Annotated in this window: 219 protein-coding genes and 3 tRNA genes (2 of these 222 cut by a window edge); 126 read left to right on the forward strand and 96 right to left on the reverse strand. The window is 34.6% G+C overall.

Going from position 1 to position 230686, the window contains the following annotated elements:
- The 3 genes from K7G76_RS02900 to K7G76_RS02910 all read right to left on the reverse strand — a co-directional run.
- Window positions 1-748 carry the 5' portion of a hypothetical protein gene (locus tag K7G76_RS02900; RefSeq protein WP_223032703.1) on the reverse strand. Its footprint begins 128 nt before the window's first position, so 748 of the gene's 876 nt are visible here — the first part of the coding sequence; the start codon lies at window positions 746-748; its stop codon lies off the left edge, out of view.
- Window positions 749-810: 62 nt separating this feature from the next.
- Window positions 811-1938 carry a glycosyltransferase gene (locus K7G76_RS02905; protein WP_255572906.1) on the reverse strand — a complete coding sequence of 376 codons (1128 nt, stop codon included), beginning with the start codon at window positions 1936-1938 and terminating at the stop codon, window positions 811-813.
- Window positions 1935-2900 (reverse strand): lysylphosphatidylglycerol synthase domain-containing protein, encoded by a 966-nt coding sequence (locus K7G76_RS02910; RefSeq protein WP_223032704.1) that lies wholly within the window; start codon window positions 2898-2900, stop codon window positions 1935-1937. Before K7G76_RS02910 ends, K7G76_RS02905 begins: the two co-directional genes overlap by 4 nt.
- A gap of 50 nt (window positions 2901-2950) precedes the next feature.
- Here K7G76_RS02910 and K7G76_RS02915 point away from each other — a divergent pair, with 50 nt between their 5' ends.
- The 6 genes from K7G76_RS02915 (at window position 2951) to K7G76_RS02940 (ending at window position 7479) form a co-directional block, all read left to right on the forward strand.
- Window positions 2951-3586, forward strand: a complete 636-nt coding sequence (locus tag K7G76_RS02915; protein WP_223032705.1) for a cell envelope biogenesis protein OmpA — start codon at window positions 2951-2953, stop codon at window positions 3584-3586.
- Window positions 3586-4140 carry a crossover junction endodeoxyribonuclease RuvC gene (ruvC, locus tag K7G76_RS02920; RefSeq protein WP_223032706.1) on the forward strand — a complete coding sequence of 185 codons (555 nt, stop codon included), beginning with the start codon at window positions 3586-3588 and terminating at the stop codon, window positions 4138-4140. The genes K7G76_RS02915 and ruvC overlap by 1 nt, the downstream gene beginning before the upstream one ends.
- Window positions 4141-4597: 457 nt before the next feature.
- Complete coding sequence (gene hemW / locus K7G76_RS02925) at window positions 4598-5758, forward strand: radical SAM family heme chaperone HemW (protein WP_223032707.1); 1161 nt, start codon at window positions 4598-4600, stop codon at window positions 5756-5758.
- Window positions 5758-6507, forward strand: a complete 750-nt coding sequence (locus K7G76_RS02930; RefSeq protein WP_223032708.1) for a cyclase family protein — start codon at window positions 5758-5760, stop codon at window positions 6505-6507. Before hemW ends, K7G76_RS02930 begins: the two co-directional genes overlap by 1 nt.
- Entirely contained in the window at window positions 6507-6869 is a 363-nt protein-coding gene (locus tag K7G76_RS02935; protein WP_223032709.1) for an MmcQ/YjbR family DNA-binding protein, read from the forward strand. The genes K7G76_RS02930 and K7G76_RS02935 overlap by 1 nt, the downstream gene beginning before the upstream one ends.
- A 31-nt stretch (window positions 6870-6900) precedes the next feature.
- Complete coding sequence (locus tag K7G76_RS02940) at window positions 6901-7479, forward strand: PhnA domain-containing protein (RefSeq protein WP_223032710.1); 579 nt, start codon at window positions 6901-6903, stop codon at window positions 7477-7479.
- Between the two features lie 4 nt (window positions 7480-7483).
- Here K7G76_RS02940 and K7G76_RS02945 read toward each other — a convergent pair whose 3' ends face one another.
- Together K7G76_RS02945 and K7G76_RS02950 are read right to left on the reverse strand one after the other, a co-directional pair.
- Window positions 7484-7633, reverse strand: coding sequence for a hypothetical protein (locus K7G76_RS02945; protein ID WP_223032711.1), 150 nt, complete (start codon window positions 7631-7633; stop codon window positions 7484-7486).
- Window positions 7633-8475: an AraC family transcriptional regulator gene (locus K7G76_RS02950; RefSeq protein WP_223032712.1), complete on the reverse strand. Its 843-nt coding sequence runs from the start codon at window positions 8473-8475 to the stop codon at window positions 7633-7635. The genes K7G76_RS02945 and K7G76_RS02950 overlap by 1 nt, the downstream gene beginning before the upstream one ends.
- Window positions 8476-8606: 131 nt before the next feature.
- Between K7G76_RS02950 and K7G76_RS02955 the strand changes: the two genes are divergently transcribed.
- From K7G76_RS02955 to K7G76_RS02980, 6 genes are all read left to right on the forward strand, one after another.
- The gene (locus K7G76_RS02955; protein WP_223032713.1) at window positions 8607-9521 is read left to right on the forward strand and encodes a dihydrodipicolinate synthase family protein; all 915 of its coding nucleotides are present in this window, start codon (window positions 8607-8609) and stop codon (window positions 9519-9521) included.
- The gene (locus K7G76_RS02960) at window positions 9521-9787 is read left to right on the forward strand and encodes a DUF1272 domain-containing protein (protein ID WP_223032714.1); all 267 of its coding nucleotides are present in this window, start codon (window positions 9521-9523) and stop codon (window positions 9785-9787) included. The genes K7G76_RS02955 and K7G76_RS02960 overlap by 1 nt, the downstream gene beginning before the upstream one ends.
- The gene (locus K7G76_RS02965; protein WP_223032715.1) at window positions 9784-11367 is read left to right on the forward strand and encodes an aldehyde dehydrogenase (NADP(+)); all 1584 of its coding nucleotides are present in this window, start codon (window positions 9784-9786) and stop codon (window positions 11365-11367) included. Before K7G76_RS02960 ends, K7G76_RS02965 begins: the two co-directional genes overlap by 4 nt.
- Window positions 11368-11370: 3 nt before the next feature.
- The gene (locus K7G76_RS02970) at window positions 11371-12381 is read left to right on the forward strand and encodes a 4-hydroxyproline epimerase (RefSeq protein ID WP_223032716.1); all 1011 of its coding nucleotides are present in this window, start codon (window positions 11371-11373) and stop codon (window positions 12379-12381) included.
- 1 nt (window position 12382) lies between these two features.
- The gene (locus tag K7G76_RS02975; RefSeq protein WP_223032717.1) at window positions 12383-13630 is read left to right on the forward strand and encodes an NAD(P)/FAD-dependent oxidoreductase; all 1248 of its coding nucleotides are present in this window, start codon (window positions 12383-12385) and stop codon (window positions 13628-13630) included.
- 175 nt (window positions 13631-13805) lie between these two features.
- Window positions 13806-14084, forward strand: coding sequence for a hypothetical protein (locus tag K7G76_RS02980; protein WP_223032718.1), 279 nt, complete (start codon window positions 13806-13808; stop codon window positions 14082-14084).
- 1 nt (window position 14085) lies between these two features.
- On the opposite strand, the gene K7G76_RS02985 is transcribed toward K7G76_RS02980, so the two are convergent.
- The 6 genes from K7G76_RS02985 to K7G76_RS03010 form a co-directional block, all read right to left on the reverse strand.
- Window positions 14086-14508 carry a YybH family protein gene (locus tag K7G76_RS02985; RefSeq protein ID WP_223032719.1) on the reverse strand — a complete coding sequence of 141 codons (423 nt, stop codon included), beginning with the start codon at window positions 14506-14508 and terminating at the stop codon, window positions 14086-14088.
- Between the two features lie 44 nt (window positions 14509-14552).
- Complete coding sequence (locus tag K7G76_RS02990; protein WP_223032720.1) at window positions 14553-15653, reverse strand: DUF4407 domain-containing protein; 1101 nt, start codon at window positions 15651-15653, stop codon at window positions 14553-14555.
- Between the two features lie 132 nt (window positions 15654-15785).
- A complete protein-coding gene (locus tag K7G76_RS02995; protein ID WP_223032721.1) occupies window positions 15786-18467 on the reverse strand; it encodes a M56 family metallopeptidase in 2682 nt (893 codons plus the stop codon).
- A 2-nt stretch (window positions 18468-18469) separates the two neighbouring features.
- Window positions 18470-18835, reverse strand: a complete 366-nt coding sequence (locus K7G76_RS03000; protein ID WP_223032722.1) for a BlaI/MecI/CopY family transcriptional regulator — start codon at window positions 18833-18835, stop codon at window positions 18470-18472.
- Between the two features lie 74 nt (window positions 18836-18909).
- On the reverse strand, window positions 18910-20160 hold the full coding sequence (locus K7G76_RS03005) for a DoxX family protein (RefSeq protein ID WP_223032723.1): 1251 nt from the start codon (window positions 20158-20160) through the stop codon (window positions 18910-18912).
- 47 nt (window positions 20161-20207) lie between these two features.
- The gene (locus tag K7G76_RS03010; protein ID WP_223032724.1) at window positions 20208-21596 is read right to left on the reverse strand and encodes a dipeptidase; all 1389 of its coding nucleotides are present in this window, start codon (window positions 21594-21596) and stop codon (window positions 20208-20210) included.
- Between the two features lie 104 nt (window positions 21597-21700).
- Between K7G76_RS03010 and K7G76_RS03015 the strand changes: the two genes are divergently transcribed.
- Window positions 21701-21782, forward strand: a tRNA-Leu gene (locus K7G76_RS03015).
- Between the two features lie 38 nt (window positions 21783-21820).
- On the opposite strand, the gene K7G76_RS03020 is transcribed toward K7G76_RS03015, so the two are convergent.
- The 6 genes from K7G76_RS03020 to K7G76_RS03045 form a co-directional block, all read right to left on the reverse strand.
- Window positions 21821-23446, reverse strand: coding sequence for a Kelch repeat-containing protein (locus K7G76_RS03020; protein WP_456237533.1), 1626 nt, complete (start codon window positions 23444-23446; stop codon window positions 21821-21823).
- Between the two features lie 167 nt (window positions 23447-23613).
- On the reverse strand, window positions 23614-26484 hold the full coding sequence (locus tag K7G76_RS03025) for an alpha-amylase family glycosyl hydrolase (RefSeq protein WP_223032726.1): 2871 nt from the start codon (window positions 26482-26484) through the stop codon (window positions 23614-23616).
- Window positions 26485-26540: 56 nt separating this feature from the next.
- A complete protein-coding gene (locus tag K7G76_RS03030; RefSeq protein WP_223032727.1) occupies window positions 26541-28373 on the reverse strand; it encodes a SusE domain-containing protein in 1833 nt (610 codons plus the stop codon).
- A 6-nt stretch (window positions 28374-28379) separates the two neighbouring features.
- A complete protein-coding gene (locus tag K7G76_RS03035) occupies window positions 28380-29447 on the reverse strand; it encodes a SusE domain-containing protein (RefSeq protein WP_223032728.1) in 1068 nt (355 codons plus the stop codon).
- Between the two features lie 18 nt (window positions 29448-29465).
- A complete protein-coding gene (locus tag K7G76_RS03040) occupies window positions 29466-31007 on the reverse strand; it encodes a RagB/SusD family nutrient uptake outer membrane protein (protein ID WP_223032729.1) in 1542 nt (513 codons plus the stop codon).
- Between the two features lie 10 nt (window positions 31008-31017).
- Window positions 31018-34122, reverse strand: coding sequence for a SusC/RagA family TonB-linked outer membrane protein (locus K7G76_RS03045; RefSeq protein WP_223032730.1), 3105 nt, complete (start codon window positions 34120-34122; stop codon window positions 31018-31020).
- 232 nt (window positions 34123-34354) lie between these two features.
- On the opposite strand from K7G76_RS03045, the gene K7G76_RS03050 reads away from it, so the two are divergent.
- The 8 genes from K7G76_RS03050 to K7G76_RS03085 all read left to right on the forward strand — a co-directional run bounded on the left by K7G76_RS03050 (window position 34355) and on the right by K7G76_RS03085 (window position 49396).
- Window positions 34355-35395 carry a LacI family DNA-binding transcriptional regulator gene (locus K7G76_RS03050; protein WP_223032731.1) on the forward strand — a complete coding sequence of 347 codons (1041 nt, stop codon included), beginning with the start codon at window positions 34355-34357 and terminating at the stop codon, window positions 35393-35395.
- Between the two features lie 131 nt (window positions 35396-35526).
- Complete coding sequence (locus tag K7G76_RS03055) at window positions 35527-36900, forward strand: MFS transporter (RefSeq protein ID WP_223032732.1); 1374 nt, start codon at window positions 35527-35529, stop codon at window positions 36898-36900.
- Window positions 36901-36903: 3 nt separating this feature from the next.
- Complete coding sequence (pgmB, locus tag K7G76_RS03060; RefSeq protein ID WP_223032733.1) at window positions 36904-37560, forward strand: beta-phosphoglucomutase; 657 nt, start codon at window positions 36904-36906, stop codon at window positions 37558-37560.
- Window positions 37561-37612: 52 nt separating this feature from the next.
- Window positions 37613-39919, forward strand: coding sequence for a glycoside hydrolase family 65 protein (locus tag K7G76_RS03065; RefSeq protein WP_223032734.1), 2307 nt, complete (start codon window positions 37613-37615; stop codon window positions 39917-39919).
- 3 nt (window positions 39920-39922) lie between these two features.
- Window positions 39923-41866: a glycoside hydrolase family 13 protein gene (locus K7G76_RS03070; protein ID WP_223032735.1), complete on the forward strand. Its 1944-nt coding sequence runs from the start codon at window positions 39923-39925 to the stop codon at window positions 41864-41866.
- 85 nt (window positions 41867-41951) lie between these two features.
- Entirely contained in the window at window positions 41952-45440 is a 3489-nt protein-coding gene (locus tag K7G76_RS03075; RefSeq protein ID WP_369412172.1) for a TIM-barrel domain-containing protein, read from the forward strand.
- Window positions 45441-45442: 2 nt separating this feature from the next.
- Window positions 45443-46879: an alpha-amylase family glycosyl hydrolase gene (locus K7G76_RS03080; protein WP_223032736.1), complete on the forward strand. Its 1437-nt coding sequence runs from the start codon at window positions 45443-45445 to the stop codon at window positions 46877-46879.
- A gap of 141 nt (window positions 46880-47020) precedes the next feature.
- Entirely contained in the window at window positions 47021-49396 is a 2376-nt protein-coding gene (locus K7G76_RS03085) for a GAF domain-containing protein (protein WP_223032737.1), read from the forward strand.
- On the opposite strand, the gene K7G76_RS03090 is transcribed toward K7G76_RS03085, so the two are convergent.
- Complete coding sequence (locus tag K7G76_RS03090; protein ID WP_223032738.1) at window positions 49393-50586, reverse strand: Pycsar system effector family protein; 1194 nt, start codon at window positions 50584-50586, stop codon at window positions 49393-49395. The two genes, K7G76_RS03085 and K7G76_RS03090, sit on opposite strands and share 4 nt — an antisense overlap.
- 103 nt (window positions 50587-50689) lie before the next feature.
- The gene (locus K7G76_RS03095; RefSeq protein WP_223032739.1) at window positions 50690-53944 is read right to left on the reverse strand and encodes a T9SS type B sorting domain-containing protein; all 3255 of its coding nucleotides are present in this window, start codon (window positions 53942-53944) and stop codon (window positions 50690-50692) included.
- Window positions 53945-54116: 172 nt separating this feature from the next.
- Here K7G76_RS03095 and msrB point away from each other — a divergent pair, with 172 nt between their 5' ends.
- From msrB to K7G76_RS03125, 6 genes are read left to right on the forward strand one after another with little or no spacing between them, the layout of a single operon-like run.
- Entirely contained in the window at window positions 54117-54578 is a 462-nt protein-coding gene (gene msrB, locus K7G76_RS03100; RefSeq protein ID WP_223032740.1) for a peptide-methionine (R)-S-oxide reductase MsrB, read from the forward strand.
- Complete coding sequence (gene msrA / locus K7G76_RS03105) at window positions 54568-55110, forward strand: peptide-methionine (S)-S-oxide reductase MsrA (RefSeq protein WP_223032741.1); 543 nt, start codon at window positions 54568-54570, stop codon at window positions 55108-55110. The genes msrB and msrA (K7G76_RS03105) overlap by 11 nt, the downstream gene beginning before the upstream one ends.
- Complete coding sequence (locus K7G76_RS03110; RefSeq protein WP_255572907.1) at window positions 55107-55355, forward strand: glutaredoxin family protein; 249 nt, start codon at window positions 55107-55109, stop codon at window positions 55353-55355. The genes msrA (K7G76_RS03105) and K7G76_RS03110 overlap by 4 nt, the downstream gene beginning before the upstream one ends.
- Complete coding sequence (locus K7G76_RS03115; RefSeq protein ID WP_223032742.1) at window positions 55345-56910, forward strand: protein adenylyltransferase SelO; 1566 nt, start codon at window positions 55345-55347, stop codon at window positions 56908-56910. The genes K7G76_RS03110 and K7G76_RS03115 overlap by 11 nt, the downstream gene beginning before the upstream one ends.
- 42 nt (window positions 56911-56952) lie before the next feature.
- Window positions 56953-60648: a metallophosphoesterase gene (locus tag K7G76_RS03120; protein ID WP_223032743.1), complete on the forward strand. Its 3696-nt coding sequence runs from the start codon at window positions 56953-56955 to the stop codon at window positions 60646-60648.
- A gap of 6 nt (window positions 60649-60654) precedes the next feature.
- The gene (locus tag K7G76_RS03125) at window positions 60655-61521 is read left to right on the forward strand and encodes an acyl-CoA thioesterase (protein WP_223032744.1); all 867 of its coding nucleotides are present in this window, start codon (window positions 60655-60657) and stop codon (window positions 61519-61521) included.
- Between the two features lie 2 nt (window positions 61522-61523).
- Here the strand turns inward: K7G76_RS03125 and K7G76_RS03130 are convergent, their stop codons facing one another.
- Entirely contained in the window at window positions 61524-62351 is an 828-nt protein-coding gene (locus K7G76_RS03130) for an SdiA-regulated domain-containing protein (RefSeq protein WP_223032745.1), read from the reverse strand.
- A gap of 41 nt (window positions 62352-62392) precedes the next feature.
- Here K7G76_RS03130 and K7G76_RS03135 point away from each other — a divergent pair, with 41 nt between their 5' ends.
- The 7 genes from K7G76_RS03135 (at window position 62393) to K7G76_RS03165 (ending at window position 68775) form a co-directional block, all read left to right on the forward strand.
- A complete protein-coding gene (locus K7G76_RS03135; RefSeq protein WP_255572908.1) occupies window positions 62393-63082 on the forward strand; it encodes a glycerophosphodiester phosphodiesterase in 690 nt (229 codons plus the stop codon).
- Complete coding sequence (locus K7G76_RS03140) at window positions 63079-64293, forward strand: BaiN/RdsA family NAD(P)/FAD-dependent oxidoreductase (RefSeq protein ID WP_223032746.1); 1215 nt, start codon at window positions 63079-63081, stop codon at window positions 64291-64293. The genes K7G76_RS03135 and K7G76_RS03140 overlap by 4 nt, the downstream gene beginning before the upstream one ends.
- Entirely contained in the window at window positions 64290-64823 is a 534-nt protein-coding gene (locus tag K7G76_RS03145; RefSeq protein ID WP_223032747.1) for a DUF1697 domain-containing protein, read from the forward strand. The genes K7G76_RS03140 and K7G76_RS03145 overlap by 4 nt, the downstream gene beginning before the upstream one ends.
- Before the next feature lie 7 nt (window positions 64824-64830).
- Window positions 64831-65934, forward strand: a complete 1104-nt coding sequence (gene mvaD, locus K7G76_RS03150; RefSeq protein ID WP_223032748.1) for a diphosphomevalonate decarboxylase — start codon at window positions 64831-64833, stop codon at window positions 65932-65934.
- A gap of 34 nt (window positions 65935-65968) precedes the next feature.
- The gene (locus tag K7G76_RS03155) at window positions 65969-66898 is read left to right on the forward strand and encodes a mevalonate kinase family protein (protein ID WP_223032749.1); all 930 of its coding nucleotides are present in this window, start codon (window positions 65969-65971) and stop codon (window positions 66896-66898) included.
- Window positions 66899-66908: 10 nt separating this feature from the next.
- The gene (locus K7G76_RS03160; RefSeq protein ID WP_223032750.1) at window positions 66909-67823 is read left to right on the forward strand and encodes a geranylgeranylglycerol-phosphate geranylgeranyltransferase; all 915 of its coding nucleotides are present in this window, start codon (window positions 66909-66911) and stop codon (window positions 67821-67823) included.
- A 76-nt stretch (window positions 67824-67899) separates the two neighbouring features.
- On the forward strand, window positions 67900-68775 hold the full coding sequence (locus K7G76_RS03165) for a pseudouridine synthase (RefSeq protein WP_223032751.1): 876 nt from the start codon (window positions 67900-67902) through the stop codon (window positions 68773-68775).
- Window positions 68776-68779: 4 nt separating this feature from the next.
- Here K7G76_RS03165 and K7G76_RS03170 read toward each other — a convergent pair whose 3' ends face one another.
- From K7G76_RS03170 to K7G76_RS03180, 3 genes are read right to left on the reverse strand one after another with little or no spacing between them, the layout of a single operon-like run.
- Entirely contained in the window at window positions 68780-69148 is a 369-nt protein-coding gene (locus tag K7G76_RS03170) for a hypothetical protein (RefSeq protein WP_223032752.1), read from the reverse strand.
- Window positions 69149-69153: 5 nt separating this feature from the next.
- Window positions 69154-70167, reverse strand: a complete 1014-nt coding sequence (locus K7G76_RS03175; protein ID WP_255572909.1) for a transglutaminase domain-containing protein — start codon at window positions 70165-70167, stop codon at window positions 69154-69156.
- Between the two features lie 22 nt (window positions 70168-70189).
- A complete protein-coding gene (locus K7G76_RS03180) occupies window positions 70190-70687 on the reverse strand; it encodes a carboxypeptidase-like regulatory domain-containing protein (RefSeq protein ID WP_223032753.1) in 498 nt (165 codons plus the stop codon).
- Window positions 70688-71172: 485 nt separating this feature from the next.
- Between K7G76_RS03180 and K7G76_RS03185 the strand changes: the two genes are divergently transcribed.
- The 7 genes from K7G76_RS03185 to K7G76_RS03215 are packed head-to-tail and all read left to right on the forward strand — an operon-like array spanning window position 71173 to window position 76250.
- Window positions 71173-72570: an arginine decarboxylase gene (locus tag K7G76_RS03185; protein ID WP_223032754.1), complete on the forward strand. Its 1398-nt coding sequence runs from the start codon at window positions 71173-71175 to the stop codon at window positions 72568-72570.
- A complete protein-coding gene (speB, locus tag K7G76_RS03190; RefSeq protein ID WP_223032755.1) occupies window positions 72563-73498 on the forward strand; it encodes an agmatinase in 936 nt (311 codons plus the stop codon). Before K7G76_RS03185 ends, speB begins: the two co-directional genes overlap by 8 nt.
- Window positions 73488-74462 (forward strand): deoxyhypusine synthase family protein, encoded by a 975-nt coding sequence (locus K7G76_RS03195; RefSeq protein WP_223032756.1) that lies wholly within the window; start codon window positions 73488-73490, stop codon window positions 74460-74462. The genes speB and K7G76_RS03195 overlap by 11 nt, the downstream gene beginning before the upstream one ends.
- Window positions 74463-74464: 2 nt before the next feature.
- A complete protein-coding gene (locus K7G76_RS03200) occupies window positions 74465-74797 on the forward strand; it encodes a hypothetical protein (protein WP_223032757.1) in 333 nt (110 codons plus the stop codon).
- Window positions 74798-74809: 12 nt separating this feature from the next.
- On the forward strand, window positions 74810-75040 hold the full coding sequence (locus K7G76_RS03205) for a hypothetical protein (protein WP_223032758.1): 231 nt from the start codon (window positions 74810-74812) through the stop codon (window positions 75038-75040).
- An 11-nt stretch (window positions 75041-75051) separates the two neighbouring features.
- On the forward strand, window positions 75052-75465 hold the full coding sequence (locus K7G76_RS03210) for a VOC family protein (RefSeq protein WP_223032759.1): 414 nt from the start codon (window positions 75052-75054) through the stop codon (window positions 75463-75465).
- A gap of 5 nt (window positions 75466-75470) precedes the next feature.
- Window positions 75471-76250, forward strand: a complete 780-nt coding sequence (locus K7G76_RS03215) for an RMD1 family protein (protein WP_223032760.1) — start codon at window positions 75471-75473, stop codon at window positions 76248-76250.
- Window positions 76251-76334: 84 nt separating this feature from the next.
- On the opposite strand, the gene K7G76_RS03220 is transcribed toward K7G76_RS03215, so the two are convergent.
- Together K7G76_RS03220 and K7G76_RS03225 are read right to left on the reverse strand one after the other, a co-directional pair.
- Entirely contained in the window at window positions 76335-77159 is an 825-nt protein-coding gene (locus tag K7G76_RS03220; RefSeq protein WP_223032761.1) for an alpha/beta hydrolase, read from the reverse strand.
- On the reverse strand, window positions 77149-78582 hold the full coding sequence (locus K7G76_RS03225) for a mannosyltransferase (RefSeq protein ID WP_223032762.1): 1434 nt from the start codon (window positions 78580-78582) through the stop codon (window positions 77149-77151). Before K7G76_RS03225 ends, K7G76_RS03220 begins: the two co-directional genes overlap by 11 nt.
- A gap of 94 nt (window positions 78583-78676) precedes the next feature.
- On the opposite strand from K7G76_RS03225, the gene K7G76_RS03230 reads away from it, so the two are divergent.
- Entirely contained in the window at window positions 78677-79045 is a 369-nt protein-coding gene (locus tag K7G76_RS03230; RefSeq protein WP_223032763.1) for a YrdB family protein, read from the forward strand.
- Between the two features lie 78 nt (window positions 79046-79123).
- Window positions 79124-80023, forward strand: coding sequence for a KPN_02809 family neutral zinc metallopeptidase (ypfJ, locus tag K7G76_RS03235; protein ID WP_223032764.1), 900 nt, complete (start codon window positions 79124-79126; stop codon window positions 80021-80023).
- On the opposite strand, the gene K7G76_RS03240 is transcribed toward ypfJ, so the two are convergent.
- Window positions 80004-80333 (reverse strand): hypothetical protein, encoded by a 330-nt coding sequence (locus tag K7G76_RS03240; RefSeq protein ID WP_223032765.1) that lies wholly within the window; start codon window positions 80331-80333, stop codon window positions 80004-80006. The two genes, ypfJ and K7G76_RS03240, sit on opposite strands and share 20 nt — an antisense overlap.
- Window positions 80334-80605: 272 nt before the next feature.
- On the opposite strand from K7G76_RS03240, the gene K7G76_RS03245 reads away from it, so the two are divergent.
- The 5 genes from K7G76_RS03245 (at window position 80606) to K7G76_RS03265 (ending at window position 84682) form a co-directional block, all read left to right on the forward strand.
- Window positions 80606-81277, forward strand: coding sequence for a hypothetical protein (locus K7G76_RS03245; protein ID WP_223032766.1), 672 nt, complete (start codon window positions 80606-80608; stop codon window positions 81275-81277).
- Window positions 81278-81489: 212 nt separating this feature from the next.
- Window positions 81490-82500: a TlpA family protein disulfide reductase gene (locus K7G76_RS03250; RefSeq protein ID WP_223032767.1), complete on the forward strand. Its 1011-nt coding sequence runs from the start codon at window positions 81490-81492 to the stop codon at window positions 82498-82500.
- 223 nt (window positions 82501-82723) lie between these two features.
- Window positions 82724-83113: a biotin/lipoyl-containing protein gene (locus K7G76_RS03255; protein ID WP_223032768.1), complete on the forward strand. Its 390-nt coding sequence runs from the start codon at window positions 82724-82726 to the stop codon at window positions 83111-83113.
- A gap of 238 nt (window positions 83114-83351) precedes the next feature.
- Window positions 83352-83990 carry a hypothetical protein gene (locus tag K7G76_RS03260; RefSeq protein ID WP_223032769.1) on the forward strand — a complete coding sequence of 213 codons (639 nt, stop codon included), beginning with the start codon at window positions 83352-83354 and terminating at the stop codon, window positions 83988-83990.
- 173 nt (window positions 83991-84163) lie between these two features.
- Entirely contained in the window at window positions 84164-84682 is a 519-nt protein-coding gene (locus K7G76_RS03265) for a RidA family protein (protein WP_223032770.1), read from the forward strand.
- A 61-nt stretch (window positions 84683-84743) separates the two neighbouring features.
- Here the strand turns inward: K7G76_RS03265 and K7G76_RS03270 are convergent, their stop codons facing one another.
- From K7G76_RS03270 to K7G76_RS03285, 4 genes are all read right to left on the reverse strand, one after another.
- Window positions 84744-86228: a cellulose synthase family protein gene (locus tag K7G76_RS03270; protein ID WP_223032771.1), complete on the reverse strand. Its 1485-nt coding sequence runs from the start codon at window positions 86226-86228 to the stop codon at window positions 84744-84746.
- Window positions 86225-86917, reverse strand: a complete 693-nt coding sequence (locus tag K7G76_RS03275; RefSeq protein WP_223032772.1) for a glycosyltransferase family 2 protein — start codon at window positions 86915-86917, stop codon at window positions 86225-86227. Before K7G76_RS03275 ends, K7G76_RS03270 begins: the two co-directional genes overlap by 4 nt.
- A gap of 88 nt (window positions 86918-87005) precedes the next feature.
- Window positions 87006-88598 (reverse strand): 4Fe-4S binding protein, encoded by a 1593-nt coding sequence (locus K7G76_RS03280; protein ID WP_223032773.1) that lies wholly within the window; start codon window positions 88596-88598, stop codon window positions 87006-87008.
- Window positions 88595-89905 (reverse strand): NAD(P)/FAD-dependent oxidoreductase, encoded by a 1311-nt coding sequence (locus K7G76_RS03285; RefSeq protein WP_223032774.1) that lies wholly within the window; start codon window positions 89903-89905, stop codon window positions 88595-88597. The genes K7G76_RS03280 and K7G76_RS03285 overlap by 4 nt, the downstream gene beginning before the upstream one ends.
- Before the next feature lie 96 nt (window positions 89906-90001).
- Between K7G76_RS03285 and K7G76_RS03290 the strand changes: the two genes are divergently transcribed.
- Window positions 90002-91012 (forward strand): glycoside hydrolase family 113, encoded by a 1011-nt coding sequence (locus K7G76_RS03290; protein WP_223032775.1) that lies wholly within the window; start codon window positions 90002-90004, stop codon window positions 91010-91012.
- Here the strand turns inward: K7G76_RS03290 and K7G76_RS03295 are convergent.
- From K7G76_RS03295 to K7G76_RS03335, 9 genes are all read right to left on the reverse strand, one after another.
- Window positions 91009-92535 (reverse strand): carboxypeptidase-like regulatory domain-containing protein, encoded by a 1527-nt coding sequence (locus tag K7G76_RS03295; protein ID WP_223032776.1) that lies wholly within the window; start codon window positions 92533-92535, stop codon window positions 91009-91011. The genes K7G76_RS03290 and K7G76_RS03295 overlap by 4 nt on opposite strands.
- Before the next feature lie 114 nt (window positions 92536-92649).
- Entirely contained in the window at window positions 92650-93405 is a 756-nt protein-coding gene (locus K7G76_RS03300) for a TIGR04283 family arsenosugar biosynthesis glycosyltransferase (RefSeq protein ID WP_223032777.1), read from the reverse strand.
- Complete coding sequence (locus tag K7G76_RS03305; RefSeq protein WP_223032778.1) at window positions 93398-94177, reverse strand: DUF547 domain-containing protein; 780 nt, start codon at window positions 94175-94177, stop codon at window positions 93398-93400. The genes K7G76_RS03300 and K7G76_RS03305 overlap by 8 nt, the downstream gene beginning before the upstream one ends.
- A gap of 35 nt (window positions 94178-94212) precedes the next feature.
- Window positions 94213-95184 (reverse strand): arsenosugar biosynthesis arsenite methyltransferase ArsM, encoded by a 972-nt coding sequence (arsM, locus tag K7G76_RS03310; protein WP_223032779.1) that lies wholly within the window; start codon window positions 95182-95184, stop codon window positions 94213-94215.
- Window positions 95185-95188: 4 nt separating this feature from the next.
- Entirely contained in the window at window positions 95189-96001 is an 813-nt protein-coding gene (locus K7G76_RS03315) for a purine-nucleoside phosphorylase (RefSeq protein WP_223032780.1), read from the reverse strand.
- Window positions 95982-96596 carry a TIGR04282 family arsenosugar biosynthesis glycosyltransferase gene (locus tag K7G76_RS03320; RefSeq protein ID WP_223032781.1) on the reverse strand — a complete coding sequence of 205 codons (615 nt, stop codon included), beginning with the start codon at window positions 96594-96596 and terminating at the stop codon, window positions 95982-95984. Before K7G76_RS03320 ends, K7G76_RS03315 begins: the two co-directional genes overlap by 20 nt.
- Window positions 96589-97050, reverse strand: coding sequence for a rhodanese-like domain-containing protein (locus K7G76_RS03325; RefSeq protein WP_255572910.1), 462 nt, complete (start codon window positions 97048-97050; stop codon window positions 96589-96591). Before K7G76_RS03325 ends, K7G76_RS03320 begins: the two co-directional genes overlap by 8 nt.
- 35 nt (window positions 97051-97085) lie before the next feature.
- Window positions 97086-98138, reverse strand: coding sequence for an arsenosugar biosynthesis radical SAM (seleno)protein ArsS (arsS, locus tag K7G76_RS03330; RefSeq protein ID WP_223032783.1), 1053 nt, complete (start codon window positions 98136-98138; stop codon window positions 97086-97088).
- Window positions 98139-98474 carry an arsenosugar biosynthesis-associated peroxidase-like protein gene (locus K7G76_RS03335; RefSeq protein WP_223032784.1) on the reverse strand — a complete coding sequence of 112 codons (336 nt, stop codon included), beginning with the start codon at window positions 98472-98474 and terminating at the stop codon, window positions 98139-98141.
- Window positions 98475-98618: 144 nt separating this feature from the next.
- Here K7G76_RS03335 and K7G76_RS03340 point away from each other — a divergent pair, with 144 nt between their 5' ends.
- The 11 genes from K7G76_RS03340 (at window position 98619) to K7G76_RS03390 (ending at window position 106853) form a co-directional block, all read left to right on the forward strand.
- Window positions 98619-99875: a cation:proton antiporter gene (locus tag K7G76_RS03340; RefSeq protein ID WP_223032785.1), complete on the forward strand. Its 1257-nt coding sequence runs from the start codon at window positions 98619-98621 to the stop codon at window positions 99873-99875.
- Window positions 99872-100498, forward strand: a complete 627-nt coding sequence (locus K7G76_RS03345) for a Crp/Fnr family transcriptional regulator (protein ID WP_223032786.1) — start codon at window positions 99872-99874, stop codon at window positions 100496-100498. The genes K7G76_RS03340 and K7G76_RS03345 overlap by 4 nt, the downstream gene beginning before the upstream one ends.
- 80 nt (window positions 100499-100578) lie before the next feature.
- Window positions 100579-101382 carry a sulfite exporter TauE/SafE family protein gene (locus K7G76_RS03350; protein WP_223032787.1) on the forward strand — a complete coding sequence of 268 codons (804 nt, stop codon included), beginning with the start codon at window positions 100579-100581 and terminating at the stop codon, window positions 101380-101382.
- 67 nt (window positions 101383-101449) lie between these two features.
- Window positions 101450-102862, forward strand: coding sequence for an MBL fold metallo-hydrolase (locus K7G76_RS03355; protein WP_223032788.1), 1413 nt, complete (start codon window positions 101450-101452; stop codon window positions 102860-102862).
- A gap of 114 nt (window positions 102863-102976) precedes the next feature.
- Window positions 102977-103255 (forward strand): heavy-metal-associated domain-containing protein, encoded by a 279-nt coding sequence (locus K7G76_RS03360; RefSeq protein WP_223032789.1) that lies wholly within the window; start codon window positions 102977-102979, stop codon window positions 103253-103255.
- The gene (locus K7G76_RS03365) at window positions 103245-104246 is read left to right on the forward strand and encodes a Tll0287-like domain-containing protein (protein WP_223032790.1); all 1002 of its coding nucleotides are present in this window, start codon (window positions 103245-103247) and stop codon (window positions 104244-104246) included. Before K7G76_RS03360 ends, K7G76_RS03365 begins: the two co-directional genes overlap by 11 nt.
- A complete protein-coding gene (trxA, locus tag K7G76_RS03370) occupies window positions 104243-104539 on the forward strand; it encodes a thioredoxin (protein ID WP_223032791.1) in 297 nt (98 codons plus the stop codon). Before K7G76_RS03365 ends, trxA begins: the two co-directional genes overlap by 4 nt.
- The gene (locus tag K7G76_RS03375; protein ID WP_255572911.1) at window positions 104532-105125 is read left to right on the forward strand and encodes a TPMT family class I SAM-dependent methyltransferase; all 594 of its coding nucleotides are present in this window, start codon (window positions 104532-104534) and stop codon (window positions 105123-105125) included. Before trxA ends, K7G76_RS03375 begins: the two co-directional genes overlap by 8 nt.
- Before the next feature lie 99 nt (window positions 105126-105224).
- Entirely contained in the window at window positions 105225-105782 is a 558-nt protein-coding gene (locus K7G76_RS03380) for a YeeE/YedE family protein (protein WP_223032792.1), read from the forward strand.
- A 3-nt stretch (window positions 105783-105785) separates the two neighbouring features.
- Entirely contained in the window at window positions 105786-106199 is a 414-nt protein-coding gene (locus K7G76_RS03385; RefSeq protein ID WP_223032793.1) for a YeeE/YedE family protein, read from the forward strand.
- 54 nt (window positions 106200-106253) lie between these two features.
- Entirely contained in the window at window positions 106254-106853 is a 600-nt protein-coding gene (locus K7G76_RS03390; RefSeq protein ID WP_223032794.1) for a peroxiredoxin-like family protein, read from the forward strand.
- An 8-nt stretch (window positions 106854-106861) separates the two neighbouring features.
- Here K7G76_RS03390 and K7G76_RS03395 read toward each other — a convergent pair whose 3' ends face one another.
- Genes K7G76_RS03395 through K7G76_RS03405 form a run of 3 tightly spaced genes read right to left on the reverse strand, consistent with a single transcriptional unit; the run spans window position 106862 to window position 110838 of the window.
- Complete coding sequence (locus tag K7G76_RS03395) at window positions 106862-109369, reverse strand: carboxypeptidase-like regulatory domain-containing protein (protein WP_223032795.1); 2508 nt, start codon at window positions 109367-109369, stop codon at window positions 106862-106864.
- The gene (locus K7G76_RS03400) at window positions 109353-110264 is read right to left on the reverse strand and encodes a FecR family protein (protein WP_223032796.1); all 912 of its coding nucleotides are present in this window, start codon (window positions 110262-110264) and stop codon (window positions 109353-109355) included. Before K7G76_RS03400 ends, K7G76_RS03395 begins: the two co-directional genes overlap by 17 nt.
- 49 nt (window positions 110265-110313) lie before the next feature.
- On the reverse strand, window positions 110314-110838 hold the full coding sequence (locus K7G76_RS03405; protein ID WP_223032797.1) for an RNA polymerase sigma factor: 525 nt from the start codon (window positions 110836-110838) through the stop codon (window positions 110314-110316).
- A 147-nt stretch (window positions 110839-110985) separates the two neighbouring features.
- On the opposite strand from K7G76_RS03405, the gene K7G76_RS03410 reads away from it, so the two are divergent.
- The 7 genes from K7G76_RS03410 to K7G76_RS03440 all read left to right on the forward strand — a co-directional run bounded on the left by K7G76_RS03410 (window position 110986) and on the right by K7G76_RS03440 (window position 115499).
- The gene (locus K7G76_RS03410) at window positions 110986-112056 is read left to right on the forward strand and encodes a hypothetical protein (protein WP_223032798.1); all 1071 of its coding nucleotides are present in this window, start codon (window positions 110986-110988) and stop codon (window positions 112054-112056) included.
- Between the two features lie 28 nt (window positions 112057-112084).
- A complete protein-coding gene (locus tag K7G76_RS03415; protein WP_255572912.1) occupies window positions 112085-112570 on the forward strand; it encodes a hypothetical protein in 486 nt (161 codons plus the stop codon).
- A 111-nt stretch (window positions 112571-112681) separates the two neighbouring features.
- Window positions 112682-113062, forward strand: a complete 381-nt coding sequence (locus tag K7G76_RS03420; protein WP_223032799.1) for an OB-fold putative lipoprotein — start codon at window positions 112682-112684, stop codon at window positions 113060-113062.
- 15 nt (window positions 113063-113077) lie between these two features.
- A complete protein-coding gene (locus tag K7G76_RS03425) occupies window positions 113078-113671 on the forward strand; it encodes a T9SS type A sorting domain-containing protein (protein WP_223032800.1) in 594 nt (197 codons plus the stop codon).
- Between the two features lie 34 nt (window positions 113672-113705).
- On the forward strand, window positions 113706-114554 hold the full coding sequence (locus tag K7G76_RS03430; RefSeq protein ID WP_223032801.1) for a DUF5777 family beta-barrel protein: 849 nt from the start codon (window positions 113706-113708) through the stop codon (window positions 114552-114554).
- A gap of 8 nt (window positions 114555-114562) precedes the next feature.
- Window positions 114563-114928, forward strand: coding sequence for a hypothetical protein (locus K7G76_RS03435; protein WP_223032802.1), 366 nt, complete (start codon window positions 114563-114565; stop codon window positions 114926-114928).
- A 19-nt stretch (window positions 114929-114947) separates the two neighbouring features.
- Window positions 114948-115499, forward strand: coding sequence for a YceI family protein (locus K7G76_RS03440; protein ID WP_223032803.1), 552 nt, complete (start codon window positions 114948-114950; stop codon window positions 115497-115499).
- 76 nt (window positions 115500-115575) lie between these two features.
- Here the strand turns inward: K7G76_RS03440 and K7G76_RS03445 are convergent.
- Window positions 115576-115651: transfer RNA gene (locus K7G76_RS03445), tRNA-Phe, on the reverse strand.
- A 101-nt stretch (window positions 115652-115752) separates the two neighbouring features.
- Here K7G76_RS03445 and K7G76_RS03450 point away from each other — a divergent pair.
- The 6 genes from K7G76_RS03450 (at window position 115753) to K7G76_RS03475 (ending at window position 123523) form a co-directional block, all read left to right on the forward strand.
- Complete coding sequence (locus K7G76_RS03450) at window positions 115753-116484, forward strand: type III pantothenate kinase (protein WP_223032804.1); 732 nt, start codon at window positions 115753-115755, stop codon at window positions 116482-116484.
- The gene (locus tag K7G76_RS03455) at window positions 116481-117794 is read left to right on the forward strand and encodes a hypothetical protein (protein ID WP_223032805.1); all 1314 of its coding nucleotides are present in this window, start codon (window positions 116481-116483) and stop codon (window positions 117792-117794) included. Before K7G76_RS03450 ends, K7G76_RS03455 begins: the two co-directional genes overlap by 4 nt.
- Window positions 117795-117814: 20 nt before the next feature.
- Complete coding sequence (locus K7G76_RS03460; protein WP_223032806.1) at window positions 117815-119197, forward strand: tetratricopeptide repeat protein; 1383 nt, start codon at window positions 117815-117817, stop codon at window positions 119195-119197.
- A gap of 26 nt (window positions 119198-119223) precedes the next feature.
- Entirely contained in the window at window positions 119224-119751 is a 528-nt protein-coding gene (gene lptC / locus K7G76_RS03465) for an LPS export ABC transporter periplasmic protein LptC (RefSeq protein ID WP_255572913.1), read from the forward strand.
- Window positions 119752-120010: 259 nt separating this feature from the next.
- The gene (locus K7G76_RS03470; protein WP_223032808.1) at window positions 120011-121300 is read left to right on the forward strand and encodes a hemolysin family protein; all 1290 of its coding nucleotides are present in this window, start codon (window positions 120011-120013) and stop codon (window positions 121298-121300) included.
- Window positions 121301-121399: 99 nt separating this feature from the next.
- Window positions 121400-123523: a peptidylprolyl isomerase gene (locus K7G76_RS03475; protein WP_223032809.1), complete on the forward strand. Its 2124-nt coding sequence runs from the start codon at window positions 121400-121402 to the stop codon at window positions 123521-123523.
- Window positions 123524-123573: 50 nt separating this feature from the next.
- Here the strand turns inward: K7G76_RS03475 and K7G76_RS03480 are convergent, their stop codons facing one another.
- Both K7G76_RS03480 and K7G76_RS03485 read right to left on the reverse strand, forming a co-directional pair.
- A complete protein-coding gene (locus K7G76_RS03480) occupies window positions 123574-124482 on the reverse strand; it encodes a GYDIA family GHMP kinase (protein WP_223032810.1) in 909 nt (302 codons plus the stop codon).
- Window positions 124475-125794, reverse strand: coding sequence for a hydroxymethylglutaryl-CoA reductase, degradative (locus K7G76_RS03485; RefSeq protein WP_223032811.1), 1320 nt, complete (start codon window positions 125792-125794; stop codon window positions 124475-124477). The genes K7G76_RS03480 and K7G76_RS03485 overlap by 8 nt, the downstream gene beginning before the upstream one ends.
- A 138-nt stretch (window positions 125795-125932) precedes the next feature.
- Between K7G76_RS03485 and K7G76_RS03490 the strand changes: the two genes are divergently transcribed.
- The 4 genes from K7G76_RS03490 to K7G76_RS03505 all read left to right on the forward strand — a co-directional run bounded on the left by K7G76_RS03490 (window position 125933) and on the right by K7G76_RS03505 (window position 132131).
- Window positions 125933-128164 (forward strand): S9 family peptidase, encoded by a 2232-nt coding sequence (locus K7G76_RS03490; RefSeq protein ID WP_223032812.1) that lies wholly within the window; start codon window positions 125933-125935, stop codon window positions 128162-128164.
- A gap of 18 nt (window positions 128165-128182) precedes the next feature.
- Complete coding sequence (locus tag K7G76_RS03495) at window positions 128183-129685, forward strand: peptide MFS transporter (protein WP_223032813.1); 1503 nt, start codon at window positions 128183-128185, stop codon at window positions 129683-129685.
- Window positions 129686-129724: 39 nt separating this feature from the next.
- The gene (locus K7G76_RS03500) at window positions 129725-131467 is read left to right on the forward strand and encodes a peptide MFS transporter (protein ID WP_223032814.1); all 1743 of its coding nucleotides are present in this window, start codon (window positions 129725-129727) and stop codon (window positions 131465-131467) included.
- Window positions 131468-131585: 118 nt separating this feature from the next.
- Entirely contained in the window at window positions 131586-132131 is a 546-nt protein-coding gene (locus tag K7G76_RS03505; protein WP_223032815.1) for a thioredoxin family protein, read from the forward strand.
- A gap of 8 nt (window positions 132132-132139) precedes the next feature.
- Here K7G76_RS03505 and K7G76_RS03510 read toward each other — a convergent pair whose 3' ends face one another.
- Entirely contained in the window at window positions 132140-134179 is a 2040-nt protein-coding gene (locus tag K7G76_RS03510) for a ComEC/Rec2 family competence protein (protein ID WP_223032816.1), read from the reverse strand.
- A gap of 21 nt (window positions 134180-134200) precedes the next feature.
- Window positions 134201-134725, reverse strand: a complete 525-nt coding sequence (locus K7G76_RS03515; RefSeq protein ID WP_223032817.1) for a C40 family peptidase — start codon at window positions 134723-134725, stop codon at window positions 134201-134203.
- Window positions 134726-134835: 110 nt separating this feature from the next.
- Here K7G76_RS03515 and K7G76_RS03520 point away from each other — a divergent pair, with 110 nt between their 5' ends.
- Window positions 134836-136008 carry a DNA cytosine methyltransferase gene (locus K7G76_RS03520; protein WP_223032818.1) on the forward strand — a complete coding sequence of 391 codons (1173 nt, stop codon included), beginning with the start codon at window positions 134836-134838 and terminating at the stop codon, window positions 136006-136008.
- Here the strand turns inward: K7G76_RS03520 and lpxB are convergent.
- Genes lpxB through surE form a run of 3 tightly spaced genes read right to left on the reverse strand, consistent with a single transcriptional unit; the run spans window position 135998 to window position 138188 of the window.
- Window positions 135998-137110 carry a lipid-A-disaccharide synthase gene (gene lpxB, locus K7G76_RS03525; RefSeq protein ID WP_223032819.1) on the reverse strand — a complete coding sequence of 371 codons (1113 nt, stop codon included), beginning with the start codon at window positions 137108-137110 and terminating at the stop codon, window positions 135998-136000. The genes K7G76_RS03520 and lpxB overlap by 11 nt on opposite strands.
- 3 nt (window positions 137111-137113) lie before the next feature.
- Entirely contained in the window at window positions 137114-137395 is a 282-nt protein-coding gene (locus K7G76_RS03530) for a hypothetical protein (RefSeq protein WP_223032820.1), read from the reverse strand.
- A gap of 7 nt (window positions 137396-137402) precedes the next feature.
- Window positions 137403-138188, reverse strand: coding sequence for a 5'/3'-nucleotidase SurE (gene surE / locus K7G76_RS03535; protein ID WP_223032821.1), 786 nt, complete (start codon window positions 138186-138188; stop codon window positions 137403-137405).
- A 153-nt stretch (window positions 138189-138341) separates the two neighbouring features.
- Here surE and K7G76_RS03540 point away from each other — a divergent pair, with 153 nt between their 5' ends.
- Together K7G76_RS03540 and K7G76_RS03545 are read left to right on the forward strand one after the other, a co-directional pair.
- Complete coding sequence (locus K7G76_RS03540) at window positions 138342-140507, forward strand: carboxy terminal-processing peptidase (protein WP_223032822.1); 2166 nt, start codon at window positions 138342-138344, stop codon at window positions 140505-140507.
- 6 nt (window positions 140508-140513) lie between these two features.
- Window positions 140514-141599, forward strand: a complete 1086-nt coding sequence (locus K7G76_RS03545) for an ABC transporter permease (protein ID WP_223032823.1) — start codon at window positions 140514-140516, stop codon at window positions 141597-141599.
- Between the two features lie 3 nt (window positions 141600-141602).
- Here K7G76_RS03545 and K7G76_RS03550 read toward each other — a convergent pair whose 3' ends face one another.
- From K7G76_RS03550 to K7G76_RS03560, 3 genes are read right to left on the reverse strand one after another with little or no spacing between them, the layout of a single operon-like run.
- On the reverse strand, window positions 141603-142280 hold the full coding sequence (locus K7G76_RS03550; protein ID WP_223032824.1) for a hypothetical protein: 678 nt from the start codon (window positions 142278-142280) through the stop codon (window positions 141603-141605).
- On the reverse strand, window positions 142277-142879 hold the full coding sequence (yihA, locus tag K7G76_RS03555) for a ribosome biogenesis GTP-binding protein YihA/YsxC (RefSeq protein ID WP_223032825.1): 603 nt from the start codon (window positions 142877-142879) through the stop codon (window positions 142277-142279). Before yihA ends, K7G76_RS03550 begins: the two co-directional genes overlap by 4 nt.
- Before the next feature lie 13 nt (window positions 142880-142892).
- Entirely contained in the window at window positions 142893-143657 is a 765-nt protein-coding gene (locus K7G76_RS03560; RefSeq protein WP_223032826.1) for an alpha/beta fold hydrolase, read from the reverse strand.
- 295 nt (window positions 143658-143952) lie between these two features.
- On the opposite strand from K7G76_RS03560, the gene mraZ reads away from it, so the two are divergent.
- The 17 genes from mraZ (at window position 143953) to K7G76_RS03645 (ending at window position 161614) form a co-directional block, all read left to right on the forward strand.
- Entirely contained in the window at window positions 143953-144423 is a 471-nt protein-coding gene (gene mraZ, locus K7G76_RS03565) for a division/cell wall cluster transcriptional repressor MraZ (RefSeq protein ID WP_223032827.1), read from the forward strand.
- Window positions 144410-145306 (forward strand): 16S rRNA (cytosine(1402)-N(4))-methyltransferase RsmH, encoded by an 897-nt coding sequence (gene rsmH, locus K7G76_RS03570; RefSeq protein WP_223032828.1) that lies wholly within the window; start codon window positions 144410-144412, stop codon window positions 145304-145306. Before mraZ ends, rsmH begins: the two co-directional genes overlap by 14 nt.
- Window positions 145307-145624 carry an FtsL-like putative cell division protein gene (locus tag K7G76_RS03575; protein ID WP_223032829.1) on the forward strand — a complete coding sequence of 106 codons (318 nt, stop codon included), beginning with the start codon at window positions 145307-145309 and terminating at the stop codon, window positions 145622-145624.
- Window positions 145625-145684: 60 nt separating this feature from the next.
- The gene (locus K7G76_RS03580) at window positions 145685-147637 is read left to right on the forward strand and encodes a penicillin-binding protein (protein WP_223033594.1); all 1953 of its coding nucleotides are present in this window, start codon (window positions 145685-145687) and stop codon (window positions 147635-147637) included.
- The gene (locus K7G76_RS03585) at window positions 147634-149097 is read left to right on the forward strand and encodes a UDP-N-acetylmuramoyl-L-alanyl-D-glutamate--2,6-diaminopimelate ligase (RefSeq protein WP_223032830.1); all 1464 of its coding nucleotides are present in this window, start codon (window positions 147634-147636) and stop codon (window positions 149095-149097) included. The genes K7G76_RS03580 and K7G76_RS03585 overlap by 4 nt, the downstream gene beginning before the upstream one ends.
- Before the next feature lies 1 nt (window position 149098).
- Window positions 149099-150340, forward strand: coding sequence for a phospho-N-acetylmuramoyl-pentapeptide-transferase (gene mraY, locus K7G76_RS03590; protein ID WP_223032831.1), 1242 nt, complete (start codon window positions 149099-149101; stop codon window positions 150338-150340).
- Between the two features lies 1 nt (window position 150341).
- A complete protein-coding gene (murD, locus tag K7G76_RS03595) occupies window positions 150342-151673 on the forward strand; it encodes a UDP-N-acetylmuramoyl-L-alanine--D-glutamate ligase (protein ID WP_223032832.1) in 1332 nt (443 codons plus the stop codon).
- A 13-nt stretch (window positions 151674-151686) separates the two neighbouring features.
- Window positions 151687-152880: an FtsW/RodA/SpoVE family cell cycle protein gene (locus K7G76_RS03600; protein WP_223033595.1), complete on the forward strand. Its 1194-nt coding sequence runs from the start codon at window positions 151687-151689 to the stop codon at window positions 152878-152880.
- On the forward strand, window positions 152880-153977 hold the full coding sequence (gene murG, locus K7G76_RS03605) for an undecaprenyldiphospho-muramoylpentapeptide beta-N-acetylglucosaminyltransferase (RefSeq protein ID WP_223032833.1): 1098 nt from the start codon (window positions 152880-152882) through the stop codon (window positions 153975-153977). The genes K7G76_RS03600 and murG overlap by 1 nt, the downstream gene beginning before the upstream one ends.
- A gap of 1 nt (window position 153978) precedes the next feature.
- Window positions 153979-155331 carry a UDP-N-acetylmuramate--L-alanine ligase gene (gene murC, locus K7G76_RS03610; protein WP_223032834.1) on the forward strand — a complete coding sequence of 451 codons (1353 nt, stop codon included), beginning with the start codon at window positions 153979-153981 and terminating at the stop codon, window positions 155329-155331.
- Window positions 155332-155347: 16 nt separating this feature from the next.
- The gene (locus tag K7G76_RS03615; RefSeq protein WP_369412174.1) at window positions 155348-156040 is read left to right on the forward strand and encodes a cell division protein FtsQ/DivIB; all 693 of its coding nucleotides are present in this window, start codon (window positions 155348-155350) and stop codon (window positions 156038-156040) included.
- 3 nt (window positions 156041-156043) lie between these two features.
- Window positions 156044-157363: a cell division protein FtsA gene (ftsA, locus tag K7G76_RS03620; protein ID WP_223032836.1), complete on the forward strand. Its 1320-nt coding sequence runs from the start codon at window positions 156044-156046 to the stop codon at window positions 157361-157363.
- A 33-nt stretch (window positions 157364-157396) separates the two neighbouring features.
- On the forward strand, window positions 157397-159355 hold the full coding sequence (gene ftsZ, locus K7G76_RS03625) for a cell division protein FtsZ (protein WP_223032837.1): 1959 nt from the start codon (window positions 157397-157399) through the stop codon (window positions 159353-159355).
- A 155-nt stretch (window positions 159356-159510) separates the two neighbouring features.
- Complete coding sequence (locus K7G76_RS03630; RefSeq protein WP_223032838.1) at window positions 159511-159963, forward strand: GatB/YqeY domain-containing protein; 453 nt, start codon at window positions 159511-159513, stop codon at window positions 159961-159963.
- A 13-nt stretch (window positions 159964-159976) separates the two neighbouring features.
- Window positions 159977-160050 (forward strand) — tRNA-Arg (locus K7G76_RS03635).
- A gap of 225 nt (window positions 160051-160275) precedes the next feature.
- Complete coding sequence (locus K7G76_RS03640; RefSeq protein ID WP_223032839.1) at window positions 160276-161118, forward strand: zinc-dependent peptidase; 843 nt, start codon at window positions 160276-160278, stop codon at window positions 161116-161118.
- Window positions 161119-161194: 76 nt separating this feature from the next.
- A complete protein-coding gene (locus tag K7G76_RS03645) occupies window positions 161195-161614 on the forward strand; it encodes a CBS domain-containing protein (RefSeq protein WP_223032840.1) in 420 nt (139 codons plus the stop codon).
- A 42-nt stretch (window positions 161615-161656) separates the two neighbouring features.
- Here K7G76_RS03645 and rpe read toward each other — a convergent pair whose 3' ends face one another.
- Both rpe and K7G76_RS03655 read right to left on the reverse strand, forming a co-directional pair.
- On the reverse strand, window positions 161657-162319 hold the full coding sequence (rpe, locus tag K7G76_RS03650; protein ID WP_223032841.1) for a ribulose-phosphate 3-epimerase: 663 nt from the start codon (window positions 162317-162319) through the stop codon (window positions 161657-161659).
- 142 nt (window positions 162320-162461) lie between these two features.
- Complete coding sequence (locus tag K7G76_RS03655) at window positions 162462-163325, reverse strand: sigma-70 family RNA polymerase sigma factor (protein WP_007648330.1); 864 nt, start codon at window positions 163323-163325, stop codon at window positions 162462-162464.
- Between the two features lie 183 nt (window positions 163326-163508).
- Here K7G76_RS03655 and K7G76_RS03660 point away from each other — a divergent pair, with 183 nt between their 5' ends.
- On the forward strand, window positions 163509-163904 hold the full coding sequence (locus tag K7G76_RS03660; RefSeq protein WP_223032842.1) for a hypothetical protein: 396 nt from the start codon (window positions 163509-163511) through the stop codon (window positions 163902-163904).
- Window positions 163905-163969: 65 nt separating this feature from the next.
- On the opposite strand, the gene K7G76_RS03665 is transcribed toward K7G76_RS03660, so the two are convergent.
- Window positions 163970-166213, reverse strand: coding sequence for a polyribonucleotide nucleotidyltransferase (locus K7G76_RS03665; protein WP_223032843.1), 2244 nt, complete (start codon window positions 166211-166213; stop codon window positions 163970-163972).
- A 273-nt stretch (window positions 166214-166486) separates the two neighbouring features.
- Window positions 166487-166756 (reverse strand): 30S ribosomal protein S15, encoded by a 270-nt coding sequence (rpsO, locus tag K7G76_RS03670; RefSeq protein WP_223032844.1) that lies wholly within the window; start codon window positions 166754-166756, stop codon window positions 166487-166489.
- Between the two features lie 183 nt (window positions 166757-166939).
- On the opposite strand from rpsO, the gene K7G76_RS03675 reads away from it, so the two are divergent.
- Entirely contained in the window at window positions 166940-167782 is an 843-nt protein-coding gene (locus K7G76_RS03675; protein WP_223032845.1) for a hypothetical protein, read from the forward strand.
- A 53-nt stretch (window positions 167783-167835) separates the two neighbouring features.
- Here the strand turns inward: K7G76_RS03675 and accD are convergent, their stop codons facing one another.
- From accD to tamL, 3 genes are read right to left on the reverse strand one after another with little or no spacing between them, the layout of a single operon-like run.
- Complete coding sequence (gene accD, locus K7G76_RS03680) at window positions 167836-168693, reverse strand: acetyl-CoA carboxylase, carboxyltransferase subunit beta (protein WP_223032846.1); 858 nt, start codon at window positions 168691-168693, stop codon at window positions 167836-167838.
- A 35-nt stretch (window positions 168694-168728) separates the two neighbouring features.
- A complete protein-coding gene (gene fbaA / locus K7G76_RS03685; protein ID WP_223032847.1) occupies window positions 168729-169796 on the reverse strand; it encodes a class II fructose-bisphosphate aldolase in 1068 nt (355 codons plus the stop codon).
- 46 nt (window positions 169797-169842) lie between these two features.
- A complete protein-coding gene (gene tamL / locus K7G76_RS03690; protein ID WP_223032848.1) occupies window positions 169843-172368 on the reverse strand; it encodes a translocation and assembly module lipoprotein TamL in 2526 nt (841 codons plus the stop codon).
- 188 nt (window positions 172369-172556) lie between these two features.
- Here tamL and K7G76_RS03695 point away from each other — a divergent pair, with 188 nt between their 5' ends.
- Entirely contained in the window at window positions 172557-173288 is a 732-nt protein-coding gene (locus tag K7G76_RS03695; RefSeq protein WP_223032849.1) for a TrmH family RNA methyltransferase, read from the forward strand.
- Here K7G76_RS03695 and porT read toward each other — a convergent pair.
- Together porT and ubiE are read right to left on the reverse strand one after the other, a co-directional pair.
- On the reverse strand, window positions 173275-173988 hold the full coding sequence (gene porT, locus K7G76_RS03700; protein ID WP_223032850.1) for a type IX secretion/gliding motility protein PorT/SprT: 714 nt from the start codon (window positions 173986-173988) through the stop codon (window positions 173275-173277). The two genes, K7G76_RS03695 and porT, sit on opposite strands and share 14 nt — an antisense overlap.
- A gap of 4 nt (window positions 173989-173992) precedes the next feature.
- On the reverse strand, window positions 173993-174718 hold the full coding sequence (ubiE, locus tag K7G76_RS03705; protein WP_255572915.1) for a bifunctional demethylmenaquinone methyltransferase/2-methoxy-6-polyprenyl-1,4-benzoquinol methylase UbiE: 726 nt from the start codon (window positions 174716-174718) through the stop codon (window positions 173993-173995).
- Between the two features lie 136 nt (window positions 174719-174854).
- On the opposite strand from ubiE, the gene trkA reads away from it, so the two are divergent.
- The 4 genes from trkA (at window position 174855) to K7G76_RS03725 (ending at window position 178522) form a co-directional block, all read left to right on the forward strand.
- Window positions 174855-176204 carry a Trk system potassium transporter TrkA gene (gene trkA / locus K7G76_RS03710; protein WP_223032852.1) on the forward strand — a complete coding sequence of 450 codons (1350 nt, stop codon included), beginning with the start codon at window positions 174855-174857 and terminating at the stop codon, window positions 176202-176204.
- Window position 176205: 1 nt separating this feature from the next.
- Window positions 176206-177699, forward strand: coding sequence for a TrkH family potassium uptake protein (locus K7G76_RS03715; protein ID WP_223032853.1), 1494 nt, complete (start codon window positions 176206-176208; stop codon window positions 177697-177699).
- A gap of 88 nt (window positions 177700-177787) precedes the next feature.
- Window positions 177788-178042, forward strand: coding sequence for a hypothetical protein (locus K7G76_RS03720; protein ID WP_223032854.1), 255 nt, complete (start codon window positions 177788-177790; stop codon window positions 178040-178042).
- A 216-nt stretch (window positions 178043-178258) separates the two neighbouring features.
- Window positions 178259-178522 (forward strand): hypothetical protein, encoded by a 264-nt coding sequence (locus K7G76_RS03725; protein ID WP_223032855.1) that lies wholly within the window; start codon window positions 178259-178261, stop codon window positions 178520-178522.
- 41 nt (window positions 178523-178563) lie between these two features.
- On the opposite strand, the gene K7G76_RS03730 is transcribed toward K7G76_RS03725, so the two are convergent.
- Both K7G76_RS03730 and K7G76_RS03735 read right to left on the reverse strand, forming a co-directional pair.
- Complete coding sequence (locus tag K7G76_RS03730) at window positions 178564-179751, reverse strand: pyridoxal phosphate-dependent aminotransferase (protein WP_223032856.1); 1188 nt, start codon at window positions 179749-179751, stop codon at window positions 178564-178566.
- Between the two features lie 31 nt (window positions 179752-179782).
- Window positions 179783-180877 carry a fatty acid desaturase family protein gene (locus K7G76_RS03735; RefSeq protein ID WP_223032857.1) on the reverse strand — a complete coding sequence of 365 codons (1095 nt, stop codon included), beginning with the start codon at window positions 180875-180877 and terminating at the stop codon, window positions 179783-179785.
- 143 nt (window positions 180878-181020) lie between these two features.
- On the opposite strand from K7G76_RS03735, the gene rsmG reads away from it, so the two are divergent.
- The gene (rsmG, locus tag K7G76_RS03740) at window positions 181021-181650 is read left to right on the forward strand and encodes a 16S rRNA (guanine(527)-N(7))-methyltransferase RsmG (protein WP_223032858.1); all 630 of its coding nucleotides are present in this window, start codon (window positions 181021-181023) and stop codon (window positions 181648-181650) included.
- Window positions 181651-181653: 3 nt separating this feature from the next.
- On the opposite strand, the gene K7G76_RS03745 is transcribed toward rsmG, so the two are convergent.
- Complete coding sequence (locus tag K7G76_RS03745) at window positions 181654-183327, reverse strand: esterase/lipase family protein (RefSeq protein ID WP_223032859.1); 1674 nt, start codon at window positions 183325-183327, stop codon at window positions 181654-181656.
- Between the two features lie 101 nt (window positions 183328-183428).
- Entirely contained in the window at window positions 183429-185054 is a 1626-nt protein-coding gene (gene pruA / locus K7G76_RS03750) for an L-glutamate gamma-semialdehyde dehydrogenase (protein WP_223032860.1), read from the reverse strand.
- A gap of 149 nt (window positions 185055-185203) precedes the next feature.
- Here pruA and K7G76_RS03755 point away from each other — a divergent pair, with 149 nt between their 5' ends.
- Window positions 185204-185923: an NRDE family protein gene (locus K7G76_RS03755; RefSeq protein ID WP_223032861.1), complete on the forward strand. Its 720-nt coding sequence runs from the start codon at window positions 185204-185206 to the stop codon at window positions 185921-185923.
- Window positions 185923-186924, forward strand: coding sequence for a DUF6695 family protein (locus tag K7G76_RS03760; protein ID WP_223032862.1), 1002 nt, complete (start codon window positions 185923-185925; stop codon window positions 186922-186924). Before K7G76_RS03755 ends, K7G76_RS03760 begins: the two co-directional genes overlap by 1 nt.
- On the opposite strand, the gene apaG is transcribed toward K7G76_RS03760, so the two are convergent.
- Entirely contained in the window at window positions 186916-187302 is a 387-nt protein-coding gene (apaG, locus tag K7G76_RS03765; protein WP_223032863.1) for a Co2+/Mg2+ efflux protein ApaG, read from the reverse strand. The two genes, K7G76_RS03760 and apaG, sit on opposite strands and share 9 nt — an antisense overlap.
- Window positions 187303-187402: 100 nt before the next feature.
- On the reverse strand, window positions 187403-188671 hold the full coding sequence (locus K7G76_RS03770; protein ID WP_456237530.1) for a type IX secretion system plug protein: 1269 nt from the start codon (window positions 188669-188671) through the stop codon (window positions 187403-187405).
- 187 nt (window positions 188672-188858) lie between these two features.
- On the opposite strand from K7G76_RS03770, the gene K7G76_RS03775 reads away from it, so the two are divergent.
- From K7G76_RS03775 to nqrF, 6 genes are read left to right on the forward strand one after another with little or no spacing between them, the layout of a single operon-like run.
- On the forward strand, window positions 188859-190214 hold the full coding sequence (locus K7G76_RS03775) for a Na(+)-translocating NADH-quinone reductase subunit A (protein WP_223032865.1): 1356 nt from the start codon (window positions 188859-188861) through the stop codon (window positions 190212-190214).
- Between the two features lie 9 nt (window positions 190215-190223).
- Window positions 190224-191423 (forward strand): NADH:ubiquinone reductase (Na(+)-transporting) subunit B, encoded by a 1200-nt coding sequence (locus K7G76_RS03780; protein WP_223032866.1) that lies wholly within the window; start codon window positions 190224-190226, stop codon window positions 191421-191423.
- Between the two features lie 2 nt (window positions 191424-191425).
- The gene (locus K7G76_RS03785; protein WP_223032867.1) at window positions 191426-192178 is read left to right on the forward strand and encodes a Na(+)-translocating NADH-quinone reductase subunit C; all 753 of its coding nucleotides are present in this window, start codon (window positions 191426-191428) and stop codon (window positions 192176-192178) included.
- Window positions 192179-192181: 3 nt separating this feature from the next.
- Complete coding sequence (locus tag K7G76_RS03790; RefSeq protein WP_223032868.1) at window positions 192182-192829, forward strand: NADH:ubiquinone reductase (Na(+)-transporting) subunit D; 648 nt, start codon at window positions 192182-192184, stop codon at window positions 192827-192829.
- A gap of 42 nt (window positions 192830-192871) precedes the next feature.
- Complete coding sequence (gene nqrE / locus K7G76_RS03795) at window positions 192872-193585, forward strand: NADH:ubiquinone reductase (Na(+)-transporting) subunit E (protein WP_223032869.1); 714 nt, start codon at window positions 192872-192874, stop codon at window positions 193583-193585.
- Between the two features lies 1 nt (window position 193586).
- Window positions 193587-194894, forward strand: a complete 1308-nt coding sequence (gene nqrF / locus K7G76_RS03800; protein WP_223032870.1) for an NADH:ubiquinone reductase (Na(+)-transporting) subunit F — start codon at window positions 193587-193589, stop codon at window positions 194892-194894.
- Window positions 194895-194956: 62 nt separating this feature from the next.
- On the opposite strand, the gene K7G76_RS03805 is transcribed toward nqrF, so the two are convergent.
- The 6 genes from K7G76_RS03805 to K7G76_RS03830 form a co-directional block, all read right to left on the reverse strand.
- On the reverse strand, window positions 194957-195406 hold the full coding sequence (locus tag K7G76_RS03805; protein WP_223032871.1) for a Na(+)-translocating NADH-quinone reductase subunit F: 450 nt from the start codon (window positions 195404-195406) through the stop codon (window positions 194957-194959).
- Window positions 195407-195456: 50 nt separating this feature from the next.
- On the reverse strand, window positions 195457-195651 hold the full coding sequence (locus K7G76_RS03810) for a hypothetical protein (protein ID WP_223032872.1): 195 nt from the start codon (window positions 195649-195651) through the stop codon (window positions 195457-195459).
- Window positions 195652-195669: 18 nt separating this feature from the next.
- The gene (locus K7G76_RS03815; protein ID WP_223032873.1) at window positions 195670-196380 is read right to left on the reverse strand and encodes a DUF6090 family protein; all 711 of its coding nucleotides are present in this window, start codon (window positions 196378-196380) and stop codon (window positions 195670-195672) included.
- A 43-nt stretch (window positions 196381-196423) separates the two neighbouring features.
- A complete protein-coding gene (locus K7G76_RS03820) occupies window positions 196424-197152 on the reverse strand; it encodes a DUF6090 family protein (RefSeq protein WP_223032874.1) in 729 nt (242 codons plus the stop codon).
- 2 nt (window positions 197153-197154) lie between these two features.
- Window positions 197155-197856: a DUF6090 family protein gene (locus K7G76_RS03825; RefSeq protein WP_223032875.1), complete on the reverse strand. Its 702-nt coding sequence runs from the start codon at window positions 197854-197856 to the stop codon at window positions 197155-197157.
- A gap of 75 nt (window positions 197857-197931) precedes the next feature.
- Entirely contained in the window at window positions 197932-198675 is a 744-nt protein-coding gene (locus K7G76_RS03830; RefSeq protein WP_223032876.1) for a DUF6090 family protein, read from the reverse strand.
- 112 nt (window positions 198676-198787) lie between these two features.
- Here K7G76_RS03830 and K7G76_RS03835 point away from each other — a divergent pair, with 112 nt between their 5' ends.
- Together K7G76_RS03835 and K7G76_RS03840 are read left to right on the forward strand one after the other, a co-directional pair.
- The gene (locus K7G76_RS03835) at window positions 198788-199165 is read left to right on the forward strand and encodes a Na(+)-translocating NADH-quinone reductase subunit F (protein ID WP_223032877.1); all 378 of its coding nucleotides are present in this window, start codon (window positions 198788-198790) and stop codon (window positions 199163-199165) included.
- Window positions 199166-200149, forward strand: coding sequence for an FAD:protein FMN transferase (locus K7G76_RS03840; RefSeq protein ID WP_223032878.1), 984 nt, complete (start codon window positions 199166-199168; stop codon window positions 200147-200149).
- Here K7G76_RS03840 and K7G76_RS03845 read toward each other — a convergent pair whose 3' ends face one another.
- Together K7G76_RS03845 and map are read right to left on the reverse strand one after the other, a co-directional pair.
- Window positions 200150-200914, reverse strand: a complete 765-nt coding sequence (locus K7G76_RS03845; protein WP_223032879.1) for a class I SAM-dependent methyltransferase — start codon at window positions 200912-200914, stop codon at window positions 200150-200152.
- A 6-nt stretch (window positions 200915-200920) separates the two neighbouring features.
- Window positions 200921-201739, reverse strand: a complete 819-nt coding sequence (gene map / locus K7G76_RS03850; RefSeq protein WP_223032880.1) for a type I methionyl aminopeptidase — start codon at window positions 201737-201739, stop codon at window positions 200921-200923.
- A 120-nt stretch (window positions 201740-201859) separates the two neighbouring features.
- Between map and K7G76_RS03855 the strand changes: the two genes are divergently transcribed.
- Complete coding sequence (locus tag K7G76_RS03855; protein WP_223032881.1) at window positions 201860-203131, forward strand: acetyl-CoA hydrolase/transferase family protein; 1272 nt, start codon at window positions 201860-201862, stop codon at window positions 203129-203131.
- On the opposite strand, the gene K7G76_RS03860 is transcribed toward K7G76_RS03855, so the two are convergent.
- Window positions 203117-203545 (reverse strand): BT0820 family HAD-type phosphatase, encoded by a 429-nt coding sequence (locus K7G76_RS03860; protein WP_223032882.1) that lies wholly within the window; start codon window positions 203543-203545, stop codon window positions 203117-203119. The two genes, K7G76_RS03855 and K7G76_RS03860, sit on opposite strands and share 15 nt — an antisense overlap.
- A 29-nt stretch (window positions 203546-203574) precedes the next feature.
- Window positions 203575-205092 (reverse strand): 2,3-bisphosphoglycerate-independent phosphoglycerate mutase, encoded by a 1518-nt coding sequence (gene gpmI / locus K7G76_RS03865; RefSeq protein ID WP_223032883.1) that lies wholly within the window; start codon window positions 205090-205092, stop codon window positions 203575-203577.
- A 261-nt stretch (window positions 205093-205353) separates the two neighbouring features.
- Here gpmI and K7G76_RS03870 point away from each other — a divergent pair, with 261 nt between their 5' ends.
- Complete coding sequence (locus K7G76_RS03870) at window positions 205354-205743, forward strand: ankyrin repeat domain-containing protein (RefSeq protein WP_223032884.1); 390 nt, start codon at window positions 205354-205356, stop codon at window positions 205741-205743.
- Window positions 205744-205827: 84 nt separating this feature from the next.
- Here K7G76_RS03870 and K7G76_RS15370 read toward each other — a convergent pair whose 3' ends face one another.
- Both K7G76_RS15370 and pepE read right to left on the reverse strand, forming a co-directional pair.
- A complete protein-coding gene (locus K7G76_RS15370) occupies window positions 205828-206766 on the reverse strand; it encodes a GNAT family N-acetyltransferase (RefSeq protein WP_255572917.1) in 939 nt (312 codons plus the stop codon).
- Between the two features lie 5 nt (window positions 206767-206771).
- On the reverse strand, window positions 206772-207479 hold the full coding sequence (gene pepE / locus K7G76_RS03885; RefSeq protein WP_223032885.1) for a dipeptidase PepE: 708 nt from the start codon (window positions 207477-207479) through the stop codon (window positions 206772-206774).
- Between the two features lie 112 nt (window positions 207480-207591).
- Between pepE and K7G76_RS03890 the strand changes: the two genes are divergently transcribed.
- The 6 genes from K7G76_RS03890 to K7G76_RS03915 all read left to right on the forward strand — a co-directional run bounded on the left by K7G76_RS03890 (window position 207592) and on the right by K7G76_RS03915 (window position 213225).
- On the forward strand, window positions 207592-208368 hold the full coding sequence (locus K7G76_RS03890; protein ID WP_223032886.1) for a carboxypeptidase-like regulatory domain-containing protein: 777 nt from the start codon (window positions 207592-207594) through the stop codon (window positions 208366-208368).
- Window positions 208355-209116, forward strand: coding sequence for a carboxypeptidase-like regulatory domain-containing protein (locus K7G76_RS03895; RefSeq protein ID WP_223032887.1), 762 nt, complete (start codon window positions 208355-208357; stop codon window positions 209114-209116). The genes K7G76_RS03890 and K7G76_RS03895 overlap by 14 nt, the downstream gene beginning before the upstream one ends.
- Window positions 209113-209928 (forward strand): peptidase associated/transthyretin-like domain-containing protein, encoded by an 816-nt coding sequence (locus K7G76_RS03900; RefSeq protein WP_255572918.1) that lies wholly within the window; start codon window positions 209113-209115, stop codon window positions 209926-209928. Before K7G76_RS03895 ends, K7G76_RS03900 begins: the two co-directional genes overlap by 4 nt.
- A gap of 53 nt (window positions 209929-209981) precedes the next feature.
- The gene (locus K7G76_RS03905) at window positions 209982-210482 is read left to right on the forward strand and encodes a DUF6702 family protein (protein ID WP_223032888.1); all 501 of its coding nucleotides are present in this window, start codon (window positions 209982-209984) and stop codon (window positions 210480-210482) included.
- 66 nt (window positions 210483-210548) lie between these two features.
- Window positions 210549-212855, forward strand: a complete 2307-nt coding sequence (locus tag K7G76_RS03910; protein WP_223032889.1) for a M1 family metallopeptidase — start codon at window positions 210549-210551, stop codon at window positions 212853-212855.
- A gap of 97 nt (window positions 212856-212952) precedes the next feature.
- Window positions 212953-213225 carry a Sec-independent protein translocase subunit TatA/TatB gene (locus tag K7G76_RS03915; protein ID WP_223032890.1) on the forward strand — a complete coding sequence of 91 codons (273 nt, stop codon included), beginning with the start codon at window positions 212953-212955 and terminating at the stop codon, window positions 213223-213225.
- 4 nt (window positions 213226-213229) lie between these two features.
- On the opposite strand, the gene K7G76_RS03920 is transcribed toward K7G76_RS03915, so the two are convergent.
- The 11 genes from K7G76_RS03920 to kynU all read right to left on the reverse strand — a co-directional run bounded on the left by K7G76_RS03920 (window position 213230) and on the right by kynU (window position 222946).
- Entirely contained in the window at window positions 213230-213889 is a 660-nt protein-coding gene (locus tag K7G76_RS03920; protein WP_223032891.1) for a hypothetical protein, read from the reverse strand.
- A 22-nt stretch (window positions 213890-213911) separates the two neighbouring features.
- Window positions 213912-214556: an O-methyltransferase gene (locus K7G76_RS03925; RefSeq protein WP_223032892.1), complete on the reverse strand. Its 645-nt coding sequence runs from the start codon at window positions 214554-214556 to the stop codon at window positions 213912-213914.
- The gene (locus tag K7G76_RS03930; protein ID WP_223032893.1) at window positions 214556-215641 is read right to left on the reverse strand and encodes an amidohydrolase family protein; all 1086 of its coding nucleotides are present in this window, start codon (window positions 215639-215641) and stop codon (window positions 214556-214558) included. Before K7G76_RS03930 ends, K7G76_RS03925 begins: the two co-directional genes overlap by 1 nt.
- A gap of 76 nt (window positions 215642-215717) precedes the next feature.
- Window positions 215718-216254, reverse strand: coding sequence for a 3-hydroxyanthranilate 3,4-dioxygenase (locus tag K7G76_RS03935; RefSeq protein WP_223032894.1), 537 nt, complete (start codon window positions 216252-216254; stop codon window positions 215718-215720).
- 48 nt (window positions 216255-216302) lie between these two features.
- Entirely contained in the window at window positions 216303-216752 is a 450-nt protein-coding gene (locus tag K7G76_RS03940; RefSeq protein WP_223032895.1) for a hypothetical protein, read from the reverse strand.
- Between the two features lie 6 nt (window positions 216753-216758).
- Window positions 216759-217541 (reverse strand): SDR family oxidoreductase, encoded by a 783-nt coding sequence (locus K7G76_RS03945; protein ID WP_223033598.1) that lies wholly within the window; start codon window positions 217539-217541, stop codon window positions 216759-216761.
- 86 nt (window positions 217542-217627) lie between these two features.
- Window positions 217628-219067 carry an aldehyde dehydrogenase gene (locus K7G76_RS03950; protein WP_223032896.1) on the reverse strand — a complete coding sequence of 480 codons (1440 nt, stop codon included), beginning with the start codon at window positions 219065-219067 and terminating at the stop codon, window positions 217628-217630.
- A 4-nt stretch (window positions 219068-219071) separates the two neighbouring features.
- On the reverse strand, window positions 219072-219785 hold the full coding sequence (locus K7G76_RS03955; protein WP_223032897.1) for a DUF6090 family protein: 714 nt from the start codon (window positions 219783-219785) through the stop codon (window positions 219072-219074).
- A gap of 39 nt (window positions 219786-219824) precedes the next feature.
- A complete protein-coding gene (locus K7G76_RS03960) occupies window positions 219825-220232 on the reverse strand; it encodes a RidA family protein (protein ID WP_223032898.1) in 408 nt (135 codons plus the stop codon).
- Window positions 220233-220284: 52 nt separating this feature from the next.
- Window positions 220285-221682, reverse strand: a complete 1398-nt coding sequence (locus K7G76_RS03965; RefSeq protein ID WP_223032899.1) for an FAD-dependent oxidoreductase — start codon at window positions 221680-221682, stop codon at window positions 220285-220287.
- Window positions 221675-222946: a kynureninase gene (kynU, locus tag K7G76_RS03970; RefSeq protein ID WP_223032900.1), complete on the reverse strand. Its 1272-nt coding sequence runs from the start codon at window positions 222944-222946 to the stop codon at window positions 221675-221677. The genes K7G76_RS03965 and kynU overlap by 8 nt, the downstream gene beginning before the upstream one ends.
- A gap of 112 nt (window positions 222947-223058) precedes the next feature.
- Between kynU and K7G76_RS03975 the strand changes: the two genes are divergently transcribed.
- The gene (locus K7G76_RS03975) at window positions 223059-223478 is read left to right on the forward strand and encodes a (4Fe-4S)-binding protein (RefSeq protein WP_223032901.1); all 420 of its coding nucleotides are present in this window, start codon (window positions 223059-223061) and stop codon (window positions 223476-223478) included.
- Window positions 223479-223587: 109 nt separating this feature from the next.
- On the opposite strand, the gene K7G76_RS03980 is transcribed toward K7G76_RS03975, so the two are convergent.
- Complete coding sequence (locus K7G76_RS03980; RefSeq protein WP_223032902.1) at window positions 223588-224256, reverse strand: hypothetical protein; 669 nt, start codon at window positions 224254-224256, stop codon at window positions 223588-223590.
- Between the two features lie 57 nt (window positions 224257-224313).
- On the opposite strand from K7G76_RS03980, the gene K7G76_RS03985 reads away from it, so the two are divergent.
- Window positions 224314-225114 carry a class I SAM-dependent methyltransferase gene (locus K7G76_RS03985; RefSeq protein ID WP_223032903.1) on the forward strand — a complete coding sequence of 267 codons (801 nt, stop codon included), beginning with the start codon at window positions 224314-224316 and terminating at the stop codon, window positions 225112-225114.
- Window positions 225115-225857: 743 nt separating this feature from the next.
- On the opposite strand, the gene msrA (K7G76_RS03990) is transcribed toward K7G76_RS03985, so the two are convergent.
- From msrA (K7G76_RS03990) to K7G76_RS04000, 3 genes are all read right to left on the reverse strand, one after another.
- A complete protein-coding gene (gene msrA / locus K7G76_RS03990) occupies window positions 225858-226517 on the reverse strand; it encodes a peptide-methionine (S)-S-oxide reductase MsrA (protein WP_223032904.1) in 660 nt (219 codons plus the stop codon).
- Window positions 226518-226642: 125 nt separating this feature from the next.
- Window positions 226643-227422: a zinc ribbon domain-containing protein gene (locus K7G76_RS03995; RefSeq protein WP_223032905.1), complete on the reverse strand. Its 780-nt coding sequence runs from the start codon at window positions 227420-227422 to the stop codon at window positions 226643-226645.
- 3 nt (window positions 227423-227425) lie between these two features.
- A complete protein-coding gene (locus tag K7G76_RS04000; protein ID WP_223032906.1) occupies window positions 227426-228520 on the reverse strand; it encodes a Nif3-like dinuclear metal center hexameric protein in 1095 nt (364 codons plus the stop codon).
- Window positions 228521-228651: 131 nt separating this feature from the next.
- Between K7G76_RS04000 and lpxK the strand changes: the two genes are divergently transcribed.
- Window positions 228652-229656, forward strand: a complete 1005-nt coding sequence (gene lpxK / locus K7G76_RS04005) for a tetraacyldisaccharide 4'-kinase (RefSeq protein WP_223032907.1) — start codon at window positions 228652-228654, stop codon at window positions 229654-229656.
- Here the strand turns inward: lpxK and K7G76_RS04010 are convergent.
- Window positions 229653-230686, reverse strand: the 3' portion of a protein-coding gene (locus K7G76_RS04010) for a tetratricopeptide repeat-containing hybrid sensor histidine kinase/response regulator (RefSeq protein WP_255572919.1). Its footprint extends 1144 nt past the window's final position; the window shows 1034 of its 2178 coding nt (coding positions 1145-2178); the start codon falls outside the window, past its right edge; it ends in the stop codon at window positions 229653-229655. The genes lpxK and K7G76_RS04010 overlap by 4 nt on opposite strands.

Genomic DNA, 230686 nt, shown 5'->3' on the forward strand with positions numbered 1-230686 from the left:
CTACCCCTAGAATAAATGGTACTTGCAAGGCAGAAGAGTTTTCTGAATAGCTTCCTAAACTTGGATCATCAAAAGCATATTCAGCATGTATAAAATCAAATGTTGCAATTTTTAAATTACCATAAAAATTAAATGTAGCTTGATTGACAAATCGAAAACGGTATCCTATTGATAATTGGGTTGAAGAATATTTGAATTCGTCACTTTGTAAGCTGTGTCTGGCTTGAAAGAATAAAGCATGTCTTTGTAATTTGGTTTTTGAAAATACTTCAAAGTCGGCTCCAAAAAATGGAGCAGTTTTATTATCTGGATTGTCAACCAAAGGTTGATTGGTAATACCGCCAAAAACACCTAATCGTGATTGTAGTTTTGAACGAGATTCATAATCATAATTCAAATCGGTTGTTGAATTGTATTTATTTATAAACTCCTTTAAACTATATAAAGTTAAATTTACTTTATCTGTTGTCAGGCCGTATTCAGACGTTAAGTGGAATAACACTGCTTTGTATTCTTCTTGATATTTACGTGTATCAGGATTTTTAGTATTTACTAACTCTTGTATAGATCCATCTTTTGTACGCACAAAATACCGGTATTGAGAATTATCTATGGTCCAAAGTAAATCAAGATTACCTTCAACTTCAGTTTTCAATTCTAAAGTTTCATCGCCAATGGTGTAGGTTTGCTGCGCTTGAGCAGAAAGGGAAAAAGTAATAAAAGTTATTAGAAGGAGAAACTTTCTCATATTACAATATTTTGGTTACTTGTAAAGCTAAAAAAAAATAGCGAATTCTATTGCTCTTATGGTTATTTCTTAAACTGCCGGTTTTTCCATTCATATCCTTTAAACGAGGATAAAATGGCAACGTAGCATATAAAAAATGGATGGCATATACTGCTCCAAAAATAACTTCTAATAACAGTTTCCTGATTTAAAAACCGAATGGTTTTAAACAGTAGAATAAAGTCTATGCTCAATTTTATAACCCAAATATACAAGCATGTGTTCCAAGAAATAATATTCCCAAAAGCTAATCCAATGATTGTAATCACTAACATATTCATCGTTAAAACTATCAATCCAGTAAGTTTGGCAAATCTACTGGAGTAAGCACTGGATTTTGAAGCCCATCTAATACGTTGTTTGGTCAAGGCGTTTAATGACTGTAAAGGTTTTGTTAGTACTAGAGCTTTGTTGCTTTTAAGAAACCCAACGTATTCAGGGTTTGCTTTTCTGGCCTTTTGCAATAAAAACACATCGTCACCGCTTGCAATATGTGAGTTTCCATCAAATCCGTTTAATTCATGAAATAAATCTACTTTATAAGCTAAATTTGCTCCATTGGACATAAAAGGTTTTTTTAACCCAAAACTACCTATGGTTGTTCCCATTAAGCTTATAAAATCTAGGGTTTGAAATTGACTTAAAAGATTATTTTCTACTTTGTAACCAACTGGGCCAGCAATAAGTTTGTGTGTATTTTGTCGAATATAAACATCAAAAAAGTCTAACCAATACTTTGGGGCCACACAGTCGGCATCAGTAGTTATAACCCAATCTGTATTTACCAATTTAAGGGCTGTTTGTATGCCATCTTTTTTAGGTGATTTAGAAAGAATTTCTCTGTTGATAATCTGAAAATTAAAGTCTATTTTATTTATTTGATTATTAATAATGTCCACAGAACTGTCTTCAGAGTCGTCATTAACAAAAATAACCTCAAAATGAGTGCGAGAATAATTTAAGTTCTTTAGTGATTGGATTAATTCAGGTAGATTGTCAGCTTCATTTCTAAAAACTATTATTATGGTGAATTTTATTTGCGATGGTGAATCTAAAATGATAAAATCAGGAACTTTGTCAAACCCATAAATGTAGCTTCCAATAAGAAGGACATATATCGTAATTATTATAAAAATAATTGTTGTAATCATTTGGTTTCAGGAAGTTTAAATTTAATAACAAATCCTGACCCAATAATACTGGGTAAAACAAAATTCAAAAGCCACATTATCGTAACAATACTTAATGTTGTGAGTTCGTTAACGCCAACAATATCAAATAAGTAAACGGCTACACTGCCTTTTATAATAACATCAAAAATAAAAATGGAAGGAATAACAGAAGCTAATAGGTACATGCTTGTAATAACCACCATAGCATTAAAATAAGACACATCAACCCCAAAAACATGAAGTAACCAATAGAACTGAAATGAAAATGCCAGATAGCGAATAAGTGCCAACAAAAGGCCTTTAAAATAAATTTGTGTTGGTAATATTTTTATAAATTCTAATACCTTTTTCAATGAAAATCCACGGACTTTAATGACATTTTGTTTTGTACTTAAATAGCCGAAGAAAATAAACAATAGAATAATGCCTGAAAAGCGAGCGACTTTTAGGTAGTTGATGTCAAGGTCGTATTTCTTAATAAAAAAGATTAATCCTATAAGTCCCAAAGTAACAGTTATAGTCATCTGAAACACATTTCCCAACAGGTTTAAAAAGGCTATTTTTTTTCTAAACTTACTTTGAAAGTACATGATTTTGGCACCATATTCACCAACACGATTTGGTGTAAACAACGAAGCGGTTAAAGATCCTAAACTCTGTTCTAACGATTGAGTAAAACTGATCTTTTTGATGTGAGAGGCCAAAACTTGCCATTTCAAAATTTCAAAAAACCAATTAAAAATGCTTAAAAAAACTAAAAAACTGACGGTTTTAAGTGAAAAACGACGATTTTCTTTTAAATAATCAACAAAATTTAAAAAGCTTAGGCTTTCATTGGACGATAGTTTGTGGTAAATAAAATAAAAAGCGCCAACAACAATACTTATTTTGATAAGTACTAGATAGAATTGTTTAGTTTTGTAAGGAATGGCTCCAAACATGTAATTGAGTCGTAGATTTTAATTTGTACAAAATAAAACAATAAAGTCACATGAAGACAGCTTTTGTAAATTATAGATTTTATAGTCTACTGTTTATTTTACTTTTCTCTACCGCTACTATGTTTGGCCAAAGTGAAGCTAGTAAATGGAAAGCTCAAATTGCTTTTGGTGTTAATATGCCAAATGCTTCAGGGTTTGTTTCTGGTTTTGAAGGGAATTCAGTTAACTTTCCAACAATTAATTTAGGCGCTCAACGTATGTTTAAACCACAATACGGGGTAAAATTAGATTTTGGTTATAATCGAATAGAGAATGCATCCAGTTCACCTTATTTCAAGATTAATTACACTAGAATTAATGCTCAGTTTGTCTACGATGCAACATCGGTTTTTACGTTTTTGCCAGAAAATATTGGAATTGTTGGTCATGCAGGACCCGGAATGACATTTGTAAAGCCATTGACATACCAAGACAACAAGCTTTCATACTTAAATGTCATGGCAGGAATTGAGTTTCATTATACCGTTTCAAGAACGTTTTCGGTGTATTTGGATACCTCATATATTTATGGCATAAGTGGAGATTTTGATTCGATTTCTGATGGATATGGATCATTTAACGGAAACTTATTTACAGCTACTATAGGTTTGTCGGTATCCTTGAGTGGCTGCTATTATTGCGATTAATGAGTAAAGAAAAAATTATTTTAGGAATTGATCCTGGTACAACAATCATGGGTTTCGGACTCATTAAAGTTGTTGGCAAAACCATGTCCTTTATGCAACTTAATGAGTTAGACCTAAAAAAGTATGATGATCATTATTTAAAACTCAAACTTATTTTTGAACGCACCATTGAACTTATTGAAACCCATCACCCAGACGAGATTGCTATTGAAGCACCTTTTTTTGGGAAAAATGTACAAAGTATGCTCAAGTTAGGTCGTGCGCAGGGTGTGGCTATGGCTGCAGGTTTGTCTCGTGAAGTACCTATTACGGAATACTCACCTAAAAAAATTAAAATGGCTATTACTGGAAATGGAAATGCCAGTAAGGAGCAAGTGGCTAAAATGCTACAAAGTTTGTTGCAATTAAAAGAGTTGCCAAAAAACTTGGATGCCACCGATGGTCTGGCTGCTGCAGTGTGTCATTTCTACAACCAAGGTCGTGTGACTGTTGGTAAAAGTTATTCAGGTTGGGCTAGTTTTGTTAAGCAGAATGAAGATCGGGTTAAAAAGTAATTATATATCATTCCTGCGTGTCACATTGAGCTTGTCGAAATGAAGGTAGGAATCTGTTTTTTCTCATGTTAAATAGAATTTTTTTAATAATAACGATTATAGCCTCTTTAGGAGTTGGATATTTAATCAAACTTAATTTTGATAAGTATAGAATTCTTAATGATGAAAATTTTGTTGAGGTAATTATTATTGATGTTCCAGTCTCTTGCAATACGAGCAATAAATCATTACATGCATACTTTAGATTTTATCATAATAATAAAATGTACTCCAAGAGGTTAAAAGATAAGTATTGTAATACTCTCAATCCTGGTGATAAAATTTTTCTTGCGACTAATTCAGAACAAGATATTTTTCTGTATAAAGATGAAAACGTAGATAAAAATTTAGTTTCATTGATTCTTCTGTTCTTGTTTCTGATTTTTTGTTCATTTAAATTCTACAAAAAATTTTAATCATGCTTGGTATCTATATTCACATTCCCTTTTGTAAGCAAGCTTGTCATTACTGCGATTTTCATTTTTCAACGTCTTTAAAAAAGAAAGTTGACATGGTTTCAGCTTTGCAAAATGAATTGTTTTTAAGAAAAGAAGAATTACAAAACCAAGTTGTAGAAACCATTTATTTTGGTGGCGGCACACCCAGTTTGTTGACTAATGAAGAGTTACAACAAATTATTAATTCGGTCTACAATAATTACCAGGTCGTTGAAAACCCTGAAATAACTTTAGAGGCAAATCCTGATGATTTAATTCAAAGTGACTTGTCACCTCGAGCGGAGTCGAGAGGTCTTTTTGAAAGCTATAAAGAGATAGGTATAAACCGCTTTAGCATAGGTATACAATCGTTTTTTGAACAGGATTTAAAATTGATGAATCGCGCTCATAATGTACAAGAAGCAAAAGAATGTTTGTCTATGGCTACAAGTCATTTTGATAATATTTCAATAGACTTAATTTACGGTATTCCGAATGCCAGTAATCAACAATGGCTTGAAAATATAGAAATGGCATTGTCTTATGGTGTTCCGCATATCTCGTGCTATGCGTTAACCGTTGAACCTAAAACCACTTTAGAAAGTTTTATTAAAAAAGGAATTGTTGAGGATGTGGATGATGAAATGGCTCAAGAACAATTTCAGTTGTTGGTTGGAAAGTTAGAGTCCGAAGGATTTGTTCATTATGAACTCTCAAACTTTGGTAAACCTAATTATTTTAGCAAAAACAATACAGCCTATTGGCAAGGTAAACACTATTTGGGTATTGGCCCATCGGCACATTCATTCAATGGACAACAACGTGGTTGGAATGTTAGAAACAACGCCAAGTATATTAAAGCTTTGCAAAAGAATCAACTTCCTATTGAGTGGGAAAATTTAACAACAACCGATTGTTATAACGAATATATTATGACCGGTTTACGAACTATTTGGGGCGTGTCATTAACAAAAGTTGAAGCAGAATTTGGAATTTCATATAAAAAGTATTTATTAAAACAAGCCGAACGTTATATTGACCAACAATTGTTGTATCTTAATGATGATACACTTTTAGTTACAGCAAATGGCAAATTTTTAACTGACGGAATTGCGTCTGACCTATTTAAACTTAATTTATAATGATAGCAACCATTGAAACCAATTCAAGAAAATATAAAATAGACTTATCTAAACCATTGGATATTTCTATCCCACTTAAAGCATCAAAATCCAATGTAAATGCCTGGTATATTGACGAACCTAAAATAGAACCGGTTCAAGATGGCGATTGGATTGCTAGTGTAGAAAAAGGGGCGAGTGTAAATTTTAATAATATTCAGTTTAACCCGCATGCACATGGAACCCATACAGAATGTGTTGGGCATATAACCGAAACGGTATATTCGGTAAATAAAAACCTTAAGCAGTTTTTCTTTTTAGCCGAATTGGTAACTGTAGCCCCAGAATTGATTAATGATGATTTTGTAATCTCAAAAAAACAGTTGCAATTCGCTTTTGGCAATAAAAAACGAGATGCTATTATAATTAGAACTATACCCAATACCAAAGAGAAAAAATCGAAACAATACTCTAATACGAATTGGGTCTATTTTAAAGAGGAAGCTATTCAGTTTTTGGTAAAAATGGGCATCAAGCATTTGCTGGTTGATTTGCCAAGCGTGGATAAGGAAAAGGATGATGGAGAGCTAAAAGGCCATAAGGCATTTTGGAATTACAATGGAAATTTAAGAAAGGATTGTACCATTACAGAGTTTATTTATGTTTCAAACAAGATTGAAGATGGAACTTATTTTTTAAACTTACAAATAGCGCCTTTTGAAAATGATGCAACACCAAGCAAACCCATTCTGTATAAAATTGAGGACTAATGAATATTGAACAATTACGCAACTACTGCCTCTCCAAACAACAAGTAACTGAGCATTTCCCTTTTGATGATAACGTATTAGTGTTTAAAGTTGCTGGAAAGATGTTTCTTCTTACTGGTTTGGATACATGGGAAAAAGGTGAGCCAGCTGTTAATTTGAAGTGCGATCCAGAATATGCTTTGGAACTACGAGAGCAATATGAAAGTGTTGAACCAGGGTATCACATGAGTAAAAAGCATTGGAACACTGTTAGACTTTTTAAAGGTGATTTAGGGATATCTTTTGTCAAGCAAATGATTGATGATTCGTATGATTTGATAGTAAAATCTTTGCCAAAAAAAGTGCGTGATACCTTTCAGTAAAATAGTATTTTTGTAAAAATAAATTGAAACTATGAGCGTCTTACAAATGCTTCAAGATAGAAGCAATAACACCTGCGAACTCTGTACTTCAACGCATGATTTATATCAATATACCATTCCGCCATCGTTAAATGAGAATGTTGCCAATGATGTTTTAGTATGCAAAACATGTCTAGATCAAATAAATGGAGATACCGAAATGGATCCTAACCATTGGCGCTGTTTAAATGATAGTATGTGGACTGAACATGTGGCAGTACAGATTATGGCTTGGCGCATGTTGCAACGACTTCGTAATGAAGGTTGGCCTAAGGATTTGTTGGATATGATGTATTTAGATGATGAAGCTTTGGCTTTGGCTCGTGCAACAGGAGAAGATAAAGACGAATCTGAAAAAATTATTCATAGAGATATCAATGGCGTTATACTGGAGAATGGTGATTCGGTTGTTTTGGTTAAAGACTTAAAAGTAAAAGGTTCCAGTATGGTTGCCAAACAGGGAACAGCTGTTAGAAACATCCGCTTGGACCATGAAAATGCTGAATATATTGAAGGTAAGGTTGATGGGCAGCAAATTGTAATCATCACCAAATACGTAAAAAAGACTTAATAAATTATTCTTTGTCTTCGTCGTTCTTCTTCCTTAAAAACGAAAAGCCAAACGGAATCATGAATAGCAGAAATAAAAACTTACCTGTTATCAAACCATATATTGTGATGATTGCAGCTAGTATCATTAAAGTATATTGTGTTTTAGCTGACATTAGTTTTGAAGTTTTTTAATTTGTGAGGGATTCATTCTTTTAATGGATTTAAATTGGCGGTTAAAATTAGATATATTGTTAAAACCCGATAGTTCGGCAATTTCTGCAATGGACAAATCACTGCTGGTTTGTAGTAGTTTAGTAGCGTGTTCAATTCTAATATCGTTTAAAAATTGAATGTAGGTTTTGTTGGTTCGTTTTTTAAAATACTTACAAAAGGCATTTTTGGTCATATTTGCCACTTCAGAAATCGTGTTTAAATCAATAATGTTTTTATAATTTTTTAAGGTGTATTCAATAACATTCCGCATGCGTTCACCTTCGTTATCTGTATAGGCTCTGTTATATACAAATGAAGATAAACTAGAATAGGAACAACTTGAAGCTAATTTTAAAATTTCCATTAAGCCCATAAACTGTTTCAACTTTGATGCTTGCTCTATACTTAAAAATATATCCCGAATTGATTTTTGTTTGCTTGTTACCTTGAAGCCATGTTTGCAACGCTTAAAAAAAGGTTTTAACTCAAGCATTTCAGGTAATTGAAAAAATGATGGTCCAAAGGAATCTTTGGTAAAAAAAAGAGACAACATATATGACTCTTTTCCGGTATAATCGCTTTTGAAAACATGAGGTAAATTACCATCAATAACCAAAATGTCACCACTTTTATAATGGTTGATGGTATCACCAATAACTAAAGAGCCTTCGCCAGAAACAATATAACTAATTTGAATCTCTTCATGTTGGTGTAACTTATCATAAAAGGCCATTTCCCGATCTACTTGAAAAACAAAAGCTTCGTTTTGCGGCTTTGGTATTTTAAATGGTAGAACTTTCATAGTGATAAAATACTATTCAATAAATACTATTTAAGTAAATATATGGATAATTTAGTATCTAAATAGGATAAATGCCTATTAATATTAATAGAGACTGTGAAGTAATTTTACAGATACAAAATAAATAGATTATGAGTATTCAATGGAAGGGCGTTATGCCTGCTGTAACAACTAAATTTACTGAAAATGACGCGTTGGATTTTGAGATGTTTTCGGTTAATATAAAAGCGCAACTTAACGCAGGCGTTCACGGTATCGTTTTAGGCGGAACGCTTGGCGAAGCCAGTACCTTATTGAATGAAGAAAAACGTGAACTAACCAAATTTACAGTAGATTTTGTAAAAGATAGTGTTCCCGTTTTAATCAACATAGCCGAGCAATCCACAAAAGCAGCCATTAATGCAGCCCAAAAAGCAGAAGAGGATGGAGCTAAAGGCCTGATGATGCTACCGCCAATGCGTTATAAATCTGGGGATAGGGAAACGGTTGAATATTTTAAAACAGTTGCCAATAGTACGTCGCTACCTATTATGGTTTACAATAATCCTGTTGATTATAAAGTAGAAGTGACATTAGACATGTTTGATGAACTACTTAAATGCAACAACATAGAAGCTGTCAAAGAATCCACGCGAGATATTTCAAATGTTACGAGAATAAAAAACAGATTTGGCGACCGACTAAAAATCATGACAGGTGTTGATACATTGGGTCTTGAAAGCTTGTTAATGGGAGCAGATGGTTGGATTGCTGGATTAGTTTGTGCATTCCCTGAAGAAACAGTTGCTATTTATGAACTTCAAAAAGCTGGAAGAATTCAAGAAGCTTTAGAAATTTACCGTTGGTTTTTACCATTGTTAGAGTTAGATATTAACCCTAAATTAGTGCAGAATATTAAACTGGCCGAAGTGGCTACAGGTATTGGTACTGAAATTGTTAGAGCGCCTAGGCTAATTCTCGAAGGGGAAGAACGAAAACATGTATTAGCTGTTATAGCTAAAGGTTTGAGGACTAGGCCCACTTTACCCAATTATAAAAATTTATAATGTTAGATATTAGACCTACTTGTGAAAATTGTAATAAAGATTTAGCATTTGATTCTGAAGAGGCTATGATTTGTACATTTGAATGTACGTTTTGTAGGGATTGTGTTGAGAATGTACTACACAAAATTTGCCCAAATTGTGGTGGTGGTTTTGAAAAACGGCCAATTCGACCACAATATCTATTAAAAAAATATCCAGTGTCTAAAAAGGTTATTTATATGCCTGTTGATTTAGAACAACACCTTGAAAAAATAAAGAAAAGATGATTACAGGAAAAAACTATATAGGAAATAATTTGTCATCCAGAGGAAATAAAACTTACAAAACATTCAACCCACTATTAAATATTGAAAATGAGCATATTTATACTGAAGCAACATCAGAGGAAATAAATAATGCGGTTGATTTAGCAATCGAAGCGTTTAAAACTTATAGAACATATTCTGGAAAACAAAAAGCAGTGTTTTTAAATACCATAGCAGATGAAATTTTAGACCTTGATGATGAGTTGATAAAAACCTATTGTTCCGAAACGGGATTACCTGAAGGCAGAGCAAAAGGCGAACGTGGAAGGACGATTGGACAACTGCGAAGCTTTGCCGAATTAGTTGCTGAAGGCTCTTGGGTTGAAGCCTCTATTGATACTGCCATTCCAGATAGAGAGCCAGCACCAAAACCTAATTTGAGAAAAATGTCCATTCCTTTAGGGCCAGTAGTAGTTTTTGGAGCCAGTAATTTTCCGTTGGCTTATTCAACAGCAGGTGGTGATACTGCTGCAGCATTAACGGCTGGTTGTCCCGTGATTGTAAAATCACATCCCATGCATGCCGGGACAGGTGAGCTAGTAGCTTCAGCTATTGTAAAAGCAGCTCAAAAAACAGGAATGCCCAAAGGCATATTTTCAAACTTAAACAGTAGCGGTATTGAAGTTGGAGAACAATTGGTTAAACATCATGGAGTTAAGGCGGTTGGGTTTACAGGTAGTATAAGAGGAGGAAGAGCATTATATGATTTGGCAGCACAACGTGATGAACCTATTCCTGTTTTTGCCGAAATGGGAAGTATTAATCCAGTTGTTATGTTGCCTGAAGCTTTACAAAATAGAAACGAAAGTTTGGCAAAAACTTATGCGAGTTCCATTACGTTGGGAACAGGTCAGTTTTGTACGAATCCAGGATTAATTTTAGGTATTAAAGGTGAGGAGTTATCTGCTTTTATTCAAAATTTATCTAATGAAATTGTGAAAATTGAACCGTCTTGTATGTTGCATCCCAACATTATTGATGCCTATGAGAATAACAAACAAAAAGCCATTACACAGCAAAATATATCAGTAGTTGCTGATTATGATTCTGATGTAAAAACAAATTACGCAAGACAAACTGTTACGACAGTTAAAGGGGAGATATTTTTAAATAACCCAACACTTCATCAAGAGGTTTTTGGACCTTATTCTATAGTTGTGCAATGTGAAGATGCGAATCAATTGGAGCAAATTATCACGAAATTGGAAGGACAGTTAACAGGAACTTTAATCGCTGAAAATGAAGAGGCTTTAAAGTATTCCAAAATTGTTTCGGCATTACAGAATCGTGTTGGACGTTTAATCTATAATGGTGTACCAACGGGTGTTGAGGTTTGTCCGTCCATGACTCATGGTGGGCCATATCCAGCATCAACCGATAGTCGGTTTACGGCAGTTGGCATACATTCTATAAAACGTTGGGTCAGACCATTTAGCTTTCAAGATTGGCCAAACGCGTTATTGCCAGAAGAACTAAAGAATGAGAATCCTTTAGGAATTATAAGGTTGGTGAACGGTAAACAAACTTCCGAAAAAATATAATATATGCCAAAATCAACTTTTGTTTGTATTGATGCGCATACTTGTGGAAATCCAGTACGAGTAATCAAAGAAGGTATTCCCGAACTTATTGGAAATAATATGAGTGAAAAGCGCCAACACTTCCTTAAAGAATTCGATTGGATAAGAAAAGGCTTGATGTTTGAACCTCGCGGACATGATATGATGAGTGGTAGTATGCTGTTTCCACCACATAATCCTGAAAACGATTTTGCGATATTGTTTGTTGAAACATCCGGTTGTTTGCCCATGTGTGGTCATGGAACTATTGGAACGATTACAGTTGCTATTGAAGAAGGATTGGTGAAACCTAAAACACCCGGAAAAATTAAAATGGAAGCACCTGCTGGTTTGGTAGAAATTGAATACCAAGAAACTAATGGCAAGGTTGATTGGGTAAAACTGACCAATGTAAAAAGTTATTTAGCCGCCGAAAACCTAACTGTTGATTGCCCAGAATTGGGTGAACTTACTTTTGATGTGGCTTATGGTGGTAATTTTTATGCTATTGTAGATCCGCAAAAAAACTTTTCTGGGATTCAAGATTTTACAGCTTCAAAAATCATACAATATTCTCAAATTTTAAGAGAGCGAATCAATAAAAAATACCCAAACCAGTTTGTACATCCTGAAGACGAAAACATACGAGATGTGTCTCATATGCTTTGGACAGGAACGCCTTTGAATTCAGATTCATCAGGAAGGAATGCTGTTTTTTATGGCGATAAAGCTATAGATAGAAGTCCTTGTGGTACTGGTACGTCAGCACGAATGGCGCAGTTGTATGCCAAGGGGAAATTGAAAATTGGGGAAGATTTCATTCATGAGAGTTTTATTGGGAGCAAGTTCATTGGTAGAGTGGAAGTAGAAACTCAAATTGATGGAAAAAAAGCCATCATTCCGAGTATAAAAGGTTGGGCAAAGGTTTTTGGGCATAATACGATAACCATAGATACTGAAGATGATCCTTATGCGTTAGGATTTCAAGTTATTTAATATGGGAAAAGAAGTCATTGTTATAGGAGGAGGCGTTATAGGATTATGTTCTGCATATTATCTAAAAAAAGAAGGGCATCATGTTACACTAATCGATCAATCCAATATGGATTCCGGAGCCTCCTATGTTAATGCTGGATATTTGTCACCAAGCCATTTCATTCCATTATCAGCTCCAGGCGTTATGAAAAAAGGACTGAAATGGATGTTCAATCCTTCAAGTCCACTTTATATAAAGCCTAGATTAGATAAAGACTTTTTACAATGGGTTATGGCATTCAACAGGTCATGTAACCCTAATCATGTGAAAAAAGCCATTCCCGCAATAAAAGGATTGACCTTATTATCGCAAGAACTTTATGACGATATAAAACAAGAGAATCATTTCAATTTTCATTTAGAAAAAAAAGGTTTGCTCATGCTATGCCAAACCCAAAAGATGCTCGAAGAAGAAGTGAAAACTGCTGAACTAGCCAAATTAGAAGGCCTGGATGCACAAGAGATTAGTTTATCTGAATTAAAAACTCTGGAACCTCAAGCAAAAATAAATGTCTTGGGAGCAACCTATTATAAATGTGACTCGCATTCCACGCCTCATGAGTTTATGGATGAAATGAAGTCTTGGTTGCTAAATAATGGTGTAACCATTTTACAAAATGAAAAGGTTCAGGATTTAGAAGTTGATAATGGCCAGATTGTATCTGTAATAACCAATAAACAAAAATTAAAAGCAGATGAATTTGTTTTAGCCGCTGGGTCATGGAGTACTATCTTGAGCAAGAAATTGGGTTTAAAACTGTTATTGCAAGCCGGAAAAGGTTACCGTATTAATACATTTAACAAAACCAATATTACGCTTCCAGCCATATTAGCCGAAGCAAAAGTAGCTGTGACACCTATGAATGGTTTTACGCGTTTTGCAGGAACTATGGAAATTGCGGGAATTAATAATAACATCAATCCAGTTAGAGTTGAAGCTATTGTAAAAGCCGTTACCAATTTTTATCCAGACATTCATGTTTCTGAAGAAGAAAAAAAAGAAGCTTCTTCTGGATTGCGCCCAGTTACACCAGATGGATTGCCTTACATTGGCAAGTCAAAAAAATGCAAAAACTTGACGATAGCTGCAGGTCACGCCATGATGGGCTGGAGCATGGCTACTGGAACTGGAAAATTGGTTTCAGAAATTATTTCAGATAAAAAACCATCATTACAATTATCTTCATTTTCACCAGACAGAAGTATTTAAGATTGAGTTTTAGGGCATTGGTTGCTAATTAAGGTTTTATAATATTGACTTTAATCTAATACTTTGGTTATATGTCGATTACAATTCTATTTAATATATATGTGTGTTATATTTATACCATTCCCTCACTGATTATTAGCCCATTTTTATTGAATAATATTTTAACCATGTGTTTATGAGTTTAAAAATCACACACTACAACAATTTTTTTAACATTAAGGGGAATCTTAACAAATCATCTATTGATTTATTTCAAAGAGAATTTGAACATGTTTTCGAACGCTTACAGTCCATAACAATTAGTTTAGAGGATTTAGAAGGTATTGATAAATATGGTGTTATGGCGTTGGCTAAATTACATAATGAGTCAGTAACAAAGCATAAACAATTATCCATTATTGGTTTTGGTTGTAAGGATTTGTACGATCATTTTAAAACGAATGACGCTGCCTAAATTAGGTTGACATATCGGCTATAATCTTCCATTTGCCATGTATCTTTTTGAAGATGATGATGAACTCCCCTTGGGCATCACCTATAGTTCGCTTTAGGTGATATTCTCCCATTATATAGTATGAACCATCTTCTATAGGTGATATGGAATTAAGCTTGAAAGTTAATTGTCCAGTTTGCTCCTTTGAGGTATAGTTTTTCTTGTAGTTGTCCAAAGTCTGTTGCCAGCCTTTGGTTATATAACCACGACTGTAAAATTGTAAGGAGTCGGATTTCCAATAGCCTTCCATAAAACCTTCAATGTCATAATTGTTCCAAGTATCTTGCTGATCTTGCATCACTTTTCTAATGGCTATTTCATCAGCAGATTGTGAAAAGACAAAAGTTGAAAAACATAATGATAAAATGACGTAAAGGGATTTCATAGGAAAACGAGTTGAATTGTTCCCCTAAAAATACTAACTAATTATTAAAGAGCATTCTTTTGATGTTTAAAAAAAGCATCGGCTTGCAATTGCATAAGTTCTCTGGCTTTTTTACGTTTGTAGGCATATAGCTCATCTTCTTCTGCAATATCATTATAGATTTTGTTATTGATAGCCATGTCCGTTTTAAGCAAGACATCTCGCTCATTAACCTTTTGCTCAACCCAAGTTTTTACAGCTGTTTCGGCATCTTCCAATTTGTAATCGTATTCACCTTTTGGAGATAACAATTTGGCGAAAATAGGAGACGTTTCAATTGCTAGAAATAATAGAAAAATAAAAAATGATGGCAGCCATGGCAGTTTTCCAAGGGCATTTACACGAGCCATTAAACCGTCAAAACCATCAATAATAGGTTGTGTATTGGAAACTTGAGAATTATAATCCGTTTTTAACTGGGCGATTTGTGATTCTGCTTCCTGGATTTTGGATTTATTCTCTTCTTTAAGCTGGTTGAGTTCAGCTAAAGCTGCATCATGCTTTTCACGTTTCTCTTTATAAACAGGTCCTTTTCCTAAAAGCTTTGTTCCGGCAGTACCTTCGGCTTCAGAAATGTAAGTGTCATAAAGGGCATTGACTTCTGCTTCTTTGGTGTCAATTTGTTGTTGTAAGGATTGAATGTCATTTTCTAAAGCAGCTACTCCAGGATCGAATTGTTTTGCCAATTCGGTTTTGTTATCCAATGTCATTTGGTTTTTTTCGGTAAGCAACACCTGATTTATTTCCTTCTCAAAAATCTTGAGTTCCAAAGGTTTTGAAATAACCACGGCAATAATAATGGCTAAAATAATTCGAGGCGAAGCCTGAATTAGCTCATCAAGGACATTATTTCGTTTTTTGATAGTTGAAACAATAAACCGATCGAGATTAAAAATGAGCAAGCCCCAAACAAATCCAAAAAAGATGGCTGCTAATAAATTATCGAAAACGGTGTAAAGTGCATAACTGGCAGCTATAAAAGCCATAACTGCTGTAAAGAAAACGGTTGCGCCAATGCCTGCATATTTGTTTTGTTCACCAATGGAACAGTTGTCCAGAATATCGGTGTCAGAACCTGAACAAATGATAAAAAATTGTTTTAACATGATTGATGATGTTTTTAACCCTGAATTTTACTAAAGCACAGGTTGATTGACTATTAGAACGTAAAAAGTGGTGAAATGTTACAAAAAAGCCTCGATATTTCGAGGCTTTAACATTTTAATGTGTTTGATAAATTATTTGTTCTTTATTTTAATCGGCTCTTTTGATAAATAGACTTTTGGACTCTTTGAGTCAGAATTTTTGGTTGAAATGTTCATGCTTTTATTAGTTTTCATAATGGCAATAGCTTTGTCCGAACTTATTTGTTTACCTTCATAATAGAAAGTAGCATCTTTTTTTGCCATATCAACAACATGATCAAGGGGCGATTTTGGTGGAGCCGGTGGGACTTCAACTATTTCAGGGGTTTCGGGTGCAGGTGGCAAAGGGTCTCGTTCACTTACCTTTCCATTTTCTACTTTATATTTTTTATAATATTCTTCACTTATTTTTTGATATTTTTCTTTTTGTTCTTTTGTAGCATTTGCTGGAACAGGAGGAGGCGGTGGTGCTGGAACTTCTATTATTTCGACATTTTCTGGAACGGTAGGAGGTTCCGGAGGCTCAATTTTGCTGACATCTACTTTATTGCCATATTTATCCCAATACGTAGTTTCACCATTCTTAATTTCATAGAAATAAGTTTCACCTTTATAGGTGGTTTTGCCCGTTTGATCTTCAGGTATTCCAACACTTGTCACTACTTCTCCTGATTTTGTTATCCGGGTTTTTACACTTTCAGGATGTGTCTTTGCATATTCTTGAACAAATTTTTTGTCTCTCTTTCCCGGCTTGGCATTAGAGTTTTCTAGAGCAGGCGGTGGAGGAGGTGATGGCTCTCGCTCACTTACCTTTCCATTTTCCACTTTATATTTTTTGTAGTATTCTTCACGCCATTTTTTATACTCTTTTTTTTGTTCTGGGGTAGCGTCAGCGGGCACTGGAGGCGGAGGAGGAGGTGGTAGTTCAGATTTATCAATCAGCTTAATAATAACAGGTGACCTGACTGGATTAGTTGGTGTTTTTATTAGGGTTGTTGCTGTTTTTAAATGAAATAACTGAATATAATCACCGTTCTTTGAATTGTTTAAGTAAGAAATGGCTTTGCTGTTTAATTTGTTGCCAGTTACATTAACAGTTGGTTTTCCAACAAATTTGATTTTAAAGGAAGCTATGGGCTCTTTAGTATTGGTTTCAATGGTTAAGTTTTCTAAATCTTCTTTGGTAAGACTCATCTCGCAACCATCACAAACTCGACCATAAATTTTTGGAAGCGGGTTGGTTTGATTATCTGTGTTTGCTTCTTTGTAGTCTATAGATTTAATAGAATAGGTGTTATTCTCATTTTTAACTAATTCAGTTTTATTTGGATCTCGAAGTATTCCATCAGATAATGTTGCGTTTCCTAAATTGTTCTTAATTTCTGCGAATATTTTTTGGAGTAGCTCGTAATCTATATCTTTTCCTTTAGAGTTAATATTTAAATCAGATTTCTGTCCTCCCGTTATTTTATTAAAATCATCTTTTAAATTTTCTAGAGAGGTTTGTTTGCCATTAAGGATTAGTTTTAAAGGTTCTTCGGTAATTTCCAAAGTAGGATTTTTTCTTTGTTGTTCATTATTTTTTACAATAGCAAAAGGTGTATTGCCTTTTTCACGAATGATCTCCTGATTATAAGTCACAATTCGATGAAAGCCATATTTGATGAAGGTGTTATAAATAAACCAAACGTCTTCATCTGAAACGGGTTTTCCATTATTGACGTGGACATTAATTATTTGATTGCGTACTTCTGGAGTAACATCTTGATGCAGCTGGTTTATAACGGATACAAAAGTTGCTTTAGTAGCATTCATATCATCTATTCTGTAAGTTCCGTCATCCAATACTTCAATATCTATACTTCTTGCTGTATGACTTATTTCTGAAGAATTTGAAGCCATGGTCTTTTCAACAATTTTATTGGAACTAAAACTATAAACTAGAATGGCTAATAAAGGTAGCAGTACTAAACTCCTAACCCAAATAATGTGTTTTGATGTGTGTGTTTTCATAACTGTAAATCGTTTTTTGATGGATGAATAATTTATGGCATTTGCCAATTGAGGTTCTTGGGCATTTGATGAGAATGCCAATAAGGTGTTTTGATAATTTTTAAGTTCAAAACCATGGTTTATAACGGCTTGGTCAGCTAAAAATTCATGATTAAGCTTGATGTCTTTTTTGATGAAATAGAGTAGCGGATTAAACCAAAAAATAATTTGTAAAACTTCAATAAACAAAATATCTAAAGCATGCTTTTCTCTAGCGTGGGTTTCTTCGTGTAGTAATACTTCTTGGGGAATTTCGTGAGACTCGTATTTGGTTTTATTAAAGAAAATATAGTTTAGAAACGTATGCGGATGTACCAAATCATGTAACAATACATGTATAAATGATTGGGTTTTGAATTTTGGATTTTGTTTAATGCGCTTAACGATTCTGCTTAAGTTCATGCTGAAGCGAATTGCGAAAATCAAAACGCCAATACCGTAAATGCTCCACAAAATAGTTGGCCAATAGTTGACAGGTTCTTCAAATAGTTGTTCAGGAACATAAGGAGGCGTTGCCAAATCAGAATAATCTGTTGGAATTTCAACGGGAGCTATTTCAACGTAAGTTGTAAATGTTATTAGTGGAATAATGGCTGCCAATAGCAGTGTTCCTAATAGATAAAACCGTTTGAACCTATGGAAGCTTTCCTTTTCCAAAAATAGCTTGTAGAACAGCATAAAAATAGCTAAGCAAGCACTAAATTTTAAAATATAAACTATCATGGCTATCTGTTTTTGATTTCGTTATCAATCAATTTTTTTAACTCTTCCAGTTCGGCTTTAGATAAATTGGTTTCTTTGGTAAAAAATGATGCAAATTGCGATGCGCTGTCATTGAAAAAGTCTTTGATGAGTCCGTTTACATGTTTTGAGAAATAGGTTTTCTTTTTAACCAACGGATAGTATTCCCTAGATTTTCCAAAAGTTTTATAGGCTACAAAGCCTTTATCTGCCATACGTTTTAAAAGCGTAGCAACCGTTGTAGGAGCTGGTTTGGGTTCGGGATAGGCATCCAATAAATCTTTCATGAAAGCTTTTTCCAGTTTCCACAAATGGTTCATTAACTCTTCTTCTGATTTTGATAACTGCATTTCTCTACAAGTTTAGAATATGTTCTACAAACATAGAATAAAAAATTGTATTCTACAAATGTAGAGTTAAAAAATTACCTATTGAAGGGTCTTTCGTTTATCCAATTGAAGCCACGACTGTTTAACATAAACTTTTCGTGATCTACTTTATTGAGGATGATGTGTAGTGAGTCATTGTCAATAACGCCTTCAAGTTCCAAGAAGTATTTATTTGGGTTTTTATAATTGAAATTATTGTTTAAAGTGTCAGAATCTCTTTTAAAGATACTTGCTTTTTGTTTTGTGGAGTCTATTATGAAATTATAAGCTCTAATATCATCAGTCATCGTTTTAACTGTGGCTCTATCCTTATAGTCAATGATTAGGTAGCGCCATCTATCATAATCAGTTACTAAAGGCGGTAAGGTATCCTTGTTTTTTATGAAATAGGCTGCTTCCCAAATACCATATAAATAAGGTTTTTCTCTTTTATCTCCCCATTTTTTTGAGTTGGATAAGCCTCTGGGTAAGATCATAACCAATACCAAAATCAATAGCACTATTTTCATCCAAAAGGTTATTTTGTTGTATAGTGGTTCTTTGTTAGGCCTAAAATATTGGCTTGATTCTGTTGGTTTGTTAAATAAAAACACATTGCAGAAGCGTTTACTGTCTGTACTAAAAATGAACAATGCCATGAGTACCAAGTGAACTGAAAATAACTTCACAGGAATATCATACATAAAGTTCATGGCTGCTACGTGTGTCATAACGCCTACCACCATTAAAGCACCCAATGTTTGCGTACGTTTGGATATTAGTAATAAGCCCGCTATAACTTCTAGAGTACCAGTAAAAATATTAAATCCGTTTGAGTATCCCATATAGGTCCAAGCCAATCCCATTGGTGAGAATTCTCCCAAGGGTTGTAACATTCTGCTTAAAGATGGATAGGGGAATTGGGATTTGAAAACCTTAACAAAGCCATAAACCAACATAAAATAAATGAGATAAAGGCGTAATAAAACTAAAAACCAATATAGTAGTGCATTGTAGGATGGTCGTTTTCTATCTACTATACTCCATATTGTTGTTGTTAAAACAGATAGTAAGAAGCCAGAAAATAATTTAACATATGAAAACGTATGGTCACCACTACCATAACCACTAATGTCATAATCGTAGTTAATTCCTAAAATAGTACTGCCAATCCACTTTAAGGAAGTTTGAAAAAGCCCGCCACTAAAAGTGAATAGGATGTATAAAACGAAATAGCTGAAAATAAATCGAAAGAAAATTTTAGAGAGAGTACTCCAATTTTCTCGATGCTCACGAGATAAAATCATATTTCAAATGCGTTAGTCAGTCATATGAATAACGCATTCAATAATCTTTAATTGCTTAATTCGGTAAAATATTTGTAGAACAATGGAATGGTTTCAATGCCTTTAAAATAATTCCAAACACCATAGTGTTCGTTTGGCGAATGAATGGCATCACTATCCAAACCAAATCCCATTAAAATAGTTTTGCTTTTTAATTCCTGTTCAAAAAGCGCCACAATAGGAATACTACCACCACTACGTTGTGGAATAGGTTTTTTTCCAAACGATTCTTCATAGGCTTTGCTTGCTGCTTGATAACCAATACTGTCAATTGGTGTTACATAGCCTTGTCCGCCATGATGAGGTTTTACTTTAACTTTTACACCTTCAGGAGCAATGCTTTCAAAATGGGTTTTGAAGAGTTCAGTGATTTCCTCCCAATCTTGATGTGGTACCAAACGCATAGAAATTTTAGCACAGGCTTTACTGGCAATAACCGTTTTGGCACCTTCGCCAATATAGCCTCCCCAAATACCATTAACATCTAAAGTTGGGCGAATAGAGTTACGTTCGTTGGTTGTATAGCCTTTTTCACCATATACAGCATCAATATCAAGAGCTTTTTGATAGTCTTCCAAAGAAAATGGTGCCTTGGCCATTTCGGCACGTTCTTCTGTTGATAGCTCTTCTACTTTGTCATAAAACCCTGGAATAGTAATGTGGTTGTTTTCATCGTGAAGCGAGGCAACCATTTTGGTCAAAATATTTATAGGATTGGCAACGGCACCTCCATATAAGCCAGAATGCAAATCACGATTAGGTCCTGTCACTTCAACTTCTACATAGCTTAAACCACGTAAACCGGTTGTTATACTTGGCACATCTTTAGCAATCATACCTGTATCGGAAATTAAAATGACATCATTCTTTAATTTTTCATGATTGTTTTTTACAAAAGTTGATAGATTGACACTACCAACTTCTTCTTCGCCTTCAATCATAAACTTCACGTTGCAAGGTAGCTGATTGGTTGAGGTCATAAATTCTAATGCCTTAACATGCATATACATTTGACCTTTGTCATCACAAGCGCCACGAGCAAAAATAGCACCTTCAGGGTGTAATTCTGTTTTTTTAATTACAGGCTCATAAGGAGGCGAATCCCAAAGTTCGATTGGGTCTGCGGGTTGCACATCGTAGTGCCCGTAAACCAATACGGTTGGAAGTTTCTCATCTATTATTTTCTCACCATAAACAATGGGGTAACCATCGGTTTCGCAAATTTCTACTGTATCACAGCCAGCTTTTTCAAGACTTTCTTTAACGGCATCGGCAGTTTTAAGAACATCTTGCTTAAAAGCTGAATCGGCACTAACAGAAGGAATTTTGAGTAGTTCTATAAGTTCGTTTAAAAAGCGGTCTTTGTTAGCAGAAACATAGTCTTTTATATTATTCATGGTATTTTTTTTCAATTTTTTCAAAAGTACAAAACAGTAAGAACTTTTTCCTACTAGATACATTTGAATATTCAAACTATTGTTTATATTTGCAGTCCTTAATTGCGGGCGTGGTGGAATTGGTAGACACGCTAGACTTAGGATCTAGTGCCGCGAGGTGTGAGAGTTCGAGTCTCTCCGCCCGCACAATTAAAAAGGAAAAGCTTCTTGGAAACAAGAAGCTTTTATTTTTTTATAAGTTTAGAATTATAAGTTCTATTATTTAAATCTTTTGCAACTATTATATATAAATTCGGGTTTAATTCTGAAATATCAAATGAAGTATCTGAATTAAAATCACCTTGAAATTGTTTCAGTAATTTCCCATTTAGGTTATAAATTTCAAGTGATGAAATGGCTCTGTTTATATTAAATGCATTTTTTGTTGGAGATGGATAAAGAATTAAATGACTGTGTGATAATTCATTATTCTGTATAGAAAGGGTGCCGTCTAATTCGCCATCAAGAATTATACTCAGCGAGGATGTGTTATTATAAGTTACCGTAACAGTTCCATTGCTTTCCTCATTTGTAGTATTGTTTAGTAATACGGAAATAGTTAAATCACTATTGGCACCAAGAAATCGATTTTCGTAAGATTCTGCTAAAGAAAAATTTGCTCCAGTAATCTCTACATTGTCAATATACGTACCTGTCGTACCTGATGCGTTTGATAAAATAATATCTAAAGTTACAGATCCGTCATTTTCTTCGTAGGTAAAGGATTTAGTGGTTTCATCTGGTTGAAAAACACTCGCTATATTAGGCAACCCGATTGGATTGTCTGTGCCATAGAATTCCATGTTTTTCATAGCTGAACCACCTCCATAACCAGCAGTAATATGAATACCATCACCAGTTGCAATAGCTTGAAAACCATGTCGACTGTAATTTATACTTGCTTTATTGGACCAGATTTCTGTTGTTGGGTCAAAAGCTTGTACCAAATCTCTTGGAGCATTCGTATTTGTTGGACTTCCAAAAGTAGATTCGCCTGCAATAGTAAATATCTCTCCATTAAATACAACAACGGCTAATCCTGAACGCGGATGAGGGAGGTTTTTATTGCTATCTAATGTGGACCAGGATGCTGTACTAAAGTCATAAATATCAATTTCGGGCACTTGTGGTTCGAATAATCCTCCAGGGCCACCGGTAAGTCTGCCACCAATTGCGTATAATTTGTTGTTGACCACCACAGCTTGAAAGTGGTCTCGAGGCCTTGGTGCATCAGTTAGTATTGACCAAATTCCGGTTTGAGGGTCAAACTCATCAAAATAGGAAACATATCCACCATCATGCCCCATAGTATTGCCTCCAACTAAATAAAATTTATTATTATACAATGTTAAACCTGATGAACCCCGTTTTCTCGAACTTGGGATTTCCATACCTTGAATCCATTGATCTAGAGCAGGATTATACATGTAAACATGGTCTACATTCTCTTCTGGGGAAGGCGAATTTGTTTTAAAAGCACCAATAACCCATATCAATCCCTCGTATTCTACAGCTTGAAAATGGTTTAAATCTACTGGAGCCAGAGCACCTGTAGTCCAAGAGTCAGCAGAATAATCATAAATATTTACTACACGAGGAGATTCGCGACCACCAAATAAAACAAACTTGTCGCCTACTTGTGCAAAACCACATTCATGACGTGCTATATAAGATTCGTTTTCATTTTTGTCTGTCCATGTTTGAGCATGACATACATTAATAAATAATATATAAATGAATGCTATTAATATATAATATGTATGTAAGAAGTTTTTAATGCCTAGCTTTTTAGTTTGTACTTTACAAGGTATTAATTTTTGAGTTAGAAGGTATTTTTGAAAGCAGTTATTTCGTTAAAACTATATTTTTTATCGATTTCCTTTTAGGCAGTTTGTTTTTAGAAGCATAAAAAAAAGGTCAACCCTTTTGGGTTGAACCTTTTTTCTACTGAAAAATTGCTATTAATCAATACATAGACTCAGATTTTCACAAGTTTAGTGGTTAAATGTCCTCCTGAGTTATTTCTAGCTTTAATAATATAGATCCCACTATTTAGTGATTCAATATTAAAATCCTTGTTCTTTGAATAATCACCGGTGTATTGTTTTACAAGTTTTCCGGTAATATTATAAATCTGTAAATTGGAAATACTTTGGTTTATACGAAACGACTTATTTGTTGGGTTTGGATAAATTTTCAATCCTTCATTGACAATAAAATCAACATTGCTTAAAGTACTTGCATTTCCAAAAATCTTGAAGCCTCCAGCAGGAATGCTAATTGTAGCAGCGGTATTAGTTACATTAATTACTGAACCACCAGTTTCATCCATTAAATCATACCAATCTCCTGTATATGGAAAATTTGGAACTATATTTTGTGTAACCACGTCAAAATTAGCCAATATAACCACATTTTTTAATCCTGTACTAGGAAGCGCATCATCCCAAATGTAAATTCTTGGAGTTAAGCTTCCAGAATCAATAGAATAATCGCCTTCAAAAACAGCTTCATTAATTTTTAGTTCATTTAATCTAGCCCAGTCACTATAAATTTGACCCCTTGAAGAATCGTCTTGCCAATTGTTTATCCATTGCGGTTGTGGTTTGGTATCTAATTTACAATCACCATCTGTTCCACCTGGCTCATTTACAGAGCCATCACTACAGGTAAATATTGAATTTTCCATACCTAGTTCTCCAAAATGCCAAATCATTTTAGGTCCAGGAACTGTTAGTGTTACTGCTCCTAATGCTGACATTCTTTCTAAAGCGGTGTTCAGTTCTGTTACATCGTAACCGCCAGAACTGTTTCCGTATTGAAGATTTTTGTACATCAAGCGTTCTTCATCATGACTTTCTGCATAGCCAACTAATCTGGGAGCTGTAAATCCTCTTGAGTCATACCCCATTCTATTAATGTTGGAATTGGAGGCATAACCCATTGTTAATTGGTTGTATTCAGAAGTCATAATGCCCCACATCATAATACCTTTACCTTCGTCAATTCTGTAGTTGGCCCATTGTTGCTCTTCATTGTCTTGACCTAAATGTTCGAAAATAACATAATGGTCAGGGTCTAAACTCCAAGAAAAATCTGCATATTGCTTTAAAATATCTACGCGGTCTTGCTGATAAGAGTTTGTGCAACCTTCGTCGTTTCCAGAACAATTTTGAGTAAAGCCTTTTGTTAAATCCCAACGGAAACCATCTATTTTATAGTCTTCAATCCAATGCTGAATAACACGTTCAACATAATTTTGGGTATATGTTGATTGATGATTAAAATCAGACCCAACATTATAACTATGTCTAGCTACTTGATTGAAGTATGGGTTCTCACTGCTGGGGTCTCCCCAACCATCAGCATCTGGGTCATCCATCCACATACGAACCATTGGATTTCTACCAAAGGCATGATTTAAAGCTACATCAAGAATAACTGCAATGCCATTTTGGTGACATGTATCAATAAATTCTTTAAGCTTGTTTTCGGTACCATAAAACTTATCTAAAGCCATGTGAAAAGAGGTGTTGTATCCCCAGCTTTCATTACCTTCAAATTCCATGATAGGCATTAACTCAATAGCATTGATATTTAAGTTTTTAAAATAATCTATTTTGTCAATTAAATCTTGATAGTTTCTATCACTATCAAAATCCCTGATTAATACTTCATATATAACTAGATCCTCCTTTTTAGGTTTATTGAAGTTGGTTACTTGCCAATCATAATCTGTCTGACCGGTTTGAAGAACCGTAACTTCACGTTCTTGACCAGCTGGATACGTTGGTAGATTAGGATAGGTTGAATCGGGAATCCAAGGGTCATCATATGGTGATAATACTAACGTTGAATAGGGGTCTGCCGTTTTAACCTCATTAGGTGAATTAGTAACAGGGTCTGCATCATAAATCCAATATTGATACGTATAAATTTCTCCAGGGTTTAAACCTGTAATTTCTAGCCAAAATTTGGAGCCTGTTGTATTTTTCTTCATTAAATATGAAGCATATGGATTCCAATTGTTGAAACTACCAGAAACATAAACGAAATCTTTATTTGGAGCATCAATCACCAAAGTTGCTTTTGTTGGATCCGATTCATTATAGTTAATTCCATCAACAAGATTTGCTGGCAATTCTTGAGTAATTAGGTTGGCAATTACAATTTCAAAACTGGCTTCACCTGAATCTGAAAATCCAAAAGGAGTCCCAACTACCCTTACAGTACCTGATTCGGTAACATTGTTTAGAGTTGTTCCAAAAGTTGGAAACCCTTGCCCGGTAGCTACCGATACGTCATTTAAAAATACTTCGTAATTTCCAGCTTCTAGATTGCCACCCGATCTCATAAAGGCACTAATTGACACACTGCCACCAGACTCTATAACTATGGTGTTAGAGGTAGGTGTATTAAAAAACACATTAACTCTTCCTACAAAATAGGTTTCGTCTTGAGACTGTAGTTCACCATTATCAGTTTTAACCAACATGCCTATTTCGGTTATTCCAGTATCATTGTAGAATGTGGTAGGTGTTAGTGTATAAGTATAGGTTCCATCACCGTTATTCGTCAGCATTTGAAATTCATTGGAATCAGACCATTCGCCATTCGTTGGAGAATCACTTTCTACACCATTTGAATCTTTATACCAAGCCCAAAGATAGAGGTCAACTCCATTTGTGCTTCCCCAGACACTTGCATCTAAACCAGATACGGTTATAGTTATTTGTTCATCTTCATCAAAAGCACTTGGGTCAATAGAAAAAATCACATCGTCTTGATCCGCTTGAGAAAAAAGCATCAAGGATGAAAAAAAGAATAAGAATAGTAATTTATGTTGCATAGCAATTTATTAAAAAAATGGGCTATGATAAATTTTCATAGCCCATGTAAACTTTGTTATTGAATGGATATAGTTTTACTAACTGTATCTAAAGTTAACGTATATGTACCTGGAGTACCTGTAAACTCAAAATTACTGTCACCATCATTTGCGTTTATAAGGTTACTGTCGATGGTATAGCCTTCACTTTCATAGTAAGGATAATTAAAACTTGTTGGCCCCCAATCTTGTTGAGCAAAAAATCTAAAGGCTCCGTTGGAAAGATTAACTTGAGTTGTATAAATTCCAGCACCAGTACAAGGAAGCTCTACAGGAGAGTCCCAACTCCAACCTGCATCTGTTATCCCAGCTCCAACTAACCAGAGTTGATCATACTCGCAAGCAGTTTGTGGTGGACCTAAAGTTATGGTTAGATTTATAGTGTCTACTGTTAAGAAGTACTCACCAGTAGTACCAATGAAAGCAAAGTTACTATCACCATCCATAGCGTTAGTAAAGTTAGCGTCTATGGTATATCCGTTATCGGCATAAAAAGGATAATTAAAACTTGTTGGACCCCAATCTTGTTGGGCAAAGAATCTAAAATTGTTATCAGCTCCACCGTTATTTTGAAGGTTTACGTTTCCAGAATAGACTCCATTTCCTGTGCAAGGTAGTTGAACTGGTGTGTCCCAACCCCAACCTGCATCAGGTATACCAGCACCTACTAACCAAAGTTGGTCGTACTCGCAATTAGGGCCTACAATTGGCGGGCCTAAAGTAATAGTTTTGTTCTCCATGTCAATTTCAAGGAAATATTGTCCTGTTGTTCCTACAAAAGCAAAATTACTATCGCCATCATTCGCATTAACTAAATTTTCATCAATGGCAAAACCTCTAGATTCATACCATGGGTAATTAAAGCTAGTTGGCCCCCAATCCATTTGTGCAAAAAATCTAAAATTGTTATCTGCACCACCATTATTTTGTAAATTAACATTACCTGAATACACAGATCCTTGAAGTAAAAGCTCCACTGGAGAATCCCAACCCCAACCAGCGTCAGGTAATCCTGCTCCAACACCATATATCACTGGTAAAAGCGCAGTTTCATATGGTGTAACAGTTATAGTAATAAAATCTGATATGCGTTCTAAATCACCACTAGCTGTTTCAATAACTGAACGAACTCTCACATCCAAGGAGCCTGCAGCATCTACAGCAAGACCAAGATTCAATGCAGCATCATTTAGTTCGCCATGAGTGGTGTCATCCATTCTTTCAGAAGACGTTCCAATATTTTCGACCACAGCGAAATCAGTCCCAGCCACAGCTACTTCTAAATTATAATTTATGATTACGGGTGTATTATCAGAAAAATCAGGATCATCCCATGTAACGGTTAATGCTGTTTCATCTTCAGTGATATCAGATAAAACAACATCAAATGTGCTATCTGGACTTGTAATAACAGGATTTGATTGTGGGTATGAACTAATTACCAAAGAAATTACATCGGTATATTGATTGTCTGAACCTACCCTAAAGTACAAAGTTGACTCTTCAAAAGCTGGAATGTTATAATCCAATAATAAGGTGTTTAAACTTTCAACCGACAAGGAAAAAGTATTAGTTGAAGAAGAACCAATTGTAATAGATTCTGTAAACTCTTCTGTTGTAGACATGTCTACAGTATAGCTACTCGAATTAGTGACATTATCTTCCCAAACCATCGTAAGTGCAATATTTTGTTCGTTCTCGCTATCAAGAATTAAAGAAGCGCCACTACTTGGTGATACAATTGTAAAAGTATCTTCTGGTTCAACAAAACCAAAATCATTTTCGTCATTACAATTAACAGCTACAAAAAGTAGTGTTATTAGTGAGAGTATTTTTAATATTTTTTTCATTTTAAATTAGTTTAAAATCAGAGAGTATGTGTATTCTCTTGGATTAGATAAGTCTAATACAATTGTGTAATTACCAGATTCAGGAACACCAATGTTATCGCCACTATATTCCATAGTACCATCGGCATCTGTATCACCTAAATTAATAGTCCAATCATCGTTAACTCTAAATTTCAATCCGTTGTCTGGAGCCTGTTGGGCTACTAAATCTAGAGTGACTCTTAACGTTTTAGTGTCAGGGTCATAAACCATATCAGTGTCACTATCCCATCCGGTTGGTGTTGCGTTTCCTATAACACCCCAGCTATGTGCCTCGGCAGAATAGGTTAGTTCCTCTGTATTAGCTTTTACAAAATAATAATTAGAAACAGCCGTACAGTTAACTTCATCTTCTTCTACTAAAACGCCACTAAAACTGCCGTCATCTCCCCAATCTGTACTACCCCATTCAAACATACCTGATTGATTGGGTGCTAAAAACTTATAATCACCATCTAACCAAACATAGCCTTCGTAATCTGTTTCACCAAAAGCAGATGATGCTAATAATGGTGCTGTAGGAGGATCCCAACCTTGATGATTTCCGGGAACAGCAATTTTGGGCAGGTCTGTAGTGAAAGGTGTTACTAATATCGTAACCGTTTCAGAATATTGAGGTAATTGACTTGGATCTCCAACAGATGACATAATTCTTATATCTACACTGCTTTCTGTAAATGGGATTAGGCCAAGAGAACCTAATGTTGAATTAAAATCTGCGATTGACATTGTAAAATATGTGTCACTGATAGTTGCTAGAGTAACGGCATCACTAAAATTTGTGCCACTAGTAGCCATTTCAATAGTATAGTTAATACCAGTTGGTGTTCCATAGTCAGAATGGTCCCAGCTGATGGTTATGGCAATATTGGTTTGTTCCTCTAAAGGATTTAAAACAAATGTTTGCCCATTATTTGGTGTGTTTATTACACTTCCTCCTTGGGTTGTTAACGTTAACTTTTCATCATCATCTGAACATGAACATAGAACTATAGCTATTACAAAGAGGTATGTTAATTTATGTATATATTTCATTGTCTTCATTTTTAAAAATTAGTACCCTATATTTTGCTCAAGATTAGGATTAGCACTTAATGCCTGTTCTGGAATAGGAAAAACATTATAATGTGCAGGAATTGAAGCTCCATTCAGTACATTGCCTTTCCATGGCCATAAGTAGCTACTGCCAGTAAACATTCCAAAACGGATTAAATCCGTTCTTCTGTGCCCTTCAAGATTTAATTCACGAGCTCTTTCGTCAATAATAAAATCTAGAGTCAGTTCGCTCATAGTGATTGTTGCTGCCGATGATCGTTCTCTTACATCATTAACTAAATTAAGAGCTCTAGACATGTCTCCGCCGGCAGCACCTCGAAGCGCACATTCAGCATACATTAAATAAACATCAGCCAATCTGTACAAAGGAAAATCTGTACTTGAAAAAGCTGTTGTTGTGTTTGAACTGCTATTGTAATCTGTGTTTCTAAATTTAATAGAAGGATATCCATCGGTCCATTCTTTATAATCGGTCATAACATAATTATGACCTGATGTCCAAAACAGAGCAGCACGAGCATCGGTTGAGGTACCTAAATCTCCAAATAGACCATACCACGCTTCTGTAGCACGATGGCCTTGCCATCCTTCAGCAGCACCATAATCTGAAAGTGTCATGGTGTCTGAACTTAAACTACCATTTACAATATAAGTAGTATTCCCAAAACTCTGACTGTTAACAGCATCAGCTATTAACGGAAAGATTATTTCAGGGGAAATATCGTTGTCAGCTGAAAAATTCTCTAAAAAGTTATCGGCTAATTGATAACCCCCTTCATCTAACACGATACTAATAAAGGATAGAGCTTCACTATATCTGTTTTCACCAATATAAACTTCCGCATTCATATATAATTTAGCCAATAACATAGCTGCAACATACTTATTGGCACGCCCATAGCCATTGTTTGGAGACATGTTAGGTTGAATTTCTAATAATTCTGATTCAACAAAATCAAAAAGGTCTCTTCTTGATGCTTCAGGAAGCGGTTCGGTTTGATTAAGGTTATCTTCAGTCACTAATACACCTTTTCCAAAAACATCAATTAAATAAAAATAGGCTAGTGAGCGTAAAAAACGTGCTTCAGATAATGCCTCGCCGGCATCTGGAATATCACTAGAAGTGTTTAGTATGCTTATTAGATTATTACATTGTGGAATGGTATAATAGGCTCTATTGTATAAATATCTAAAAAACTTATTGTTAGCATCCCAATTAGAAGCTGTTGTTAATTGATCTAGACCATCATCACCCCATCTGTTTTTCATACCGTCTGCAGTAAAATCCTGAAGGTTTATAATACCCCTTAAAAAAGGAGATTCTCCTGGATCATCACTAATGTCAGAACTTCCCGGTCCATTAGGCCCTGAAAGTGCAAAAGAAGCATATAGCCTAGACACAATACCTTCAATGGCATTAGGGTCTTCTGCTAATATTTCTTCAAGGGATAACTCAACTTTAGGTTCGGTATCTAAATCAGCAGTACACGACATAAGAGTCAGCACTAAAATTCCTGTTATAAATATTATTTTTCTCATAGTTTATTTTTTAAAAATCAAAATTAACACCCAGTGTAAACGTCGTTGGTCTTGGATAGAAATCACGATCAATACCACCAAAGTTTTGTGGGTCCATTCCAGAGTAATCTGTAATTACAAAAGGATTGGATACGGCTCCATACATTCTTACATTTCCATTTTTAATCATGTTATCAAAGGTGTAACCCAAAACAATATTATTACATCTTAAGAATGTAGCATCCTCTAAAAAGTAATCAGAAAATTGAATGTTTCCGTTAACATTTTCAAATGCTGGATCAGCGGCACCGTTATAAAAATTAAGTGCATTGGTAATACTATTGTTATTGGCAGGTACAACGGCTTCGGTAAAACCATAATTCATTTTGTTAAAGTTATATATGTTACCACCTATTTGACCAATGAATCCTGAAGAGAAATCCCATTTTTTGTAAGTGAAGTTCAGTCCAAAACCGTAAGTCCAATTTGGCGCAATTTGAACATGATACCTATCATTATTGTTGATTACATTATCTCCATTGAGATCTGCAAAAGCTCCAGGAATTACATTGCCATTACTATCATAAACCTGCTTAAAGACATATGCACTTTGGGCTTGTTGCCCAACAACATCATTTAATAAGAAAGTACCTGTACCTCTTAAGCTTCCATTTCTGTTTATATCTGCTTGGCCACCAATGTCAGTAATTTCATTATAAACATAGCCTACATTACCATATAAATTTACTGATAAATCATCAGTTTCAACAGGATTTATATTTAAATTTAATTCAAATCCTTTACCTTCTATTTCTCCAATATTTTCAATGAATGTATCTGAAAATCCTTGACCAGGCGGAACATTTACACGAGCTAGTAAATCTTTAGTTTCTTTTTTGTATAAATCAAAAGAACCAGAAACAAAATTATGGTTAAAGAAACTAAAATCAATACCTAAATTGTAGGTAGTGGTTTTTTCCCACGTTAAATCTGGGTTGTAAGGAAGTGCTGAATATAATCCTGCACCAGGTAAGTACTGGCTATTGTTTCCACCAGCAGTAAATAAAGGTGTAGTAGGATAATAGCCTACAATTTGAGAGATGTCATTCTGACCCGTTTTACCCCAGCCAACTCTAACTTTTAAATCATTTATGAAATTCACATTTTGCATAAATTCTTCACTAGTCACTTTCCAGGCAACCGCTGCTGCAGGGAAAAAGCCCCAAGCATTTGGATCCCAAACGTCGTCCGCAACAAATAGAGAAGAGGCATCTGCTCTTAAAGAAAAGGTGAAAAGATATTTATCTAAAAGATCAACATTTGCTCTCCCGAAAAACGATTGCAAGTTTAATACATTGTAATATCTGTTGTTCGGGTTACTTTCGTTAAGTGTTTCGAATCGTATACCTGTGTCGTTGTCATAATCGTAAAGGTCTTTATTCCCATCATTTTTAAAATTCTGATAAGAATAGCCTACCTGTACATCAAACTTGCTTACAAATTTATCGTCATAAGACTTTGCGTACTGCAAGAAAGCATCCATAGTTGTATTCGTAATATGCTGATGCTCTTGATAGTGAATACCTGGGTTAAATACAAAATTAGTGTTGATATCAGAATTTGCACTGTCAAATCTATAGGTTGCTGCCGCATTATCATAGTAACGTTCTTTGATGGTTGATTTTGAAGCATCTAAACCTAAATTAACAACTGCTCGCAACCCAGGAAGGAAGTCAAAAGAATAATCCAATTCTAGGTTACCAAGAAAACGTGTAGTACGTTCTGGTCGTTCACGTTGTTCTAACAATGCCAATGGGTTCCATTGCCCATCAAGTATTAAACGATTTCCATCAACATTTGTATTAAAATAATAACCGCCAAAGCGATTGTCAGGCGCATTATTATAAACGGGTTTTGTAGGGTCAAATGTCAAAGACCCACCTAAAGCACCTCCTGCGTCTACTGAATTTTTATCAGCATAAGTAGCTTTTGCATTTAATGTTACTTTTAAATCGTCATCCAAAAATTTTGGAGATAAATTAATAGCAGCAGTCACACGCTCATAATCATCGGTTTTAACAATACCTTCAGCATTAGTATATCCAATTGAACCTCTAAAAGGTAATTTTCCAAATAGGTTTGCTCTAGCGTTAAAATTAGTATTAGAAGTAAAAGCAGTTCTTAAAACATTGTCTCTCCAATCGGTATCATAAATAGCTCGTGGACCATTTGGTGTATCGATTATTTGAGATATAGGCTCATTAGTTTGTACTGAACCAACAGGAACCCCTAATTTATCTATTAAATCTGGATGATATTCTTGGATAAACCTAACATAAGTATCGCTATCCATCATGTCCAGTCCTTCGCCAGCTCCATTAACCGAAATGTCTGTTGAGAAATTAAATTGAGGTTCACCAGAAGTACCTTTTTTGGTGGTAATTATTATCACACCATTGGAAGCTCGAGAACCATAAATTGCCGTAGCTGAAGCGTCTTTTAAAATAGAAAAGCTCTCGACATCATTAGGATTTACTAGAGATAAAGGGTTGCTAACACCAGCTGGATTAATATTTGATAATGGCACACCATCAATTACAATTAAAGGGTCGTTATTCCCACTTAAGGAAGATCCACCTCTAATTCTAATATTAGGGGCAGAGTCTGGTTGTCCACCAGCATTAGTAATTCTAACACCAGCAACCTTACCATTGATTAATTGGTCAGTAGATACAATATTTCCTTTGTTAAAATCATCATCGGTAACTAAGGAGACAGAACCTGTAGCATCTTCTTTTTTTACAGTACCGTAACCAATAACGACAACCTCATCCAATTGGGCGGCGTCTTCATCAAGTGATACATTTAAGTTGGTCTCTCCATTATAAGTTATTTCTTTAGTAACATATCCTATATAGGAGAATACTAATATATCTCCATTGCTTGCTTCAATTTGATAATTACCATCAAAATCTGTAGCTGTACCTGTAGTTGTGCCTTTAATTAAAACATTTACTCCAGGAAGTGGCAAGGAAGAAGATTGTTCAGTTACTGTTCCTGATACTGTATTTTGCCCAAACATAAATGTTGGTAAAATTAGTAGCATAAACAATACGCTATTAAAAGTTGTTTTCATAAAATACTTTTGAATTAGTCTTTAAATTTATTGGTCATATTTCCACTTCTCGATGTTAAATCTATGTAAAATTTAGGTAAACAAAGGCTTTGAAATTGCCGTATTCGCAACGAAAACGTTTTCGTGTTAACAACTTTTTAACGATTTTGTGTTTTTAGTAAGAAAAACCTTGAAATATGAATTTTTTTGGCAATATATACTACCTTTATACAAAAGATCTTTTTAATAAAAAATGAAGCGTAAAGTTACTTTAAAGCAAATTTCTAAGGAGTTGGATGTTTCCATTTCTACCGTATCTAAAGCCTTAAGAAATAGCAAAGAAATTAGTGAAGACACAAGAGAAAAAGTTCAGGCCTTTGCCAAATTATATAATTACAGGCCAAATAATATTGCCTTAAGCCTAAAGAACAGAAAAACCAAAACCATTGGCATTATTATTCCTGAAATTGTACATCATTTTTTCTCAAAAGTAATTAGAGGTATCGAACTGGTTGCCAATAAGCACGGTTATAATGTTATAGTTGGATTGTCTAACGAATCTTTTGATAAGGAGGTTATTAATATGGAAATGCTTGCTAATGGTAGCATAGATGGATTTATTTTATCAATTTCTAAAGAAACACTCTTGCAACAGGATTACCATCATTTTAATGAGACCATAAGCCAGGGGATGCCAATTGTTATGTTTGATCGTGTTATTAATGATATAAAATGTGACAAAGTTATTGTTGATGATGTTCAAGGATCAAAAAAAGCTGTAAACAAACTTGTCGAAAATGGCTGTAAAAAAATAGCCATAATAACTACAAAGGACTACGTGAGTGTAGGTAAATTGAGAACTCAAGGATATTTAGAGGCTTTAGATGAAAATAAAATACACCCAGAAGCTGATTTGATTTTAAAAGTAGATGATAAACTTGTTTCTGAAGATTACCTTGATGTCTTAGAGCGTGAAATTGAACACCTCTTTAAAAGTAATAAAAAATTAGACGGTGTTTTTGCAGTAAATGAATTGTATGCCATTACCGCAATGAAGGTGGCTAGAAAGTTTGGCAAGCATATACCTAACGATATCCAAGTTATTGGTTTTACGGATGGGGTGTTGTCTAAACATGCAACGCCCAGCCTTACTACTGTGAGCCAACATGGTCAAAAAATAGGTGAAAAAGCAGCAGAATTGTTAATCCATAAGCTTGAACATGAAGATGAAGAAGAGCAATTTCAAACTGTTGTTATTGAAACCGAATTAGTTGAGCGTGAATCAACAAAATAAAAATTAACACAGCAAATTTTAAAAACTTTTATATATTTACACCCGAATCAAAACTTATATTTTCACTTCTCACCTTAAGTTTTGATAAGTAAAATAGCTTGTCAAAATAGTATTAACTTAACTATACTATTATGAAAAAGCGCACCCTTGGTTTTTGGGAAATTTGGAACATGAGTTTCGGTTTTCTTGGAATTCAATTTGGTTTTGCCTTGCAAGGAGGCTTTATGTCTCGAATTTTTCAAACTCTTGGAGCAGAAAAAGATGCCATTCCCCTTTTGTGGATTGCTGCACCGCTAACAGGTTTGCTTGTTCAGCCTATTATTGGCTATTTAAGCGATAGAACTTGGCACCATAGATTAGGTCGTCGCAGGCCTTATTTTTTAATTGGAGCCATATTAAGTTCGTTGGCTCTATTTTTCGTACCGCATTCTCCCGCATTATGGATGGCGGCAGGATTTTTATGGATTCTGGATGCTTCTATTAATGTTTCTATGGAACCTTTTAGGGCTTTGGTTGCAGACAAGTTACCGCAGTCTCAAAGATCTTATGGATTCGTGGTTCAGACTTTGATTATTGGAATTGGAACTTGGGTTGCCAGTAATTTACCGTGGATGGTTTCGCAGTTGGGTGTCAGTAATTCAGCAGAATCAGGTGTTGTTCCCATGTCTGTAAAAGTAGCTTTCGCCATTGGTGGATTTGTGTTTTTGGCTAGTATTCTTTACACCATCTTTACAACTTCTGAATATCCACCAGAAGATATGGAAGAATTTGAACGCGAAAAAGCAAAGAAAAATCAATTTATTCCAGATATACTCAACAACATAGGCAGTATGCCTTTAACCATGAAAAAACTAGGAGTTATTCAATTTTTTTCCTGGTTTGCTTTTTTTACCATGTGGAGTTTAGCCAATCCGGCTTTAACCGAGCATGTTTTTAAAACACCAGCTCCTATCGAATCTGCTTACGATATGTCTTTGCCAGACCAACTGGAAGCATTTAATGTAGCTAATACAGCTTTTCAAGAATCTTCTAATGCTGTAGGTTCTGCAATGGGTGTATACGGCTTGTCTTCTATGGCTTTTGCATTACTACTAACTTTTTATACATCCAAAAGGCGAATCAATAGAAAACTGGTTCACATGTTTTCGTTAATGTTGGGAGGTCTTGGGTTTTTATTGATGAATTATACCTCTCCAGAAAATTTAAAGTACTGTTTTGTACTCATTGGTTTTGCATGGGGAAGTATTCTATCTATGCCTTATGCCATGCTTTCTAGTTCTGTAGATCCCAAGAAAATGGGTGTTATTATGGGAATTTTCAACATGTTTATTGTAATTCCTCAAATTATAGCTGCTCTTGGTGGAATTAACTACGTGTCAGGATTGCTAGGAGATGAAGCTATTAATGCCATGACTGTTGCTGGAATTAGTTTGATGATTGCAGGTCTTTGCAATCTTTTAATTACGAATAAAAATGCCATAACCTATCAAGCAGAAGAACTATAAATAATGAATAAAAAAGGATTCATATTCGATTTAGATGGTGTTATTGTTGATACGGCAAAGTATCACTATTTAGCATGGCGAAAACTTGCTGAAAGTATAGGTGTGAGTTTTACTGAAAAAGAAAACGAGCAACTAAAAGGGGTTAGCCGAATTAAATCATTGGAAAAAATATTAGAATGGGGTAATAAAACCATTTCTGAAGATGACTTCATGAAATTAATGGCCATTAAAAATGATGATTATTTGACTTACATCAATAAAATGGATGAAGAAGAAATACTTATAGATGTTAATAGGGTTCTGGAATATTTGATTCAAAATAAACAGGGAATTGCATTGGGTTCAGCTAGTAAAAATGCTAGAACCATATTGAAAAAAGTAAACTTGATATCAGATTTTAATGCCATTGTGGATGGTAATGACGTTGAAAAAGGAAAACCAAATCCTGAAGTGTTTCTAAAGGCAGCTAAAGCTTTAGAAATAGAGCCACAACATTGTATTGTTTTTGAAGATTCCGTTGCAGGAGTTCAAGCGGCCAATGCGGCTAATATGGTAAGTATTGGAATAGGTGAACAAGAGATTCTTCATGAAGCAGATTATGTCTTTAAGAATTTCACAGAAATGGAAAACAGTTTCCTTAATGAATTAATAAAGAAGTAAAATATTAGAGGTTTTAGATTATAAAATCAAAAACCTCTCATAAAAATATAGAATGAATTTAGATTATATAAAACCAGACGAGTGGTCAATAATAGAAGAAGGCTTCAATCCTGAACATGTTAAAGCTTCCGAAAGTATTTTTAGCATTGGTAACGGAGCCATGGGGCAACGTGCTAATTTTGAAGAGCATTATTCTGGAGCTACATTTCAAGGTAGTTATATTGCAGGTGTTTATTATCCTGATAAAACCCGAGTAGGTTGGTGGAAAAATGGATACCCAGAGTACTTTGCAAAAGTTTTGAATGCACCAAGTTGGATTGGCATAAACGTTATTATTAATGGAGAAAAACTTGATTTATTTACTTGTAAAAAAGTTAAGGATTTTAGACGGGAGTTAAATATGAAAGAAGGCTGGCTTTCAAGAAGTTTTACTACTACTTTAAAAAATGATGTCCAAATCAAAGTTGAAGCCAAACGCTTTTTGAGTTTGGATTTAGACGAATTGGGTGCTATCAACTATCAAATTACACCGTTAAATAGTGACGCAGTTGTAACTTTTCAACCTTTTATAGATGCCGATATTCATAACGAAGACACCAATTGGGAGGACAAGTTTTGGGATACAATTAAAGTAAGTCACCAAAATCATCAAGCCTTTATCAATGCTAAAACCATGAAAACGCACTTTTATACCTGTACGTTTATGGAATCTCAATTGTTTATTGATGGCAAGTCTGTTTTAATTGAGCCTATCATAACAGCCGATGCCAATTCTGCTTCGTTTAGTTATGAATATAAAGTAAAAAAAGGGGAAACTTATACCATAAATAAATATGGAGGTTACACGGTTGATAGAAATCATGACAAAAATGAGCTCATTTCTGTGGCAAAAACAGTTTTAAACAAAGCTACAAAAATAGGTTTTGAAACCTTGTTGGAAAATCAAAAAACGGCCTGGGAAAACATTTGGAACTTGGCAGATATTAACATTAGTGGTGATGTTAAAGCACAACAAGGCATTCGTTTTAATATCTTTCAGCTAAATCAAACCTATTTAGGTAAGGACTCAAGGTTAAATATTGGTCCAAAGGGATTTACTGGCGAAAAATACGGAGGAAGCACCTATTGGGATACCGAGGCTTATTGTATTCCATTCTATATGGCAACCAAAGATCAAAAAGTGGCAAGAAGTCTTTTGGAATACCGCTATAATCATTTAGAAAAAGCCATTGAAAATGCCCAGAAGTTAGGCTTTAAAAACGGCGCAGCACTTTACCCTATGGTGACTATGAATGGTGAGGAAAGCCATAACGAATGGGAAATAACCTTTGAGGAAATCCATAGAAATGGTGCCATAGCATTTGCCATTTACAACTACCATCGCTTTACGGGAGACTATTCCTATATTCCTGAAAAAGGCTTGGAAGTGTTAATAGGAATAGCTAGATTTTGGCACCAAAGAGCAAGTTTTTCAAAAGCAAAAAATCAGTATGTTATTTTAGGAGTAACGGGTCCTAATGAATATGAAAACAATGTCAATAACAATTGGTACACCAATTACATAGCTAAATGGTGTATTGATTATGCTATTGAATCCATCAATACTGTCAAAGCAAATCATAATTCAGACTTTACAAGAATTTTAAATAAAGTTAAACTATCTGAAGCAGAAATTTCCGAATGGAAACAAGTAGCGGATAATATGCATTTTCCTTATTCAGAAGAATATGGTGTTTATTTACAGCAAGATGGCTTTTTGGATAAGGAATTGAATACCGTTAAGGATTTGGATAAATCCCAAAGACCTATCAATCAAAAATGGTCTTGGGACAGGATATTACGTTCACCATATATTAAACAAGCCGATGTTCTGCAAGGTTTTTACTTCTTTGAAGACCATTTTACCAATGAAGAACTGGAAAAGCATTTTGATTTTTATGAACCGTTTACAGTTCATGAAAGTTCGTTATCGCCTTGCGTACATAGTATTCAAGCGGCTAAATTAGACCGTATGGATCAGGCTTACACATTTTATTTGCGTACTTCAAGATTAGATTTAGACGATTATAATCACGAAGTTGAAGAAGGACTACATATAACTTCTATGGCTGGAACTTGGATGAGTATAGTTGAAGGGTTTGGAGGTATGCGTGTAAAGAACAATACCTTGTCTTTTGATCCTAAAATTCCAAAACAGTGGGATGCCTATTCCTTTAAAATAAACTTTAGAAATCAAATAGTAAAAGTGAATGTGTGTCAAAATGAAACCCATTTTGAAATTGACGGAAGCACAGATTTGAAAATTCTAGTGAATAACAATCCAATAACTATAACACCAAATAATTCTGTAACTATATAAGTTATGAAAGTTGTAAAAGCCATATTTATTCTTTTGCTCTCCATTAGTTTTTTTACTTGTAAGCAAGAAAAACAAGAGACTTTTCAGCAGGAAGAAAACGTAGCTGTTTCAAATGAATCATTAAATCGTGTTGAGCCACCAAACTGGTGGGTTGGTATGAAGGATAAGTCATTGCAATTGTTGGTTCATCATGATAATATAGGTAATACTTCGCCGGAGATTTCCTATCAAGGAGTTACAATAGATAAAGTACATAAAGCGAAAAGTCCAAACTATTTATTTATTGACTTAATAGTTTCAGAAACTGCAAAGCCTGGTAAGTTTGACATTGTTTTTAAGTCAGAAAATGATGAAGAGCAAAGACATACTTACGAATTGAAAAGCAGAGGTAAGAAGCCTGAAGACTTTGTTGGTTTTAATAGTTCAGACGCTATTTACCTCATTACACCAGACCGTTTTGCTAATGCAAATCCAGAAAATGATTCATTTGAAAATCTGATGGAAAAAGAAATAGATAGAACTAACGACTATGCAAGACATGGTGGCGATATTGAAGGGGTAACGAATCACCTGAATTATATTTCAGATTTGGGATTCACAGCTATTTGGCCTTGCCCATTATTGACAAACGATATGCCTCGATGGTCGTATCATGGTTATGCTATGACCGATTTTTACGAAATTGATCCACGCTTTGGAACGCTCGAAGAATATTTAGAATTATCAGAAAAAGCTAAAGAAAAAGGGATAAAACTCATTATGGATCAAGTAGCCAATCATTGCGGATTGGAACATTGGTGGATGAAAGATTTACCATTTGATGATTGGGTTAATAACCAAAAAAACTATGAGGAAAATATTGATAACTGGAATTGGGAAACTAACATAGGTTCTAATCACAGACGTACTACCAACCAAGACATCTATGCTTCAGAAGCAGATAGAAAAGGAAACAACGAAGGCTGGTTTGTTGCTGAAATGCCAGACTTAAATCAGCGCAATCCGTTTATGGCAAAATACATTATTCAAAACAGCATTTGGTGGATAGAAACTGCAAATTTAGGAAGCATAAGGCAAGATACATATCCTTACCAAGACAAAGGTTTTATGAGTGATTGGGCTGGAGCCATTATGAACGAATACCCTAATTTTTCAATAGTTGGTGAGGAATGGAGTTACAATCCGTTACTTATTGGCTATTGGCAAGAAGGCGCAAACAATAGAGATGGTTATGATTCCAATTTGAAATCTTCAATGGATTTTGCCATGCAGAAAAACATTGTTGACGCCTTAAACGAAAACGAATCGTGGGATAAAGGATTGATAAAAATTTATGATGGTTTAGCTAACGACTTTCATTATGCCTCACCAAAAGATATCATGTTGTTTCCAGACAACCATGATATGAGCCGAATCTTCACCCAATTAAATGGAGATATACCAAATACCAAAATGGCTTTAGCCACAGTATTGACCTTACCACGTACTCCACAAATTTATTACGGAACGGAAATTCTCATGAACGATTTTGAAAAACCAGGTGATCACGGATTAATCCGAACTGATTTTCCAGGTGGCTGGCAAGGTGATACAATCAATGCATTTACAGGAGATGGTTTAACAGATGAGCAAAAAGATATGCAGTCTTTTTTAGGTACAGTACTTAATTATAGAAAAAATAGTAAAGCCATACATGAAGGAAAAACTGTTCACTTTGCGCCATTTTTGGGAACGTATTTTTTATTTAGGATAATTGAAGGAGAAACCGTTGTTCTAATTTTAAATAAAAATGAAGAACCTATAACAATAGACCTAAAGCGTTATGCTGAAATTGGTCTTGATGGGAAAGAGTTAAAGAATGTTATAACAGGCAAAAAATTCCTTTGGGAAGATGCTATCGCTTTTAACAAAAAAGGAGTAACGCTATTGACTACTAAAACAAAATAACTGTCATTCCTAGCGAAGTCGAGGAATCTCTTAACAAGAATGAGATTGCTTCATCGCTTTGCTCTTCGCAATGAAAAAAAATAATATGAAAAAACCCTTATATATACTATTTTTATTCCTGTTTCAATCTGCGTTTGCACAAGTCACTTTTATTATAGAAGAGTTGCCGGAAATTCATGATGCCGAAAAAGGGATTTATATTTCAGGAAACTTTGAAGGTTGGTCAGGTGGAAATGAAAGCTATAAACTTCAGGAAAAGGATGGCGTATACACTATTACATTGCCAAAATCAGAAAATTTAATTTTATTCAAATTTACTCAAGGTACGTGGGATTCAGTAGAGTCTGATACTAAGGGTACAAGTGTGGAAAACCGCACCCACAATTTTGAAGTTCCTAATGATACTGTAAAAATTAAAATAGCAGGCTGGACTAACAATTTTAAAACTGAAGACCCTTCAACAGCAGCAAAAAATGTAACCGTTTTATCTGAAGATTTCGAGATGCCACAACTAAACAGAACACGTCGTGTTTGGGTGTATTTACCGCCAGATTATCACTCATCAAAGGAATCTTATCCTGTGGTGTATATGCACGATGGTGAAAATTTGTTTGATAAAAAAACTTCGTCTTTTTCAAACGAATGGGAAGTTGATGAAATACTAAACAAACTTTTCAAAGAGAAACAGTTAAAGTTAATTGTAGTTGGTATTGACAATGGTGGCGACAAACGTCTGGACGAATACTCGCCTTGGGTTCATACTAAATATGGTGGTGGCGAAGGTGATGCCTATTTAGATTTTTTGGTGAACACCTTAAAACCTTACATAGATAGCAATTACAATACCCTAAAAGATAAAGAAAATACAGCTATTGTAGGAAGTTCTATGGGTGGTTTGATTTCGCATTATGCTGGCTTAAAATATCCTAATGTTTTTGGAAAAATAGGTGTGTATTCGCCTGCATTTTGGTTTGCGCCACAAGTCAATACTTTTTCAAAAGAAAAGGCAAATCTTCAAGACACCAAAATGTATTTTTTAGCAGGCGGTAAAGAAGGTGAAAATGTGCGTTTTGATGAAATAAGCCAGACAGTAAAAGATATGAACCAAATGGTTTCCATTTTAACCGAAAATGGTTTTCCATCAGAAAATATAAAATCTAAAGTTGTTCCAGATGGGAAGCATAACGAAACCTTATGGCGTGAAAATTTTGGAGAAACCATTTCGTGGCTATTTTCCGAAAAACTTAAAGAAAGAGAGTTTTTAAGTTTGAGTCAAACAGACTATGGATTAAATATTGATGTAAGTGATGGACAATACATAATTAAATATTATACACAAGATATTATTGAAACCACATTTCTGCCAAAAGGAGAAGTTTTTAATGAAAACTCACATGCTATTGTTTTAAAACCAAAAAAAGTTGAATTAATTCCAATCATAGAGAAAGGTAAAGCAACTTTTTTTTCTGAAGGAATTGAGGTTGTGGTTCAAGAAAAACCGTTCAATATTTCCTATTGGTATAAAGGTGAAAAACTAACCGAAGAAAAAAATGGCTACTACAAAACTGATGATTTTGAAAACCTTGATTTCGAACTAACTAACGACGAAGTACTTTATGGTGGCGGAGCCAGAGCCTTGGGAATGAATAGACGCGGACACAGACTACAACTATACAATAAGGCGCATTATGGTTACGAAACCGAAAGTGAATTGATGAATTATACCATGCCTATTGTAATATCATCAAACCAATACATGTTACATTTTGACAATGCACCTATTGGTTATTTGGATTTAGACAGTAGAAGTGATAATACCTTAACTTATGAAACCATTTCTGGTAGGAAAACGTATCAAGTAGTTGCTGGAGATTCGTGGTTGGATTTAATAGATAACTACACCAATTTAACAGGAAAACAACCGTTACCACCACGTTGGGCTTTTGGAAATTTTTCAAGTCGCTTTGGCTATCATTCACAACAAGAAGTAGAAGAAACCATTGCCAAATTTAAAGACGAAGAAATTCCTGTAGATGCTGTAATTATAGACATCTATTGGTTCGGAAAAGATATCCAAGGACACATGGGGAATTTGGAATTTTATAGAGATTCGTTTCCAAATCCCAAACAAATGATTAAAAATTTGGAAGATAAAGGTGTGAAAACCGTTTTGGTTACCGAACCTTTTGTGTTAACCACATCGATGCGCTGGGATGATGCCGTAGCGAAAAATGTTTTAGCAAAAGATTCTATCGGTAATCCTGCTCGATATGATTTTTATTTTGGTAATACAGGCTTAATTGATGTGTATAAACCAGAAGGAAAAGAGTGGTTTTGGAACATTTATAAAGAACTTGCAGAAATGGGTGTGAAAGGCATTTGGGGAGATTTAGGCGAACCCGAAGTACATCCAACTTGGGTACAACATGCAACAGGAACTGCTGATGAGGTTCATAATACGTATGGTCATGATTGGGCTAAATTAGTTTATGAAGGCTATAAAAATGAATTCCCTGACCAAAGGCCATTTATTTTGATGCGTTCAGGTTCATCAGGTTCACAGCGTTTTGGGCTTATTCCTTGGTCTGGTGATGTCAATAGAACTTGGGGCGGTTTACAAAGTCAAACAGAAATTGCCATGCAAATGGCTATGCAAGGCCTTGCTTATATGCATTCTGATTTAGGCGGATTTGCAGGTGCTAATTTAGATGATGAACTCTACACACGTTGGTTACAGTATGGCGTTTTTCAGCCAATATACAGACCTCATGCTCAAGAAGAAGTACCAAGTGAGCCTGTTTTTAGAGAAGAAAAGACTAAAAAATTAGCTAAACAAGCCATAGAATTACGATATAAATTATTGCCGTACAATTATACCTTGGCTTTTGAAAACAATCAAAAAGGAACACCGTTTATGCGACCATTGTTTTTTGAAGAACCAGAAAATAAAAATCAGTTAGTTAGTGCTAAAGCCTATTTATGGGGAAATGATTTTTTAGTGTCGCCAATTGTAAATCCTGATGTTACAGAACAAGAAGTCTATTTCCCAAAAGGTAATGTCTGGTTCGATTTCTATACTGATGAAAAAGTTGAAGGTGGACAAACTAAAACTGTTGCTACTACTATTTCTTCAATTCCAACTTTTGTAAGAGCAGGTGCTTTTATACCAATGGCAAATCTGGTTCAAACAACGGACGATTATAACCTAAATACTTTCGAATTACATTACTACCATGATGTATCAGTAACAGAGAGTGCGCGAGAAGTTTATAATGATGATGGCTTAACAAGAAACGCTTATGAAAAAGGCATGTATGAATTATTGGAATTTGAAGCTGAAATAGATAAAAACAGTTTAGAAATTGAGTTGGAAGCCGAAACAGGAACTAATTATTCAACGAATACAAAAGAGATTAATCTTATTGTTCGCAATATAGAACGTGAGCCTAAAAGCATAAAAATAAATGGCAAAAAAAGCCAATACAATTATAGTATAAATACTAAACAAGTAACTATTCCAGTGAGTTGGAATACAGCAAAAGAGACAGAAATAAAAATTAATTTTAAAAACTAACTATGAAAAAAACAGCAATTCTTTTAATAGCCATATTAAGTTTGGTTTCATGCAAAAAAGAAAAAGAAACATCAATAGTTGAAGAAACCACAACTGAAGAAGTAGCACAAATCCAGCCTATAAATGATGATGTTTTGGAAACAGCGGTTATTTACGAAGCCAATATTCGTCAGTATTCAGAAGAAGGTACTTTTGATGCTTTCACTAAAGATATTCCGCAGTTAAAGGAATTAGGAGTGAAAGTTATCTGGCTTATGCCAATTAACCCGATTTCACATACCAAAAGAAAAGCAACTGGAGGTGATTTTGCCGACTTAATTGAAGATGAAGCAGAACGTGCTAAAATGTTAGGGAGCTATTACGCGGTGTCAGATTATACAAAAGTTAATCCTGAATTTGGAGATATCAATGATTTTAGAGAGTTAGTTAAAACCGCCCACGATAATGGCATTTATGTGATTTTAGATTGGGTGCCTAATCACACAGGCTGGGATCATGTTTGGATAAAGGATCATCCAGAGTACTATGTAAAAAATGATAAAGGTGAAATTACAGATCCGTTAAATCCAGATGGTACTTCAAAAGGTTGGGGCGATGTTGCTCAATTGGATTATACCAATATGGATATGCAAAATGAAATGATAGAAGACATGCTATATTGGGTAAAAGAAGAAAAAGTTGATGGTTTTAGATGTGATCATATCGAGCCAACTCCTGTAGATTTCTGGAAAAGAGCTATAACCAAATTGCGTACAGAAAGAGCAATGTTTATGCTTGGTGAGAATGACGACCCAAAATTTATGAAAGGTTCAGATTTATTTGAAATGGAGTATGGTTGGAAATTTCACCACCTCATGAAAGATATTACAAAAGGGCATAAGCCAGTTGAAGAATTTTATAAGTTGATGGATTACATTGCGACTGCTTATGAAAGTGATGATATCATTATGAATTTTGTAACCAACCACGATGAAAACTCATGGAATGGAATAGTTGCCGATCGTTATGGTGATGCTTCTGAATCTGTTTTAGCTTTGAGTTATGCTATTCCAGGCATGCCGCTTATTTATTCAGGGCAAGAGTATGATTTAAGTCACCAATTAAAGTTCTTTGAAAAAGATTCCATTCCAAAAACAAAAGGTAAAGTGTGGCCAGTTTTGGAGAAATTAGGTGAACTTAAAAATTCTAACCCTGCATTACATGGCGGTAAAAATGCCGCTGATTATGAAAGAATTAATTCTGGTAATGAAAATATTTTAGCCTTTAAAAGAAGTAAAGAAGGTAAAGAAGTTATTTATGTTGGAAATTTTTCAAACGAGAAACAAGAAATCAATTTATCCCAAGAAGGAATCTATACTGACTATATGAATAATTCTCAAGTCGATGGGAATTCAGTAATGGAATTAGGGCCTTGGGCTTATAAGTTATTGGTAAAATAATGTTTTTAGAAATCGAGTAGCAACCACCCAAAAGCCTTAACAATTTTGTTAAGGCTTTTTATATGTAAGGCCATGTTAGAAATACCATATAATTCCGACAAACTTAATTATTTGTAAATTTGTACCGATAATTGTAATCTTATGAGTGATATCAATACTAATATTGAAGCCCCATTTAAATTTCTTATCAGCTTTGATAAGTATTTAAAGCAGTATGAAGATCTTGCTAAAAGTGAGAATAGCATATATGCTTCTCAAGCCAAGCGTGTTTTAAGTTTGGTTGAAGAAAATCCAATTCTTCGCGATGGGTTTTTAGATATCTCTCTTCTTAAAAAATACGAATCTGAAATAGAAGTTATACTAAAAGATGCTTTCAGTCCAATACTTACTCTTAATGAGATTAAAACGGCGTCTATCCCGTTTCATGATGTAGTATTTAATTCATCTGATCGGTTTAAAAAAATTATAGAAACAGCTGGTAAAGGTTTTGACTTGAAAATGAAAAATATGCCTGAAAACGATATGTATATTTTTGCATGTACGGCTATTTTGAATTTTAGTTATGGTTATACATTAAATTTTAAACGCCCTCTTTATTATGAAATACCTGATAGTAATGGTGTATTGAGGTATTATAAAATTTTATATAATGCAGATTTTATTGATATAATAAGAGATAAAAACGCACCTGTTATTACAGAAAGTGACTATTATGAACTGCTTGATAATTTTGAAAACATCGATCTGTGGAAAGAAAAGTTTCCACCAGGCAGCTATACTTTCAAAGGCTTTGTGATTTCTAATATTTTTGATGTTACTGATGATCAGTCTATTTCAAACATTAAGTCAACATTAATAGGTCAAGATAAGCGTAGCGACGAAAATTTCATGATTGATTTTCACGAGATTTTTAGGTCGTTGTTGGGTCTTAAAGATCTCAAGGTAGGATTCTCGGTTTACAATGCTCGAGAAGATGTGTTTGAACGGGTTTATGGTTCTGGTATGACTAGCTATCTTTTGAATAAAAAGGAAAGTGAATCCTGTAAAAGCGCATTATGCAGATTGTCTTATAGCAAGCTTTTAAAAGAAAAACAATTTTTGTCAATATCTGATGTTGAAAAATTTAATGAAAGAACCAAAGGGGAGGCGCCACAAATAAAATCACTTCACGACCAAAATATAAAGAGTGCCATTTTTGCACCAATAGCAAATGAAGATGGGTTAATGGGAATTTTAGAGCTCGTTTCTCATAAACCAAAAGTTTTAAATAGTATTATAGCCAACAAGCTAGTAGATGTTATGCCTTATATTGTTGCGGCCGTTGAGCGTTCCAAAGATGAAGAAGCTAATTTAATTAAGGCCATTATTCAAAAAGAGTGTACCTCAATTCATGATAGTGTGCTTTGGCGGTTTGAAGAAGAAGCCAAGCGATTTATTAAAAATGAGTTGAGCGGCGAAAAGGCCGTATTTAAAAAAATTAGTTTTCATAACGTCTACCCATTATACGGACAAATAGATATTCAAGGTTCTTCTGATGCTAGAAATGAAGCGACTAAATTAGATTTATTGGAACAACTAAAATTGGCTAGAGTGGTTTTGGAAAAAGCCAAAGCATTAGAGCAGTTGCCTATATATGATCAGTTTATTTACCAGATAGATGAGTATTCATTAAAACTAGAAGAAAATTTTCAAGTTGATAGTGAACAGATAATACAAAATTTCTTTAATCAGGATATTAACCCACTATTGGACCATTTAAAAGAGCAGGAAACCGTTCAATTAGCTATAAGCAATTACTATTTGCATATCGACCGAACCATGAATGAAGTCTATGAACACCGTAAAGATTTTGATAATACTATAACAAGTATTAACGAAAAAATGGCTGCATTATTAGATAATAAGCAAACAGATGCGCAATTGATGTATCCACACTTTTTTGAGCGTTATAAAACAGATGGTGTAGAGCACAATATGTACATTGGGCAATCCATTACTAAAGAAGATACGTTTAATGAAATTTATCTTTATAATTTAAGATTATGGCAGCTTCAAGCTATGTGCGAAATGGAGAATGATTATTATCAAATGCGACATAACTTGCCGGTTTCGTTGGATGTTGCTTCTATGATTTTGGTGTTTAACAGGCCAATGTCCATTAGTTTTAGAATGGATGAAAAACAATTTGATGTAGATGGAACTTATAATGCGCGCTACGAAATAGTAAAAAAACGTGTTGATAAAGCCTTTATTAAAGGGACAAAAGAACGTGTTACCCAAAAAGGTAAAATCACAATTGTGTATTCACATAAGCAAGATGAAATAGAATATTTACGTTACATCAAGTTTTTACAATCTAAACAAATGCTCGATACAGATATTGAAATAGTTGAGCTTCAAGACCTTCAAGCAGTTACTGGTCTTAAAGCAATTCGTGTAAGTATTTTGTATTCAAAAGGACAAACAGATAAAAGCTATTATACCTATGATGACCTAATGGAGGCTATTAAAGCCTAAATACCTGAAAAGAAAAATGCAATACCAAAGGCAATTACCGATATTATTATACCAATCATAAATACTGTATAAGTTAATCTTAATATGCGGTACTTTCTGTCCAGTACTTTGCCAAGAAAATATAAGTCTTTAGTTAGCGAACTATAAACATAATTTTTATCCTTAAGCAATTCATCAATTGCCCACTCAAATTCTTCGAGTTTCATTTTATGAAAATTACCGAAAAAAGTAAGATTTACACGTTGTTGTTCAACATCTTCTTTTGTAAACTCACCTCGTGTTACATTTGGTCGAGTTGCAACAATTGATAAGACCATAGCAATTACACTAAAAACCAAAAATATTATAGTAGGTACAATAAGATAGGCATTTGATGGATTATCTAGTTTGGAAATTAAGTTTGATAATACCAGTGAAATAATAATAGCATTAACAGATAATAAAATATTGGCTTTTGTATCTGCAATATCACTGAGTTTTATGTGGTTTCTTAAGGCTACACGATAAAAGGTTTGTATACCACGATCTGGGTTTTCACTTCGGTATTGAGCTTTATATTTAGCCTTTAATTTTTCAATATTAATTTTCTTTTTGTTCTTTTTTCTTCTTTTAATGAGTTTGGCCAAATTTTCAGCTTTAACGGGCTCCCAGTTTTTAAGGGCATAATCTGTGTAAAACTTATGTTTTTTAGATAACACTTCAATGTTTTCTTTTAACCAAGCATTTGGCGAGTAAACTTTAATATCATGTAATTCAAGTTCTTTTCTTAAAAACTCACTAGCTTCATCAAAATAGTCTTTGCCAAAATGAGAAGAATCAGCATCACGAATTATTTTGCTAAAAGTGTTTTTAGGTTCTTCATCAAATTTTGTTGCCATTATACAATCTGAAACTTGTGAAATAACATTGTCTGGCACACCTTCTTTTTGTAGAAATTCTGTGGCAATTTTCACGCTTTCTTCTTCATGATTAATATGGCCCTTTGTATACCCGGTGTCATGTAGTAAAGCAGCTAAACGTAACACTTTAATTTCAGTGTCATTTAAATTAGAATGTTCTATAAGCTCGTTCAGGCTTTTTAAAACACGTTTAGTGTGTGTTAAATTATGATAGAGAAATGTTGGGGCTAATTGGTTTTTAAATAAATCAAAAACAAATGCTTCTGTTTTCTCTATTATGTTATCCGTCATAAGATGCTTTTTTAAAGTTCCAAATTACAAAATATTAGGAATTAGATTGAAATAATTTCCACTTTCGAATATGTCGAATAAAGAAATAAACCTTTCAAGATTATTAGCGTTTTAATGTAAAATGACCTTTGTATATTATACCATTGGCTCTTGTAACTGTAAACCAATAGTCATTTGTGGGCATAGGAAACCCATTGAGTGTTCCATCCCATCCATAATCATTATAATCTAAATTTGTGATAAATTTTCCGTATCTGTCAAAAATGTTTATTAGAATACAAGGTTCAAAATCAGAATACTGAATACGCCAAACATCATTGTCGCCATCATTGTTTGGAGTAAAAAATTTAGGGTAGTTTAAGATGAAAACTGTTTCGGAAATAATCCCGCAACCATTTAAATCCATTACATAAACGGTGTATTCACCAGGTTCTAAATTGAAAAAGGCATTGCTGTCTTGATAGTTTATACCGTCTATAGAATATACGTAATCACCAATACCACTTGCTGAAACTGTAATGCTGTTATCATTATAGGTCCAATCTTCTATTTCAATATTATTTATTGTGGCAACATCTGAAGAAATTACTGTAAATGTTTGTATTGAAGAACAGGTTAAGTTATCATATTCATTGCTAACTGTTACTGAGTAAGTGCCTGGTTGATTAACAACAATTGAAGAAGTTGTCTCGGCAGTAGACCATTCATATTGTGTATAACCAGGGTCAGCAGAAAGTACAAGAGTGTCATTTTTACATATAAATACGGTCTCGTCATCAGATAGTTCAGGAGATGTGCCTATGAATATTTGAAACGAAGTTGAGCCAAAACATACATTCAAGCTATTATGGACTACTCTAGCATAAATAGTTTGTGGATTTGAAACATTTGTGTAAGGTTCAGGTAATGGATTGTCTCCGGTATTAGCATCCTGCGGACTTATATGGTAAGTAATAGTATAGTCATTTGGATCTTGGTTCCCTAAAATTTGACTGTTTTGATTGGTAAGGTTAAAAGCATCTGTTTCTATACCATCATCTCGGCAAGATAGCATGCTGTCGGGTGTGTTTACACGAACCAAAGGAAGTAAATTTTCTAAATTAACAGTTGCTGTTTCTATACTACCACAAGAATCCTCTACACGAATCTCATAGGTTCCAAAAGGCAATCCAGTAAAAACATTGTTGCTGCCGTTATCTAAAAAGAAGGGAGAGGTAATACTAAAATTATAAGGCTCTACTCCAATTACATCTAAAATAATATCAGAAGGGCCGGTTCCGCCATCACAATTTAAATTATAAATTCCTGAAATGACAAGTTGAGATGTAACTTCAAAAGGCGCCATAATATCTAAACAGTATTCTGTGGTATTGCTATTATATGCTAAAAAGACTTTTATGACACGAAACTCTCCTGTTTCAAAAATATTGAACAAGGTTTCCATGTTTTGCATTTCTATAGAATTACTGCTATTTGGGGTTTCACCTTCTGTATAGAGCGAACCTGTAAATGGATGTCCCCAAGAATTAGAACTAGGGTAAAATTTTTGAAACCAATAAGTAATTGCTGTTACAGAATCGTCAGAATCATCAATTGTCAAATCAAAGGAGCCGCAATTACGGTTTATACTATAGGCGAAAGGTGTAGGGTTATAGTCAAAAATGTCCACATTAACCGTATAGTTAAAGCCACACTCGTCAGTCAGGTTTATAGTATAATTTCCAATAGGCAAATAATTCTGAAAATAGAATCCTTGGTTTCTAATATTTTCGCTTACATCATCTGGTAGGCTGTTTTCGTATTCTCCAGGAGCAGATGTAATGACTACTGAAGTAATATCGCCATTGTCACTATCTATTCGTAATGAACCTGTTTCGGTTAAACAATTTTCGGTAGTAAAAATTCGTAGGTCTTTAAATACAAATTCAGGCACGTTAAAATCAATAGTGTACTCATCACCGCAATCATCAATTAAAAATATAGTGTATGCTCCTACTGGTAAGTCTGTAAGATTTAGAAAGCTATTAGTTACAAAATTGGTGACCTCGTCTGGTAAGCTATTAGGATAGTTGCTAGGAGCTATCGTTATTTCGGCATATTCAATAATTCTATCAGGAATGGTAATATTTGCATATCCAAAGTTAGATTCGCAACCATTGTTACCAGCATCAACAACAGGTTCAATATCAGGATCTGTTATTTCTAATGAAGCTTCGCTGGTTCTGCCACATGAGTCGGTAACGCTAACTGTATAATTTCCAGTAGGAACCTCTGTTGTAGGTAAGCCAAAATTAATAGGAGAACTAGAATAAGGACCTGGATAATCACTATTAAAATCAGAAGGATTAAAGTCTGCTGGCGATTCTGTAAAATTTAAGGTAAAGGGTGGATTAAACCTACGAACATTAACCGAAAAAACTTGGCCACAATTTGCGGGTGTTGCTACAATTTCAACAAAAGGATTGGGGTCTATGGTGTTGCTTGTTTCAAATGTGTTGTCACAAGCGTCAGTGACTGAAATAGAAATATCAAAAATATCATTACCGAATAAAGGAATGTTTTGAGTAATATCAAACCCTTCAGGCGATTCGCTTGGTACGTTTACAATTATAGTCTGCGCAGGGCCACCGTTAGGAGGTGTTATGGTATAGGTAATAACTAAAGGGTATGATAGAGGAGCTCCAGATGGAGAGCCAATAAAATTGGTTATTGTAATAGTGTCGCAAGAGTCAAGTATGTCTGGGGTTTGAGTAGGAAACACCTGAATGTCATTAGCAGATAAAAACATGGTGTATGATTTTGAAACAGCATTGCCACATTCATCAAAAACGCGAATTATATATGTGCCTTGGGGCACATTGTTAAATTCATTCGATTCTTGGGGAGGTACTGTTACTGGTCCGGAAATAATTTCATACGATACTGCATTGCCTTCTATTATATTAACTATTATTGTAGAGGTTAAATCGCAATTAGCAACACTTTCATGTGATATGTCAAAATCTAATTCAGTAGTTAAATCTTCAATGGTTATATCTACAAACTCTGAATTCTCCTCACCATTTAAAATTTGAATGGCGACTACACGATAATCACCAGACAATAAGTTTATAAATGAATTTGCAGTGGTTTCAGAAATTGGGTTGTCTAAATCTGGGAGTAAAAATAGCTGATAAAGTATTGTGGCACCAGGCTCAGTATTTGATACAGACATGTTTAAAGCACCATTACCAATACAGGTTTCAGGGGTTGCGGTTACTTCTAAATTAAAATCAGAAAGTTGAGCATAACCAAACGTTGTGTTCAAAATCAACACGAAAATCCAAAACCAATGTAGTTTGATCTTGTTGTTCCTCATAGCAATTATCTGACTATTAATTCATTCAGCTTATCTCAAAGATACAATATAATTGTAATTTACAGATTTGCTTGTGGAATTCATAAAAGAAGTAAGGTTTTTACTCATATTCCGACATAATTAGTCATGAATAAATAGTATTTTAATTGAATTAAAAAGAAAGGAAAATTTTATGTTAACATGGAAAGATGTTATCAGTTTCACCGTTAATGGAAGCCCCATTCCAGACAAGCGTGTTGAGAAATCAGAAGATGAATGGAGAGATTTACTAACTCCGGAACAATTTAGAATTACAAGACAAAAAGGTACGGAACCACCAAATAGTGGCGCACTCTGTAGTATTTATGATGAAGGCAAATACAATTGTGTTTGTTGTGACACACCTTTGTTTGATTCAACCATTAAATTTAGTTCAGGAACAGGTTGGCCAAGCTTTACACAACCTATTGATAAAAATGCGATCAAATATGAAAAGGATTCATCTTTTGGGATGGTTCGTGTTGAGGTTATGTGCAATACTTGTGATGCCCATTTAGGTCATGTATTTCCTGATGGTCCCGAGCCAAGTGGATTACGTTATTGCATTAATTCTGAATCTATGATTTTAAACAAGGAGGTAACCAATGGCAACTAAAAATTTGCAACAGGCTACTTTGGGAGGTGGCTGTTTTTGGTGTACTGAAGCCGTTTTTCAAGAGGTTAATGGTGTTGAAAACATTATTTCAGGATATTCAGGAGGCAATGTTCCAGGGTATCCAACCTATCGTGAAATTTGTTCAGGATTGACAGGTCATGCCGAAGTGATACAAATTACGTTTGATGCCAATATTATTTCTTTTGAAGATATTCTCGTGATTTTCATGACAACCCATGATCCAACCACGCTTAATCGTCAAGGTGCAGACAGAGGTACGCAATATCGTTCAGTAATTTTTTATCATGATGAAGCGCAGAAGGTAATTGCAGAGAAAGTAGTAAAGCAAGTGCAGGCTTATTACGAAAGCCCAATTGTAACTCAAATGGCACCTTTGGATGTTTTTTATGAAGCTGAAAAGGAACACCAAGATTATTACAGAAATAATCAAGAGCAGGGCTATTGCAATTTTGTTATTACGCCAAAATTGGCTAAACTTCGAAAGCTTCATGCCGATAAATTAAAATTATGACAATAAAATTATATGGCTCTAAACAGTGCCATAAATCAGACTATTATAAAACATTTTTAGAAACACGTAATTTGGATTACGTGTTTCTTGATGTTATAGAGAATGCGGTTTATGCTGAAGAATTGTGTAACTTGTATAAAAATCGAAAACTCAATTTTCCAACTTTGTTATTGGGCGAAAAGAAACTGCGCAATCCTAAAGACAATGAACTTGATAAATGGATAAACAAACTAAATGACGCTTAAATTAAAAAATACTTTTACAGACGAATTACCAGCCGATAAAAATTTAGAAAATTCAAGACGACAGGTTTTTAATGCTTGCTATTCTTATGTTGGACCTCAAAAAACGTCAAACCCTGAATTGATTCATGTCTCATCAGATTTGACAAATACACTAGGTTTAGATGAAGGCTACACGAAGTCAAAAGCGTTTTTAAATGTATTTTCAGGCAATATGGTTGTTGAAGGCACAACACCTTATGCTATGTGTTATGGAGGACATCAATTTGGACATTGGGCAGGGCAACTTGGAGATGGTCGCGCGATTAATCTAGGCGAAATTGAAAGCAATAATACCTCTTGGGTTTTACAATTAAAAGGCGCAGGAGAAACACCTTACTCACGTTCTGCGGATGGCCTTGCCGTTTTACGGTCGTCCATTCGTGAATACTTGTGTAGCGAGGCTATGTACCATTTGGGCGTCCCAACAACTCGAGCGTTATCCTTGGCATTGACAGGTGACCAAGTATTGCGTGATGTAATGTACGATGGGAATGCAGCTTATGAAAAAGGTGCTATTGTTTGTCGAGTGGCACCATCGTTTTTAAGATTTGGTAATTATGAGATTTTCACTGCAAGACAAGATGTGGAAACGTTAAAAGCTTTACTTAATTTTACCATAAAACACCATTTCCCACATTTAGGACAGCCTTCAAAAGAAACTTATATCAGCTTTTTCAATGAGGTCATGCAACTTACGTTATCTATGATAATTCACTGGCAGCGTGTTGGCTTTGTACACGGAGTTATGAATACAGATAATATGTCTATTTTAGGATTGACAATAGATTACGGTCCTTATGGTTGGTTGGAAGGGTTCGATTACGGATGGACACCCAATACAACAGACAGGCAACATAAACGCTATCGTTACGGAAACCAGCCTAATATAGGACTTTGGAATTTATATCAATTGGCGAATGCCTTATATCCTCTAATAGAAGAAACTGAACCTTTAGAAAGTATTTTGAATGCTTACAAAACGGATTTTGAGATAAAGTCTTTAGACATGATGCGATCAAAACTAGGTTTGGAGCTACAACTTAAAAGTGATGAAAAATTAATTGAGGATTTAGAGGATGCCTTGCAACTTTCAGAGACTGATATGACTATATTTTTTAGAAATCTTGCCAATTTTAGAAAAGAAGAAGATACTGATAACAGTTTAAAAGCCATTGAGGAAGCCTTCTATAAACCTAATGAAATATCAGATGTAGTTAGACAAACTTGGACTAATTGGATGAAATCCTATAAAATTAGGCTTCAAAAAGAGAATAGATCAGATGACGATAGGAAGAAGCAAATGAATACTGTAAATCCAAAGTATGTGCTTCGAAATTATATGGCACAATTGGCTATTGATGACGCTAATAAAGGCGATTATCATTTAATTGATGAGCTCTATCAACTACTTAAAAAACCTTATGATGAACAACCTCAAAACGAAAAATGGTTTGCAAAGCGTCCGGAATGGGCAAGACATAAAGTAGGATGTTCAATGTTATCTTGTAGTTCATAAAAGTATTCAAAAACATTACCTTTGATTTATTAATAAATATAGATGATAAAGCAAAAATCGAGATCATTTTTTAAAAAAGCGTATAGTCTGCTATTATTTGTATGGGTTTTGTCGTGCGCGACATTTAAGCCACAATATGCTGACGAAAACAAAAAGGTCTCTAGTGTTGATAATTTAAATCCTATTGAACATCAATTTTATCTTATAGGTGATGCGGGCTATTCCCCGCTTAACGATCAAGCTTTAGCATTAAAACATTTAGAAGAAGTACTCAAAACGGCATCAAGTAATAGTACTACTATATTTTTGGGTGACAATATCTACCAAAAAGGGCTCCCTAAAAAGGGACATAAAAACCGTGTTCAAGCTGAACACAATATAAATGCACAATTACAAACGGTTGAGAATTATAAAGGGAGTACCATTTTCATTCCAGGCAATCATGATTGGTATTCAAATGGACTGAAAGGATTAGAGAGGCAGGAGGATTATATTGATGATGCTTTAGGGAAAAATACCTTTTTACCTGAACACGGCTGTCCTATCGAGCATAAAACTATTTCAGATAATATCGAGCTAATAATAGTAGATTCTAAATGGTATTTAACCAATTGGGATAATCACCCAACAATGAATGATGAATGTCAGATTAAAACTCGAGAAGCTTTTTTTGATGAATTTGAAAGCAGAATAAAAAAAGCACGTGGAAAAACAACTATAGTAGCTATACACCATCCCATGTTTAGTAATGGGCCACATGGAGGGAAATATTCTTTTAAGGAGCATATGAAGCCTATTCCAGTTTTGGGAACCCTTAAAAACGTACTTCGAAAAACAACAGGTGTAAGTCCGGAAGATTTTCAAAATGAAAGATATAACGAATTTAGAAAACGTATTATAACTTTAGCTCAATATAATGATCGTGTTATTTTTACTTCTGGTCATGAGCATAGCTTGCAATATTTGGAAACAGATAATTTGGTTCAAATTATTAGTGGTTCAGGGTCAAAAAAATCAGCAACAAATAATGGTGGTGGAGGTTTGTTTTCATTTGGCGAATATGGTTTTGCTAGATTGGACATTTACAAAGATGGATCGTCGTCAGTTACTTTTTTCGATTCAAAAAATAAAGAGATAGTTTTCAATACACAGGTATTTAAGGCGTTGAATAATCAACAAATAGAAACCTATAATATTCCTGAATCTCCAATTGTAGAAAAATCTATTTATTCAAAAGAGGAAACAGATAAGTCGGGGTTTTATAAATGGCTTTGGGGTAGTAGGTATAGAGCTGATTATAGTCAAAACATAAAAGTTCAAGTTGTTAATTTAGATACCTTAATGGGAGGTTTAATACCGGTAAGAAAAGGTGGGGGCCAACAATCTAACTCTTTACGATTGGCTAACAAGCAAGGGCAGGAATTTGTTATGCGCGGTTTACGAAAGGATGCATTAAAATATATACAAGCTGCAGCATTCAAAGATCAGTACATTGAAGGCCAATTCAGTGATACCTATACTCAGAATTTAATACTTGATGTGTTTAGCGGTGCCCACCCTTATGCGCCTTTTGTTGTTGGTTATTTATCTGATGCCTTAAATATTTATCATACAAACCCTAAACTGTATTTTGTTCCAAAACAAAAAGCATTAGAGCCTTACAATGATGATTTTGGAGACGAATTGTACATGATTGAGGAACATGCAGGAGATAATCATGGAGACAAAGCTAGTTTTGGTTATTCAAACGAATTAATCAGTACCAAAGATATGCTTGAAGAGGTAAGGTCTGATGAAGATATTGACGTAGATGAAGAACTATATATTAGAGCCAGATTATTCGATATGGTAATTGGTGATTGGGATAGGCATGAAGACCAATGGCGTTGGGCAGAGTTTAAAGTCGATGGAAAAACAATTTACAAACCCTTTCCACGTGATCGCGATCAGGCTTTTTCAATTATGTCTGATGGGTTGCTGCTAGGATTAGCTGTAAAATTAGTTCCTGCATCAAAACCGTTAAAATCTTATGATTACGGTATTAGTAATGTCAAGGCTTTTAATTTCACGCCTTATCCTTTGGACATGGCTCTTATTAATGATGCCGATAAAAAAGTATGGAACACACAAATTGAATATATTAAATCTCATCTCACAGATGAAGTCATAGAGTCGGCTTTCTATCAAATGCCACAAGAGGTTAATCAAGAGTCTATTGAATTAATCAAGAAGAAGCTAATTCACAGAAGAAATAATCTGGAAGAATTTGCAGACGAATATTTTGATGTGATAAATAAGTTTGCCGTGGTAAAAGGAACGGATAAAGACGATTGGTTTGATATTATTAGAAAACCTAATGGAGAAACAGAGGTTGTCGGATATAGAATTAAGGACGATAAAAAAGCCGATATTTTCCACAGAAGAACCTATAATAAAAAACATACCAAAGAAATTTGGATTTATGCTTTAGATGATGATGACGTGTTTTATGTCTCAGGTGAGGGAAATAGTGTCATTAATGTTCGGTTAATTGGTGGTCAAAACAATGATGTTTATGATATTCATAATGGTAAGAAAATCCATGTATACGATTTTAAGTCCAAACCAAATACAATAAAAACAAACAAGGGGAATTTAAAATTGATAGACGATTACGAAACCAATGTGTATAATTATTTAAAACTTAAAAACAATACCAATCAAATATTGCCAATAATAGGGTTTAATCCAGATGACGGTCTAAAATTGGGGATTCTTGACACGTATACTGCCTATGGTTTTGAGCGTAACCCGTTCTCGTCTCAACATACCTTTTCAGGAGCTTATTACTTTGCAACTAGTGGTTATGACCTAAAATATAATGGTGAGTTTGCAAATGTTATAGGACGTTTTAATTTAGGTCTTGAAGCTGTTTTTACGAGCCCAAACTATACCATTAATTTCTTTGGATATGGTAATGAAACTGAAAACCCAAACACTAACGGTCAGGATTTAAGTTTAGATTATAATCGCGTAAAATTACGTACCATTAAGTTTGCACCTTCATTAATTAAAAAAGGTGAATTAGGAAGTGAAGCCAAATTAGAATTAAGTTATCAATCCATTGAGGTTGAAGAAACTCAAGGACGATTTATAAATGATTTTTACGATTCGAATGAGATAGAAAACACCAATAACTTCTTTGGAGTAGAATTGAGCTATTATTTTAGGAATGCCGATAATTTGGCCTATCCATCTTTGGGCTTTACGGCTGATTTTAAACTGGGCTATCTTAACAATATCGATAAAAATGCTAATATGGGATATTTTATTCCAAGCATTGGTGTTGACTATAAGCTTGATGCCCAAGGGAAACTTGTGCTGGCTTCAAAAGTAAAAGGGCATATTACTTATGGCAATTCGTATGAGTTTTATCAGGCTGCTTCAATTGGAGCAAGCGATGGTTTAAGGGGTTATCGCAATCAACGCTTTACAGGGAAACATGCCTATTATCAGTTAACAGATTTGCGATATATCTTTAGTAAGTTAAAAACAGGACTATTACCTGTTAATTTAGGAGTTTATGGTGGTTTTGATTATGGTCGGGTTTGGCTGTCCAATGACACTTCAAACGTTTGGCATAACTCGTATGGTGGAGGTGTTTTTGTTGTGGCGGCAGAACTATTTACAATTAACACTTCGTTATTTAATGGCAATGATGGCATGCGATTTGCTCTTGCTTTAGGATTAAACTTTTAAGAAAAAATGAATTCAGTAGACGATTTATTAAACATACTTCAGTTAGATAGAATAAGCGACAATCAATTTAATGGGATAAGTAAAACTGTTGGGAGTCCCACCGTCTTCGGAGGTCAGGTTTTAGCTCAAGCCTTAAATGCAGCATATAGATCTATCACAAATAACCGTGTGTTGCACTCTATGCATGCTTATTTTTTAGAAGCGGGAGATTTAAAATTATCCATACAATATCAAGTTGATACTATGCGAGATGGAGGCAGTTTTTCGGTGCGTCGTGTTACTGCAAGCCAGAATAACAAAGTTATTTTCATTTTGTCAGCATCGTTTCATAAAATTGAAAAAGGGTACGAGCATCAAATAAAAATGAAACCAGACATTAAAAAGCCTGAAGAGTTATTGAGTTGGGACGACATGCTTGATACTTATGGAGAGTTCTTACCCAAAAAAACAAAAACATTTTTAGAAATACCAAGACCTGTTGAGTTTAAGCCAACACATATCAATAATCCGCTTGAGAAAAAGGATTTGCCACCTGTTTCGGATGTTTGGTTTAAGTTAAAAGGAGATGTGGATCAATTGAATTTGGCAACTTGCCAACAAATATTGACTTATATATCCGATTATAATATTTTGTCAGTAGCTCTTCAGCCACATGCCAGTAAGGCGCATTGGGGGAATACACAAACGGCTAGTTTAGATCATTCCATGTGGTATTACAGAGATTTTGATTTTTCAGATTGGCTGTTATTTTCTTTAGAATCTCCTAACTCTTCAAATGCAAGAGGTTTTGCAAAGGGCAATATTTTTACAAGGGATGGCAAGCTGGTGGCTTCTGTAGCTCAAGAAGGCTTAATGCGACCAATTAATAAGTAAGTTTATTGCAATGTGAATTCATATAAGTTGCCGCCTTCATTTTTTTTGAACTCATCGGTAATATAAAGTGTATTTGAGTTTTTTATGCAAACACCTTCTTTCTGCGAATCATGATTAAACGTATGGGATTTAATAGTGCCTTTAAAAATAGCATCCCAATTAAAGTTTGAAACTTCCCAAACTTTATCATGGTTTAATAAATATAGATGTAATCCATTTGAGCTGATTACTGCAGATGTTATACGATTGTTTTTGCCCTCTAAATTGAATTCTTCTAAAATTTCAGCGATGTGTTTACCTGGTTTGTTGGGTACTTTAAGCGTGATAAATTTTTTGGTCTCTTTACTAAAAATATAGAAAAACCCATTGTGTAGCACAAACGCTTCAAAGTCTTTTGGCTTTTGCTTTTTAGGTAATTCAAATGAAATAACTTCAGCAGTTACCTTTGTCGTTTCAGAAGAAGGGTTTATTTTATATATTTCAAACTGTTTGCGTTTTTCATCGTTGTTGCCAAAATCACCGATGTATAAATTATTTTCGTTATCAATTGTTAAGTCTTCCCAATCCTCATTTTTCGCATTGGTAATTGTAATGTCCCTAATAATTTTCCCATCAGTATTTAAACCGTAAACATGATTGTTGTTTCCAGCATCTTGAATCACCCATAGTACATCAGAATTTGGAAATTTCTCTACAGCACTAATTTCTGGTAAGCTGGTTGGTAAATCGGCTAGGACTTTGAGCTTTCCACTATCGCAGGAAAGGGTTAAAAATACAATGAGGAGGATGCTGGCTTTGAGATTTAAATTCAACTCTGTTATTTTTAGCATAAATTTACAAACTATTAAACACTCTTAATAATTTGGGTCTGTTGAATTCAAAAATTTTAAAAATAGGTCATCGCGGAGCAATGGGTCATCTAGCTGAAAATACCATAGCATCTATAAAAAAAGCTTTGGGGTTTGGTGTCGATGGTATTGAAATAGATGTACATCTTTGTAAGTCTGGTGAATTGGTTGTTTTTCACGATTTTACTTTAGATAGAATGACCAATGGTTCAGGCGAAGTTGGTAAACACACGTTATCTGAATTAAAAAAATTTAAGGTTAATAACGATTCTGAAATACCTACTTTAGAAGAAGTTTTAGATGAGATTGACAAAAAATGTTTTATAAATATTGAATTAAAAGGAAAACATACAGCCAAAAAAACGGTTGAAATTATTCAACATTACATTTCTGAAAAAGGTTGGGATTATGATGACTTTTTGGTGTCAAGTTTTCAGCATCATGAATTGGAAACGGTTTATAATCAAAACAAAAGTATTCAACTCGCTGTATTGACGAAGGCCAATGTTATGGAGGCCATTGAACTTGCTAAAACCATTAATGCCAAAACTATTCATCCCAATGTGGCACTAGTAACTCGTGATAATATTGCTATGGCTCAAGAAAATGGGTATAGGGTAAATGTTTGGACAGTTAATGATTTGGAAACCATTGCACGAATGAAAGCCTATGAAGTTAATGGTATTATAAGCGATTTTCCTGATAGATTATGAAGTATTCAGATATAATTATAATTGGAGGAGGTGCTGCAGGTTTTTTTGCAGCTATCAACATAGCTGAACGGAATCCAAACTTAAAAGTTACTATTTTAGAAAAAGCAAAAGAAGGCCTTCAAAAAGTTAAAATATCTGGTGGTGGTCGTTGTAATGTAACCCATGCCGAGTTTATTCCACAGGAATTGGTATTGAATTATCCAAGAGGAGAAAAAGAACTTTTAGGTCCGTTTCATCAGTTTATGACTGGAGATACCATTGAATGGTTTGAAAAACGAGGTGTCGAACTCAAAATTGAAGATGATGGGCGCATGTTTCCTATTACCGATAGTTCTAAAACTATTATCGATTGTTTTATAAATGAAGCTAGAAAGCATCATGTTGAGGTTTATTACAGTCAAAATGTGTCCAAAATAATTCCAACAGACTATTTAGGTTTTGAATTGGAGACAAAGGGTGAAAACTTTTCTTGTAAAAAACTCTTAATAGCAACAGGTAGTAGCATTAAGTTCTGGAAGTTATTAGAAAATTTGGGGCACACGATTTGTAAGCCTGTCCCATCACTTTTTACGTTTGATATTAAAGATAATCGTATAAAAGATATTCCAGGTGTGGTTGCTCAACAGGTTAGTGTAAAAGTTCTTGGAACAAGCTTGTACAGCGAAGGCCCTTTGCTTATAACACATGTTGGCATGAGTGCGCCTGCAATACTGAAACTATCGGCTTTTGGCGCTATTGAGTTGGCAAAACGTAATTATCAATTTGATATTGAAGTTAATTTTATTAGTCTCACATTTAAAAAGTGTTTAGATGATTTAAAGGTTTATAAGCATGATTATGCGAAAAAACAGGTTTTAAAGTCTACGCAGTTTGATTTGCCCAAGCGTTTATGGCAGCAATTGGTACTAGCTTCAAATATTAATCAAAATGAGCGTTGGGCAGATTTAAATAAACACCAATTGGAGGCATTGGCAAATCAACTCACCCAGGCTATTTTTCACGTTACAGGTAAGAGTACATTTAAAGATGAGTTTGTAACTGCTGGAGGTGTGGATTTAAAGGACATAAATTTTAAGACTTTTGAAAGTAAACTGTTCCCCAATTTGTATTTTGCCGGAGAAGTATTAAATATTGATGCGGTAACAGGCGGATTCAATTTTCAAAATGCTTGGACAGGAGCTTTTATAGCTGCAAAATCTATTTCATCATGAAAACATACGTCGTTTTATTGAAAGGCATCAATGTGGGCGGTCACAAAAAAGTGCCTATGGCAGAATTGAAAGCTCTGCTTGATAAAGAAGGTTTTAAACATGTGCAAACCTATATTCAAAGTGGCAATGTGATTTTGCAGACTTCAGAAAGCAATAAGTTGAACCTTGAAGAGCACATATCAGAAGTCATACAGGCTAATTTTGGTTTTGAAGTGCTAGTTTTAGCAAAAACCAGAATCGAATTGCAGCGTATTTTTGACAACTCACCCTTTCCTGAAGAAAAAAAGGTAGCCAGCTATTTCATGATGTTGCATGATGAGCCATCTACTGAAGCAATTCTTGAAGCCTCACAAAAAGTGTATCAAGGTGAAGAATATCACATTATTAATGATTGTATTTATTATTTTCACGAGAAAGGATTGGGTAAAGCAAAATTCAATGTGAATTTTTTTGAACGTAAATTTCAAACATTCGCAACGGCTAGAAACTACAACACAATGCTAAAGTTGTTATCTTTGTCCGAAGATTAAATGAACCATGACCGAACACGATTTTATTCCGAAACCGTACACGATTCCAAATCAATCAGGAAAAGTTGCATGGGAATCTCCAAGTAATATAGCTTTGGTGAAATATTGGGGGAAAAAGAAAAATCAGATTCCAGAGAATCCATCTATCAGTTTTACACTCAATAGTTGTAAAACCATTACAACTGTCACTTTTACTCCAAAAGAGGACACCACTGATTTTTCTTTTGAAGTGTATTTGGATGGCTTAAGAAAAGATGATTTCAAACCTAAAATCCAGACATTCTTTGAGCGTATTGAGTCGTATTTACCTTTTTTAAGGTTATTTCATTTCAAAATAGAAACTCAAAACACCTTTCCACATAGCTCTGGGATAGCCTCTTCAGCTTCGGGAATGAGTGCTTTGGCCTTGTGTTTAATGAGTATTGAAAAAAAAATGACAAATTCCGATGTCATTCCGAGCGCAGTCGAGGAATCTTATTTCAACAAAAAAGCATCATATTTAGCTCGTTTGGGTTCGGGTTCGGCATGTAGAAGTATTGAAGGCGATGTAATTGTTTGGGGAAAAACCAAAAGTATTGTTGGTAGTACTGATTTATATGGTGTGAAATACCCTTATGAAGTTCATGATAATTATAAACAGTACCAGGACACGATTTTGTTGGTTGATAAAGGAGAGAAACAAGTAAGCAGTACCGTTGGTCATAATCTCATGCACAATCATCCTTTTGCTCAAAACCGATTTAATCAGGCGCATGATAATATGCTTAAAATGAAATCAATTTTGGCATCGGGAGATTTAAATGCCTTTATTGCACTTATTGAAAGTGAAGCATTAACACTTCATGCCATGATGATGACCAGTATGCCTTATTTTATTTTAATGAAGCCCAATACCTTGGAGATTATCAATAAAATATGGGCATTCAGAAAAAAATCAGGATTACATATAGGCTTTACTTTGGATGCAGGCGCCAATGTACATGTGCTGTACCCCAAACAAGAGTCAAAAAACATATTGGAATTTATTCAGAACGAGTTAGTTGCATATTGTAAAAATGGAGAATATATTTGCGACGAAATTGGTTTTGGTGCAAACCAATTAGATTTTTAATGCGTATATTTGTTAAAGGATATTGCTCTAAATTATGAAGGGACCACTTTTTTATTCTAAAATTCTGCTTTTTGGTGAATATGGTATCATCAAGGATTCTAAAGGATTATCTATTCCTTATAACTTTTACAATGGTGCTTTAAAGGGTTCTGAAACAGATACTGAAATCACCAAAAAATCCAATAGTAACTTAAAACGCTTTGCTGATTATCTAGAAACATTAGATTCAGAATTAGTAACATTTGATATTGAATCCATGCGAAAGGATTTGGAAGAAGGTATGTATTTTGATTCGTCGATACCGCAAGGCTATGGTGTAGGAAGTAGTGGTGCTTTGGTTGCGGCTATTTATGATAAATATGCTTTTAATAAAATAACGGTTTTAGAAAATCTGACTAGAGAAAAACTATTAAAGCTTAAAAGTGTTTTTTCAGAAATGGAATCGTTTTTCCATGGTAAATCTTCAGGTTTAGACCCTTTAAACAGTTATTTGAGTATTCCAATCCTAATCAATTCCAAAGATAATATTGAAGCTACTGGAATTCCATCTCAAAAAACCGAAGGCAAAGGTGCTGTGTTTTTATTAGATAGTGGTATAGTAGGAGAAACAGCTCCAATGGTACGTATTTTCATGGAAAACATGAAGCAGGAAGGTTTTCGCAATATGCTAAAAGATCAATTTATTAAACATACTGATGCCTGTGTGGATGATTTTCTTAAAGGTGATGTTAAATCGCTGTTTAGAAATACCAAGCAACTATCAAAAGTGGTTTTAAGCCATTTTAAACCTATGATTCCGCAACAGTTTCATGATCTATGGAAAAAGGGAATTGAAACCAATGATTATTACTTAAAACTTTGCGGATCTGGCGGAGGAGGTTATATTCTTGGCTTTACCGAGGATATTGCAAGAGCGAAAGAAGCACTTAAAAATCATAAATTAGAAGTGGTTTATAACTTCTAAAGTTTCCAACATGTTATCTCGTAAGCAAAAGCACATTTTACTAAAGTTTTTTAGTATGTTTTCTGTTGTGCGCGGTTATAATATACTTGTCATAATTATAGCACAATACCTGGCTGCTATTTTTATTTTGGCACATAACAAACCCTTACGTTCCGTATTGTTTGATGTGAATTTGTTTATGCTGGTTTTAGCGTCTTCGGCAACTATTGCAGCAGGATATATCATTAATAATTTTTACGATTCTGAAAAAGATTTGATAAACCGTCCACAAAAATCGATGTTGGATAGATTGGTCAGTCAAAATACCAAACTGTCATTTTATTTTGTACTGAATTTTATAGCTGTAGTTTTGGCTAGTTATGTGTCTTTTAGGGCTGTTATTTTCTTTTCGGTTTACATTTTTGCTATTTGGTTCTATTCCCATAAACTGAAAAAGATGCCTTTTGTTGGCAATCTAACTTCGGCTGTTTTAACTATTACACCATTTTTTATCATTTTTATTTATTACAAGAATTTTGAACCTGTAATTTTTGTGCATGCCCTATTTTTGTTTTTAATCATTTCTATGCGTGAATTAACAAAGGACTTGGAGAATATTACTGGTGATTTGGCACAAAATTATCATACCATTCCCATAGTTTATGGCGAAAAGGTTTCTAAAACCATGTTGGCTGTTTTAGGCGCTTTAACTTTAATCCCTGCATTTTTGCTCATCTATAAATTTCAAGTAGGTAGAATGTCGTATTTCTTTTATGCCAGTATTATTTTGTTGGTGGTTTTTCAGTTCTTATTATGGAAATCTACTACCAAAACCCATTATTTGGCACTTCACAATATTTTGAAGTTTATTATTATTGCCGGTGTTGCTAGTATTCCACTTATTGATGTGTCGGTAATCTTGAATAAAATTCCAATAATTAGTTAAGCAACTAATTATCATATATCTTTGCACCAGAATTTGAGTATTAATTAAAAGATTTCCGTTTTCACGGGAAATAACTATGAGCAGAAAGCAAGGAACAGGCGGAAAGAAAAGACCTTCAGGAAGAGGGCAAAGACATAACCAAGGTGTGAGGTCGGGTAGAGATGGAGGCAATCCGAGTGGAAAAAGCCTAGCTCGTGGTAATGCACCTATGAAAAAGAAAAGTGCATCTCAAAAAACTCAAGATTCCGATACTGTTAGATTAAACAAATATATAGCCAATTCTGGTATTTGTTCACGTCGTGAAGCCGATGAGCATATTGCTATTGGTTTGGTAACGGTTAATGGTAATGTGGTAACCGAAATGGGTTATAAGGTCAAGTTGGATGACGATGTGCGTTACGATGGTAGACGTATTAGCCCAGAAAAGAAAGCCTATGTGTTATTGAACAAACCTAAAGGCTTTGCAACCACAACCAGTGAAGGTAAAGGCAGGACCGTTATGGATTTAGTGGCTAACGCTACCAATGCTAGGATAAAACCCATAGGACGTTTAGGTAGAAATTCTACAGGTTTAATATTGTTTACTAACGACGATGCAGTTGCAAAGAAGTTTACCAATTCTAAAAATGGTGTGCCGCGCTTGTTTCAAGTAGAATTAGATAAAAACTTGAAATTTGAAGACCTTAAAAGTATACAGGACGGCTTTAAAATTGATGGCAAATTGGTGTCTGTAGAAGAGATAAGCTACATTGATGGCCAAAGTAAAAACCATATAGGTTTAAAAATTAAAAATACAGGTAATACCATTATCCGGACTATTTTTGAGCACTTTAATTACGATATTATTAAAATAGACTGTGTAGCCATTGCCCATTTAACCAAAAAGGATATTCCACGCGGCCATTGGAAACATCTTACCGAGCAGGAAGTGAATACTTTGAAGATGTTGTAATTAGTTATATACCGAACTTACCTTTTTTAGAGTTGGATACGGTATTATCTATATATTCGTATCGATAAATATCATCACTCAAGTAAGCATACCAATTCCAAAATTTTATAGGATTTCGTTTAAAAGTTCGAAACAATTGCAAATCCTTGTATTCAGGATGTTGATCTTTAAAGTGAGCGAAATTTCTTTTCATCATTTCAATGTCTCGACCTTTTGAAGGCATTGTTGTAAATTCAAATTCAGTGCTTTCAGTTTGGTAGTGATTGGTCTTGAACAATCCATCTGTAAATAAGTTGATATATCCAGAAAATAAATTACTCAAAAGCAATACAGCTAGAATTATGATTGATATTTTTACGTGTTTATTTTTCATAAATATCAACCCTTTACCTCAAACGTATAGGTAGAAATTAAATCGTCACCAATAAGTACATGTACATCATAAAGACCCGTGGTTGTGAATTCGTGTTCCAAAACCAGAGCGGTGTTGGTTAGTGTTGTGGAGTTGGGTCTAATGGTTTTATTATTGCGCCCATTATTAATAACAAGTTTAACGGTTTCACAGTTAATGGCGTTTAAAAGTTCGTATTCAAAAGTTACAGTTTCATGCTTTTTAACCGTATTGTTTAAAAATTGTGGTGCGTTGTGCCGTTTTAAATTGGTGTAGGCTTTTCCATAAATTACAGGCGCGTTTAAAAAATCTGCAAATGTAGGTGGGTTTTCATCTAGAAGCAGCCATTTGGCATCTGCTGGAAAATGATTTACAGCAAATAGTTTGGGTTCGGCCAAAAAGTAGCCATCGTTATACTGAAAGGAAAACCTAAACGTTTCGGCATTTTGTTTACCACTGGCCCAAGTTGGGTCGCATAAATACCACTTATTATTTAATTTTACGGCATTCCAGGAATGATTAGGTGCATTTAACTGGTCAATATCTGTTGTACTGGTTCTACCATAGCCATGAACCAACTCACATTCTAAATTAGCCCAATGGGCTAAAGTTTTCACCAAATAGGCATAACCTGTACAGATTGTTTTATGGTCTTCAACCAATGTTTTAAAAACCGTTTTCTTAAAATCGGTTTGCCAAAGGTTAAACTCCAGGCTATCATTTTGAAAGCGTTTGTTTTTACGCTCATATTTTAAATAGAGGCTAAAATCGTTTTCAATATTGGTGCAGACCCACATATAAATAGCTCTAAATTTTTCAACATCTGTTTTTAAGTTGCTTGTAAGCTTTTTGCTCAACAGCGGTAAGTTGGTTAATTCAGCCTCTTTGTAAGCCATTGCCAAGCTATCGGCTTTTTTGAAATCAATATCCTTGAAATCGGAAATTTGAGCGTAAGATTGGCTTACAAATAAGAGGATGAATACAAGTTTTATTCTGTTCATAAAACAAGGCTATTAAATATGTTTATTCTGTACGTTTAGATTTATATGGCGTGTCTACTTCCAATGCACCTCGTATAGCAATAGAGTCTATTACCAAAACAACATCAAGCTGTGTGGTATTATTAGTTATTGTGATTTCTTGAGTTTCATAGCCTAAATAGGTAAAAACCAATACATCGTTGGGCTGTAATGCCTTTGGAAATGTAAACTGGCCCTTGCTATCAGTTGAGGTTCCAACTTCTGCACCTTTTTGAATGATATTGACACCCAATAAAGGCCCTTCGTTATCGGTTACTGTTCCACTAATGGAAAGTCCTTGATTGACCTTAACCTGGGCTAGTGTAGAATGGGAAGCCAAAACGGTTATTAAAAGTAGAACGGCAAACCCAAAAGATTTTTTTATGCGTTTTGGCTCAAGGTCAAAAGGCCAATGGTAATTAGTTTTTGGTGTGTTCTTGCGCTTTGTGTCAAGCTTGTTTTTACTTGAGGGTTTCTGTGGTAATGTTACTTGCTTTTTCATGATTATAAGATTTTTATCAAATCTACTTTCTTTATAGAATAGAAAATAACGTGTTTGAGTAATCCATTGTTTTTTATTAGTGAATGTACCATTTTGGTTAGTCAGACAAGTAATAAAGCTATTAAAATTAGTTTAGAAATCATTGAAAATCAAGGATTAAATATTTTTTTAAAAAAATCATCAAAAAGTTTGGTGTGTCAAAAAATAAATTACATTTGCAACGTAATTAGCTGAACAAATTGAAACCTGTTTTTATGTTCGGGCTTTTGAAAATTAGGAAGTCATATTCAAAAGCAGCTTATCGTTTAAGTAACCGAATTTTAGAGCTAACTTCCGCTTTCTACATCGTAATGAGCCAACATTTGTATGGCTTTATCCCTACGACACATCCTCAAATTCAAGTTTGATTATTTTTTGATATTTAATGATATCTTAATGCTGAACTATTATTTCAGTTATACTTTTAAATTTCAAACAAACAATTAATGAATACAAAATATATAGACTTGGTAAATCAAACATTTGATTTTCCACAAGATGAATTTAAACTTGAAAATAAAACATTGGAATTCCATGACATTAACCTAATGCAATTGGTTGAACAGTATGGGGCTCCTTTAAAGTTTACTTATCTGCCGCAGATTTCAAACAACATCAACCGTGCAAAAACATGGTTTGGTAATGCCATTAAAAAACATAAATACAAGGGAAAATATAACTATTGCTATTGTACCAAGAGTTCACATTTTAAACATGTTTTGGACGAGGCTTTAAAAAACGATATTCATATTGAAACCTCGTCGGCTTTTGATATTGATATTGTTGAAAGCCTAAAGGCTGAAGGCAAGATTACCGATAAAACCTATGTAATTAGTAATGGTTTTAAGCGTTCGCAATACGTTACCAATATTGCTCGACTTATTAATAATGGTCATAAAAATGCCATTCCTATTATCGATAATTACGAGGAAATCGATTTGCTTTCAGAAGAGATTAATGGCAAATTCAATGTTGGTATTCGCATAGCATCAGAAGAAGAGCCTAAATTTGAATTCTACACGTCGCGTTTGGGTATAGGCTACAAAAACATTGTACCTTTTTATAAAAACCAAATTCAGAACAATAAAAAAGTTGAGCTTAAAATGTTGCACTTTTTTATTAATACAGGAATTCGCGATAACGCTTATTACTGGAACGAGCTGTCAAAATGTTTAAAGGTTTACACCAGCTTGAAAAAGATTTGTCCAACCTTGGATAGTTTGAATATTGGTGGTGGTTTTCCTATAAAAAACTCTTTAGCTTTCGAGTTTGATTATGAGTATATGGTTGATGAGATTATCAATCAAATTCAACTGGTGTGTGAAGAAGAAGAGGTAGATGTGCCTAATATCTTTACCGAGTTTGGAAGTTTTACCGTTGGAGAAAGTGGTGGAGCCATTTATGAGGTATTATACCAAAAACAACAAAACGACCGTGAAAAATGGAATATGATCAACTCGTCTTTTATTACCACATTGCCTGACACTTGGGCCATAAATAAGCGTTTTATTATGTTGCCCATAAACCGTTGGCATGATAGTTACGAGCGCGTTCTTTTAGGAGGTTTAACTTGTGATAGTGATGATTATTACAATAGTGAACAACACATGAATGCTATTTATTTACCAAAATACAACAAGGAAAAACCATTATATATTGGCTTCTTCAATACAGGGGCTTATCAGGAAACTATTGGTGGATTTGGAGGCTTGCAACACTGCTTAATTCCGTCGCCAAAGCATATATTAATTAACAAGGATGATGCTGGAAACATCACCACAAAACTATTTAGTGAACAACAAAAAAGTGAAGACTTACTTAAAATTTTAGGTTACCATGAGTAAAACGTATGCAGGAATATCTGAAGAATATTCCAAGTTAGACAATTCGAAAATTGTACTAATTCCAGTGCCTTATGATGGCACAAGCACTTGGCAAAAAGGAGCAGATAAAGGTCCTGATGCCTTTTTAAATGCTTCTGAAAACATGGAGCTTTATGATATTGAAACTCAAACTGAAGTTTATAAACAAGGCGTTTATTTAGCGAGTCCAGTAACTGAAAATACTTCACCAGAACACATGGTAGAAGCTGTTCATGAAACCACAAAAAAGTACATTAAGCGCAATAAGTTTGTAACAGCGTTTGGTGGAGAACATTCTATTTCTATTGGAACCATTCGCGCTTTTAATGAGTGCTATGATAATTTAACCGTGTTGCAATTGGATGCTCATGCCGATTTGCGCAAAACATATCAAGGAAGTACATGTAATCATGCTTGCGCTTTGTATGAGGCTAGCCAGACAGCCAATTTAATTCAAGTTGGCATTCGAAGTATGGATATTGCAGAAACTACGGTAATGGATGAAGATAAAACCTTTTTTGCCCACGATATGGCTGTTGATGATACCTGGATGGATTCTGCCATCGATTTAATGACAGATAATGTATTCATAACCATTGATCTGGATGCTTTTGATCCTTCAATTTTGCCGAGCACAGGAACACCGGAGCCAGGTGGTTTGTTGTGGTATGAAACCTTAGAGTTTTTAAAGCAGGTTTTTGAGGAGAAGAATGTTGTAGGTTTTGATATTGTTGAATTATGCCCTAATCCAAAGGAGAAATCTTCAGACTTTTTAGCAGCCAAATTGTATTACAAAATGCTGTCGTACAAGTTTATGCATGATGAAGCCGAAGATGACTTTGACAATAATTTTAACGAAACGAAAATAGGTATTAATAAATTTTCTAAATTTAGTGACGATGACAACTAAAGGACACATATCCCAATTTATTGAAAAGTATTATTTACACTTTAATGCTGCGGCGTTAGTTGATGCGGCAAAAGGATATGAAGCGCAATTAAGCTCTGGCGCCAAAATGTTAGTGTCTTTGGCGGGCGCTATGAGTACGGCCGAATTGGGTAAGATTTTTGCCGAAATGATACGTCAGGATAAAGTGCATATTGTATCTTGTACTGGCGCCAATTTAGAAGAAGATATCATGAATTTGGTGGCCCACTCCCATTACAAACGTGTACCTAATTATCGCGATTTAACACCACAGGAAGAATGGGATTTGTTGGAAAAAGGCTTAAACCGCGTAACCGATACTTGCATTCCAGAAGAAGAAGCTTTTAGAAGAATTCAAGAGCATATCGTGAAAATTTGGAAAGAAGCCGAAGCCAATGGCGAACGCTATTTGCCACATGAATATATGTACAAACTTTTATTGTCAGGAGTATTGGAAGAATACTATGAAATTGATTTGAAAGACTCTTGGATGTATGCAGCAGCCGAAAAGAATTTGCCAATAGTTTGCCCAGGATGGGAAGACAGCACCATGGGCAATATTTTTGCAAGCTATGTGCTTAAAGGTGAATTGCAAGCCAGTACCATGAAATCGGGTATTGAGTATATGACCTTTTTAGCCGATTGGTATACCGATAATTCTGAAAACGGTATTGGGTTCTTCCAAATAGGAGGTGGTATTGCTGGCGATTTCCCAATTTGTGTGGTGCCTATGTTGTATCAAGATATGGAACGTACCGATACGCCTTTCTGGAGTTATTTCTGCCAAATTAGCGATTCAACGACCAGTTATGGTTCGTATTCAGGAGCTGTGCCCAATGAAAAAATAACATGGGGAAAATTAGATATTGACACACCAAAATTTATAATAGAAAGTGATGCGACTATTGTAGCGCCTCTTATATTTGCTTATTTATTAGACCTATAATTATGAACAAAAAAGACAATCTAAAACGTGTAATTGTTGATTTTAAAAAGTTAACACCAGACATTTTGGCCTTATTGGTAGAAAAATATCCCGATGGCTATGATGACGATAATGTTATTAGTTTTAGAAACGCAAAAAACGAAATTGTAGATGCTGTTGAAGTAACTACAAGTGATACCAAATATTTGGTAAAAGTAAGCACCAAGTTGGCTACTACCATGGAAAACTACGATGAGGATGATTATGAAGATTATGAAGGTAATGATCCAGATGCTGTTCAAGATCCAGATCTAGAAGTCGAGGATGAGGATGTTTCTGAAGATGACGATGATTAATTTATCCTAAACATGAGAACAGCTGTTTTTAAGTCTTACAAGAACGGTTATTTTACGTTCTGGTTTGAAAATGGAGAAGAATTGGTTTTTGAGGAAGTGCACCCACGTGTTCTAAAACAATTCGACCTAAAGCATGATAAAAGTTTAATTGACCAAGAATTTAAAGTGTCTTTTGTGGAACTTTATGAAGATGATGATGACGATCTGGTTATTTATAGAATTGAAAGTTTAAAACCTATCTAAATCTGTTTATTATGGATACATCTTTTCACATGTCTTTACCCTGTTTAAGTATTAAGGACACAAAAAACTTTTATGTTAACAGTATTGGCGCCACCTTGGGCAGACATACTCAAAACTGGATTGATGTTAACCTTTTTGGTCATCAAATAACGTTTATTAAAGCCGGGAAATTCAACTTTAATAATCCTAACTATGTTTTTGAAGGACGTATATTGCCGTCGTTCCATTTTGGTCTAATTGTAGATAGTATTTCATGGAAGGATATCTACAATACATTTAAGGATGCTGATTTGGAATTGGTGACTAAAACAACCTTTTTAGACGGTAAATTAGGTCAGCATACGTCTTTCTTTATAAAAGATCCCAACGATTATATGTTGGAGTTTAAATGCTTTAAAAAACCAAACGAAATATTCAAATCATAAACACAATGTATAATGTCGTTGCTTACCAAGTAGCAGACACTATCAACATCAGGCAAATTAGAGAGCAGTTGCATTGGCAATTGTTGTTTCAGGATAGTGATGAACTCTATTTTAAAAAGTCTGATGATCAATATCTTTATGTATTCCATTATGGTATGGTGAGCTTTTTTAACTTGTCGCCAGATGAAATTGAAGCGGTTTTAAAAGATATACAACCATTTTGTAAAAATTACATTTCAGAAAAAAACGCTGAAGACATTCAGGTTGAAATTGTTTCAAATATTATGACCGTTACCTTTGAAAAGGTGATACTGCCCGAAGTCAATTCAGAAATGATTCGATTGGTCATGCTCAATGCTTCACAATCTGTTGCCTTAAATAGGTATTCTGAAGTCACAGAAGATTTGTTAATAGAAACCAATGAACATACTCTATTTTTAGAGCAAAAGGGGAAGTTGGATATTTCAGGAAATAAGCTAAAGCGCTTTATAGGGAAGATTCTAAACATAAAAAACAAGATTTCTGAAAACCTGTATATTTTTGATTCCCCAGATATTACTTGGGAAGATGAACAGCTTAATAAACTGAATGCCGATTTAAAACAGACCTTTGATTTAAAAGATCGCTATCATTTAATTCACGATAGAATTGATATTATTAAAGAGAATTTAGAGCTTTTTAAAGATATTATGGACCACAAGGAGAGTAGTAAGTTGGAATGGATAATCATAATCTTAATTCTAGTAGAGGTTGTCGACTTGTTTATTGCTAAATTGTTTTTTTAATTCAATTCCAACGGTGTACATTTCGAGAGCATTTCGACAGGCTCAATGTGACACCTCAATGTTCACATAAAGGCATGACAACAACTACAGAATTTTCTTTAGTTCGTCGTAGTATTGTTTGGTTATGTGCAAGCCATTATGTCCGCCATCTGTAATAGGGTGCAGACTTATACTGTCTGATTTAATAGCTTGCAATTTTTTGGCATTGGTTTCTGGGTGAATTAAAAAATCGCGGGTGCCATAGTAAACATGTATGGGGCAGGATACATCTTGTATAAATTGATAGGTTGGAATATCGTACTTCAGTAAATATTGTGGAATAGGAGGAGCAATTTCATCGGCGATCAAGGTTTTCCAGGAATAATACGGTGCATTTAAAATGAGCATTTTTGGCTTGTTTTTTGAAGCCACATAAGTTGCCAAGCCCGACCCTAACGAATACCCCAAGACAATAATGTTTTCTTCGTTATAACGTTGCTTAATAAATTGATACACTTTATTAGAGTCGCTTAAAAGCTGTTCGCTGTTGCAATATTCACCGTCGCTTTTACCATAATTTCTATAGTCAAAAAACAGAATGTCATAGCCGTTATCCAAATACAGTGGTGCGCGTTTTCCCCACTCATGTATGGCTCCGGCATTACCATGGTAATAGACAATGATACCCTTTCTGGCTTGTTGCGTTTTAAAAAGTAAGGCGTTTAATTTAATATCTTCAGTAACGGGAATATCGAGTTCTTCAAAACGTTCTGTAAACTTAAAAACGTAATCTTTTTCTAAATGTTTCGGGTTGAAAAAAAAGCGCTCCTGTTTAAAGTAAACAAATACTAGCGACAACAGATACAACAGTATCAACGTAAAAACTACGCGTAGTAATCGTCTAAAAAGTTTTGGGAAATTAATTTTCAATTGCTTTTGTTTTTTTCAGGTCGAACAAAAATACAGCAATTACTACCACATATTCAAATGTAATAACCCACAGATTTTCAGTGTTATTGGTATTGGTGTAGGCTAGGTAGCTAAAAATAACCATGAAACTCCAAACTAAAGGGAACTTGTAATTTGTGAAAATGGAGAGAAATACTAGCGTAGCCAAATACCATGGATGTACGGTTGTGGACAAAAATAAGTACAGGGTTAAAGCTAGAAGCATACTTGCAATAAGGTGTTGCAACCTATGGTTTTTTTTAAAAAAGGCTATAGCTATTACGCCGCAAAATACTGTAAAAGCCATCAGTTTTCCAATACTGGCTATTTGATTGTAACCTGAAATGCTGTAGCCTATTTCACGAAACAAATAATAAAAACTGGCATTAAACTCAAAGTTTTGAAACCATAGGCCTACAGTTTTTGTGTAGTTGGTAACAAATTGATGGCTGTAGAATGGTAGGAAAGATAGGATCGTTAATAGGAGTACAATTGAATAAAAACCAATTAGTTTTGTTAGTCCTTTTGTAATTAGAGATTGCTTCGCTTCGCTCGCAATGACGGACATATTGTTTTGAGATTTCTCGACTTCGCTCGAAATGACAGGCTCTGGTTTAGAGGTGAACCATTTGAAGAACAACGGTAGGAAGATTAAAGGAATTAGTTTTACTGAAACCGAACAGGCGAATAATACTGCAGCCCATTGCCACTTGTTGTTATAAAGCAAATACAGACTCCAGACCAAAAAGAAAATCATCACACCTTCAAAATGTAGATTTCCCGTAAGCTCAATAATTATAAACGGATTTAGAATGTACCAAAAGATGTGATGTACAGGTAGATTCAGTTTTTTTAATAACTTTTTGCCAAAGTACAGTGTGCCCAAATCAGCTGCAATGATAAGCAAGCGCATGACGATTACAGACCCTAAAATACTCTTCCCAGCAAACCACCCAGCCAATACAAAACATAATTGGTTAATTGGCGGATAATTCGTGAAATGCCCAGCACTTAAACTACCCATACCATCATACAATTCTTGGGCCTGAAAAATGGGCAGTATGTTATTTAACACAAAAGATTCAGGGGTGTACACATACGGATTATAGCCTTCTAAAATCATTCGGCCATCCCAAATAAAGCGGTAAAAGTCCTGCGATAGGTTGGGAATGGCTAAAATAAACACCGCCCGAAACAGAAAAGCCAAGTCAGTTAACAACTTGATGTCATGCTTTAAAAACTGAACCAGTTTATAAAACAGGACAAATAATCCCACATAAAGCGTTACAAGTTTTATATAGTCGGTACGTATTACATCGTAAGCAAATACTATATAAAATAGCAAGCTTGTAAGGGCGAATAGAAACGGAATTCTATGGCGAATAAAGACTGCGCTTTTTAGCATGGTTAAATATACCTAATTCCGTTTTTTAATGGAACAAAAAGGGTACGAGAACTTTTAATTGTTATTTTAGTGAACACAAGAAAAATGATATGACATGGGCTCACATCCTATTAATCTTATTTTACGGTTTTTATTAGAAATTGTTGCCATTCTTGCTACGGGTATTTGGTTTTGGAGGCTAAATGACGATTGGCTTGGTTATCTTTTGGCGTTTGGTGTTCCCATTTTAGTTATGGTGGTTTGGGGTGTTTTTGCAGTGTCAAACGATCCTAGTAGATCGGGTAAAGCCCCTGTGCCCACTAATGGTGTAGTGCGGTTACTTATGGAATTGAGTGTTTTTGGCTTTGCCGTATGGGCACTTTATGATATGGCGTGGTACAATACCGCTTTAGTTTTTGGTGCTGTAACCTTATTCCATTACGTTATATCGTATGACCGTGTAACATGGCTTTTGAAGGCGTAATTATTTATTCAGAAGGCTTTATAAGTTTTGAAATTATGAGTACATTGAAACATCAATAAATCTAACAATCAATTCATTATGAAATGGAAAGGTAAGCGCAAAAGTTCTAATGTTGAAGACCGTCGTGGACAACGCAGTTCAGGTTCGGGAGTCGGTGGTTTTAATCCCATGATTTTAGGGCCTTTAATTCGGTTGTTGTTCTCAAAAACGGGCTTAATAATTGTTGGTATATTTTTAGTAATATCATTATTAACGGGAAATAACCCCTTGCATATCATCAGCCAGTTTTTCTCTGGCGGATCACAGCAAACCGAAACCGTATCGCCTTATCAAGGTACAGCCAAGGAAAATGAATTGGCCGCGTTTAGCGCTACCATTTTGGCTAACACCGAAGATGTATGGAATCAGTTGTTGGATAATTATCGCGAACCCACATTGGTACTGTTTACCAATTCGGTATCGTCAGCCTGTGGGCATGCCTCTAGTGCAACGGGTCCGTTTTATTGCCCTGGCGATGAAAAACTGTATATTGATTTAGGCTTTTTTGATGATATGGAACGGAAATTAAACGCGCCTGGCGATTTTGCCCAAGCCTATGTTATTGCGCATGAAGTGGGCCACCACATTCAAAAGATTATGGGTATAACCGATAAAATGCAGCAGTTGCGCGGGCAGTTAAGTAAAACCGAATTTAATAAGTATTCGGTGCGTTTGGAATTACAAGCTGATTTTCTGGCCGGTGTTTGGGCGCACCATTCACAGCGTATGTCTCAAATGATGGAAACTGGTGATTTGGCCGAGGCTATGAACGCTGCTAATGCCATAGGTGACGACCGCCTACAAAAAAATGCTTCTGGGCGTGTGGTTCCCGATTCGTTTACACATGGCACTTCCGAACAGCGTATGCGCTGGTTTAGAAAAGGTTTTGAAACCGGCGATTTGTCCCAAGGCGATACCTTTAGTGCCAACCCCTTGTAGTGTTCTTATAATTTGGGCTTATTGGTTTTAAACTGCCCCGAAGCAGACCTGAAGTATCCCTGAAGAACCCCTTAAGGAAACACGGGTGAACCTGCTTTAGGCTACACCTAACAGATAATACGTTTGTACGGCTTATGTACGGGACATCTACGGGACCAGGAGGTGCTTCGACAGGTTCAGCATGACAAAGGGTAGTTATTGCTCTAACATTTTGAACAGCTAAAAGCAGGTTGTGCCTAAACGGTTTGCTGTTGTTTGTGCCATTTTTACCATTTTTTGCTGTTTTGGTTTGTATGCCTTTTGCATACACTAGCCATACTTAAGCCATACTTAAGCCATAGGGAAGCCATAGGATATCTATAGAGAAGACCTGTCCTAAAATTACAATGAACATAATTTTTTGTATGAAAAAAATTACGTACCAGTACGTATAGGGAGACTGGTTAAAAATAGTTAGATTTGGGTGGTTATATAACCGTAATGGTAATGTTATGCATCTCTATGGGTGCAAAAGCATACCTCATGGAGTATATATAATGGATATAACATTCCTGTCGTGTTATACATACGTTAGCATACATTATGAAAAAAATCCCGTTTATATTAATATTTATCTGTGCTTTTGCAAATGGACAGAGTATTAAAGAACTTTATACTGGACGGTTTGAAAACGATTGGAAAGTATACGAGGACGAAAATTATGTGAAAAAATATATTGACACAACAATTGTATACAAACTTGAAAGTGGAAGAAGTCCTGAACAGGAATTGCTCTTCCAAGCAAAAGAGAATCTGAATAAGAGAGCGGAAAGAATATCTAAAATTTTAAATAGTTTAAAGATTAATATTGCCGAATTAGACTCTTTGAGCTTCATCGAACAGCGCTCAAGGAATATAAATTTTGAGGGAAATTATGTAAATAAAGGAGCAGTTTTTGCAAAAGACAGTATTTATGGATTTACATATGATTACAGTAAAGAGAATTTTAAAATAGAAAGTTATGGTTATTTTCAAAATTCCGAAAATGAAACTATTAACCAAGCAAAACAAATAATCGGAAACTTAATAATATCTGCCAAAACGAACTATTTGGACACCATTGCTAAAGTGGAAAAGGAAATGTTTGCTGGACCTTTAAAAGAACTAAACCCAGAAACTGAATTTGAAATTCTGATTTATAATAAAAAAAGAGAAAATGAATTGAGGCGAATTTATTTACACGAAACATTCGTAAGAATAATGAACCAAAAATAACGTATGCTAACAATATATAACTACATGTGCTTCGCCAGTCGCTGCGCTAGTGTCGGCAGATTCGACTACCCTTCGACAAGCTCAGGGCAGGCTCAAGCGGATCCACTCGGAATTACTAAAGTCTGTGTTTTATCAGAAAATAATCGCTAATTTAATCCGTAACTGACGGTTATACTAACCATTAGGCAACACTAAATCCAAAACCAATAGACATGAAAATTACTTTAAACCTAATCTTTTTCTTTTTAATTCAATTCTCATTTAGTCAAGATGATAAGTTGGATTTGTTTATCGATATTGATTCAGACGAAAAAATTGAATCTATTTACTTTAGTAATTTCAGAGGTAATTTAGAGTATGATTTCAGTGAAAAAACCCATCTGGATTTTAAAAATGAATTGACAGAGGAATACTTTTTTAAGGTTAAGACACCCGACAGTTTATATGAAAAACGAATATGGCTTGACCAAGGGACCTTTGATATTAAAATAACTTTAGAGTCAAAATCCCTGAATATAAATGTAGTAGGATCTGAAATTTTTGATAAAATTGCTGAATACTATAATGGGTTTGAAAGACTTAACGCAACAAATGCAACTGACGAAGAAATAAGTAAGTTTTTATTTGAACAACTTAACGAAAACATTGATAATCCTTTCTCATATATAATTGGATTAAATATTATGTTTAAAAATCAGAGCAATCAAGAAGTGCTTGCTCAACTGATGAGTATATTAAATTCTCAACCAGAAAGCTTGAAAAATCATTACACTTCAGGGTTGCTAATTGAAACGTTGAAATCAAAACTGAATAGTGGTAACATCAAACTATCTGATTTTACATTTTTAGACCATAACAATAAAGAACAAAAAATATCTATTGAGGAAAATGAATATGTCTTGCTTGACTTTTGGCATACAGCCTGCCCACCATGCATAAAAGACCATCTAGAAATGAAAACATTAACAGAAAGCTTTAAACAGAGTAGAGTTAAAGTTGTCAGTTTATCGAGCGACCAAGGAAATAGAATAGAAACTTGGAAAGAATATCTGGACGCAAATAATCTTCCCTGGACGAATTATATTGAAAAAGAGATAAACGGACTAACAGATAATTTAGCGATTAGGATTTTTCCGACTTATATATTGCTCGATAAAGCTAATAAGATTGTTACCTATACAAATTCTTTGTCTGACATAAAAAGTAAACTCGAAATTAAATAACTCTGCTTAATAATGTATAGCTGTATTTGCTTCGCCAGTCGCTGCGCTCGTGTCGGCGGATTCGACTACCCTTCGATAAGCTCAGGGCAGGCTCAAGCGGATCCACTCGGAATTGGCTACGCCGAATCTTCGATTTGCTAACACCAGTTCTTAACCAAAATCCATTAACTTTAACCCGTAACTGACGGTTACACCAACCGTTGTAGCTAATTTAACCTTACAAATGATAAAATCTATAATCCGAAAACTATTTCTTTCCGACAAAAAACGGAATGAGATTATAAATGATTTAAAAAGCAATCCGAATTTCAGGACTAAAGAAGAGATTGAGAAAAATGTAACTGTCCCAATTGAATCAGATTTTAAATTGGAAAAGGGAAAAGTCGAATCCATCTTTTCGCCTGAACTAGGAAATCAAAAAGGACTGGTTTTGACAAAGTGGTATGTTAAGCCAGGAGATATTGTTAAAATTGGAGACATCATTTGTGAGATAGAAAACGAAAATATTACGATGGAATTTGAAACTTTTTACAGTGGAAAAATAGTATCAACTTGTAGACTGAATCAACAGTTAGCAAAAGGAATAGAAATTTTTAAAATTGAGGGGATTTAAAAAACTAGCTACAACAATGTGTATAAAACATAGCTATTATTGGCTTTCCGAGAGGTTTTTGTATATTTAAAAAGTACGCCAAATTTTTAATTTGGTTATATTTATAAAAGAAAATTAAACATAAAAATTAAAAATTCGGCTCGTGCTAAATCCGAAAAGTTAGCGTTTATTTTTAAGCTACGTTTTATACACAAGACCGTTGTACGTAATTTGAACAAATCTAAATCTGAAATAAAAAATGTATATCAAAAACCGACAATCTGAACTTTTTAAAGAATATAAAATTGAATCTTATTTGAGCAAAATAAGAGAGTCCATTTTAAAAAAAATTGAGAAATACAACGACATTTACATCTTAAACGCTGACATAAATAAAGAAACAGATAAAATATTATATAAATTCGATTTAGTAACATTAAAAGTTCCAACTTTGAATAAAGAAACTATTTCATCTTCAATAACTAATCATAAAATCAGTGGTCATCGATTTCCTAAAAACATAAAAGTTGACCCAAATGAAGAGTACGAAATTGAACAAGTTAATCACCTAGTTAGCTTCGTTGGAAACGAAGAATTGTTTAACTATTCTCCAAATTCAATTAATCCAAAAACAGTAAAAGCTTGTCTTCATAGTGATACACTTGAATTAACATTGAGCAACTGGAATAAAATTAGAGGAAATCAGGAAACGATTGAAAAATTAAAAAAAGAGTTTTCGGACGATTTAGATATTATAGAAACTAATTTGTCTGCTCTGAAAAAAGATGTGAACTTATTTAAAAATGATATAAAAGCTGAAATAAATAAGTTCTTTACACAAAAGAAAAATCTGATTATAAAAGAGAATAAAACTCTTGAGAAATTAAAAACGTTATAAAAGAATACATTCAACAACGGCTATAGTTCGTTGCCAGTTTTATTTGCTAAATTAGTGACCAAACCTACGAAAAACCAAATACAAACCGTTTTGTGTCATGCTGAAAAACGAAACGGATGATAAAAACGGGAAAGCCGAAAACCGACCAATGTAGGCACTAAACCATCAGAATTATGAAAAAAACAACCAAACGACTGACTTTTATCGCAACACTTTGTGTATTGATTTTTGGATTACAAAATTGTGAACAAAAACAAAAAGAAGAAACGAAAGAAGTTGAAAAAGAAGTGATTGTTGAACCCGAAAAACCTGAATATTTTCAGTTAAGGCCAGAAGTGGAAAAGGCTTATGGATATTCCCACGCTGTGAAAATTGGGAATAGCATTAAAATTTCTGGTGCAGTAAGTATGGATGACCAAGGTAATCCGACTGCTGTTGGTGATTTAGAACAACAGATTAAAAACTGTTATGCTGATTTAGAAAAAATATTAAAACACTTTGGTTGCACATTTGACGATGTTATAAAAGAAGACATTTTCACAACTGATATGGCCCAAATGCTGGAAAAATCAGCATATCGTGCTGAAATTTATAAAAATGGTTTTCCAACTGGCACTTGGCTTGAAGTTAAGGGGTTAGCACTTCCTGAATTTATGGTTGAAATCGAAATGGAAGTACATAAGTCTGAATAAAAGTACGAACGCACAACAACGTGTATAGCTAATTACTAGTAGGAACTTATTTATAAAACCGTTAAGCTCGAGTAAACACCGACTTAACAAACACATACCCAAAACCTAAAAACAGCATCAGGTGAAAGGGGAAGAGCCCAAAATCGCCATTACCCACTACAAAAGCCGAGTACATACCAAAGGCAAAATAACCCATAAGCAAGCCTTCTAAAACGACTTGGAAGGATAGGGTGCGTTTTAGGTATTTGTTGTCTTTCCAAGAATCGGTTATGGTATTGATATTAAATTTAGGGGTGCGTATAAAGTCGCTGCGTTTCCCCAAATGGCCTTCAATTACGGCAATGGAGTTGTGTAATGAAAAGCCCATAGCTATGGAGAAGAAGGTAAAAAACATAACCAGGTACTGCACAAAATCTTTAACTTTTGAACCGTACATACGTTTGTACATCACCCAATAACAGATAAAGAAAATTACCGTGCTTACCACAAAAAAGCTCATCACATAAAAATACAGTTTTAGCTGCTGGTTTTGATGTTTTATATACAACATAGGGATACTTAACACAGCCACAATTAAAATGTTTAAGAACATGGTGCTGTTCAATAAATGCAATAGGCCGTGAAGTTTTGTTTTTAAGGAGATATGCTTGTTGTTTACAATACGTAGCATCATTTTCTGAAAATTTTCGGCCCCACCTTTATTCCATCTAAATTGTTGCGAACGGGCAGCACTAATAACTACAGGTAGTTCGGCAGGAGTTTCAACATGCTCTAAATATTTAAATTTCCAACGGTTGAGTTGGGCTCTGTAGCTTAGGTCCAGATCTTCGGTTAAGGTATCGCCTTCCCAATTGCCAGCATCTAGAATGCAGGTTTTTCGCCAGACTCCTGCGGTGCCATTAAAGTTTATAAAATGGCCTTTGCTGTTACGACCTGTTTGTTCTAAGGTAAAATGAGCATCTAGCGCGAATGCCTGAATTTTGGTTAATATGGAGTAGTTACGATTAAGATGACCCCAACGGGTTTGTACCACACCGATGTTTTTATCCTTAAAAAACGGAATGGTTTGTTTTAACCAACAGCTTTTCGGCATAAAATCGGCATCAAAAACCGCTATAAATTCGCCTTTGGCTGTTTTTAAACCCGACCGTAATGCGCCAGCCTTAAACCCTTTTCGGTTTGTACGGTGAATATGTTTAATATCTAAACCGTTTTGTTGCAGCTCTTTTACCTTTAATGCGGTTTTATGTAGGGACTCGTCAGTCGAATCGTCTAAAACCTGAATTTCCAATTTGTTGTTAGGATAATCGATTTTTGAAATATTATCCAATAACCTATCCATGACGTACAACTCGTTATAAACCGGTAACTGTATGGTGACATAAGGAATTTCATCAGGGTTTGAAAAATCGAATTGTGGTTCTGGATTCTTATGTTTTGATGCTGATAGGTAATTCAGCATTAGGTTTAATTGCGCTAAAGCATATACAAATATGAGCAACAAAGCTACCGTATAAACAATGATGATGGCGGTTTCTAAAATCATTTTTTAAATCCGTATTTAAAAATCCAACCCAATATTTTAATCCCTGCCATAACAGCCCCTTTAAGTGTTCCGGAAACTTTTGAAACCCCAATACGGTTTCTATACTTTACTGGAACTTCCAAGTAGGTCATGTTTTGCTTTAATACTTTTAATTGCATTTCTACTGTCCAACCGTAGGTTTTGTCTTCCATGTTTAAGGCTAACAATTTTTGGTATTTAATAGCACGAAATGGCCCTAAATCTGTAAACGTTGAACCAAACAGGTATGTCATTAGTTTGGTTGCCAACCCATTTCCAAAAATTTGCGGCCCTGTCATGGAACCCTTTTCTCGTAGTCGTTTTACCCGAGCACCAATTACAAAATCGACCTTGTTTTCTGTTATGGGCTGAACGATTTTAGTCATTTCTTCAGGGTAATCGCTATAATCGCCATCTAAAAATACTACGATATCTGGTGTTATGGCTTGTTCAGCCAAGTAAGCCATACCTTTTAAGCAGGCATAACCATAGCCTTTTTGGTTTTCGGTTAGCACCGTTGCGCCTGCTAGTTTGGCATTTTTTTCGGTATCATCACTGGAGTTATTGCTCACCACAATAATTTCATCCACGAATTTAGGGATGTCGTGTATAACATGTGCAATGGAATCTGCTTCGTTAAACGCGGGAATGATAACTTTTATAATGGGCATTGCAGATTATTTAGTGCGTGGCAAAAGTACAAATGTTTTAGGGTTTTTAGGTGCTTTGACAAGTTCAGCATGACAAAGGGCTATTGATTTATTTCTGATTTACCAAATCCATTAAATCCACATCATTACCGAGTAGAATCTCGTTAGGGTTTATACGGCCCTTTATACTATTGTTTTCCAGTTTTAGAACACCCCTTGGGCATACCGCCGAACAAATGCCACAACCCACGCAACTGGAGCGCACAATGTTTTCGCCTTTTTGGGCATAGGCTCTTACATCAATTCCCATCTCGCAGTAGGTAGAGCAGTTGCCACAGGAAATACATTGTCCGCCATTTGTTGTAATTCTGAACCTTGAAAATAGACGTTGTTGAAACCCTAAAATGGCGGCCATGGGGCAACCAAATCGACACCAGACCCGACTGCCAAAAATAGGGTAAAAGCCCGTGCCAATTACACCGGAAAATATGGCACCAATAAGAAACCCATACGTGCTGCGCAAGGTTTCGGCTTCAAACAAAAACAGATTGGAGCCTGAAAAATAGTGCATGCCTATAAGTGCTGTAATAATCACGACATAACCTATAGCACCATAGCGCGCATCCTTACCCAATTCGTGACGTTTAAAAACCATGGTTAGAATAAAAATGAGGGATAAAAACCCAGTTACCATTATTAAAAACGTGCCTTTTGTCAGCCAATATGTACTTGTGTCATCGCCTAAATATGAGTGGATAACAGCTGTAGTCATAAGCACTACAAAAACCAGTACACTGTGAATTACCCAACGTTCAATTTTCCAAGCCATTTGACGCTTATCGCTTAAATGCCTAAAGGGATCGCCTGCGGTTTCGGCCAATCCGCCGCAACCACATACCCATGAGCAATACCAACGTTTTCCATATTTATAGGTTAGAATAGGTGTGATTACAAAAATGGAAACCACACCAAATATTAATAAAGCCAGGCCAATATCGCCTGCACTAATAAATGAATCGACACGATATTGTTCAAAATTATAATAGTTTAAAGGCCAGATGTTTTTTAAATCGTAATAAGGCAGACTAAAACTATCAGAATTTAGCCGTGCCATAAATTCAGGAATTAAAAAGGCGAAAGCCAGTTGGAAAAACATGACGGAGTAGGTGCGCAACCTCTCGTAACGGTTATGGCGGTATTTGAGCAGAAACTTATAACCAAATGCTAAAATAGCTATGGTGTAAAGCGTGCCATATACAAACCATTGACTTGCAGGATTACCATTTAATAACTGGCTTAAAGGATCGAAGAAAGCCACCAAACCAGAATTGGCTTTGCCTTTACCTCCTAGACCCAAAAAATGTGGATAAAAATACAACACAATATAAAACAGCGTTAACACCAAACCTGTAAGCCAACCGTAAAACCCTTTTGATGAAATGGACTTAAACCATACGCCATTATTTTTAATACCAGCGGGTTTGGATAAATACCTATCGGCAGCAAAGCCACAAATACTTACGACTATTAATGTTAAGGACGCAGTAAGTGTTAATGCCGAAAACGACTCGAAATTAAACAGGCTTAATACCAAAACAAATAGGCCAATTATACCAGTAGCTATAAGTGCTTTCTGCCTTGTTGAATTTTTATAGGCATCGGGTTTGGCAATGGACATGCTGTAATTTAGTTTGTTGCTCATGACTCGATAGTTTGAAAAGTGTTTTGATATGCCTTTTGTATGTCGCTTTCATAATGTGTGTAAAATTCAGGATCAAAGTTGGCTTGTTTTAAATGTTGAACAACATAATCTGTTGTTCGTTTTTCGGTTAACCATTTGTCACAAATGTCATGGCGCAGGCGTACTCCAAAGGTGTTTATGCCTAAAAATATTTGGGTGTCTTTATGGTAGGCTATAGTAATACATTTATTATCGTCTTTATGAATCCAATGAAAATGTTGCTCATAATCGGGTTTGCCTTTTTTGCCATGAACCCAGCCATAGGTTTGGTACTCAATATCAAAAAACTTGGCGGAATTAAACCAATGACCTGGTTTATATGGAATGCGATTACCACAAATGGTTTGGGCAATGGTTTCGCCCATCATCCTACCCGTGTACCAAACCGCTTCAATGGTTTTTCTGTTTCCAATGGGATCGCGTTGTTCCGCACAATCCCCAATAGCGTAAACATCAGTCATGTTGGTTTCTAAATACCGATTGACCAAAACCCCTTTGTTGATTTGAATTCCAGAATTTTTAAGAAAGGAAATATTGGGTGTTACACCAGCAGTCAAACCCACAAAATCACATGGGATTTCTTCGTTGGTTTCTTTAATTACTATGGCTTTTACTTTACCCTTGTCATCCGAAAGGATTTCCTTTAAGCTACTGGATAATCTTAAATCTATGCCATTTCGTTGAATTTCACGATTAATCATTGCTGATTCGCCTTTGGGCAGAACACCATTCCAAAAACTGCTTTCGCGGACTAAAAACGTTACTGGAATGTCTCGCGAATGAAGCATTTCAGCCAGTTCAACACCAATTAACCCACCACCAACAATTACCGCTCGCTTACAGGTTTTGTTGTCAGGTGCATAAACTTCTAAATTTTCTAAATCCTGTTTACTATACAAGCCCTGAACACCGTTTAAATCTTGTCCTGGCCATCCAAATTTGTTGGGTTTACTACCTGTTGCAATTATTAATTTATCATAAGTGATTGTGTCGCCATCAGAAAAGTGGAGGGTTTTGGACGAGGTGTTAATTTGGTTGACAAAGCCTTTTTTTAAATTGATTCGGTTCTTTTTCCAAAACCAATCTTCATAAGGTTTGGTATTTTCAAACGACATGTGTCCCATGTAAATATACATAAGTGCTGTTCTTGAGAAGAAAAAATCAGATTCTGCTGAAACCAGTGTTATTTTTTTATCGGATAGTTTTCTAATATGTCGAGCGGCTGTAACACCAGAAATTCCATTACCAATAATAACGACATGTTCCATATAATTGCTTTGTTGGTTTGCTTTAGGTCGAAGGAAATGTTAAAACCTTATTCCTTAAACTTGAGTTTGTTTAAATTTAGGGATAAATTAACATTTATGCGCTTTCTTTTTGGTCTTGTTCTTTTTTTTGTAATTGTTGGGTGTTCAATGCGCCCAGCAGATAGCCCAAAGATTAATGGTGTTAGTTTTGTGGCTTCGGGCGTCCCTATTGATTCTTCGCATACCAACCCTATGGTACGTATACATGCGAACTATGCCGCCATAATGCCTTTTGGGTTTATTCAGGATTTGGAGCATCCAGAAATTTTTTTTAATTCAGAACGGCAATGGTTTGGAGAGACGCTAGCAGGAGCAAAGCAGTACATTGAGTCCATACGGGAACATGATATTAAAATAATGCTGAAACCACAGTTGTGGGTTTGGCATGGTGCTTACACAGGTTTTATTGAAATGCAAAATGAAACCGATTGGAAAACTTTAGAAGATACGTATTCAAAATACATTTTGGAATATGCCCATTTGGCTCAAGAATTACATGTTGAAATATTTTGTATCGGTACAGAGCTTGATTTTTTTATTAAGAACAGACCCGATTTTTGGTTTGATTTAATAAAAAAAGTTAGAACGACTTATAATGGGAAACTCACCTATGCCGCTAATTGGGATGAGTTTAAACGGACACCGTTTTGGCGTGAATTGGACTTTATAGGTATTGATGCTTATTTTCCCATTAGTGATAATCGAACGCCATCTGTTGAAGATTGCATTAGAGGCTGGGATGCGCATAAGCCCATTATTAAAAAGTACGCCGATTCGATAAATAAGCCTGTTGTGTTTACCGAATATGGCTATAGAAGTGTAGATTATTCAGCAAAAGAACCGTGGAAAAGTGACCGAAATATGACACAGGTTAATTTGGAGGCTCAAAAACATGCCACACAAGCCTTGTATGATGTGTTTTGGCATGAGCCTTGGTTTTCAGGTGGTTTTGTTTGGAAATGGTTTCATAGCCACGACACAGTTGGTGGTAATGAAAACAGCCAATATACACCACAAAATAAACCTGTGGAGTCCGTTATAAAATCACACTACAAGCTACACCGTTAGTCCTCGGCATCAATAATTTTAAAATCCTTTATGGCCTGATTGGGTTCAATAATATTATAGCCTTTCCAAAACTCGGGATCGTATTTTGGGAGATAGGTTGGCGTAACATTAGGTGTCTCTGTAAAACTATTGTACTCGTTTTCAGAGATTGGATTAGACTCAAAAACTATGAGTTCTTTTTTTGTGGTATTATTGATTATAAAATGAATGTTTGTTGCTATTTCATTTTGTTTTCTACGGCCTTTAACGTGTTTGTTCTTTTCAATAATTTTTAAGGGCCTGTCAATACCAAAGCGTTCACCAAATTCACTATCGGCATATTTAAGGGTGTATTTATCTTTATCGTTTTTAATATAGATAATGGTGCCTTTTTTAAGATATTCCCTGTATGATACGCCCAGTAGATTAAACTTTCTTAAAGGTTTTACATTTTCATAATCAACACGAACTATGGCAAAGTCGTCCGTGTTTACGTAGAGTGTTCCTTTATAGTCTTCTTTGCGTTTTGGCTTGAATGTAATGGTGTAAACAAACTCGTCATTCAAATAAGCAAAGTCTAAAAGCGTAAATTCATAGCGATTGGATTTTTCAATAAAGTTTAAATCGGTGTCTTCTTTAAGAAAGGTGTTGTTTTCAAAGCCGTGAATGTTTCTTTTTCTATATTTTAAAAAGTTTTCCTTGCGTTTTTTTTCGCGTTCCTTTTTTTCTTCAATAAACTCGGCGGTTTCTTTTTCCACTTGTTTTTCATCAAAAAAGGATGAGTCTATTTCTTCTTTGGTGCCAAACCAACCCGATTTAATTTTAAAGTAGGAGTCTCGCTTAACATGTTTTTTAATCATGTCGTTAAATCGTTTCTCGTAATTTTCGAAAGTAATTTCATTCTTTTTGTCGTATAAATGTGAGGCTTTAAAAATCTCCATTTTTTGTGGTGACGAAGCCTCTATTTTGCCATACAGTTCTCCTAATATCTCGGTGTGGTCGTCCGTGTTTTTCGGAATGGATTGCATGACGCTGTCTATAAACGGTTGGTTAAATTCTGGGATAGTAGTCTTTTTAACCTTAACATCGCCTTTTATAAGATTGGTATAAAAGGATTCTCGGTAAAACAGCTTTCTTTTATGATAGTCTAAATCATAATTGTCTGCTAAATTGGCTTTAATTTTTTCCAGAATTTCTTTAATGGTATAGTTCTTATTTGTAATTAAAACTTCACTTAAATCTATAGCTTTGGTTCGTAGCACAATTAGGCTATCTGTGAAATTTTCAATAGCGATACGTTTTTTTTCGTAACCGAGACAACTGATAAAAAGGGAATCTTTTGCCGTGATTTTTTTATCAATAGTGATGTTGAATTCTCCTAAATCATTGCTGATAACTCCGGTGTTGTCGTCTATAGCAATTGTAGCAAATGGAATTGGCGTTCTAGCTGTAGAATCAATGATTTTAGCCGAAATTGACCGTTGCGAAAACAACGATGTAGAAACAATACATAGGAAAGAAAAAATTACTTTGGTTAGCTTCATGTTAATTGGTTTTGGCTCGAAAATATTCTTTTTCAATTGATTGATGGTTAAATTTAGCTATTTATTAAGTGAGATTTATCTTATTTTTAACAGACGAATAAGGAACAGGTTTTGTTACAATGCAATGTGCTTTTTGTAGTAACCATAAAGTTCATCTGCTGAAGCACCAAACCATTTTTTAACATAGATAGTCCAAAAGTGATATTGTAGTTTCCAGATACCATGCGTTTGGTAGAGTCTGGCAGAGGTTTTGATTTTTTTGTTGATTACCTTGAACTGTTTTCTGGTGTATAACGCATTTATAAGCATGTTATCCTCGTAGATGGTATAATTCTCGTCATAACCACCAATATCATTAAATAGTTTTTTGGTAATAAACTGACTTTGGTCACCACCTCTGCAAGCACGCCATGAAAATTGGGTGAGCCAACTGGCTAGTTGTAGCCACCAATGCTTACTGTCGAATTGCAAGCGAAAACAACCCGCTGGATTGCCATTTTCTATTTCATTTATGATATGAGCGTCAAAGTTCTTTGGTGGAAATGAATCGGCATGAAGAAAATAGAGTATGTTGCCTGTGGCATATTTGGCGCCTAAGTTCATTTGTTTGGCTCTGCCTTTTTTGGAGTGATGTAGTTTGATATCGATTTTAGGCTCATCTTCTTGACACACTTTTTCACAATATTCAAAATCACTTGAAGTGACGAACAATTTTATTTTTTCAAGGGTTTCATCGGTACTGCCACCATCAACAATTATGATTTCGGCTATGTTTTTTGGTGTTGCGTTTTCAAAGAGATGGTTTAATAATGACTTGATGTTTTCAGCTTCATTTAGAACGGGTATGATTATGGATAACTGATTAGTCATTTAAATCCCAATTGTAGTCCCTATATTTGATTTTAGCGTCCTCAGAGATGTTTACTTCTGCATACTGATTTAGAAAGTCAATCAGACTACCATTTTGTTTGAAATCTTTTGCGAACCATTTGAATATTTTGGAAAGTTCTAAATCGTTATTGGTGATTTTATTCTTTGCCTTGTCATTTAAGAAGTCTTTTGTGGCATCGGTGAGTTGTTGCTCTAGTTTATCTGCAATATAGGCTTCGTTAGACAGTTTGGGGCATGATTGAGACGCACAAACAATAGCAAAGTGAATTCTAGGTTCATCCATTTTACGCAAGATATCATGTTCAATTTGGTTTAAGGATAATTGCTCGCCATTGAAGGTGTAAAATTTTTGATTCCACGGGTCTTTAATGTCCTTGATGCTTTTTACTGGGTAATTTCGAATGATTAAATCTACGGTTAAAGCATTGTAAGCATTTATCCAATAGGCTAATTTATCATTTTTGGAAAGAGCTTTAAACTCATCTTTTGATGATAGTAATGTTAATACATTAATATAATTTAATATTGCTTCACGATCATTTTTAAATGACGAATAGTTTACTTTACCATCATGCGATACATGTTCTTGTAATAACTCATCCCATAAATTATGCAATGAGTCAATGGTAAAAAAACGACTTGAAAGTTTTTGATGGGATGTTTTATTGGCAGGTGTATCTTGAGCAAAGGTATTGGTCAGAATACCTGAAATTATGACCCCAATATAAAGTGTTAAAACAATTTTTTTCATACCGTTTAGAGTTCAATAACTATTCCAACCTCTAATTAGCAACAGCCACCACCATCATAATGGAAGGTAGATTCGCTAATAAATATATCATCCCTATTTAAAGATGCTAAAGCATTGGCTGTTTTATCACATATGGCCAAAGGTTGATTTTTCAATAAAACATGTCCAGCCTTATCGTCAAAATAATCATCATCACCGAAATAAATAGCCGCTTTTCCAGTAAATATACAAGGCCCATCGGCTGGTATTGGGTCTTTTATTGCAGCAACTTCAATGGATTCAATGTAAATCAACTCATCTGTTGGATAATGCTTTGGATCCAAAATTCTATAAGGTTTTCTAGCACGAATTTCAATGGTTCCAAAACCAGCATCAGTCAGCATTTTAACATACTCTACTATAGGTAAACTTCCACTTAAACACAAAGCGCGCAGCCGTTCATCATTTCTTAGGGTATCGTTCATGGGTTGTTCACATGTAGGATCACTCATGACCAAGCGCCCATGTGGTTTTAAAACACGGTACATTTCTGAAATGGCCTTTTTAAGATCATCCGTTTTAAAAATATTAAACAAGCAGTTTTGTGCTGCTACATCAATACTGTTATCTTCTACAGGAAGATTTAAGGCATTTCCTTTTTTTAAATTCACAAACTCGCTTTTAAACCAAGGATTCATGGCTTCAGCTTCTTTAAAATTATTGTGCGAGGCTTCTAGCATTTCATCCACCATATCAATACCAACCACACCATGTTTTTTACGATTGAAATAGGCAAACTGTAATAATTCCATACCACCTCCAACGCCAACATAAAGCATTTTAGGGCTGTTGGTTAAATCGCGAGCATGTACCGTACTGCCGCAGCCGTAGTTCATTTCCTGCATGATTTTTGGAATTTTCAACCCTGGTAGTTCCCAAATGGGATTAGTTGTACAGCATAAACCGACATCTGGAGTTAGTGCTGCTTCTTTATAAACATCAAGGGTGGTGTCAAGGTAGTTGCTCATGTATTTAAAGTGATTTAATTAGTTCTTTGAAAAGCGTTATCATTTGTGGTTCTGCTTGGCCTGCCATTTCAATAATTTCAGATATATCAACAGGTTTTAGATTATCTGGGTCGCACTCATCGGTTAAAACTGACACGGCTGCTGCCTTTAATTTTAAATGGTTGGCAACAATAATCTCTGGAACCGTGCTCATGCCAACAGCATCGGCACCCATGGTTTTGAGCATCCTATATTCCGCTCGTGTTTCCAATTGCGGACCAACCACACTGGCATAAACCCCTTTATGTAGGGTAATGCCTTGCGCTTTGGCAATGGCTTCAAAATTAGCATTAATTTCGGCATCATAGGGTTCACTCATATCCGTGAAACGTTCACCAAGAAATTCAACCCCTTTAAATGCCAATGGCGAACTGCCTTGAAGGTTAATATGGTCGTCAATCAACATGAGTTCTCCCTTTTTAAAGTTCAAATTGATCGCTCCAGAGGCGTTGGAAACCAATAAAGTTTTTATACCTAATTTTTCCATTATGCGTACTGGGAAGGTCACATCTTGCAGAGAGTAGCCTTCGTAAACATGAAAACGGCCTTGCATAATTACTGCCTTTTTGCCTTCAATTACCCCATAAATTAATTTGCCTTTATGGAACTCGACCGTAGCTGTTGGGAAATTTGGAATATGGTTATAGCTAACTTCGGACAGAATCTCTACTTCATCCAATAGTTTTCCCAAACCCGTTCCGAGAATGATACCAATTTCTGGGCTTTCAAATCCTTTATTTTGTAAATATTCTGTTGTTTCAGTTATGAATTTTATCATGTAAATACGTGTTATAAATTGATGAGGTCTTTAAATCCTCAAAGGTATCAATATCGTTTAATGTTTGTAATAAACCAATTGAAATAGCAGAGGAATTTAATTCTTCAATGGTTTTGTTAAGTAGGTTGGAATCACTCCAAGGTTTGTTGTCAAAAATAGTATGATTTAGGTTTTTTATGCCAACCAAATAGTAACCACCATCTTCAGCTGGTCCAAAAACTGTGTCGTGAGTTTTCAATGATTCAAAGGCTTGATTTATGATAACTTCTGAAATGTCAGGTAAGTCAGAACCTATAAGTACAATGTTTTTATAGCCTTTTTCAAAACCATCTTTAAAAGCGTTTTTCATGCGTTCGCCCAAATCATTTCCTTTCTGAACCGTTTTATAAGTATTTGGCCATTTTGTAACGATTACAGCATCAGAAAAATAGATGTGCGTATCAACTAAAAGATTTTGTGTAGCTTTTTCGGTTTTTTTAACCAGCAGTTTATATACTTCAAAGGCTTCTTGGTCACCAATGGTTTTTGCCAATCGTGTTTTTACTTTACCTAATTTTATGTTTTTCACAAAAACGATGACTAGATTGTCACTCATAAACACATTCGCCTTTAGTTAACCATTTGCTCCATTCTTTTGAAAAGCCATGAATTTTATTAGTTTTTCCTTGCTTGTTATAAATAGGGAAGTTACTGTTTTTCCATTCAAAAATACCACCATACAGATTATAAACGTTGGTGTAACCTAACTTTTGTAATTGTTCTGCAATGTCTTCAGAACGAATTCCCAAGGAGCAATACACTACAATTTGTTCGTTTTTATTTGGAATTAAATTTTCAACATTTTCAATACTAAACGTATTGTAACCTACATGAATAGCATCTTTTATATAGCTAACATCATACTCTTTTTGCTCTCTGGCATCTAGAATTACAGCTTTTGTTTTGGGCATGGCCAATTCCTGAACTGACATGTAGGGAACCGAACGGGTATTGTGCTTTTTCAGCAAATCGGATAATGATTCCTGCGCATGGCTTACGCTGGGAATCATGACTAAGAATAATATATATTTTAATAATTTGTACATTATGTAACACTTCCTTGGCAACTACTTCCTGCACCAGCAGTACATCCGTAGCAGTGTTGAGAAATAACAATTGAGCGACTCTCAATTGTTTCAGAATTATATTCCGAAATGTGCTTGACTTTACTATTTATAGGTAAGTTTAGCATTTGGTTAAAATCACAATCATATAAATAGCCATCCCAACTCACTGAAAGGGTATTGGTACACATCACGTTTTTTACAGCATTGGGATTATAAGCTTCAACTAAAGCATACATGTAGTCTTCGTAATTTTCTGAAGCAATTAAATAATCCAAAAATCGGCTTATGGGCAGGTTAGTTATAGCTAATAAATTATGAAATTGTATTTCAAAATCATCCCATAATGCTTTTTTAAAGTCTTTTTCCAAAGCCGTTTGATTGCCAGGTAAAAAAGCTCCAGAGGGATTGTAAACTAAATCTAAACGTAATTCACTATCAGGCATACCGTAACCAACAGCATTTAAATCTTTAAGCGCTTGAATGGATTTGTCAAAAACACCGTCGCCACGTTGTTTGTCAGTTTTCCCTTTTGTCCAGTGTGGCATGGAACTCACCACATGAATATTATGCTTTTTAAAAAACTCGGGTAAATCATGGTATTTTTTATTAGCTCGAATAATGGTAAGATTGGAACGCACTATAAAATCTTGAATGCCTGCTTTGGAAGCTTCTTCAACAAACCATCGAAAATTAGGGTTCATTTCAGGGGCACCTCCAGTTAAGTCGAGTGTATGGGCATTGGTGTTTTTTATAACCTCTAAACATTGTAGCATGGTCTCTTTGGTCATAATTTCCTTACGGTCAGGACCTGCATCAACGTGGCAATGCGCACAAACTTGATTGCACATGTACCCCACATTTATTTGTAAGATTTCAAGTTTTTTTGCTCGTAAGGGAAATTGATTACTTTCAGCAATTTTATCTTTAAATTTTGGCAAATCACCATTTTGAAAGATGCCGTTTGATAAGATTTCTAACTGACGTTTACTTTGGGCTAATTCACTATGTCTTTTATGGAGCGATTTCAGCATTTATAAATCCAATTTATTGACTTTATTCATCATTTGCACGCCATGAACCAATGACGCACCACCTCTAATCGCACTAGCCACATGTAAGGCCTCCATCATTTCTTCTTTGGTGATACCACGTTGCAACCCGTCACCTGTGTAAGCATCAATGCAATATGGGCATTGTATGGTGTGAGCAACAGCTAAAGCAATTAATGATTTTTCGCGTTCGGTAAGATGTCCTTCTTTAAATACTGAATTGTAGTATTCAAAAAATTTTGAGCCGAGTTCTTCATTCCAATCTGATATTTTTCCGAACTTTCTTAAATCCGCTGGATCGTAATAGGTTTTTTGCATAATTGACGTTTATTCACTTTTGAAAAAATGAAATATACAGCTTTAAGTCGAAGTTGTATACTAAAGATTACATAAAATTCCGCAGATTTTCAGTTTAATTAACATGTGAAAAATGGTATATTGCATAGCTAATAAACGGACTTCATGGATTACTTTCACATTATTACAATACTCGTTGTTTTATCAGCACTTTTTGGTTACGTAAATGTACGATTCCTAAAGCTTCCCAATACCATTGGTTTAATGTTGATAACCATTGTTTTTACTATGGTAGTATTCGCATTAAGTTATTACGATACAACTTTGCTCGAGGCCGAAAAATATATAATCACCCAAATTGATTTCAAGGAAGTATTACTGGATATTATGTTAAGTTTTATGCTTTTTGCAGGCGCCTTGCATACCAATTTTGAGCAATTACGTGTACAAAGATGGCCCGTATTAGTATTTGCAACATTGGGTGTTTTAGTGTCGACCTTTCTTGTAGGTTATGGTATGTATTTTATACTACCAATATTGGGGTTAGACGTTGAACTTATTTATTGCTTGCTTTTTGGCGCGCTCATCTCACCTACCGATCCAATTGCTGTCTTGGGAATCCTAAAAAATGTAGGAGCTCCAAAACAATTGGAGGCAAAAATTGTTGGCGAATCACTATTTAATGATGGCGTAGGCGTTGTGGTGTTCTTAACCATTTTTAAAATTGCTCAAATAGGAAATGGAGAAATAGAAGTGTCTGAAATTTTTGAATTATTTGCGGTTGAAGTCATAGGAGGTATCTCACTAGGCTTGGTCATTGGGTGGATTACTTACAGATTAATGAAATCTATTGACGATTATGATATTGAAGTCATCATAACACTAGCGGCTGTTATGGGTGGTACTGTTATTGCGCAAACTTATCATTTATCGGCACCATTGGCTATGGTTACAGCTGGGCTTTTAATTGGTAATGATACGGTAAGAAGTAGTGCTATGTCGCACATTACCGAGAGTTATGTTGACAAATTTTGGGAGTTAATAGATATTTTATTGAACACTATTTTATTTGTGTTAATAGGTATGGAAATTCTAGTTTTAACTTTTGAAACCAATTATATATCTGCAGGTTTGATAGCTATTCCTTTGGTGTTGATTTGCCGTTATTTGTCATTGTTGTTTCCTGTGCGCTTTTTTGAAAAGCGTTTAAATTTTGCCCCTAAAACTAATTTAATGATGACTTGGGGCGGATTACGAGGTGGTATTTCAATTGCTTTAGCTTTAGGATTGACAATAGATATGCAACGGGATTTGTTTTTGGTAATTACCTATTTTATAGTCGTATTCTCCATATTGGTCCAAGGTTTAACATTAGGAAAATTAGTAAAACGATATTCATTAACAGAACATAAACAAATATGATTCAAGAACTCACTCAAAATTATTCGCATCTTTTTGAAAAAGAACTTTTAAATGAGATTAATCAGGTAGGTACTTTTAAAGAAATATCAGAAGGCTACAGGATGATAGAGATTGGTCAGTACGTTAGATCTATGCCTTTACTAATATCAGGAGCTATAAAAGTTTTGCGCGAAGATAGTGATGGTGATGAATTGTTGCTGTACTTTCTTGAAAAGGGCGAAACTTGCGCCATGACTTTAACCTGTTGTTTAGGACAAACAAAAAGTGAAATACGGGCTATTGCTGAAACAGATGCTAAACTCATCATGATTCCTATTGAAAAAATGGAAGAATGGTCAGCTAAATACAAGAGTTGGCGCAATTTTGTGTTTGAGAGTTATCATAACAGGCTTAATGAACTTTTGGAAACTATTGACAGTATAGCCTTTCTTAAAATGGATGAGCGTTTATTGAAGTATCTTAATGAAAAAGTACGTATTTCAAATGACAACATCATAAACAGCACACATCAGGAAATAGCTTATGAATTGCATACTTCACGCGTGGTTATTTCCAGATTACTTAAAAAGTTAGAGAACTTGGGGAAAGTAGAATTACATAGAAATCATATTGTTCTTAAGTAAGGCTAGTGCTTGTAACAGTTGTTACTTAAGGTCAAATCGGCATTTAGTACCTTTGCTGACATGTTTCAAAAAAATAGTTGATGGAAATACTGGAAATATTAGGTTACATAAGTGCACTGATTATTGGTGTTTCTCTCGGATTAATAGGTGGCGGCGGATCTATATTGGCTGTTCCTGTTTTGGCCTATCTTTTTATGGTTAACGAAAAAGTTGCCACAGCCTATTCGTTATTTGTGGTGGGTTTTAGTGCCCTTATTGGAGGTTTGAAACAGCATTTTAAAGGCTATGTAGATTGGCGAACCGCTTTTGTATTTGGACTACCTGCAATAGTTGGTGTGACATTGGTTAGGTATTATGTCGTGCCAGCCCTTCCAGAAGTACTTTTTGTTTTTAATGATTTTGAGTTTACCCGCCGAATGGGCATGTTTGGATTATTTGCTATTCTAATGATTCCTGCGGCATTTTCAATGTTAAGGAAGCGACCGGAAAGCCAAGTAGATCAAGAAGTTACTTATAATTACCCTTTAATACTTCTTGAGGGATTGGTTGTAGGTGCCATAACAGGTTTTATAGGTGCTGGTGGTGGTTTTTTGATTATACCGGCTTTGGTAATATTAGCAAATGTAGAAATGAAAGTTGCCGTTGGAACATCCCTAATTATTATTGCTTTTAAATCGTTACTGGGGTTTTTTCTGGGAGATGCCATGACCATGGGGATAGATTGGGCCTTTCTTTTAACTTTTACGGGTATTTCATTAATCGGTATCTTTGTAGGAAGTTATTTAGGTAATTTTATTGATGGGCGTAAACTAAAAAAGGGATTTGGTTATTTTATTTTTATAATGGCCATCTTCATTTTTTATATGGAGTTTTTCGTGAAATAGAATTGTAACAAGAGTTACTGTGAGGTTTGACTATAAAGCTTAAATTTGTAAAATTAAAATTAAGATTATGAAAATAGAACAGATATATACAGGGTGTTTAGCACAAGGGGCTTACTATATTGAAAGTAAAGGAGAAGTGGCTATAATCGATCCACTTCGTGAAGTTAAACCCTATATAGATCGAGCAACAAAAGATAACGCTACCATAAAGTATATTTTTGAAACCCATTTTCATGCCGATTTTGTCAGTGGGCATGTAACTTTAGCTAAAGAAACTGGGGCAACAATTATTTATGGGCCAACTGCAAACCCGAGTTTCGATGCTTATATAGCAAAAGATAATGAAGCATTTAAATTGGGTGATATTACGATTATAGCCTTACATACTCCTGGGCATACCATGGAGAGTACAACCTATTTGTTACGAGATGAAAACGGTAAAGACCATGCGATTTTTAGTGGTGATACGTTGTTTTTAGGTGATGTTGGTCGTCCTGATTTGGCTCAAAAGGCTGCTGATATGACACAAGAACAATTGGCTGGCTTATTATATGATAGCTTACGTTCGAAAATTATGCCCTTGGCAGACGATGTTATTGTTTATCCTGCGCATGGTGCAGGTTCCGCTTGTGGTAAAAATATGATGAAAGAAACGGTTGATACGCTTGGTAACCAGAAACAAATGAATTATGCTTTAAGAGCCAACATGACACAAGACGAATTTATAAAAGAGGTAACTGACGGCTTACAAGCGCCACCTAAATATTTTCCTTTAAACGTTAAAATGAATAAAGAAGGCTATGATGATATTGATGTGGTTTTAAAAAGAGGAACCCAAGCTTTATCTCCAGATGCTTTTGAAGCAGCAGCTAACGAAACTGAAGCTATTATTTTAGATGTTCGACACCAAAACGATTTTGTTAAGGGTCATATCCCAAGATCTATTTTTATTGGAATTGATGGAGGGTTTGCGCCTTGGGTTGGTGCGCTAATTGCAGATGTAAAACAGCCTATTTTATTGGTAACTCCTAAAGGGAGAGAAGAAGAAACTGTTACACGGTTATCGCGTGTAGGGTTTGATAATACATTGGGTTATCTAGAAGGTGGTTTTGAATCTTGGAAAGCAGCTTCTAAAGATTATGATACCTTATCTTCTATATCGGCTGAAACATTTAAAGATGCACTGGAAAATGATACTGTTCCGGTATTTGATGTTAGAAAAGAAGGTGAATTTATTAGTGCTCATGTTAAAGATGCCCACTTAACACCTTTAGATTTTTTAAATGATTATTTAAGTGAATTCCCTGAAAACGAAACTTTCTACTTGTATTGTGCAGGTGGTTATCGTAGTGTAATAGCAGCTTCTATTTTAAAGAGCAGAGGCATTCATAATTTAATTGATGTTGCCGGTGGCTTTGGTGCAATTAAAAAAGCCGGTATTCCAGTAACAGATTATGTTTGTCCATCTACTTTAAAATAGTTGGTTTATATGTATTCAAAAAAAAAGAGTAACGAAAGTTGCTCTTTTTTTGGTATCTAATGTTACAGTAGTATTGAATAGCTTTTTTTAATTTTATGCCTAAATTATAGTATCATGCAATATATCGTAAAAATTCAAAACTTAAAATGTGGTGGCTGTGCGTATACAATTCAAACTAAAATCTCTGAATTAAAAGGCGTGAGTGATGTAACTGTTGAGGTTGATAATGATGAAGTGATTTTTAATTGTGATTCCGACAGTTTGGTTATGGAAGTAAAGCAAAAGCTAAAGACTCTTGGTTATCCTGAAGAAACAGAAGCTAATACTATAGTAACCAAAGCAAAATCGTATGTAAGTTGTGCAACTGGAAAATTATCAAATCATGAAAAGTAAAATAGCCCTTGTTTTAATTGCAATTATATCGTTTTGGAGTTGTAAAAATAATTCTAATCAAGAAAGTGGATACACCAATGCGACAACTTTAGAAAATCAGGAAGAGCATCCAGGGAAAAAATTAATGGAAGTCAATTGTTATGTGTGCCATAGTCCAACAGCAAGTCATGACAGTCGTATAGCACCACCAATGATTGCTGTTAAGCAGCATTATTTAACCGAAGGGATTTCAAAAAAGGAGTTTATAAAAAGTATTCAAGAATTCATGAAAAACCCTAATGCCGAAGATTCTAAAATGCCAGGTGCTGTAAGGCGTTTTGGTGTTATGCCCAAAGCTGTTTACCCAGAAGCTACCATTACATTGATTGCAGACTATATTTATGATTTTGATATCGAACAACCTGAATGGTTTGAAGAACATGTTAAGCAAGAGCATGGTAAAGGACAAGGTAAAGGTATGGGCAAGATGAAAGGGCAGCAACAAGCTTCAAATGAAGAAACTGATCTTTCATATGAAGAAATAGGAATGAAATACGCCCTTGCAACAAAAGCCGAACTCGGTAAAAACCTAATGGGAACCATTCAGAAGAAAGGAACTCTTGAGGCTGTCGAGTTTTGTAGTGAAAAGGCGTATCCTATTACCGATAGTATGGCAGTTGTTTATAATGCAGCTATAAAGCGCGTGTCTGACAAGCCTAGAAATCCTGAAAACGCAGCAAATTCTAAAGAGCGATATTACTTAAGGCGGTTTGAAAAAGCAATACGAAGTAATGAAGAGCCGAAGCCAATAATAGAAAATGGTTCTAAATCTGTTAACTTTTTCTATCCAATTACGACGAATACCATGTGTTTACAATGTCATGGTAAAAATATTGACAGTAATGTTTACAATACAATTAAGCGTTTGTATCCTGACGATAAGGCTATTGGATATGATGAAAACCAAGTTCGCGGAATGTGGAGTATTTCATTTAATAAAGAAGGAATATGAGTAATTTTTCAAGTATAATAAATAAGGATAAACCTGTTTTGGTTGATTTTTTTGCCGAATGGTGTGGGCCTTGCAAAACGATGAGTCCTATTTTAAAAGAGGTTAAAGATGTTTTGGGAGATAAGGCAAGTGTGATTAAGATTGACGTTGATAAGAACCAGGCTTTAGCAGCACAGCTACAGGTTCGTGGTGTGCCAACGTTTATTTTATATAAAAATGGAAAACAATTGTGGAGACAGTCCGGTGTGGTTCAAAAAAATGACTTAATTAACTTAATACAATCTTATGCCTGAAAGCATTGATTTATCTGAATCATTTTGGGATAATCGTTATCAAAACAACGAAACAGGTTGGGATATTGGTGGCATATCTACTCCGCTTAAAGCCTACGCCGATCAACTAAAAAATAAAGATCAAAAAATTTTAATACCAGGTGCAGGAAATGCCTACGAAGCTGAATATTTATGGTATAATGGTTTTAAGAATGTAACTGTGGTAGATTGGTCTAAAACTGCCTTGAACAACATAACAAATAGAGTCCCTGACTTTCCAAAATCACAATTGATACATGGCGATTTTTTTGAGTTACATTACACATTCGACTTAATTTTAGAACAGACCTTTTTTTGTGCTATTAACCCCAATTTGCGTCAAGAATATGCCAACAAAATGCATCAGCTTTTAAATGCTAATGGAAAGTTGGTTGGTTTATTATTCAATGATAAATTGAATAATGACCATCCACCATTTGGAGGCTCAAAACCAGAGTACATAAATTATTTTAAACCTTTTTTTGAGTTGGAAATAATGGAGGCGTGTTACAATTCTATTGGTAGTAGAGATGGTAGAGAACTCTTTATTAAATTCACTAAAAAATAGACCCGCTTTACGGTTTAAAATTCCTTTATTAAGTAAGTTATTTGAGAACTATTCATACCTTGCGGGCATTTACGTAACTTTTATTTACAAAAAATAAATATGGATTTTATATCACAACCATGGCCTTGGTACGTTTCGGGCCCTATGATTGCCTTAATTATGTTTTTACTGATTATGGTTGAAAAACGATTTGGGATGTCTTCAAATTTAAGAACGATGTGTAGCATTCTAGGTGCTGGGAATAAAAATGAATTCTTCAATTTTGACTGGAAATCACAACGTTGGAATTTGGTAGTGGTGTTAGGAGCCGTAATAGGCGGATTTATTGCTTCAAATTTTCTAACTCCAAATGAAGCTGTGTTAATTAGTGAAAGCACGGTTTCTAACCTGCAAGAATTGGGTTTTGAAAGTGCAGGTAAAACGTATTTGCCTACTGAATTATTTGGTGTTTCAGCTTTAAGCGATTTTAAATCTTTAGCGATTTTAATTATTGGTGGATTTTTAGTTGGTTTTGGGGCGCGATATGCAGGAGGTTGTACTTCGGGACATGCTATTTCTGGGCTGAGTAATTTACAGTTGCCCTCATTGATTGCTGTCGTTGGGTTTTTTATTGGAGGTCTGGTTATGGTTCATTTTTTATTTCCCTTAATTTTTTAAAGTATGAAAACACTAATATATTTAGCAATTGGTATTTTGTTTGGAATTACCATGTTTAAGTCAGAAGCTGCTTCGTGGTTTCGAATTTATGAGATGTTTCAGTTTCAAGCATTTCATATGTATGGCATTATTGGTGCGGCATTAATTTTAGGGGTTTTAATGACGTATTCTATAAAGCGTTTTAAAATCAAATCGTTTTATAAGAATAATATTCACTTTGAAGCCAAAGAAAAAAGTTTCTATAGATATTTAATAGGGGGTATACTTTTTGGGCTAGGTTGGGCTTTAGCTGGTGCATGTCCTGGACCTATGTATACGCTTGTTGGTGCAGGATATGTTTCTATGGTAGTCGTTGTATTGGCTGCAATTTTAGGCACTTATGTTTACGGAATTTTAAAAGATAAATTACCGCACTAAATAATTTTGTAAGGAGTCGAACAAACAACAGACTTATTCTAGAAAATTATATTTATGAAGTCTTTATCTCTATTGTTCACTCTATTTTTATCATTTACTTTATTTGCCCAAGTTCCAGAACAAGCCGAAGATATTAGCCCACTTCTTATAGGTGAGCAATTGCCGGATGCGAGGCTTTTAGGTGCTGATGGTGTTGAAGTAAGTTTACAATATGTTTTGAAACAAAAGCCATCTGTAGTAGTATTTTATCGTGGTGGTTGGTGCCCATATTGCAATCAGCAATTAGGAGGGTTGGCTGAAGTTGAATCTCAAGTTATTGAATTAGGCTATCAAATAATTGCCATTAGTCCAGACCACTTTGAGATGTTAAACCCAACTGCTGAAAAAGAAGAAGTGCAATATCAATTATATGCTGATATTAATGCAGAGTTAATTCAGGCTGTAGGTATTGGTTTTAAAACACCTGAAAAGGCAAAAGGGTATATTGCAAAGAAAACTAAAAAAGAGGTGACAGATATTTTGCCTGTACCAACCGTTTTAATTGTGGATAAAAAGGGGAAGATTTATTTTGAATACATCAATCCCAATTATTCTACAAGAATTAGTGAGGAGATACTTTTGGCAAACTTAAAGGTGCTAAAAGATAAGATTTAGATTCTTAATCAATTAAAAATAAATCGAGCTGATAAGTTTGGTGTAAAGTTTAGCGACAATTCGTTGATTTCAACAATATCATCATTTCTTATTGCATAGTAGGTGTTTAATACATTTTCATTTCCAAAAATATTCCATAACGACGCCCCAAATACGCCTTTAACTTTGTTACTAATGTTAACACTGTATAAGGCAGATGCATCAACTCTAAAATAGGATTCTAAACGTGAGGAGTTTATGGGCTGGTAATTTATAGTGTTGTTTACTATTTCATTGCCTTCTACAGGTTTGGTATAAGGTTTTCCGGAATGCCAATTAACACCTAGTGAGAATTTGAAGTTCTTTTTTGTATATGAAGAACCAAAAGTAATAGTGTTTGTAATATCATAGTTGCTAGGAAATTGATAAGAACTAATAGAATCAAACGAATACTTATTGCTCATATAAGAGTAACTTACCCAAAGATTATAATTCGTGAAAGACTTTCTAAAAAGAAAGTCAATTCCATAGACATTATTTTCGCCACTAGATTTAAGTTCTTGATATTGATTAATGAATCCTTGGCTTTGAGTGGTTATGCCTCTAATTGTTTTGTAGTAGAATTCCGAACTAATTAAAAAATTGTTTTTGGAATAGTTAATACCAAAAGAAGCCTGTTTACTTTTAATAATAGGGATATTGGAATTGTTAGATAATTGCCAACGTCTTTTTTCAACACCTAAAAAATCATTTTGTAGGTTTATTATTTGAGATGTATTTTGGTTTTTAAATTCCCCTAAGATTTCTATTGAAAAGTTTTGCCAGAATTTATGGGTGAAACTTAAACGAGGTTCAAAAAGGTTCGTGTTAAATTCCCCTATATAATTATAGCGGATACCTAAATTTAGACGTGTTCTTTTACTGTTGCTATTGTAGGTCATCTCGGAAAAAACACCATTAGTTCTTAAGACTTCTGAAACTAACAGCCTGTATCGCGGTACGTCTACATCATCAAGATTGGTTATCTCGGTTTCAACAAAATGATAGCCCAATTGGAGTTTTAAGTTGTTGTTAATGGTATAATCTCCAAATAATTTAATGCTGGATTCTGAAATTTGGTTCTCTTGCAAAAACCTTTGGTCTTCTAGTATGTTTGAGTTTGTAGCTTCTAATTTATAATCTGATTCATAAAACTCAAAAGTTGTATTAAATCGCTCATTCCATGCGCGGTTATAAAATATTGATCCAGCTATACTATTTTGTGTTAACTTGCTTTCACGAGAGCGTTGAATGTTATTTATAACTGTGCTTTCATCAAAAACAAGCTTGTTGGATGCATTAATAAAATTAACTCTTAACTTGTCTTTTTCACTGATTTCGTATAGCCATCTTAAAGAAAAGTCATAAAAGTCAAAATCCTCATTTGAGTTTGTTATTTCCGATGTATTATTTTCAAATCCGGGATTTTGAGTGATTCTTTCGAAATATCTATTAAACGTAGGTGTTGTTGTTAAATCGTTCAGTGATTTTCTGGCTGCTATTTCAAGAGAAGATTTGTCGCTTATTTTCAAGTCTAGATACCCGTTAAAGTCAATTAAATTAAACCCCACACTCCAATTTGTTTTTTTGTTGAGTTGGTTGCTCGTATTCATTATTATTGTACCAGATACACCATCTGTATATTGTGCATTGGTGCCATTTTTTATAAGTACAACATCATTTGTAATTTGCGGATTGTATAAAGATATTAGTCCGAAAAAATGACCTGATTGATACATTTTTATGCCATCCCATAGTATTAAGTTTTGGTCATTAGATCCACCCCTTATATTAATGTTTGAAACCGTTTCGTCCACACTTAAAACACCAGGAAAGGCTTGGACGGATTGTAAAACATCAGTATCAATTAATCCTGGTAGAATGTCAAACTTTGAAAAATCTATTTCATAAGAAGCCGATTTGGTTTTTGTTATACCGTTTGTAATGTAGTTTGTTAAATACACTTCAGACAACGATTGAATCTCTGGTTTTAGGAAAATGTTTTTACAACTAGCGTTTTGAAATTCTTTGACCTTTAATTCTAAAGTTATAAAACCTAAAGAACGGATGATGATAGTGCTATCGGAATTGGTAATCCCAAGCTCAAAAAAGCCACTTTTATCTGTTACAGTGCCATAATTATCAACCTGAATGGAAACATACTCTATAGGTGTCCTATCTTCATAATTTTTGATGTAGCCACAAATGGATTTGTAGGTGGTTTTGGTTAGGATTATTATACCGTTTTCAGATAGATTTGCTTTTAAGTCGGTTTCTTTTTCTAAATACATTAAGGTTTCGTCAATGGTAAATTCTATGCTGGGAGACTCAATAAAAACATTATTAATATTGTCTGGAGCATAGTTGAATTGAACATTGTACCTGTTTTCAATGTCTTTTAAAATAGTAGCTAATGGTTTTTTATCTTGAGCAAATAGCTGTAATGAATTGCAAAAGAAAAGGCAGATTAACCAAGTAATTTTAGTTGCTTGCCTCATATATAAGAACACTATTGTTAGTACTAAACTTATATAATAGATTCATGGGTTTTGTGATAGATATAAGGGCGTTTTCTAAATCATGGTGAATAAAGGTACCAGTAAACAGTCGGTTTAAATCTATGTTATTGGTTTTAATGGTAATCTCGTATTGGCGTTCTAATTCTTCAATTACATCTTGAAATGCGATATTTTCAAAACTACTTTTGTTACGAAGCCAATTAGGACTTTCCTGGCTTACATTGCTTTGGCTAAATTGATTCTTGTATATTTTAAAAGTGTTTCCCGCAATAAGTCTTTTGCTTAGCGTATCTGATTTTACTTGTACAATTCCTTCAAAACATTGTACCTCGAAATAATGTGCTCTATTTTTTACATTAAATTCTGTTCCAACTACGGTAACAGTACCTGAACTCGTTACCACATCAAACTTTTTCCCTTTTGCTACTTTAAAAAAAGCCTCGCCCTCAAGGTTTAATGTTCTATTCTCCTCCCAATTTTTTTCTTTGAAAGTTAGGGATGATAAGGCATTTAGCGTTACTTTAGAATTGTCTGGAAGCATAACGGTAGTGCTTTCTCCAATTTGGGTGTCTATGTTGGTTGTTTGGTTTAAAATAAAAGAGAAATAAATACCTAAACCAACAACAAGAACAGCAGCAATACGTAAAAATGGCTTGTACCATGATGCTTTTGATTTGTTGGCTGCTTGCTTTTTGTATTGATGTTTAAAATCCTCAAAATCAGCTATGGTAACATGGTCTGAAGCTTTGAATTTTTTAGCACTATCAATAATCTGTTGATTAAAGGCAAAGTCCTCCTGATTCTGAAAAATCTCTTTCTCTTCATCAGTTAATTCGTTATTTAACCACTTTTTTAATAAGTAATCTTCTTCCATCTAATACATTATCTTTATTATATAACAACACACTTTTAAAAAGTCCTGATTATTTAATAGAAAAATTTTTCAATTCAGATTTTAAAATTTTAAAAGCACTGTAAATTCTATATTCTACAACCTTTTTTGTAACGCCTAACATTTCAGCTATTTCAATATGTTTTTTGCCTTCAACTTTGTTGAGTAGAAATGCGACACGTTGTTCTTCACTTAATTTTTCAAGAGCTTTTTTGTAACATTCAAAATATTCATCTTGTTCTAAAATAAACTCGGGTGTTTCATAATCTTCTTTAACACGGTGAGCTTTTTGGTACTTTAAAACCACTTTTTGATGCTTAATTTCATTAAGCATTAAATTGTTGGCAACCTTAAAAAGGAACGATTTGGTTTTGTCTAATGAAACTTTTTTACAATTATTCCATAATTGAATAAAGGCATCTTGAGCTTTATCGTGGGGATTGTATTGATTTCCATATTTATAATATAAAAAATTGGTAAGGTCTTTAACATATTTATTGTAAACGTGTTTGAAGACCGTTTCATCGCAAATGTTTTCTTGTAAATCTTTCTTCAAGGTGATTTTTTGATTACTAAATATATAAATTAAAGTGTAAAAGAGACATTTTATAGTTGGAGTTTGAAAGTTCTAAAAAAAATCATCTTTTTTTCAGGACTTTTTTAAAGTGAGTTGTTTTAGTATTAGAAAGCGAAACATAATACAATGAAACAATTAAAATTACTACACCTATTTGTATTAACAACCTTAATCTTATTTGGTTGTAGAACTGAAGAGACAGAATATATTGAAGCGCCAACCGATGAGACTATTCAGCCAAATTCTGTAATAGCGAACCTCATGAAGTGGACGGCTTCTAATGATGGTTCTATAGATAATATTATTGACTATGCGAATTGTTTTACCATACAGCTACCTGTTTCGGTTACGGCTAATGGTATACAAGTTACTATAAATACCATTGACGATTATAACACCATTGAAAGCATTTTTGATGAACTTGATGATGACACCGATACCATTGTGATTAGCTACCCTATAACAATAATATTAGACGATTTTACAGAAGTTTCAATTGCCAGCTATACAGAATTATTGGGTTTTGCCAATACTTGTAATGGAGAAAATGAAAGTGATGACGATATTGAGTGTATAGACTTTATTTATCCAATAAGCGCTTCTGTTTTTAACGTAAATAATGAATTAATTGATACGATATACTTTAATGATGATAGTGAGCTATATAGTTTTTTAGATGAAATAGAATCAAGCGATATAGTTAGTCTAAATTTTCCAATAACGGTAATCCTTTATGATGATACCCAATTAATTGTCAATAGCCAGAATGAATTGGAATTGACCATACAGAACTTTGCCAACTCATGCGATGAGGACGATGATTACGATTTCAATGATGACGATTGTGACAATTGTACGCCTTCGCAATTGGAATCGATTTTAACTGACTGTCCAAATTGGATTGTAGATAAGTTGGAACGATTTGGTAATGATTATGACGATTTTTATGATGGTTACATTTTTAACTTCTTTACAGATGGATCTATTGTGGTAGAATATGGCAGTAATACAGATTATGGAACTTGGTCTACTTCTGGCACAGGCAATAATATTGTTGTTGAAATAGATATACCAGATTTGCCGTATTGCAACAATAATTGGAACCTGCATGAAATACAACAAAATACCGGAGAAACAAAAGTCGATTTTAGAGTAGGGGACGATGATCGTCTTCGCTATGAAAGTACTTGTAACTAAAATAACAATCAATTAAAAAACTATAATTATGAAATCAGAAATTTTTAAATCATTAGGAGTAATATTAAGTTTTACATTATTATTTACAACATGTTCACATAGCGATGATGATGGATCCCAAAATAATAACAATACCAATAATCAAATACAACAAATTGAAAATCAGGTCGAGGCTGGCACATGGAGGATAACCAGTTTTGTTGATTCTGGACAAGATGAAACCAATGATTTTACAGGGTATGGTTTCTTGTTCAATTCCAATGGGGAGTTAATTGCCACTCATAGTTCGGGATCTAGTTTAACAGGTGCTTGGTCTGTTTCAGACAGTAATAGTAATGACGATAGTAGTAGTGATATTGACTTTAATATTTTCTTCAATGTTTCAGACTCAAACAATTTTGAAGACTTAAATGATGATTGGGATATTGTATCACATTCAGACAATATGATAAAATTACGAGATGTTAGTGGAGGTAATGGTGGTATAGATACACTAACATTTGAAAAAAATTAAAACTGAAAAAGAAAAGTTAAATACACCCCAAATCTTTTGCCCTAAAGCATGTTAGTAGTTAAACTGCTTCAATCAGGAGACTCTTTGAAGCAGTTTTTAAAAAGAAAGTTTATGCGCAAAAAGATTATCATAGTATTATTATTTGTTGTTATAGTGTTTGTTGGATATAACTATGTCTTTCAAAATCATAGAAATATTCAATTAGAAAACGCGAGCTATAAAATTTCTGCTTTAACACTAGCAAATGAATTTCAAGAAAACCTTAGTGGTTCTGAATTAAAATATCTAGACAAAACTATTCAGGTGTCTGGCAAAATTTCAGAATTAAGTAATCTGTCAATCACATTAGATGAAACCGTCTATTGCCAGTTTCTAGATGCTCAAAACTTGAAGTTCAAACTAAAAGAAAACATACAGATTAAAGGACGCTTTATAGGCTATGACGATTTGTTGGAGCAAATCAAACTAGACCAATGCCATATTATTAATTAATTAAAATTTTAAAACATGAAAACAAAATTACTAATGCTTGTATCTTTAATTACAATTGGATTACAAGCCCAAACAACCCACGACCTTATTTGGGAGCGAGGTTTTGTAAGTCCTCAAGCAGATTTAACCATTGATGTAGGCGATACCGTAAGGTGGACATGGACAGACGATTTGCCGCATACGGTAGAAAATAATACCGGTAGTACCGAAACTTTTGATAGTGGAATATTAACAGGATTGGGGCAAACGTATTCGTACACATTTACTGTTGAGGGTACAAATCCATATTTCTGCGGAATTCATGGGGCAAATAACATGTCAGGTGTTATAACTGTTCAACAGGGCTTAAGCGTTGTCGAGTTTGAGAATATGTCAATTAAGTTAACACCTAATCCGGTTCATTCCAACTTATCAATCAAGCTGCCTCAACATTTAACCAATGGAAATTTAAAAGTAGTTGATTTAACGGGTAAGATAGTGCTAAACAGTACAATTATTAATTCAGGAAATACTATAGATATTAATGTTTCAGATATTAAGTCAGGTATGTATTTGGTTAGGTTAGAGTTTAATGAAAACACCATTACCAAAAGATTGATAATTCAATAAATACAAGAGTGTCAAATCTATTTTTTATATGATGATGAAAAAACTATGTATCCTATTATTCTTGTCGCCAATAGGGCTATTTGCCCAGGAAGATTTGCTGGATGAAATAGATACAGATTCAACCAATAACAGTTATGCAGAGGCGACTTTTAAGGCGCTAAAGATTGTTAATTTTGAGTCTACTAAACTTGTGGCAAAAAAAGACTTCACTTTAGTAGTAGCTCATAGATTTGGAAGTATTGAAAATGGATTTGACACCTTTTTTGGACTAGATGATGCTGTAACAAGATTAAACTTTATATACGGTATATCTGACGGATTTAATATTGGTATATCAAGAAGCTCATATCAAAAAACGTATCAAGGATCCATTAAATATAGATTGTTACGGCAACAAGAAAACGGATTTCCGTTCACTTTGGTAGGGTTTAATGCTATTTTAATAAACACAGGCTTAAGCGAAGATAATTTGCCGAAATTGGAGTTTGTTAATAGACTAGGCTATACAGTGCAATTTTTACTGGCTAGAAAGATAAATTCAAAGCTGTCTCTTGAATTGGCGCCGACTTTTTTTCATGATAATTACGTAATGGTCAATGGTCAAGATAATTCACAATTCGCCATTGGTTTTGGAGGACGATATAAAATCGCTAAACGATGGTCTATAAATGCAGATTATGGATGGCATCTCAATAGAGCATCAGTCTCACCATTTCGTAACCCATTATCAATAGGTGTGGATTTAGAAACTGGTGGGCATGTTTTTCAAATGCATTTTACAAACGCACAACCTATGAATACAAATTATTTTTTAGGTCAGTCTACTGGTGATTGGAGCGAAGGAGATATTTATTTCGGATTTAATTTAAGTCGAACATTTTAAAAGTTACTATGAAAACGTTCCAATATATAGTTATTGTTTTTTTGCTAATAAGTTATAGCTGTACCTCTGTAAGTGAGGAAGATTTAATAGATGACGCTCCACCTGAAGACACATCTGTAACTTACAACCAACATGTAAAATCTATAATAGATAACAACTGTATAAGTTGCCATAGTATGCCGCCAGAAAATGGTGCGCCAATGTCTTTAATTAATTATAATGATGTTAAAGACGCCATGCTTAATAGGGGTTTGGTTGAACGAATTTCATCAGATAATTTAGGGTTTTTAATGCCATTTGGTGGACCGAGGTTACCGCAGAATCTTATAGATACTGTTGTACAATGGGAAGAAGATGGTTTGTTGGAGAATTAACTTTTTAATCATAATTGTTATGAAAAAAATATGGATACTCGTTGCGTTTTTAATGTCGTATGTGATGTATGGACAAGATAAATTTTTGACTAAATCTGGTTCACTTGTTTTTGAAGCTTCTGTGCCGTCGTTTGAAGAGGTTAAAGCAAAAAATGAATCTACAACAGCGATACTGAACTTGGAAAATGGTGAAATAGCCGCTTTAGCTTTAGTAAAAGGTTTTAGGTTTAAAAATGCACTTATGGAAGAGCATTTTAATGAAAATTATGCCGAATCAGAATTATTTCCAAAAGCTACATTTAATGGCGTGATAAATAATTTTTCTGAAATTGATATTGATGATGCTAAAAAAAGTAAAATTCATATCGATGGAGTTTTACAATTTCATGGTCAGGAAAAGAAAATCCTTATTAAAGATTCTGATATTTCTAAATCAGGAGATGTAATTGTAATCCAAGGTGAGTTTTATGTTCAGGCTTCAGATTTTAAAATTGAAATCCCAAAAATTGTGAGCAACAAGCTATCTAATGATGTTTTGGTTAGTTTTGCTTTTAGCCTAAATAAAAAATAGGCTATGTATGGTGTTAAAAGTTTTCACTATATAGTATAATAAACCAAAAAACCCTGACAACAGTCAGGGTTTTTTTTGGTGGTGCCTCCAGGAATCGAACCAGGGACACAAGGATTTTCAGTCCTTTGCTCTACCAACTGAGCTAAGGCACCAGTCGCTTAATTGCGGATGCAAATATAAAGTTGTTTTTATTATTCACCAAAAGAAAATTTATAAAAAATCGTTTTGTAAATTTACAGCTTATATTTGGCGTATGAATTTAATAATCGATGTTGGTAATACATTTGTAAAATTTGCCGTTTTTAATAAGAACTCCATTCTTGAAAAAAGCAGATTTGAAGTGTCTGATTTTACTACTGAATTTGAAGCGGTTTGTAAAAACTACAAAAGTTTGGGAAATTGTATTATTTCATCAGTTGGGAATTTTGATCCTGAATATTTGGAGCAAGTTAGTGATAAGCTACACATTGTTTTTTTAGACTCTAATACACCAGTGCCTTTTAAAAATCTATACCAAACGCCAACTACTTTGGGTGTAGATAGATTGGCTTTGGTTAGTGCTTCGGCTGTTCAATATCCAGAAAAGAACGTGCTTATTATTGATGCAGGAACCTGTATAACTTACGATTTTATTAATGAGCAAAATGAATATTTGGGAGGTGCTATTTCACCAGGTATTCAAATGCGCTATAAATCATTACATAATTTAACAGCTAAGCTGCCGTTATTGAATATAAAAATGCCTGAACGGTTAATAGGAGATTCATCAGAAGAAGCCATACACTCTGGTGTGATTCTTGGGGTTATAAGTGAAATTGATGGCGCAATTGATGCCTACAAGCTAAAATATGCAGATTTAACAGTTATTTTAACAGGAGGAAACGCTAATTTCTTGTCAAAACAATTAAAAAGTAGCATATTTGCCAACTCTAATTTCCTATTAGAGGGCTTAAACTATATTTTGCAATTTAATTTAAACGCATGATTAAAAAACTTGTAATAGTTTTTATTTTGACTTTTGCACTTAAAAGTGTTGCTCAATCAGGAACAACGGCATCTCCATATTCATTTTATGGTATTGGTAGTCTTAAATTTAAAGGTACTGTGGAGAACCGTAGTATGGGAGGTTTAAGTATTTATTCAGATAGTATCCATATCAATTTAAGAAACCCAGCTGCTTATGGTGGTGAGAATTTAGCCGTTTACAGAAATGAAAACAGGCCTGTTACTTTTTCATTGGCAGCTTCCCACACGCAAGTTAAATTGAAAAGTGACTCTGGTAAAGATAACTTAAAGAATTCTTCGCTTGACTATTTCGCTTTAGCAATTCCAATTGGTAAATTAGGAGTAGGTATCGGATTAATTCCTTACACTTCTGTTGGATTTAAATTGGAAACTTTAAATGATGATGGCACGCTTAACGAACGTTTTGATGGCGATGGTGGTCTAAACCGTACCTACCTGTCTTTGGGTTACCCAATTACTAAAAACTTAAGCGCAGGTATCGATTTTAGCTTTTATTTTGGGAATATAAAAAACAGTACAGTTAAATATCTGTATAATACCGATGGCGAGCTCGTTCAATACCAAACTAAAGAGACTAATAGGTCAGACATGAGTGGATTGAGTGTTAATATAGGTCTGCTTTATAAAGCGAAGCTAGGTGATAAGCTAGATCTTCATTCCGGATTAACATTCCAGCCTGAAACTACATTAAATTCAAATAACGATAGAGCTTTTAGTACTATTGTAACCAATTCGTCTACAGGTCAAGAATTTGTGATCAATACCACAGATGCCGGTTTGGAAGAAAGAGGTTTAGATAAAACCAAAGCCAACATCCCTTACAAGCTGTCATTAGGAGCCGGTATTGGTCAAGAACGCATTTGGTTTGTAGGTTTGGAATATACTTACTTTAATATGAAAAACTTCTCTAATGAGTTGTATGTCGATAATGGTACAGATTACGAAAACAGTACATCTTTATCTATTGGAGGCTTTATAATCCCCAAGTATAATGCGTTTGACAGCTATTTTAAACGTATGGTATATCGTGCTGGAGTTCGGTTTGGAAGTACAGGATTAAATATTAATAATACATCAATTGATGAGTTTGGCATATCTTTTGGAGTAGGATTACCTGTAGGAACAGATTTCTTTTCAAATGCTAATTTTGGCTTTGAATTCGGAAATCGTGGAACTGTAGATAATAATTTAGTGAAAGAGAACTATTTTAAATTTCAGTTAGGTTTGTCATTAAATGATAGATGGTTCCAAAAGAATAGATTAAATTAAAAAATAATAAACTTGATATTATGAAAACGAAGATTACATTATTAGCACTTATGCTGTTTTTAGGCTTTAATGTTGTCAATGCGCAGCAAAACCAAGAGTGTATGACAAAACTGTCTATATTCTCTGAATATGCAAAAGCAAAAAACTATAACGCGGCTTATGAGCCTTGGATGTTTGTTAGACAAACATGTCCAAAGTTGCACCTAGCAATTTATAGTCAAGGAGAAGATATTTTAGAGTACAAAATAGAGAATTCTACTGGTGCTGATAAAATGAATTACATAAACGATTTGATTAAGCTTTGGGATGAACGCCAAGTAAATTATGCTAGCAAAACCAAAAAAGGTGAGTATGCTGCTAAATCGTGCCAATTAATGTATGATAACAGAGAGATGTTAAATAAGACTGATGAGGAATTATACAATTGTTTTGACGAAGCTTTTAAAGCAGATCGTGAAAACTTTAAAAATCCAAAGTCCTTATACACTTACTTTTCTTTAATGGTTGATTTGTTTGATGCCGGTAAAAAAACAGATGCAGAATTGTTTAATAAGTATGATGATGTAGTTGAAAAAGTTCAAGAAGAAATTTCGAATTATTCTGAAGATTTAAACAAGTTGGCAGCTAAAGAGGAAGCTGGACAAAAACTTACAAGCAAGGAGTCTAAATTGAAAAAGTATTACGAAAGTTATCTTAATGCTTACGACCAAATTTCTTCTAGTATTGACAAGAAATTAGGAGATCGTGCAAATTGCGAAAACTTAATACCGTTATATACTAAAGATTTTGAAGCTAATAAGACAAATGCGGTTTGGTTACAACGTGCTGCTGGAAAAATGTCTGAAAAAGAATGTACAGATGACCCATTATTTTTTAAGTTGGTAAATGCGTATCATGCGTTAAGTCCTTCTGCTAATTCAGCTTATTATTTAGGTATATTAAAGGATAAAGAAGGCAAGACTAACGAAGCCCTTAAGTTTTATGAGCAAGCCGTTAGTTTAGAAACTGATAATTTCAAAAAAGCCAAGCTTAATGAAAAAATTGGTGACAAATTGCGTAAGAAAGGTAGTTATGGTAGCGCAAGAACTTATTATGGTAAAGCTTTACAGTTAAACCCTTCTAATGGTCGTCCACATTTAAAGATTGCCGATATGTACAACCGTAGTGCTAATAACTGTGGAGAGGATAATTTTTCTAAACGTGCGGTATTCTGGTTAGCAGAAGCTGAAGCTTTAAAAGCTGGTCGTGTAGATCCAACATTAAAAAACTCTGCGGCTCAATCGGCAGCGAGTTATAAAGCTAAAGCACCTTCTACATCTGATATCTTTACTAAGGGTAATCAAGGTGAAACCATTAAAATTGGTTGTTGGATACAACGTTCAGTAACAGTTCCTAAAATTTAATGATTAGAACTTGTAAACATATTATTTTGAACATAGTCACGGTTTTTACTGTGACTATGTTTTTTTCGTGTAAAAGTAATTTGGACGAGGTTAGCAAAATAGGTGTTTCAGAAAATGAACCAATTGGTGTTGCCGAAAATATTAATTTAAAACGCACCGATTCTGGTCGTGTAATTGCCAACTTAGTTAGCCCGAAAATGTTGGATTTTTCCAATAGAGACTTTGCTTATAATGAGTTTCCAGATGGTGTACATCTAGACTTGTATGACGAAAACAATCAAAAGAGCACCGTAATTGCAGATTATGCCATTGTTTATGATAAAACGAACCTAATTGATATGCAAGGCAATGTTATTTTAGCTTCACACAAAAAGGATACCTTATTTGCAGAACAATTGTTTTACGACCAAGAGCGCGAATGGTTATTTACCAACCAACCTGTTACATTTATTTCGGCTAATAATGTGATTAATGGTGGTGGCTTCGATTCTGATATCGAGTTTAATCAAGCTCAAGTATTGGCGGTTGATGGTGCCATTACACTAGATGAATAGTGTGTCCTAATTTATTTCCTCACGTATTTTTTAATTATATTTACTTAACTAATTACTATACCCAATGAAAATCTTTAAGTTTTTTCAATATGCCTATTTGGTGTTTGCTATCTTGTTTATTTATGTAGCAATAGAAAAATATGTAAAGTCCCAAATAATAGATTACATCTCTATTTTACTGGCGGCAGTGGCGGTTTTTATGTTCTTTTTTAGAAAGAAATTTAACAAGCGTTTCGATAATAAAGACTAATTCCTGCTTATGAATCCAGATGTTGTTATCATAATTACATCACTTATTTTATCTGCTTTTTTTTCAGGAATGGAGATTGCTTATGTGTCTTCCAATAAAATTCATATTGAAATTGAAAAGAAGCAAAAAGGGTATTTAGCTAAAGTCCTCTCCAAATTAACCGATAAGCCTTCAAAATTTATAGCTACCATGCTTATTGGTAATAATATTGCCTTGGTAGTCTACGGTTTTTTTATGGGAGACCTTTTAGTTAATTGGTTTCAATCTATGTTACCTTCAGATTCAACAGTTATTAATTACCTTTTTGTAGATTTAAGCTTATTGACACAAACGGTAATATCAACTTTAATTATACTTATTACGGCAGAATTCCTGCCGAAAGTTTTCTTTCAAATTTATGCCAATTCGTTTCTTAAAGTATTGGCTTTCCCAGCCTATGTGTTTTATATCGTGTTTTCATGGATTTCAAATTTTGTTATTTGGATATCAGATTTTGTACTAAAAAAATTCTTTAAAACTGAAGGCGATCAGGTACAGCTTGCTTTTACAAAAGTTGAGTTGGGTCATTATATTAGTGAGCAAATGGAATCGGTTGAAGAGCATGACGATTTAGATACCGAAATACAAATCTTTCAAAATGCTCTGGAATTTTCAGAAGTCAAGGCTAGAGAGGTCATGGTGCCCAGAACCGAAATTATTGCTGTGGACTCCAAAGAATCCTTAAAAAATTTAAATGGATTGTTTACAGAAACGGGTATTTCCAAAATTATCATTTTCAATGAAAATATAGATGACATTTTAGGCTACGTGCACTCGTTTGAACTGTTTAAAAAACCAAAAAGCATCAAGGCTATTACTATGCCTGTTGAGTTTGTTCCAGAAACAATGCTTATTAAGGACGTATTGAATGTTCTTATAAAAAAGCGAAAGAGTATAGCCGTGGTGTTAGATGAATATGGCGGAACGTCTGGTATTATGACTGTTGAGGATATTGTTGAGGAATTATTTGGCGAAATTGAAGACGAGCACGATTCAGTAGTTTTAACTGAAGAGAAATTAGATAACGATTCGTATATTTTTTCAGCACGTCTGGAAGTCGATTATTTAAATGAGACGTACAAATTGGAGTTGCCTGAAAATGAGAATTATGAAACATTGGGAGGCTTGATTGTAGACCATACCGAAGGCATTCCAGAAAAAGATGAAGTTGTAATTACAGATGAATTTCAATTCACTATTTTAGAAGTTTCAAATACAAAAATAGACCTCGTTAAACTTAAAATACTGCAAGAGGACTAAAAACCACGTTATTATTCCAATTAATGCCAAATTCTACTTTTATTATTAAATAGAAAATGGTATTTTCGCGCACTATATTGTAAAAAATTTAAATGACAGATGGCAGTTTTAAATAAAATTAGACAACGCTCACTTTTTTTGATATTAATTATCGCTTTAGCGTTATTTTCATTCGTTCTTTCTGATTTGTTTAGAAATAGCGATGCGCTTTCAGCTAAATCTCAAAATGTAGTGGCAACTATAAATGGGAAAGAAATTACGCGTGAAGATTTCATGCAGAAGGTTGAATTGGCACAAAGACAGTTAGGTCCTAATGGAACTGCTACTCAAGCCATGAACCGTGTTTGGGATCAAGAAGTGCGTACGGCTGTTTTAGAAACAGAATTCGAAAAGTTGGGTATTTCAGTTGAAAAAGACCAAATGCGCGATTTGTTAAAAACCAGTTTGGCCAACAACCCAGATTTTCAAAACGAAGCTGGTATTTTCGACGAAAACAAATTAACTGAATATATCGCTAATTTAAAGGAAACTTCTGCAATCGCTTATCAGCAATGGGTTGATTATGAGAAGTCTATTGCAACAAATGCCTTGCAACAAAACTACTTTAACATGGTTAAAGCAGGAATGATAGGTACTCTTGAAGAAGGTAAGCTAGAACATAAATTAGAAGGCGATAAAATTGACATTAAATTTGTTCAAATTCCTTACAGTTCAATACCAGATAGTACAGTAGCCGTTTCTAAATCTGAAATTTCAGCTTATATAAAAGAGCATACAAATCAATATGAAGTTGAGGCATCTAGAAACTTACAGTATGTCCAGTTTAAAGAAGTAGCATCTATTGAAGATGAAGCTGATATTGAAAAGGAAGTATCTGCTTATAAAGATGGTAAAGTAGAATATATAAATGGTAGAACAGATACCATTATGCCTTTTGCCCAAGTAAAAAACCATGCTAACTACATTAATTTTGTAGCGAATTCAGATGTAAAGTTTAACGATACGTTTATTAAGAAAACTGCTTTACCAGAAGCTGTTGCTGATACTATTTTTAATATGAACGCTGGAGACGTTTATGGGCCTTATAAAGATAATGGGTTTATTAAATTAACCAAGGTTGTAGCAGTTACACAGTTGCCAGATTCTGTAAAGGCAAGACATATTTTAATTCCTTTTGTGGGGTCGCGCTCTCAAACCGAAACCACAACACAAACTGAAGCTGAAGCTAAAAAAACAGCTGATAGTTTAATGGATGTTATAAAAGCAGATAACAGCAAGTTTGTATCCTTATTGGATTTCTCTGCTGATACGGCGAGTAACGAAAAAGAAGGTGTTTTAGATTGGTACACGTACAATGCCATGGTGCCGGCATTTAGAGATTATACCTTTGAAAACAATACAGGCGATATAGGTGTCGTAAAATCTCAATTTGGTTTCCACGTGATTGAAATTTTAGGACAGAAAAACCCACAACGTGCCATTAAAATTGGGACTATAGCAAGAAAAATTGAGCCATCTGAAGCCACGATAAACCAAGTGTTTAGAGATGCTTCTAATTTTGAAATTGCTTTAGAGAAAGGCGATTTCCAAGCTATGGCAGAAGAAAAAGATTATGTGGTTCGTCCTGTAAATACGGTTAAGGAACTTGATGAGACTATACCTGGTTTAGGTAACCAAAGAGCCATTGTAAGATGGGCTTTTGAAGAGGAAACAGAAATAGGCGAGTACAAGCGTTTTAATGTACCTGGTGGTTATGCCATTGTGCAATTAACAGCCAAAAATAAAGCAGGACTAATGAGCACTGAAGATGCGTCCATTACGGCATTGCCTGCAATACGTAAGGAGAAAAAAGCAGCTATGATAAAAGAGCGTATTTCTGCAACAACTGTTGAAGACGTTGCATCTGCTGAAAGTGTTGCTGCTAGATCTGCTTTGGCAATTAACATGAAAAACCCAACTATATCTGGTGCAGGTAGAGAGCCTTTAGTTGTTGGTACTGCGTTTGCTGTAGGAGAAGGAGAAACAACAGGTTTAATAGCGGGCGAAACAGGTGTGTTTATGGTGCGTGTTGAGAAATTTACACCTGCAGCTGAATTAGATAATTACCAAGCCTATGCCAATCAAGTGCAAACAGCAAAAGTAAATACAGTTAACACAAAACTATACAATGCTTTAAAAGAAGCAGCAGAAATAGAAGATAATCGCGCTAAAACGGTACAATAGTTTTTAGCTTAATCCTAATAAAAAAGCCTTTCTGAAAAGAAGGGCTTTTTTTATAAAATTATTTTTGAATACGGAATTACAGTCTTAAACCCTTTGGCCTTAAAATAGTCTGAAGGGTTTTCTTTTGCGGTTACCAAAACAAAATCGCCTCCCCAAGCACCTAGACTTTTAACAGTACCTGAAAAATCTGGGAATAAGCGGTCTTTAACGGGTTGTGTTTTAAGCACAGAACTCATGATAGCTTCATGCTTGTTGATTACAGTCTCAAATTCAGAAAGATTATGGCAATCAACAATGTTTTGTGTAATTGAACTTATAGTCTGGATGTCTTGAGTTAAATTCTTCTGATTGTTTCGGTAGGCTTTTATGGCATCTCTACTATTTTGCTTTTGGTTGAGGTAGACAAAAAACAAATTGTCTATAAATTCAGGGTTGAAATCAACAGTATTAATAAGTCGTTCGGTTTCAGTTAAACGATAGGTTATAGCCGAATTATGTTGCGCGCAGGCAATATCATAACCACTACCACCAAATGTAAGTTTAAGTAACTCATAAGGATCTACTTGTGCCCATTGGGCTATATTGTTTATGAGTGTTGATGAGGTTCCAAGTCCCCAATTTCTTGGGAATGTAAGATGCGTTTCAACGGCCAAATGGTTTAAATTGAAATCAGGATTTAACAGCTTAGCAACATGTAAAATTTCCAGAAGCTTTTTTGATGTGTTATTGTGTTTTTGTTTTTTAGGATTGTCAACCTCTTCCTTAAAAAATGTATCTTTAAACCAAACCTCATGATTTTCATCATAACTTTTCCAATCAATAAAATCTGATGTGTTTGGGCTAATCACTAAAGACTGCCCGTGTTTAGTGGGTAGTGCTAAAGCCAAAGCTCCATCTAACACGAGATATTCTCCGGTAAGCAATAGTTTACCATTGCTGTAAAAGTTTGAATTAGGCACGACGTAATGAATTTAAAGCTTCGACAACTGCGCTGTGTGTAACAACATGCGTTTTAAAGTGCTCAATAAGCTTGTCTTTTTCACTGTTTGTGGCTTCAAACTGATTGAGAATATTCATTAAATGCATTTTCATATGGCCTTCTTGAATACCGGTAGTTGTCAATGAACGTAACGCTGCAAAATTTTGTGCTAATCCAGCAACAGCAACAATTTGCATAAGCTCTTTAGCGGTTGGATGATGCAGAAGTTCCAACGATAACTTTACTAAAGGGTGTAAGCCTGTTAAGCCGCCAATGGTTCCAAGAGCCAAAGGAATTTCAATCCAGAAATAAAAGATTCCATTTTCAATTTTAGCATGGGTTAAACTTTGATATTTGCCTGATCTACTGGCATAAGCATGAACACCAGCTTCAACAGCTCTAAAATCATTGCCAGTTGCTAAAACTACAGCGTCTATGCCATTCATAATACCTTTATTGTGCGTAACGGCACGAAAAGGCTCTACTTCAGCTATATTGACAGCTTGAATAAATTTTTTGGCAAATGCTTCGGGATTTATCGAATTATCATCACTTAATTCAGAAACAGGGCAAGATACTTCAGCCTTTACAAGACATTCGGGAACATAATTGGATAGAATGCTCATAACAACTTCAATGTCTTTTTCATCACCCGAGAACTCTTCGAAAGTTAATGCGGCATCTTTAAAGGTTTTTGCAAATTGCTCTAAACACGAGTTTATAAAATTGGCTCCCATGGCATCTTTGGTTTCAAAAGTGGCATGAAGCTGATAATAATTTTGTAGATCTTCGGTTTTATCGCGTAATTCAATATCCAAAATCCCACCGCCTCGTTTCTCCATATTTTTGGTAATGGGTTTGGAGTCTTCAATAAGTTTTGGCTTAATACTATTGAAGAAGTATTGAAGTTTTTCAAATTCACCGTTAAACAGGAAATGTACTTGTCCCACTTTGGTTGTAGATAGTACGGTGGCCTTAAATCCGCCCCTTTCTAACCAGAATTTAGCCGCTTTGCTAGCAGCGGCAACAACAGAACTTTCTTCAATGGCCATTGGGATGGTGTGCAGTTTATTGTTGATTAAAAAATTTGGTGCTACACCTAAAGGGAGGTAATAATTGGTTATGGTATTTTCAATAAACTCATCATGAAGTTGTTGCAGTTTTTCATTGGAATTCCAGTATTGTTTTATAATGCTTTTTGCACTTTTATTTTTTGCAAAATAGGTGTCTACAATCCAATCGATTTTTTTGGATTTAGATAATTTTGAAAAGCCAGAAATTGGTTTGCCCATTAACTTTAAATTGAAAATGCAAAGATAGTATTATTGTGTGAGTTACCTTTAAATTGCCTATTTAACTGTTAATAAATACGGTTTTTTGTTTATTTTTTAGTAAACTTGACATTATTTTAAAATTACTATTCTTAATAGATGAAACTCTTTAAATATGCCTTCGTGGTTTGTTTTCTTTCAACCACAATTTTACCTGCTCAAAACAATACCATTACATTAGAAGAAATTTGGGGAGGTGCTTTTCGCACGGAACGAATGGATGCCTTGCATTCTATGAAAAATGGTCAGCAATATTCTGTGTTGGACATTAATAGAGAAGCCCGTACGACATCAATAGATGTTTACGATTACAAAACCTTAAGCAAGGTGAAAACTTTGGTGAGTTCCAGCGACATTAATGAAATTAGCTATTTTACAGATTACACCTTTAGTGATGATGAAAGCCAAATTCTTTTGGCTACAGAAGTAGAGTCTATTTTTAGACGATCAACTCTAGGAAAATATTATGTTTTCAATACCAATTCTAACACTATTACATTGGTGGCAGAAGAAAAAATTCAAGAGCCTACCTTCTCACCTGATGGCCAAAAAATAGCTTATGGGTATAACAACAATTTGTTTGTTAAAAACCTTAAAACAGGCCAAACTGAACAAATTACTTTTGATGGTGAAAAAAATAAAATCATTAATGGTATTACGGATTGGGTTTATGAGGAAGAATTTAGTTTTGTTCGTGCTTTCGAATGGAATGCTGATAGTAATCAAATAGCGTTTATTAGGTTTGATGAAACCAATGTACCACAATTCTCTATGGATGTTTATGGTGAAGGGCTGTATCCAACCGAAAGTGAATTTAAGTACCCTAAAGCGGGAGAGGCCAATTCAGAAGTATCCTTGCATATCTACAATTTGATTAGTAAGGAGTTATATGAAGTTAAAGTTGATAAGGCCTACAACGATTTTTATATTCCAAGAATTGAATGGACTAATGCACCTAATATTTTGAGTGCCCAATACATGAACAGGCACCAAAACGAATTGGATTTGTGGTTTATTGACACAAAGGAGCAACGCTCCAATTTAGTGCTGGAAGAACGTGATGCAGCCTATGTTGATATAACGGATAATCTTACCTTTTTAAAAGATAATAGTTTTATTTGGACAAGTGAAAAGGATGGTTTCAATCACATCTATCATTACGATAGCAATGGTGATTTAATCAATCAAGTTACCAAAGGTAATTGGGAAGTGACAAATTATTATGGGTTAGATGAAAAGTCTAAACGTATTTTTTACCAATCAACAGAAAATGGCTCTATAAATCGTGATGTGTATTCCATTAAATTAAATGGTCGCGATAAAGAGCGTCTTACAAAAAGTACAGGAACAAATAGGGCAGCCTTTAGCGCTGATTTTTCGTATTTCATTAATACGTTCAGTAGTGCTACAACACCTCCTGAATATACTCTAAATAGTGCTGAAAATGGCAACCTTATCAAGAGTATAAAGGATAACGATAAACTAGCCCAAAAACTGCTGGATTATAAAACATCTAAAAAAGAGTTTAGTACTATAAATGTAAATGGTAACGACCTAAATATGTGGATGATTAAACCGGCAAATTTTGATGAGACCAAGCAATACCCATTGTTTATGTATCAGTACTCTGGTCCAGGTTCGCAAAGTGTTTCAAACAGTTGGAATAGCAGTAATGATTATTGGTATCAGTATTTAGCCCAGAAAGGTTATGTAGTTGTTTGTATTGATGGTCGCGGAACAGGATATAAAGGTGCTGCATTTAAGAAAGTAACTCAAAAAGAGTTGGGCAAGTATGAATTGGAAGACCAAATTCAAGCTGCAAAACAATTAGGAGAGTTATCTTATATAGACGCTTCTAGAATTGGAATTTGGGGTTGGAGTTTCGGTGGTTATATGAGTAGTAATGCTTTATTTAAAGGTAATGATGTATTTAAGATGGCCATAGCCGTTGCTCCAGTAACAAGTTGGCGTTTTTATGATACTATTTATACAGAACGGTATATGACTACCCCTCAAGAAAACCCTTCTGGTTATGATGATAATTCACCATTGAGCCACGTTGATAAATTAAAAGGAGACTTTTTGTTGATTCACGGAAGCGCTGATGATAATGTGCATTTACAGAATACCATGCGTATGGTTGAAGCTTTAATACAAGCTGATAAACAATTTGAATGGATGGTTTATCCAGACGATAATCATGGAATATATGGTGGAAACACACGATTGCATTTGTATAAAAAAATGTCAAATTTTATTGATAAAACATTAGGGGATAAACGTCCTAAAGTTGAAGAAAAAGACATTGAAAGATCAAATATTAAAGGATAACTAACTAACACATTATATATGGCAGATCAATTAGACCATTTTAAAGAAGAACCGGAATTATTTGGACACCCAAAAGGGCTATTTTATTTATTTTTTGCTGAACTGTGGGAACGTTTTAGCTTCTACGGTATGCGGGCATTACTTACGCTATACATGGTGCAAGAAATCTTTAAGGCCATTGTTGAACGAGATGCCGCAACAGCAGTTGTTTACGCATCTTATGGGTCTTTGGTATATGCATCTACTGTTATTGGAGGTCAAATATCAGATAAAATTTTGGGTATGCGAAGTTCTATTTTTCTTGGTGGAATTTTAATGGCTTTAGGTCATTTTGTGTTAGCCATAGAAAATGATATTGCATTCTTTTTAGCATTAGCATTTATTGTGGTAGGGAATGGGTTTTTTAAACCCAATATATCTACGTTTGTTGGATCGTTATATAAGGATGGCGATGTTCGTAAAGACTCTGGTTTTACCATTTTTTATATGGGAATTAATATTGGAGGATTTGTAGCGCCATTATTATGTGGTTGGTTAGCAGCGACATATGGATGGCACTATGGATTTGGTTTAGCTGGAATTGGAATGGTAACTGGTTTATTGTTTTTTTGGAGTGGAATTAAAAAAAATGTTTTTGGAGATAGAGGCTTACCACCAAATCAAGATGTATTTGAAAAAAAAGTAGTAGGAGTTCCGCAAAAAACATTAATACCAATTTTAGCATTTTTATCGGCTCCTGCTATTGCTTATTTATTAGCTTCATGGCAACAAAATTATGTAAGTGGTATTTTTAAATTTGTTGGTTTTGCCGTGTTGGCATATATAGGTTTTATTATGTTTAAATCTACTGCTGATCAACGGAAGAAATTATTCATGGCAGTATTAATTACATTTTTCATGACCTTATTTTGGGGTTTTCATGAATTATCTGGGAGTGTAATCACCTTATTTGCATCTCGAAATGTTGATTTATCAATAATTAATGCGAGTCAAACTAATGCATTGAACTCCATGTTTATCATAATTTTAGCAATACCAATTTCTCTGCTTTGGGCATTTTTATCAAAAAGAGGGCTTAACCCAAGAACACCTTATAAATTTGGGCTTGGTTTAGTTTTGGCTGGTGTCAGTTTTTATATTTTGGCAATGAGTGGAGGTAGTGCAGATGAAAATGGTATGGTACCAATGGCTTATTTATTTATTATGTACTTTATTATTTCAATTGGAGAGTTGTTTATGTCTCCTGTTGGATTGTCTAAAATAACCGATTTATCTCCTAAAAAAGTGGTGGCTTTTATGATGGGTGTTTGGTTTTTATCTTCTGCTTATGCGTTTCAAATCGTAGGATTTATTTCTGAACAATTAGCAGTTGAAAGTACAGATGCTAATGTAGGTGGTCTTGATACATTAAATGTTTACATTGATGGATTTAGCCTTATTGCTCAATATGCTATTGGAGCCGGTATTATTGTCTTGATTTTTGGACCACTAATGAAGAAACTAATGGGTAACGTACACTAATTTAGAATATACTTATATAAAAAATCAAACTTTTAAACTATGGAACAAAATTCAACCGACCAATTTTTTAAAAGCACTGTATTAGGTCACCCATCCGGATTGTTTGTGCTATTTTTTACTGAAATGTGGGAGCGTTTTTCATTTTATGGAATGCGTGCTTTACTAGTGTTATTTTTGACAGCATCATTATTTGATGAAGGTTGGGGTTGGCCTAGAGAACATGCCATGGCTCTTTTTGGGTCTTATGTTGGTTTAGTCTACTTATCTACTATGTTGGGAGGCTATTTTGCTGATAAAATAATTGGGTATAGATGGGCTGTTGTTATTGGTGCTTTATTGATGACATTAGGGCATGGTTCAATGGCGATAGAGACCCCATGGTCTATATATTTGGGATTAGCATTATTAGTATTTGGTAATGGTTTTTTTAAGCCGAACATGACCTCTATTATATCAGAAATGTACCAACACAGACCAGAAAAAAAGGATGGAGCCTATACTATTTTTTATATGGGTGTAAATGCAGGTGCTTTTTTTGGGATTTTATTATGCGGCTATCTTGGTGAAAAAGTTGGTTGGAGTTTAGGTTTTGGATTAGCGGGAATTTTTATGTTGTTTGGACTAATACAATTTTGGCTTGCCCAAAATATTTTTGGAGATATTGGATTAAAACCTAAAAAAGATGACGAAAATTCAGTAGAATATTTAGATAAAGACAAGAGAAATCCATTTACTACATGGCAACTGGTTGTAATTGGGATATGTATTCTTTTAGGGGTTATGTGGATTTTAAATGAGCCAGCCTCATTAGTAACAGACGGTAGGATAAATGTCTTTTCCTTTTTGGGAGAAAATGGCAATAATATAGCCATATTAACAGCTATAGGATTATTCGTTTTGCTTTTAATTTACAGACTTACACAATATTCAAAAACAACTATGGAAAAGCTAATAGCGGTTTCATTTTTTGCTTTTTTAACTATTTTCTTTTGGGCTATTTTTGAGCAGTCACCAGGGACATTAACCATTTTTGCGCGAGATTATACGGATAGAGTTTTAGATGGAAGCTCTGGTACAATCTTTAAAATTGTAAATTCATGTATGACAATTATCCCCTTAGCTATTATTACCTGGGTATTGATTTTGCTTTTTAAACAAACATTTAAAAAATATGCTATGGCAAACATAATTTTAGGATTAAGTTTTGTAATAGTTTGGTCTGTAGCAATATGGATGCTCAACGACCAAATTAATGAAGAAAATCCTGAAGTACCAGCATCATGGTTTTCTACTTTGAATTCTTTATTTATAATAGCATTAGCTCCTTTGTTTTCTAAATGGTGGGAGAGTAAATATAATCCATCTGCAAATATGAAATATGGAATAGGTATGTTTTTATTAGCACTAGGAATGGCTTGTGTGGCTTTTGGAGCAGGAGGAATAGAGCCAGGTGCTAAAACAGCTTCAGTCAGTATGATATGGCTTATTCTAGTTTATCTTTTTCATACAATGGGAGAGTTATGCATTTCGCCTGTAGGATTATCATACGTAAGTAAGTTAGTCCCGGCAAGAATGATTGCATTTATGTTTGGTGTTTGGTATTTGGCTGTAGCTATAGGCATGAAAGGAGCGGGTAAATTTGGAGAGAATGTTGATAAAATTGCAGATGAAAACGGTATTAGTTATTTCTTTTGGATGTTAACCATTGTATCTGTTATAGTTGCTTTCTTTTCAATTATTATGACTCCAGTGATAAAAAGATTGATGCACGGTGTGCGTTAATCGAAAAAATCGTTAAAATAAACGCAAAACACGTCATTCTTGGCGTGTTTTTTATATTTTAGGAACGGTTATTGAAATGATTTTAACCTCAAATCGACAATAATAAAAAAATAAAAAAATGAAAAAAGTCTTAATTATAGCTATAGCATTATTTTTTGCGATACCATTACAAGCGCAAGAAATTAATTGGGTATCGTTAGAAGAAGCTGTTAAACTACAAAAGAAAAAGCCTAAAAAAATCATGATGGATGTTTACACCAATTGGTGTGGCCCCTGTAAAATGTTAGATAAAAACACCTTTCATAATAAGGATGTAGTTGATTATGTAAACGAGCACTATTATGCGGTTAAGTTTAATGCTGAAGGAGACGAGACTATCAATTTTAAAGGACAAACATTTACCAATCCAAATTACGACCCTGCAAAGGCCAACCGTAGAAATTCGGTTCACCAATTAGCTAGATATTTTAGTATTCGTTCCTATCCTACCATTGTGTTTTTAGGAGAGGATGGCGAGTTTTTAACACCTGTAATTGGTTATAAAACACCACAACAGCTAGAGTTATACTTAAAGCTCTTTAAAGAAGGTGATTATAAAGACTTTAAAACCCAAGCCGATTTTACAGCATATTATGAGGCATTTAAACCTGAATTTTCAAATTAAAAAACAATCTATTTTATTATAAAAGCTCCCTTTTTGCCAGTGTAGTGAAAAGGGATGTTTTGTTTTAAACACGTTTGTTGCCACCGTTTAACATACGATATGTAATTGCTGCCATCGGCTACAACCGTTTTAATCTTTAAACTATCCAATAAACGGTTTAAATTGACTTTAGGAGATTGCCTTAACAAAACATAATCCGGCTGAAAAGAAAGATTACGGTAAACGCCTATGCTATCAACTACTAGAAGTGTTTTTCTGTTTAATTTATAGAGGGTTGACATGTTATCTTCTTTAGTTGAATCTATAAAATTTCCAACAGTATAATTTTGAATAATGAAATCAGAACGTCGTTTTACAGAATCTAAATCATGGGAGAGCAATAATACGTCACCTTGCTTTTTGCCTATTACACTGTGTCTGCTTTTATGGAAAATTACGAGCTCGCTACTGGTTTTATTTGAATAATTAGTGTAAAGACAAACACTTTGAAAAACGACAATAGAAATTAAAGCATAAATCAGCTTTTTATAATTAAAAGCAACTGATAGTCTTGTTATGCAAACGATTAACAAATAGCAGCTAATCGTCATAATTAATGTAAAACTTATATTTTTGAATATAAAAGTATCTTGTAGTGATACCCAATTAAAAAACTGATTCATCCACCTGATGAGTGTTTCAAATAGTAACACTAAAAAGTTGTAGGGTACATTGAATAAAGCTAATACAATGACAATAAAACCACAACTTAAAATAAACCCTAAAAACGGGATAATAACAACGTTGGATATAAAGAATAAACCAGGAAATTGATGGAAGTAGAATAAGCTTAATGGTAATACTCCTATTTGTGCAGCAATAGACACCGTAAGTAATATTAAAACTTTGTTTATAAACCAATACTTGGTTTTTATAGCATTAAACAATAGCGGTTGAATACTGACTATGCCTATTACCGCCAAATAACTTAATTGAAACCCTATTTCAAACAATAGCATAGGGTTAAATAGTAACAACACAAATGCCGAAATAGCCAACGTATTATAAATGTTATAGGGGCGTTTTAGATTCATGGCAATTGCTACAGCACTAAACATGGTTACAGCTCGCAAAACCGAAGGTGACAATCCAGCAATAATAGCAAATGCCCAAAGTAATATGAGAATGATTATGGTTTTAAAAATATATCCTTTTTTAAAACGTCTAAAAAAGCGAAATAGGTTGTTTAGAATAATTAGAATAATTCCAACATGTAAACCAGAAATAGCTAGAATATGTATAGCGCCAGCATCAACATATTGTTGTCGGAGTTCATTACTAATATCTTGGCGTTGACCCAAAAACAAGGCCTTTATTACAGCCATTTCATTGGGCTCAAAATGATAGTTTTCTAGTTTAGATATTACTTTTCTTCTAATATAATCAGCATAACCAAATACAGAATGAATTTTTGTTGACTCAACTGTAGCCAAGGAAAAATCACTATATACTTGAGCATATATATTATGATGGTTTAAATACGTTTTATAATCAAATTGATATGGATTTAAAGCTGGGTAAAGTTCTTGTAGCCGTCCTTTTAAAATCAATTGCGTGTCGATATTTAATGGTGTATGTATTGAATCTCTTTTAAAGTTCACTAATATTTCTCCAATAACAGTTATAGAATCAACCTTGGTTATTTTAGCCACATACCTATTGAATGTTGGGTTGGATTTTAGGTTTTCTGTAATTGTTATCGTAATGAGATGTAAGTCATCATTATTCAAATTTATTACATTCGAATAGTGGTTGTTAAAGTTCTGTTGGTTGTGAAGGTTCTTTATAGAAATGCCAACAGATATCATGGTAAAATAGACTAGTATTGCAAAGCCCTTATTTTTATTAAGGGTTTGCCGTGAAATGAGATAGCCAACAAAAAGGAAGCATAAAAGGCTAGCTGATATAATCAAGCTAACTTTAAAGGGAATGTCACAATAGGCGCCTAGAATTATACCAATAACTAGACATAGGGTTAGTTTGACTATAGGGAAATCAATTACTTTCACATAAGTAAGTTAATAAAAATCTTACAAAATGCGCCTAGCCTGTACAAAAGCGAAGTACCAATACTTCTCTGATAAAAGCGATGTAATAACACCTCTGCTGGTAGTAGAGTGAATAAATTCTACATAATTTGGTCTTACGGTAGTCACAATACCAACATGGTTAACCTTTCTGCTATTTTTTTTAGTGGCAAAAAATAATAAATCGCCTTTTTGAACCTCTTTAAGGTCAATCCAATCACCTGTTACGGCCAATTGCGAAGTTGTTCTAGGTAATAAAATGTCTTCTTTTTTAAATGCAGTGGTTACCAAACCCGAACAATCCATACCTTTTTTAGTGGTGCCGCCATACTTGTATTTTACACCATCAAAAGTTTTGGCATAATCAATAACAGCATCAGCTTTTGTGTTATTTGAAACACTAGAATGTTTCGAAACATGAGATGCACTTGACTTTTGCGTGTTTCTTGAAGTCGATTTTGAAGTCTTGGACGATTTACAAGACGAAATAACAATTAAGCAACAGAAAATCAGGGCTATTTTTCGCATGCCTCGAAAATAAACAATTTTGTTATTAAAAAAATAATAACCTTTCAAAAAATGTTCTTGTCTGAACTACAAATTCTATTATTTTTAGCTTTAAATTCGAAAAGGTTTTTATGACAGTAGTAGATTTGTTTTCAGGATGTGGTGGCTTGGCTTTGGGATTTAAATGGGCAGGATTCAAAACGCTTTTGGCTAGTGATGTAGATGGGAATTGTGAAAAAACGTATACTTATAACTTTCCAGAAACCCCATTTATAAAGAACGATTTAAGACATATTTCTACAAAAGAAATTCGAAAGCATATTTCAGGAGCAGTTGATGTAGTAATTGGAGGACCACCTTGTCAAGGGTTTTCATTGGCGAATAAAAACCGAAATAAAATTAAAGACGATCCTAGAAATGAGTTGTTTTATGAGTTTGTACGTGTAGTAACCGATTTGAAACCCAAAGCTTTTGTAATGGAAAATGTACGAGGCTTACTGTCTATGCAAAAAGGTAAAGTTATTCAACTCATGAAAGATGAGTTTGAAAATGCAGGATTGGGTTACCAAGTGGATTATAAAATTCTAACAGCTTCAGATTATGGTGTGCCTCAAAATCGCCAACGTGTTATAATGATAGGTTTTCGTAAAGATTTGGATAGAGCGCCTGTTTTTCCAAAAAAAACCTACGTTTCTCCGGTTACGGTTTGGGAAGCCATTTCAGATTTACCTCAAATACAAGCATCAGAAGGTGAAGAAAAAATGACTTATGGATCTGAACCTCAAAACACCTATCAAGAATTTGTTCGAAACAACAGTCGAGTTGTTTGTAATCACGTGGCCATGCGCCATACACAACGGTTGATAGATAGATTTAAGGTTATACAAGCGGGTCAGTCTTTGGCTCATGTTCCTGCTGAGCATGCAGCTGTTAAACGTGGTAAACCATCAGAGAAATCTAAAATAGTCTTTTCGCAAAACAATCAACGGTTGCATGCCAATAAGCCAGCGCCCACAATAGCAGCGTCATTTCAAAGTAATTTTATTCATCCTTTTTTACACAGAAATTTCACAGCTCGTGAAGGCGCACGTTTACAATCGTTTCCAGATGATTTTGTGTTTCAAGGTATGCGAACCAAAATGAGTTGGGAAAAAGGATTGAGTCAGTACCAACAAATAGGTAATGCTGTTCCACCGTTGTTAGGTTACTCTATAGGAAATGCCGTTAAGCAAGTTCTGGAAGATTCAGTTAATGGTATAAGTGAAGAACGGCTTTTTGAAGCATTGTCTTCAGTTACTGAATAGTATCGTAAATTAACTGTGCTGTTTTTTCGCTAGCACCTTTGCCGCCTAATTTCTTTTCTAAATCAAAATAATCTAAAAATAAGCGTTCTCTGTTTTTGACATCTAACAACGCATCAAGCTCATTCTTCAATCGTTTTTTTGTAAATGTATCTTGAATAAGTTCGGTTACCACTTCACGATCCATAATAAGGTTTACCAATGAAATATAATCTAAATTCACAACGCGTTTGCCAATTTGATAAGATATCCAACTGCCTTTATAACAAACTACTTGCGGCACTTTAAACAAAGCGGTTTCTAGAGTTGCAGTTCCAGATGTAACTAAAGCAGCTGTTGAAACACTCAATAAATCGTAAGTTTTATTGGAAATAAAATGAACGTTAGTGGTTTTTATAAATTGTTTGTAAAAATCATACTCTTGACTAGGAGCGCCGGCAATTACAAATTGATAATCCCGATAATATTCTACAATACTCAACATAACCGAAAGCATTTTCTTGATTTCCTGTTTTCGACTACCAGGTAATAATGCTATGATGGGTTTGTCGCTTAAGCCATGTTCTGCTCTAAACGAAAATTCATCAACCTGTTCGCGGTTGGCTATGGCGTCGATTAAAGGGTGGCCAACAAACTCTACGGGATAGTTGTGTTTTTTTTCGTAGAAGTCTTTTTCAAATGGCAGGATGACATACATTTTATCAACATCTCGCTTGATATCATGAATACGATTTTCTTTCCAAGCCCAAATTTGAGGAGAAATGTAATAATGTGTTCTGTAGTCTTTTTGTTTAGCCCATTTTGCAATTCGGAGGTTAAAACCTGGGTAATCAATAAAAATAATTACATCAGGATTGAAAGCTTCAATATCTGTCTTACAAAAAGCAAGATTTTTTGTTATGGTTCTTAAATTCATGACCACTTCAACAAAACCCATAAAGGCTAAATCGCGATAATGCTTTACTAAATCGTTGCTTACATTGGCCATTAGATCGCCACCCCAAAACCTAAACGATGCATTTACATCTTCCTTAAGCAAGGCTTTCATAAGATTGGAGCCATGTAAATCTCCAGAGGCTTCTCCAGCAATAATATAGTATTTCATGGTTTAGATGTACTTAAAAACAAAAGTCAATACCGCAACAATTACAGTTGCCAATAACACGCCTCGAGCACGATAATCTTGTCTTTTTCTAATAAACACAAAAAATGCAAGCAAGTTTAGAACAGCTCCAAGGCTGACTAATTTGCCTATAAAATTTTCGGCAGCTGCGGCCTTGATTACGGTAGTAAAATCATCGCCATTTCCTAAAAATGTTGCAGCTAAATATAGGCCAATTGCATTTGCAATTAATCCAATTAAAAATCCAATTAATATCTCTTTTTTCATGTAAGTATTATTGTGTTTTTACTTCGAAATCCCAAGTATTCAACTGTTGAATGGCTTGATAAGCCGTCAAGTCGAATTGAACAGGTACAACAGATACGTAGCCGTTTTCTAAAGCCCATTCGTCGGTGTCTTCTCCTTTGTCTAAATTAACAAATTTACCCGTAAGCCAATAATAATCTTTGCCTTGAGGGGTTTTGCGTTTGTCAAACTCTTCTTCCCAATTAGCTTTTGCCTGTCTGCAAATTTTAATACCCTTTATTTTATCTTCGGATAGATTTGGAAAGTTTACATTTAGTACAACATCTTTTGGAATGCCATGTTCTAGAGCGTTTTCTACAATTGACTTCACAATTTTCTTTGTGCCTTCAAAATTGGCATTGTAGTTATAGTCCAACAAAGAAAATCCAATTGCAGGGATACCTTCTATGCCAGCCTCTAAAGCAGCACTCATCGTTCCGGAATATATAACATTTATTGAAGAATTAGATCCGTGGTTAATACCTGAAACACAAATATCAGGGCGTCTATCTAAAATTTCATTAACGGCTAGTTTTACACAGTCAGCAGGCGTTCCTGAACAACTGTATTCAGCTTGTTTGCCATCATCTATAATCACTTTTTCCAAATGCAAGGTAGAGTTTATGGTTATGGCATGACCCATACCACTTTGTGGACTATCAGGTGCAACCACGACAACATCACCAATTTCCTTCATGACATCAATAAGTGCACGGACTCCAGGAGCTGAAATACCATCGTCATTAGTTACTAAAATTAAAGGCTTTTTTGCCATGCATTAAGTGAATTATTTTAGGGCTAAAATACATAAATTAGCTTGGATTCCCTTTATATTTATGCTTTAACAAAAAATTAGTATCAATTGATTATATTGGCATGGTTTTTTCGTTAATTTAGTAATAATTAAATGATGCTTATTTTAAGAATTATGAAAAGGAATTATAATATTTTGGTGTTGGTGCTCTTGTTGGCCTTTGCATCGTGTAGTTTTACTACTAAAACATTTAGCGACCCTAATAAAGATAAGTTGCTCTTACAAGTTATTACTTATGTTTTAGAGCGTGGTCATTTCGATCCGCAGGATATGAATGATGAATTCTCAATGGAAGTGTATTCTGATTATTTAGATAATTTAGATCCATTAAAACGCTACTTCTATCAGTCTGATATTGATGAATTTGAAAAGTATAAAACAGAGATTGACGACCAGATTAAGGCTTATGATCTGTCGTTTTTCAATTTAACACATGAACGTTTGTTGCAACGTATTGAGGAAGCAAAAGTAATTTATAAAGAGGTGCTTTCTAAACCATTTGATTATACCATTGATGAAGAGTTTAGTTCCGACTATGACAGTTCGCCTTATGTTAAGACTAAAAAAGAAATGAAGGAACGCTGGAGAAAGCAATTGAAGTTTTCTAATATTTCTAATTATGATGAGTTGGTAATTGAGCAAGAGAATCTTGAAAAAAATGCAGATTCTCAAGATGAAGATTCAGAAAATGAATCAAAAATAGTTACTCCAAAAACGTCTCAAGAAATTGAAAAAGAAGCTCGCGAGGCTACTTTAAAATCTATTGACACCTATTATACGGATTATATTGATGACATGCAGCGAAAAGATTGGTTTTCCATGTACATTAATGCAATAGTTGCTGAATTCGATCCGCATACAACCTATTTTGCACCAGAAGATAAAGATGTGTTTAATCAACAAATGTCTGGTAAGTTAGAAGGTATTGGCGCACGTTTGCAAAAACGTATGGATAACATTAAAATAGTTGAGCTAATTTCTGGTGGTCCTGCTTGGAGAGGTAAAGATCTTGAAGTTGGTGATATAATCATGAAAGTACGTCAAGAGAATGAAGAACAGCCAGTAAATATTGTTGGTATGCGAATTGACGATGCCATAAAACTCATTAAAGGGCCTAAAGGAACTAATGTATATTTGACTATTAAAAAGGTTGATGGTACTGTTGAGGATGTCAAAATCACACGAGATATTGTTGAATTGGAGGAAACTTATGCAAAATCTTCAATTGTAGAAAAAGACAATAAGAAGTTTGGTGTTATTGATTTGCCAAAGTTTTACGTAGATTTTGAAGATTACAAAAAACGTAATGCAGCTTCAGATATTAAACAGGAAATAGAACGATTAAAAGACGAAGGCATGGAAGGTCTTGTATTAGACTTAAGAAATAATGGAGGTGGTTCATTACCGGTAGTTGTTGATATTGCAGGTATGTTTATAAAAGACGGTCCTGTTGTTCAGGTGCGTTCTACAGGAGAACCTAAAGAAGTTTTAGACGATAAAGACAAATCTATTGTTTGGGATGGACCTTTGGTAATTTTGGTGAACGAATTATCGGCTTCTGCTTCAGAAATTTTAGCAGCCGCTATGCAGGATTATAAACGAGCCATTATTATTGGAAGTAAGCAAACTTATGGTAAGGGAACGGTGCAAAGCTTTTATGATTTAAATAGAATGATTAGAGGCAACAAAGAGGGTGATTTAGGGGCTCTAAAATTAACAACCCAAAAATATTACAGAATTAATGGCGGATCGGTACAGTTGGAAGGAGTGAAGAGTGATGTTGTTGTTCCAGACCGTTACAGTTTTATTGATATAGGTGAAAAAGATCAGGAGAATCCTTTAAGTTGGGATGAAATTGATGCAGCCGATTATGAAAGTTGGGATCGTTATTTTGATTATGATGCTACTATAAAAAGTAGTTCAAACCGTATGAAAGATAATGAGCAGCTTAAACTTATTGAAGCAAATGCTAAATGGGTTAAAGAGCGTATGGACGAAAAGACACACTCTTTGAATTACACAACCTATCGCCAACGTTTGGATTTAAATGAAGAGCAAGCCAAACAATTTGATAAGATATCAGATTATAAAACTAACCTTACCTTTGAATCACTGCCTTATGAAACGAGATTGTTTGAAAATGATACAATTTTAAAAGAAAAACGGGAGCGTTGGCACACGAGCTTGAGTCAAGATGTATATATTGAAGAAGCCCTAAATGTATTGGAAGATTTAAAAATGTCATACTCTATAAAAAAGGTAGCTACTGTAAAAGACTAATTTTTTATGAGTAATAAATCAAACTCATTAAGTCAATTAGCGCTCCAGAAATATAAAAAGAATTTCTGGGGCGTTTTTAGTTTGGTTTTTATCGCGATAGTAGGATTGGTGTCTATTTTCTCCTATGCTTTTGCACCCGACAATTCGCAACATGCCAATCAAATGCATTTATCTATTCATTCTAAAAATCCAGGATTTTCGGTTAAAATGTTAGTAATGCCTGAAGAAGTTATGGTAAAGCAAAATGCATTCAGTAAGTTGTTTTTTGGTCATAAAAATGTCAATACCGAAATACCTGTTTCGGAATATCGTATTGTTAACAATCAATTGCACTACACCGAATATGCTGCTGATGGTTTAAAAGGAATTTCAAAAACTATAAACCTTGATACTTATAAAAACAAGCCTTTTGTAGAAGAACGGACCTTTCTGTTTGGTACTGATAAATATGGAAGGGATTTATTAAGCCGTGTGTTAGTAGGTGCTAGAATATCATTTTTTATAGGTTTTGTAGCCGTTTTTATTTCTTTGGTTGTAGGGATTTTATTGGGCAGTATTGCTGGTTATTACGGTGGTAAAGTTGACGCCATGATTATGTGGCTAATAAATGTATCGTGGTCTATACCAACATTGTTACTGGTTATAGCCATAACCCTTGCGTTAGGTAAAGGGTTTTGGCAAGTATTTATTGCTGTAGGTTTAACTATGTGGGTTGAGGTAGCTAGAGTTGTTCGAGGCCAGGTTATTAGCGTAAAAGAAATGCAATATGTAACGGCAGCCAGAGCTTTAGGCTTTACTGATGTTCGGATTATCGCCAAGCATATTTTACCTAATATCATGGCACCAGTAATTGTGATTTCAGCTGCTAATTTTGCTGCTGCCATTTTAATTGAAAGTGGGTTGAGCTTTTTAGGTATAGGTGCACAACCGCCTATGTCCAGTTGGGGAGCTATGATAAAAGATCACTACAATTATATTATCCTGGGAAAACCCTATTTAGCTTTAATACCTGGGTTTTGTATTATGAGCTTGGTAATGGCCTTTATGCTAATGGGTAATGCCTTACGTGACGCTTTGGATGTTAGGGGTTAATAATTAATTGCCTTCTTTATTAAAAAACCGATTCCAGATTTCTGATTTTAAGTGTTCAGCCATGAATTCAGCGTTGTACTCTCCGTTTCTAACCAAAGTTTCTCCGTTTGGTTTTATTAAAGCATAAGAACCGCAAAGGGATGGGGTTTTAAAAAGATTATTTCTAAAAAAATTATCTATATCATTAAAAAAATATTCACCTTTTTTATTTGAATGACTTTCGAGTATGATGTCATTCTCGAATAAAGTTATATAAGTAACCCCTTCAGATTTTAATTCTGAACGAGTTCCGTTAGCGAATGCAACTTTATAATCCAATTCAGATTTAGTCCATTTATTATCGCGTGATTCAGTAGTACACATATCATCTTTAAATCTGTATTCCAATAAAATGACATGCTTTTTAGGAATTTTTACGTTATATATTTTTTTAAACAAACTTCTTATGGAGTCAAAATCCTGAACACTTGTTTCGAATAGCCCTTTTCTTAATTCGATGTAATTGTTGCCGTCTTCACCTTTATATTGCCATGCATATAAATTTAGTTGTTCATTTGTCCACTTTTTTCTAAACTCGGCATTGGTTAATTTTGTACCATCAACATCTAGTTTTATACTGTGCTGGGCTAGTCCGCTTTGAAAATAAAAGCAAACAATAAATAAAACAATTAAACTTCTCATCCTTTAAAATCAGCGTTAATATTAGCTATATAATCTAAAACTTCATCTTTGCCAATACTTTTAGATGATGAGGTTACAAAGTAATTGGGCATGTCTTCCCAAGTCTCCAGCATTCTCTGCTTATAGGCTTCTACATGTTGTGTTATGGCATTCGGTTTTAATTTGTCGGCCTTTGTAAAAATTATTGAAAACGGAATGCCGTTCTCGCCAAGCCAAGTCATAAAATCAAGGTCAATAGGTTGTGGCTTATGTCTTATATCAACCAATACAAATGCAGAGACCAATTGTTCACGTAGGCTGAAATACTGGGTTATAAACTTTTGAAATGTTTTTTTTGCACTTTTGGAAACCCGAGCATAACCATAGCCTGGTAAGTCAACCAAGTACCAATTGCTATTAATTAAAAAGTGATTTATTAACTGCGTTTTTCCTGGTCTTCCCGAGGTTTTGGCCAAACTTTTTCGGTTGGTAAGCATATTTATCAATGAGGATTTGCCAACGTTACTTCGCCCAATAAATGCGTATTCTGGTAATAAGTTTTTAGGGCATTTTGAAACATCAGAATTGCTCATTACAAATTCTGCCGATTTAATTTCCATAATAAAAGCGCTTTTAGAAATTTCGTTTAGTTAACCAATTATCAAGAATTTGGTTAAACTCATCTGGGTGTTCCATCATTGCTGCATGGCCACATTTGTCTATCCAAAACAAATCAGAATCAGGAAGTAGTTCATCAAATTCCACTGCGACTTCTGGGGGTGTTACTGTATCGTTTTTCCCCCAAATTATGCAGGTTGGTATGTTCATGTTCGGTAAGTCTTTTGCCATGTTGTGGCGAATGGCACTTTTGGCAATTGCCAAAGTTTTTATCAGTTTATTTCTATCGTTTACAGTTTCATAAACTTCGTCTACAATCTCTTTAGTGGCAACAGCCGGATCGTAAAAAACGTCTTGAGCTTTTTTCTTTATAACTTCGTAATCACTACGCTTCGTGTAACCACCACCCATAGCGCTTTCATAAAGCCCAGAACTACCCGTTATTATTAGTGCTTTTACTTTTTCAGGGTATAATTTTGTGTGATATAAGCCTATATGTCCACCTAAAGAATTTCCTAATAAAATAACATCATCAAAACCTTTGAACTCTATAAAATCGTAAAGGTATTTAGCAAAGCTTTTAACATTAGTCTTTAAAAGCGACATGGTGTATATTGGCAATTCAGGAATGAGGACACAATACCCTTTTTTGCTAAAATAATCTGTAACCGAATCAAAATTACTTAAACCACCCATAAGGCCGTGAAGAACAATAATAGGCGTGCCTTCTCCAACTTCAATATAACTGAAACTCTTTTCTTTTTTTAATCGATGCACCATGAATTCTTTACGCTATTCTTAAAAGCAAATATAATTAAATCATTCATAATATATCGGATAATTCTAATGCTCTTAAAATTTAAGACCAATCAAGATATTAACAGTTTATGTTATCAACTTTTAAGTGCTTTTTAATTACCTGAATTGCAGGTATTAAGGGTTTTGATCCGAAAGTTCTATCGGATTTATCTTGCTGTTAATCGAAAAATTATCAACAATGTGGTAAAATGTGGTAAAATGTGGTATATTTTTCAATATATTTGAAACTTAAACTATATAAATAGCTCGAAAAGCATTGAACTCATTAATAGGGACATACGAGTGTAAGGTGGATTCAAAAGGTCGCCTCATGTTGCCAGCTGCATTAAAAAAGCAGCTGCTTCCTGTTTTGCAGGAAGGGTTTGTATTAAAGCGAGCGGTTTTTCAGCCTTGTCTAGAGCTTTATCCAATGTCTGAATGGGAAGCTTTAATGCAAAAAGTGAATAAGCTAAATAGGTTTAAGAAAAAGAATAACGATTTCATTCGCAGATTTACAGCAGGTGTAAAAATGATTGAAGTGGATGCTACAGGTCGTTTGTTAATCCCAAAAGATCTGATTGGTTTTGCAGGCATTTCTAAAGAAATAGTGGTGTCGTCGGCAATCAATATTGTAGAGATTTGGGATAAGGATCGATATGAGAAAGCTATTGATGATGCTACAGGAGATTTTGCAGATTTAGCTGAAGAGGTAATGGGTCAAGACGATGATGATTATGGAATATCATAATCCGGTACTGTTAAAAGAAACGGTTGATGGTTTAAACATCATTGATGATGGTGTGTATGTGGATGTCACATTTGGAGGTGGAGGTCATAGTAAAGAAATATTAAGCAGGCTTGGGGAGAAAGGGAGATTGTATGCCTTTGATCAAGATCCTGACGCTCTTGAAAATGCTATTGATGATAAAAGGTTTACGCTTATCCATGAAAATTTTAGGTATCTCAAACGGTTTTTAAGGTTTTATGGTGTGAAACAGGTTGATGGTGTTTTAGCAGATTTTGGTGTATCGTCACATCAGTTTGATGTGGCAGAACGCGGTTTTTCAATCCGTTTTGAAGCCGATTTGGATATGCGAATGAATCAACAAAGTGAGTTGTCGGCTTATCATGTTGTCAACGAATATGATGAAGAGCAATTACGACAAGTGCTTTGGCAATATGGCGAATTGCGTCAAGCGCCAGCAATGGCAAGGGTAATTATAGCTGCAAGAAATGTAGAGCCTATAAAAACCAGTGAGCAATTAAAAACGGTGTTGAAGCAGTTTTTAAACCATAAAAAAGAAAATAAAGTATTGGCTCAAATATTTCAAGCTATTAGAATAGAAGTAAATCAGGAAATTGAAGTTTTAAAGGCGTTTTTGCTGCAATCTCAAGAAGTTGTAAAGCCTGGTGGCAGGTTGAGTGTTATTTCGTATCACTCATTGGAAGATAGATTGGTGAAGCGTTTCATTAGAAATGGTTTGTTTGAAGGAGAGCCTGAACGTGATGTCTTTGGAAATTTTGAAGTGCCATTTAAAAAAGTTGGAGGGTTAATTGTTCCAACTTCAGAAGAAATTAAACAGAATAACAGAGCTAGAAGCGCAAAGCTTCGAATAGCAGAGAAGTTATAGATGAAAAAAAGAATCTACAGCATATTAAAAGGAACATTTTTAGTTAGCGATGACGCTTTTAAAAATTGGCGCATGATTCTTTTTATATCGGTTCTGGCCATAATTATGATTGCAAGTTCGCATAGTGCTGATAAAAAAGTACATGAAATAGCACGATTAAATAATGAAGTAAAAGAGCTTCGGTCAGAAATGATTGATGCTAGAGGAAAGCTCATGGATTTGAAAAAAGAAACGAGCGTCGAAATAAAAATGAAGGAAAAAGGTTTGGCCATATCAGAGATACCGCCAACCAAAATTAAAGTTAAATCTCAAAAGTAGTTCAACTTGGCAGTAAACGAGAAGAACATATTAAACCGATTGTATTTTGTAGCAGGATGTATGTTCATCTTCGCTCTAGCAGTTGTGTTCAAACTGTTGAGTATTCAATTCATCCAAGGCGATAAGTATCGTGGCTTGGCAGAAACGAGAACAATTAAAAATGTTGTTATTCCGGCAAATAGAGGTAATGTGTATTCGGCCAATGGTAATTTGTTGGCGACATCTGTTCCTAAATACGATATTCGTATAGATGCTATCACGCCTTCGTCAGCAACTTTCGAGAAGTATTTAAAACCGCTTTGCGATTCACTCTCAAAATTTTCAGGAAAGCCATCATCGTATTACCAGAAAGAAATAAGAAAAGCGCGAGCCAATAAAAACCGCTATTACCTGTTGGCGCGTAATATTGGCTATTCAGATTATATACGCGTTAGGAATTTTCCATTGTTGAACCTTGGAGCTTTTAAAGGAGGGTTGATTGTAGAGCAGACTACAAAACGTGAACATCCTATGGGAGGTATTGCACAGCGTTCTATTGGTTATGAGCGTTTTGATGAAGATGGGAATGTAACACGGGCTGGTATTGATGGTGCGTTTGGAGCGAAATATCTGCGTGGAAAAGATGGTCAGCGATTGAAGCAAAAAATAGGAAAAGGCCAATGGAAGCCTATTGTGGATTACAATCAGATAGAGCCTCAAGACGGATACGATGTGTATACTACTATTAGTGTTAACATTCAGGATATTGCCCATCATGCCTTATTACAGCAATTAGAATACTATGAGGCTGAACACGGTTGCGTTGTAGTTATGGAAGTTGAAACGGGTGAGATACGTGCGATTTCAAATTTAGGGAGAACATCAAAAGGAACGTATTACGAAAAGCTTAACTACGCAGTTGGTGAAGCTCATGAGCCGGGTTCTACCTTTAAAGTAATGGCATTAATGGCTGCTTTAGAAGATAAAGTTATTGATACGTCTACAGTAATAGATACCAAAAGCGGTAGAAAAATGTTTTATGGCCGACCAATTACTGATTCACATCATGGAGGTTATGGCAAGATTTCCGCAGCTAGAGCACTTGAGGTGTCTTCAAATATAGGTTTGGCGACTATTGTAGATGAAAATTATTCAGACAATCCTAAAAAATTTATTAATCGTTTAAGAAGCTGGTCGTTAAATAAGCCGCTTGGCTTACCAATCATAGGAGAAGGACAGCCAGAAATACCAGAGCCAGGAGATGAAATTTGGAGTAAGAATGCTTTACCATCTATGGCCTATGGCTATAATATGGAGTTAACACCTTTACAAACCTTAACATTTTATAATGCTATTGCTAATAATGGTGTCATGGTTAAGCCGCGCTTTATAAGAGAGGTTCGTGAGTTAAACAATCAAATTGAAGTGTTTGATCGCGAAATTATAAATAATAAGATTTGTTCGGATAAAACATTAAACGAAATACAGGAAATTCTTAAAAACGCTGTAGTTCGAGGAACTGGAAGACGTTTGTATTCAGCATATTTTTCTATGGCAGGAAAGACTGGAACCGCTAAAACCGAATACTGGATGGAAGATTATGAAGATAATCCACGCTATGTGTCTTCGTTTGCAGGGTATTTCCCGGCAGATAACCCTAAATATTCATGTATAGTTGTTATTCATAAGCCGAGTACTAAAAAGGGCTACTATGGAGCCGACGTGTCTGGGCCAGTTTTTAAGAGGATCGCCCAAAAAATATTTACAGATACGCCTATCATTGACGAGGTGCAATCTTTGGATGTAAAAGATACCAAAGTTGAAAAAGAATTCGATGGGTATTATGGTGTTTCTGAAAAGTACAAGACCATTATGCCAAGTGTCGTGGGTTTGCCTATAATGGACGCTGTTCCAATTTTGGAGAATATGGGCTTAAAAGTGCGTATTAATGGAGAAGGGGAAGTAGTTTCACAATCCATATCAAAGGGAGAAAAAATTAAGAAGAATCAAACTGTAATCATACAAGCGTCATGAAGTTGTTAAAAGACATACTGTATAAGGTTACTTTAAATGCTGTTGCAGGAAGTACGAATCTTTCTGTAAGCGCCATTGAATTTGATTCTAGAAAAGTTAAAAGCAATGATGTATTTGTTGCTGTTAGGGGAACAATTTCTGATGGGCACAATTTTATAGATACTGCAATTGAAAATGGAGCTGTGGCCATTATTTGTGAACAGCTTCCGAAGACATTATTTGACAATGTAACCTATATAGAAGTCGATAATACATCTAAAGCATTGGCTATAATGGCTGCCAATTATTACGATGTGCCTTCGGAAAATTTAAAATTGGTTGGTGTAACAGGAACTAATGGCAAAACTACAATTGCAACGTTATTGTTTCAATTATTCAAAAATGCTGGTTATAAAGTAGGCTTATTATCTACAGTTAAAGTAATGGTTGATAATATAGTGTATCAAGCAACGCATACAACACCTGATTCATTGACTATTAATAGGTATTTAAAGGAGATGAATGATGTAGGGGTTGAATTCTGTTTTATGGAAGTAAGCTCACATGGTATTCATCAAATGCGTACAGAAGGTTTGCATTTTACAGGTGGAATTTTCACAAACATTACCCATGATCATTTAGATTACCATAAAACCTTTGCGGAATATAGAGATGTAAAGAAGGGGTTCTTTGATCAACTGCCAAAAGATGCTTTTGCATTAACCAATGTTGATGATAAGAATGGGCTATTTATGCTTCAAAACACTCAAGCTAGAAAGTTTACTTATGCCTTAAAAGGATATGCTGATTATAAAGCACAAATTTTAGAAAATCAGTTTAGTGGCTTGTTGCTTAAAGTAAATGATAATGAAGTTTGGACGCGGTTAATAGGCGATTTTAATGCTTATAATGTTTTAGCCATTTATGCGACTGCAGAATTGTTAGGTTTAGAAAGGGTTGAAATATTAAGGCTGGTAAGCGATTTAGAAAGTGTTTCTGGCCGTTTTCAATATCTCATTTCTGATGATAAAATTACAGCTATTGTAGATTATGCGCACACACCAGATGCCTTAAAAAATGTTCTGGAAACAATAAATAGTATTCGAACAAAAAATGAAGAGCTAATTACGGTTGTTGGTTGCGGTGGCGATCGCGATAAAACCAAAAGGCCTAAAATGGGGCATATTGCTTCGGTATTAAGCACAAAGGTCATTTTTACCAGTGATAATCCAAGGACAGAAAATCCTGAAACCATATTATCTGAAATCGAAGCCGGTGTACAGCCGCAAAATTATAAGAAAACAGTTTCCATTTCAGATAGAAAACAAGCTATAAAAACAGCTTGTCAAATGGCAAATTCAAACGATATCATATTAATAGCTGGTAAAGGTCATGAAACCTATCAGGAAATTAATGGTGAGCGCTTTGATTTTGACGATTTTAAAATAGTACAAGAACTTTTAAAACAGTTGCAAAAATAATATGTTGTATTACTTATTTGAATATTTAGAAACACACTTCCAGATTCCTGGGGCTTCACTTTTTGGTTATATAACCTTTAGAGGCGCCATGGCAATTATACTATCGTTGTTAATTTCTACAATATTTGGTAAACGCATAATTAAATTTCTACAGAAGCAACAAGTAGGCGAGACCATTCGTGATTTAGGGTTAGAAGGTCAAGTTGAAAAAGCGGGAACTCCAACTATGGGAGGTATAATAATAATTTTAGCGACGCTTATTCCAGTGTTGCTTTTAGCAAAACTAGAAAACATTTATATCATTTTACTCATTGTAACCACCTTATGGATGGGAACAATCGGTTTTATAGATGATTACATTAAAAAGTTTAAAAACGATAAAGAAGGTTTAAAAGGGCGATTTAAAGTGCTGGGGCAAGTGGGTTTAGGTATAATAGTTGGCACAACTTTATTTTTTCATCCAGATGTAACGGTTAAAGAAAAGCTACCAATTGAACAACAACAGGTAATACTTACTAATAATCCAGATGCAAAACCATCTGATTTGTTTGAAGAAGAAGAGCGTTCTACTAAAACAACTATTCCTTTTGTCAAGTCAAATGAATTTGATTATGCAGAAATCATTACATGGGTGAATTCAGATTGGTCCAAATACGCTTGGATTATTTTTATTCCAATAGTCATATTTATTATAACAGCTGTTTCAAATGGCGCCAATCTAACCGATGGTATTGATGGTTTGGCAGCAGGTACATCCGCTATCATAGTTCTCACTTTAGGAATTTTTGCGTGGGTATCAGGTAATATCATTTTTTCAGAATACCTCAATATAATGTATATCCCAAGGGTTGAAGAAATTACCATTTACATTGCTGCTTTTGTTGGTGCGCTAATAGGGTTTTTATGGTATAACACGTATCCGGCTCAAGTGTTTATGGGAGATACGGGTAGTTTAACTATAGGCGGAATAATTGCTGTAATTGCAATTGCGGTAAGAAAAGAGTGGCTTATTCCAGTGTTGTGCGGCATTTTCTTGGCAGAGAATCTGTCGGTAGTCATGCAGGTAAGTTGGTTTAAGTATACGAGAAAAAAATATGGAGAAGGTAGGCGCATTTTTAAGATGTCTCCACTTCATCACCACTATCAAAAGTCAGGATATCACGAAAGTAAAATTGTAACCAGATTCTGGATTGTTGGAATACTATTGGCAATTATTTCTATTGTGACATTGAAAATTAGATAGTATGAAACGGCTTGTGGTTTTAGGTGGAGGAGAAAGCGGTGTGGGGACAGCATTGTTGGGAAAAGCCAAAGGATATGATGTTTTTGTGTCTGATAAAGGAAAAATAAAAACAAAATATAGAGACGTTCTTATAAATAATGAGATTGATTGGGAAGATGAACAGCATACAGAATCAAAAATTCTAAATGCAGATATTATAATGAAAAGCCCTGGCATTCCACATAAAGTGGAAATTGTTCAGAGATTAATAGCAGCCAAAATTCCCGTGATTTCCGAAATCGAATTTGCCTCAAAATTTACCGATGCAACTATAGTGGGAATCACTGGGAGTAATGGCAAAACCACAACAGCTTCATTAACATATCACATTTTAAAGCAAGAGCTACATGTTGGTTTGTCGGGCAATATAGGAGACAGTTTTGCTAAACAGGTTCTAGATGAAGACTTTGATAACTATGTCTTGGAGATTAGTAGTTTTCAATTAGACGATTGCAAGCACTTTAAGCCCAAAATTGCCATAATAACCAATATAACCCCAGACCATTTGGACCGTTATGAGTATGATTTCGAAAAATATATCGCAGCGAAATTCAGAATAGCTATGAATCAAGATTCTAACGATTACCTGATTTATGATAGTGATGACAATGTCATTACCAATTGGTTGGAAAAACACCCCGTACAATCCACATTATTGCCATTTTCATTGAAAAGACAGATTGAAAATGGAGCGTGTTTAGATAAAGATAATATAAAAATAACAATAGATAACAATCAAATAATTATGCCTACAAAGGATTTAGCATTAGAAGGAAAGCACAACATTAAAAACGCCATGGCAGCTTCAACAGTTGCCCACTTATTAAAAATTAGAAAACAAACTATCCGTGAAAGTTTAGAGAACTTTCATGGTGTTGAGCATCGTTTAGAACAAGTTTTAAAGATTAATAAAGTTCAATATATAAACGATTCAAAAGCCACAAATGTAAATGCTACTTACTATGCTTTAGAAAGTATGGATGCTCCAACGGTTTGGATTGTAGGTGGCCAAGACAAAGGCAATGATTATACCGAGTTGTTTCCATTTGTAAATGAAAAAGTGAAAGCAATAATATGTCTTGGTGTTGATAATGAAAAGCTAATGAAGAATTTCAGTTCTATGGTCGATGTGATTGTTGAAACACAATATATGGCAGAAGCTGTAAAAATAGCTTATAAAATAGCAGAAACAGGTGATAATGTATTGTTGTCTCCAGCATGTGCAAGTTTTGATTTGTTCGAGAATTACGAAGACAGAGGAAGACAATTTAAGGAAGCTGTAAGAAACTTATAATACTATATAGTTGGTGCAAACCGTATTTAAAAATATAAAAGGTGATCGACTTATCTGGGCAATAGCTGCTCTATTGGCTATTTTCTCGTTTTTGCCTGTTTACAGTGCTGCTAGTAATTTAGCTTATATAGGAGGAAACGGTAATACCTTTGCATATTTTGTGAAACATTTTATGCATTTGTTTTTGGGCTTCGCCATTATTTATGGAGTGCATAAAATACCATACCGATATTTTAAAGGCTTATCTATTGTTATGATGCCTGTTGTTATCGTGTTGTTGGTGTTAACTATGTTGCAGGGTACCACTATAGAAGGCGCCAATGCAAGTAGATGGATTCAAATACCAATAGTAAATATGTCTTTTCAGACATCAACATTCGCATTTGTTGTGCTTATGGTTTATGTCGCACGTTACATGTCAAAAATAAAGGATGTTAATGTTTCTTTTAAAGAATCAATACTACCGTTATGGATTCCAGTGTTCTTTGTCTTGGGTTTGATTCTGCCAGCTAATTTTTCAACAGCAGCAATCATGTTCTTAATGGTCGTGGTATTGGTTTTTCTTGGTGGATATCCAGTTAAATATCTTGCAATAATTATCGGATCAGGCATATTGGGTTTGGTGTTTTTTGTATTGGTAGCTAAAGCATTTCCAGATGTTATGCCCAATCGGGTTGATACATGGATGAGCCGCATTGAAAGTTTTGCAAATGATGAGGAAACCGAGGCTGATTATCAAATTGAAAAGGCTAAAATTGCTATCGCATCAGGAGGGATTCAAGGTGTCGGTCCGGGAAAGAGCATTCAAAAGAATTTTTTACCACAATCATCGTCAGATTTCATATTTGCTATCATTGTTGAAGAGTATGGTCTTTTAGGCGGATTTACGTTAATGATTTTCTATTTATGGTTATTATTCAGGATTGTTATTGTTTCGCAAAAATCAGATACCATTTTTGGAAAATTATTAGTGTTGGGTGTTGGTTTGCCAATAGTGTTTCAGGCTTTAATAAACATGGCGGTAGCTGTGGAGTTATTTCCGGTTACGGGTCAAACCTTGCCCCTTATTAGTAGTGGAGGGACATCCATTTGGATGACCTGTTTGGCAGTGGGAATTATTTTAAGTGTGAGTGCAAAACGTGAAGAAATTAAACAGAAGGAAGAAGCAGAAGACAACCCATTAGAAATACTATCAGAAACTATTTAATGAGTCATTATAAAATCATATTGTCAGGGGGTGGAACAGGAGGTCATATTTATCCTGCAATTGCAATTGCCAACGAATTAAAGTCACGCTTTCCAGATGCTGAATTTTTGTTTGTAGGAGCAAAAGACCGTATGGAGATGGAAAAAGTACCGCAAGCTGGATATGATATTATTGGTCTTTGGATATCTGGTATACAAAGACAGTTAACGCTTAAAAACCTTGTGTTTCCAGTCAAATTGTTAAGTAGTTTAATAAAATCAAGAGGGATAATAAAACGTTTTAAGCCCGATGTAGTAATAGGAACCGGTGGTTTTGCTAGCGGGCCATTATTGCAAGTTGCGACATCCAAAGGAATTCCTTCGTTAATTCAAGAGCAAAATTCGTACCCTGGGATTACAAATAAGCTTTTGTCAAAAAAAGCGAATAAGATTTGTGTGGCTTATGATGGACTAGAGCGATTTTTTCCTGCCGATAAAATTGTAAAAACTGGAAATCCAGTTAGACAAGATTTATTGAACATCAATATAAAACGTCAAGAAGCCCAAGAGCTGTTTCAACTTGAAAAAGAAAAGAAAACACTTTTGGTTTTAGGAGGGAGTTTAGGGTCTAGACGCATAAATGAACTCATAGAAAAAGAATTAGATTATTTGCAAACTCATAATGTTCAAGTTGTTTGGCAATGTGGTAAACTATATTATGATAAGTATAAAATATACGGAAATACTAAAAATATACAGGTGCACGCATTTATAAATAATATGGCTTGCGCTTATGCTTCGGCAGATGTTATAATCTCACGAGCTGGAGCAAGTTCGGTATCAGAACTGTGTATAGTGGGTAAGCCTGTAATTTTTATTCCATCTCCAAATGTTGCCGAAGATCATCAGGCCAAAAATGCTCAAGCCATAGTTGATGAAGATGCTGGAATATTAATTCGCGAAAGCGATTTGGAAGTGGATTTTCAAAATAAATTCACACAATTAATGGTGTCCCCTGAAAGGCAAAAACAATTAAGTGAGAATATAAAAAAATTAGCCTTGGTAAATGCTACAAGTGATATTGTGGATCAAGTGGTAAAGTTGTTAAAACAAAATTAAAGTGAATCTAGAAACTGTAGATAACGTTTATTTTATTGGTATAGGAGGCATTGGTATGAGTGCTCTGGCTAGATATTTCCATGCCAACAAAAAACAAGTTTCAGGTTATGATAAAACACGAACGGAAATAACAGATGATTTGAGCGATTTGGGTATTTCCATTCATTTTGAAGATACTGTTGCTAACCTCGACTCAAGCTTGTTGAATGCTAACAATACATTGATAGTTTATACGCCTGCAATTCCTAAAGATCATAAACAGTTAGCTTATTTTAATAATAACCATTACACGGTTGTGAAACGCGCTGCAATTTTGGGACTAATTACCGAAAACACATTTTGTTTAGCTGTAGCAGGTACGCACGGGAAAACAACAACGACAAGTATTTTAGGACATTTGTTAAATGCTTGTGATGTTCCGGTAACTGCATTTTTAGGAGGTATCAGCGAAAACTATAATTCGAATTTAATTCTAAACGGAACCGATGTTACTGTAGTAGAAGCCGATGAATTCGATAGGTCGTTTTTGACTTTGTCTCCAGATTTGGCCTGTATTACATCAATGGATGCTGACCATTTAGATATTTATGGAGACGCTGAAGCACTTAAAAGCTCCTTTGAAGATTTTGCTAAAAAAATAAAACAATCAGGAAAACTGTTTATCAAAAACGGATTGCCGTTACAAGGGATAACGTATGGGATAGACGATGATTCCGATTATGCCGCTTACAATATTAGGATAGAAAACGGAACCTATGTTTTTGATGTAAAAACACCAAAAACAATCATTGAAAATATACAATTTAACCTACCTGGTAGACATAATCTGTCGAATGCATTAATAGCCTTGGCGATGGCTGTAGAGTATGGTTGCCCTCACCAGCAGCTCGCCAAAGCTTTAGCATCCTATAAAGGTGTTAAACGTAGATTTTCTTACCACATTAAAACTAACAGTTTAGTTTACATAGATGATTATGCCCATCATCCAGAAGAAATAAACGCCGTGCATCAAGCTGTGCGTGAAATGTATCCCAATCATAGGGTATTGGCGATTTTTCAACCACATTTGTTCAGTAGAACACAAGATTTCGCTGATGACTTTGCCAAAAGTTTATCGCAATTTGATGAGGTTATGTTGTTGGACATTTATCCAGCAAGAGAGCTGCCTATAGAAGGGGTTAATTCAGGTTGGTTGTTAAGTAAAATTGAAAATAAAAACAAACAGCTTATTTCAAAGATTGAGATCATCTCAAAAATAAAAGAAAGCCATGCTACAGTTGTGTTAACCATAGGTGCAGGCGATATTGGTGAAGAAGTTAAACACATAAAACAAAGTTTACAATATGCGAGTTAATTGGAACTTCATAAAAATGTTTGTTTTACTGGTATTGGTTATCGGTTTGTTTGCCTTTTCAAATGAAAAAAATGACGAAAGAAAAATAGCGAACATTGAGATATTTTTTGAAGGTGAAGACAACCTTTTTATAACACATGAGACTGTTAGTAAATTGTTAATACAAAATCAAGGCACCGTTAAAAATATGCCTAAAGAAACTTTAGATTTGAATTTATTGGAATCTGCCCTGAATTCTAATCCAATGATTAAATCTGCTCAAGTGTTTGTCAGTGTTGACGGCGATTTGACAGCAGAGATAGAGCAAAAAAAACCAATAGCTCGAGTACGTAGCTCAGAGTCTTTTTATATAGATGAAGAAGGAGGTTACATGCCTTTATCAACAAACTATACGGCTAGAGTGCCAATAGTTATTGGTAAAGTCACAAAAGACAATTTGAAAACTGTTTTTAAAATGGCACAGAAAATCACAGATGACGATTTTCTTTTAAAGCATGTAACGCAAATTCATCAAAATGATGATAATCGAATCTCTTTAAGATTAAGGCAGGTAGATTTTGAAGTCTTTGTTGGAGATTTGAATAATTTGGATAGAAAAATAAACAATTTAAAAGCTTTCTATAAAAAAGCGGCTAAAGACAAAATTTTAAACAATTACAGTAAAGTGAATCTGCAATTTGATAGCCAGGTAGTTTGCACTAAATCTTAAACTATGGGAGAAAATATAGCAATAGGATTAGATATTGGAACCACAAAAATTGTGGCCATGGTTGGTCGTAAAAACGAGTATGGAAAAGTAGATATTTTAGGAATTGGACGCTCTAAAAGTCTAGGAGTGCATAGAGGTGTTGTAAATAATATTACCCAAACTATTCAGTCTATACAGTTGGCAGTACAGGAAGCTGAAGCAGCTTCAGATATAAAAATTGAAAATGTAACCGTTGGTATAGCTGGACAACATATTCGTAGTTTGCAACATAGCGATTATATAACCCGATCGAATTCTGAATTGGTAATAGATGAAGACGATATTGAGCGTTTAATCAATCAAGTTCATAAGTTGGTAATGTTGCCTGGAGAAGAAATAATTCATGTGTTACCACAAGAATTTAAAGTAGATGGTCAGGCTGAGATAAAAGAACCCATTGGTATGTATGGTGGACGATTGGAAGCTAATTTCCATGTGGTAGTTGGTCAGGTGTCATCTATCAGAAATATAGGAAGATGTGTAAAAAGCGCCGGATTAAACCTTGAAGGTATAACACTAGAGCCTTTAGCTTCTTCTAATGCAGTTTTAAGCCAAGAAGAAAAAGAAGCGGGTGTTGCATTAATCGATATTGGAGGTGGAACAACAGATTTAGCCATTTTTAGAGATGGTATCATTCGCCATACTGCGGTAATTCCTTTTGGTGGAAATGTAATAACAGAAGACATTAAGGAAGGTTGTTCCATTATAGAAAAGCAAGCTGAATTATTAAAAATAAAATTTGGATCCGCTTGGCCGGGAGAAAATAAGGATAACGAAATTGTTTCCATTCCTGGATTAAGAGGCCGTGAGCCAAAGGAAATTACACTTAAAAACTTGTCTAAAATAATCCACGCGCGTGTAGTTGAGATTATTGAACAGGTTTACGTCGAGATTAAAAATTACGGTCACGAAGAACAGAAAAAGAAATTGATAGCAGGTATAGTTTTAACTGGTGGTGGAAGCCAATTAAAACATTTAAAGCAATTAGTAGAATATATCACAGGAATGGATACCAGAATTGGTTTTCCCAACGAGCATTTAGCTGGCGATAGTGATGATGAGATTACCAGTCCGTTATACGCAACAGCCGTAGGACTTGTAATGGATGGTTTAAAACGCCAAGAACGTAAGAAGGTAGAGCTAGAGTATCAAGCCTCAATTCAAGAACAGGAAATTAGCGAAGATTCGCACGAAGAAGAAATTGAAGTTCCTAAACCGGAGCGACGCTCTTTTTTAGACAAGCTAACCGATAAGGTTAAAGATTTTTTAGATAACGCAGAATAAATTAATTAATAAAGCACAAATAAAACGTAATTCATGAGCAGCAACAAAGAATTCGAAACTAGTATTTCATTTGATTTACCGAAAAATCAATCAAATGTAATTAAGGTCATTGGTGTAGGTGGTGGTGGTAGCAATGCCATAAATCACATGTTCCAACAAGGTATTAAAGGTGTCGATTTTGTCATCTGTAATACAGACGCTCAAGCCCTACAAAATAGTGGTGTTCCAAACAAAATTCAATTGGGTGTTAACTTAACCGAAGGGTTAGGTGCTGGCGCCAATCCAGATATTGGTGAGAAATCGGCAGTAGAAAGTGTTGAAGATATTCAAAATATGCTGGATACCAACACCAAAATGGTTTTCATTACCGCAGGAATGGGCGGTGGAACAGGTACAGGTGCGGCACCAATTATTGCCAAAATGGCTAAAGATTTAGATATTCTAACGGTTGGAATCGTTACTATGCCTTTTCAGTTTGAAGGCAAAATGCGTAATCAACAAGCACAAATAGGTATCGAGAAGTTACGAAATGTAGTTGATTCGTTGGTGGTAATCAATAATAATAAGCTGCGTGAGGTTTATGGTAATTTAGGATTTAAAGCCGGTTTTTCTAAAGCAGATGAAGTTTTATCTACTGCTGCACGTGGTATTGCTGAAGTTATTACGCATCACTACACACAAAACATCGATTTACGCGATGCTAAAACTGTATTAAGCAATAGTGGAACAGCTATTATGGGATCGGCGACTGCTTCTGGGCAAGATCGTGCAAAAGAAGCTATTAGAAAAGCGTTAGATTCTCCATTGCTAAACGATAATAAAATTACAGGTGCTAAAAATGTATTGCTGCTAATAGTATCTGGAGCTCAAGAAATAACTATTGACGAAATAGGAGAAATCAACGACCATATTCAAGACGAAGCTGGTCACGGTGCCAATATTATTATGGGTGTTGGTGAAGACGATGCTTTGGAAGAGTCTATAGCTGTAACTATTATAGCTACAGGTTTTGATGTGGATCAACAAGCTGAGATTTCTAATACAGAAGTTAAAAAAGTAATCCACGCCCTCGAAGATGACCAATCTATGGAGCAAGATTTATCGCGTAAAACCCGAGAACCTGCTATTATAACGCCTAATATTGAATTGGAGGAAAAAACAGAAATTCCAGTGGTTAAGCATACTCTAGATTTAGAGGAGTTGGAAGAAATAGAAAACCCGTTACAGCCTAAACAGGAGACAAACAATTTAATAGCAACAACAGATGAGATTAAAAACATGGAAGTTGTTTATGAAGAAATATTGTCACTTGTAAATGAAGATGAATTTGAAATTACCACAGCGACTAGCCAAGTTCAAGAACCAACTGTCGAGATTGAAGATGAAGAAGAACAGCAAATCACTTTAAGTTTTGACCTGCCTTTAAGTGAAAATAAGGTAGAAGAACAGCAGATAGAGAACAAAGGTGAAGATATGGTGGTTCATGAATTGGATGAAAACATCAAAAAAATGCCTGTAAAGGATTATATCGAACTCATTACAGTTACAGAAACTAATGAAGAAGGCGAAATCCGTTATGCTTTGGATGATTATATTGAACTTGAATCAACAATGAACAAAACAACTACAGAAACTAAAGTGAAAGAGAAGGTTGTTGAAGAAGAAGAGATAGTTTTTGAGAAGAAAGTTGTTGCACCTAAAGAGGAAGAAGTTAGTGAAGAGATTGATCCAATGAACAGTCCTATTTCAGAGCTTTTAAAAGAACGTGCTGAAGAGCGTAGACGAAAAATGAAAGATTTTAACTATAAATTCAATAATGCAAAAATTGATGATATAGAGAAAATACCAGCCTATAAGCGCCAAGGTGTGGATCTGGACGATTCAAAACCATCATCAGAGTCTAACCGATCAAGCACTAGTTTAAGTGTTGATGATAATGATGATATACAATTGCGCAACAATAATTCGTTTTTACACGACAACGTAGATTAGATTAATAGCAACTAAGTTTAGTGTTTAAACTTCAGGAAATCCCGAAAAACATCCTTCGATTTTTCGGGTTTTCTATTTAATAAAACTTTGTAAAGATTAGCAAACGCTAAAAGCGTATTTCTTTTTATCTTCGCAAAACTAAAATGGTTTGAATTATGAGTTTACAGCAAGAGGTAATGACAGCTTTAAAAGATGCTATGAAAGCAAAGGATCAAACTGCTTTAACAGCATTGAGAGCAGTTAAATCAGCTATTTTGTTAGCGCAGACTGAAAGTGGAGCACAAGCAGACTTGACAGAAGAACAAGAACTAAAGATATTGCAAAAGCAGGTTAAGCAACGAAAAGATAGTGCGGCTGTGTATATTGAGCAAGGTCGTGAGGATTTGGCTGCACCTGAATTAGCTGAAGCTGAAATTATCAGTCAGTTTTTACCAGAAGCGTTGAGTGAAGAAGAGATTGAAAAAGTTGTAGTAACAACTATTGATAGAATTGGAGCAGATGGTATGAAAGATATGGGTAAAGTAATGGGAATGGTTAGTAAAGAGTTGGCCGGTCAAGCTGACGGTAAGACCATTTCTAATATTGTGAAACAAAAGTTATCGCAATAAATTATAAGAAATAGGCCTTGTAGCTCAACTGAATAGAGCACTGGATTTCGGCTCCAGCGGTTGGGGGTTTGAATCCCTCCAGGGTCACGAATAAACACTTCAAAAAGAAAAAATGCCAAGCTCGCTTGAGCATTTTTTTGTTTGAAGTGTTTTCAAAGCGGAGCTTTGAGGGAAAAACAGTCGGGAGATTGTAATCCTGATTTCAAAGCGGAACTTTAATAAAGATTATTAAGTGCAAAAGGTTTAAAGCTATATAATAGATTTAGTTTATTATAAAAACAATTATTAGATTGCAATTACGTTTCAAATTCTATGATTGACTTACCTAATTTATCAACAGAATACCTCATTATGTTTGGCGTTTTAGTTGCCGTGCTAATTGGCTTGATTATCTATGCCGTAGTAAATATGGTAGAGTTAGCTTATGTTATGGTGCGCAAAAAACCACTTTATAGACATGGCATTGGTTTTAAAAATAAGTTGCCAGAACCCTACATACAAATATTGACTTCTCAATTTCGCTTTTACAACAAGTTGTCTAACCGTGAAAAACGCTTTTTTGAGCATCGTGTGGCTCGTTTTATTTATGATAAGAAGTTTGTTGGAAGAAATGGAATAGTGGTGTCTAATGAAATGGAAATACTTATTTCAGCAACAGCTGTAATGTTAACCTTTGGGTATCGAAATTATTTTTTGAATTCTCTGGAAATGATTATTATTTATCCTGAAGCTTTCTATTCAAGAACAAATGATGCTTATCATAAAGGGGAATATAATCCCAAGATTAAGGCTTTAGTTTTATCGTGGCAAGATTTTTTAAATGGTTATGATATTGCTAATGATAACCTTAATCTTGGGATTCATGAATTTACTCATGCGTTACATATAAATAGTTTAACAGAACGGCATATTGGAGCTACAATTTTTGGAGACACATTTATAGAGATTACCAATTTATTGGCTAACGAAGAAGGTTTAAGAGAGCGTATCATAGCATCTCAATATTTTAGAGACTACGCCTTTACAAACCAATTTGAGTTTTTGGCCGTTATTATTGAATCGTTTATTGAAACACCTGAAGAGTTCCGTGCTCAATTTCCACGGCTCTATGCCAAAACAAAACAGATGCTCAATTTTAACTTTGCGCACTATTAGTTGGTGTTATGATTTTTATCATATTTTTTCTTTTACTACATACGTATCTTTAAGTTCCTAATTAAAATAGATAGTCATGAAGAAAAGAACGCCAATCTCCGAAATAATGACCAAAAATGTCATTACCCTGAATTATACAGATGAGTTAGAAACTGCCGAGCACTTATTTAAAAAACATCATATAAGACATATTCCTGTTGTAAGTGGTGATACCATTAAAGGTATTTTAAGTTATACAGATTTATTGCGTATTAGTTTTGCTGATGCTGTTGGTGAAGATGAAGATACCATTGATACAGTAGTTTATAATATGTTTACCATTGATCAGGTGATGGCAAAAAACATGGTAAGTGTAACATCAGATACGACGATAAAGGAAGTAGCTGAAGTGCTTTCAAAACGTGAGTTTCATGCATTACCAGTAGTAGATAATGACAGGTTGGTAGGTATTGTAACCACAACGGACTTAATTAACTATCTAATAGCTCAATTTTAATTAAACAATTAAAATAAAAAAGCTCCAGACCTGGAGCTTTTTTTATGAATTAGCAAGTTGTTTCAATTGCTTTATTATTTCAGTAGGGTTATCACTTTTAAACACATGGCTACCTGCTACAAAGGCATCAGCTCCTGCATCTGCTAATGCTTTTATGTTTTTGTCTGTAACACCCCCATCAACTTCAATACGTGTATTCAAGCCTTGGGTATTTGCCATTTCGCGCAATTTTTTAATGCGATTATAAGTCATGTCTTCAAATTTTTGACCGCCAAAACCAGGATTGATTGACATTAAAAGCACCATGTAGCATTTTGGTAATATGTCCTCTAGTACTTGTATTGGTGTTGTTAAATTTAAAACTACACCTGCTTTACAGCCATTATTCTCAATTTGGGTAAGAGTTCTATGTAAATGTACTGTAGATTCGTAGTGTACAGTAATTATGTCGGCACCTACTTTGGCAAATTCTTCAATATAGCGTTCAGGTTTTTCAATCATTAAATGCACATCCAAAGGTTTGGTAGCATGTTTTTTAATGGCTTGAATTACTGGCATGCCGTAAGAGATGTTTGGAACGAAGTGACCATCCATAACATCAATATGAAACCAATCGGCTTCACTATTGTTTACCATTTCAGTATCGCGTTGTAGGTTGCCAAAATCGGCAGCAAGCATAGAGGGTGCAATTATTTTTGAATTCATGCGAGTTGTGTTGTTTGTTTCGGCAAAAATAATGCAAAAAAGTGAACCCTCGGTAATCAGCCGAGGGTTCTTTCATCAATCAAAAAACGAACAGTTATGTTTTGTAACTGTTTGTTACGGTTATTTAGTCGTAATTAGCTTACTAACCTAAATATGTTTTTAATATTTTACTTCTAGACGTATGTTTTAATCTACGAATCGCTTTTTCTTTAATCTGTCTAACACGTTCACGGGTTAAATCGAACGTTTCGCCAATTTCTTCCAAAGTCATTGGGTGTTGGTTTCCTAAACCAAAATACAAACGAATAACATCAGCTTCACGAGGTGTTAAGGTTTCTAGTGCACGCTCAATTTCTGTACGTAAAGACTCGTGTAATAAATCTTTATCAGGGTTTGGCGATTCACCAGAGTTTAATACATCATATAAGTTAGAATCTTCACCTTCTACTAAAGGGGCATCCATACTAACGTGACGGCCAGAGTTTTTCATAGACTCCTTAACATCGTTTATGGTCATATCCAACTCTTTGGCAATCTCTTCAGCACTTGGAGGACGCTCATGAGCTTGCTCTAAAAAGGCAAAGGTCTTATTAATTTTATTAATAGAGCCAATTTTGTTTAAAGGCAAACGCACAATACGAGATTGTTCTGCCAAAGCCTGTAAGATAGACTGACGAATCCACCAAACAGCATAAGATATGAATTTAAAGCCACGCGTTTCATCAAAACGTTGTGCGGCTTTAATTAAGCCTAAATTACCTTCGTTAATCAAATCGGGTAATGTTAAACCTTGGTTTTGATATTGCTTTGCTACCGATACCACGAAACGTAAATTCGCTTTAGTTAGCTTTTCTAAAGCTATCTGGTCTCCAGCTTTTATACGCTGTGCTAATTCTACTTCTTCGTCTGCGGTAATTAAGTCAACTTTTCCTATTTCTTGTAGATATTTATCTAACGAAGCAGTTTCTCTATTGGTAACCTGCTTGGTAATTTTAAGTTGTCTCATGTAAAGAATTTCTGTATTTAAATTGTTCGAACATTAATGTTCTAATAAGTTATACGTAAGAAAAGGGTATTTTGTTACAAAAAGTTTAAAAAATCTTTAAATAAGTCCTTATTGAAGGTTTTTTTTAAATGTTTGACCTTAATGTAGTATATTGACATTCAATTTTTAACCAAAAAAAATATCATGAAAAAACTTCTATTTTTATTTCTTGCATTTGGTATGATGCAGGTGTCTGGACAGACATTATCGTCGCTTTCTAAAAGCGCAACCTCTTCCAGTAGTTCTATGATTGAGAGTTTAGCCGAAAATCAAGTTGAGAGTTTAACTAAAAAATTAAATTTAAGTGAATCGCAACAAAAACAAGTTTCTGGATTAGTTGTAAGTCAGTTAAAGAGTGAAAAATTCCAAAAGATGTTAAGTGGCATTGGTGCTGATAAGTTAATTGGCTCTGGTGAAACTAGTAAAGTTGACGAACAGGTTCAAAATGCGTTGTTATTGGATAAAGATTTTCAAAAAGGTATGAGTTCTGTTTTAGATGATAAACAAATGGAAACCATGAAAGGGTATATGCCTAAATAGTAATCGGTATATAAAAAAAGCCCATCAAAATTTGATGGGCTTTTTTATATATAAACTAAAATAAATTAGTTGTCGTTTTTATCCTCACGAGGCTTTCTGTCATCACGACGGTTATCACGACCACGATTATCGCGTCCGCGATTGTTATTGCCTCCACGGTTATTGTCACGTTTTGGTCTATCTTGCCAACCTTCCGGTTTTGGTAAAATAGCTTTACGGGATACTTTTTCCTTTTTTGTTCTAGGATCAACACCAAAGTACTTCACGTCAAAAACATCTCCCATGTTTACAACATCTGATACATTTTCAGTACGTTCCCACGCTAATTCACTTACATGTAATAGTACTTCATTTCCAGGCGCTTCAGTATATTCTACAACGGCACCAAAATCAAGCATTTTAATGACTTTTACTTCGTAAATGCTGCCCACTTCTGGTTTAAACAATAAAGCATCTATTTTAGCTAAAACAGCATCAATACCTTCTTGTCCTGTTCCAAGAATTTCAACAATACCTTCTTCGGTATCTGGATCTTCATTGATAACAATTGTAGTGTTGGTTTCTTTTTGTAATTCTTGAATCACTTTTCCTCCAGGTCCAATTAAAGCACCAATAAATTCATTTGGAATCACACGAGTCACCATTTTTGGAGCGTGAGGTTTCACGTCTGCATTTGGTTGTGCAATAGTATCTGTTAACTTTTCAAGAATATGTAAACGACCATCGCGAGCTTGTTTTAAAGCATTTACTAAAATTTCGTACGATAAGCCTTTTACCTTAATGTCCATTTGGCAAGCTGTAATACCATCGGCAGTTCCAGTTACTTTAAAGTCCATGTCGCCTAAATGATCTTCATCACCTAAAATATCAGATAGTACAGCATATTTATCTCCTTCAGAAATTAAACCCATAGCAATACCTGAAACCGGTTTTTTCATTTGAACACCAGCATCCATAAGTGCCATAGTTCCCGAACAAACCGTAGCCATAGAAGATGAGCCGTTAGATTCCAATACTTCTGAAACCACACGTACCGTATAAGGACAATCTTCAGGAACCATACCTTTTAAGGCACGTTGAGCTAAATTACCATGACCTACTTCACGACGTGATGTACCACGAATTGGTCTAGCTTCACCTGTCGAAAATGGTGGAAAGTTATAGTGCAAGTAGAAGCGTTCTTCACCTTCAAAAGAAGGCATATCTATTTGGTTGGCTTCTCTAGAAGTTCCTAAAGTTACTGTAGCCAATGCTTGAGTTTCACCACGTGTAAAGATAGCTGAACCATGAGTAGATGGTAAATAGTCAACCTCACACCAAATTGGTCTAATATCAGTTGTTTTACGGCCGTCTAAACGTAAACCTTCGTTAAGTGTCAAGTCACGTACAGCAGCTTTTTCGGCCTTACTGTAATATTTTGAAATCAGGCCACCGTAATCTTCTATTTCTTCTTCTGAAAATGAAGCGATAATGTCTTCCTTGATTTCAGCAAATGCAGCACCTCTTTCATGTTTAGAAGAACCTGCTTTTGCTACAGCATATACTTTGTCGTAAGCCATATCGTGAATTTTCTTCGCTAATTCTTCGTCTTCGCGTTCAGGCTCATATTCACGAACTTCTTTCTTTCCGAATGCTTCAGCTAAACGAACTTGCGCAGCACACTGCGTTTTAATAGCTTCATGAGCAAATTTAATAGCTTCAGTCATTTCTTCTTCAGAAATTTCATCCATTTCACCTTCAACCATCATTACAGAATCGGCACTAGCACCAATAACCATATCAATGTCAGACTCGGCTAATTGTGTTAAAGAAGGGTTTATGACAAACTCACCATTAATACGTCCAACTCTTACTTCAGAAATTGGGCACTCAAATGGAAAATCTGATAATTGGATAGCTGCAGAAGCGGCCAACCCTGCCATGGCATCTGGCATCACATTCTCGTCATGAGACATCAATTGGATCATGACTTGTGTCTCAGAATGGTAATCTTTTGGGAATAGCGGACGCAATACACGATCTACTAAACGCATTGTTAATACTTCGCCATCACTTGGTCTTGCTTCTCTTTTGAAAAAACCACCTGGATAACGACCTGCAGCAGCAAATTTTTCGCGATAATCTACAGTTAAAGGTAAAAAGTCAACATCAGCTGACTTGTAATTGGAAACTACAGTACATAACAACATACAGTTTCCAGATTGAACAACAACAGAACCATGCGCCTGCTTTGCTAGTTTTCCGGTTTCAATAGAAATCTCTCTACCGTCACCAAGGTCTATGACCTCTTTAAATACTTTTGGAATCATAAATTTTTAATTCTAATTCCGATTGCTTTTTAGCCTTTCGGAATTCAGTTAAACAATGGTCGTTGTGTTGTTGTGTAGTTGTTGTGAGACCAATGAAAAACTATAATTAGCTTCTTCTATTGTCATTGCGAAGCAAATTTAATTTGCTGTGGCAATCTTTTTAGAGATTACCACGTTTCGACTGCGCTCAACGCAGGCTAGTTACACTCCTCGTAATGACATTGTAACGTTATTATAAAACAAAAAAGAGGCGCGAAGCCTCTTATTCTGTGATTATTTTCTTAATCCTAATTCTTTAACAATTGCACGATATCTCATGATATCCTTTTTAGTTAAGTAGTCAAGTAATGCACGACGCTTACCTACTAACTTTACTAGTGAACGCTCTGTGTTAAAATCTTTACGATTTTGTTTTAGGTGTTCTGTTAAGTGATTAATTCTGTGCGTAAACAACGCAATTTGAGCTTCTGCAGTACCGGTATCGTTTTTACCTTTACCATACTTTGAGAAAATCTCTTCTTTTACTTCTTTAGTTAAATACATGCTAATATTATTGTAAATGATTTTTATGTATTGAAAGCCTTTCTTTCAAGCGGCAAATATAGTAATTTTTAACCATTTACAAGTTTTCTTCAAAATAATTATTTCTTCTGAAAAAAGTAATTTTAATTAAACCTTTGCGTTATAAGACTGTCTTAACATTATATTAACTATAAAAAAGTAATGATGAAAACATTTAAATTAACAAAGGTGGTTTTAGCTCTTGTGGTTTTAGGGCTGACATTCACTGCATGTACCGAAAATGAAACATCAGATCCAGTTTCGGAAGAACAAGATGTATCTGAAGTTGTACAATCTGCTGAAATGGATCAAGTTTCTGCTGCATTAGAAGACTTTATTATTGATGTTTATGAAGAACAGGAAGATGCAGAAGCGCGTGGTATGTCAATTTCTAGAAAAAATATGCCAGACTGTGTGACAGTTACATTAGTAGCTCAACAAAATTTAAGGGAATTAACTATTGATTTTGGAGATGATGGTTGTATGGTTCGAGGACATATGTATCGTGGTCAGATTGTATTAACATATACGCGTGATCCACAAGCACAACAAATTACTTTGGGCTATGTGTTAAACGATTTTTATTTTGATGAGAAACAAGTTCTGGGCAGCAATTCCATTTTAAAGGAATTATCAAATACCAACGGAAATCCACAATTTACACATACAGTTGATTTAACAGTTGTTTGGCCAAATGGCGTTCAAGCTTCACGTGATGGACAAATAGTAAGAGAGTGGATTGAAGGCCACGGATCTGGAGTTTTTACAGATAATGTTTGGGAAGTTACGGGGTATTGGAATGCCCATTTTACTAATGGCAATACGCATACATATGAATCTGAATTGCCTCTACGAAGAGAAGCAACATGCTATCATTTTGTTGCCGGATCTATTGATGTGCAACGTACATTTTTTGGAGGCGTATTAGATTATGGAGAAGGTGACTGTGATAATTTAGCCACCTTTACTTTTAACAATGGTAATACAATAGATATCGTTTTGAGATAAATTTTAAATACGCATTATAAAAAAAGCGACTGAAAAAGGTCGCTTTTTTTATTTTATTCTCTTAATGGTTGATTGGTAATTAAATCGATATAGAGATTTACTTTCTTTTTTAAATCCTTTCGGTGGGTAATGAAATCTAAAAATCCATGTTCCAATAAAAATTCAGAAGTTTGAAACCCTTCTGGCAATTCCTGTCCTGTAGTATCTCTAACTACACGAGGTCCAGCAAAACCAATTAGAGCACCAGGTTCAGCAATATTAATATCGCCCAACATAGCAAATGACGCCGTTGTTCCACCGGTTGTAGGGTCTGTACATAATGAAATATAAGGAATGCCAGCATCTGCTAATTGAGCTAATTTAACCGATGTTTTTGCCAATTGCATAAGAGATAATGCAGCTTCCATCATACGAGCTCCACCTGATTTTGAAATAATCATGAATGGAATTTTCTTTTTTAGAGAATAATCGGCTGCACGCGCTATTTTTTCACCTACAACACTACCCATTGATCCGCCTATAAAAGAAAAATCCATACAGGCGACTACTAAATCTTTACCTTTAGATTTACCAACTGCTGTGCGAACAGCATCTTTTAGTTTTGTTTTTTCTTGTGCGGCTTTTAATCGATCTGGATACTTTTTAGTGTCCTCGAACTTTAGTGGGTCTTTAGACTCTAATTTGATGTCTAATTCTTTATACTTATTATCATCAAATAAGATGCTGAAATATTCATTACTACCAATGCGAACATGATAACCGTCTTCAGGGCTAACAAAATAGTTTTGCTCAAGTTCTTTTGCATCAACTATTTTTCCTGTTGGAGATTTATACCATAGGCCTCTGGGAGTGTCCTTCTTCTGTTCCGTAGAGGTTTGTATCCCCTTTTCTTTTCTTTTAAACCAAGCCATTACTATTTCCTTTAGATGTTAGTTAGGATGCAAATTTATAAAGTATTTACATTATTAAGGTCTTCAAACGCCTTTTTTAAGCGATCAACAAAAGCATTTTCGCCTTTTCGCAACCATACTCTAGGGTCATAGTATTTTTTATTTGGAACATCCTCGCCATCTGGGTTACCAATTTGACTAGTTAGATAAGCTTCTTTTTCTTTCATGTAATCACGGATGCCACTCATAAATGCATATTGCATATCTGTATCAATATTCATTTTTATTACACCATATCCAATAGCCTCACGAATTTCTTCGACAGTAGAACCTGAACCACCATGGAAAACAAAGTCTATATGATTGTGTCCTACACCATATTTTTCACTAACATAATCTTGAGAATTTTTTAAAATTTTCGGAGTTAGCTTTACATTTCCAGGTTTATATACACCATGAACATTTCCAAAAGCAGCTGCTATTGTAAATTGATCACTTATTTTACTTAACTCTTCGTAAGCATAGGCGACTTCTTCTGGTTGTGTGTATAATTTGGAGTCGTCAACATCAGTATTATCAACACCATCTTCTTCGCCACCAGTAATGCCTAATTCTATTTCAAGTGTCATACCTATCTTACTCATGCGCGAAAGGTACTGCTTGCAGATTTCAATGTTTTCTTCAATAGGCTCTTCGCTTAAGTCTATCATATGGGAACTGTAAAGTGGTTTTCCAGTTTCAGCAAAATGTTTTTCACTTGCTTCCAACAATCCATCTATCCAAGGCAGTAATTTTTTTGCACAATGGTCTGTGTGCAAAATAACAGGTACACCATAAGCTTCAGCCATTAAGTGCACATGTTTAGCACCAGCAATACTTCCAGCAATAGCCGCCTTTTGACCATCATTTGATAAACCTTTTCCGGCGTTAAATGCTGCACCACCATTTGAAAATTGAATAATAACAGGTGCGTTTAAATCTCTCGCAGTTTCCAAAACACCATTAATGCTGCTAGAGCCAATAACATTTACTGCTGGTAAGGCAAACCCTTTTTCTTTAGCTAGTTTAAATATATTTTGAACTTCTTGTCCAGTTGCAACTCCTGGTTTTATGTTATGTGACATGTACTTTTAATTTTAGTGATTAACAAAAATAAGAAAAAAAGATAGGCTAGAAAGGGTAATTGATACCAATGTTATAAACAGCATTTCTGAAGTTGTAATCTTTAAACCAGCGTTCGCCATCAGGGTAGGATGGGTCGTAGGTTTTGAAACCAATATCGAATCTGAAAACTAAGAATCCAAAATCATAGCGTAAGCCAAAACCAGAACCTAAAGCAATATCTTTTAGTGAACTAAAACTATCAAAAGTGGCATTTGGGTCTTGAACATTATCTAGAACATTCCATATATTTCCTGCATCGGCAAATAGTGCACCATATACGTCATCAAAAATATTAAAACGATATTCTGTATTAAAAGCTAGTTTTAAATTGGCTTCGTTAAATTCGTTATTACTTTCAGAACTACCTGGCCCAAGGCTATAGGCTGTCCATGCCCTATTGTCATTTGTTCCACCTGCAAAGAAACTTTTTGCAAAAGGAATACTGTTCGAGTTACCGTAAGGAATGGCGATGCCAAAAAAGCCACGAACTGCAAAAACGCGTTTTTTACCTAAATCCCAATGTTTTATATAATCGAACTCTGTTTTTACATATTGGGAGAATACCACATCTAAAATTTCATAGTTACCATTGGTGTTCTTCTCTTTTCCAAAAACGTTTGACATTAGCGATGCAAAATTACCCGCTGTTTCAACTTTACCTCTAAAAATAAAAAAATTCTCATCAAACAAACTCTTTCTGTTGTCACGAACATAGCTAAATGCAGAAGAAAAAATAAGGTTGTTTTCTGTTAAACGAGTTTTCCGTTCATCTATATAGCTGATGTCTTGAACATCATCATCAGTCAATCCAGGCGGCGGCATATCACTTAAAACTTCGTTAATAAATTGATCTGCCTGTTCAGGTATAATTAAATTTTCGTCCGGGCCAACATATCCAATATCTTGGGCAATTTCATTTAATTGATCGTAAGATGTAGAGTATACGTTAAAATAGTTATTTGGATTTAAGTTTCTTACATATTGAACATTAAACAAATCCAAACGATTTGTAACCTTGGTGTTGGGTTTCCACTGGTAATTAAGGGTTCCAGATAGTGTGCGCTTATCTAAACCAATATTGGTTTGGCTTGAGGTTGATAAACTAACACTGGATCGTGGCGACATGTACTTGGGTATTAGCTTATCTGTATTAAAAGGTGAAAAAATTCTTGGAAAAGTTAACATTAAGTCGGCTCCCCATTCTTGGATGTCAAAAAACCTGTCTTCATCATTTGCGGCATCTTTTGATGCACCAATAGAACCAAATGCAGTTAATTGTAAAGTTTCTGCTTTTCCAAATACATTACGCATTAATATTGAAGGGTTGAATGCCAAACCTATTTGTTGAATATTACTTTGAGAAACCTCTGCACTAAATTCTAAACCAAACTTTTTTAGCGGTGTTAAAAAAACGTTGGCTGTTAGTGTTGTGTCAGGGTTTTCAACATACTCAATGTTTGGATACTTAAAGGTTCGTAATTCTGAAATATAGCGGTAGGAAAGTGTTCGGTCTCTATCTTTAAACACTTCTCCTGGTGTTATAAAAACAGCATCGGTCAATGCTTTTGGTTTAAAACGTAGCTTGTCGTTGCTGTAAAGGTTGTAGCCATCAACGCTTAAGGAGTCTTTAATGGTTTTGTCCTTGTTTAAATAGGAGTAGTCTGTATAGATATTAACTTCTTTAATTTTGTAAATTTTAAAAGGCTCTGTACGCGTTGAATCGTCATTTTTTATAATACGATCGCCAATTTGAAGCTCAACGTCTACTTTTTTGTTTGTTCTTACGGTATCCATTTCAAAAAACACATAATCCTCACTAAAATGATACACGCCATTATTCCTAAAATTACTAGTTAGGCGGTCTTTCTCTAATCCAAAGGTTTTGGTTTTATAGCGTTCGTTAAGCTTGATGGCAGATTCTTTTTTTGATGACTGATATAATGAATCAATAACGGGAGATTCGATTTTTGTTTTTAGTGAGTTAACAATATAAGGCTCTCCTGTTTCCACAAAATAATCTACAGTGGCTCTTTTGTTGTCCAATCTATTTGTTTTAGATGTGACTTTTACATTAAACCAACCATTATTAAAATAATAAGCTTCAAGTCTGTTTAAAGTTCTATTTGTTTTTTCGTCATTAACAATAATAGGAGCTTCTCCTGTTTTCTTTAGCCATTTATTAAAGCCTATTCTGGCTTCGACATATTTGTTTAATTGTTTTTTTGACAAAAACTTTTCTAGACGTTCCCGTTTATTAGGTTTTGAATCTATATTGGAATTAACAATAGAATCTATATTGGGGCGTGCAAGATTATACAGATATAGCCTAAAAGGAATTCCTAAAAAATTGATGTTCTCTTTTTGGTATAATAAATTATTAATAGTTTCAGTTTTATCGACTTTGTCATTTACATAAATGGTATTCTTGTCAAGTAGATGTTCTTCATCACTAACTCTTTTAATAGAATTACAAGATGCAAGAAGCAAGGCTATAAAAATATTTAATACTATTTTTGAAGAGTCTATTTTCAAGAAGAACTGAATTATAAGTATATTATATTTTTTAAATTTTAGAGAATAAAATACTATTTGTATTAGCCTTCTCAAAAATACATTATTTCAATTGAAATATGCGCTTAAATTAATTTGTGTTTTTAGAACCAATGTAAACCATCTTTGTACTTGCAAAATCAATATAACAATTAACGAAATACGTTTGTATGATATCGAAAAATCAAGTTAAACTAATTCAAAGTTTAAAGCAAAAAAAGTTTAGAAACGAATATCAGTTATTTGTTGCCGAAGGTATTAAAACCATTACTGAACTTTTAGCTTCACATTTTGATTTACATCAATTATACGCAACAGAATCCTGCAATATTGATGCCAATAATAAAATACTTGTGACAGAAGCTGAATTAAAAAAAATTAGCTTTTTAAAAACACCCAATAAGGCAGTAGCGATTTTTAAAATGCCTAAAACATTGCCCATAAATCATGACAATTTAATAGTTGCATTAGATGATGTTCGAGATCCTGGTAATTTGGGGACTATAATTCGTTTGTGCGATTGGTTTGGTGTTAGCGATTTGGTATGCAGTAATGAAACGGTAGATTGTTACAATCCTAAAGTTGTTCAAGCTACTATGGGATCAATTACAAGAGTGAATATAACATATGCCGATTTAGAACAAGTTTTTAGCAAAAATGATTCACAGATTTTTGGTGCTTTTATGGATGGTGAAAATGTTTACCAATATAATTTGCCCAAAAAAGGCATGCTTGTTTTAGGTAATGAAGCTAATGGTATATCACGTTCTATAGAAAATTTGGTAACAGAAAGAATTTCCATTCCGCGTTTTGGCTCATTGCAAGCCACAGAAAGTTTAAATGTGGCTACTGCAACGGCTATATTGTTAAGCGAATTTAAGAGAAATTTTACTGGAAAGTGAGGTTTATAAAAACACCTCGAGTTTTCATTGAATTAATATTCCCGGTCCAAGGACTATTTGGGTCTACATCAGGAACAATTTCGTCGTTAATAGCAAAAACACCTCTAATGGATGGGGTAAATTTAAAGAATGCCAAATAAAAATCGATCCCAAAACCAACTTCATAAAATAACATATTGGTTTTGGTTCTAAATTGCCCAGAGCTATTATCGTCAGGGTTTTTTTCATTACTTGACAGGTTTATGGCAGTAGATATTCCACCAACCACAAAAGGTTTAAAATTATTTAGACGTTTTGATGAAAATTTAACTAACAACGGAATATAAATGTAAGTTGATTTTACTTCTCTCATTAAATCTGATTCTGTGTATTCTATACCATCAAAATAACTTTCGTCATAAGTAAGGTTTCTGGTTGTAATGGTAAGACCTGGTTCTAGGCGCAAGTCTATATATTCCATGATTCTTAAATTACCAATTAAACCAACATTAAAACCAACACTTTTATCTACAAGAATGTCAGGTCTATCTTCATTGTAGTCAAAATTAAAGTCCATATTGTTAAAACCTAAATAGTAACCCCAAGACAATCTTCTCTTGTCTTCGTTTTCTAGGTTTCTAATTTTTTCCTTGCTAAAAAGCTGTGCATTAGATGTTTGTGCTAAACATAGAAAAGCAAAAAGTAATACGATTTGTCTCATATATTTATTTTGATGCTGTATAAATAGTTGCCACTCCTAAAGTTTGTGGTAAATCAGTAACATTAATAAACCCAATTTTACGTAAAATATTGTTTAGTTTTTCACCGTAAGGAAAAACAGATGCCGATTCGCTTAAATATTTATAAGCACTTTTGTCTTTAGAGAATAATCTACCAATTTTGGGTAAGACATATTTTGTGTAAAAATTGTACCCTTGTTTGAAAGGTGTTTTTGTTGGAACGGAAGTTTCTAAAATCACAAAAATGCCGTCTGGCTTCAACACACGATAAATTTCAGTTAAGCCCTTATCTAGGGTTTCAAAATTTCTTACACCAAAAGCTACGGTAATAGCATCAAAGGTGTTGTCTTCAAAAGGCATATTTTCAGAATCGCCTAAAACCATTTCTATAGTTTGGTCTAAACCTTTTTTTGCTACTTTTTGTTTACCAACATTTAGCATACCACTACTAATATCTAAACCTACAATTTTAGTGGCTTTAGTTTCGGCTAGCTGAATGGCAAGATCTCCCGTTCCAGTAGCAATATCTAAAATAGATTTTGGTTTTTTTTCACCGACAAGTGCTACTACTTTTTTTCGCCATGAAACATCAATACCAAAAGAAATAACACGGTTTAAGCCATCGTAATCTTCCGAAATGGTATCAAACATTTTTGTTACCTGTTCTTTCTTACCTAGCTTACTATCTTTATATGGTTTTACTTTCGACAAAGTCTTAAATTTTGGCAAATATAAACTATTCATAAGGCATTAAGCAACTAGTTGGTAAATAATTATAATCGCTGCATAATTAATGGTGAATCGTATTTTTTGGCTTATATTTGTACTGCTTTTTAGTTTACTACACATGAAAATAATTATTGCTGGTGCTGGTGAAGTTGGATTTCATTTAGCAAAATTATTGTCTTTTGAATCTCAAGAAATAACCTTAATAGATACCAATAAAGATAGTTTGCTTTATGCAGATAATCATTTAGATATAAAGGTAATTAAGGGTGATGCCACATCAATAGCTATCCTGAAGGACGGACGTGTTGAGTCGAGTGATTTGGTTATTGCGGTAACGTCCTCTGAAACCACAAATATTACGGTTTGTGTATTGGCAAAACAATTAGGAGCAAAACGAACCATTGCTAGAATTTCTAACACGGAATTCATTCATTACAAAGACGAAGTTGGGTTCACCAAGTTTGGTATTGACGAGCTTATTTCTCCTGAAGCATTAGCAGCTGCTGAAATTAGATTATTGTTGGACCAATCGGCTTTTAGTGATACATATGCGTTTGAAGATGGTGCTTTAACTATGGTTGGTTTGGATTTGTCTAGAACTATGGCATTTGTTGGGAAAACTGTGAAAGAAGCTGCTGGTATTTTTCCTGAAATTCATTTTGTGCCTATTGCCATTCAACGATTTGGAACTCAATACACTATTATTCCAAGAGGTGATACCCAGCTAAAAGAAGGTGACCATGTTGTTTTTATTACATCTGAAGGTGGAGCCGAAGAGTTATGTAAAATAACCGGTAAAATAAATACAGAAATCAAGAATGTTATGATTCTTGGAGGAAGCAAAATTGGTTACAAAACAGCTCGTGATTTAGCAAATAGTCACTTAAATATTAAGCTTATTGAGAAAGACAAGGCTCGTGCCTTCGATTTAGCAGATGAATTACCTAATGTTTTGGTAATTAATGGGGATGGGCGTAATGTTGATTTGTTGGATGAAGAAAGTATTGGTGAAATGGATGCTTTTATAGCGGTAACTGGAAATAGCGAAATTAATATTATGTCCAGTCTTGTGGCGAAATCTAAAAATGTAAAAAAGACAATTGCCTTGGTTGAAAATATGGACTATTTTGAGTTATCACAATCCATTGGTATCGATACCTTAATTAATAAAAAGCTACTAGCTGCCAATAATATATTTAGATATGTGCGTAGAGGCGATGTTGTTGCTATGACCAAGTTGAATAACATGGATGCCGAACTTTTAGAGTTCAAAGTTAAATCCAGCTCTGCAATTTGTAACAAACTTATTAAAGATGTTGGTTTTCCGCGTTCTGCAATTATTGGTGGTGTTATTCGTGATGACGTTGGATATATAGCTCTTGGGGATTTTAAAATTCAAGAAGGTGATCGTGTGGTAATTTGTGGTTTGCCGCGTTCTATAGAACATGTTGAAAAGCTTTTCCTCTAAAATGAGACTCAATTATAAAATCATATTTCACTTTTTAGGACTTTTGCTTCTATTTAATGGAGGGTTTATATTACTATCCTCGTTAGTGAGTTTGATTTACAATGATGGGGTTACTACCAACCTTTTGCTTGGCGGTATAATTACGTCGGCTATTGGTACTTTGGTAATGTTTAGAACTAAAGACCACAAAAAGGAAATGAATAAACGCGAAGGTTACATTGTTGTAACTTTTGGTTGGATTATAATGGCGTTGTCAGGCACATTGCCTTATGTGTTAACAGGTGTGATTCCGGAGTTTACCGATGCTTTTTTTGAAACCATGTCCGGTTATACAACAACAGGAGCATCTATTTTAAACGACATAGAATCTGTGCCTTATGGTGTGCTTTTTTGGCGTAGTTTGACCCATTGGATTGGAGGCATGGGTATTATTGTTTTGGCAGTGGCTATCTTACCCCTATTAGGAATTGGAGGGATGCAAATGTTTGCTGCCGAAGCACCGGGTCCCAGTGCCGATAAACTTCATCCAAGAATAACTGATACAGCTAAAAGATTGTGGTTGATCTATTTTGGTTATACAGCTTTAGAAACTATTTTATTAAAAGTGGCTGGGATGTCCTTTTTTGATGCTATAAACCATGCTATGTGTACCCTTTCAACAGGGGGATTTTCTACAAAAAACGCAAGTATAGCGCATTGGAATAGTCAACCTATTATTCAGTATATCATTATAGTGTTCATGTTTTTGGCAGGAACCAATTTTGTGTTAAGTTATTTTGCATTTAAGGGAAAAGTCCAAAAAATTATTAGAGATGAAGAATTTAAACTCTATTTTAAGTTTATAGTTGTATTTACCGCTATAGCTTCACTTATAATATACTTTAAGGCCGACCCTTCAATATCTTCTATACAGCATCCTATGGTCTGGGGAGAAGGTGAGAGTGCATTCAGACATGCGCTTTTTCAGGTATTGGCAATAATTACGACAACAGGTTTTGTTACAGCTGATTATACGCTTTGGACACCCTTTTTAGTCGTATTCTTTTTTGGATTAATGTTTCTTGGAGGTTCAGCCGGAAGTACATCAGGTGGTGTAAAAGTGGTAAGGCATTTGTTAATGATAAAAAATGGTTTTATAGAGTTCAGACGCTCTTTGCACCCTAATGCTATTCTCCCGGTTCGGTATAATACCAAATCTGTTTCAGGTGATATTGTTTTTAATATTCTTGCCTTCTTTATTCTGTACATGTTATCCTTTATTATTGGTGCATTGGTGTTTTCTATGTTTGGCATTAATTTCGAATCTTCTGTAGGTCTTGCAGCTTCAAGCTTGGGTAATGTAGGACCCGCTTTGGGTGATTTTGGTCCAGTAAACAATTATGCCGCTTTACCAGCTTTGGGTAAGTGGTGGAGCGCTTTTTTAATGTTGCTTGGAAGACTTGAGCTTTTTACCGTTCTTATATTGTTAACACCTTTCTTTTGGCGTAATAGGTAGTCACTTTGTACGGGAATAGATTTTACTGTAACATTTTTTTTGATTGCTCGTCTATATAGTACAATCAATCAAAAAAATAATACTTATCATGAATACTATTACCACACATCAGGAGTCTGAAGCCTTTCTTTTATGCAAAACCAAAACAATTTTAAATAAACCTTCGGGTATTTTGATTTCTAATTATAAAATGGTTGCAGCACGTAACTATGATAATCTGGATTCTAATTCTATTTTCGGTAAGAAGCAATTAGCAAAAGGCTATTTGTTTAATACGAATTCAGGTGTCGAATTTGCTATTAGAGTTTCAGTATTTTTGGGGTTATTCTTCTTTCTTTTTTAAAAAGAATTTCATTTAACTTCTCATTGAAATATTACACTTGTAACATTTTGTAAGATTTTACTACTAATATATAAAGCGCTTTTTTCAGATTGTTAACTGATTGTCTTTTGAGCGTATTCTCAAGAACTATCTTTTATATGTTAGGTGGTCGAAATTAATATTTGGATTTCGGTTATGTATTCTAGTTGCAGGTTTCAATTATTAAATCAAATTATTATGGGTGGAGAAGGGTCAATGATGCATATGATTAATACGCTTAAGAATAATAAGAGTATGCTATCAAAACGAAAAGAAAGAAGAGGTCTCCAAGGTAAATACTCTGGAGAAAAACTTGAATTTGAAAATTCAGCTACAAAAACAGATTTAGAGCAAATACGATTACGCTTAAAACAAGAAAACAAACAAAAGCAAATTAGAGTTTTGATTGTTTTTGGAATATTAATGGTATTGGTTTTAAGTGTATTTGTTTACTTCTTTTAAAGTAAAAAGCCACTTAATGGTGGCTTTAATTTTTATTAGTTTTAACTCACAACAGCTTTAATGCGTTTTATGGCTTCGGTTATTTGTTCTTGACTAGCAGCATAAGAAATACGTATACAATCAGGATTTCCAAAGGCATCACCAGTTACCGTGGCAACTAAAGCTTCTTCCAATAAGAATAGTGAGAAATCTGTTGCATTGTTTATAATTTTTCCACGTAATGTTTTTCCGAAGAAAGCTGATACATTTGGGAATACATAAAAAGCACCTTCTGGTGTATTGTTTACAAAGCCTGGGACATCCTCAAGAAGTTTTAAAACTAAATCACGACGAATCTTAAATTCATCTATCATATATTTAACACGAGTTGGCGATTCATTTAAGGCAGTTATAGTGGCACGTTGGGCAATACAATTGGCTCCACTGGTAATCTGGCCTTGCATTTTATTACAAGCTCTAGCTATTTCAGTTGGCGCGCCAATATAACCAATACGCCAGCCTGTCATGGCAAAGGCTTTAGATACACCATTTACAGTAATGGTTCTGTCAAACATATCGCTAAATTCAGCCATGCTTGCATGTCCATTTTCAGTAAAGTTAATGTGCTCATAAATTTCATCTGAAACGACATAGATATTTGGGTGCTTTTGTAAAACGTCGGCTAATGCGCGTAATTCTTCTTTACTATAAAGCGACCCGCTTGGGTTACAGGGCGAGCTATACCAAATCATTTTAGTTTTTGGTGTGATAGCGGCTTCCAATTGCTCCGGAGTCATTTTAAAATCGGTATCGATTGTGGTTTTGACTTCTACAGGAATTCCTTGAGAAACAGAAACAATATCAGAATAACTTACCCAATAAGGACATGGTAAAATAACTTCGTCACCTGGGTTTATGAGTACTTGGGCGACATTGTATAATGCTTGTTTTGCACCAGTAGACACAACAATTTGAGGTAATGTGTATTCTAAATTATTATCTCTTTTAAACTTTTTTATTATGGCTTCTTTTAGGTCTACATAACCATCAACAGGTGTGTAAGAATTGTAATCGTCATTAATGGCATTAATTGCTGCTTCCTTTATGTAATCTGGCGTATTAAAATCAGGTTCGCCTAAACTTAATCCTATAATATCTTTACCTTCAGCACGTAATTCCCTTGCTTTTGCCGCCATAGCTAAAGTGGCAGATGTAGACATATTTAAAACTCTATCTGATAGTAGGCTCATAGTGGTTAGTTGTTTCGAATTACTACGGTTATTATGCCAATTGCGGATTTCTACCTAGAACTTTTAGCTGTCTGTAGTGTTCGGCAATTGCTGTCCAAATAGATTGGTATTCGTTATACGGCAAACTAAATTCTTTTGCAGTTTCTTTTACAATTTTAGCAATATCTCTATAGTGAATATGACTAATGTTTGAAAACAAATGATGTTCCACTTGTCTATTTAATCCACCCGTGTAAAATTCTACAATCCAACTTTCAGGTGAGAAATTTGAGGTTGTAAATAATTGATGAATTGCCCAAGTGTTTTTCATGTTGCCATTTTCGTCTGGTAATGGCATTTCAGTATTTGGCATAACATGTGCTAATTGGAAAATCACACTTAAAATAATTCCTGCTGTATAGTGCATGATAAAGAATCCAATTAAAACCTGCCACCAAGTATAGCCTAACGATAGTGGTAAAACTACCCAAATGGCATAATATAAAATTTTACCAACAATTAGTTTTGTCCATTGTGTTGCTGGATTTGGAAATTCACCATAAGACAGACGCCTTTTTAAGTATTGGTATGTTTGTTTAAAATCTGTAGTTATGGCCCAATTTACTGTAAGTAATCCATATAAGAAGAAGGCATAAAACCTTTGGTACTTATGAATTTTAAACCATTTGGCATGTTTTGAAAAACGAATAATTCTACCTGCATCAATATCTTCGTCATGGCCTTGAATATTAGTGTAGGTGTGGTGCAAAACATTATGTTGAACTTTCCAATTGTAATCGTTTCCTGCTAAAATATGAATACTACTACCCATTAATTTATTGACCCATTTTTTACTCGAAAAAGAGCCATGATTGGCATCATGCATAACATTCATGCCCACGCCAGCCATTCCAACTCCAATTGTCATCATACAGATAACTTGAAGCCAAGTTGGTAAGTCAAGAGTTAATAATAAAACTAAAGGGCCTAGTAATAAAGTAAACATAATTATGGCTTTTGTGTAAAGCTTCCAATTACCAGTTTTTTTAAGGTTGTTTTCTTTAAAATAATTGTTAACGCGTTTGTTTAACGTTCTAAAAAATTTAGCCGGATCCGATTTCGAAAAGGTTAAAGTTTGTTGTGTCATTTTTATGCTATTAAAAGTTTATAACGATTAAAAATTCAAATCATTATACGGTGCCAAATATAAATAATTAACAGAGTTATCTTTGTAAAGATTTCATAAAATGTCCACAATATTTGTGCTACTTTTGTGGAAAAGTAAAAAACATGCTGCTTATTTTAAAATATTTTCCTGATTTAACTGAAGATCAAGTTGATAAATTCAAAAAGTTGGAAGCCTTATATCAGGACTGGAACTTAAAAATTAATGTGGTTTCCAGAAAAGATATCGATGAGCTGTATTTGCGTCATGTTTTACATTCCCTAGCCATTGCGAAAGTTATTCAATTTAAAGACGGGACAAAAATAATGGATGTAGGCACTGGAGGTGGTTTTCCAGGTATTCCATTGGCTATTTTATTTCCTGAATGTTCATTCCATTTGGTTGATAGTATTGCAAAAAAGCTAAAAGTTGTTGATGAGGTTGTTGAGGGTTTGGGTCTTGAAAATGTAAAGACCTCGCATTCCCGTGTTGAGGAAATTGATGCTACTTACGATTTTATTGTAAGTCGAGCTGTGGCAGCCATGCCTACATTTGTGCATTGGATAAAAGGTAAAGTTGCCAAAAAGCAAAATCACAAACTGAAAAATGGTATTTTATATCTTAAAGGAGGCGATTTAAGTCAGGAACTTCAGGATTATCCTAAAGCTACCATTTATAATATCTCTGACTTTTACACTGAAGATTTTTTTGATACCAAAAAAGTGGTTCACTTACCAATAAAATATAAAGGATAGCTCTTAATTTACCATAAACCGCATGGTTTTGTTAAGATCCATTGTGTTAATTCGCAGAACGTAAATTCCAGAGTTTAGATTGATATTAATATCTGTCCTGTTTTTAATATCAATATTATCAGAAAACACCATCTTTCCGGTCATATCAATAATTGATATTGAAGCATTATTGTAAATGTTTTCACTCAATAAGGTAATTTGATTTTCAACTGGATTTTGTTGGAGCTTAATTTCAAAATTAGTTAGCGAATAATCAGCCATTCCTAATGTTTCGCTACGTATTTCAGCTAAAGCAAAGGCAACATTTCCATCTGTTAATGTTACATGGGGTTCGTTATTCATTGGAATGTAAGTATTGTCAAAAGGAGAATCATTAATATCTGGAGTAGCATACCAGTCAGGTTCTGAACTAATAGCCAAGCCGCTTAAAGTTGGAATGAAATCAAAATATTGCTCATTTAAATTTTGAACAAATTCTGTAATCAACGGATTTGTACCATCATCAAAAGAAAACAAATCAAATTGTCCCCCAGGAGCATTGTCCAAACCATCAGATTCAGCAGTTGATTCAGCAGAGGCATTATATGAAAAACCAGTAACCCAATTGCCAGGGAAAATGACTTCTGCTTGTCCTATAAAATCTGTAACTACATTGCTTTGGCTAGCTAATGGTGCAAAATTAACAGTAATAATTGCTCTTGTGTTTACCGTTCCAAATGGTGGTACTTCAGCAGATCCAGTATCAAAAGTATGGTTTATTAATTCGGCACCTGGAGTCCCAGTCATTTGTCCAGTTCCACTACCGTTAGTTATTGAAACATTCCGTGTGTCTTGAGGAAACCCCATTCCATCTAATTCGGTTTGAAAAGCATCCCTAAAATTTGGCGCACCAATAGGCGTGTGTGTAATGGCCGCTTGATTATATCCTGAACCATCAACATGTGCTAAATAATGGTCAATTAACATTTGTTTAGCCGCAGCACTATTCAATAATCCAGAAACTAAAGGTTCAGCTTCTGAAATACCTGGATCCCCATTGACCATGTAATTAAAGAGATATTGAATGCCAATAGGCACATGAGCACCTTGGTGTGGTGAATCAAACGAAATATATAACCGAGTATCATGATCTAAAGTTTGACTCTCCATATAGGTTAATGCATATCTTGAGATTAGTCCACCCATACTTGGTCCAATTACAACATTCTGTTCAGCGTCTATAACTTTATCTTGGTTAATGGTATTGATTAATTCAACTAAAATATAGGCATTTCGTTGAATAAAATCCGCACCACCTCTAATTAAAGTTGTGCCATCGGTAGGGCTCAAATATTCTTCCGGGAAATTTAATACTATTAAATCGTAACCTTCATCCCTTACTATATCGCCTAAATTTTCATTGGAATTACCATAATCCAATAAACTGTACATGGAGTCTATGTCACGAGAGTCGTTAGGGTCAAAACCGTCAACAAAAATAATAGGCTTGTCCAATACGCCATCTACGTTATCATAAAATATTTTGTATTCACCTGATCCTAACAGTGCCGAAGGTTCCCCAAAACCTTGGTAGGGAATAGTAGCATCTATTGTAGTAATGGCACTTTCTCCACCAGGAGTTTGAGCGTAAAGCATATTCGTTAAAACTAAAAGAAATAGAAAGGTAATTTTTTTCATAGCTTGGTTAATTTGTTTCTCTATAAATGTACCATTTTTTCATAAAAAAAGCCACTCTAATTTAGAGTGGCTTTTCTTTTAATAAATTTAATGATACCTCTTTAACCTAAAAATGGGTAGCGATAATCTGTTGGTGTAACGAATGTTTCCTTTATCATTCTAGGTGATACCCAACGTAGCAAGTTTTGTGCAGAACCTGCCTTATCATTTGTTCCAGAAGCTCGAGCTCCACCAAATGGTTGCTGTCCAACGACAGCACCTGTAGGTTTGTCATTAATATAGAAGTTTCCGGCGCAATTTTGCAAGATTGTTGTTGCTTCATTAATAGCATAACGCTCGGTTGCTAAAATTGCTCCAGTTAATGCATATTCGCTAGTTTCGTCAACTAATTTTAATGTTTCAGAATATTTATCGGCATCATAAACGTAAATAGTAATTACTGGCCCGAACAATTCCGTACACATCGTTTCGTATTTTGGATTGCTTGTAAGAATCACTGTAGGTTCAATAAAATACCCTTTCGATTTATCGTAATTACCGCCAACAATAATTTCAGCGTCAGCATCTGCTTTTGCTGCATCAATATATTTGGCCAATTTATCGAAAGAACCTTCGTGAATTACAGCAGTGATGAAATTGCTCATGTCTTCTGGAGAACCCATTTTGAAAGAGTTTACATCCTCAATGACGTAGTTCTTAACATCTTCCCATAAATTGTTTGGAATGTATGCACGAGAAGCTGCACTACATTTTTGACCTTGGAATTCAAATGCACCTCGAGAAATAGCTGTGGCTACTTGTTTAGCATTAGCCGATTTGTGCGCAACGATGAAGTCTTTACCTCCAGTTTCACCAACAATTCTAGGATACGTTTTGTAATTGTGAATGTTGTTTCCTATTTGTTTCCAAAGTTCTTTAAAGATAAATGTAGAACCTGTAAAATGTAATCCTGAAAAATCTGGACTTGCCATAACCGTGTTAGTAATCATAACGGGATCGCCAAAAACAACGTTTATCACGCCGTCAGGTACACCAGCTTCTTTAAAAACGTCCATAATTACTTTAGCTGAATAGATTTGACTGTCGCTTGGTTTCCAAACTACAACATTACCCATTAAAGCCATACAAGCTGGAAGATTTCCAGCAATTGCAGTAAAGTTAAATGGTGTTACAGCATAAGTGAATCCTTCAAGCGGTCTATACTCAATACGGTTCCAAGCATCACTTGTACTTTCAGGTTGTTCCATATAAATATCAGTCATAAACTGAACGTTGAAACGTAGGAAGTCTATCAACTCACAAGCAGAATCAATTTCAGCTTGATGGATTGTTTTTGATTGCGCTATCATTGTAGCTGCATTTATTTTTGCACGATACGGACCTGCAATTAATTCAGCAGCTTTTAAGAAAATGCCAGCACGTTGTTCCCATGGTAATTGAGACCAAGTTTTACGAGCCTCTAAAGCCGTTGCAATAGCCTCTTCTATATGAGATTTTTCAGCTGTATGGTAGGTTCCTACAATATGTTTATGATCATGAGGAGGCGACATGGTTTGTGTATTTCCAGTCTTAACATCGTTTCCGTTAATGTACATTGGTACATCAATGTTACTGTTAAACATGTCTTTGTATGCTTTCAGTACTGCTTCGCGTTCTGGTGAGCCTGGAGCATAAGACATAACAGGTTCGTTAACAGCTATTGGTACATTGAAAAATCCTTTTCCCATGGGTGTTTTATTTTTACAATTAGTATAAATTTCGAGCTGCAAAGGTACGATATTTTTGACTATTTTTTTGAAAGAAAGCCTCTTAAAAGCACGTTAAAAGTTTTTGAATTTTTTGTAAGTTGCTATCGTAAAAGAAGACTACTCCATTTATGTGTACAGTAACATTAACACCATTAGGAAAACAAGATTTTGTACTTTACTCAAATAGAGATGAAGCACCTTCAAGAATTTCTAAGCCGCCTAAATTTTATAACTATAAAAATATAAAGCTTCTTTATCCTGAAGATGTGGAATCTGCCGGGACGTGGATTGGCTTGAGCGAAAAACAACGCCTTATTTGTTTGTTGAATGGTGGTTTTGATATTCACGAAAGACAAGCAAATTACAGACACAGTAGAGGCATAGTAGTAAAGGATCTCTTGTCTTCTAATGCTATTGAAGATTCTGTAGCTCAATATGATTTGTTGGATATTGAGCCATTTACCATGATTATAGTTGATTGGAGCAAAAACCTTAAATTTTATGAGTTAGTTTGGGATGGTCAGCAAAAACATTTTAGAACATTAGAGCAAAGACCCCATATTTGGTCGTCATCAACCCTTTATAATAGTGAGATGAGAACTGAACGGCAAGAATGGTTTAAAAAGTTTAAATCTGAACATGAACTTAATTCTGAAACGCTTGATGTTTTCCATAGAATAGCTGGAAAAGGAAATACTGATTATGGTGTTATTATGGATCGTGGTTTTGTGAAAACTACCAGTATAACTAAAGTTGAAAAACACGATGCTAAAGTATCAATGGATTATGAAGATTTGGCTACCCATGATCATTCGGTTGAATTTTTAAACCAAGCACCTTTCAACTAATGAAAAATGATGCCTTTATTTTAACACTGGCTTTTCCTGAAACCATTGTTTTGCATGCTAAAGAGTGGTATTCACCGTATTTAAAATATATAGGTATAGGCAATAAAACCCATGTTCGTGCTGGGCATGCCGCATTGGTTTTAATCAATAAGAGAACTGGCGAATTGGAGTATCACGACTTTGGTCGTTATATCACACCTGAACCTAATGGTCGGGTTCGTGGAAAGGACACCGACCATGAATTGGATTTTCCTCTGGTTGCTGAAATTTCGGACAATAAAATTGATAACCTAGATGATATCTTACGGTTTTTGGCAACACATCCTAAATTAACACATGGTGATGGAACGTTATATGCTTCTGTATGTTCTGAAATAAATTATAGGGATGCTAGGACTCATATTTCAAATATGCAGGACAAGCATTTTATTCGATATGCAGCTTTTGTGACAAATGCTTGTAATTGTGCACGTTTTGTTACAGATACATTAATTGCATCAGTTACAAATTCTAAAATTAAAAAAGGACTGGTGCGTTCAAAATGGTTTACTCCCAGTACTGTTGGAAATGTGGTTTTGGCCGATAGTCATAAAACCGTTTATAGTGTCACGGAAAGTGGCGATATATCAAAGTTTCATGGTTCCGTAGGGCAAATAAACAGAGCTTGTTTTTTAGATCGGTTAAAGCAATTTCAGCCAAACTATTTGGGTACTGTTTTGCCTAAAGAAAATACAGAAAAGCACATATCTGCACAGTGGTTAAGCGGTATTGCGGCTGGAGCATGGTTTGAATTATTTACAACAGGTATAATAAACGAATTTAGATATCGAAGAATAGCACCAAATGGACGTATTGATGTAGAAGGGCTTTATGTTTCTAGTAGTTCAGAATTTAAACACCATGAACCATTCGAATTTATACATTACTCAAATTGCAAATTCTTTCATGTTAAGCAAAACAATATTACGTACAGATTTATTTTAAAGGAAAAGCTAGTTTAAGGCAAAAGGAGCGCTTAATTTAAAGCTAGGTATAGCAACTTGAAACTTATTAGTTGTGGTAAAGTTAATCATACTGTAATGACCACTCATGGCTCCAAAAGGAGAAGTAAGTAAGCAACCAGAAGTATAAGTGTGAGATTCTCCAGGTTTTAATACGGGCTTTTTTCCAATAACACCTTCGCCGGTTACGGTTTCAATATTGTTTAAAGCATCTTGAATAACCCAATGTCTGGCAACCAACTGAACTGAATCTTTGCTTTGATTTTCAATGGTAACTTTATACCCATAGGCAAATTGCATTTGGTAATTCTTATAGAACGTACCTTCAAAATTTGTCTCAACAGATATTTTTATACCTTTTGTTACTTGTTGAACCATAATTATTACCGTATAAACAGTGGGATTGCTATTCAGCTAAAATAATAAATTAAAATTGTAAAGTAGGAAAATTAGCCTATATACTCGATGAACAGGGCAACTAATTGGTTATATCAATCGAAAGTGCACTTCCATAACCAATAATTCTGTCGTATCGCGCGCCTAGATTACGGTAATAAACAATGACTTTATAATCATTTTCGGTTTGCCAAAAATTACCACTTATGGCGCCTTCGTCTAATTTGCCAGTAGCATTATCAACTACTACATATTTGTAATTGTAAAATCCTTGCTTTAACAACAAACTGGTTTCGTAATATTTTTGATTGGCATTAAACTCGAGTTTGGTGCTTTCTTCAATGGCATAATTATTAAAATTGCCATAAATATGGATGGATTTTCCAGGAATAGGTTCGTCCATTGCCAACGCAAAGTGTACCCAGGCATAATCAGCTTCAATCCAGGGTCTTTCAACGTATAAAGCCGTAACCACAAAGTTGCCATTAATATCAGGATTGTAGGTGTAAACTTGATTAAATCTTGGGACATTAGCAAATAAATATGTGTTGTATAAATCGGCTAAACTTATGAATTGAACCGTAGAATTTGCACCTCTTAAATCTTTGTTTTCAAAATAAAAATACTCATTCCCCCCGTAAAAACTGGTTTCCTTATTGTATTTAAAAATCAAATCTTTTCCTATGGTATATTGAGGTCCAACATTAGAAATGGCTGTGTTGAGATTATTGTTTTGCACAATAAGTGTTTTTACCGTTTGTAAAGGATTGTTAAATTGAATTGAACCCGAATTGATAACAATATCCACGGTTTGTTTTTCGTCAAAATACTTAACATCGCGTGACCGCCTTACAACAACGCCAACGTTAGATAGATTTTCATGGACTAGAAACTTTCTTGAAAACACCAATTCGTCCATATCATTAAATATCTTAATCATGTAATTGCCAGATACCTTTAAACCTCTTGTCCATTGGTTTGGTATACGCAACATGTAATGAGAATAAATTTGATAGGTGTTAAACGAGTTTTCGTAATTACGAATACGTTGATTGTCAAAGCCATCCATGTACTCTGTTTTCATGAGCTGCGATGGAGTCCAATCAAAATTATAGTGTTCTATTTTGTAGTAGAAATCATCTTCATTGCCGTTTAAGGCATCGAATTCGAGCAACAACTGATCGCCTAATTCCACTAATGGTAATTGACTTTCTTGGGTGTTAGAGCCCCTAAACATAACAGTTTTAATCATGTCTGGTGGGCTTTTTTCATGCTCAACTTGAGCAGAAACACTAATAGTGGTAGAAAAAGTGATTAGTGCAAGAAAAAATCTAAATAGCATACATTTCATTTTGAGGCATAAAGATAATCAAAATTTGTGCCTGAAATTTAATTAAGATATTTCAGTTTTTGGCTCAAGAAATTTCTCTATTAATTATTATGAAGTATGCGTATTTAATTCGTAAATTTGCACGGATTTTTCGAGTTTACAGAAAAATCACCATTATATTTTACTATTAACAAATAGATTTATAAGCATGTCAAACGACATTAAGATTAAAAAAGGTCTAGACATTAAACTTAAGGGTGCCGCTGAAAAAGCTACTGAAAATGCTATAATAAGCAACTTCTGCACTGTTAGACCTGAAGATTTTCATAGTATTATTCCAAAACTTATTGTAAAAGAAAGCGCAAAAGTAAAAGCTGGAGAGGCCATTTTTTATAATAAATCTAACGATGCTATGTTATTTGCTTCACCAGTTTCTGGAGAAGTTTTAGAAATTGTAAGAGGCCCTAAAAGACGCGTTGATGCTATTAAAATCCAAGCAGATAAGGAACAAAGCTTTAAGGATTTTGGTACGTTTAATTTAGAATCTGCAGATAGTAATGCTGTTAAAGCACATTTATTGGCCTCTGGATGTTGGCCATTTATTAAACAACGTCCTTACGATGTTATTGCCAACCCAGACAAAGCACCTAAAGCTATTTTTATTTCAGGTTATGCATCTGCACCGCTTGTTGCTGATTTAGATTATGTGTTGCAGGGTAAGGAAGCTCAATTACAAGCTGCAGTAACAGCATTGGGTAAAATGACTGACGGTTCAGTTCATGTTTGTGTAGGTAAGAATTCTAATTCACCTTTAGCAGGGCTAAATGGTATTACACTGCACACGGTTTCTGGTCCACATCCATCTGGAAATGTTGGAACTCAAATTAACAAAATAGATCCTGTTAACAAAGGTGAGGTCGTTTGGACGGTTAATGCTCAAGATTTAGTTATTATAGGTGAGCTATTGTTAACGGGTAAGTTTAATGCCGAGCGTATTGTAGCATTGGTTGGCTCTTCAGTAAAAAAGCCAAGATATTTTAAAACAAAAATTGGTAGCGAAGTTGCTACTATGGTTTATGATAACGGAGTAGATAAGGAAGGTAATGATCGTATTATATCGGGTAATGTTTTGTCTGGAAAACAAGTGAAACCAGATGGTGCTTTAGATTATTACAGTAATACCATTACGGTAATTCCTGAAGGTGATGATTATGAATTGTTTGGTTGGAATAAGCCAGTATTTAATAAGATATCGACTTCAAGAGCGATGACATTTTCATGGCTAACGCCCAATAAAAAATATGAGTTGGATACCAATACCAACGGGGAGCATCGTGCATTTGTAATGACTGGAAATTATGAGGAAGTATTTCCTTTAGATATTTATCCATTACAAATTCTAAAAGCGTGCATGTATAGTGATTTAGATGAAATGGAAGCTCTTGGAATGTATGAGGTAGCCCCAGAAGATTTTGCTTTAACTGAATTTGTTTGCGTGTCAAAGCAACCTCATCAAGAGATTATTAGAAAAGGATTGGACGTAATGATTAAAGAAATAGGATAATAAATAGCTATGGGTTTAAAAAGTACATTACATAATTTAAAAGAAAAGTATAAAGGAACCAAAATGGCTCCTGCGTTTAATGCGATTCATACTTTTTTATACTTGCCTAATGAGACCACGCACAATGGAACTCATATAAAAGTGGCAGACGATTTAAAACGTACAATGAACACGGTAATCATGGCTATGGTTCCTTGTTTAATATTTGGTATGTTTAATGCGGGTTATCAACACTACGCAGCATTTGGAACTCCAGTTGAGTTTTTGTCATGGGATGCATTTTATATTGGTTTAATTAAAATTTTACCGCTTGTAATTGTGTCTTATGGTGTTGGTTTAGCCATTGAGTTCTTATTTGCGGTTATTAAAAAACACGAAGTTGAAGAAGGTTATTTAGTAACCGGAATGTTAGTACCATTAATTGTGCCAGTTGATACACCGTTATGGATGCTTGCTGTAGCTGTAGCATTTGGTGTAGTAATTGGGAAGGAAGTTTTTGGAGGTACAGGAATGAACATTCTTAATCCAGCTTTAACTATTCGTGCATTCTTATTCTTTGCATACCCAACATGGATGTCAGGTGATAAGGTTTGGGTACATGGCGCAGTTGAACGTGCTAATGAAATAGCAGCTGGCGCTGAATTGGATGCCATTTCTGGGGAAACCATTTTAGGTGGTTTAGCCCAAGGCAAAGATTTGGGATATTCTGTTGCTGATATGTTCTATGGATTTATTCCAGGTTCGGTTGGTGAAACATCTACCTTGTTAATATTATTAGGAGGTTTATTCTTAATCTTCACCAAGATTGGAAGCTGGAGAATCATGTTGTCTTCATTAATGGGAGCTTTGGTCATGGGATTAATTTTCAACGGTGTTGTTGATGCTGGATGGATAACAGAATCTAGTAAATTCTATGGTTTAATGAGTACCATATGGTGGCATCACTTATTAATCGGAGGTTTTGCATTTGGTACCGTGTTTATGGCGACAGACCCTGTTACAGCTTCACAAACCAATAAAGGTAAATGGATATATGGATTTTTAATTGGATTTATTTCTATTCTTATTAGAGTATTCAACCCAGCGTATCCAGAAGGTGTGATGTTGGCAATACTACTTATGAATGTGTTCGCGCCAACTATCGATCACTATGTAGTTCAAGGAAATGTAAAACGACGTATGAAGCGTTTAAAAGTTAAAACGGCGTAATTATGAGTAATAAAACAGATTCTAATATATATACTATAATCTTTGCTGTAGCAATGGTTGTTGTGGTTGGTTCGTTGCTTGCTTTTGCAGCATCATCACTAGAACCTACTATCTCTGAAAACAAACGTTTGGAAAAGCAACAGAACATTCTATACGCAATGGGTGTGAATGAGAACGATGAGAGCAGTGCAACGTTTATCTCTACCGATAAAGCACCTCAAGCGTTTTCAGAGTTTATTAAAAAACAATTGGTTATTCAAGAGGGTGAAGTTACTGAAGATGACCAAGCTTACTTAATTGATGTTAAGAAAGAAAAGTCTGCTGCTAAAAAAGCTGATTACTCAAGACGTCTTCCGCTATTTATTGGAGAAAAAGAAGGGCAAACTTATTATATAGCACCTATTTATGGTAAAGGTCTTTGGGATGCTATTTGGGGCTATGTTTCCATGGATGAAGATATGGTTATTCAAGGCGCATATTTTGACCATAAAGGAGAAACACCAGGTTTAGGAGCCAATATCAAGCAGCGTTATTTTATGGACGATTTTATTGGTGAGCATTTATTGGATACCAACGGAAACTTTGCGGGAATTACGGTTTCTAAAAGTAATGCCGATCCAACAAATAAAGATAAAACAGATAACGAAGTAGATGCCATTGCTGGAGCAACCATTACGGGTGATGGGGTATCTGCGATGATTAAAAGCGATTTAAGGCTTTACGTACCTTATTTTAAAAATTTAAAAAACAACTAATTTATGGGACTTTTATCAAAAAAAGACGCCAAATTAATTACTGATCCATTAGCGGATAATAATCCAATTACTATTCAAGTATTAGGTATTTGTTCGGCATTAGCGATTACTGCTGAATTGGAAGCTTCAATTGTAATGTCTATTTCAGTATTGTTTGTTTTAGGTGTTGGAAACGTGGTGATTTCGTTAATGCGAAATATTATCCCAAGTAAGATTAGAATTATTGTACAGCTAATTGTAGTTGCAACTCTTGTAATTATAGTGGATTTAGTACTCAAGGCATTTGCTTATGAATTAAGCAAAACGCTTTCGGTATTCGTTGGTTTGATTATTACGAACTGTATCATTATGGGACGTTTTGAAGCTTTTGCCTTAGGTAATGGCCCTTGGCGTTCATTCCTTGATGGTATTGGTAATGCTGCAGGTTACGGAGTGATATTGATTATTGTAGGATTCTTTAGGGAGTTATTAGGTTCTGGTACACTTTTAGGAATTCCGGTATTGGGAGATCCAATTGAAAAAACTGGACTTTACTCAATAGGCTATGAAAATAACGGGTTTATGTTGTTGTCACCAATGGCATTGATTGTTGTGGGTATTATTATTTGGGTACAACGTACAAGAAACAAAGCATTAGTAGAAGATCATTAAAAGATAGATTGTCCTTTATTGGATAGTTTGAAAATATAGACTATGGAACATTTAGAATTATTTTTAAAATCAATATTTATAGATAACATGGTATTTGCCACGTTCTTGGGGATGTGTTCTTACTTGGCAGTATCTAAAAAAGTTTCAACAGCTGTTGGTTTAGGAGCAGCGGTTATTTTTGTATTAGCTATAACAGTTCCTTTAAACTGGTTATTAGACCAATACTTATTACAGCCAGGAGCTTTGTCTTGGTTGGGTGAAGAATATGCGGCTTATGATTTAAGTTTCTTATCGTTTATCATGTTTATTGCTACCATTGCAACTATGGTACAATTAGTAGAAATTGTTGTAGAAAAGTTTTCACCATCATTATATAATTCACTTGGTATTTTCTTACCATTGATTGCTGTAAACTGTGCTATTTTAGGAGGTTCATTATTTATGCAATCTCGTGAAATAGCTACTTTAGGATTAGCAACAACTTACGGAATAGGTTCAGGTATTGGATGGTTTTTAGCCATTTTAGCTATTGCAGCTATTCGTGAAAAAATACGTTATTCAAATGTACCGCCAGCCTTAAGAGGTTTAGGAATTACGTTTATCATTACAGGTTTAATGGCTATCGGGTTTATGAGTTTCGGTGGGATGTTAACAGGTGGCGATGATGAAGCAGCAAAAGAAACAAAATCTGCTCAAGTAGATGAGCTGAATGATACTGAAAAAGAATTAGCTAACAATACAAAAGTAATCGAGTAACATGATATTAGCTTCAAGTACATTAGGAACAATAATGACCACAGTAGTAGCCTTTTTAGTGGTTACCTTGTTATTGGTTGCATTATTATTATTTGTAAAACAAAAACTATCACCTTCTGGACCGGTAAAGATTAAAATTAACGGCGAGAAAGAAATTGAAGTAGCTTCAGGTGGTACATTATTATCAACATTAGGTAATCAAAAAATATTTTTGCCATCGGCTTGTGGAGGTGGTGGTACTTGTATTCAATGTGAGTGTCATGTGTTAGATGGAGGAGGTGAAGCTCTTCCAACAGAGACACCACACTTTACACGTAAAGAATTACAACATGGTGCGCGTTTGGCTTGTCAGGTTAAGGTTAAACAGGATATGGAGATTACCATTCCAGAAGAAGTGTTTGGTATTAAAAAGTGGGAAGCAGAAGTTGTTCGAAACTATAACGTAGCGTCTTTTATTAAGGAATTTGTTGTTAGAATTCCTGAAGACATGAACTACAAAGCTGGTGGTTATATCCAAATTGAAATTCCACCGTGTACAATAAAGTACGAAGACATTGACATTACTGCCCATCCGGAAGAGCATGAAACGCCTGATAAGTTTCAAGCTGAATGGGATAAATTTGGTCTTTGGCCATTGGTCATGAAGAATGACGAAACAGTAGAAAGAGCTTACTCTATGGCTTCTTACCCAGCGGAAGGGCGTGATATTATGTTGAACGTTCGTATAGCTACGCCACCATGGGATCGTAATAAAAACGGTTGGATGGATGTTAACCCAGGTGTGGCATCGTCATATATCTTTGCCCAAAAGCCAGGTGATAAAGTAACAATTTCAGGACCTTATGGTGAATTCTTTATTAATGAGTCTGATGCAGAAATGTTGTATGTAGGTGGTGGAGCAGGTATGGCGCCAATGCGTTCACACTTATACCATTTATTTAAAACCTTAAAAACTGGACGTAAAGTAACCTATTGGTATGGAGGTCGTTCTAAGCGTGAGTTATTCTATTTAGAGCATTTCCGTGCGTTGGAAAGAGATTTCCCGAACTTTAAGTTCTATTTAGCTTTATCAGAACCATTAGAAGAAGATAACTGGAAAGTAAAAGAAAATATTGATGCTCCAGGTGATGGTTTTGTTGGATTTATTCACAACTGTGTGATAGATAATTATCTAAATCATCATGAAGCTCCTGAAGATATTGAATTGTATTTCTGTGGCCCACCATTAATGAACAAAGCTGTTCAAAAAATGGGAGAGGATTTTGGAATTCCAGATGAGAATATCAGATTTGATGACTTTGGAGGATAGACGATAATCGTCATTAGCATAACTAAATAATATGAAGTCCAATACGAAAGTATTGGGCTTTTTTAATTAAAAACAGTTTTTTTATGGGTTTCTGGATAGGAAAATAATTTTGAGCAATCCATGACATTTGGGATATCATCCAATTTGCATAGTATTTCTATAACGCTTGAGAGCCCTTTAAACAAATTGTCAGGGTCTGTTGGGTTGTTAGGTTTTGGATTCTTATGATGAAGCGGTAACGCATAGCCACAGCCTTTTAAAAAAGCCTGCTCAATTTGTAATATTTCCAGTGGTGAATACCCATTGAATTTTTTGCCTAATTTTTGATTGACCATTCCAATATAATTTAACTTCAAGGATCCATGATCATCGGAAATGTACTTCCAGAAATCTTGATTGTTTAAAATATTCCCAACGGCACATTGTTTGCAATCTTCAGGATGCAACGTGTTGCTATGAAACGCATTGTATAATTTTTGAATGGCATTATTGAATCGAGTTGAGGTTTTCATAACACTTTAGCTTTCTTTTTCAATTAAAAGATACAAAAAAAGATTTGTTATTATGCGCCAGCTTTACCATCGCCATCAATATCCTGAACCAAATGTGTTTCTAAAGCAATTAGTGTTTTTTTAAGCAAAGCTTTTGTACTAGCCAATTCTTCTTCAAGTTGTTTTACACGTTCTTCAACACTATTGGCTTGTGCTTGTTGTTTTTCTAACTCATCTTGTTGAAGTAAATCCCAAAATATCCCCATGGTTAAATATGGTTTATGTTAAATGTTTAGTTTAGAGTCAATTAGTTTAAGAAGATCGCTGGCTAATTTTTTTTGAAGTTTAATGCGGTTTACAACTCGTTCTTTTCGAGTATAATCGGCATATAGCCTATTTCTAAATCTATTTGACGTAATAAAGTTTATAATTTCATTTATAGTATTGTCGTCTAAATTTGACGATTGGTTTTTGTTTAATACTGAGAGGTCGATGTTCTCGTAAGTAAGAAACTCACTATCATTCATATCAATGGTTTGTTCCTTGTCCCATTCAATATATTCACCATAAATTTTATATTCAACCGTGTAATATAAGCTAATAACATTAAATACTTCTCTGTATTCTTTGGCTTCGGTAAAGCCTGTGTTAAGTAATTTTGTATAGGTAGCATTGTTGATTTGATAGATTCGCATGGAGTGATGGACTCTTAATATTCTATAGAGGGAATCTTTTGAAATTAATCTAATGTCTTGAGCGTCCAGAATAGCTTTGTCGTTTTTTATAGTGTTATTAGCACGTTTTAAGGCTTGATTAAATATTATGGTATCATTTATTAAGTCTTTTTTAAAGTCGTCTAAATAATCTACGGTAAGGGCAATATTGTGTTGTTTTTGTTTCCAGTTATTTATTTGTAAAGCAATTAGAATACCAATAACAACTAATATAATTTCTCCAGAAGCATATTTCAAATATTTTGAAGTTTTGTTTTCCATGATTAGTGATTTACGAATATGTCTGAAGAGTTTTAGCATAGTATCAGTTACCTTCTTCTTTTAAATATATTTCAAGCTTTTGAATAAACTCTGAAATTTGAATGTTAAATTCGGTGACCTGATCCAAAGCGTTTATGAAAAATCGTTGTGATAGCTCGATGTTTGGTTTTATATCCTTGTGTTTTAATAAAGTTTTATAGCCAAGCATAGAACTATCTTGTGCGATGGATTTATATTCCTCTGAATAGGTAATATAAAGCGGTATGGCATATTGTTCTCCCATCCTGTTAGAAAGTTCTATAGCTGTGGCCACATATTCATATTTAGCATAGTAACGTTTTAAATACCGTTCAATAGAGTCATTTTTTATAATGTCAACAGCATCAGAATTGTTGACCATTACATGGGATTGATAGGCTAATCTTGATCCAAATAAATTGGAATTTTTCTTTCGTTTTAATTTTGAAATAGAATCAACCAAAGTAGAATCGTACATACTTAAAACCAACTTTTGTATTGTGTCGGTCCTTTTAATAAAATTTGCTCGTGACTCAAAAAAAATAGAGTCGGCTCGGGCATCTTCTAGAAGTTGTTTTATTTGATTGATTTCGGTTTGCTTTTCTAGTCTGTTATTATTCCAGTTATTAATTTGTAAGGCAATAAGGATACCAATTACTACAAGGATAATTTCACCAATGGCATATTTTAAATATTTTGAAGTTTTATTTTCCTCAATTAAAGATTGACGAATATGGCGAAAGAATTTAATCATAGTTAATTTCTAGTTTCTTCAATTAGTTTTATAAATAATTTTCTGGCCTCACCGAGGGTCTTTTTCGTAATGTCGTACATATAGAGCTTATCATCAATATGGTTTTCGAAAACAGGATCTGATAGCAAATTAGAATTGTCAATTTTTAATTTTGAGCTTGTATAATTAAATTCAGAACTGGCAACGTCAATATTCCTTAAAGAACCATTTTGCTTTAAGTAGCTTATGATTTCTTCACCTGTTTTTTCTGTCCTAACATCTACCTCGTGCATTTCATTCTGTAATCTAGACCATTGGTACAACAACAATTTTAAATCTTGATTTTTAAGTTCGGCTATATTGCCCGAGGCGTTAAGGTTATTTAACAAGTACTGACTGGGACGCCAATTGGGAGAGTTAAGGGCATCTGAATATAACTTGTTTAAAGCATCATTGCTCAAGGTATCAGTGTCAGAGCCAAAAAGGTGGAATATTTTTTCTAAAGCAGCAATAACGGTGTCAATATTTTTAGCTACAGAATCTAACTCCTTTAAATTGTCTTTAAATTCTATTTGCAAGTTATCCAATAGTTGACGTTCCTTAATAGTGTCCTTACGCGTTTCATTCCAATTGTTTATTTGAAGAGCTATCAATATGCCGATAACAACTAATATAATTTCACCAATGGCGTATTTAAAGTACTTGCTTGTTTTGTTTTCACTCATAAGGCTGTACCGTATTTTTCTGAAGAACTTTATCATTAATCATTTTGTTGCGAGAGTGTTATTTTACAGCTAAAGTTAGTTCTCATAAGACTCACATAATTTAATAATTTCGTTTAATCGTGTTTTAGCTTCCTTGTAGTATTCTAGCATAAACCCGTTGTGTGAAGTTCTATGTGTTATAATGTTTTCAAACGATTTGTCTTTCAACAGCGCTTCATTCGAGCCTTCAAATTTAGACGTGCCATATTGAAATGGACCATAGTTGTGCAAATTTCTATTCATAGAGTTCTCAATTAAATAGTCAAAGTATTTAGAACCTCGTTCAACATGAAACTCGCTCCAATCCAATAAGTTGCTATAAAAAGTTTCCCATTCTATTAGCTTTATTTTTAAGTCCTCATTTGATAGATTAGATAGCTTGCCCGAGCTTTTAATGTTACTTAATGTATATAGGCTTGGATCCCATATAGACAACCTAGGGGTCATGCTTAAAAGACTGTCAACAAGCTTTAATGAACCAAATTCGTAATTAGGGTCAGTGTGTTTAAGCAATTCTTTTCCAGCATTCATAATTGCTTGAGTTGTGTTAATATGGGATTCGAGGTCTAAAACATTTTTTTGAAATTCTAATTTAAGACTGGCAATAGTTGTTTTTTCTTCGTTTATAAGTTTTCTTTTTTCGTTCCAATTATTTATTTGCAACGCAATTAGGATACCAATAACCACAAGAATAATTTCGCCAATGGCATATAAGATGTATTTACTAAACTTGTTTTCGGTTAATAAGCTTTTACGAATACGTCTGAAGAATTTTATCATACACTTACATTGTTAAGCAGATAAAGTGCGTTAAGTAGCTAGGTTGGTGCTTTTAAAGTTAAACAATTTTTAATTCTTCTTGAGATAAATTAATTAGTATTAATTTTGTAGTATGAAAAAGGCACTTACAGAGCAGGAATTGCATAATTTGGCTATGAATCATGTTGGGAAAGAGTTAGAACAACGTGGATTTGAATTTGTAGCTATCAATAGTAAGTTGAAGAAACATCCACAGTTTGTTTGTATAGATAAGAATAGTCAGTATTTTTTTGTATTGGTAAGGGCGGTTATGTTACCAGATAACCCCAACAATTATGATGTGGTATGGATGGAAACATTCAAAAAACATGCTCGAGAAAAAGATGCCAAAGTATTGTATGCTGGAGTTGGTTTGGGTAATCCCGAAGGCGAAGATTTGCCAATATATTTTAACGAGAATTATTTAATTGAGTACAACGGTATTCAAGTTATTGAAACCCATTTAAACTAGATGAAGAACAGTCTTCTTTTATTAGCCATAAGTTTAATACTGTCATGCAACCAAAAAAGTGATAAGCAGGTTAATATCAAATCATCTGGTCAGGTATTTGGAACTTCATATTCTATAATCTATGAGTCTCAAGTAAATTATCAAAAGCAATTTGATAGTTTGTTTTATGTTATAAATCAATCCTTGTCTACATATCAAACCAATTCAATTATTTCAAAAATTAATAGAAATGAATGGACTCATTTTGACAATCATTTTTTTACCGTTTTTGAGGCTTCAAAGCAAATTTATGAAGCGACCAATGGAGCCTTTGATCCTACAATAGGTGCTGTTGTTAATGCATGGGATTTTGGACCTGAAGGAAAAATAGTAGGTCTAGACAGTTTAAAGGTTGATAGTTTAATGTTGGGTGTAGGTTTTGATAAAATAGAATTGCCCAAAGAAAAGTTTAGACTGCCTAAAAACACCTTTTTAGACTTTAATGCCATTGCAAAAGGATATGGCGTTGATATTATTGCTGGTTTTTTAAGTGAAAAGCATATAGAAAATTTTTTAGTTGAAATAGGAGGCGAAATACATGCTCGGGGTAAAAATGCTGAAAAACAAAAGCCTTGGAAAGTAGGTGTAGAGATGCCGCGCTTTGATGGCGAGCAATCTATTTTAAAAACCATAACCATTACAAACCAAGCCATGGCTACATCTGGGACCTATAGAAAATTTAAGGTCGATGAAAATGGTAACCGCTATTCGCATATTATTGATACCAAAACTGGTTACCCAAGTAAAACTAATTTATTAAGCATTTCGGTACTAGCCGAAAATTGTATGACTGCAGATGCTTATGCTACGGCATTTAAAGCTATGGGTGTCGAAAGTGTTCAGGAGTTTTTGGAATCACACCCTGAATTACAGGTGTTTCTAATTTATGAAAACAAGAAAGGAGAATTAGAAACTTTAGCTTTAAATGGGTTTCCAGAATCATAATTATTTATGAACAAAAGGGATAATCTCTCCTTGTGCTAAACAATAACGGTCTACATCTTCAGGGGTTAATTGTGTTGTATAGTCTACTTCATCAACATTAAAACCAATGTTGCGAAGCTTATTAAAATAATCACGACCATAAATACGAACATGGTCATACTGCCCAAAAATTTTAGCGCGTTCGTTTTTATCGGTTATGCTATTGTCTTCAAAAGTTGTTTCTCGATTTAAATCCTGTGGAATCTGAAAAACACCCCATCCGCCAGGTTTCATAACACGATACAATTCCTGCATAGCTTTGGTATCATCAGGAATATGTTCCAAGACATGATTGCAAAGAATAATATCGTAGCTGTTATCTTCAAAGGGGAGATTACAAATATCGGCTTTTACATCTGCCAAAGGTGAGTTTAAATCGGTTGTGGTATAATCTAAATTGTTAAGTTTTCTAAAGCGTTTATAAAAGGCTTGTTCTGGGGCAAAATGCAACACCTTAAGTTTATCAGTAAAGAAATTGGTTTCATTTTTAAGATACAACCAAAGTAATCTATGGCGTTCTAAAGAAAGGGTTGAAGGTGACAATACATTGGTTCGTTGATTGCCGTAACCATAAGGTAAAAAACTTCTGAAACTTTTACCATCTATAGGATCTGTGTAGTTGTTCCCTTTTAGAAAAAGTCCAAGAATAGGACGTATAACATAACTCAACCGAATTAGGATTGGTCTCGGAATGGTATTTAAGATTATTTTAAATAGTCTATTCACCACGAATTAAAGCACTAAAGCCCTCTGTCTAAACTCATCTTCCTCTTGGCTTTCAATGCCTAAAGCTTCATAGATGTAAGCAAATGTTGAGAGCAATTCAGGTTTACCGTCTACAATAGCGACATCATGTTCAAAATGAGCAGAAGGTTTGTTATCAAAAGTAGTAATGGTCCAACCATCTCTATGTTGTTTTATACGGTGAGTTCCCATATTTATCATAGGCTCTATAGCTACCACCATGCCTTCAATAAATTTCTTGCCCCGACCACGTTTGCCATAATTTGGCATTTCAGGATCTTCATGCATTTTTCTGCCTAGACCATGACCTACTAATTCCCGTACAACACCATAGCCGTGAGCTTCACAATGTTTTTGAATGGCATAACCTACATCACCCACACGATTACCTAATTTAAATTCACGAATGCCTACATAAAGCGATTCTTTTGTAACATCCAATAATTTTTGTGTTTCTGGGGCAATTTCGCCTACAGGGAAGGTGTATGCATGATCACCGTAAAAGTCGTTTTTAATAGCACCACAATCAATAGAAATGATATCGCCTTCGCGCAAAGGTTCATTTGTTGGGAACCCGTGAACAACTTGCGAATTAGGACTCATGCATAATGTGTTTGGAAAGTCGTATAAACCTAAAAAACCAGGAATAGCCCCTTGTTCTCTTATAAATTCTTCAGCTAGTTTATCGAGTTGTAGAGTGGTAACACCAGGTTTAACTTCTTTTGCAAGCATTCCTAGAGTTTTTGAAACTACAAGTGCACTTTCGCGCATCAATTCTATTTCTTCCTTGGTTTTTACTATAATCATAATTAAAAAATATGTGCAAAGATACTAAAATTAACAAGGTATTTAATGTTGGGAAAATATGACTTTTGACAGTTTTTCATTCTTTCTTTTTTTAGACCTTTGTACTTTAAATAAAAAGTTATGTATAGACCCGTAAGTGCCGAGGATGCCGTAAAAATTATTAAGCCCAACGATAAAGTGTATTTGCAGGCTGCAGCTGCTGCACCACAAATTCTGATAAGAGCACTTACCGCTAGACACGAGGAATTGCGAAATGTTGAAATTTGCCAATTGCATACCGAAGGTGAGGCCCCATATGCGAATCCAGAATTAAAGGACAGTTTTCATGTTAATTCTTTCTTTATTGGAAAGAATGTACGCCATACCTTAAAGGCTGGAAACGGTTCGTATACACCAGTTTTTTTAAGCGAGTTGCCATTGCTCTTTAAACGAAATATTGTGGATTTACAAGTCGCACTTATTCATGTATCTGTTCCAGACCAGCATGGTTATTGCTCATTGGGAGTTTCTGTAGAAGCTACGCTTGCAGCTATTGATAATGCTGATCATGTTATTGCCCAGGTTAATAAGCAAATGCCTAGAACTCATGGTGCAGGTATAATTCATATTTCTGAAATAGATTCCTTTGTTGAATGCGATGAAGCGCTACCGGTACATAATATGACTGAACCTACAGATGTTGAAAACAAAATTGGTACGCATGTAGCTAGTTTAATTGAAGATAGAAGTACTTTACAAATGGGCATTGGTAACATTCCAAATGCCGTATTGGCAAAATTGACCAATCATAAGGACTTAGGATTGCATACTGAAATGTTTTCTGATGGTGTTATTGATTTAATTTTGAAGGATGTTATAAACGGAAACTACAAAGAAATTAATAGAGGTCGTGCTTTAACAACATTTTTAATGGGTTCTAAACGGCTCTATGACTATGTGGACGATAATCCATTTATTGAAATGCGAGCTTCAAATTACACTAACGATGTATCTATTATTAGGCAAAACCCAAAAATGGTTGCCATTAATTCGGCTATTGAAGTTGATGTAACGGGACAGGTCTGTGCAGATTCAATAGGCACTAGAATGTATAGTGGAGTTGGAGGGCAAATGGATTTTATTCGCGGCGCTTCGTTAAGTGAAGGGGGAAAGGCAATAATTGCTTTGCCGTCTATAACCAATAAGGGTATTAGTAGAATTGTACCGTCATTAAAACCTGGTGCAGGAGTGGTAACAACCCGATCTCATGTGCATTATGTGGTAACTGAAAATGGCATTGCCAATTTATACGGTAAAACTATAAAGGAGCGGGTTAAAGCATTAGTCAATATAGCACATCCTGATTTTCAGGAACAAATAGATCGTGAGTATTTTGAGTTAACTAGAGGGTGATTTATTTTGAAAAAACGAAAAGAACCCCTTTTTCTTATTTATGTTATTTGGATGGTATTTAGGGTTGGTAAGCATTTGATAAATTTCGCCCCAGCCTATGAATCCTCCAATATTTCTATCGTCTATAAAAATATCAGCATGGATTTTTCGGCTTTTGGAATAGTCAAAACGTTCTTCAGGAAAACTTTTGTTAACAGCATAAAATTCCAGACCGTTGGATTTGCAAAACTCTACGGCTTCTTCAAGCCTTACGCCACTTCTGTAGGTCCATAAAATAAGTCTATGGCCGTCTTTTTTTAAGCGCTGTAAAGTTTCGAAAGCAAAAAGTTTAGGCTTGCCAATTTTAGGATAGGCATCTTCAACAATGGTGCCATCAAAATCTACTGCTATAATAAGTTTGTCTGTAAAATTCATTTTAAACGAACTAAATTACAAAAGTATTATTAAACCAAGCTATGTTGTGTCATAGCTTTAGGTTGTTCAATACCCATAAGTTTAAGAATTGTAGGGGCTAAATCACCTAAAACACCATTGTTAATTCTTTTTAAGTCTTTGTCGATTAAAATTATTGGTACTGGGTTTGTTGTATGGGCAGTATGTGGAGTACCATCAGGATTTACCATGGTTTCGCAATTACCATGATCGGCTATTAGTAATGTGGTGTAGTTGTTTTCTAAAGCAGTTCTCACGACATCTTTTACACAAGTATCAACAGCTTCACAAGCTTTTATGGCAGCTTCCATCACACCTGTATGGCCCACCATATCACCATTGGCGAAGTTAAGGCAAACAAAATCGGTATCACCCAGTTCTAGTTCTGAAATTAAGGCATCCCGAAGTTCGTAAGCACTCATTTCTGGCTTTAAATCGTAGGTAGCTACTTTTGGAGAGTTTCTTAAAATACGCTTTTCACCTTTAAACGGTTCTTCACGACCTCCAGAGAAGAAAAACGTAACATGTGGATATTTTTCGGTTTCTGCAATACGAATTTGCTTTTTGTTGTGCTTTTCTAAAACCTCACCTAAAGTGTCTTGTAGATTATCTTTGTTGAAAACCACATTGATATTTAAGAATGTTTCATCATAATTTGTAAGAGTTACATAATGCAAATCTAACTTGTGCATGTTTTGTTCATGAAAATCTTTTTGAGACAATGCTTCGGTTAATTCACGACCTCTATCGGTTCTAAAGTTGAAAAATATAACTACATCTCCGTCTTTTATGGTAGCAAGCGGTTCGTTATTATTATTGGTGCAAATAATAGGGTTAATAAATTCATCAGTAACGTTATTGTCATAACTATCTGTAATGGCATTGGTTGGGTTGTTGGTTAATTTGCCTTTACCGTTTACAATGGCATCATAGGCTAATTTAATTCGCTCCCAACGTTTGTCTCGATCCATAGCATAGTAACGACCCGTTACAGATGCTAGTTTGGTATTCGTATTTTTAATATGCTCTTCTAAAGAAGTAATAAAACCAAAACCAGATTTTGGATCAACATCACGACCATCAGTAAAAGCATGAACAAATGATTCTTGAACTCCAGCTGTATTGGCCGCATCAATCAAGCCGAATAGATGGTTAATGTGTGAATGTACACCACCATCACTAACCAAACCTAAAAAATGAATGGGTTTTTTGTTAGCTTTAGCATAGTTAAATGCGTTAACTAAAACCGCTTCATTATCAAGAGTTTTGTTTTTTACAGCAAGATTAATTTTGACTAAATCTTGATATACAATACGTCCAGCACCTAAATTCATGTGTCCAACCTCACTGTTTCCCATCTGTCCTTCAGGTAAGCCAACATGCAAACCATCTGTTCTTAAACTAGCATTGGGATAGTTATTATAAAGGCTATCAATAAAAGGTGTGTTGGCATGGTCTATTGCTGAAACTTTAGGGTCAGGAGATTTCCCCCAACCATCAAGAATCATTAAAATTACTTTCTTGTTCATTAAGAATAGATTTAGAAATCAAAGATAAGGGTTTATTGGTTTTTAGTTGAATTGAGGCCTACAAAAAAATGGTATTATTAATGTTTTAAGAATACATTTACAGGAGATTAATCCGTGGTTTCTATTTAATAAAGTATTAACAGATTGTAGTTGAAAGCGTTAAATAATTGTTATTTATAATTTTTTAGTGTAACAGTTTCATTTTTATGTCGTCTCTTTAATATATCAAAAAAATATTTCATTAATCAAAAATCATTCATCATGAAAAAAACAATCATTCTTTCAGCAATTGCATTAAGTTGTTCTTTTACAGCTATTAATGCAGAAAATGTAAATGAACTTACGGACAGTGCAATAGAAACTGCAGTAAAAGAAAAAAGCCCTTTCCATATGTCTATTGTAAAGGGAGATGTTGAAACCGTTCAAAAATTAATTGAATTAGGTGCCGACGTAAACGAAAAATGGAATGGCTTAACACCAGCAATGTATGCAGCAAAGTATAACAGAACTGATGTATTAGTCGTTTTAATTGACAATGGTGCTAACTTGAAAACTAAATGCGACAAAGGTCATACCGCTTTAGAGTATGCCGAATTATCAAATGCACAAGCTGCTAAAAATGTCATTAAAAAAGAATTGAAAAAGAAGTAATGTGAATTACTTTTTTATGGTTGGTTAGTAAGGAAAAAGACTCTGTTTATTCAGAGTCTTTTTTTATGTCAAAATGTAATTTTTTTAAAATAATTCTTTTGTCATTGTATAATGTGTACCAATATTTATTATCTCAAATGGTTCACCAATTATTTTATAACCCTTGTTTTTATAGAAGCCTAATGCAATTTGGCGTGCATTAAGCCATAATCTAGAGCAATGTTTTAAAAGCATATCTTCACCAGCTTCAATTAGCAAATTTCCTAACCCTTTTTTTTGATAGGCTGTTAAAACAGCCATGCCGCGCAGCTGGTATTGTGTGGTTTCATGAAACAGTTTATTGTTATTTTTTATAAAGGATGCAACACCTACCAAATTATTTTTAAAAAAAAGGCCTAAATGAAATGTGGTTTCTTCATTGTCTAATTCGAAAGCACAATCCTCTATTGGTCTCCCTTTTCTTAAAATAGGATGACGAACCGGATAGGTTTCTAAAGCTGTGATTTGTTTAATGATATAATATGGGTTGTTAATCTTATACAGTTTGGCCGGCATATTATCATAGGTACCTTTTTCAATAAAGGTTAATCCGCATTTTTCAATTACTCGATGAGAAGCTAAATTAGCTTCGTGTGCATGGGCAAAAATCTCTTTTAGTTTTAAGATATGAAACCCATATTCAATGGTGAGTTTAGCGCTTTCTGTAGCATAACCCTTATTCCAATTTGATTTGTAAAACCTATAACCAACTTCAACTAGTTTGTCATCTGGATGGTATTTTAAGCCACACCAACCTAAAAATGAATCATCTGCTTTTAAGCATACAGCCCAACGTCCCATACCAAATAATTTGTATTGGTTGTAATTTTTTAGAAATTCTGTCGCTTCCTCTAGTGTTTCAAAAGCTTTGTCGCCTGTGTATTGTATAACAGCATTATCAGAATTCATTGTGTAGAAATGTACAGCGTCATCTAGTATGAATTCCCTTAAATAAATACGATCGCTTTCAGCAATAATGTTCATGTTGGTTATTTTAAGTCTGCAAAGTTATATCCAGATTCAACTTCGTATGGTGATTTGTTATGCTCAAAAACCCTAGCGGTATACTCGCCTTTTAAAATTAATTGATTGTTGTTAACGTCTATCCAACTGCCTTCTCTCAAGCCAACAACAGGTTGGGTGTTAAAACAATGAAACTCTTTTATACGGGTTTCGCGAGTTTCACCCATGTGCTTGCTATTTGGAATAGGGTCTAAATAATGTGGGTTGATATTAAAAGGCACAAGTCCTAAAGTTTTAAAGCTTGGTGGAAGTACTATGGGCATATCATTGGTGGTGTTCATAGTAAGGCCACAAATGTTGCTGCCTGCACTGGTTCCTAAATAGGGCGTACCGTTATTAATGGATTCCTTTAGTTCAGATAATATACCGTTTTTATATAATTGGTTAACCAATACAAATGTGTTGCCACCACCAACAAAAATGCCTTTAGCCTCTTTAACGGTATTTACCGGGTTATCAAATTCGTGAATGCCAGATATTTGCTTCCCTATTTTATTAAAAGCGTCACGTGCCTTTGATGTGTAATTATCATAAGATATACCATTGGGTCTGGCATAAGGAATAAACAGAATTTTATCTGTGTCTTTAAATAATTCTGATAAGCTAGTAAGTAAATAGTCTAAGTATGCACCGCCATATACAGTTGAAGTACTCGCAATTATTATTTTTTTCATTTGCTCAATTTTCGTAAATTTAAGTAAACATTGGTTTTAACAAAAGTTTATGCTGTTTTTAGCTAGTATTTTGAAGCTGATGTATTTTCTTTATAAAACCAAACTTATCGCTATGAAAAAATATTTGCTAACTCTTTCATTATTTGTTTTTTGCTTGTTTTTATCTGCACAAACTATTAAGCGTGTTGAGGTTAACGGTAAAATAATTGCAGAGAATGATGTGGAGGGTGTTACCATTTTTAATGCGTCATCCAATAAAGGAACAGTAGCTGATGAGAATGGTGATTTTAAATTGGCAGTGGCTTTAAACGATGTTATAGAGGTTTCAGCTTTGCAATATGTTTCCGTTGAAGTTTCCATAACTCAAGATGTTGTTGATTCTAAAATTTTACGATTGTTTTTAGTTGAAGAGCTTAATAAATTGAATGAGGTTATTTTATTGCCATCGCTTTTAACAGGTGAAATACATGTAGATATTGATAACGCTGAAGACCAACGCTATATTCAAATGCACTTTGGCGACTTGAGTGATATGGAGTTTGGTGAAGACCAATTCTCTGAAGTTAGAAATATTATTACTAGTGAAGGTGTGTATTATAATGGTGTTGATTTTGCACGAATTTTTGGGCTCAATAAATTGTTTAGAAAAAAGGACAAAAAAATGGATTTACCAACTAGTACCACGGCAGAACTAGCTGAAAAATACTCCCAGGCTTTCATTGAAGGTAATTTTAATATCCCTCATGAACGAGTTGATGAATTTATAATGTTTGTCAATGTAAAAGACTTTAACAACGACTTGTTAAAAGACGGTAATGAAATGCAGCTTATCCAATATTTAAACGATCAGAGTAAGCTTTTTCTAAAATCAAATAATGGCAAGGAATAATCTCTTACTCATCTTTGCTTTAACTTTTGTGGTACAAACTGTCTTGTCCCAAGAAAAAGAACTTGTAGGGAAAGTGATTAGTCCGCTGGATGTTGAAAATGTTCATGTCATCAATAAAACGGCACAAAAGTTTACTATAACTAACATTTATGGTGAATTTAGAATTACAGCTTCTGTAAACGATACCCTTATTTTTTCATCCATTCAGCATAAACTATTGTCCGTTGTTGTAGATAAAGAAATAATTAAAGGAGAAATTCTAGAGGTGAGGCTTGAACAGCAAATTAATGCGCTGGATCAAGTTGTGGTAGGAAAAGTTCTGTCTGGCGATATATTGTCAGATATTGGCAATGTTGAAGGTGAACCGATGACCTCAAAAAAAGCAGGTATTCCTGGTTATCAAGGTCCGCCTAAAACACAAAGTGAACGTAGGTTGATAGAGGCCACTTCGGGAGGTGGCATTGTGCCGCTAAACCCTATCCTTAATGCAATTTCTGGTAGAACAAAAGAATTGAAGAATAGAATAAAGTTAGAGGAAAAAGAAGCCCTGATGTACGACATAAAAGTGCGTCTTTCTGAAAGCTTGTTCAAAATGAATCCTTTAGATGATAAGTATGTACTGGAATATTTTTACTTTGTTTCAGAGTCAGATGATTTTTTAAAACGATGTAAAAATGTTAATGATATTGAGGTTTTGGAATTTTTAAATGAGAGACTAAATGTGTACAAAAACAATCTCAAGAAATGAAAACGGGGTTTTTAGCATTGATTGTATTCTCATTATTTTTCTTTTGTCTTCCTAGTCAGGAAATTATGTCTCAAACCATTGAAATTAAAGGTGAAATTATATCTGATTTAGATAATGAAAACGTACATGTTATTAATAAAACCTTTAAAAAATATGCTATCACCAATAAAGAGGGGAGTTTCTATTTGCCAGTAAGGTTGAATGATACTTTAGTTTTTTCATCTGTACAGCATAGGCCATATATGGTTGTTATAAGTGAAGAGATTTACCACGAAGGAAATCTTCAAGTTGAATTAGAAGAACAAGTAAATACTTTAGACCAAGTAGTTGTTGGAAAAGTGTTGTCTGGCGATATATTATCAGAGATAGGCAATGTTGAAGGCGAACCCATGACCTCAAAAAAAGCAGGTATTTCTAGTTATCAAGGTCCGCCCAAAACCCAATCAGAAAGACGTTTGCAGGATGGAGCAGATTTGAATCCAAAATTAGGAGGTTCATTAGGAGGGTTGGGTGTATCGGTTCGAATAATTCCAATAATAAATGCTATAACCGGAAGAAGCAAACAATTAAAAGAACACGTAGTATTAGAAGAAAAAGAAAGACTAATGTATGACATAAAAGTACGTTTATCAGAAAGTTTATTTAAAATGAATACACTAGACGCTAAACATGTTATGGAATTTTTTTACTTTGTTTCTGAAGAAGCCGATTTTTTATTGCGTTGTAAAAATCAATCTGACATGTTGGTTCTTGAATATTTAAAAGAAAAATTAGTTGTGTTTAAGAATAATTTAAATACAACAAAAAACTAATCCGGCTTTGGAATACTTTTTGAATAATTACATTTGTACATATTTTAAACCTAATGAAGCACATTTTAAAATTCCTGTTATTGGCAATAATTCCACTTATGGCGTTTACAAGCGTTCATGAATATTATGTGAGTATTACCCAAATAGAATTTGTAAAAGAAAAAAAATCTGTTCAAATAATATCACGGATTTTTATCGACGATTTTGAAAAATTGTTACGTGAGCGTTATGACTCAAATATTACGTTGGCCATTGAGGGCGAATCTTCTAAAGTGGATTTTTATACTGAACGATACTTGAAAGAAAAAGTTAAAATCAAGATTAATGGCAAAGAAGCGGTCATGACATTTATAGGTAAAGAGTATGAAGCTGACATTATGTATTGCTATTTAGAAATCGAAAGTGTAAGTTCTATTCAATCCTTTGAAATTAGCAATCAAGTATTATTTGATCTTTACAGTGAACAACAAAACATTGTAAGAACAAAAATTAACGGTAAGAACAAGAGCTTCATTCTTATTAAGGAAAATGATAAAGGTTTGTTAAACTTTTAACAAACCTAAAAAGTAGCTTAAAAAATCGTTAATTTTCGCTTCAATTTTTAGTAACCAATTTTAACGATGAAACATTTAAAGTATATTTTCTTATCTGTTCTGTTTGTTTCTGTAGGTGTATTCGCCCAAGAGGAAGAAAAACCAGAACGCAAACCAGGTCATACTAATAACAACAAGTTTAAACAATTGTATGACGAGTTTTCAAGTCCAAATATGTATAGAGCAGCATCTGGTGCTCCTGGTCCTGCTTATTATCAGCAGCAAGCCGACTATAAAATGGATCTTGTTTTAGATGATGACAAAGCCAGAATTTCCGGTTTCGAGACTATTACCTATCACAACAATTCTCCAGACCCTTTAAGTTACTTATGGGTACAGTTAGACCAAAATATGCGTGCTAAAGACTCACAATCGCCTTTAATTCAAGGTAGCGGAGTTGCTCCTGCACAACAAGTAGGTTCGTTTACATCAGCTTATATGACAGAAGGATTTGATGGTGGATTCAAAATAGAAGAAGTTAAGGATGCAGCAGGAAAAGATTTACCGCACATGATAAATCGCACCATGATGCGTATTGAATTGCCAAAGCCTTTAATGACAGGAGAAAAGTTTTCGTTCTCAATTAAATGGTGGTACAACATTAACGATTATGTTAACATGGGAGGCCGTTCAGGTTATGAATATTTTCCAGAAGATGGTAATAGAAATTATATTATTGCACAATTTTACCCTAGAATGGCTGTCTATAGTGATGTAGAAGGTTGGCAAAATTCACAATTCTGGGGACGTGATGAATTTGCTTTGCCATTCGGAAATTTTGAAGTCAATATCACAGTGCCTTCAGATCATATTTTAGATGCAACTGGAAAGCTAACTAATCGTAAGGAAGTTTTCAGTAAAGAAATGATGAAACGCTTTGAGCAGGCAAAAAAATCATACGATAAGCCTGTAATGATTGTCACTCAAGAAGAAGCAGAAGCAGCAGAAAAAGGTCGTGCTACAGATACAAAAACTTGGAAGTTTTATGCTGAAAATGTTCGTGACTTTGGTTTTGCTTCGTCAAGAAAATACATCTGGGATATGATGGCTGTTAAAATTGGAGGTAAAGATGTTATGGCTGTTTCCATGTATCCTAAAGAAGGAAACCCGTTATGGGAAGAATGGTCAACTTATGCCGTAGCAAGTACTTTAAAGTCTTATTCTCGAATGACATTCGATTATCCATATCATAAAGCCATATCTGTTCATGCCAAAAATCAAGGTATGGAGTATCCAATGATTTGTTTTAACTACGGTCGTCCAGACAAAGATGGTAACTATAGTGATAGAACTAAATACGGTATGATTAGCGTTATTATTCATGAAGTTGGGCATAACTTTTTCCCAATGATTGTGAATAGTGATGAGCGTCAATGGACATGGATGGACGAAGGTTTAAATACGTTTGTTCAATATGTAGCCGAGCAAGATTTTGGTGAGTGGTATCCTGCCGCTTTAAGCGAAGGTCATGATAATTATCCATCAAGAAGAGGACCTGCAGCTAATATTGTGCCTTACATGGGTGGTGACCAGGATTTTATTGCGCCAATTATGACCAAAGGTTTAAATACCTATCAATTTGGTAATAATGCTTATGGTAAACCAGGAACAGCTCTTAATATTTTAAGAGAAACTGTTATGGGACGTGAATTATTTGACTACGCCTTTAAAGAGTATGCAAATCGTTGGATGTTTAAACACCCAACTCCTGAAGATTTCTTTAGAACAATGGAAGATGCTTCAGCATTCGATTTAGATTGGTACTGGAGAGGGTGGTTCTATACTACCGACTATGTAGATATGGGTGTAAAAGAGGTTAAAAAATATTACGTTTCTGGTGAGCCTAATGAGTATGTTAAGAACATTGTTAAGCAGCGAGGCATGAAAATGAGCGACCTGCCACCTTTGGTTTATATGGTTGAAGAAGGGAGTGAAGAATACAATGAAAGCTTAAAGAATGGTACTTTACTAGAAAATTCACCGACACTTAAAGAGTATATTATGGATAATTTCTCTGAAGAAGAACGTGCTAAAATTAAAGAGCCAAAATATTTCTACAGTATTACATTTGAAAAACCTGGCGGATTGGTAATGCCTATTATTGTTGAGTATACCTATGCAGACGGTACTTCTAAAACCGAAAAGTATCCAGCGCAAATTTGGAGATTAAACGATAATGAAGTTAGTAAAGCAGTGGCTTCAGATAAGGAAATTGTAAAAATTACAGTTGACCCTAATTTAGAAACGGCTGATGTTGATACATCAAACAACTCATGGCCAAAAGAAATTAAGCAATCTAAATTTGATGAGTTTAAAAATGAAGTAAAAAATTAAACATACTTATATAAATTATTAAGCCGACTAATATTAGTCGGCTTTTTTTATTTTCAATGCCAACTACTTACTATATTTGTGGTGTAAAAATTAAGCTATGTTTTTATTTATAGGCACAACCGAAATCATGTTTATACTATTTATAGTGGTCATGGTATTTGGTGCAGATAAAATACCTGAAATTGCCCGTGGTTTGGGCAAGGGTATGCGTATGCTTAAAGATGCTTCTAACGATATTAAAACTGAAATTACTAAAAGTGCCGATGCTAACGGAATAGATACTGGTGTAGCAAAAGATGTTCAAGAAGAACTGAATAAAGTAAAGGACGATTTAGAAGATTTTACAGGTTCTGTTAGACGGAAGTTGTAAGTTTTTAAAAAGTAAGTCGTTGAGTAGTTCTCCATACTGATTCCTTGCTGAATTCTCCAAAATAACTTATGTATTCTCCGCTTTTGGAAATTACTACATAACTACTGCACGGATAATGATATTCAAAAAACAAACTTTCTATTATTCTATTTGGGTCTTTATAATAGTTAAGTATTCCATTGTATCTCTGTAAGCCATCATATGACTTGTATATATATATCGGCTCAATATTAGCAATTCGCTTAAGGCCTAAAGCTAGTTGGTCATGCCAATTTTTAATTTTAGCTTTATTTGCTGTTCCGCCACTATTGCATCTGTCTTTTCCAGGATGATAAATTATTACAATAGGACTGGTAGAATCAATTTCTCTATTTATCAACTTTTCAAGGATGTCTTCCAAATCGCTTCTTTTGGGGATTTTTCCTTTCTTTTCTCTAACAGTCAATTTTATATGATTGATAGAGTCGCCAGGAATATCTAAATATTTATTTGTTGAACGAATTTTATAAAATTTTTCTTCGCTAAGTTCAACATTCTTATGATTAAAATATCTAATATCACCTTGCTTTATTTTTGAGGAGGAGCACCCAGTATAGAGCACGATACAAATAAAAAAAAGAAGTAATTTGAATTTTGATAAGTTTAATCTAAAAAATGCTTTCATTTATTGCGAAGTAAAGAGATAATTATATCATTCTGCTTATTGTCAGCCCATCGCGTATAGGCAATACAACCGTTTCAACTCTTGGGTCTTTCTTTAATAGTTTATTGTATTCAATCAATGCTGGTGTAGAGGTGTCCTCTTTTTTAAATTTAGTATCGAGAACTTTACCACTCCACAACACATTGTCAGACAAGATGATGCCGCCCGAATTAAGTTTGTCAATAATAAGTTTAAAGTATTTGGTATAGTTGTCTTTGTCGGCATCTATAAAAACCAAATCAAAGGTTGTGTTGAGTTTTGGAATAATCTCTAATGCGTTACCTAAATGCTGATGGATTTGTTTTCCATAAGGCGATAAGTCAAAGTATTTACGTTGAAAATCATATAACTCTTCGTTAATATCTATAGTGTGCAATTCGCCTTTGGGCTGCATCCCTTCAGCTAAACACAATGCAGAGTAACCTGTATAAGTACCAATTTCTAAAATAGATTTTGGACTAACTAATTTAGACAGAATACTTAAAACCCGACCTTGATAGTGACCACTTAACATACGTGGCTGTAATATTTTTTGATAGGTTTCTCGAGTTAACTGTTGTAATAATTCTGGTTCGTTTTCAGAATGTTGTACTATATATTGATCTAAATCATCAGAAAGAAAATGCATTAGCCTAAAATTCTATTAACCAACTTTTGTTTAGCGTTTTCGTCATCACCACAAAGCCATTGAATAACATTGTCTTCCCACATCGCATCGCGTTCTGTTTCTGAAATGATGTTGCGTTCTATCGCTAAATCTAGAATTTTACCAGGATAGGAAGACTGTTTGGCACTTTCCATTTCACCTAATGGATAGGGATCGTCTAAACCAACCAAAACCTGTTTAGAGGTTTGGTTTTTGATTAATAGTTCTAAAGAACCAGTGTCATGAACCAATGTGTCGAAAAAGATGTTTTTATGACCTACAGCTTTTCTTGGATGACTTTTACCCTCAAACAAATCTGGACGACCATCAAAACCTTGAATGCGTCTTCCTAAATTAATTTGTGCCAATTGTCCACCATGGGCAAAACAGGTACGCATGTTCGGATATTTATCCTGATACCCATTTAGGGTTAAAAAGTGATAGGCATCGGCACATTGCGCTAACATCCAAATTAAGTGAAATCGCCAAGCTGTATTCTCTAGTTTTATAAACTTTTCACCATCATATGGATGAATTTCTACAGCTAGATTGTACTTATTGGCTAATTCAAAGATAGGCTCATTTTCTTCATCAAAAATACAGCGCCAAGTTCCTATGGTATCCATATAATGGGTTGGAAGGCAAAGAAGTTGTAGTCCCAGTTCTTCTACACAACGTTCAATTTCCCAACAGGCACCTCTAACAAATCCAGGATGCACTACAAAACCACAGGTAAATTTACTTGGGTTTTCATGTTGAATTTTGGCATTAAAATCATTTTGAAAACGTAAAGCCTGTTTCATCTCTTCAACGCGTAAACCATTACCATAAAGCTGCGAAAGATTTAAAACTACGGCATGATCAATTTTAAAACGCTCCATCCAAGCTAGTTTTTCATTAAGAAAGAAACTAGAATCAGTTATAGGTCTGTTCCAATCTTTTTGAAGCATAAATTTTCGGTCCTTATCCACCCAGAAGATTCCCTTGTCTTCCATAAATTTAGGTATTTCTTCAGGGTAAGGTAGAAGGTGTGAATGACCGTTTATTCTTAATTTACGTTTTTCCATAGTTGTCATTGCGAACCATTTGGCATGGCAATCTTAATTTTTGAGATTACTATTTTGTCTAAAAGGCGAAAATTAATTAGTCTTCTATTTGTACTTTTTTAGGGGGTTGCATCACTTCGCCACAATTTGGGCAGGTTCGTTTGCCATCGTCACCATAATAAGCATCAAATATTTTAGGCATATCTGTTTCTATATTATCCAATGTAAAATCTTCCTCGTACAATTTCGTTGTGCAGTTTTCACAGAACCATAATAATGCGTCTTGTACACCTTCCTCTCTAGGATATTCAATTACCAAGCCTACAGTATTGGCACCACGTTGTGGGGAATGCGGTACTTTAGGTGGTAATAAAAAAATGTCACCTTCTTTAATATGGATGTCTTTAGGTGTGCCGTTATCAATAATTTTTAGAACCATGTCGCCTTCAACTTGATAAAAGAATTCAGGAGTTTCATTATAATGATAATCTTTACGGCTATTTGGACCGCCTACCACCATAACAATAAAATCACCATCTTTCCATACTACTTTATTACCAACAGGTGGCTTTAAAAGATGTCTGTTTTCTTCAATCCAAGCTTTAAAATTTATAGGAGGATATACTGTGCTCATACTATTATGTTTTAATAAATGAATGACCTAAAGTTACAAACTTTAGCATCAATTTTTGTCATATTGACTTGTGTTTATTTTTTTGTTTTTACCTAAAGATAAATCGATAACTCGATATGAGCCCTCGAAAAATTCTACAGTAATATATATTTGATAGCGTGGTTTTAATTTCGATTTCGAGACTTTATAAAAATTGCGCTCATACCAAACTATGTTACGTTTATCTTCTATGGCTTTGTGTTCATTAAATTCAATTTTATCTCTGGAGTATTCAATTGAAAGATAACTGGACTCAATATTCAAAAAGGTTTGATCTATGATAGAAGGGTCAGACAATAATGGAATTACGTTATTGGTATCATGAAATTGAATCCAATCTGCAATTTGCTTAACCGTTGGCAATTGGTCTATCGTTGCATTTGAGTAATTTTTTACGGCATACTGCGTAAAACCTGAAATTGAAAACAATAGGAAAACCCATGTAAAACGTAACTGCATAAATTTTTATAAGCTTTTTGTTCTACCGCCATCAACAGGTAGGTTTATTCCATTGATATAGCTAGCGCAATCGCTAGCCAAAAATGTAATGGCATAGGCCAATTCTTCTGGTTTGGCAAAACGTTGTGCTGGAACTGCTTGCTTCATGGCATTTGCAGCTTCGTCTTCAGTTTTTCCTGTTTTTGCCGATTTATTTTTGATAATTTCAGTCAAACGTTCGGTTCCTGTTGCACCTGGTAACACATTGTTTACCGTAATGCCAAACTGTCCCAGTTCGTTAGCCAAAGTTTTACTCCAGTTAGCCACTGCGCCACGAATAGTATTGCTTACACCCAATCCGTCAAGAGGTTGTTTAACCGATGTTGAAATAACATTAATTATTCTGCCGTAACCAGCTTCTTTCATAAATGGAACAACGGTTTGGGCTAATACATGATTACATTTTAAATGATGTGTAAAAGCCAATTCAAATTCGTCCAGTTCAGCAGAAAAAACAGGTCCGCCTTTTGGGCCGCCTGTATTGTTGACCAAAATATGAAACCCGTGATTTTCTGCTACGTAGTCTGAAACGTTTCGCTTTAAAGCTTCAGGATTTGAAAAATCGGCAACAATGTAATCATGATAACGTTGTTGCGGTAATTCTTTTAAAACAGCTTTAAGCTTATTTTCGTTTCTGGCAATAAGGGTTACCTGAACACCTTCTTGCGCCAATGCTATAGCCGTTGCTTTTCCAATGCCTGCTGTGCTACCGCAGACCAAAGCGTATTTGTTATTTAAGTTTAAATTCATAATTCCTGTCATCCTGAACTTGTTTCAGGATATTTTTTTGATTTTTTATTAGATGCTGAATCGAGTTCAGCATGACAAAATAGTCTTTAATATTTTATACAAACGTTCTTTGGTTCCGTGAAAAAGCGTAGTGCTTCAAAGCCGCCTTCACGCCCCACACCCGATGCTTTTACACCACCAAAAGGCGTTCGCAAATCCCGCATCATCCAAGTGTTAACCCAAACTATTCCAGCTTGTAATTGGTTGCTCATGCGCATAGTACGTTTTAAGTCATTAGTCCATAGCGTGGCAGATAAACCATATTTTACTTTGTTTGCCATCTGCAAGACTTCATCTTCGTTGTTAAATGGCATTATCGTTACAACTGGGCCAAATATTTCTTCTTGATTAACGCGACATTCATCCGTAGGGACTTCAATAACGGTAGGCTCTAAATAATATCCATTTTCATAGTCATTAACAGTAACCTCATTACCGCCAAAAAGAATATTTCCACCTTCTTCTTTTGCAATATTGATATAGTCTAATACTTTTTCTAAATGTGGTTTGGATACCAATGCGCCAATATTGGTAGATGGATCAGATGGATGACCTACTTTTAATGCTTCTATTCGTGAAACAAAATCCGTTTTAAATTTTTCGTAAATGGACAGCTCTACAAAAATACGACTACCACACAGACAAATTTGCCCTTGATTGGCAAATGATGATCGAACGGTTGTATCCAACATATCGTTATAATCACAATCGGCAAAAATGATATTTGGGTTTTTGCCGCCTAATTCCAAAGACAGTTTTTTAAACATAGGAGCAGCTACTTTGGCAATATGAGCACCTGTTGCAGTACCACCTGTAAATGAAATGGCTTTAATGTCAGGATGTTCAATAATAGCCTGACCAGTGCTTGTTCCCAACCCGTGTACAATATTTAACACACCTTTTGGTAAGCCTGCTTCGTTGCAGATTTCTCCTAACAAATAAGCGGTCATTGGAGTTACTTCACTGGGTTTGGCTACCACACAATTTCCGGCAGCCAAAGCTGGAGCAATTTTCCAAGTAAACAAATAAAGCGGGAGATTCCATGGGGAAATACATCCCACGACACCTATAGGTTGACGCAACGTATAATTAATAGCTTGTTGACCAACGCTCTCATGGCTTTCACTAGAAAATTGGGTAATGGCATTTCCAAAAAACCGAAAATTACTGGCAGCTCTAGGAATATCTACAGTTTTTGCCAGGCTAATAGGTTTACCATTATCTTGGCTTTCAGCTTTAGCAAAGCGTTGCAGATTAGCTTCAAGTAATTCGGATATTTTAATGAGAATTCTGCTACGCTCTTCTAATGTGGTTTGCGACCAACTTGGGAAAGCCGATTTAGCTGCTATGTAGGCATTCTCGACATCTTCTTTAGAAGAGTTTGGAATTAACCCATAAATTTCACCATTGGAAGGGTTATAATTGTCAATCCAATTATCATGAATCGGGTTATGAAAATTGCCGTTTATGTAGTTTTGTATATTCAAATTTTTAATTTTTCAAATAGGTTTCAATACTGTTTTTTAAAGTATTAGAGGCTTCTATGGCATTTTTAATCTCATATTTATAGGTCTCATATACACTTAAATATGCTTTTAGTGACTCCAAATAATCCCCTTTCTCTCTTAATAAATTATAATTTCTTGGATGAAGCGTGTATATGCCTAAAGCCCGATTGTCATTTGTAATAAAATCTTTTCTTATATAATCTAACATATAGTTGTTGAAATCTTCAATTAATCCAATTGAAACACTTTTTGGAATTTCAATGGATGAAGTGTAGTATTCACCAATTTCTGATCGTAATTTAGTGTTTTTTATAAGACCTAAACCTATTGAGGAGAGAGATTCGTAGCCGCTAGTTTTGTAATTTATATTATTAACAGAAAAAGTCATAATGCCAAAATGCTTATCCAGAGAATCATGATACACTTCTTTAGATTTAAGATGTTCTATTATAACATTTAATGAGTGCAGCGCGTTGTTAATATTTCCAAGGCGGTTTTTTCCGTTTAAAGTTTGGTTAAACTTAACTACATTAATATTCAAATCAGAAATAATCTCAACAAGGGCTTCTTTTTCTTGTGTCTTCAGTTTTTTTCTTTCATTCCAATTATTGATTTGTAAAGCAATTAAAATACCAATAACAACAAGAATAATTTCGCCAATAGCATATTTGAAGTATTTGGAAGTTTTACTTTCCATAAGTAAAGATTTGCGTATTTGGCGAAAGAATTTAATCATTTATTGCTTTTTATAGGCCATCACTTTAATTTCGACTACCAAATCAGGATGTGGTAATTGGTGTACGGCTACAGTCGTTCGGGTTGGCCCATTTTCTTTATCAAAAAACTCGGCATAGGCTTTGTTGTATCCTGCAAAGTCGTTCATATTAACCAAAAAGGAAGTCACATCAACAACATCTTTTAAAGAGGCTCCAACTGTTTCTAGGTTCTTATCTATGTTTTTTAAAACTTCTCGTGTTTGTACTTCTGCATTGAGCCTTTTGGTTCCCATTTCGTCTATTATATCCACACCAGCAATGGTGTTATCTGATCTGCGAGAACTCGTGCCAGATACAAATATAAAATCGCCTACAACTTTTACGTGTGGATATGCGCCTCTTGGTGTTACTTTGGTTCCTTCGTTCATAATAATGTTTTTACCTTTTTTGTCATTCTGAATCACGTGCAAAATGACTACCTTATTTTAAACCGGCAACCCTATCGTCTTCAAGAATGTTTTCGGTTTCAGTTTTTACTTTTTCTAAATTCGATTTTAAATCGTCTTCAATATTCAATTTACCATCTGCCAGCAAATTCAAAATAGCTTTGTCCTGTGCACGGCCTCTTAACATGGCTTCACGATACCCAAGGTTTTCGTTAAATGTCACTAAAGAATATTTTGAATTATAGTCTTTTGGGAACGTTTTTTCAAAAGCCATTTCCAAATTTCTTTTCTCCCTAAAATTGGCATGGTTGACATGACCTTTCATTTCATAAAAATTGTCAATGGCCAAATCTGCAATAGCATCGGTGTCTTTTTTACGGTTTTTTTCATAAACCTTAAAAACAGTTTCCCAGTCGTTAAATCCTTGGTCTAATACTTTATCAAATTCTACAACATCCTCAAATGATGCATTCATACCTTGCCCATAAAATGGAACAATGGCATGAGCAGCATCTCCCATCAGCAGCGTGTTACCTTTGTAATGCCAAGGTGAACATTTTACAGTTCCAAGCGGTGAGGTTGGGTTTTCAAAGAAATCATCCACCAAATTTGGCATTAAATCTAAAGCATCTTTAAAGTATTTTTCAAAGAATTCCAATACGCGTTCTTTAGTGGTTAAATTGTTGAAATTGTATTCGCCTTCATCAAAGCTCAAGAATAAGGTTACGGTAAAACTACCATCTAAATTAGGCAATGCAATAAGCATAAAGGCCTCGCGACCCCAAATATGGAGTGCGTTTTTATAGGTTTTAAAGTTGCCGTTTTCACCGGGTAGAATACTCAATTCTTTATATCCATGTGTTAAATAATCTTGAGAAAAACTGAATAAAAACTTACGCTCTAAATAGTAACTCTTGCGTAAGGCAGAACCAGCACCATCGGTTCCTATTATCACATCGGCATCTTCAATAAACTCCTTGTTGGTATCGTAATCTTTGAATGTAGCAGTCGTTTTTTCAAAATCAACCGATTTACATTTTTTATTAAAATGAATAGATACATTCTTATGTTTTTCGGCTTCATCAAGCAGTAAGGCATTTAAGCCGCCTCTTGAGATGGAATTGATATACTCATGCTCGCGACCACTGTATGGAGCCAAAGAGGTGTTACCTTCAATATCATGAAGCATTCTGCCGTTCATTGGTATACACAATGGCATGACTTTATCTTTTAATCCAACCAAGTTCATGGCTTTAATACCTCGATCTGAAAAAGCTAAATTTATAGAACGACCAGCCGAAATATCAACTTTTCGTAAATCTGGGCGCATTTCATAAACCGTAACGTTGTAACCACGTTGTCCTAACCGCAAGGCTAGGAGAGAGCCGCAAAGACCAGCTCCTATTATGAGTATGTTTTGTTGTTTATTCATTTAAAATAACTTTCAATTTTTCAACCATATTATAAACATCTTCAAATGAGTTGTATAATGGTACAGGTGCACAGCGAATAACATCTGGTTCACGCCAATCACTTATAACACCCGCTTCTGTTAGTTTGTTGTGTAAACTTTTATCTGCATTTTTAACCTGAATGGAGAGTTGGCAACCGCGCTCTTCAGGGTTTTCTGGTGTAATAATTCGTATGGTGTCTTCACCTAATTGTTTCAATAAAAACTCAAAATAACCTGTTAGCTTTCTTGATTTTTCATTCAGTTTTTCAATACCTACTTCATTAAAAATATCCAAAGATGCTCTTATGGCAGCCAATGATAAAATGGGAGGATTGCTCAACTGCCAGCCTTCAGCACCAGGTAATTGGTCAAATTCATGGCGCATATTAAAACGCGTTTGTTTATTGTGACTCCACCAACCTGTAAATCGATTCAAGTTCTTATTGTGGGCGTGGCGTTCGTGTACGAATGCACCAGCCAAACTTCCTGGTCCAGAATTGAGGTATTTATAAGTACACCAAACGGCAAAATCGGCATCAGAATCGTGCAAGTTTAATTCCACATTTCCTGCACCATGGGCACAATCAAACCCAACCATACAGTCATAGTTGTGTCCCAATTCTGTAATACGTTTTAAATCGAAATATTGTCCTGTGTAATAGTTTACACCACCAATCATAATTAATGCTACTTCGTCTCCATGCGTATTCATAATGGCTTCTAAATCTTCATAACGAACCAATTCTTCGCCTTCACGGGCTTTCCAAAGAATTAAGCCTTCCTTATCATCAAAACCATGATGGCGTAATTGCGATTCAACCGCATACTTATCAGAAGGAAATGCATCAGCTTCAATAATGATTTTATAACGTTCTTTGGTTGGTTTATAAAAACTCACCATCATAAAATGCAAATTGGCCGTTAGTGTGTTCATGGTAACGACCTCAATAGGTTTGGCGCCAACCACTTTTGCCATGCTTTCCGTTAGAAATTCATGATAGGGTAACCATGGATTTTTGGCTTCGGTATGACCTTCTACACCTAAATTTGCCCAATCTTCAAGCTCTTGGTTAATGTACGATTTTGTGGTTTTTGGCTGTAAACCCAATGAGTTTCCGCAGAGATAAATAAGCTCGTTTCCATTTTGATCTTTTGGAATGTGAAACTGATTTCTATAATCGGATAACGTATCTAATTGGTCTTGCTCTTTTGCGTAGTCAAGGCCTAATTTATAAGTGGACAATGTGTGCGTTTTTTCTGTTTCCCACAAAAATAAGAATTATAATGATAGTAGGATAGCGCTAGCTGATAGATATTTTAAACGGTATTTTGTATCTTTAAGAAAAACATCTGAAATGGGTAAAACTAAAGAATATACCAATGGCGAAACCACAATAGTTTGGGAGGCCGAAAAATGCATACATTCCGGAATTTGTGTAAGAGGCTTGCCTAAAGTCTTTCAGCCTAAAGACAGACCGTGGATAAAAATTGATGCCGCTTCAACGGACGATTTAGTAAGTCAAGTGAAACAATGTCCTTCTGGAGCCTTGAGTTATTATATGAATGATGAAACTGACAAAACTTCGGAATCCTTGGAAACTAAAATCGAAGTTTTAGAAAATGGTCCCTTGCTGGTTTATGGCACATTAAAAGTCACACACAGAGATGGTTCCCAAGAAACCAAAAATAAAACCACGGCTTTTTGTAGGTGCGGTAGTTCGGAAAACAAACCGTATTGCGATGGTACTCACGTAAAAGAAGAATTTAAAGGCTAAAAAAACAGGCTTCAATTAAAAAATGGAAGCCTGTTTTTGGATATATATAGACGCTTATTGCGGGATATTTATAATATATACGTCCAACAATATCCTTTTGGATTTTATGTTACTTAATTTCTACATCTGAAAAGTATAATTCCCAATTGTCTGTTGTTTTTTTATGGCTTTTTGAAATTAAAATGCCATTGAATTCCTGATTGTCTTCCCAAGTTGTCATCATGGAAGGTTGCGGAGTATTACCTTTTCTGTAAACCCATTCTTCAATGACATACTCATCGGTAAAATAAAAGTCGTAGGCATCACCAGGTGTATAGCCACCCGTATTGGAATAGGTTAAGGTTAATTTATTAAGTTCCTTATTACTTAATGGGGCAACAGATTTTTCAGGCTCTGAAATAGTGGTTCCAGAATCCCAAACTAAATTAAATGGTGCCAATAACCAGTACTTATCGTTAATAAAAGCCTTGTCTGCGTTTATAAATGTATCGTCTAATTTGTTTCTGTTGTACTTTAGGGTGTCACTTTGGGTTATTAAAACAACATCATTGGTTTTTGGGTTCCATTCCCATAAGCGTTGAAAATGACTACTGTCTTTGGTTACATTAAACCTGAAAGTAACATACTCTACGTTATTCCAATTCTGAAAACCATAGCGATTGGCTATTTTTTCGGCAGGAGTCAATTCTATAAGTTCTTTAGTTTGGTTTTCTTTTTTATCAGACTTGCAAGCCAATATTAAAAAGCCACATGCAAATAGTATGATTAGTTTTTTCATAGGGAGTCATAATTTTGAACGAAGTTATAGTATTTTAGTAACAAATTCTAGTTTAATATGAATACCGAAAATAAATATTTTGATACCAACAAGGCTACTTGGAACGAAAAAGTAAAAATACATTCTAAAAGTGATATGTATGATCTAGAAGCTTTTAAAAATGGTAAGAACTCCTTGATGCCTTACGAACTGAAAGCTTTTGGCAATGTTTCCGAAAAATCATTGTTGCATTTACAATGCCATTTTGGTCAGGATACCTTAAGTTGGAGTAGGCTAGGAGCCCAATGTGTTGGTGTGGATTTAAGTGATGAAGGTATTAAACTGGCCAAAACACTCAATACGGAATTACAATTGGATGCTGAATTTGTGTGCTGTAATGTATTGGATACTTCAAAGTATGTTAAAGAACAGTTTGATATTGTTTTTACCAGTTATGGTGTAATAGGTTGGTTGCCCGATTTAAAACCTTGGGGAAAAATGATATCAGAACGTTTAAAACCAGGAGGAACGTTTTATATGGTAGAATTCCACCCTATAGTTTGGATGTTTGATTATCTAGAAGGAAAGCCTGTAATGAAATATGGGTATATGCAAGATGAGGTGATTTACGAAGAATACGAAGGCACGTATGCCAATACCGATTCTAAAATGATAAGTAAGGAATACGGTTGGAACCACGGATTAAGCGAAGTGATAAATGCCTTAACTGAAGCCGGTTTGCATATTGACTATTTAAACGAATACGATGAAAGCCCTTATAATGTGTTGCCTGATTTAATTGAAACCGATTCTGGTATGTTTGTTACAAAAGACAAATTATATCCTTTGATTTTTGAGATTAAGGCGAGGAAAAATTAGACAGTTTAGTTTGCTATATGTAGGGTTATTAAAATTTCAGCGAGAAAAAGAGGTTGTTTGTTATGTCTCTATAAGTGCTTCGATAAATTTTAAAAACAAGACTAATTCATAAAAGCCTAGAACTGACAAAATAGATAATTGACTTATATTATCTTTCCAGTAAATCCATTTAAAAACAAAAAACACTATTGGTATTAGCATTAAGAATTGAACTGCTCCATAGTATGGTAAATCAAAAAGGATGTTGAAAATTGAAACAAAGGCAAATAAACCAATTATTGAATTTGCCCATTTCCTAGTACAAATGCTATACACCGAATAAATTAAACTGAAAATTCCAAAAACAAAAAAAGGGCTGCTAATTTTAATTTTTTCTATAAAAAAATTAAAAATGAGACTTATAATTAGTCCAGCTAATAGAACTTTTAAAAAAATAGGTTTGGTTTTATTGAATAAAAGAATACCGGTAAATATCCCAAATCCAATTATTACATTTAAAACTATATCCAAATTTTTATCACTATTTTGAGTAAACTATTGCTTTTAAGAATAACTAAATTACTCTTTAATTAGCCCAAACGAATTTCGGTTTTTTAATTCTAAATATCAAATAATTATAAAAGTGGATTCCGTATCACCTGCGGAATGACAGCTAAAACAAATTCCTGTCTTCATTTCGACAAGCTCAATATGACAACCAGGAATGATAGCTAAAACAGATTCCTGCTTTCGCAGGAATTGATTTAATGATTCTCCTTTAACACCTCTGGCATGTTGCGTTTAAAACGGTTTAAGCGTGGTATGGATACATTTTGTACGTACGGATTGTCTGGATGTAACTTTTCGTAGTTTTGGTGATAGTCTTCGGCTTTCCAGAATTTTTGAAACGGATACACTTCGGCAGCAACAGGTTTTCCCAGTTTTTTAGCTAAAGCAGCTTTCTTTTTTAGAATAATATCTTTTTGCTCTTGGTTTTGGTAAAATATAATAGAACGGTATTGCGAACCTCTGTCAGGCCCTTGACCATTAACTTGTGTTGGGTCTTGCGATGCAAAATACACATCGACTAGGGTTGAAAAACTAACCTTATTAGGGTCGTAAATAACTTCTACGGCTTCGGCATGACCTGTGCGGCCTGTGTTACTGGCTTCGTAAGTTGGGTTTTTGGTGTGTCCACCGGCATAACCTGAAATGGCTTCGTCTACGCCTTTAACGCTTTCGTAAACCGCTTCTACGCACCAAAAACAACCACTGGCAAAATAAGCCTTGGCTTTACCGTTTTGTATAGGGACTTCAATAGGATTGGCGTTTATCACAGCCTGTTGTTTTGGGTTAGTTTGGGCTGTGTTATTGTTACAGCTGAATAGTAAGGTGAGTACCAAAATAGGAAGAATAGATTTCATAATTGTATTTTTCTTTTTTCTATAGACGTAGTAAACCGTGAAACCTTAACTAAAAACTGTGAAAGTTATATTAAATAAAAAACCCAGACAGGTTGTCTGGGTTTGTATATGATATTTAAAATGGATTATAGTTTTGCAAATAGTTTTTCCATTTTAGTTTTTTCTTCATCGGCTAAAGCGGCATCTACTAAAATACGTCCACTATGCTCATCAGTAATAATTTTTTTGCGGGAAGCAATTTCCATTTGAACTTGTGGCGGAATAGTAAAGAAAGAACCACCAGAAGCACCTCTTTCTATTGGTACAACAGCTAATCCGTTCTTCACATTGGTACGAATACGATCGTAAGCGGCAACCAAACGTGCTTCAATAGAAGATTTGTAATCTTCGGATTTCTTAATTAAAGCTTGTTCTTCTTTTTCGGTTTCGGCTAAAATAGCATCTAGTTCACCTTTCTTGTGTTTAAGGTGTGTTTGACGTTCTTTTAAACGATCTTTAGTTTCGGCAATAACTTCTTTTTTCTGCTCGATTTGAGCTTTATACTCGTTAATATTCTTTTCTGCCAATTGAATTTCTAATTCTTGATATTCAATTTCTTTTGAAATCGAGTTAAACTCACGATTGTTACGAACATTTTTTTGTTGCTCGTTGTATTTCTTGATTAAGGCTTTTGCCTCTTCAATAAGATTCTTTTTAGAGCTGATATCGTTATTGATAACCTCTAAACTGTCCTCTAATTTTTCTAATCTTGTATTTAAACCAGCAACTTCATCTTCTAAATCACGCACTTCTAATGGAAGTTCTCCGCGAACGTTTCTAATTTCATCAATTCTAGAATCAATGAGTTGTAAATCGTATAATGCTCTTAAGCGCTCTTCTACAGTTACTTCTTTCTTTTTTGCCATACTTTAAAAATACTTAACAGGATTGGTATTTATCCTTGATAAAACGACTGCAAAATTAGTAATTTTTTTTGTAAGATATGCTACTAAAAAGTTTTTTGTGAATTGCTCACTTTCATAATGACCAATATCTGCCAAAATTATGTTGTTTTCGGCTTGAAAAAAGTCGTGATATTTTAAATCGGCTGTCACAAAAATATCGGCTCCCGATTGTTTGGCAGCTTGTATTGCAAAGCTTCCAGAACCGCCCAGAACGGCTACTCTTTTAATGGGCTTGTCAAGTAATTTGGAATGTCTAATACACGTTGTTTTCATTTGAGTTTTTAAAAGTTGAAGAAAATCCTTTTCAGATAGGCTGCTTTCCAAATCACCAATCATTCCCATGCCTATATTTTGATTTGTGTTTTCAAGGGTAACAACTTCATAGGCGACCTCTTCATAGGAATGATTTTTAAACAGTGCTTTTAAAACTTGAGATTCAACATGTTTGGCAAATGTTACCGAAATTTGTGTTTCAGGTTCTTGATGTTGCTCCAATTTTTTGCCTTTAGTAGGGTTGGATGCTTCATTACCTTTGTAGGTCCCTGTGCCATCAACATTAAAACTACACTCATTATAGTTGCCAATACTTCCTGCTCCTGCATCAAAAAGAGCTTGGCGTAAAGCGGCAGCTTCAGAGATAGGCGCATAGGTTGTTAGTTTTTTTATGGTCTGCGATTGTGGAATTAAAACCTGACGGTTAATCAAGCCCAATTGTTCGCAAATAATATTATTTACGCCTAATTTGGCATTATCTAAAGCCGTATGAATGGCATAGATGCTAATGTTATGCTTAATGGCTTTTAGGACCACACGCTCAACATAATTTTCCCCTGTTATTTTTTTTAAGCCTTTAAAGATTATGGGGTGGAAACTCACAATAAGATTACAGTTATGTTCTATAGCTTCATCTACAACTGTTTCTAGGGTATCTAAAGTGACGAGAACACCTGTTATATTGTTTTGGGAATCGCCAATAAGTAAACCTGTATTATCAAAATCTTCAGCGTAAGCTTGAGGTGCCAATGCTTCCAGATGATTTATTACATCTTGAATTATCATAAATTGAATGGTATTTCTAACAAATATAAAACTTTTACTATCATGGCTCATTTAATTTCCTTTTGTATTAAAAAGGTGTTCTAAAAAAATAGTCTTTACTTTGTGTTTTAAAACCGAATTGGAAAGTATTTATGAAGCTTATTCGAATTTTATTATTTCCTATTGTTCCCATATACTTTTTAGTAACCTGGTTGCGTAATCGGCTTTATGATGTTGGAATGTATACTTCGAAATCATACGATTTTCCACTAATAGCGGTTGGTAATTTAAGTACAGGTGGAACGGGAAAAACCCCTATGGTGGAATACCTTATTCGATTAATGAAAAATGATAGAAAAGTTGCCACGTTAAGTAGAGGTTATGGTAGAAAAACAAAAGGTTTTCTATTGGCAAATGATGAGGCTACAGCTGATAGTATTGGTGATGAGCCGTTTCAGTTTTACAATAAATTTAATGAAGACGTACAAATTGCTGTATGTGAAGATAGGCAAAATGGTATAGCAACACTGCGTTTACAAGAAAGCCAACCTGAAGTTATTATTTTGGATGACGCCTATCAACACCGAAAAGTAAAAGCTGGTTTTTATGTGCTTTTAACCAGTTATGGAAAATTATATGCCAATGATATTGTTTTGCCAACAGGCAACTTACGTGAACCACGATCTGGAGCAAAACGAGCACAAGTGATAGTAGTAACAAAATGTCCGCCAGATTTATCTGAAACCCAAAAGCAACAGATACGAAATAAGCTCAATCCTTTACCGCATCAAAAACTCTATTTTAGTTCGATTGAGTATTCATATAAAGTATATTCGGAAACTGAAGAGAGCATGTTGACGGATTTAAAAGATTTTACTTTGATTACCGGAATTGCCAATCCACAACCATTGGTTGATTATTTAGAGCGTTTGAAAATGACATTTGAACATTTGAAATTTGGTGATCATCATCATTTCACTGCAACCGAAATTGAAGAGTTTGAAAAGCTAGATTGTATTTTAACTACCGAAAAAGATTTTATGCGTTTGAAAATGCATCCAACATTAAAACAAAAATTGTTCTACTTGCCTATCACAATTCAAATAGATCAAGCAGATGATTTTAATAAGCAAATAATGGATTTTATAGCAAGTTAAGCAGTTGACTTCTTTTTGCCGTCAATTAAGGCATTGTACAGTTTCTTTTCGAAATCTTCTTGTTTGAATGGTTTTGAAATAATATCAGTAAATCCAGCTTCGTCAAACTCATGCATTTTGTCTTCAAGAGTTACAGCTGTCAAGGCAAAAATAGTTATGTCCTTATTGAATGTTCTGATGATTTTAGTGGCTTCCAATCCGCTAATTCCTGGCATGTGGATATCCATTAGAATAACATCATACTGAATAGTTTTGGCATTATCAACAGCAGCTTCACCATTATCAACAATATCACACTGAAGTCCCATTTTATTCAGAATCTTCTTGGTAATCATTTGATTGATTTTGTTGTCTTCAACCACTAAAATCTTGATGTTCTTTAAATCCAATTCATCAACGTTTTTGAAGTATTCAACCTTTTTAGGTTTTTCTGCGGCAGATTCTGAATATTTTAGAGGCAATTCGAATGTAAATGTAGAGCCTTTGCCCAATTCACTTTTAAGATATATTTTTCCTTTTAATATTTCAATTAAGCCTTTAACGATAGATAGCCCTAAACCTGTACCACCATATTTACGGTTAATTTGAATAGAGCCCTGCGCAAAGCTTTCGAACAACATTTCTTGTTTTTCTTTGCTAATACCTATACCGTTATCTTCAATTTCAAAACGAACATTAAATATGTCGTTGTCTTGTTGTAGCTTGTATACTCTTACCCAAATATCACCGTCTTTAGTAAACTTAATGGAGTTACCAATAAGGTTTATTAAAATTTGCGAAATTTTAAGTTGGTCAGCATGATAGTTCTCTGGTAGGCCTTTATCAAACTCAAAATGTATCTGAATGTTATTGTCTAATGCAGAATTGTTTAAAGCTGCAATAACATTAGTGATTTTCTTCTTTAAATTAAATACCTCTGGTTCAACATCTACTTTGTTGGCTTCAATTTTATTGATTTGTAGAATGTCATTTATGAACGTTAGTAGGTAATCACCAGAAAATTTCAAGGATTTTAGATGCTGTATCTGAT

This window comes from Hanstruepera marina (genome assembly GCF_019880635.1).
GTDB classification, from domain to species: Bacteria; Bacteroidota; Bacteroidia; order Flavobacteriales; family Flavobacteriaceae; genus Hanstruepera; species Hanstruepera marina.

Coding starts and splice junctions, on each gene's coding strand:
- K7G76_RS03910 (WP_223032889.1), top strand. CDS start 210,549: ATGAAACATTTAAAGTATATTTTCTTATCTGTTCTGTTTGTTTCTGTA.
- K7G76_RS03760 (WP_223032862.1), top strand. CDS start 185,923: ATGAAAAATGATGCCTTTATTTTAACACTGGCTTTTCCTGAAACCATT.
- K7G76_RS03450 (WP_223032804.1), top strand. CDS start 115,753: ATGAATTTAATAATCGATGTTGGTAATACATTTGTAAAATTTGCCGTT.
- ftsZ (WP_223032837.1), top strand. CDS start 157,397: ATGAGCAGCAACAAAGAATTCGAAACTAGTATTTCATTTGATTTACCG.
- K7G76_RS02935 (WP_223032709.1), top strand. CDS start 6,507: ATGAATATTGAACAATTACGCAACTACTGCCTCTCCAAACAACAAGTA.
- K7G76_RS03790 (WP_223032868.1), top strand. CDS start 192,182: ATGGGACTTTTATCAAAAAAAGACGCCAAATTAATTACTGATCCATTA.
- K7G76_RS03215 (WP_223032760.1), top strand. CDS start 75,471: ATGTATAATGTCGTTGCTTACCAAGTAGCAGACACTATCAACATCAGG.
- K7G76_RS03120 (WP_223032743.1), top strand. CDS start 56,953: ATGATAAAGCAAAAATCGAGATCATTTTTTAAAAAAGCGTATAGTCTG.
- K7G76_RS03455 (WP_223032805.1), top strand. CDS start 116,481: ATGATTAAAAAACTTGTAATAGTTTTTATTTTGACTTTTGCACTTAAA.
- K7G76_RS03320 (WP_223032781.1), bottom strand. CDS start 96,596: ATGAGTGACAATCTAGTCATCGTTTTTGTGAAAAACATAAAATTAGGT.
- K7G76_RS03485 (WP_223032811.1), bottom strand. CDS start 125,794: ATGGGCAAACCAATTTCTGGCTTTTCAAAATTATCTAAATCCAAAAAA.
- K7G76_RS03090 (WP_223032738.1), bottom strand. CDS start 50,586: ATGACGGATAACATAATAGAGAAAACAGAAGCATTTGTTTTTGATTTA.
- pepE (WP_223032885.1), bottom strand. CDS start 207,479: ATGAAAAAAATAATAATTGCGAGTACTTCAACTGTATATGGCGGTGCA.
- K7G76_RS03820 (WP_223032874.1), bottom strand. CDS start 197,152: ATGATTAAATTCTTTCGCCATATTCGTCAATCTTTAATTGAGGAAAAT.
- mvaD (WP_223032748.1), top strand. CDS start 64,831: ATGACCGAACACGATTTTATTCCGAAACCGTACACGATTCCAAATCAA.
- pruA (WP_223032860.1), bottom strand. CDS start 185,054: ATGGGAAAAGGATTTTTCAATGTACCAATAGCTGTTAACGAACCTGTT.
- ftsA (WP_223032836.1), top strand. CDS start 156,044: ATGGGAGAAAATATAGCAATAGGATTAGATATTGGAACCACAAAAATT.
- K7G76_RS03195 (WP_223032756.1), top strand. CDS start 73,488: ATGACAACTAAAGGACACATATCCCAATTTATTGAAAAGTATTATTTA.
- K7G76_RS03615 (WP_369412174.1), top strand. CDS start 155,348: ATGTTTGTTTTACTGGTATTGGTTATCGGTTTGTTTGCCTTTTCAAAT.
- K7G76_RS03630 (WP_223032838.1), top strand. CDS start 159,511: ATGAGTTTACAGCAAGAGGTAATGACAGCTTTAAAAGATGCTATGAAA.
- K7G76_RS03180 (WP_223032753.1), bottom strand. CDS start 70,687: ATGAAAAAGCAAGTAACATTACCACAGAAACCCTCAAGTAAAAACAAG.
- K7G76_RS03460 (WP_223032806.1), top strand. CDS start 117,815: ATGAAAACGAAGATTACATTATTAGCACTTATGCTGTTTTTAGGCTTT.
- accD (WP_223032846.1), bottom strand. CDS start 168,693: ATGGCTTGGTTTAAAAGAAAAGAAAAGGGGATACAAACCTCTACGGAA.
- K7G76_RS03475 (WP_223032809.1), top strand. CDS start 121,400: ATGGCAGTTTTAAATAAAATTAGACAACGCTCACTTTTTTTGATATTA.
- K7G76_RS03940 (WP_223032895.1), bottom strand. CDS start 216,752: ATGCAGTTACGTTTTACATGGGTTTTCCTATTGTTTTCAATTTCAGGT.
- K7G76_RS03250 (WP_223032767.1), top strand. CDS start 81,490: ATGAAAATTACTTTAAACCTAATCTTTTTCTTTTTAATTCAATTCTCA.
- lpxK (WP_223032907.1), top strand. CDS start 228,652: ATGAAGCTTATTCGAATTTTATTATTTCCTATTGTTCCCATATACTTT.
- K7G76_RS03385 (WP_223032793.1), top strand. CDS start 105,786: ATGAAAACACTAATATATTTAGCAATTGGTATTTTGTTTGGAATTACC.
- K7G76_RS03280 (WP_223032773.1), bottom strand. CDS start 88,598: ATGAGCAACAAACTAAATTACAGCATGTCCATTGCCAAACCCGATGCC.
- K7G76_RS03125 (WP_223032744.1), top strand. CDS start 60,655: ATGAATTCAGTAGACGATTTATTAAACATACTTCAGTTAGATAGAATA.
- K7G76_RS03145 (WP_223032747.1), top strand. CDS start 64,290: ATGAAAACATACGTCGTTTTATTGAAAGGCATCAATGTGGGCGGTCAC.
- murG (WP_223032833.1), top strand. CDS start 152,880: ATGAGTCATTATAAAATCATATTGTCAGGGGGTGGAACAGGAGGTCAT.
- K7G76_RS04000 (WP_223032906.1), bottom strand. CDS start 228,520: ATGATAATTCAAGATGTAATAAATCATCTGGAAGCATTGGCACCTCAA.
- K7G76_RS03805 (WP_223032871.1), bottom strand. CDS start 195,406: ATGAAAACCTCAACTCGATTCAATAATGCCATTCAAAAATTATACAAT.
- K7G76_RS03000 (WP_223032722.1), bottom strand. CDS start 18,835: ATGCAGTTATCAAAATCAGAAGAAGAGTTAATGAACCATTTGTGGAAA.
- K7G76_RS03110 (WP_255572907.1), top strand. CDS start 55,107: ATGACAATAAAATTATATGGCTCTAAACAGTGCCATAAATCAGACTAT.
- K7G76_RS03505 (WP_223032815.1), top strand. CDS start 131,586: ATGAAAAAAGTCTTAATTATAGCTATAGCATTATTTTTTGCGATACCA.
- K7G76_RS03390 (WP_223032794.1), top strand. CDS start 106,254: ATGAAGTCTTTATCTCTATTGTTCACTCTATTTTTATCATTTACTTTA.
- K7G76_RS03855 (WP_223032881.1), top strand. CDS start 201,860: ATGTATAGACCCGTAAGTGCCGAGGATGCCGTAAAAATTATTAAGCCC.
- K7G76_RS03905 (WP_223032888.1), top strand. CDS start 209,982: ATGAAGCACATTTTAAAATTCCTGTTATTGGCAATAATTCCACTTATG.
- K7G76_RS03275 (WP_223032772.1), bottom strand. CDS start 86,917: ATGCCCATTATAAAAGTTATCATTCCCGCGTTTAACGAAGCAGATTCC.
- K7G76_RS03775 (WP_223032865.1), top strand. CDS start 188,859: ATGTCAAACGACATTAAGATTAAAAAAGGTCTAGACATTAAACTTAAG.
- K7G76_RS03155 (WP_223032749.1), top strand. CDS start 65,969: ATGAAGGGACCACTTTTTTATTCTAAAATTCTGCTTTTTGGTGAATAT.
- K7G76_RS03545 (WP_223032823.1), top strand. CDS start 140,514: ATGAGTAATAAATCAAACTCATTAAGTCAATTAGCGCTCCAGAAATAT.
- K7G76_RS03755 (WP_223032861.1), top strand. CDS start 185,204: ATGTGTACAGTAACATTAACACCATTAGGAAAACAAGATTTTGTACTT.
- K7G76_RS03785 (WP_223032867.1), top strand. CDS start 191,426: ATGAGTAATAAAACAGATTCTAATATATATACTATAATCTTTGCTGTA.
- K7G76_RS03115 (WP_223032742.1), top strand. CDS start 55,345: ATGACGCTTAAATTAAAAAATACTTTTACAGACGAATTACCAGCCGAT.
- K7G76_RS03975 (WP_223032901.1), top strand. CDS start 223,059: ATGGGTAAAACTAAAGAATATACCAATGGCGAAACCACAATAGTTTGG.
- K7G76_RS03395 (WP_223032795.1), bottom strand. CDS start 109,369: ATGAGGCAAGCAACTAAAATTACTTGGTTAATCTGCCTTTTCTTTTGC.
- K7G76_RS03300 (WP_223032777.1), bottom strand. CDS start 93,405: ATGACTAATCAGTTATCCATAATCATACCCGTTCTAAATGAAGCTGAA.
- K7G76_RS03005 (WP_223032723.1), bottom strand. CDS start 20,160: ATGATTTTATCTCGTGAGCATCGAGAAAATTGGAGTACTCTCTCTAAA.
- K7G76_RS03010 (WP_223032724.1), bottom strand. CDS start 21,596: ATGAATAATATAAAAGACTATGTTTCTGCTAACAAAGACCGCTTTTTA.
- K7G76_RS03770 (WP_456237530.1), bottom strand. CDS start 188,671: ATGAAATGTATGCTATTTAGATTTTTTCTTGCACTAATCACTTTTTCT.
- K7G76_RS02965 (WP_223032715.1), top strand. CDS start 9,784: ATGATTACAGGAAAAAACTATATAGGAAATAATTTGTCATCCAGAGGA.
- nqrF (WP_223032870.1), top strand. CDS start 193,587: ATGATATTAGCTTCAAGTACATTAGGAACAATAATGACCACAGTAGTA.
- K7G76_RS03580 (WP_223033594.1), top strand. CDS start 145,685: ATGTTCATCTTCGCTCTAGCAGTTGTGTTCAAACTGTTGAGTATTCAA.
- K7G76_RS03930 (WP_223032893.1), bottom strand. CDS start 215,641: ATGGAAAAACGTAAATTAAGAATAAACGGTCATTCACACCTTCTACCT.
- K7G76_RS03315 (WP_223032780.1), bottom strand. CDS start 96,001: ATGATAAAATTCATAACTGAAACAACAGAATATTTACAAAATAAAGGA.
- K7G76_RS03960 (WP_223032898.1), bottom strand. CDS start 220,232: ATGAACGAAGGAACCAAAGTAACACCAAGAGGCGCATATCCACACGTA.
- K7G76_RS03255 (WP_223032768.1), top strand. CDS start 82,724: ATGATAAAATCTATAATCCGAAAACTATTTCTTTCCGACAAAAAACGG.
- K7G76_RS03735 (WP_223032857.1), bottom strand. CDS start 180,877: ATGACACAACAAACTTTAACCTTTTCGAAATCGGATCCGGCTAAATTT.
- hemW (WP_223032707.1), top strand. CDS start 4,598: ATGCTTGGTATCTATATTCACATTCCCTTTTGTAAGCAAGCTTGTCAT.
- ypfJ (WP_223032764.1), top strand. CDS start 79,124: ATGAAATGGAAAGGTAAGCGCAAAAGTTCTAATGTTGAAGACCGTCGT.
- K7G76_RS03410 (WP_223032798.1), top strand. CDS start 110,986: ATGAAACAATTAAAATTACTACACCTATTTGTATTAACAACCTTAATC.
- K7G76_RS03540 (WP_223032822.1), top strand. CDS start 138,342: ATGAAAAGGAATTATAATATTTTGGTGTTGGTGCTCTTGTTGGCCTTT.
- K7G76_RS03415 (WP_255572912.1), top strand. CDS start 112,085: ATGAAATCAGAAATTTTTAAATCATTAGGAGTAATATTAAGTTTTACA.
- K7G76_RS02940 (WP_223032710.1), top strand. CDS start 6,901: ATGAGCGTCTTACAAATGCTTCAAGATAGAAGCAATAACACCTGCGAA.
- K7G76_RS03325 (WP_255572910.1), bottom strand. CDS start 97,050: ATGATTCCCAGCGTAAGCCATGCGCAGGAATCATTATCCGATTTGCTG.
- K7G76_RS03425 (WP_223032800.1), top strand. CDS start 113,078: ATGAAAACAAAATTACTAATGCTTGTATCTTTAATTACAATTGGATTA.
- K7G76_RS03585 (WP_223032830.1), top strand. CDS start 147,634: ATGAAGTTGTTAAAAGACATACTGTATAAGGTTACTTTAAATGCTGTT.
- K7G76_RS03725 (WP_223032855.1), top strand. CDS start 178,259: ATGGGTGGAGAAGGGTCAATGATGCATATGATTAATACGCTTAAGAAT.
- K7G76_RS02995 (WP_223032721.1), bottom strand. CDS start 18,467: ATGATAGTTTATATTTTAAAATTTAGTGCTTGCTTAGCTATTTTTATG.
- K7G76_RS03210 (WP_223032759.1), top strand. CDS start 75,052: ATGGATACATCTTTTCACATGTCTTTACCCTGTTTAAGTATTAAGGAC.
- K7G76_RS03185 (WP_223032754.1), top strand. CDS start 71,173: ATGAATACAAAATATATAGACTTGGTAAATCAAACATTTGATTTTCCA.
- K7G76_RS02960 (WP_223032714.1), top strand. CDS start 9,521: ATGTTAGATATTAGACCTACTTGTGAAAATTGTAATAAAGATTTAGCA.
- K7G76_RS03780 (WP_223032866.1), top strand. CDS start 190,224: ATGGGTTTAAAAAGTACATTACATAATTTAAAAGAAAAGTATAAAGGA.
- K7G76_RS03655 (WP_007648330.1), bottom strand. CDS start 163,325: ATGAGACAACTTAAAATTACCAAGCAGGTTACCAATAGAGAAACTGCT.
- K7G76_RS03440 (WP_223032803.1), top strand. CDS start 114,948: ATGAAAAAAATATGGATACTCGTTGCGTTTTTAATGTCGTATGTGATG.
- lpxB (WP_223032819.1), bottom strand. CDS start 137,110: ATGAAATACTATATTATTGCTGGAGAAGCCTCTGGAGATTTACATGGC.
- K7G76_RS03265 (WP_223032770.1), top strand. CDS start 84,164: ATGAAAAAAACAACCAAACGACTGACTTTTATCGCAACACTTTGTGTA.
- speB (WP_223032755.1), top strand. CDS start 72,563: ATGAGTAAAACGTATGCAGGAATATCTGAAGAATATTCCAAGTTAGAC.
- K7G76_RS03520 (WP_223032818.1), top strand. CDS start 134,836: ATGACAGTAGTAGATTTGTTTTCAGGATGTGGTGGCTTGGCTTTGGGA.
- K7G76_RS03230 (WP_223032763.1), top strand. CDS start 78,677: ATGGGCTCACATCCTATTAATCTTATTTTACGGTTTTTATTAGAAATT.
- K7G76_RS03660 (WP_223032842.1), top strand. CDS start 163,509: ATGAAAAAACTTCTATTTTTATTTCTTGCATTTGGTATGATGCAGGTG.
- K7G76_RS03295 (WP_223032776.1), bottom strand. CDS start 92,535: ATGAAGCTAACCAAAGTAATTTTTTCTTTCCTATGTATTGTTTCTACA.
- K7G76_RS03355 (WP_223032788.1), top strand. CDS start 101,450: ATGAAAATAGAACAGATATATACAGGGTGTTTAGCACAAGGGGCTTAC.
- K7G76_RS03225 (WP_223032762.1), bottom strand. CDS start 78,582: ATGCTAAAAAGCGCAGTCTTTATTCGCCATAGAATTCCGTTTCTATTC.
- K7G76_RS03290 (WP_223032775.1), top strand. CDS start 90,002: ATGCGCTTTCTTTTTGGTCTTGTTCTTTTTTTTGTAATTGTTGGGTGT.
- nqrE (WP_223032869.1), top strand. CDS start 192,872: ATGGAACATTTAGAATTATTTTTAAAATCAATATTTATAGATAACATG.
- K7G76_RS03205 (WP_223032758.1), top strand. CDS start 74,810: ATGAGAACAGCTGTTTTTAAGTCTTACAAGAACGGTTATTTTACGTTC.
- K7G76_RS03345 (WP_223032786.1), top strand. CDS start 99,872: ATGATTCAAGAACTCACTCAAAATTATTCGCATCTTTTTGAAAAAGAA.
- K7G76_RS03065 (WP_223032734.1), top strand. CDS start 37,613: ATGAATTTAGATTATATAAAACCAGACGAGTGGTCAATAATAGAAGAA.
- K7G76_RS03360 (WP_223032789.1), top strand. CDS start 102,977: ATGCAATATATCGTAAAAATTCAAAACTTAAAATGTGGTGGCTGTGCG.
- msrB (WP_223032740.1), top strand. CDS start 54,117: ATGTTAACATGGAAAGATGTTATCAGTTTCACCGTTAATGGAAGCCCC.
- K7G76_RS03305 (WP_223032778.1), bottom strand. CDS start 94,177: ATGAAAAAAATTGTTTTAACACTTTATATTGGGGTCATAATTTCAGGT.
- K7G76_RS03945 (WP_223033598.1), bottom strand. CDS start 217,541: ATGAATTTAAACTTAAATAACAAATACGCTTTGGTCTGCGGTAGCACA.
- K7G76_RS02980 (WP_223032718.1), top strand. CDS start 13,806: ATGAGTTTAAAAATCACACACTACAACAATTTTTTTAACATTAAGGGG.
- K7G76_RS03095 (WP_223032739.1), bottom strand. CDS start 53,944: ATGAGGAACAACAAGATCAAACTACATTGGTTTTGGATTTTCGTGTTG.
- K7G76_RS03895 (WP_223032887.1), top strand. CDS start 208,355: ATGGCAAGGAATAATCTCTTACTCATCTTTGCTTTAACTTTTGTGGTA.
- K7G76_RS03810 (WP_223032872.1), bottom strand. CDS start 195,651: ATGGGGATATTTTGGGATTTACTTCAACAAGATGAGTTAGAAAAACAA.
- K7G76_RS03400 (WP_223032796.1), bottom strand. CDS start 110,264: ATGGAAGAAGATTACTTATTAAAAAAGTGGTTAAATAACGAATTAACT.
- K7G76_RS03920 (WP_223032891.1), bottom strand. CDS start 213,889: ATGAAAGCATTTTTTAGATTAAACTTATCAAAATTCAAATTACTTCTT.
- K7G76_RS03260 (WP_223032769.1), top strand. CDS start 83,352: ATGTATATCAAAAACCGACAATCTGAACTTTTTAAAGAATATAAAATT.
- K7G76_RS02915 (WP_223032705.1), top strand. CDS start 2,951: ATGAAGACAGCTTTTGTAAATTATAGATTTTATAGTCTACTGTTTATT.
- arsS (WP_223032783.1), bottom strand. CDS start 98,138: ATGCTGAAATCGCTCCATAAAAGACATAGTGAATTAGCCCAAAGTAAA.
- K7G76_RS03890 (WP_223032886.1), top strand. CDS start 207,592: ATGAAAAAATATTTGCTAACTCTTTCATTATTTGTTTTTTGCTTGTTT.
- K7G76_RS03530 (WP_223032820.1), bottom strand. CDS start 137,395: ATGAAAAAAGAGATATTAATTGGATTTTTAATTGGATTAATTGCAAAT.
- K7G76_RS03245 (WP_223032766.1), top strand. CDS start 80,606: ATGAAAAAAATCCCGTTTATATTAATATTTATCTGTGCTTTTGCAAAT.
- K7G76_RS02975 (WP_223032717.1), top strand. CDS start 12,383: ATGGGAAAAGAAGTCATTGTTATAGGAGGAGGCGTTATAGGATTATGT.
- K7G76_RS02945 (WP_223032711.1), bottom strand. CDS start 7,633: ATGTCAGCTAAAACACAATATACTTTAATGATACTAGCTGCAATCATC.
- K7G76_RS03730 (WP_223032856.1), bottom strand. CDS start 179,751: ATGAGCCTACTATCAGATAGAGTTTTAAATATGTCTACATCTGCCACT.
- K7G76_RS03130 (WP_223032745.1), bottom strand. CDS start 62,351: ATGCTAAAAATAACAGAGTTGAATTTAAATCTCAAAGCCAGCATCCTC.
- K7G76_RS03640 (WP_223032839.1), top strand. CDS start 160,276: ATGATTGACTTACCTAATTTATCAACAGAATACCTCATTATGTTTGGC.
- K7G76_RS03170 (WP_223032752.1), bottom strand. CDS start 69,148: ATGAAAAATAAACACGTAAAAATATCAATCATAATTCTAGCTGTATTG.
- K7G76_RS03925 (WP_223032892.1), bottom strand. CDS start 214,556: ATGCATTTTCTTTCTGATGATTTAGATCAATATATAGTACAACATTCT.
- msrA (WP_223032741.1), top strand. CDS start 54,568: ATGGCAACTAAAAATTTGCAACAGGCTACTTTGGGAGGTGGCTGTTTT.
- K7G76_RS03340 (WP_223032785.1), top strand. CDS start 98,619: ATGGATTACTTTCACATTATTACAATACTCGTTGTTTTATCAGCACTT.
- K7G76_RS03500 (WP_223032814.1), top strand. CDS start 129,725: ATGGAACAAAATTCAACCGACCAATTTTTTAAAAGCACTGTATTAGGT.
- K7G76_RS03140 (WP_223032746.1), top strand. CDS start 63,079: ATGAAGTATTCAGATATAATTATAATTGGAGGAGGTGCTGCAGGTTTT.
- gpmI (WP_223032883.1), bottom strand. CDS start 205,092: ATGAACAAGAAAGTAATTTTAATGATTCTTGATGGTTGGGGGAAATCT.
- K7G76_RS03815 (WP_223032873.1), bottom strand. CDS start 196,380: ATGGAAAACAAAACTTCAAAATATTTGAAATATGCTTCTGGAGAAATT.
- msrA (WP_223032904.1), bottom strand. CDS start 226,517: ATGAAATCTATTCTTCCTATTTTGGTACTCACCTTACTATTCAGCTGT.
- K7G76_RS03375 (WP_255572911.1), top strand. CDS start 104,532: ATGCCTGAAAGCATTGATTTATCTGAATCATTTTGGGATAATCGTTAT.
- yihA (WP_223032825.1), bottom strand. CDS start 142,879: ATGGAAATTAAATCGGCAGAATTTGTAATGAGCAATTCTGATGTTTCA.
- mraY (WP_223032831.1), top strand. CDS start 149,099: ATGTTGTATTACTTATTTGAATATTTAGAAACACACTTCCAGATTCCT.
- trxA (WP_223032791.1), top strand. CDS start 104,243: ATGAGTAATTTTTCAAGTATAATAAATAAGGATAAACCTGTTTTGGTT.
- K7G76_RS03835 (WP_223032877.1), top strand. CDS start 198,788: ATGAAAAAGGCACTTACAGAGCAGGAATTGCATAATTTGGCTATGAAT.
- K7G76_RS03575 (WP_223032829.1), top strand. CDS start 145,307: ATGAAAAAAAGAATCTACAGCATATTAAAAGGAACATTTTTAGTTAGC.
- K7G76_RS03560 (WP_223032826.1), bottom strand. CDS start 143,657: ATGGTGCATCGATTAAAAAAAGAAAAGAGTTTCAGTTATATTGAAGTT.
- K7G76_RS03025 (WP_223032726.1), bottom strand. CDS start 26,484: ATGCAACATAAATTACTATTCTTATTCTTTTTTTCATCCTTGATGCTT.
- K7G76_RS03285 (WP_223032774.1), bottom strand. CDS start 89,905: ATGGAACATGTCGTTATTATTGGTAATGGAATTTCTGGTGTTACAGCC.
- map (WP_223032880.1), bottom strand. CDS start 201,739: ATGATTATAGTAAAAACCAAGGAAGAAATAGAATTGATGCGCGAAAGT.
- K7G76_RS03935 (WP_223032894.1), bottom strand. CDS start 216,254: ATGAGCACAGTATATCCTCCTATAAATTTTAAAGCTTGGATTGAAGAA.
- K7G76_RS03040 (WP_223032729.1), bottom strand. CDS start 31,007: ATGAGAAAAATAATATTTATAACAGGAATTTTAGTGCTGACTCTTATG.
- K7G76_RS03915 (WP_223032890.1), top strand. CDS start 212,953: ATGTTTTTATTTATAGGCACAACCGAAATCATGTTTATACTATTTATA.
- K7G76_RS03335 (WP_223032784.1), bottom strand. CDS start 98,474: ATGCAAAAAACCTATTACGATCCAGCGGATTTAAGAAAGTTCGGAAAA.
- K7G76_RS03270 (WP_223032771.1), bottom strand. CDS start 86,228: ATGATTTTAGAAACCGCCATCATCATTGTTTATACGGTAGCTTTGTTG.
- K7G76_RS03490 (WP_223032812.1), top strand. CDS start 125,933: ATGAAACTCTTTAAATATGCCTTCGTGGTTTGTTTTCTTTCAACCACA.
- K7G76_RS03380 (WP_223032792.1), top strand. CDS start 105,225: ATGGATTTTATATCACAACCATGGCCTTGGTACGTTTCGGGCCCTATG.
- K7G76_RS02930 (WP_223032708.1), top strand. CDS start 5,758: ATGATAGCAACCATTGAAACCAATTCAAGAAAATATAAAATAGACTTA.
- K7G76_RS03870 (WP_223032884.1), top strand. CDS start 205,354: ATGAAAAAAACAATCATTCTTTCAGCAATTGCATTAAGTTGTTCTTTT.
- K7G76_RS03430 (WP_223032801.1), top strand. CDS start 113,706: ATGAAAAAACTATGTATCCTATTATTCTTGTCGCCAATAGGGCTATTT.
- K7G76_RS03675 (WP_223032845.1), top strand. CDS start 166,940: ATGAAAACATTTAAATTAACAAAGGTGGTTTTAGCTCTTGTGGTTTTA.
- K7G76_RS02910 (WP_223032704.1), bottom strand. CDS start 2,900: ATGTTTGGAGCCATTCCTTACAAAACTAAACAATTCTATCTAGTACTT.
- K7G76_RS03825 (WP_223032875.1), bottom strand. CDS start 197,856: ATGAGTGAAAACAAAACAAGCAAGTACTTTAAATACGCCATTGGTGAA.
- K7G76_RS03085 (WP_223032737.1), top strand. CDS start 47,021: ATGAGTGATATCAATACTAATATTGAAGCCCCATTTAAATTTCTTATC.
- K7G76_RS03840 (WP_223032878.1), top strand. CDS start 199,166: ATGAAGAACAGTCTTCTTTTATTAGCCATAAGTTTAATACTGTCATGC.
- K7G76_RS03495 (WP_223032813.1), top strand. CDS start 128,183: ATGGCAGATCAATTAGACCATTTTAAAGAAGAACCGGAATTATTTGGA.
- K7G76_RS03955 (WP_223032897.1), bottom strand. CDS start 219,785: ATGGAAAGTAAAACTTCCAAATACTTCAAATATGCTATTGGCGAAATT.
- K7G76_RS03860 (WP_223032882.1), bottom strand. CDS start 203,545: ATGAATTTTACAGACAAACTTATTATAGCAGTAGATTTTGATGGCACC.
- K7G76_RS03995 (WP_223032905.1), bottom strand. CDS start 227,422: ATGGCAAAAAAGAAAGAAGTAACTGTAGAAGAGCGCTTAAGAGCATTA.
- K7G76_RS02985 (WP_223032719.1), bottom strand. CDS start 14,508: ATGAAATCCCTTTACGTCATTTTATCATTATGTTTTTCAACTTTTGTC.
- K7G76_RS03515 (WP_223032817.1), bottom strand. CDS start 134,725: ATGCGAAAAATAGCCCTGATTTTCTGTTGCTTAATTGTTATTTCGTCT.
- K7G76_RS03985 (WP_223032903.1), top strand. CDS start 224,314: ATGAATACCGAAAATAAATATTTTGATACCAACAAGGCTACTTGGAAC.
- K7G76_RS03715 (WP_223032853.1), top strand. CDS start 176,206: ATGAGACTCAATTATAAAATCATATTTCACTTTTTAGGACTTTTGCTT.
- K7G76_RS03830 (WP_223032876.1), bottom strand. CDS start 198,675: ATGATAAAATTCTTCAGACGTATTCGTAAAAGCTTATTAACCGAAAAC.
- K7G76_RS03365 (WP_223032790.1), top strand. CDS start 103,245: ATGAAAAGTAAAATAGCCCTTGTTTTAATTGCAATTATATCGTTTTGG.
- K7G76_RS03645 (WP_223032840.1), top strand. CDS start 161,195: ATGAAGAAAAGAACGCCAATCTCCGAAATAATGACCAAAAATGTCATT.
- K7G76_RS02990 (WP_223032720.1), bottom strand. CDS start 15,653: ATGTTAAAACAATTTTTTATCATTTGTTCAGGTTCTGACACCGATATT.
- K7G76_RS02970 (WP_223032716.1), top strand. CDS start 11,371: ATGCCAAAATCAACTTTTGTTTGTATTGATGCGCATACTTGTGGAAAT.
- K7G76_RS03070 (WP_223032735.1), top strand. CDS start 39,923: ATGAAAGTTGTAAAAGCCATATTTATTCTTTTGCTCTCCATTAGTTTT.
- K7G76_RS03695 (WP_223032849.1), top strand. CDS start 172,557: ATGATATCGAAAAATCAAGTTAAACTAATTCAAAGTTTAAAGCAAAAA.
- K7G76_RS03900 (WP_255572918.1), top strand. CDS start 209,113: ATGAAAACGGGGTTTTTAGCATTGATTGTATTCTCATTATTTTTCTTT.
- K7G76_RS03350 (WP_223032787.1), top strand. CDS start 100,579: ATGGAAATACTGGAAATATTAGGTTACATAAGTGCACTGATTATTGGT.
- K7G76_RS03050 (WP_223032731.1), top strand. CDS start 34,355: ATGAAGCGTAAAGTTACTTTAAAGCAAATTTCTAAGGAGTTGGATGTT.
- K7G76_RS02955 (WP_223032713.1), top strand. CDS start 8,607: ATGAGTATTCAATGGAAGGGCGTTATGCCTGCTGTAACAACTAAATTT.
- murD (WP_223032832.1), top strand. CDS start 150,342: ATGAAACGGCTTGTGGTTTTAGGTGGAGGAGAAAGCGGTGTGGGGACA.
- arsM (WP_223032779.1), bottom strand. CDS start 95,184: ATGAGCAACTACCTTGACACCACCCTTGATGTTTATAAAGAAGCAGCA.
- K7G76_RS02950 (WP_223032712.1), bottom strand. CDS start 8,475: ATGAAAGTTCTACCATTTAAAATACCAAAGCCGCAAAACGAAGCTTTT.
- K7G76_RS03080 (WP_223032736.1), top strand. CDS start 45,443: ATGAAAAAAACAGCAATTCTTTTAATAGCCATATTAAGTTTGGTTTCA.
- rsmG (WP_223032858.1), top strand. CDS start 181,021: ATGCTGCTTATTTTAAAATATTTTCCTGATTTAACTGAAGATCAAGTT.
- K7G76_RS03665 (WP_223032843.1), bottom strand. CDS start 166,213: ATGATTCCAAAAGTATTTAAAGAGGTCATAGACCTTGGTGACGGTAGA.
- K7G76_RS03470 (WP_223032808.1), top strand. CDS start 120,011: ATGAATCCAGATGTTGTTATCATAATTACATCACTTATTTTATCTGCT.
- pgmB (WP_223032733.1), top strand. CDS start 36,904: ATGAATAAAAAAGGATTCATATTCGATTTAGATGGTGTTATTGTTGAT.
- rsmH (WP_223032828.1), top strand. CDS start 144,410: ATGGAATATCATAATCCGGTACTGTTAAAAGAAACGGTTGATGGTTTA.
- K7G76_RS03030 (WP_223032727.1), bottom strand. CDS start 28,373: ATGAAAAAAATATTAAAAATACTCTCACTAATAACACTACTTTTTGTA.
- K7G76_RS03160 (WP_223032750.1), top strand. CDS start 66,909: ATGTTATCTCGTAAGCAAAAGCACATTTTACTAAAGTTTTTTAGTATG.
- K7G76_RS03175 (WP_255572909.1), bottom strand. CDS start 70,167: ATGAACAGAATAAAACTTGTATTCATCCTCTTATTTGTAAGCCAATCT.
- K7G76_RS03965 (WP_223032899.1), bottom strand. CDS start 221,682: ATGAATAAACAACAAAACATACTCATAATAGGAGCTGGTCTTTGCGGC.
- rpsO (WP_223032844.1), bottom strand. CDS start 166,756: ATGTATTTAACTAAAGAAGTAAAAGAAGAGATTTTCTCAAAGTATGGT.
- K7G76_RS02905 (WP_255572906.1), bottom strand. CDS start 1,938: ATGATTACAACAATTATTTTTATAATAATTACGATATATGTCCTTCTT.
- K7G76_RS03745 (WP_223032859.1), bottom strand. CDS start 183,327: ATGAAAAAAATTACCTTTCTATTTCTTTTAGTTTTAACGAATATGCTT.
- K7G76_RS03045 (WP_223032730.1), bottom strand. CDS start 34,122: ATGAAAACAACTTTTAATAGCGTATTGTTTATGCTACTAATTTTACCA.
- K7G76_RS03055 (WP_223032732.1), top strand. CDS start 35,527: ATGAAAAAGCGCACCCTTGGTTTTTGGGAAATTTGGAACATGAGTTTC.
- K7G76_RS03720 (WP_223032854.1), top strand. CDS start 177,788: ATGAATACTATTACCACACATCAGGAGTCTGAAGCCTTTCTTTTATGC.
- K7G76_RS03420 (WP_223032799.1), top strand. CDS start 112,682: ATGCGCAAAAAGATTATCATAGTATTATTATTTGTTGTTATAGTGTTT.
- fbaA (WP_223032847.1), bottom strand. CDS start 169,796: ATGTCACATAACATAAAACCAGGAGTTGCAACTGGACAAGAAGTTCAA.
- K7G76_RS03980 (WP_223032902.1), bottom strand. CDS start 224,256: ATGAAAAAACTAATCATACTATTTGCATGTGGCTTTTTAATATTGGCT.
- K7G76_RS03200 (WP_223032757.1), top strand. CDS start 74,465: ATGAACAAAAAAGACAATCTAAAACGTGTAATTGTTGATTTTAAAAAG.
- K7G76_RS03435 (WP_223032802.1), top strand. CDS start 114,563: ATGAAAACGTTCCAATATATAGTTATTGTTTTTTTGCTAATAAGTTAT.
- apaG (WP_223032863.1), bottom strand. CDS start 187,302: ATGGTTCAACAAGTAACAAAAGGTATAAAAATATCTGTTGAGACAAAT.
- trkA (WP_223032852.1), top strand. CDS start 174,855: ATGAAAATAATTATTGCTGGTGCTGGTGAAGTTGGATTTCATTTAGCA.
- K7G76_RS03550 (WP_223032824.1), bottom strand. CDS start 142,280: ATGAGAAGTTTAATTGTTTTATTTATTGTTTGCTTTTATTTTCAAAGC.
- ruvC (WP_223032706.1), top strand. CDS start 3,586: ATGAGTAAAGAAAAAATTATTTTAGGAATTGATCCTGGTACAACAATC.
- rpe (WP_223032841.1), bottom strand. CDS start 162,319: ATGAATTCAAAAATAATTGCACCCTCTATGCTTGCTGCCGATTTTGGC.
- K7G76_RS03035 (WP_223032728.1), bottom strand. CDS start 29,447: ATGAAATATATACATAAATTAACATACCTCTTTGTAATAGCTATAGTT.
- K7G76_RS03165 (WP_223032751.1), top strand. CDS start 67,900: ATGAGCAGAAAGCAAGGAACAGGCGGAAAGAAAAGACCTTCAGGAAGA.
- K7G76_RS03075 (WP_369412172.1), top strand. CDS start 41,952: ATGAAAAAACCCTTATATATACTATTTTTATTCCTGTTTCAATCTGCG.
- surE (WP_223032821.1), bottom strand. CDS start 138,188: ATGGCAAAAAAGCCTTTAATTTTAGTAACTAATGACGATGGTATTTCA.
- porT (WP_223032850.1), bottom strand. CDS start 173,988: ATGAGACAAATCGTATTACTTTTTGCTTTTCTATGTTTAGCACAAACA.
- K7G76_RS15370 (WP_255572917.1), bottom strand. CDS start 206,766: ATGAACATTATTGCTGAAAGCGATCGTATTTATTTAAGGGAATTCATA.